We start from the raw sequence: 182,219 nt of genomic DNA on the forward strand, positions 1-182,219 counted from the left end.
CGATGCCGAACGTGTCGAACAGCGCATAGACAGTGTTGACGACCAGCAGGAAAAAGGTCGTCGGCGCAAGCAGCGGGAAGACGATAGTCCAGAAGCGCTTGGTCTCGCCGGCGCCATCCATCGCCGCCGCCTCGATCAGCGTTTTCGGCACCGCCTGCAGGCCGGCGACGAAGAACAGGAAATTGTAGCTGATCTGCTTCCAGGCAGCCGCCGACACCAGCAGGATCATGGCGTGGGTGCCGTTGAGGAGCGGGTCCCATGCGATGCCGAGGCTTCTCAGCAAATACGCCAACGAGCCGATCGAAGGATTGAACAGAAACAGCCACAGCATGCCGGCAATCGCCGGCGCCACGGCATAGGGCCATATCAACAATGTGCGGTACAGGCCTTTGCCGCGCACGGCCTTCTCGGCCATGACCGCAAGCAAAAGCGCCACGCCCATCGCAACGATCGCGGTCGCAAGCGAAAACACTACGGTGACGTGGATCGAGTTGAGGTAGGCCGGATCGGCCAGCACCTTACGGAAATTGGCGAACCAGACGAACCTGGTCCTCAGCCCGAACGGGTCTTGCCTGAGCATCGACTGGTAAAGCGCCTGACCGGCCGGCCAGTAGAAGAAAACCAGTGTTATGGCGAGTTGTGGCGCCACCAGCAGGTAGGGCAGGATCTTGTTGGGAAAGACGATGCGTGGAGACAGGCTGATTTCCCTCGCTATCCAGCAATCGCCCACGCGAGCTCGCGTGGGCGATATTCCAATCGATTGACCGAGATAATCTCGTCAGTTCTCGAGCGCTTCCTCGATCGCGGCGTTGCCGCGCGTGACCGCATTGTCGAGCGCCTGCTGAGCGGTTTGCTGGCCGGCCAGCATCTTCTCGAACTCCTCGTTCTGGATATCGCGCACCTGCGGCAGATTCGGCAGGCGCACGCCCTTCGAGTTATCGGTCGGCGCCTTGCCCGTCATCTGCAGGATGGGTGTCTCGCGGCCGGGGTTTTTGTCATAGAAGCCTGATTTCTTGGTCGCCTCGTAGGCGGCGAGCGTCACCGGCAGGTATCCCGACTTCTGGTGCAGATATTCCTGCACATCGGTCTTGGACAGATAGGCGAAGAAGGTCGCGACGCCCTTGTATTGCTCGTCCGACTTGTTGCCGAAGACCCACAGGCTGGCGCCGCCCGGCGTGGTGTTCTGCGGTGCGCCCTTGGCGTCGGTGTCGTAGGGAAGCTGGCCGATGCCATAGTTCATGCCGGACTTGACGATGTCGCCGAGGCCGCCCGACGATTCGGTGAAGATGCCGCATTCGCCGGCCAGGAAGATCTGCTTGGCTTCGGAGGTGCGCCCCCCATATTTGAAGGTGCCGTCCTTGGCGAGGTCTGTGAGCGCCTGGAAGTGGTTGACGAAAATCGGCGCATTGATCTTGAGCTCGACATCACCGCCGGCCAGGCCGTTTTGCTGGGTGGCCCAGGGCACGTCATTCCACGCCGCAAAGTTCTCGAGATGTATCCAGGTCAGCCAGGTCGAGGTGTAGCCGCATGAGGCGGCGCCGCTCGCCTTGATCTTCTTGGCAGCTTCCCACACTTCATTCCAGGTCTTGGGCGGGTTGTTCCCATCGAGACCCGCCTTCTGGAAGATGTCCTTGTTGTAATAGAGGATCGGCGAGGAGGAGTTGTAGGGGAAGGACAGCATGGTGCCGTCCGGCTTCGAATAATAGCCGACGATGCCGGGCAGATACTGGCTCTTGTCGAAGGTCATCCCGGCACCGGTCATCACCTCGGCCACCGGCTTGATCGCACCCTCGGCCGCCATCATCACGCCGGTGCCGACATCGAACACCTGGAGAATATCGGGCGCCTGTCCGGCGCGGAAGGCAGCGATGCCGGCATTCAGCGTCTCGGGATAGGTGCCCTTGAACACCGGAACCAGCTCATAGTCGCTCTGGCTGGCGTTGAAATCCTTGGAGATCTTGTCGACGACTTCGGCGTTGGCGCCGGTCATGGCGTGCCACCAGCTGATCTGCGTGACGGCGAAAGCAGAAGTGGTGGAAAGCAGCGTCAAGGTGGCGGCGACACCGGCCGCGAAGCCGAAGAACTTCATGTTTCATCTCCCGTTTTGTCATTGGCGAAAGGGCACTCTCGCAAAGGCAATATGTGCCGCTCGTGACAATTGGACAACGGTTTTGTTGCGGATCGATGAACTCGATCTCCACGTAAAGTGGTGCACGCTTGCGAATGAGAGCTGATGGAAAGGGATTGCCAAGCCGGCTTACGGCTCGAACAAGGCGGCGAAGATCGGCAACAATCGCTGGCGCCTAGTCCGACTTTCCGAGCGCTGTCACGACCAGCCGCTTGGCGTCCGGTCCCGACCATTCGGCCGGGCCGTTCATGTGAGCGATCAGGCAGCCTTCACCGTCGATCAGCATGGTGACCGGCAGGCCGAGCGCCAGGCCGCGCGTCTTGAGATCGTTGAACAGCGCCATCGTCGAATCGCGGTAGTAGCCGAGCGCCTTGACGCCGGTTTCCTCGAGGAACTTCTTCGGCTTGGCGTCGTCGCCGACATCGACGTTGACCGCGACGACCTCGAAGGCGTCGCTGCCCATTTCTTTTTGCAGCGCGTCGAGCGCCGGCATTTCGGCGCGGCAGGGTGCGCACCATGTCGCCCACAGATTGAGCAGCAACGTCTTGCCGGCATGGTCGGCGAGCGTCATCGGCTTGCCGCCAGGGTCGTTGAAGGCAAGGCCCTTCAGCGATTGCGGCGGATCAGCCGGCAAAAGTGCTGCCACCTGGCCGGTGGCAGCCGCCGCGACCGTCTTGGCGCGGTCGGCCTTGGCGGCGCAGGCGACATCGTCCTTGCTGTCGCCAACGGCGACTGGCGCGGGCGCGTTGTTGCCAGAACCGCTCTCGCTGACATATACCGCGACCGCGCCCGCAAGCACGCCCGCCACCAAAGCGGCGAGGATGAGGCGCGGGGCCGGGAAAAATCGATTGCCGTCTGCCATTTTCTAAAAACTGCTCCGGAGCAACGGGTTATAGCGATGAGCGACAAGAAGGCCAGCAACCAGATGTGGGGCGGACGTTTTGCCTCGGGTCCGGCCGCGATCATGGAAGCGATCAACGCGTCGATCTCGTTCGACCGCAAACTCTATGCGCAGGATATCAGAGGCTCGATCGCCCATAGCGAGATGCTGGCGCAAACGGGCATTATTTCGACGGCCGATCAAGAAAAAATCGCTCACGGGCTGAACACGATCCTGGCAGAGATCGAAGCCGGCACGTTCGAGTTCTCGACCAGGCTGGAAGACATCCACATGAATGTCGAGGCCCGCCTTGCCGAGCTGATCGGCCCGGCCGCCGGCCGCCTGCATACCGCCCGCTCCCGCAACGACCAGGTAGCGGTCGATCTCAGGCTGTGGGTCAAAGACGAATGCTTTCGCGTCGCCGAGGCGCTGAAGGGCCTGATCACGGCGTTCCTGGTACGGGCCGAGGAGCATGCGGCGACGGTGATGCCGGGCTTCACCCACATGCAGGCGGCGCAGCCGGTGACCTTCGGCCACCACTGCATGGCCTATGTCGAGATGTTTTCGCGCGACCTGTCGCGTGTCCGCGATGCCATCGAACGGATGGACGAAAGCCCGCTCGGTGCGGCCGCCCTTGCCGGCACAAGCTTTCCGATCGACCGGCACCAGACGGCCAAGGCGCTCGGCTTCCGCGAACCGATGCGCAACTCGCTGGACAGCGTTTCGGACCGCGATTTCGCACTGGAATTCTTGGGGCTAGCGGCGATCTGCGCGACGCATCTGTCGCGGCTGGCCGAAGAGATCATCATCTGGTCGACGCCGCAATTCGGCTTCGTCAGGCTGTCGGACTCATTCTCCACCGGCTCCTCGATCATGCCGCAGAAGAAGAACCCCGACGCCGCCGAGCTGGTGCGCGGCAAGACCGGCCGCGTCACCGGCCATCTGGTCGGCCTGCTGACGGTGATGAAGGGCATGCCGCTGACCTACGGCAAGGACATGCAGGAGGACAAGGAATCTGTGTTCGACGCCGCCGAGACGCTCGATCTGATGCTGGCGGCGATGACCGGCATGGTGCGCGACATGACAGTGAACGCGGCCGCCATGAAGAAGGCCGCCGGGTCAGGCTATTCGACCGCGACCGACCTTGCCGACTGGCTGGTGCGCACGCTCGGCCTGCCGTTCCGCGAGGCGCACCACGTCACCGGCCGCGCGGTGGCGCTGGCCGAGGAGAAGAAAATCGGGCTCGACAGGCTGCCGCTGGAAAACTTGCAGTCCATTCACCCCGGCATCACGGCGGACGTGTTTTCGGTGCTTGCCGTACAGAATTCGGTGAAGAGCCGCACGAGCTTCGGCGGCACCGCGCCGTCGGAGGTGAGGAAGCAGATCCGGTACTGGAAAAAGCACATCGCCAAGGCGTGATGCTCGTGCGGCGAATCCGAAATTCGCATCACGCTGGAGCAGCGCGGCGAGCGAATTTCGGATTCAAAAGCCGCACGAGCTAATTGATGAATTCTAGTGTGGTTTTGGATTTGAAGTTCCTTGACGCGAATGCCATCAATGGCAGGAACTTCTAATCCACCACACTAGGTGCAATGCCAGCAAAACTCGGCTAAAAGCGGCGGGCGAAAGTTTCAGACGGATGGATCGATGACCGCAAGCAGGATTTTGGTGACGCTGACGCTGCTGGTGGCGCTGGCAACCGTAACGGCCTGCGGCAGGAAAGCCGGCCTCGACACGCCCTATGAGGCGGCCGTGCAGGCGCGCAAGGACGCACAAAAGGCCGAGCAGCCCGTGCCGCCGGAGCCGGAAAAACCGGTCAAGGACAAGAAGTTCATTCTCGACCCGCTGATCTAGAGCCGATGAGATCGGCCGATCTTATCGGCTTCAACATCCGGAACCACTGTTGTGAACCATTTCGACTACCGCGACGGCGTGCTGCATGCCGAGGACGTGGCGATATCAGATATCGCCGCAAGCGTCGGCACGCCGTTCTATTGCTATTCGACGGCGACGCTGACCAGGCATTTCCGCGTGTTTGCGCAGGCCTTTGCCGGGCTCGACGCGCTGGTCTGCTACGCCATGAAGGCGAATTCCAACCAGGCGGTGCTAAAGATCCTGGCCAAGCTCGGCGCCGGCGCCGACGTGGTCTCGGAAGGCGAATTGCGCCGCGCCTTGGCCGCTGGCATTCCGGCCAACAAGATCCTGTTTTCGGGCGTCGGCAAGACCGCGCGCGAAATGGATTTTGCGCTCTCGGCCGGCATTCTGTGCTTCAACGTCGAATCCGAACCGGAACTTGAATTGCTGTCGGCCCGCGCCACGGCATTGGGAAAGGTGGCTGCGATCTCGCTGCGCATCAATCCCGATGTCGACGCCAAGACCCACAAGAAGATCTCCACCGGCAAGGCCGAGAACAAGTTCGGCATTCCCTGGCAGAAGGCACGCCAGGTCTATGCCCGCGCAGCTGAACTGCCTGGCATCAAGGTCACCGGCATCGACACCCATATCGGCAGCCAGATCACCGAATTGCAGCCCTTCGACGACGCCTTCGCGCTGCTGGTGGAGCTGGTCGGCGTGCTGCGTGCCGACGGGCACGCCATCGAGCACATCGATCTCGGCGGTGGCCTCGGCATTCCCTACCGCGTCGACAACAGCCCACCCCCCTTGCCGGACGCTTATGCCCAAATCGTCAAGAAGCACGTCACCAAGCTGCGATTGAAGGTGATGTTCGAGCCGGGCCGGCTGATCGTCGGCAATGCCGGCATTCTTGTCTCGCAAGTGATCTTCGCGAAGGAGGGCGACGCCAAGAACTTCCTGGTCGTCGATGGCGCGATGAACGATCTGATCCGGCCGACGCTCTACGACGCCTTCCATGACATCAAGCCGGTAGTGCAGCAGCCGGCTGCGGCGCCGCGCATGACGGTCGACGTGGTCGGCCCGGTCTGCGAGACCGGCGATTATCTCGGCCTCGACCGCGACCTGCCCCGGCTGAAGGCCGGCGACCTGATCGCCGTCGCCACTGCCGGCGCCTACGGCGCGGTGCAGGCCGGCACCTACAACACCCGCCTGTTGGTGCCCGAAGTGCTGGTCGACGGCGATCGTTTCCACGTCGTGCGCCCGCGCCAGACCTATGACGCGCTGATCGGACTGGATTCGCTGCCCGACTGGCTGGAATAGACCCATGATCCCGAAAAAGTGGGAACCGGTTTTCGGAAAAGATCATGGTCAAACAAGAATAGAGCACCTGCAGCGCTACAACCGGTGCTGAATGAGCGCCCTCGTCTCGGCGATCCTGTCCTCGTCGCGGCGATAGAACGTCCACTGCTTGATACGCTTGCTGCTGAGAAGGCCGGCTTGGGTGAGCACCCGCATATGCTCGCTGAGCGTCGCCTGGGTAATGCCAAGCTTTTCCGCAATCAGCAGCGCGCAGACGCCGTCCTCGACAAGATCGCCATCCGCTTGGCGTGGAAAATGCGCGCGCGGATCCTTCAGCCACTCGAGGATTTGCAGCCTGCGCTCGTTGGCGATCGCCTTGAAGACATCAACCTCTTGCATTTAGCCATTTTGCTAAGTTACTAAGTGATGTCAACCCTTGGGAGCAGGCCGTGCTGAACAGCAATAGCATCACACGCGAACGCATCGCAGCAATGGAACCCCGCATCCGGCCATTCGTGCGCCACACGCCGGTCCTGCGCGTCGACATGGCCGATTTCGCCCGTCCGCCTCTTGCCGTCGACCTGAAGCTCGAATGCCTGCAGCATTCTGGCTCGTTCAAGGCACGCGGCGCCTTCACCAATCTTCTCGAGCGGCCGGTTCCCAAGGCTGGCGTTGTCGCGGCATCGGGCGGCAATCATGGCGCTGCGGTCGCCTATGCCGCCATGCGGCTCGGTCACAAGGCGACCATCTTCGTTCCCGAAGTGAGCCCGCCGGCCAAGCTGGAACGCATCCGCGGCTACGGCGCCGAGCTGGTCGTCGGTGGCGCGCGCTATGCCGAGGCGCTGGTCGCCAGCGAAGACTTTGCCGAAAAGTCCGGTGCACTGCAGATCCACGCCTTCAACCAGGAGGAAACGCTTGTCGGGCAAGGCACGCTTGGCCTCGAGATCGAGGCCGACCTGCCTGAGCTCGACACACTGCTGGTCGCCGTCGGTGGCGGCGGCCTGATCGGCGGCATCGCCGCCTGGTTTGCCGGCCGAATCAGGATCGTCGCCGTCGAGCCCGAAGGAGCGCCGACGCTTTATCGCGCCTTCGAGGCCGGTCAACCCGTCGATGCGCCAGCCGAGGGCATCGCCGCCGATTCGCTGGCGCCGAAGCGCGTCGGCGAAATGATGTTTCCAATCGCCGAGGCCTTCGTCGAGCGTTCCATATTGGTCAGCGACGACGAGATTATCGCCGCGCAGGCGGCGCTTTGGGACCGAGTGCGAATCATCGCCGAGCCGGGCGGCGCTGCGGCCTTCGCAGCGATCCTGTCCGGCCGGTACGCGCCGGCTGCGGGCGAGCGTGTCGCGGTACTGGTCTGCGGTGCAAACACCAATCCGGCTAAATTCTGACGATAATGGGGGCAGTCCTGTTCACGTTTTAGGGAACTGCCTCGCCTTCGCCGTGTTTCTTGGTATGTTTGGAGCGACATGCATCTAAGAGTTTGAGTCCTTCGCATCCGATTCTCGGGCCGGTGCGATAGATTTGTGAGGTTCGGGTTATCCGCCCGAATAGGAAGGGCCGATGACGCAACGACCCACCTTCACCAGTGATCGCAGCCTGGCCGGGCGCCTTGCTCTGAGCCGGCTGGCGACACGGGTCTCGATGACGGTCGAGCGTGGCTGGCCGTTGCTTCTTCCGCTGGTCATCGTCGCCAGCCTGTTCCTCAGCGTCTCGTGGCTCGGCCTCTTCCTTCTGCTGCCCGACACCGCGCGCATGAGCCTCATGGCAGTGTTCGGCATCGCAGCCCTTGCCGCGCTCTATCCCCTGCGTTTCTTCCGGGTGCCGACCAGCGCCGAGATCGACCGGCGCATCGAGGCTGCCAACCAATTGCTGCACAGCCCGGTGCTGGTGCAGACCGACCGGCCGAGCGGCAGGGAGAGTATTTTTTCGCAAGCGCTGTGGCGTGAGCACCAGAAACGCATGGCCGAAAAACTCGGTAACCTTGGTGGCGACATGCCACGCACCCGGGTTCCGGAGCGCGACCCGTGGGGGCTGCGCGCCGTGGCGGCGCTTTTGTTGGTCACCGCCTTTGCCTTCTCCTTTGGACCGTCGGGCGGCCGCATCGCAGACGGGTTCAGTGCCCACGCGGCGCGCGACGCGGTGCCGCCGCGCATCGACGCCTGGGTGACGCCGCCGGCCTACACCGGCAGGCCGCCGGTCTTCCTCACTTCCCCCGCCCTCGCCAACCCAGCCCTCGCCGACAATGGCAAGCAGGCTGCGTCCACCTTCACCGTTCCGGAAGGCAGCGATGTGTCCCTGCGCGTCACCGGCGGTTCGGGCGAGGAAACGCTGAGCTACGCCGACGCCGACGGCAACGCCAGGACCATCGAACCGACCGGGCAGAAGGCCGACGCGGCCAAACCGGCGGCGGCAACGCCCTCGACGGCAACGCCCTCCACGGTGCGCCAGTTCACAGGAAAGCTGACGACCAACGGCACGCTGACGCTGCAATCGGGCAATGACGAACTCGGCAACTGGGCCTTCGCGGTGATCCCGGACAAGCCGCCACAGATCCGCTTCGTCGGCGAGCCGAAACGCGCCGTCAACGGCTCCTTCGAACTCAACTACCAGATCGACGACGACTACGGCGCGGCCTCCGCCAAGGCGGATTTCGCATTGGCCGATCCACCGGCGCCGAATGCGCATCCGCTCTATGGCCCGCCTGAAATGCCGCTGACGCTGCCGCGGCGCGGCGCCAAGGGGAACGCCGCCAAGACCACGAAGGACCTGACCGAGCATGTCTGGGCCGGCGGCAACATCAAGCTCACGCTTGTCGCCACCGACGACGCCGGACATACGGCAACCAGCGAGGCTAAGACGCTGGTGATGCCGGAGCGGCCTTTCTCCAACCCGCTGGCGAGGGCCGTGATCGAGCAGCGCCGCGTGCTGGCGCTCGACGCCAACTCCAAGAGCCGCGTGCTCGACCTGATGGACGCGATCACGCTCAGGCCCGAAGATACGTTCGACAACATGGCGCACTACCTCGCCATCATGAGCGCCCGCACCCGGTTGAAGATGGCTGACAGCGACGACAAGCTGCGCGACGAGGTCGCCTATCTGTGGGAGATCGCGCTCGGCATCGAGGAAGGCAATCTTTCGGAGGCCGAGCGGCGGCTGCGCCAGGCGCAGCAGGCGCTGCAGGACGCGATCAAGAACGGCGCCAGCGACGAGGAAATCGACAAGGCGATGAAGGAACTGCGCGAGGCGATGAACCAGTTTCTGCAGGAATTCGCCCAGCGTGCGCAGCAGAATCCGAACGCGCCGCAGATGCAGCAGAACGGCCAAGAACTGCGCCAGAGCGACATCGAACGCATGATGGACCAGATCGAAAACCTGGCGAAATCAGGCGATCGCGACAGCGCGCAACAATTGCTTTCGCAACTGCAGGACATGATGAACAATCTGCAGGCCGGACGTCAGCAGCAGGGCGGCCAGCAGAACAGTGAAATGCGCCAGCAGATGGACAAACTCGGCGAGATCATGCGGCGCCAGCAGGAGATGATGAACGAGACGTTCCGCATGGACCAGATGCAGCGCGGCCAGCAACAGCGCGGGCAGAATCGCGACGAGCAGCTCGGCGAGAACGGTGAGCAGGGCCAAATGGGCGAACAGGGCGAGCAGCCCGGCCCAGGTGAAGACCGCGATCCGCTCGGCCGGCCAATGACGCCGCAGGAGTTCGCCGACGCGCTGAAGCGGTTGCAGGAAGGCCAGGGCAAGCTGCAAGGCGACCTCGACCAGCTGAGAAAAGGTCTCGAAGGCATGGGTCTCGAGCCCAATGAAGGGTTTGGCGAGGCCGGCAAATCCATGGGCAACGCCGAACAGGCGCTTGGCGACAGCGATGGCGATCAGGCCGTCGGTCACCAGGGCCGCGCGCTGGAAGCGCTGCGCAAGGGCGCCAAGGACATGATGAAGCAATTGCAGGCCATGCAGGGCGACGAGGGCGACGGCGAGCGAGGCGGCCGCCAGCAGAACGCCGACCGCGATCCGCTCGGCCGGCCGCGCGCCACCGAGGGTCCCGATTTCGGCGATTCGGTGAAGGTGCCGGACGAGATCGACGTGCAGCGCGCCCGCCAGATTCTCGAAGCGATCCGCAAGCGGCTCGGCAACGCGCTCAGCCCCGACATCGAGCGCAGCTATCTGGAGCGGCTGCTGGAGCTGAAGTAAAGCTGCCCTGCTCTAGCGGTTGGTGAACGCCTCTCGGATCGCCTCTTCCATGCCGTCGATGGCCTCGCCGGAAGCGTTCGGATTGCGCCGCAGCACTACGTTCGACGAATCAATGTCGCCGAACCCGTCGGCGGCCGTAAGTTCGCGGCAGCCGGCCGGGATGTTGCTGCGCGAGATCGGCGCAATCGCCAGCCCGGAGGTGACGGCGAGCCGCAGGCCGCCATTGGTGTCGCTGGTATAGGCGACACGGTAGGCGAGACCGCGCTGTTCCAGCGACTTGATCGCGAAATCCTTGCACCAGCCGGCACGATTATAGAGGGCGATCGGCACCGGTCGCTCCTCATGCATGTGATGCAGCTCCGACGTTACCCATACGGTCGGATCATGCATCAGCACCTCTCCGCCGGAGAGGTCCTGCCATTCGAACACCACCGCCAGGTCGAGGTCGCCGGCGGCGAGCGCCGCGATCTGCGCACCCGAATGCGCGTAGCGGACGGTGATGTCGACCTGAGGATGGCGCTTGGCAAAAGCGCCGAGCGCGCGAGACAGGATCGCGTGGCCATATTCCTCCGGAATGCCAATGCGAACCGGCCCGCCAAGCGGCGCTGCGACCATCGATGCCGCCGTCTCGTCCAGCAGCGATACGATCCGGCGGGCGTTGATGATGAGTTCGCTGCCGCGGCGCGTCAGCGCCACACCGCGCGAGCCGCGCTCGAACAGGCTGTCGCCGAGCACATCTTCGAGCTTCTTCATCTGCATCGAAACCGCCGATTGGGTACGGCCGGCCTGCTCCGCTGCCTTGGTGAAATTGCCTGTGTCGGCAACCGCTACGAAGGTGCGCAGCAGATCGCTGTCGAGCGTGAGCTTCATTTGTCCGCCATTAGAAATTCTGATTGCTGGCATCATTCCAATTCGTTTGCAACATGTCAAACGGCGGATAATAGTCGCCTCACCCATTGGACATGCGGCTGCGAAATCGGCCGCGGACCAATATAGAGTCCTCACTCGTACCCGCTGCCCGAAACGGTGGCGGGTTCTTTTTACCCCGAACGCAGGCCCGGTTCCGGGCCGCACAGCAAGGAGCCGTCGAACGACATGCAGAACCGGATCGTTCTCGGCATGGCAAGCCTTTGCCTCGGCGTTCTGGTGTTCTCGCTCCAGGATCCGCTGATCAAGGCCGTGTCGGGCACCTATCCGGTGACCGAGGTGATGGCGATCCGCTCCATCGTCGCCCTGCCCATTCTTCTCGTGCTCGTTCATGCCGATGTCGGACTCAGAGCGATCTTTTCAAAGCGATTTCGCATGCTGACGACGCGCGCCTTCATCCTGTTCACCTCCTACACGGTCTACTACCTGGCGATCGCCGCCCTGTCGCTTGCCGACGCGGTGGCGCTCTACTTCATGGCACCGCTGTTCATCATGGCGCTTGCCGGCCCTTATCTCGGCGAACGAGTGGCGTGGCAGACGCTGGTCACCGTCATGGTCGGGATGCTGGGCGTGCTAGTGATGCTGCGGCCCGGTGCCGGGCTGTTCGACTGGGCGGCGCTGCTGTCGCTGGCCTCGGCGGTGCTGTACGGCTTATCGCAGTTGATGGCCCGCAAGATCGGCGGCACCGAATCAGCCACGGTCATGGCGTTCTATCAGAACGGCGTCTACCTCTTGGGCGCTGCAGTGGTTGCAGGGCTGTTCTGGCTGGGGGGAATAGCTCACGCCACGCATCCGAGCCTCGAATTCCTGGTCAGGCCATGGATCTGGCCGACGCCAATCGATTTCCTGAAGATGGCGGCCTGCGGCTTCGTCGCTTCGGCTGGGATGGTCCTGTTGTCGCAGGCATACCGGCTGGCGCCCGCCAACAGCGTCGCCACTTTCGAGTACACCGGCATCATCTGGTCGCCGCTGTGGGGCTTCCTGTTCTTTGCCGAAGTGCCGCGATCGACCACCGTCGTCGGCGCGGCCCTCATCATCGGCGCCGGTCTGTTCGCGCTAAACGCCAATCGGCGCCGGAGCAGCGCGCCGGCAATCGCGGCAACCTGCGATCCGGCCTGACTGCAATCAGGCTTTGGCCGCTAGGCAAAACAGGCGAGCGCCTGTTCGACACGCGCGCGGATTTCTGCCAGCGTGAACGGCTTTTGCACGACGTCCACAATGACACCGTTCAATTCCTCGGCGCGCTCGCGCTGGTCGGCATAGCCGGTCATCAGCAAGATCTTCATCGCCGGAAAAAGCGACGCCGCCGATTTGGCCATTTGGATGCCGTCCATTTCCGGCATCCGGATATCGGAAACGACAAGGTCATAGCCGCCACGTGCTGCGCGGATCAGGGCAAGCCCTTGCGCGCCGTCGGCGGCGATGTCGATCATATGCCCGGCGCGTTCGAGCGCGCGGGCGGCGAGGGTGCGGACGGACTCATCGTCCTCGACGATCAGGAGCTTTGCCATAGCGGAATGTTTGGCGGGGAAAAGTTGACTTTTCCTGAACCGCAAACGGCATCGAAGATAAATCTATGCGTCGCCCTTGACGACGCCGACAAACGGCAATTCGCGAAACGCGTGGGCGACATCCATGCCGTAGCCGACGACGAAATAGTCGGGGCAGTCGAAGCCGACATAGTTGGCGTTGAGCGCAGTCTGGCGGCGCATGCGCTTGTCGAGCAGCACGGCGATGGCGCAGCTTTTGGCGCCGCGCGACAGCATCAGGTCGCGGGTGAAGGACAGCGTCTTGCCGGATTCGAGAATGTCGTCGATCAACAGCACGTCGCGGCCGGCGACTTCATTGTCGATGTCACGCAGCACCCTCACCTCGCCGCTGGTGGTACCGGCGCCGTAGCTGGAAATGAAGATGAACTCGACCTCGGGCGACAGGCCGACATCGTGCATGGCGCGGATAAGATCGGCGGCGAAGATGAACGATCCTTTCAGCACCGAAATCACCAGAAGGTCCTCATAATCGTGCCCGGCGATCTCCTTGGCGAGCTCCAGATTGCGCCGGGCAATCGCCGACGCCGAAAACAAGACCTCGATATCCTTGCCACGCACGATTGGCATTAGCCGCCTTTCCAGAAATGATCGCCCCTAATTGGCGAAGGTGACCGAGACGGTCTTGACCCCGTTTCTAGGCACGTCGAGCCGGCTGGAAAAGCCAAATCTTTCGCCGGGCGCCAGCGAATGGTTGAATGTCTCCAGCGTATAGCGGGTTGTGCGCCTGTCATTGCCGGTGACCCGGATTTCCAGCGGCGGCAAAGGCAACGGGCTGGCACCGTCATTCGCGGCCTCGCCACCGACGAACAGGACAGGTTCCGGCCCGGACGCATCGATACGCGACGTAACGCCTGAAATGCTGAGTGCAGCGCCCGTCTCCTGTGCCGCGAGAAGAAGCGGCGCCTGGCGCACCAGCGCGTGCCCGCCCGAGATCCAGAAGGCTGCAAACGCCACGCTGAGGCCGGCGATCCAGAAGATCGGCCCGCCGCGCGACGCCCGCAGCCGTTCCATCGCGGCTTTCGGCTTGCGCAACATGTCCATGCCTTCGAGCGATGGCGTGGCGATCACCCGCGAAAGCGGCGGTGAAAGGTCCATGCTGGCGGTGAAGCGCGGCAGCACCTCGAAGTCGGCATCGACGACGTCGGCGGCTGGATCACGCAAGATGCGTTCCGGCGCAGGATTTGCGGCCGAATCGGTCATGAATTCGCCGGAAACCGGGCGCGCGGTTCGATCGTCAGCCATCACGGCCCCAGCACTACGGCACTTGTTCGTCTTCGTTTCTTTTGCGTAAACGGAAATGGTTAACGCTTCCCCACCGGAACCCTTGTGACGCGCCTAAAAAACCTCCGAATTAACCGCCGGTTAACCATGCCGGCCGATGGTCTCTTCCCAGAGAAGGCTGGCTCGTCGCCGCCGCAAGTTTTAGGTCGTCGAACGTGATCCGCTTCGAAAATGTCGGCCTCCGCTATGGCATGGGTCCGGAAATCCTCCGCGACATTTCCTTGCACATACCGGAGCGCTCCTTCCAGTTCCTGAGCGGCCCTTCGGGCGCCGGCAAGACGACGCTGCTGCGGCTTTTGTTCATGTCACTCAAGCCGACGCGCGGGCTGATCACCATCTTCGGCAAGGACCGCTCGCGCATCTCGCGCACCGAGCTGCCGCATCTGCGGCGGCGCATCGGCGTGGTGTTCCAGGACTTTCGCCTGCTCGACCACATGACGACCTATGAGAATGTGGCCTTGCCGCTGCGCGTGCGCGGGCGAGAGGAGGCGAGCTACCGCACCGACGTGACCGAATTACTGAAATGGGTCGGCCTTGGCGAGCGCATGCATGTGCTGCCGCCGGTGCTGTCGGGTGGCGAGAAGCAGCGCGCCGCAATTGCCAGGGCGCTGATCGAGCAGCCCGAGATCCTGCTTGCCGACGAGCCGACCGGCAATGTCGATCCGCCGCTGGCGCGACGCCTGTTGCGGCTGTTCATCGAACTCAACCGGCTGGGCACTGCGGTGGTGATTGCAACGCACGACCTCGGCCTGATGGAACAGGTCGACGCACGGCGCATGATCCTGGCCGGCGGAAGGCTGGATATCTATGACTGACCTTTCCGTTCACCATGCCGAAGACCAGCACGCCGGTAAGGCTGCGACGACGCAGCGCGTTCAGCGCAAGATGGCGCCGATCTTGCCGGCGCAGAACATCGCCGGCCGGGCACTGGTCCTGGTCATTGCCATCATGACTTTCCTCTCCTGCCTGACCTTCGGCGCGGTGACGCTGGTGCGTGACACCGCCTCGGTCTGGGAGAACCAGATCTCACGCGAGGCGACCATCCAGATCAAGCCGGTGGATGGCCTCGACATGGAGGCAGCACTTGCCCAGGCCTCGCAGATCGCCGGTGAATTTCCTGGTGTGAAGAGCGCCAGGATCGTCGACCGCGATGCCACGGCGCGGCTACTGGAGCCGTGGCTGGGTTCGGGTCTCAACATCGACGAGCTGCCGGTGCCGCGTCTGATCATCGTCACCATAGACGAGAACAACCCGCCCGACTTCGCCGCAATGCGCGCCGCGATCACGCCGAAGCTGCCCAGTGCAGCACTTGACGACCATCGCACCTGGGTCGACCGGCTGGTGGCCATGGCCCGTACCACGGTGACAATCGGCATCGCCGTGCTGGCGCTGATGCTGTCGGCAACCGTGCTGACCGTGGTGTTCGCAACGCGCGGCGCCATGGCCGGCAGCGGCCACATCATCGAGGTGCTGCATTTCGTCGGCGCCGAAGCGCGCTTCATCGCGCGCGAATTCCGCCACCACTTCCTGGTCACCGGCATGAAGGGCGCAGCCGCCGGGGGTGCGGCGGCGGTGCTCGTCTTCATCGTCTTCTCATGGTGGTCGTCGCGCAACATGGCAACGCCGGAGGCCGATCAGGCGACCGCCTTGTTCGGTAATTTCGCTATCGGTTCGGCCGGCTATCTCGGCGTCGTCCTCATGGTGCTGGTCATCGGTGCGCTGACGGCGGCAACCTCCCATGTCACCGTCGTCACCTATCTCAGCGACATCGATGTCCGCCAGCCGGACGCGGGGTGATCACGAATAGAGAATTAGCGTAACGTAATGTGTGCTTTTCCACCTACTAAACGCCGCATTTCGGGGTTAACGATAGAGACGATGGACGCGCGCGAGTCGACCGGAACCGCTGGACAGTTACCCTTGGTGATTGGGCCATTCAGCGAGCGCGTCACGCCCGGCCGATTGGCGGGCGCATTGCGCATCTCCGCTTTCTTTCTGCTCGTGCTGGCAACGCTGTTTGCCGGCGGCTTCGGCTGGTTCGCCAACACTGTCAGCCGTCTCGCGACGCCTATCAATCCGGCAAAAGCCGATGCCATCATCGTGCTGACCGGCGGCCATTCGCGTCTCGACGCCGCTATGGGTCTGCTGGCGTCCGGCAAGGGCGAGCGGCTGCTGATCAGCGGCGTGCATCCTTCCGCCAGCCGCCGCCAGCTTCAGGTCGCGACCCGCGGCGACAAGAAATTGTTTTCCTGCTGCGTCGATATCGACCGCGCCGCGCTCGACACGATCGGAAATGCCGAGGAAAGTGCCAAGTGGGTGGAAGACCACGCCTATGGCACCGTGATCCTCGTCACCAACAACTATCACATGCCGCGCAGCCTGCTGGAAATGGGCCGGCTGCTGCACAAGGCCAAGCTCGAGCCCTATCCGGTTGTCAACAGCAACCTTGGCAATGGCGGCTGGCTGACCAAGCCCAGGGCGCTGCGCGTGCTGTTCACCGAATATAACAAATATCTGCTGGCGCTGGCGCGCGGCATCGTGCCGGTGAAACCAACGCCAACCGGCATCGCGCTGGCCGAGGCTGCTGCGCCGAACTGAGCCGATCTGGACCTGTATCATTCCTTGACCGTGGCGCATGAGGCACTGCGCAGGCGCGCGATCTCCTGTTCGAGACGTTCGATACGCTTGTCCCGCTCGGCCAGCGCCGCCGCGACGTCGGCAGCTTCGAACCGTTGCGGAATATGCTGCGGGCAATTGGAGTCCCAAGCCGAAACCGTGAACAGGATGATTTGTTCGAGGCGGGCCTTGTAGCCTTCCGGCATCAGCTTCGCCATCAGTTCGGCGTCGTCCTCGACGACACGCGCGCTGCCCCAGATCTTGATGCGCTGTCGGTGCGCATAGTCGATCAGGAACAGGAATGCGCGGGGGTTGTCGTCCAGATTGCCCTGGGTGATGAATTGCCTGTTGCCGGAGAAATCGGCGAAGCCGATCGTCCGCTCGTCGAGCACCTTGAGAAAGCCGGCCGGCCCGCCGCGATGCTGGATGTAAGGCTGGCCCTCACCATTGGCCGTCGACAGGAAGACGCTGGTCTGCGCCTCGATGAAGGCGGCGAGATCGGGCGTGATATCAGCTTGCCAGCCGCCACGCTCCTCGACGCGGGCATAGGCCACGCGTGAGCCTTTGCGGGCCTGGATCGCCTTGACGGTTGGCGTAAAGGCGACATCGCTGGTGAAGACGTGAACGCTCATTGGAAAGCCTCCTTCAAAGGCCGAGGTCCGTCAGAGAGGGATGTTCGTCCGGCCGGCGGCCGAGCGGCCAATGATATTTGCGGTCGGCCTCGCGGATCGGCAGGTCGTTGATGCTGGCGATACGCAAGCGCATCGATCCATGTTCATCGAACTCCCAGTTCTCATTGCCGTAGCTGCGAAACCACAAGTCGCTGTCGTCGTGCCATTCATAAGCGAAACGCACGGCAATACGATTGTCGCGGAAGGCCCAGACCTCCTTGATCAGCCGATAGTCGCGTTCGCGACCCCATTTGCGTGTGAGGAAGGTCTGGATGGCATCGCGTCCTTGCAGGAACTCGGCCCGGTTACGCCAGCGACTGTCGATTGTGTACGCAAGCGCGACCCGTGCCGGATCACGGGAGTTCCAGGCATCCTCCGCCATGCGTGCCTTCTGTCTTTCGGCCATGGGAACTCCTTGCAATGGGCTCACGGTTGCTGAATTCAGGCTGCCCTGCGGGCAGAAACGAGCGGAAAGTCGATCTCCGTCCTGGCAACCTCATTGACATAGTTGGTCCAGACATTGAGAGCGACATGCTGGACGATCTCGATGATCTGCGCATCATCGTAGCCTGCGAGCCGGACGGCGGTGAGATCCTCGTCGCCGATATGGCCACGGTCGCGCGCAACCTTGGCGCCGAAACGCACCGCTGCGGCGGCCTTGGGGTCGTTGGACCCGCCGCCGCGATTGGCGACCATCTCGGCGTCGTCAAGCTTGGCGAGGTTCTTGCCGAGATAGGTGTGGGGGGAAAGGCAATAGCTGCAGCCATTGATCTCGGCGACCGCCAGAGCGATGCGCTCGCGCGTCGGCGCGGGAAGGCGGCCCCTGGCAAGCGCTCCGGACAGACTGATAGCCTTCCAGCGCAGCCGGGCTATTGGAAACGAGCCTGAAGAGATTTGGGACGACACCGAGTTGCTCCTCGACGGCATGCAACATCGGCTGCGACGCAGCAGGCGCGGCCTCTATGGACGCAGGTGTAGCGATACGGGGCATGGCATTTCCTTCTCGTCGATCAGCTTCGCCACCAAATATGCCCCCTTCCATGTTTCGGATGTAGCTGTCATATTCGCAATTGATCCTTCCATTTTTCGGGAGAACCATGGATCGCCTCGAGGCCATGTCGCTTTTCGTCGCCGCGGTGGAGGCCAGCAGCCTTTCGGCCGCCGGACGCCGTTTCGGCATCCCACTTGCAACGGTCAGCCGCAAGGTCTCCGACCTAGAGCGGCATCTGAAGACGCGTCTCCTGAATCGCTCGACACGGCAGCTGACGCTGACCGACGCGGGTCACGCCTACCTGGCGGCCTGCCGTCGCATTCTCGACGAGGTCGGCGAGGCCGAGCGGACCGCCGCCGGCGAATACATCGCCCCGACGGGCGAACTGATCATCACCGCACCGATCGTCTTTGGCCGCCTGCATGTGCTGCCGGTAGTCACCGGCTTCCTCGCCGCCTACCCCGACGTGGCTATCCGCCTGATGCTCGCGGACCGGATAACCCAGTTGAGCGAGGAGCATATCGATCTCGCCGTCCGCATAGGCGAGCTTCCCGACTCGAGCCTGGTGGCCACCCGCATCGGCTCGATCCGGCGCGTTGTTTGCGCGAGCCCGGCCTATCTGGCCGAGCACGGTATGCCGGAGACCCCGAGAGACCTCGCGGCACATAACTGCATCACCTTCGAGGGGCTCACCGCTCCCGCCGCATGGACTTTTGCCACCGGCAAGACCGAGCTCGCTGTTCCGATCCGCTCACGGCTTCGGGTCAACACCGCGGAAGCGGCGGTCGATGCCGCGGTTGCCGGCGCCGGGATGACGAGGGTGCTTTCCTACCAGGTCACAGCTGCGGTGCGGGCGGGCACACTCCGCGCCGTGCTGCAGGCATTCGAGCCGCAGCCATGGCCGGTCAGTCTCGTGCATGCCGGTCAGGGTTTGCTGCCGGTGAAACTGCGTGCGTTCCTCGATTTCGCCGGCCCACGCCTGAAGAAACGGCTGGTGCAGGCGACGTGGCAGGCCTGACGAACTGGTAACCAAGTCATCGCCGGCCATCGCATCGTTTCCTTTTTGCCCGCGCTTGGTGTAACCAACGCACACCTCCTCACCGGGCACTTCTCCCATGCTCCTTATCCGCTCGCTGGCGTTCAACTTCGTCTTCTATGTCAATCTGATCGTCCAGATGATCCTCTGGACCCCGTACTATTTCCTGTCGCCGCGCCACCGCGCCTGGTTCGTGCCGAAATTCTGGTCGCGCACAAGCATGTGGCTTTATGACAAGATCGCCGGCACCAAAAGCGAGATCACCGGCCAGGAAAACCTGCCCGAAGGCTCCTTCATCCTGGCGCCCAAGCATCAATCCTTCTGGGATGCGATTGCCTTCTTCCCCCTCCTGCAGGATCCGATCTACATCCTGAAGCGGGAACTGACCTGGATCCCGTTCTTCGGCTGGTACATCTTGAAAATGCGGATGATCCCGGTCGACCGCGGCAGCCGCTCGAAAGCATTGAAGGCAGTCGTCGCCGCGACCAAACAGGAGCTGGCGCGCAATCCCCGCCAGCTGATCATCTATCCCGAGGGTACGCGCCGGGCGCCGGGCGACGAGCCGGCCTATAAATACGGCATCGTCGAGATTTATGCGCAGCTTGGCATTCCGGTGGTGCCGGTCGCCCATGTCGCCGGCCTCTACTGGCCGCGCCGGAAATTCCTGCGTTATCCCGGCACGATCAAGGCCCGCTTCCTCCCGCCGATCCCACCCGGGTTGGATAAGCAGGAATTCATGGAACGGCTTATTGGTGAGACGGAAGCCGCCTGCGACCAGCTGCTCGTCGAGGCCTCCAATGCGCCCAGCCCGCCGCCTATGCCGCCGACGGCGGTGAAGCGGCTGAGTGAGCTGGCCTCCGATACCTCGGCCTGAACTGCTGCCTGACCGGTAATATCCCCCTAGGGAACCACAGCCAGTGCCGTCGTCAAAACCAGCGTCGCCGCGAACGTCAGATTGATGATCCGCGAGGCCAGCGGTTCGCGCAGGAAGCGCGCAAACGCTGCCCCGGCGAGAAGCCAAAGGGCATGGATGGCGACGATCATCGAGGCGAGGACCGCCAGCTTGAGGCTTGCATCAAGCTCACCGGCGGACGACGTGCCGGCGAACACAGCGGCAATCGCCACGTAGGCTTTTGGGTTCGCGACGGCCAGAAGAAACCCACCCAGGAACGTGGGAAGTGCCGCCCCGCCGCTACGCGCAGCCAGAGGCGGAGCCGTTGCTATCTTGAAGGCGAGGTAGAGGATGTAGGCTGCGGATGCCAGCGCCAAGAGCGATGTGAGCTTCGGCACAGAGGCAAGCATGGCCGTGATGCCCGTCGCCACGACCAAAAGCACGGCGACCGTGCCAAGAACGATGCCCGAGGCGTAGCGGAGCGAATCGCGCAGACCGAAGGCGGCCCCAACGGCGGTGACGCTGATCGTCGCCGGCCCCGGACTGCCCATCACAACCGCCGATGCCAGCACAAGCGCGAGCAATTGCTGCCATAGATACGGGTGGGATAGAACTTGTCCGGCCATGCGTCATCCCCGCATCGTGCGTCGATGCAGGGACAGTACGGCAAGGCAGCGCCGAGCGTCTTGAACGATCGTGCAAACTCGTCCGCGGCCGGGTGTCCTTGACGCATCCACTGCTTGAATGTCCTGGGACACGCAAGCAGTCACTTCACACGCGGCTACGCACTCGCGCTGTCGAGCTCGGCGATATCGTCTGGGCTGAGCTTCAATGATGCGGCGTGAACGAGGCTGTCGACCTGGTCCAGCGTCGTGGCGCTGGCGATTGGCGCGGTGACGCCGGGCCGCGCGATCACCCAGGCGAGCGCCACTTCCGCCTGCTTGGCCGAGTGACGCGCCGACACGGCGTCGAGTGCCGCCAGGATGCGCATGCCGCGCGCGTTGAGATAGCGCTTCACGCCGTCGCCACGCGCGCTTTTGCCGAGATCAGCTTCGCTGCGGTACTTGCCGCTCAAAAAACCCTTGGCGAGGCCGAAATAGCTGATGACGCCGAGATCCTCGGCCATGCACAGATCGCGGAGCGGCCCATCGAAGGAGGCGCGATCATAGAGATTGTATTCCGGCTGCAGCACCGCGTAGCGCGGCAGGCCCCGCAGGCTTGCCACGTCGAGCGCGGCGCGCAACTGGCCGGCATCGAGATTGGAGGCGCCAACGTAGCGGATCTTGCCTTTGGCGAGCAGTTTTTGGTAGGCGCCGAGCGTTTCCTCGTAGGGGGTCGTCGGATCCGGCCAGTGCGACAGATAGAGATCGACGACATCGGTCTGCAGCCGCTTCAGCGACGCATCGATGGCCTTTTCGACATAGGCGGCGGAGAGGTCTTTCCTGCCCTGTCCCATATCCGACCCGACCTTGGTGATCACCACGACCTTGTCGCGGTTGCCGCGGCTCTTCATCCATTTTCCGATGATGGTTTCGGATTCGCCGCCTTTGTTGCCGGGAACCCAGCGCGAATAGGCATCCGCCGTGTCGATGGCGTTGAGACCGGCGCCGACGAAGCGGTCGAGCAGGTCGAAAGAGGTTTTCTCGTCGGCGGTCCAGCCGAAAACGTTGCCGCCCAGGACCAGCGGCGCGATGGACAGGTCGGTTTGACCGAGACGACGTTTCTGCAAGACTGATCTCCGTGGGGAATGGAAAGGAGCGGGCGAAAAGCCCGGGCTTAACTAGGTCTCACCGCGCGGAGGTCAAAGGCCCGGCTGTCTTTTCCGATGGACCAGCGCTTCACAAAGGCGCGACTCGCCGCGCTCCAAATGTCTACTGGCTTTGGCGCCGGTATTCACCAGGCGGCAGTCCGACCACGCGGTTGAAAAGCCGGCTGAATGAGGCCGTATCCCGGTATCCGACCTGGTAACATATTTCCGAAATGCCGAGTTTGGTGCTTTCAAGAAGTGTTTTCGCGGCCTCAAGGCGCCGGTCTTGAATCCATCGGCCAGGAGTGGTGTGCAATTCATCGGAAAACCGGCGCGCCAGCGTTCGCGGCGACAGGCGGAGTTGCGCTCCAAGGAAGGCAAGGTCGAGCGCTCCGAGCTGTTTTCTGGATGAAGCTTCGAGCTGGTCGCGGAACGGCTCTTGCGTGGGCAGCAGATCGGTGAGCGGGAACTCGTAGGGCGTCTGGATCTGCCGCGACGGCGGCAGCACCAGCAATTTGCGAACCAGGCGCTCCTCCCTGGCGAAACCAAGATCCCGCAGAAGCGCCTTGCCGAGCTCCAAGCCGGAAAAACCGCCGCCGCAAGTGTAGATCCGTCCGTCCCCGATCAGCACACGAGACGCGTCCCAACGCACCTTCGGAAAGCGGCGCTGAGCATCGGTCTTCAGCCACCAGGAGATCGTCGCGCGCTTTCTGTCGAGAAGACCGGCGTCTGCCAGGAAGTAACCGGCCCCGCAATGCGCGGCGATGATGGCGCCGTCGCGTTGCGCGCTTGCGATAAGCGGCGCGGCGTGGCGGCTCTCTTCCTCCAGCGCGGCAACAAGCTCCGGGATTTGCATGCCGGGCATGGCCAGCAGGATCAGCAGGTCCATGCGCTGCGAGGGTTCGCGTCTGGTATGGAAGGAAATCCCGGGCGTCGTCGTGGCGTCGGCCTGCCGAGCCACGAATTCGAAGGAAATCGCCGGCGCGCCGCGAATTGTGTTCACCAGCTCGAACATTTCGACAAGTGTCGCGGCGACGGCCGAATAAAAGGTCGACGGCAGCCAGATCACGGCGTGGACGGAACGATTGTCCAAGATGCCTCCTTTTGAACAGTTATGGCAAGTTTAGCACATAGATTGTCAAATCTGCCAATTCCGATTTTTGCCAGCGAGCATAGGTTCCGCGACACCGATGCAAACATCGGTGCCTGCGATCTGGCCGCGTCCAGATTGCATGACCAGATCGCCCGTTGTTGGAGGCCGAGATGAAAGCAATCGTGTTTGACGCAATCGGCTCGCCGCGGGACGTGCTCTATCTGCACGACGTACCCATGCCGCGAATTAGCGACGGCGAGGTGCTGGTCAGGATGGTTTCCGCCTCGGTCAACCCTGGCGACTTCCTGTTCATCCAGAACCTCTATCCCGAACCGAAGAAGCCGCATTTTCCCCACCAGATCGCCGGAAATCATGGCGCCGGCATTATCGATGCCGTGGGCGCGAACGTCGCTTTGAAACCGGGCACGCTTGTCGCGTTCAGCTACTACAATAGCTGGGCCGAATATGCGGCCGTTCCGGCCGAATGGCTGATCCCGCTACCTGCGGACTATCCGCTCGAACGCGCCGGACAGATGGTGAACCCCATCACCGCCTGGGACCTGCTGGCGGATTCCCGTGTGCAGCCTGGACAGTGGCTGGCCGTCACGGCCGGCTATTCATCGGTTTCGACGATGGTGATGCAGTTCGCCAAACGGCGCGGCATCAACGTGATCGCGCTCGTGCGACGCTCTCACGACAGGCTGGACCTGAAGCGGCTTGGTGCCACCGCCACCCTCGATCTGTCGGATTTGAAGGTCGGCATCAGGGAAGCGGTCATGGACATGACCGGCGGCGCCGGGTTGAACGGGATCATCGATAATGTCGGCGGACCCGCCAGTGGCGAATTGATCCGCACCCTCGCGATGGGCGGGCAGATGGTCATCAATGGCGGCATGAGCAGCGAGCGTTTCGAACTGCACAATTTCGACGTGCTGCTGAGCGGCGTAGAGATCAGGGCAAATATCTACCGCTACTTCTTTTCGCCGCCTGTCGAAGCCGACCGGCCGGTGTTGCGCGAGATTGTTGACATCTTCGGCCAACCCGATTTCCATATCTCTGTCGGCGGCATCCATCCGCTGGCGCAGTTCGAGCTCGCCGTGGCAAACAGCCTGGATCGCGCCGATCTCGGAAAGCAGATTTTCAGGATGTAGCCCGGACCATGATCCCGAACCGAAGGTCAGCGAAGCAAAAAGTGGAACCGGTTTTCGGAAAGATCATGGTCAAACAACGAAAGAAGATCACGACCCGATCCGTTTCGCCACTTCTTCCAGCCAGTGGTCGCGGATCCCAAGCGCTTCGAGGTGCTCCAGCGTGCTGAGCACGTAGTCCTCGTTCTTTCCCGACTGGCCGACGGACCCGCGAACGACGGTCGCCGCATCGGCCGCATCGAGCGCACCGGCATATTGCTCGTGGGTACGGTCGACGACATAGGCGACAGCCGAGACCGTCTCGCCCCCGTCCGTCTCGCCGCCACCCTTATCGCCGCCACCCTTATCGCCGCCCCCCTTATCGCCGCCACCCTTATCGCCATTGTCGAGGCGAATGCTAAGTATGCGCTCGAGATAGACATTGGTGACCAGCTCGCGCTCGCGCAGATAGGTGATGACCTCGTTGCGCAGATCGCCGGGGACGCGGAAGGCCAGCCCGATGCAGGAGCCGCCACGGTCGAGGCCGAGCACCAGGCCGGGCCGTTCGCGCGTGCCGCGATGCACGAAGGAGTAGACGCACAGCGAGCGGCGGTAGCCATGGAGGCGGGCGCGCCGCGTCTCGATATGCGCAAATCCCGGCCGCCAGATCAGCGAACCGTAGCCAAAAACCCAAAAATCGCCCATATCGCCAAGCCTGTTGCAGCACCGCACTGGAATCGGTGTTTTTCAATCCGTCTCCGTCTACCCGATGTTGCCGGAAACGACAGTCCCCCTCCAACGCGTTAACGAGAGCCGCAGCATGACGTCAAGTGACGAGCGTCCGCCGAATTTTTTCCGCCGGTTGTTCTGGCTTGGCGCTTTCATGGTCGTGCTGTTCGGCCTCTACAGCGCCGGCTGGTTCTACCTGGCAGACAAGGTCAAGAGCGAAGCCGCCAAAGCGGTGGCCGAGTTCAACGGCAATGGCATCGAGGCGGACTGCGCCAATCTCACGGTCAGCGGCTATCCCTCGAGCTTCGCCGTTTCCTGCGACAGTCTGGCTTACCAGGACGACACAAGGAACGTCGCCGCCTCGCTCGGCAGCCTCCACGCGGCTACGCACATCACCCAGATCCTGTCGCCTGGCGTCGACCTGCAGGGACCGCTCAGGACCTCCGTGCCGGGGATGGCGCCGCTATGGATCGACTGGGATACTCTGCGAGCGAACGTGAAATTGTCCTGGCCGCTGCCCCGGAGCGTTTCACTGGAGGCGGAGAGCCTGTCTGCCCAGACCGATCCGGCGGATGGCACAGACCCGGTCGAGCTGTTCAGCGCCGGGACAGCGGCCGGACAATTGCGTCCGAACGGCCAGGGCATCGACTATGCCGGGAGTTTTACCGATCTCGAAATCGACCCCGATGCCATCGATGGTCGCGTGCTGCCGCCGCTCGACGGCAGCGGCGACGTGACGCTGAAGAAAGGCGTGGCGCTGATCAAGACACAAACAAAGAGCCTGCGCGGCCAGGCGGTCGATATCGGCAAGCTCGATCTGTCGTCGGGAACTGCGCGTATCACCATTTCCGGACCGGTTTCGGTCGATGCCGATGGGCTGATCGACGCCGATTTGATGATCAAGCTTAGCGATCCGAAGGCGGTGGCGGCAATCCTCGGCAAGGCCATTCCCGAGCAGAAGAGCCAGATCAAAACAGGCTTTGCCGGGCTGGCGCTGCTAGGCAACGAACCGTCGATGCCGCTCAAGGTCGTCAAGGGCAAGGCCTCGCTCGGTTTTATCCCGCTGGGCAGGATCAAGCCGGTCGATTAGACCAAGATTGCGAACCTCCAGTTCGGAAAAGATCATGGTCAAACAGGAAGATAGATGAACCGCCCGGTGAAGCTCCTGAGTGTTGGCGCGCTGACGCTCGACACGATCTTACGCGTCGACACGCTTCCGACACGTCAGGGCAAGTTCATCGCGGCCGACGGCGTCCAGATCGCCTCGGGCATGGCTTCGAGCGCGGCCTGCGCCGCACGCCGCCTCGGCGCGGACGTATCGCTGTGGGCGAGCGCGGGAGACGACACCGTCGGCGATCAGCTGGTCGCCGGGATCGAGGCCGAAGGCGTCGATTGCAGCTTTGTCCGGCGCGTCACCGGCGCGCGTTCGGCACTGTCGGCCATCTTGGTCGATACGCACGGCGAGCGCATCATCGTTCCTTTCTATGACAAGCTCGCCCAGACCGATCCCGAGGCGCTCCCCACCCAAGATCTCACCGCATTCGACGCCGTCCTGGTCGACGTACGCTGGCCGGGCGCAGCAGCTCTGGCCATGGCGGCGGCGCGCGCAATCGGCCGTCCAGCCATACTGGACGCCGACACCGCGCCACGGGACGTGCTGGAACGCCTTTTTCCGCTCGCCTCGCACATCGTCGCGTCGGAGCCAGCGGCATTCATCCTCTGCCGCGAGGAGCAAGGCCCGCAAGAGGCCTGTGAAGCGTTGGCCGGACGCACCGATGCATTCGTAGCGGTGACGGGCGGCTCGGCGGGAAGCTGGTGGTTCGACCGCTCGGTCGCGTCCGTGCGCCATGTCGCGGCGCCAAGGATCAAGGCAGTGGACACGCTTGCCGCCGGCGATGTGTTTCACGGCGCCTTTGCCGTTGGTTTGGCGGAAGCCATGCCGATCGAACAGGCCCTGCGCTTTGCCAGCGCCGCCGCCGCGCTCAAATGCCAGCGTTTCGGCGGCAGGCTGGGCGCGCCGGACAGGGCCGAGACGCTGGCGATGATGGCCGCCCACTGGCCGGCCTGAGACAGCGGCGGGCTTTCAAATCGAATCGTACCGCCGCTGTGCCTTTTGTTTGAGCATCGGATTTCCCAAAATCGGTACCCACATTTGGGTTCGATTGCTCTATCCCTTGGATGGGTGCTCGACCGCCTGCCGGCCAAAGTCCGGTACGTCGATGTCCTGGCCGGCCTCGATGATCGAGCGGCGGACGGCGCGGGTGCGGGTGAACAGGTCGAACAGCTTTTCGCCGTCGCCCCAGCGGATCGCCCGCTGCAGCGAGGCCAGATCTTCCGAGAACCGCGCCAGCATTTCGAGAATGGCATCCTTGTTGTGCAGGCAGACATCCCGCCACATGGTCGGGTCGGAAGCGGCAAGGCGCGTGAAGTCACGAAAGCCGGAGGCCGAATATTTGATGACCTCAGACTTGGTGACCGACTGCAGATCGTCGGCGGTGCCGACGATGTTATAGGCAATGATGTGCGGCAGATGCGAGACGATGGCCAGTGTCATGTCGTGATGCTGGGAATCCATCGTATCGATGTTGGAGCCGCAGCGGCGCCAGAATTCCGAGAGTCTTTCCAGCGCCTTGGGATCGGTGCCGGGCAACGGCGTGAAAATGCACCAGCGATTCTCGAACAGTTCGGCAAAGCCTGCGTCCGGACCCGATTTTTCGGTGCCCGCCAACGGATGGCCGGGAATGAAATGCACACCATCAGGCACATGCGGCTGCATCTGCGCGATGACCGACGCCTTGGTCGAGCCGACATCGGTGAGGATGGCGCCCTGCTTCAGCGCCGGTGCGATTTCCTCGGCGACCTCGCCCGAAGCGCCGACCGGCACCGAAACGATGACCAGGTCTGCATCGCGGACCGCCTCTTTCGCGTCCACCGTGTAGGAGGAGCCGAGACCGAGTTCGCTTGCCCGTGCCAGCGTCGTTTCGCTGCGTGTCGAGATAGCGACGTGGCGGGCAAGACCTTCGCGGCGGATGATGCGGGCCAGCGACGAGCCGATCAGGCCGATGCCGACCAGCGCGATCTTTTCGAACATCGGTGATGTCATTGTCTCAGCTTTTCAGAAATGTCGTGAGCGCGGCGACAACGCCGCGATTGGCCTCTTCGGTGCCGATGCTCATGCGCAGTGCATTCGGGAAGCCGTAGCCGGAAACGCGCCGCAATATGTAGCCGCGCGCTGAGAGGTAGTCGTCCGCAGCCGCCGCCGAATGCTTTTGGTCCTCGGGAAAGTGGATGAGCACGAAATTGCCGACGCTCGGCGTCACCCGCAGTCCGAGCTTGGTCAACTCCTCGCTCACCCATCGCAGCCAGGTCTCGTTATGCGCCACGCTGCGCTCGACATGGTCGCGGTCGCGGATCGCGGCAATGCCGGCCTCGATCGCCGTCGCGTTGACGTTGAAGGGACCTCGCACGCGGTTAATCGCGTCGATGATATGCATCGGCGCGTACGTCCAGCCGATCCGCGCGCCGCCGAGGCCGAGCTTGGAGAAGGTGCGGGTCATGACCACGTTTTCCGCGCCAGCCACCAGTTCGACGCCGGCTTCATAGTCGTTGCGGCGGACATATTCGGCATAGGCGCCATCCAGCACCAGAAGCACATTTCGAGGCAGGCCGGCATGCAAGCGGCGCACCTCCTTGAACGGCAAATAGGTGCCGGTCGGGTTGTTCGGATTGGCGAGGAAGATGATTCTGGTCCGCGGCGTTACGGCGGCGAGGATCGCATCGACGTCGGCGCGCTCATTGGTTTCCTTGACAGACACCGGGACAGCGCCAGCCGACTGGATGTAGATCTTGTAGACCATGAAGCCGTGTTCGGTGATAACGGCTTCATCGCCGGGCGCGAGATAGGTCTGCGCAAGCAGGCCCAGAATCTCGTCGGAACCATTGGAACAGACGATGTTCGCCGGGTTGAGGCCATGCACCTCGGCGATCGCCTCCCGCAGGCGCCTGGCGGTGCCGTCGGGATATATGTCGAGTTTGGCTGCGACGTCGCGCGCGGCCTCTATCGCCTTCGGAGAGGGGCCGAGCGGGTTCTCGTTCGACGACAATTTATGGATCTTGGCAACGCCGGCCGGCGCCGTGCTCTTGCCCGGCACATAGGCTTCTATGTCCATGATCCCCGCGCGGGGCGTTGGACGTGCCTGATCCGATGGCTGGTTCATATTGCAAAAAATCCGTCGAGAACGTTTCCGCCTAGTGTGATGGATTTGGAGTTCCTGCCATTTTGGTGGCATCAGCGCTCAGGAACTTCAAATCCAGCACACTAGAATTCATTGGTTGCTAGTGTGGCGAATCCGAAATTCGCCCACTGCGCTGCTCCAACGCGATGCGAATTTCGGATTCGCCACACTAGAAGCCGCAGCGGAAATACAAGCCGTGGCCCGGAATGTCGAGAGCGTCAATTATGGGTGAGCGACTGGCCGTTGACGCCGAGGCGCGCCGGTCCTAGAAGAAAGGCGAAATCCCGTGGTGATTTGGCCGGTCGGCTTGCAGCCACGTTAAACAACTCGCTAAAGGGCCGTTTGCATTCTGTAACCGGCTTTGCGAAAGCAATGCCGGTTTTTGTTGTCCGTTGCCGGCCGGACAACCGCATCGCCCGAAAATCGGAATCGATTTTCGGAAAGCGCGATGGGTAATATAAGAGGATGCGATGGTCGCGCTGCGCACTAAAAGAACCAACAACGAGGCCGACCAACCGTCGAGCCCGGTGTTGCGTTTCGGTGCCGACAAGCCGCTCAAGCTCGACGCCGGCACGCTGCTGTCACCGTTCCAGATCGCCTACAAGACCTACGGCACGCTCAACGACGCCCGCTCCAACGCCATCCTCGTCTGCCATGCGCTGACCGGCGACCAGCATGTCGCCAGCACCAATCCGGTGACCGGCAAGCCGGGCTGGTGGGAAGTGCTGATCGGCCCCGGCAAGATCATCGACACCAGCCGCTTCTTCGTAATCTGCTCAAACGTCATCGGCGGCTGTCTCGGCTCGACCGGCCCCGCCTCGACCAATCCAGCCACCGGCAAGCCCTACGGGCTCGACCTGCCGATCATCACCATCCGCGACATGGTGCGGGCGCAGTTGATGCTGGTCGACCATTTCGGCATCGAAAAACTGTTCTCAGTGCTCGGCGGCTCGATGGGCGGCATGCAGGTGCTGCAATGGGCGTCGAGCTATCCGGAGCGCGTTTTCTCAGCGCTGCCGATCGCCACCGGCGCGCGCCATTCCTCGCAGAACATCGCCTTCCATGAGGTCGGCCGGCAAGCGGTGATGGCCGATCCGGACTGGCATGGCGGCAAATATTTCGAGCAGGGCAAGCGCCCGGAAAAGGGACTGGCCGTGGCGCGCATGGCCGCTCACATCACCTACCTGTCTGAAGCGGCCCTGCACCGGAAGTTTGGCCGCAATTTGCAGGACCGTGAAGCGCTCACCTTCGGTTTCGACGCCGACTTCCAGATTGAGAGCTATCTGCGCCATCAGGGCATGACCTTCGTCGACCGTTTCGACGCCAACTCCTATCTCTACATGACCCGGGCAATGGACTATTTCGACCTCGCCGCCGACCATGGCGGCCGACTGGCCGACGCATTTGCCGGCACCAGGACCCGTTTCTGCCTGGTCTCCTTCACCAGCGACTGGCTGTTCCCGACCGAGGAGAGCCGCTCGGTCGTTCACGCGCTGAACGCGGCCGGCGCCTCGGTGTCCTTCGTCGAGATCGAGACCGATCGCGGCCACGACGCCTTCCTGCTCGACGAGCCGGAGCTGTTCGCGGCCATCAACGGCTTCATCGCCTCGGCGGCCCGCGCGAGGGGGCTCAGCGCATGACCCCTGAAGATTGCAGGCTTTCCGGACCGGCACCATGCACCAGGCATCAGCGCATGACCCCGAAAAGTTGCAGACTTTTCGGATCAGGATCATGCGCCAGGCAAAAGGCGAGATCATGAGCGTCAACCACGCCCAGCGCGTCGACCTCGAAGTCGTCGCCGATCTCATCCCGCCGCAGTCGCGGGTGCTGGACGTCGGTTCCGGCGATGGCCTGCTGCTCGAATTGCTGCAGGCGACGAAGCAGGTCGACGGCCGCGGGATGGAACTGTCGCAGCGCGGCGTCAACGAATGCGTGGCGCGCGGCCTGTCCGTCATCCAGGGCGACGCCGACAAGGACCTCAAATTCTATCCCGACAAGGGTTTCGATTTCGTCGTCCTGTCGCAAACCTTGCAGGCGACCCGCAACCCGAAGCTGGTGCTCGACGAATTGCTCAGGATCGGCAAACACGCCATCGTCTCCTTCCCCAATTTCGGCCACTGGCGGGTGCGCCTTTCGCTGTTCCTCGAAGGGCGGATGCCGGTGACCAAGGACCTGCCCTATTCCTGGTACGACACACCCAACATCCATTTCTGCACCATCCGCGACTTCGTCAATCTCTGCGAGGAGCTCGGCGCAACGGTGGAAAGGGCAACCGCGCTTGACGCCAATGGCCAGAAAATCGGCCTCTCGATGCCATGGTGGTTCTGGAATTTCTTTGGCCAGCAAGCGGTGTTCCTGCTGAGGCGATAACGGCCGTCGCTTCTTCGGCCAATATGGCGCTCGGCCTGCCCGAGTCCGAAGACCATGGGTGTAGGACTGATCGCCATTCATCGACCAGCTAGCGATTAAGTTCCGGAAAATACGGATCGGAGAAAAACCGCCGGTCGCGCTCGCCTTGCAGACAGTCGACCGGTGTTGCCGCATCGACCCGGATCGGTACGCGATCGGCCCAGGGACCGGCAACACCGCTGACCTCTAGGATCAGTTTGCGGCGTATGGCGGTCACGAATTCGGAAGCGGCATAGACGGGCAGCACGAAAGCCCCAGGCCCGCCCGTAACGCACTCGGCATAGTATTGGTCGAGATGGCTGAAGCTGGGCGACGGGCTGATCAGGATCGGCAGGCCGTTGATGACGATACCCTTTGCCACCGCAGCGTCGCGTGTCGTGGTGACGGGCATCCCGGTATTGTTGGGGCCATCGCCTGAAATGTCGATGACGCTGCGCGTCGCCTCGAAAGCGCCTCCATCCAAAAGCTTGGCGCCGAAGCCGAGCGCACCGGAAATGGAGGTGCCGCGAAAGCTCCTGAATGGGCGCGCCTCGATCTTGTCGGCGAATGCGTCGGCGCTCTCAGCGTTATCGATGACCTGCCAGGCAATGACCGCATCGTCGCGAACGGTGCCTGCCCATTCGAAATAGGCCAGCGCGATGCGGCCGGTCACACCCGAACGCACCGCATCGATGAAGTCGGGGTGGCGCAGCGCCTCGACATAGCCCGCGCGCTGCAGGGCAAATTCCCTTTCGTCCATCGAGTGTGAAATGTCGACCGCCAGCACCAGTTCGACGTCCACTGCAATGGTATTGGCCGGCGCGGCCAGTGGTGCTGCCTGAGCGCAGGCAAGGCAGGCAAGCAGGCTAATGCATGTCGCCCAAAAGTGCGAAGCGGTTTTGGGGTAACGACATGCATAGAAACAAAGGCTTAAAACGTGTCGCATGAATCTCTTCAACGGGACGCGTTTTAAGCGCGTCAAGCATGGGTCCAACGCCGCGAACTTCCGCACGATGCCGGCAATCTTTCGCCGCGATCACGGCGAAATAAAGCTTGGCTGCGTATCGCCAGCTACGTCTCTTGGTAGGCTGCGGCGACGGCCGGGGGTGGTTCGATCGCGCCGGCCCTGACACGGACTGGCTTGAGAGCCGGTCGGTCGACGTCTTTCACGATCGCCAACGAGCGCGGAAAGAATTCAATGTTCTGCTGGCTCCGGCCAATGTTGAGGATCGCGGCGTCGGCAAGACGCGCCTCCAGCATCGACAGCACCCGACTCAGCGTCGCGCCGTCGAACGTGTCCAAAGCCTCGTCGATGATCACCCATTTCGGCTGCCGCAAAACCAGCCGGGCAAAGGCAAGCAGGCGCTGCTCGTCATCGCTCAATTCGCGCTCCCAGCGCGCCGAGCGGTCGAGCGAGGACGACAGACGCCCAAGACCGACCTCGGCAAGCACCGCCGAGATCTCGGCGTCGCTGACCGCGGCATCGGCGTGGTTGAGCACCTCGCGCAGCGTGCCGAGCGGGAAATAGGGCTTGCGGGGAACGAAGGCGGGCACCTCTCCGGCCGGCATGCCGATCCGCCCGCTTCCCCACGGCCACAGACCGGCAATGGCCCGAAAGAACAGCGTCTTGCCGGCGCGCGGATCTCCAGTGATCATGACGCGCTCGCCCGCGCGGATTTCGACATGGGGCTTGGCGAGCTTCGTACATCCATCCCGCGACGCAACCTCGAGGTTCTCGAATGTCAGCTTGCCATTCGGGTTTTCGCCGATCGTGATGCGTTCTTCGGTGTCGTGCAGCACGTCCGTTTCAACGAGCGCGATGCGGAAATCGGCGACGCGCATCAGCGTGGCGCGCCAATCGGCGATGCCGCCGATATTGTTGATGAACCAGCGCAACGAGGCATGCACCTGGTTGAAGGCGCCGACAGCCATCATGAGCCCGCCGAAGCTGATATCGCCGGCGAAATAGACCGGTGAGGCGACGAGGATCGGTGCGACGACAGTGATCCAGCCATAGGTATCGGTCACCCAGGAAAGATTGATCTGGGCGCTGTAGATGCGCCGCATCGCGCCCAGCACCGTGCCGAGGTCGAGCTCGAGCCGTCGTCTCGCGTCGGCTTCGCCGTGCGCAAGCGCGATGGCATCGACATTCTCGTTGACGCGGACCACCGAGGAGCGCAGCTCCGCTTCACGCGTATAGCGGTCGCTGTTGAAGCGGATGAGCGGCCGTCCGACGAGCCAGCTCAGCCAGGAGGCGGTACCGGCATAGAGGATCGCGGCCCACACCATGTAGCCCGGAATGGCCAGCGAATAGCCGCCGATATGGAAGACGAAACCAGAAGACAGCGACCATAAGACGCCGACGAACGAAACAAGCAAAATCAACGACTGCAACAGCCCTATGCCGAGGCCTGTGGAAAGATCGGAGAGATGTCCGGCATCTTGCTGCAGGCGCTGGTCAGGGTTGACGCCGATGGCGCCGGCGTTGGCGAGCCGGAAGGCGCGCGCCGGCCGCATCCATTCACCGATCAGATCGAGGGTCAACGCCTCACGCAGCTTCAGCCGGATCCTCTGGTCGAGCCAGGTCTGGCCGACATTGAGCACCACAAGTCCGCCGGCGATGGCGGCAAAGACCAGAAGCTGGTGCAGGAAGCCCTGCATATCGCGCCGAGCCAGCGCGTCGTAGAAGGGCTCGTTCCAGCGATTGAGCAGAACCTGCCCGATCGAGGTTGCCACAATGACGGCGACAATGCCGACGCAGGCCCAGAGCAGGTGTTTGCGGATCGGCGAAGTCCCCAGCGCAAGCTTGATCGTCGCCAATTGGTCGCGCAAGCTGCTGGCCTCGATCGACGCGGCAACCGGCTTGGCGCTGGCCTCTACATCCGGATGATCAGCCATTGGTGAAGTCCTTGAATTCGCAAGCGGTGCTGAAACCGGTGAACATGTCGACACATTCGGGTAGCAAACCCGCCCTCGACAGATAGGTGAGAATAAGCTCGATCCCGATCACGAAAATGTCATCGACGGCTCGGCAATGTCGCCTTTCCCGGTCGGCGATATCCGGCCGAGCCTTGTGGCGCCATGCGGCGAGAAAACCGGCACGAAGACGCGGCGAGATGCGCGCTGGACGACCGGCACGCCCTGATAGAGCCGCTTCTGCGCCTCGACCACGATGACGCCGGAAAAGATCGGCCAGAACCTGCGGCCGGCGCGCTCCAGCACATTGTGGAACTGCATCATGAAGCGTCGCCGCGATGGCGGGAAGAACAGGGCGTCGGACCAGGCGGCGGGCGTGAAGTTTGCTTCGCGCAGCAATTCGGTGAGCTGGCCGCGCGAAAAGGGCCGGCCGCTGCCGAACGGCGTATGCTCGAAACGGGCCCAGACACCGCGCCGGTTGGGGACGACGATGACGACGCGGCCGGCGGGCGACAGCACCCGCCAGATTTCGTTCAGCGTCTCGCGCGGGTTCTCGGCATGTTCGAGTGAATGGACGAGCAGCATGCGGTCGATGGAGGCGTCGACCAGCGGCAATTCCTCATCGAAGACCAGCGCGGTTGCGGTCGGCCCCGTGGCCGGCCAGACCACCGCGCCTTGCGTCGCCGGCATGAAGGCAAAGACACGCTCCGCGTCGGTTCCGAACCGCTCCAGCCACGGCAAGGTGTAACCGAGGCCGACCAGCCGCTCATTGGGCACAACAGCCCATATCGAGGACAACGCCATGGTGATCGAGCGTTCGGCCAATCGCCCGAGCGTGGTCGAATAGAAGGAGCGAAGGTCGACGATATCGGAATGCATGCGCGGCACGCTATCTTCGATGCTGTCCAAGTTCAACAAAGGCGGATGACATGCGCGGGCAAGCGCCCTATGTCTGCGGCGACTACTGCATGGGCCCGAAATCGATTTCGATTTCGGAAAGCACGATGCAGCAGATAAAGGTGTTAGAGCGTTCTTTGTGCGTCCAACTGGACGTACGGCGCTCTGGAGCAATTCCAGGAAAAGTGTGAAATGGTTTTCCATCCGGAATTGCGCAAAAACAACGAGATAGAGCGGTTCGGCGTTTCCGTGAAACGCCGAACCGCTCTAGTGGAGAGATGCTATGCCGGTTGAAATCGAACAGTTCATGTGCCGCAGCGACAATTTCGGCGTGCTGGTGCATGACCCCAAAAGCGGCCAGACCGCGATCATCGACGCGCCCGAGGAGGCGCCGATCCTGGCTGCGATCGAGCGTACCGGCTGGACGCCGACGATGATCCTGACCACCCATCACCATGTCGACCATGTTGAGGCCAATCTGGCGCTGAAGGAGCGCTTCAAGCTGCGCATCGTCGGACCGGAAGCGGAAAAGGCCAAGATCCCCGGCATCGACGAAACCGTCGAGCAGGGTTCGGTCATCCACCTCGGCGAGGAGAAGATCGACGTGATCGCCACGCCCGGCCACACGGCAGGCCATGTCTCCTATCATCTGCCGGGATCGAAAGTGGCGTTCACCGCCGATACGCTGTTCGCGCTCGGCTGCGGGCGGCTGTTCGAATGCAAGCCGCCGGTGATGTACGATTCGCTGAAAAAGCTCGCGGCACTTCCGGCCGAGACGGTCGTTTATTGCGGCCATGAATACACGCTTTCCAACGCCCGCTTCGCGCTGACCGTCGACCCGACCAATTCGGCGTTAAAGGAGCGCGCTGCGAAAATCGAGGCGCTGCGCGCCGACGGCAAGCCGACGCTGCCGACCACGATCGGCGAGGAACTGTCGACCAATCCGTTCCTGCGCTGGCACGATCCGGCAATCCGCAAGCATCTCGGCTTGGAGAACGCCTCCGACGCCGAAGTGTTCGCCGAAATTCGCAAGCGCAAGGACAATTTCTGAGCACCATTGATGGTCTGGAAACCGTGACGTTCTGGGGCCAATGACCAGTTCCGCCGAAATCATCGCAACGCTCGGCCTGAAACCGCATCCGGAAGGCGGCTGGTATGCCGAAACCTTCCGCGATGGCACGGAAGACGCGCGCGGCCATTCGACCGCGATCTATTTTCTTTTGGAGCAGGAACAAGTGTCGGCCTGGCACCGCGTCAAGGACGCGGCCGAGGTCTGGCACTTCTATGCCGGCGCGCCGCTGGCGCTGTCGATACATGGGGAAAACGGGCCGGTGATCGAGCAGGTGCTCGGCACGGCACTGGCGGCGGGCGAGCGGCCGCAGATCGTCGTGCCGGCAGGTTGGTGGCAGTCGGCACGCAGCCTGGGCGAGTGGACGCTGGTCGGCTGCACCGTGGCTCCGGGCTTCGATTTCGCCGCCTTCGAGCTGGCCAAACCGGGCTGGCAGCCGGGAACGACGTAGGTATGTTGAGATTCAGGTCAGGCCGGCATCACCCTGATATCGACATACCTAACCCAACAGGAAACCCATCGTGATCCCCAGCTGGGCGGCGTAATACAGCATCCAGACCGCGTAGCGCATCCAGACACGGTGCGGCGAGATGGCGGTCAGCAGGAACTTTTCCGAGGCGAGCAGCCCGTCGGACGCCATGAACAGCACGGCGCCGCCAAAGACCCAGACATTGCTCAGGGTGAGTGCTGAAATTCCCATGGCAAGGATTGCCGCGATATAGACGCTGATCGGAAGGTGCAAGGCGGGGCCGACACGGCGCCAGAGCGAAAAAAGCATGGCGAGCGCGAACACGGCCATTGCCAGGGCAATCGACCCGCGCCACGGCTCGGCCGAGAGCAGCCCGATCCCACCGCCGGAACGCAGGAACAGCGCGATGTAAAGCCCATGCGCGACGAGAAAACTGGCCAGCCCGCCGAGAAAAGCCTTTTCATCGTCGCGCGACAGGAACGCGTCGCCGACGGCGCTGAGCGCCAGTGCCGCCACGAGCAGCCACGGACCGCCCTGCAGCGAGGCCAGCACGGCAAGCATTGCCACGGCCAGCGTCTTGACCGCAGAACGCGCAAGCGTCGGCGGCATGTCGATGATGAAGGCGTAGATCACCGCCGCCACCAGCGAAAACAGCAGCGTCGCATTGGCGTTGGCGTCAATGCCGCCGGGAAACGGCATCACGCCCCAGCCTCGCCAGTTGCCTGCTTGCGCAAGAACAGCGATTTCGCCGCAAGTGCTGCCCCGCCGGTGATCAGCACGCAGGCGGCGAGAATGCGCAGGGAGGGCTCGGCGAAACCGGCTGATATCAGCACCAGCGTCGACAGCAGCGGCGCGGCATAGCTCGCCGCGCCCAGCACCTGGATGTTGCCGCGCTTGACGCCTATGTCCCAGGCGTAGAAGGCCGCGCCCACCGGCATCAGGCCGAGGCCGAGCACGGCCAGCCACTGCCCGGCGCCGACAGGCAGCACCGTCTCTTCCAGCATCAGATGGCAGACAAGGGAAAGCGCTGCCGTGGCCGCACAGAACCAGGTGACGACGCTGGTCGGCACCGACGGGAAGCGCCGCGACAGCAGCGAATAGGCCGACCACAGCACGGCGCAGACGCCAGCCATCGCATAGCCAAATGCATAGCGCGCGTCGAAGGCAAGCCCGCCGCCCTTGGTGACGATCAGGAAAGTGCCGGCAAGCCCGAGCAGCGCGCCGACGATATGGTTCCAGGCCAGCCGCTCGCCCGGCATCAGCGCCGATCCGAGCACGATCAGCAGCGGCCACAGATAGGCGATGAGGCTCGCCTCCACCGCCGGCGCGTTGCGCAGCGCAGTGAAGTAGAAGAAGTGATAGCCGAACAGGCCGGCAATGCCGATCACCCACACTTGCGGCGGTATCTTCTGTCGGTTGGCGGCGGCCGGCATGAACAGCCGCGCGACGAGCCCGACGCCGGTGCCGATCGTGAAGGTGATCGCCGAAAGCAGGAATGGCGGCACCGCACCGGAAGCGTCCGTAAGCAGCGCCAGCAGCGCCCACATGGCGATCGCCGAGAAGCCGATCAGTGTTGCGCGCCCCATGTCCGTCGGCCTCATGCCTGTTTCTGGCGGCGCGCAATCGCGCCTATTCTGTTGCTTCGAACCGCTCCGCGCTGACGGTGAGAGTGCCGATTTTCGTGCTGACGGTGGCGTGGATCGGCGCATATACGCCAGTTTGACCGACCGGCGCAAATGTCACCATGATGCGGCTGCGATCCTTCAGGTACTTCAAAGCTTTGCGGTTCTTGCGGTACCCCGCCACCGGCTCAAAGCCCAGCCTGCAGGTGACGGTCTCGCCCCTGTAGCCGCGCACCGAGATCGAACCTTTCGAATAGTATGTCAGCGTCAGATTGGCGCGCATCTCGCCGTCATAGAGTTTCACCGTGCGCCCGCAGACCTTGTCGAGGCTGTCGGCATGGATGACGGTGGCGGCCATCGGATCGAGCACCGACGCGAGATGGCTGGCGCCCAGCGGTATCCAATTCTTGGGATTGCGCTTCTTCGGCGCAGGCACGACCTTCGTCGCGATAACAGTGCCATTGGCGAACTGGATATCGATCATCGAGGCCTTCTCGCCCGACTTGTAGTCGGCGCGGAACGCTTGCGGCTGCAATTGCTTGCCCGAAATCTTGCCTTTTGACGAGACCGTGCCGCGTGTGTCGTCGAAGATTGTGGCGAGGCCGGCGCTGGAGACGCTGCCGTCGATCGAATAGGTATCGCCTTCGTAACTGCTGGAAAAGGTTGCTTTCGCCACCGAGAGGCCGAGGATCGATACCGTATACTCGCCCTTGAAGGATTGTGGCGTGGCGGCAAACGTTGCCGTCGGCAGTGCAACGGCAAGCGAGGCAAGAAGAGCAAGAGACGAACGAAGCATGGCGGGGATCGATCCTCGATTTTTCAGCGGAAGCGGACAACTCCGGCCTGGCATCTCGTTGTGCGACCGCTTATAGGCTGAATTCCGGCCTTTATGTGAAAGGCGTCGCCACACCCGTGCGCAAGCCGGAGCTTGACGCATCGGCGAAATGCAACTATGGAACGCCAACTTTTTCCATAAGGCCGCCTGACCGAAACCGCGCGCCAACCGGCGCGGGTCGAATGTTTGGCCAGACCGAGAACTGAAGGTTTAGAACCATGTCCCGCACCTGCGAACTCACTGCCAAGGCAGTCATGTCCGGCAACAATGTGAGCCACGCCAACAACAAGACCAAGCGTCGCTTCCTGCCCAATCTCGTCAATGTGACGCTGATCTCGGAAGCGCTGAACCAGAATGTGCGCCTGCGCATTTCGGCCAACGCGCTGCGTTCGGTCGAGCATCGCGGCGGCCTTGATGCTTTCCTGGCCAAGGCCGACGCCAAGGAGCTGTCGCAGCGCGCGCGCCTGCTGAAGAAGCAGATCGCCAAGAAACTTGCCGAACAGCCGGCCGCTTAATTTTTTCAGGCAACCGCCTTCCAAGGAGTGTCGTCCGAACTCGGCATGACACCCCGCTGGTTCCATTACCCAGGATAAAAAAATGAGTTTTTTCTCCCGATACCTGCCCTTTGTTGCGGCCATGGCGCTTGTCGTGGTGGCGTCGAACATGCTTGTGCAGTTCCCGCTGCAAGGTGCGATCGGCGGCTTGTCGCTGGCCGACATTCTGACCTGGGGCGCCTTCACCTATCCCTTCTCCTTCCTGGTCACCGACCTTGCCAACCGCCGCTACGGCCCGGCCGTGGCGCGCCGGATCGTGTTTGTCGGCTTCACGGCGGCGGTGATCTGCTCGGTCGTCATCCCGCCCTTGCTGTTCCGCTACGGTCTGATCGAGTTCGAAACGGCCGCCGACCGGCTGGTGCGCATTGCGGCGGCTTCCGGCACCGCGTTCCTGATCGCGCAACTGCTCGACGTGACCGTGTTCAATTGGCTGCGCCGGCAGAGCTGGTGGCGGGCGCCGATCGTCGGCACGCTGGTCGGCTCGGTGTTCGACACCGCCGTGTTCTTCACCGTCGCCTTTTCAGCGGCCTTCGCCTTCGCTGGCCCGAACGATGGCTTCGCGCTTGAAACCGCGCCGCTGATGGGCGTGCTGCCGGTCGAGACCATGCGCTGGGTGTCATGGGCGCTCGGCGACCTCGGCGTGAAGCTGATCATCGCCGTGGTGGCGCTGATCCCCTACCGGCTGCTTGCCGCCCGCTGGAGCCAGCCGGCACTGGCGGCATAGACCATGATCCCTGAGAGTGGGTGCCGGTTTTCGGACAAGATCATGCTCACAGGGTCTCGAGCATGATCCCATGGGTCCAGCTCGATAGCGCGAATACGCCTGACGGCGACCACGAGCTTCGCCTGAAACAACGCGGCGCCGAATTCTCGATCATGCTCGGCTTGAACGAACTGATGAACAGCCGCCTCAGCGGCTCCGAGGAAGCGCTGGCCAGGCTGTCCTGCCAAAGGATTGCCGGCCGGCGGCAGCCGAAAATCCTGATCGGCGGGCTGGGCATGGGCTTCACGCTGCGCGCCGCCCTTGCCGAGCTTGGCGCCGACGCCGGCATTGTTGTCGCCGAGTTGGTACCCGCCGTCGTGGCGTGGGCGCGCGGCCCGATGGCCTCGGTGTTCGGTGGCTGTCTCGACGATCCGCGCGTGACCGTTCGCGAGGCGGATGTCGGACGGCTCATCAAGTTGGACGTGGCAACCTATGACGCCATCCTGCTCGACGTCGACAATGGGCCGGAAGGGATTGTCTACGGGGCCAATGACGCTCTTTACAGTATAGCCGGGTTGAACAGAGCGAGAGCAGCGCTCAAGCCCGGCGGCGTGCTGGCGGTCTGGTCGCAGGGGCCCGACAGCGGCTTTACCCGCAGACTCAAGCAGACGGGCTTCTCTGTCGAGGAAGTTAGGGTCCGCGCCAATGGCAAGCGCGGCGCCCGCCACGTCATCTGGATCGCGACCAACGAGCAATAGGCCGAATTCTCTTTGCGAAGCTGCGAACATCGAAGAGCTCGAGACGGCAGCCTCGCCATCAGCCAATCGCCGGCCGCACGTTCTCAATCCTCGTGCAGCACAAATTCCAGATAGAGATTACGCTGTAGCATCGAGTGGTTGTCGTCCGAGATCAGCGACACCATCAGTGCGCCGTCGTCGCGGGTCCAGACGTCGAGCCCTTCCATATTGTCGATCTGGTAGGCCATGTCGGCTTCCATCAGCACCGGCCCGTCGGCAACGGCGCCCTTCTCGACGCCTTCGCCATAGATGCGCCTCAGCCGCATCTTGACCCCGCCAGCCATCGAAAAGCTGCGCTCCAAAAGCAAGAGGTCGCCGTCCGGCAGGAATGCGCCGTCGGTAATGTCGAAATTGCCGTTGCGCTTGACGGTGAAGACACCTTTGTGCGGCCCTCCGATAACAGCCGCATAGATGTTGCCGGCCTTGTCGAGGCTCTTCTCCGACACGACGACCAGCCCGCCTTGGTGCTGGCCGTTAGGATGGGCGTGGGTGACGGTCTCAAAGCCGCGATTCAGGCGAAGTTCCCAGGCTGGAATCAGGGAATCCAATTGCTTGAACGGCGGCTCCATATCGTGCGGGTCGATCTTGAACTGGGAAACACGGTGGTTGCGCTCGAAGCCGACCGTGGCAATGCCACCCTTGACCGCAAGGCCTTCGGCGTCGACCTTCCATTTCTCTTCGATCAGGCCCGCCTCATCGACCATCTGCTGCATACGGAAATACCGCATGCCCGACGGGCGCTTGTCGGCATCATGGGTAACCGTGCCGAAGAACCAGAAACCAGTGTCGGCGACGCCGATGAAATTACTGCCGGGCTTGAGGAAGCGAAACGCCGACAGCGCGCCGAAATCGCGTGACGGCGAGGTCATGTCCAACCCGCCGACGAATTCGAGCGGGCCGAAACGCTTTTCGTCACGGCCGATATGAAACCGGTCTATCAGCCGTGCCGAGATTTCGATCGGCTCGACCGAAACGCTGCCCGCGGCGATGCAAGGCGACAGGGCGATGCCGGCAACGAACAGCGCTGTGACGGCGAAAAGCGTCTGCAGAAAGCCGCCCCGCGAATAAATCATCCGGCGCGCCGCATGCCGCCGCGTCGCGTGTCCCGCGTACTTTCCTCGCCAAACAGTGAGGCCAGTTGCTCGGTCATGGCGCCGGCCAGTTCCTCGGCATCGACGATGGTGACGGCGCGGCGATAGTAGCGGGTAACGTCGTGGCCGATGCCGATGGCCAAAAGCTCGACCGGCGAGCGCGTCTCGATCAGTTCGATCACCGCGCGCAGATGCCGTTCGAGATAGTTGCCTGGATTAACCGACAGCGTCGAATCGTCGACCGGCGCGCCGTCCGAGATCATCATCAGGATCTTGCGCTGCTCCGGCCGGGCGATCAGGCGGTTGTGCGCCCACAGCAGCGCCTCGCCGTCGATATTTTCCTTGAGCAGGCCCTCGCGCATCATCAGCCCGAGATTGCGGCGCGCCCGTCGCCACGGATGGTCGGCGGATTTGTAGATGATGTGGCGCAGGTCGTTGAGCCGGCCGGGATTCGGCGGCTTGCCTTCCTTCAGCCATTTCTCGCGTGCTTGCCCGCCCTTCCAGGTGCGGGTGGTGAAGCCGAGGATCTCGACCGAGACGCCGCAGCGTTCCAGCGTCCGCGCCAGAATGTCGGCGCAGGTGGCGGCGACCGTGATCGGCCGGCCGCGCATCGAGCCCGAATTGTCGAGCACCAGCGTCACCACCGTGTCGCGGAATTTGGTGTCACGTTCCTGCTTGAAGGACAGCGGCTGCATCGGATCGATGACGACGCGCACTAGCCGCGCCGGATCGAGATAACCCTCTTCGAGATCGAAATCCCAGGACCGGTTCTGCTGCGCCATCAGGCGGCGCTGCAGCCGGTTGGCCAGCCGACCGACGACGCCGGAAAGGTTGGCAAGTTGCTTGTCGAGAAAGGCCCGCAGCCGATCCAGCTCTTCCTCTTCGCACAGGTCCTCCGCACCCACCGTCTCGTCGAAGGCGGTGGTGAAGACCTTGTAGTCGATCTCCTTCGACAGATTGGTGAAGGGATTGTCGTTGCGGCGCGCCTCGCCGGGCGTCTCGGCATCGGCGTCGTCATCGTCGGACAGGTCGTCGGCGGTGGCATCGGATGCCTCAGTCTCGGCCGATTGCTCGTCGTCGGACGACGCCTCGGTGTCGTCGGACTGCGATTGCTCGGAGCCGGAATCGTCCTCGCCGCCCTCCTCACTCTGCTCCTCGCCCTGCGGCTGGTTGTCATCGTTGTCCTCTGTGTCTTCCGTCTCCTGGTCGTCGCCGAGTTCCTCGGCCATTTCCATGGAAGCCAGCATCTCGCGCACGACACGGGCGAAAGCCTGCTGGTCGTCGAGCTTTGCCGACAGTCCGTCGAGATCGGCACTTGCCTTCTCCTCGACCCACGGGCGCCAGAGGTCGACCAGCCGCTCGCCGCTCTTTGGCACGGTGCGGCCGGTCAGCTTTTCGCGCACCATCAGGGCGAGCGCTTCCTCGATCGGCGCATCGGCCTTCTCCTTGACGTCGATGAGGTTGGCCCTGGCGTATTTGTCCTCGAGCATCGAGCCGATATTGTCGGCCACACCTTGCATGGCGCGGGAGCCGATCGCCTCGACGCGGGCCTGCTCGACCGCATCGTAGATGGCGCGGGCCTGCTTGCCTTCCGGCGCCAGCCGAGTGTGGATGCGCGTGTCGTGACAGGCGCGCTTCAACGCCATGGAATCGCCGAGCCCGCGGGTGATGGCGATATCGGCCTTCGACGCTTTTTTCGGCAGTTCAGGCAGCCGGGCGCGGCTGCCGGCAAGTGCCGGCCGGTCCTTGGCGAAACCGACTTCGAGGTCCTTGTCGCCGGCAATCGCCCGCATACAGACGGTAACGGCGCGCTTGAAGCTGTCGGCCTCAGCCCCCGTCTTCGACTTATTGCGCGTATTGTCGCCCGGACCCGCCATCGATCATTCCTTGGAGCATGACCCCGAAAATCAGAATCGAGCCATGCTTAGCCCAGCACCACATTGGCGGCCGATTCGGGCAGATCCTGGCCGAAGGCGCGCTGGTAGAACTCGGCAACGAGCGAGCGTTCCAGCTCGTCGCACTTGTTGAGGAAGGTCAGCCTGAACGCCATGCCGATATCGCCGAAGATCTCGGCATTCTCGGCCCAGGTGATGACCGTGCGCGGGCTCATGACAGTCGACAGGTCGCCGTTGATGAAGGCCGAACGCGTCATGTCGGCGACACGCACCATCTTGTTGACGATCTCCTTGCCCTTGCTGTCGCGATAGTGCTTGGCCTTGGCCAGCACGATGTTCACCTCATTGTCGTGCGGCAGATAGTTCAGGGTGGTGACGATCGACCAGCGATCCATCTGCGCCTGGTTGATCTGCTGGGTGCCGTGATAGAGGCCGGTGGTGTCGCCGAGACCGACGGTGTTGGCGGTGGAGAACAGCCGGAACGCCGGATGCGGGCGGATGACCCGGCTCTGGTCGAGCAGCGTCAGCCGGCCGGACGACTCCAGCACGCGCTGGATGACGAACATCACGTCCGGACGGCCGGCATCGTACTCGTCGAAGCAGAGTGCGACATTGTGCTGATAGGCCCAGGGCAGGATGCCGTCGCGGAATTCGGTGATCTGCAGCCCTTCCTTGACGACGATGGCGTCCTTGCCGACGAGGTCGATACGGCTGACATGGCTGTCGAGATTGACGCGCACCATAGGCCAGTTGAGACGGGCGGCGACCTGCTCGATATGCGTCGACTTGCCGGTGCCGTGATAGCCCGACACCATGACGCGGCGGTTGTAGGCAAAGCCGGCGAGGATCGCCATCGTCGTGTTCTTGTCGAACAGATAGTCGGGATCGATGTCGGGCACATGCTCGCTCGTCACCGAATAGGCCGGCACCACCATCTTGGACTCGAAGCCAAATTTCTCCTTCACCGACACGGTGCTGTCTGGCAGGTTGGCGATGTCGCGATCGACCTTGTTCATCTTTATCAACGTCTCCACGGGCGAACGCCGCGTTTCGCCGGCAATCGATTTTGTTCGGGGGCGGTCTTAGAGCCTTTTCCAACCTTATGAAAGTTGGAAAACGACACGAACCGAATGGTCGCTCAGCACAATCCTGCCTGCTTGAGCACGCGATAGGCCTGGAGCACATCGCGGAACCGGTCTTCCGAACCTCTGTCGCCGCCATTCGCATCCGGATGGTGGCGTTTCACCAGTTCCTTATAACGCGCCTTGATATCCTTGCCAGTCGCCTTTGTATCAAGGCCAAGCGTTTCCAGCGCCTTGGCCTCAAGCGGCTTGGCCTTGCGCTCCCGCGCTTCGCGCGGATCCTTCGGGCCTTTGAACAGGTCGAACGGATCGCGCATGCGGTTGTAGTAGCCGGCGCGGCCGGAACGCTGCTGGGCGAAATCGGGCGAGGAGCGCGTCGAGGCGCCGTTGACGCCCATCTTCCAGGTTGGCCGGTGGCCGGTCATCGCTTCCTTCTGGAAGCGGGCGATCTCGGTATCGGGGACACCGGAGAAATAATTGAAGCCCTTATTGTACTCGCGCACATGATCGAAGCAGAACTGGAAATATTCGCCCTCCTTCATGCGCCCGACCGGCGCGCGATGGGTGCCGGCCTCCTTGCAACCGTCCCATTGACAGATCGGCGAGCGCGACTTCAGCTCCGCATCCTTCTCCGGGCGGATGCGAATTTTTTCGAAATATTTGGGGTACGGTTTCATCTTACCCATTTATGGGCTGTTCGCTGGTGCGAAACAAGAATTGACATTTTTGCAATGATCGCCCTAACCGCTGAATCGGGGCATAAAGCGGGCGATCGGCGAATTTTGTCGCGGCGACGGTACCGCGCGTCCTTCCGGACGCGCAAGGGCGCCGATTTTCGAGGGTCATGCGCCCGCATATGTGGTGAAGGGAAGTACGAATGTCCATACAGTCAACGATGGAAGGCAAGTTGAAGAAGGCGTTCTCGCCGGAGCGGCTGGTGATCATCAACGAAAGCCATCTGCATGCCGGCCATCACCATCAGGATTCCGACCATCACGGCACTTATGACGGCACCGGCGAGACGCATTTCCGCGTCCGCATCGTCTCCTCAGCCTTTGCCGACATGAGCCGAATCGAGCGCCATCGCGCGGTCAACGCATTGCTGGCCGACGAGCTGAAGGCTGGTGTCCACGCGCTGGCGATCGAGCCGGCCGCGCCGGACGAAAAGACCAGGTGGTAGGCTTCAGCCGAGCGCCGCCTTCAGGAAAGTCATCACTGCACGGGTCAAGGTGTCGCCTTCGCCGAAGTCGCGGTTGATCGACATGTGCGAATAAGCGCTGCCGTCGAACAGTGTCACCTCCGTTCCGGTCGCCCGCAGGCGCTCGGCGAAGGCCCGTGAGGCCGCCTCACGACCCGATGCGCGCGAATAGGCGATAAAGGTCGGCGGATGTTTGCGGCTCCCGACATGGGTGGCAGGCGAGAGCGCGCGCCACTGCGACGGGTCGGGAAAGGCCCGGGCATAGGCCGGTGTCATGCCGCCGCTGCTCGCAAGCGCCTCCAGATCATAGGCCCTGGTATCGTTCAGAACCAGCGCCGCGACGCCCGGCAGACCGCCGCGCAGCCCGGTCAATGCGGCGAGATGGCTGCCGGCCGAATGGCCCATCACCGCTATCCGGTTCGGATCGCCGCCGTATCTGGCGATGTTGGCGCGCACGTAACGATATGCCTGCTCGACATCGTCGGCCTGGGTGGCGACATCAGCCTTAGGCAGCATCCGGTAGTCGATCGAGACGAAGCAGAAGCCATTATCGAGCAGGAAGCCCGGCTTGACGTCGACGTTGGTGCGATTGCCGGCTCGCCAGGCACCGCCATGAATGAAAAGGACCACAGGCAGGGAGCTAGCGCCAGCGCGCGCGTAGATGTCGAGCCTGGCCGGTCCGTAGTCGAAGGTTTGCGGAGATGGCAAAAGCCGGCGCGCCGCCGAAGCGCTGGCCGGCAACAAAGCCATCGACATCAAAAGCAGGGTTCGCCGATCGATCACCGTCATCTCCAGACAGCCCAGCCGAAAAGTGCACGCCGGCGCGGCGAGCGTGCAGTCAAGGATTGGTGAGCCGCGACAGAACCTGCCAGAACTAGATGTCACCGGCCGGCCTGATCCTCAACCTTGCAATCCGGTTCTTGTCGCGCTTCATGACGACGAAGCGCTTGCCATGAAAGGTGAACGCCTGCTTCTCGTCCGGGATCAATTGCGTCTCGTGGATGACGAGACCGGCAATGGTGGTGGCTTCTTCGTCCGGCAGGTCCCAGGCGAGCGCCCGGTTCAGGTCTCGGATCGACACAGTGCCGTCGACGACGACGGAGCCGTCGGCTTCCTGCTTGACGCCCTGCACGTCGATGTCGTGCTCGTCGGCGATCTCGCCGACGATTTCCTCGATGATGTCCTCCAGCGTCACCAGCCCCTCGACCTCGCCATACTCGTCGACGACGACTGCGAAATGCGCCTTGCGACGCAGAAAGGCGTTGAGCTGTTCCTGCAGTGTCGTGGTATCGGGCACGAACCACGGTTTTGAAGCGATCTTCATCACGTCGATCTTGGAAAAGTCGTTGCCGACATCGTTCAGCGCGCGCAGCAGGTCCTTGGCATGCAGCACGCCGACGATGTTGTCGAGCGAGCCCTTCCACAAGGGCATGCGGGTATGCGGGCTCTGCAGGATCTCGCGCACCACCGCTTCCGGCGGATTGTCGGCATTGACCGAGCGCATGTTGGTGCGGTGGACCATGACATCGGACACTTCGAGCTCGTCGAGATCGGACAGGCGGCCGATGCGGGCGCGATCCACGCGCACCACCTGGCCGTCGCGCCGAAAATCGTCGACGGCGCCTCGCGCTTCATCATGATTCGAATGCTGCGGCTCGATGCGCTGCAGTTCATAGCCGAAGGCAGCGAGCAGGCGCGCGCGAAAGGCGAAAGCGAGCAGGCCGAGCCCGGCCAAGACACCAGCGCCAATCCAGCCGGCCTCGTTCATCCCGGGCGGCTCTTCTGCTGACCCGGGCTGCCTTTCGGCTGACCCGGGCGGTTCTCCCTCAGAAACGACAGCACTTCTGACGTCGGCACATCCTTGGCGATGAAGGCCTGGCCGATGCCGCGCGTCAGGATGAAGGTCAGCGCGCCGCGCGAAACCTTCTTGTCCTGGGTGATGAAGGCAAGCAGCGCTTCGGCATCAGGCAATTCACCCGGAATATCGGCCATGCGCCAGGGCAGGCCAACAGCGCGAAGATGCGCCTCGACGCGCGCCGCATCGTCGGGACTTGCCAGGTTGAGGCGTGACGAAAAGCGATAAGCCAGCGCCATGCCGATGGCGACTCCCTCGCCGTGGACGAGACGGGCGCTGTCATAGTGGGTGGCGGCCTCGAGCGCATGGCCGAACGTGTGTCCGAGATTGAGCAGCGCGCGGTCGCCGGTCTCGAACTCGTCGCGGGCGACGACATCGGCCTTAGCGCGGCAGGCTTCGGCGATGGCCTCGGCCCGCTCCGGGCCGCCGGCGAACACTCGGCCCCAGTTTTCCTCCAGCCAGGCGAAGAAGTCGGGGCGATCGATGAGCCCGTATTTGGCGAGTTCGGCGTAACCCGCCCGGAAATCCCGGATCGGCAGCGTATCGAGGACTTCGGTGTCGGCCAGCACCAGTTTCGGCTGATGGAAGACGCCGACGAGGTTCTTGCCGCGCGCACTGTTGATGCCGGTCTTGCCGCCGACGGAAGAGTCGACCTGCGCCAGCAGCGAAGTCGGGACCTGCACGAAATTCATGCCGCGGCGCACGATGCCGGCGGCAAATCCGGCCAGATCGCCGATGACACCGCCACCGAGCGCGATGACGACATCGCCGCGTTCCAGTCTTGCGGCGAGCACGCCGTCCACCACCTCTTCGAGATGCGCGAAACTCTTGGTCTTTTCCCCAGCCGGCAACGTGATCACGGCGGGCTGGATGCCGCCCTTTTCAAGGCCGGCCTTCAACGTCTCGAGGTGTGCTGCGGCGACATTGACGTCGGTGACCACCGCGGCGCGCGTACCGGGCAGGCGGCGCGAAATCTCGCTGCCGGCGCGCAAAAGCAGGCCGGAGCCGATCAATATGTCATAGGCACGATCGCCGAGCCCGACTTCGACGGTGACTGTCGTATTGGTGCTCACGACCGCACCTCGCCTGTCACGGCCGCAATGCCGAAATACCCGCAAAGCGCATTCACCACCTCGGCCGCGATGACCTCCTTGCGATCGTCGCGGGTCGGCACGGTGACATCGGCGGCTGCGTAGACCGGATAGCGCTCAGCCATCAACCGCTCGATCACGGCGCGGGGGTCGGCGCTTTTCAGGAGCGGCCGGTTCTGCTTCTTGGAAACGCGGTCCATCAAGAGGTCGATCTCGGCCTTCAGCCATACCGACACGCCATGGCCGGCAATGGCCTCCCGCGTCTGCGCACTCATGAAGGCGCCGCCGCCCGTCGACAGCACCTGCGGACCATGTTCCAGCACGCGCAGAATGACCCGCTGCTCCAGCGCCCGGAACTCGGTCTCGCCATAGCGTTCAAACAATTCAGGGACGCTCATGCGCGACACGCTTTCGATCTCCTGATCGCTGTCGATGAAAGGCAGTCCCAGGATCCCCGCCACCTTGCGGCCGATCGCCGTCTTGCCGGCGCCCATAAGGCCGACAAAGACGATGGAACGGTTGCCCAGCCGGCCGAGCAGCGCGGCATGGCTCTCATCGGGAGGATTTGCTGGTAGTGCGTTCATGACACCATGATGTTTCTAAGCAGGTTCCGCCAAGTGTCCTACGGTTTTGCGCCAAGAACTGCGACAAGCCAAAGAATCTAAGCAGGCATTCGTGGGCCAGCCCACGAATGCCTACTTAGGCCCTCTTTGCCGGCGTATCGACATCAAAAGCCTGATTGCGTCAAGCGTGGCGGCGCCGAGCGTCGTCCGAGCTTCGCCCTTGAATTGGCCGGATTGGCGTCTCATAAGGGCTCAGGGTTTGGAAACGCAGAACAAGAAGACGGGCGAAAATTGATGCCGACACTGTTCCGCTTTGTCGTGACGCTCACGATTCTGGCCGGCATTGTCTATGGCACGATGTTCGCTCTGGCGATGTTCGTCGAGCCGAGAAAGACCGAAATGAGCGTACGCATTCCTCCCGAAAAGCTGAACCCCAAGAAAAACTGACCCAAAAGAGAAGTACTGACCCAACAGAAATGAATAGCGCGGCCCGCATCGAAGCCTTTTTGGAAATGATGAGTGCCGAGCGCGGCGCTGCCGAAAACACGCTTTCCAGCTATCGCCGCGACCTCGAAGACGCTTCGGCCGAGATCGACGGCGGGCTCGCGGGTGCCGCCGCCGCCGATATCCGCGGCTATCTCGACGAGATCGCGGCGCGCGGTTTTGCTGCCACCTCGCAGGCACGCAAACTGTCGGCGATCCGCCAGTTCTTCAAGTTCCTCTACGCAGAAGGCCTGCGCGGCGACGACCCGACCGGAACCTTGGACAGTCCGAAGAAGGGCCGGCCGCTGCCGAAGACGATGAGCGAGGCCGACACCGGCCGGCTGATCGACCGTGCAGCGCAGGAGGCAGCTGACGCCTCGCTGAACGACGGCGACAACCTGGCGGCGCTGCGCCTGCATGCGCTGGTCGAGGTGCTCTACGCCACCGGCCTGCGCGTTTCCGAACTGGTCGGCCTGCCTGTCACGGTGGCGCTGCGCGACGATCGTTTCTTCATGGTGCGCGGCAAGGGTGACAAGGAACGGATGGTGCCGCTGTCGGCAAAGGCGTGCATGGCAATGCGGGCCTGGCTCGCTGCCCGGGCAACGGTGCCGGCTTTCGCAGATAGCCCGTTCCTTTTTCCAGCAGCAAGCGACAGCGGCTATCTCTCCAGGCAGGTTTTCGCCCGCGACCTGAAGGGTCTTGCCGCGCGCGCCGGCATCGCCTCGGCGAAAATATCGCCGCATGTGCTGCGCCATGCTTTCGCCAGCCATCTCCTGCAGAACGGGGCCGATCTCAGGGCCGTGCAGCAGTTGCTTGGCCATGCCGATATTTCAACGACGCAGATTTACACGCATGTGCTGGAGGAGCGGCTGGTGCGGCTGGTCAACGATCATCATCCGCTTGCCGACTAGACGTCATATCGCTATGTGAGGACGACGTTCCACCGCCCGGCGCCTCTGTTTCCCAGGTTCCGTCAGTCATTGCCTCCCGGCTTATCGGTCCGCTCAAGAATGTACAATTACCTCGATTTCGAAAAGCCGGTTGCCGATCTCGAAGGCAAGATTGTCGAGCTGAAGAAGCTCGCAGAGAATGGCGAGGCGGTCGATGTCGGCGATGAGATCAGCCGTCTCGAGAAACGCGTGCGTGACGCGTTGCGCGACACTTATAGGGCGCTGACCCCGTGGCAGAAGGTGCAGGTGGCGCGCCATCCGGACAGACCGCATTGCGTCGACTACATAAAGGGCCTGTTCAACGATTTCACGCCGCTTGCCGGCGACCGCAATTTCGGCGAGGACCAGGCGATCGTCGGCGGCTTCGCCCGCTTCCGCGGCGAGCCGGTGGCGATCATCGGCCAGGAAAAGGGTTCCGACACGGCCAGCCGGCTGAAGCATAATTTCGGCTCGGTACGGCCGGAGGGCTATCGCAAGGCGGTGCGGCTGATGGAACTCGCCGATCGCTTCAACATCCCGTTGCTGACGCTGATCGACACGGCCGGCGCCTATCCCGGCGTCAATGCCGAGGAGCGCGGCCAGGCCGAAGCCATCGCCCGCTCGACCTCGGCCTGTCTCGGCCTGAAGGTGCCGTCGATCTCGGTGGTCATCGGCGAAGGCGGCTCGGGCGGTGCCATCGCGATCGCCACCGCCAACCGCGTCTACATGCTCGAGCATGCCATCTATTCGGTGATCTCGCCGGAGGGCGCCGCCTCGATCCTGTGGCGCGACACCACCCGCTCGAAGGATGCGGCGACCAACATGAAGATCACCGCCCAGGATCTGCTGGAGCTGAAGATCATCGACGCCATCATTCCCGAACCGCTCGGCGGCGCCCATCGTGGCCCGGAAACGGTGATTGCCGCCACCGGCGACCTCATCGCCAAGACGATGAAGGAGTTCTCCGGCGCCAACACCGATTTTCGCGAGCAGCGCCGCGAAAAATACCTGGCTATGGGGCGAAACCTTTAGCGCGAGATGGGTGTCCGCGCCGTAATGTGGCGAGATTGAGCGCTTCCGCCACAAAAATGCCGCGGCATTCGGTTCAATCAAATTGCTGTAAGGGGATGCGTCCGGCGCTTGCGGTAAGGAATTTTCAAGGTTAACGGGCTTAGGGTTGGGCCTGACGGCGCTGATGCCTGCGGTCCGAAAGAAAAGACATAGCTATATCCATGTTTGCCAAGCTTGCCCGCACCGGACTTCTGATTGCCGCGATAGGCGTCGCCGGCTGCAATGATTCTTCGATGAAGGATTTTGCCCCCCACGCCAATAAGCCGCTGCCCGACAAGATCCTGGCCAGCATGAACGCCAAGGGCATGACCCGCACCTCGCCGGTGATGGCCCGCATCTTCAAGGAAGAGGGCAAGCTCGAAATCTGGAAGGCCAAGACCACCGGCCGCTACGACTTGGTCGCCAGCTACGACATCTGCAAATGGTCGGGCAAGCTGGGCCCCAAATTCACCGAAGGCGACCGCCAGGCGCCGGAAGGCTTCTATACGGTCCGTCCGGCGCAGATGAATCCGCGGTCGAGCTACCACCTTGCGTTCAACATCGGTTATCCCAACGCCTACGACCGCGCCAATGGCCGCACCGGTTCCCATCTGATGGTCCATGGCGCCTGCTCGTCGTCGGGCTGCTATTCGATGACCGACGCACAGATCGAGCAAATCTACGCCTTCGGCCGCGACGCTTTCCAGGGCGGCCAGACCGAGTTCCAGATCCAGGCCTTTCCGTTCCGCATGACCGCCGCCAACATGGCGCGCTATCGCAAAGATCCGAACTACGAATTCTGGAAGATGCTGAAGGTCGGCTACGACAATTTCGAGATCACCAAAGTGCCGCCGAAGGTCGATGTCTGCGAGAAGCGCTATGTCTTCAACCAGGTCGCGGCTGACGGCGCGACCTTCGATCCGGCCGGCGCCTGCCCCGCGACCACGCAGCCGGATTCGCTGAAGAGCGCCTTCAATGCCTATCAGAGCACCTACGAAGCGGCTTTTAACGGCGCGGTCAAGGCTAGCGTGCCGGCGCCCAAGCCGACCATCGCCGGGATCAAGGAAGCCAGCATCGTCTCCGAGTGGTCGAAGAAGCGCGCCCGTGGCGAACGCGTGCCGATCGAGCCGCCCTCGCTCAACGCCGACGGCTCGTTGACGGCGACGGCGCGCATGGGCCGCATCGATTCGCCGGCCGGCCGCAAGATGGCCGCGCTCGACGCGGAGAAGGCCGCCAAGCAGAAGGCCGAGGAGCAAAGGCTTGCCGCGATAGAAGCAGCCAAGGCCGAGAAAGAGGCAGCTAAGGCTCAGGCTCTGGCTGAAGGGGAAGCGGTCCGGGCCGCAGCCGAAGCGCCTGTCGCCACTGCAACCGTCGTGCCCTCCGAGGCCGCCGCGGCAATCGAAACGCAGGCGGCGAGTGCCGACGAAAGCACGACGACAAGGCTGAAGAAGAAGCTGCTCGGCATGTTCGGCGGCTGAGGTTCATGCTTGAACAAGAAGATGGGGGCCAAGAAGAAAGGCCCTCAACCAGCCCCGCCGCCGTCTACGATCTCAAAGGCCTGAACTGCCCGTTGCCCGTGCTCAAGGCAAAAAAGCGGTTGGCAACAATGCAGCCGGGCAGCCGCCTGTGGCTTGAAACCACTGATCCCCTCGCCGTCATCGACATTCCCGCCTTCTGCACCGAGAGCGGCCATCGATTGATCGAAACGGCAGCGATATCAGGCGGCCATCGCTTCCTCGTCGAGCGCGGCGGTGGCTGAGTCTCAACTTAGCTCGTTCTGGCGAAAGCGGCTGAGCGGACAATCTCCCTTGAGGGGGAGATGCAAGTTTTGGCAAAGAGGGCAGGCCAGAGAGGTTGCCGCGCGTGAAGCGCCAACCTTTTCTTTCGTCCTGCGGGGCGTCGCACCACCGAGGCGACCCCCTCTGTCGCCTTCGGCGACATCTCCCCCTCAAGGAGGCAGATTGGTAGCTGCACGGACGCCGCCAGCTCCGGAACGTTTGCAATTCCGTTAGAGGACAGTGCGGCGTTCGGAAATTGAAGCTACCGCCCGGCGATGGCCAGCGGGTTGTTTTCCAGCGCTGCGCGGTCCGGTGTGTCGATCGACGGCCGGCTGGTGACGGCGGCAAACAGCCGGCGGACGTAGTCTTCCGGCATGTCGAGCGTGATCAGCACCAGCCTTGTGCCGCGTTGACCGTCCGGCCAGGACGGCAGCCGCGCCGGCGGATGAAGGATCTTCTGTACGCCGTGGACGACCAGCGGCCGCGACGGGTCTTCCAGCAATTCGATGACGCCCTTCATGCGCAACAGGCGCTCGCCATGCGCCGATCGCAACAGGTCAAAGAACATCTCGATCGCCGAAAACGGCACCGGCCCTTCATGAACCAACGAGTAGGAGCGCACGCGGGAATCGTGCCGATGGTCGTGATCATGGTCGCTGTGGTCATGATCGCCATGGTGATCATGGGCGGCTTCCTCGCCCAGCCAGCGCCGCACGTCGGCGGACTTGGTGGCCGGGTTGTAGAGGCCGCAATCGAACAGCGCCGCTACATCGGTCCTTCTGTCACCCGCATCGAGCAGCTCGGCACCCGGATTGATCTGCCGCAGCCGGGCCCGCAAGGCCTCGACGTCGCGCGGATCGGTGGCCAGATCGGCTTTCGTCAGCACGATGCGGTCGGCGACGGCCACCTGCTTCACCGCCTCGACATGGGCGTCGAGCGTCGCATTGCCGTTGACCGCGTCGACCAGCGTGATGACGCCGTCGAGCCGGAAGGCGTGGACCAGCGCCGGATGCGCCATGATCGACTGCAGCACCGGCGCCGGATCGGCGAGGCCGGTGGTTTCGATGACGACACGGGCAAGCCGGGCGATGCGGCCGGTCTGCAGCCGGTCGATGAGATCGGCCAGCGTGTCGACCAGTTCGCCGCGTACCGTGCAGCAGAGACAGCCGTCGGAAAGCTGGATGATGCCGTCGGAGGCCTGTTCGACCAGGAGATGGTCGATCGCCACCTCGCCGAACTCGTTGATGATGACCGCGGTGTCGGCAAGTGCGGGATCCCTGAGCAGCCGGTTGAGCAGCGTCGTCTTGCCGGCGCCGAGAAAGCCGGTCAGCACCGAGACGGCGATGGGAAAGCCGCTGCTCATCAGGCTAGTTCAAGGCCTTGGCGGGCTGGTCGTCCTGGGCCGCGGTGGCTGAACCGATCACTGCCGGCTCGGCGCCGGGCGGCGGCGGCAGGTCGGGCCGCCAGTTCGGCAGCGGCACGTCGGCATATTCCCGGCCCGATGCATCGAGCATCGCCTTCGGCTTCGGACCGGTGGCGCCGCCAAGGCCAACCGCGACCAATGTCGGCACATGGTCGAGCTTTTCCCGATAGGGAGATTTTGGCGCATTCTTATCGCCGACGGGGACGGCTTCCGACTGCTCCTTAGCCGGCTTCTTCCTGCAAATCTCGTCATTCAGGTCGTTGACCGATGTGGTGTCGCCATAGGGAGGCAGCGCCGCCACCGTCAACCAGCCCGGTGTCGGCGTGGCAAAGCCGTGGTCGAGCAGCCTGGCGACGGTCTCGGCGCGGGTGACGGCCGACTTCTCGCCAAGCACCACCGCCACCAGCGTGCGGCCGTCGCGTGTTGCCGAACCAATCATGTTGAAGCCCGAGGGACAGACGAAACCCGTCTTCATGCCGTCGGCGCCGGGATAGCGGCCGATCAGAAGATTGTAGTTCGGGATCTGCTTCTTGCCGACGGCCAGGCCCTCGATCGAGAACCATGGGGCATATTGCGGAAATTCGGTGCGGATCGCCATCACCAGCAAGCCGAGGTCGCGCGCCGTCGTATACTGGTCCGGCGAAAACAGCCCGTTCGGGTTGACGAAATGCGTTCCGGTCATGCCGAGCCGGCGCGCCTCGGTGTTCATGCGTTCGGCGAAAGCGGCCTGCGAACCGCCGATGTTTTCGCCGACGGCCATGGCGACGTCGTTGGCCGATTTGACCAGCATCATTTTCAGCGCGTTGTCGAGCCGCATGACCGAGCCCGGCTTGAAGCCCATCTTGCTCGGCGGCTCGCCGGCGGAACGTTTCGTGACCTTGATCGGCGAATCGAGCTGGACCTCGCCCGCGGCAATCGCACGAAATGCCACATAGGCGGTCATCAGCTTGGTCAGCGAGGCAGGATACCAGCGCTTGAAAGCCTCCTGGTGCTGGAGGATCTTGCCATTCCCCAGATCGAACACGATCGTCGGATTGGCGAGAGCCGGTCCGGCCAGCACCGGAAGCGCCACGGCGCCCGCCAGCAATAGTTTGAGGAAATGCCTGTACCGCATCGTGGAATCCGAAATCGCCTCTTGCCGCAGTCGCCTCTGGCTCCGTAAGATTTGTTACGCGATCGCCAGCATGGTGATCCGGCCCCTATCCGGATCGCAATCTTGCGGTGCTATTTAGCCTATGTGACGTCAAGATGGCAAAGTGCCTGAATGACAATTGTAAAACAGCAGGCACAATTTGCAAAGCAGCAGGCAGAGCCCGTCTGCTCCAACAGCGAGATGGAACCATCATGCCGATCCTGAACCGCGCCGCCGAAATGCAAGACGAGGTCGCCGGCTGGCGCCGCCATCTGCACCAGACGCCGGAGCTGAATTTCGACGTCTTCAAGACCGCCGCCTTCGTCACCGAGAAGCTGAAGGCCTTCGGTTGCGACGACGTGGTGACCGGGCTCGGCAAGACCGGCGTCGTCGGCATCATCCGCGGCCGCCTGGGCGAAGGCACGACCATCGGCCTGCGCGCCGACATGGACGCGCTGCCGCTCAACGAGATCTCCGGAAAATCCTACGCCTCGACCATTCCGGGCAAGATGCACGCCTGCGGCCACGACGGCCACACCGCAATGCTGCTCGGTGCTGCCAAATATCTTGCCGAGACGCGCAATTTCGCCGGCTCCCTCGCGGTGATCTTCCAGCCGGCCGAAGAAGGCGGCGGCGGCGGCAACGAGATGGTCAAGGAGGGCATGATGGAGCGCTTCGGCATCTCCAAGGTGTTCGGCATGCACAACATGCCGGGCCTGCCGGTCGGCCAGTTCGCCATCAAGCCGGGCCCGATCATGGCGGCGACCGCCGAATTCACCATTACCGTCAAGGGCCGAGGCGGGCATGCGGCGATGCCGCACGGCACGATCGACCCGATCGTCATCACCAGCCAGCTCGTCGGCGCTCTGCAGACGATCGCCTCGCGCAGCACCGATCCGGTCGAGGCTGTCGTGGTGTCGGTGACGAAATTCCACGCCGGCGACGCCTACAACGTCATTCCCGAGAGCGCCGAGATCGCCGGCACCGTGCGCACGCTGAAGAAGGAGGTCGCCAGGAAGGCTGAGGAGCGCGTGCGCGCCATCTGCGAGGGCGTGGGCGCGGCCTTCGGCGCAACGATCGAGGTGGATTACAATGCCAATTATCCCGTCACCTTCAACCATCCGGAAGAGACGGCCTTTGCAAGCGACGTCGCCGCTGATGTCGCCGGCGAGGCGCATGTGCATCGCGCCATCCAGCCGGTGATGGGCGGCGAGGATTTCTCCTACATGCTGGAAGCGCGGCCGGGCGCCTTCATCTTCATCGGCAATGGCGACACCGCCGGTCTCCACAATCCGGCCTACGACTTCAACGACGAGGTCATTCCGCACGGCATGAGCTATTGGGTGAAGCTCGCGGAGACGGCGCTGGCCGCCTAATGCATCGCCCCCAAAGCCTACCCTCGGGCTTGCCCCCCAAGGGTAGGCAGCCAACGCGACGCCGATACCCACGCATCTATCATGGGCGGTCATGTAGGGTGGAGGGGAGCCGCAACCGCTGGGACTTTTTCGAAATCAGTGGATGGCGCCTGGACCGCTATGGTCCGCTCTTCGGGTCCTCGACCTCCAGCGCCTCCATGACGGGCGCCAGATCACTCTCTTCGACCGGATCGGCCTGCTGCTGTTCGCCGGTCCGGGCCTTGTCCAGAGCTTTCTCAATCGCCTCTTCAATGTCGCCAATCTCGTCTTCGCGCACCTCGTGACCATAGCCGGCGGCGTTGGCATCTTGTTCGAACTGCTGAGCCAGGACCGCCACGCTCACCTCGCTTTCAGCGGGCAGGTTACCGACGTTCTCCTGGAGCCAGGTTTCAAAGAACTCTTTCGTAGCACTCATGCGGCATCTCCTTCGGCACACTAAAGCGCGGCGGTGGTCCGAAGTTCCGCTATCCCCAGCTCATCTTTGCGCCTCTCGCACATCGGCTACGCAGGAAAGCGCCGCTTCAGCCAATCGGCCATGATGGCGGTGACCTCCTCCGGCTTCTCTTGCTGCGACCAATGTCCGCAACCATTGATCACATGTTTTTCGAGATCAGCTATGTGAGCGTCCATTCCATCCATCAGCGCCGGGGCCAGCACGACATCGTCCTCGGCGCCGATCATCAGCGACGGCACCTTTATCGTCTGGTCGACGTTCAAGCCGGCTTTCCAGTTGCGCGACAAGTTGCGGTACCAGTTGATGCCTGGCGTGAAACCGGTGCGCCTGAAGCTGTCGACATAGAATGCAAGCTCCTCCGGCGTCAGGATCGAAGAGCCGGGCAATGTCTTCGGTTCCGGTTGCTCGAGCGCCTTGATGAAGGCCATGTGCCGGGCCTGCGGCGGCAGCCTGGCATATTGCGCGGCGGTGATGACGCCCTTGCGCATATTGTCCCTGAACACCCGCGCCACGTCATGCGCCATCAATCGGTCGGCGAGATCGCCGTCCTCGAACAACAGCACATACATGTCGGGGCTGTAGACCTCGCGCATCTGAGGGATCGGGTCTTTGGTCGCGTCGGCCACGAACGGCTTGCCGGGGGCCGTCAGACCATTGAGAAGGCTCGGATGCAGCCACAGCATCTCGTGGGGAATGAACGGCGTATTGAGGCCGACGACGCCGGCGACCCGGTCCTGGTGAAAAAGCGGCAACTGCCACGCGATCAGACCGCCCCAGTCATGACCCGCGAAAACTGCCTTTTCGACGCCGAGCGCATCGAGGAGACCGACGAGGTCACCGGTCAAATGCACCATGTCGTAATCCTCGACCTTCGACGGCCGATCGGTCAGACCATAGCCGCGCTGGTCTGGAACGATGACGTGGTAGCCGGCGGCGGCCAGCGGCGCGACCTGGTGGCGCCAGGAAAAAGCGATCTCGGGAAAGCCGTGCAGCAAGACCACCGCCGGTCCCTTGCCGGCTTCATAAACGGCCATATCGATGCCATTGGTGCGAACGTATCGGACCGGCGGCATGGCCGGCGCCGCGCCAAAAGCCGGCATTAAGGGCGCAACGAGACTGGCGGCGGTGCCGAACAGCACCGCCCTGCGGGAAAGATTGATCATGGCAGAAGTTTCCGTAGCTGCTCGAATTCTGATCGAATGACTGCCTTGCAGGCAGAAACGTTGCGGCCGGCGCGGATCAGGACAAGGATGCCTTGGTAGAGAAGCAGAAGCCTGACGACCAGAAGCTCGACCTGCCCTCCCCCGATCTGGCATTCGACGACCCGCCTGATGGCGGCTTCGAGTACGGCGAAGCCTTGCGCCAGGCCTTCCGAGGCGACCGACGGCTGAGCACCGAACTCGACGGCGGCATTCGTCAATAAACAGCCATGCTCGTCGCATTCTGGCGCGCGCAGCAATGACAGGAACAACTGTTCCAAGCCATCCAGATCGCCTGCCTCACCGACATAGGTCTCAATCCGGTGACGGATGACGGCGTCGATGTAGTGGCCGAAAGCCGCCCGATAGAGACCTTCCTTGTCGCCAAAGGCATTGTAGATCGAGCCCGACGTCAGGCCCGTGGCATCGGCCAGATCCTTGATCGAAACACCCGCGAAACCGGCTCGCCGAAACGCGCTCATCGCGTGTTGCAGCACAGTGGCTTCGTCAAACAATCGTGGTCTGGTCATCTAGGTGGGCCCATTATAAAACGACCATTCTAGAATGAGCATTTTATAACTGGAGTCAAGCGGCTTGTAGAGATCATTGAAAAATTGCCGAGGTGGGAGATGCGGCGCAGGCATCAAACGGATCGTCATCGCCATGCGGCCTCTTGGCGAAACGGTCCGAAGCGGTTATGTGTCGGGCCGCGTGGTCCCGTAGCTCAGTAGGATAGAGCGGCAGATTCCTAATCTGTAGGTCACAGGTTCGATTCCTGTCGGGATCACCAACAAAATCAATAGCTTGGTGATCATTTGGGCGGCGGCCATGTCGCGCCATGTTGCAATTGGCTACCGTTGATTTCCAACGGCTTCCTGCGACTATCGGCGGATCCACGCCACATGGCCGCGACATGGGGGAGGCTATGGGACTGGTTTTTACCGGCAAACAGGTAATCAGCGATGAATTCGAGATATTGCTGGAAGCTCACGATGGCGAGAAGGTCGTCATGATCGCGGCCGGGCATGTGGGCGCGGTATTATCGGCGTTGGGCCGAGGTCACCCTTGCCAACATCGATGCCGGCCCCGTCGAGTTGATGCCATCTTTGGCGTGGTTCGTGCCGCCGGCGAAAGGTCGAGGTGGTGAGGATCGAAGAGGTTCTGGAGAACTGGCGCTAGTCGAAGGCTCAAGGAAGACACGACCATGAGAACCATTTTTCGGGACAACGGGCTTACGATCGTCTTGGTGGCGATGTTCCTGTTCAGCACCGTCGGCATGATCTGGTCAGGCTGTTCTGCCTACAATCAAGACCTTCGTGAGCATGGCTCGGCAGCGATCGGGTTGTTGGCTTATTTGAAAAGCGGCAACTTCCTCTCGGCGCTATTCGAAAACTGGGAAAGCGAATTCCTGCAGATGTCGGCCTATGTCATGCTAACAGCGATGCTGTTTCAGCGCGGCTCGGCCGAGTCGCGTGATCCCGATGATCCCGACCGGCCCAAGGACGAACTTCCGACCGCCACCCGCAGGCGCAATCCCATCCTGTCGTGGCTCTATTCCTACTCGCTTGGCATAGCGCTGGCCCTGCTGTTCATCATCTCCTTTGGCTTGCACTGGTGGGCGAGCCTGACTGCTGCGAACGAGGAAGCGCTGCTGCACGGCGGCAAGGTTCAATCGATAGGAAGCTATCTTCTCGACGCCCAGCTATGGTTCGAGTCTTTTCAGAACTGGCAGTCGGAGTTCCTGTCGACCGCGGTCCTGGTCGTCCTGTCGATTTTCCTGCGCCACAAGGGCTCCCCGGAATCGAAGCCTGCTGGCGCGTCAAACTCCGAAACCGGCGCATAAGTCTCCGCGTGCAGCCAACGATCGCTATGCGTCGGCAATCAGGCGGTACCGAAAACGGTCGCGAATGTGGTCGCCAAAGAAGCGGCCTTTTACGAAGGCGTTTCGGAAGGCCGCATAGGTCTCTGGCGGAACAGCCTCGTAGTCGTAACGTTTGCCGCTCGCCACGAACCACACCGAGGGAACCTTGGTCTGCGGATCGTACTCGGTTTTGCGGATTGAGGTTGATGGCATGATTTCGGCGCTCTATACGAGCGCCATCGGCATGTAGCGGATGATCACCGTGTCTTGCCGGAACCGCCGTTCGAGCTCGGCGCGCCGTCTGCGCCAGTCCGGTAGGTCGATCTCCTCCACCATCACTTCGAACATGACGACATCATCTTTGCTGGCTGCTTGCCATCCTGCCACTGACCTTCCGCGGGCGCCTGCAGGTAGGCCGTAACGCCTTCGAAACAGCTGGCCAGGTCTTCCTTCACACGGTCGAAATCCTCCCGGCCAAACGGCCGGCCGGTGTTGTCCGCGCGGGGAAGCAGGATCTGGACGAGGTGCACGGCGACCGCTCGATGAAAAGCGGTCAACGATTGCAAAAACAACCGTTCCTTTGCTCGGCCGGGCGATTGATCTATGCGGACGGCATCGGGGCATTCGTCCCCGAGACTGAGGGGGCGAGCGATTTGCGCCGTCCACCTAGCGCATCAAACCCGCCGCCCGAAGGGCATCCTCGATGATCTTCTTCACGCCGGGTTGGCCCGATTCCGTGTGACGCGGGAACTGATGGAGGGCAGCCAAATGTGGGGACTTCGTCTTCGCATTTTCCATAGCTGGCGCCGGTGACTGGGGTAATGGCCGTTGGCTGGCGCGCATTTGCGGCCTTGATTTCCGGGAGGCGCTTTCCTCCGTTGCCGCGATCCCCCAGAACTGCGCGATCTCGCGTGTGGAAGCGATGCCGACATCAATCATATAAGGTCCCGGAGCGCCGAGGCCGTTGCCGAGCGGCGTGCCGTGGCCCATCCCGGCGATCATGTTGATTTCGATCAAGGCCTCTCCCGCGCCGTTACGCCAGACCTGCTTTGCGTGCGGTCCGGCAGCTTCCACGAGCGTCGGTGCTTTTTCAAGCCGGTGGAGGCCTCGCCATTGGCCTGCGATCGCTTCCGCGTTGGAAGGCGAAACCGTGTGGTCAGCGGCACCGTGCCAAATCGAAATCCTCGGCCACGGTCCCCGATGATCCGATGCGCGGCGGAGCGCCCGTTGCAGATCCTGTTCCGATGGACCGCCGTAGCCGCGCATGCGATCGAACGCCTCCGGGATTGTCGTTGCGCTGCCGTAGGGCAGGCCGGCAATTAACGCACCGCCGCCAAACACTTCCGGATAGGTCGCCAGCATGGCCGCCGCCATTGCGCCTCCGGCCGAGAGGCCGGTGATGAAGATTCGCCTTCGGTCGAGACCGTGGGTGACGACCATCGTCTCGATCATCTGGCGAATCGAAAGCGCCTCGCCCGAACCACGCTTGGTGTCGCCAGGCTGGAACCAGTTGAAACAGAGGTTCGGATTGTTGCCGCGTTGCTGTTCGGGAAAGAGCAGCGCGAAGCCAGCCTCGTCGGCGAGTTGGGACCAGCCGGAATGATGGTCATAGCCGGCCGCGTTCTGTGTGCAGCCATGCAGCACGACGACGAGCGGGGCGCCCTTGGATAGGTGATTGGCAATGTAGAACTTCGCTCCCAACCCGCCGGGATTGGTACCGAAGTCGGCCAGCGTCTGGAGATGGTCCGACGCGCCGAGGTCGGCGGTATGCGTGGCATGTCGCGCCCGCAGCGCGGCGAGGCGGGCGATGGTATCGGAGATTTTTCGCAATGGAGCCGTCCCTGTTGTGACCGCCCGGAAGACGGCAATCTGTGCAACGCACGCGCAGCAATATCGTTGCTGCACTGCACAATAACAAGAGAGCTGGGGAGATAGAGTCCGGCCGACCTCTGCGCCGGCCGGGAGTAGACGTCTTCAGCCTCGACTAGCTGTGGGATAGAGCGCGTCTTCTTCGTCGTCGCGCTGCTTGCCGCCTAACGATGCCGCTGCGCTGGCGATGAACGCACCGATGATGTCGTCTGGTTCCTTGGGCTTGTGGCGTCATCCGCCGCAACGAGGTCATCGGCCGAGGAGCGTCGTAAATCCGTTGGCGAAGCTTCCGAAATTGTCGGCCCGCGTATGGCCGGCAGAAACGGAGACGGCGATGTGATCAGCACGCTGCAAGACTTGTCGGCATTGGCCCGCGGCAGCACGCGCCGCCCTCTGCGCGCATGCAGGCACAGGCACGCGCCGGCTGGATCATTGATCAGCTACCTTTAGTCTGGGTCGTATTCGGGGGCACCTCATCGAGCAGGGTCGTTTCATCCGAGCCGTGCGTCGGCTCAACTGGGGGTATTTCCCCATTCGGGGTCATCTGATCGATGGCATCAGGCAGATCTCGCGTGATCCTGGCAATGAGCTCCTCTCGCGAAAGACCGGTCTGCATAGAAAGAGACGTGAGCGTATCCTCGTCTATGGCCATCTCCACCTCGCGTGGCTCGATTGGCTGGTTCGGCCCAGTGCTCACCCAAGAGTCTACCTTCGATCCCGAGCCCACATTTCTAAATCGTTCGAGGATGTCGCCGAGAGCAGTGCCCGACATACCTTTGGACAGTTGATCGACGATTCCACCTTGCGGATTGTTCGGATCGCGCTCTCGTGCGCGACGGATCATGTCTCCGATCTTGTCGCGGTTCTGGTAAGCTAGAACCCCAAGCATCGCGATCGCTAATTTTCCCAGATTTGCCATTGGTTCCTCCTCGTTCAGATGGAGAAGGGCTCGGCCTCGCAAAAGTTCCGCGAACGATGATCTAATATTGTGCAGGACGCACGCTGCAATTTGCGGTTTCCGCCTATCACTTTGAAAGAACTTGGCTTTCGTCGTCGATTGAGCAAACTGCAAACGGTGGGTTGCAGTTTGCACACCACTTGGGAACAGCAACATGCCGACCGCAATCGCGTATTGTCGAGTTTCCACACAGCGGCAAAAACGCTCGGGCTTGGGCATTAAGCCCAGCGTTCCGCAGTCGCCCGCTTTGCCGAGGCCGAGGGAATGATCATCCTCCAGGAGTTCACCGAGATCGAAACCGGAAAGGGCGCGGATGCTTGGAACCGACCAAGGCCGCCCTCGCCCCTTGCAAGACCACTGGAATGAAGCTCGGTAATCCGACCAATACAGCGGAAGCTGCAGCGAGAGGTCGAAAGATCTCGATCCGGGAGGCTGACAGATTTGCCCAGACCGTGCTGCCATCATCGCGCCCATTCAGCACTCTGGCATAATCAGCCTGCGTGGATTAGCAATCGCTCTGAACAACCGCGGGATTCGAACAGCGCGCAATGGCCAATGGCAGGTATCGAACGTCCGCAATCTGCTCTTGCGAACTTCCGCGACCCTTAAGACGTCGAGTTCTGCTTTTATAGGCGGGAAATTGGTCAGTCGGGTGATCATTCGTAGTCGCCCATCGTGTCACCAGCGAGGCGTCGGCTCACGGGCGGCGTCGTAAAATCGCACGCCGAGCCGATGTTTCTTTCGCTGGTGCGAGATGCGGCCTTTCTTGCCGCGGCTGGCTGTCACTTCCTTGCAAGGAGCGGTCGGCTCGATGGTTTTGATGACGTGCTCGACCATGGCGCCGCCGAAATTGCGCTCTGCCACGATCCTGTCGGCCTTCACCTTGTCCGGCGTCTGCGACCAGCGGCCATGATATGCATCGACAGCTCGGCGCCCCCAACCGTCAGGAGATAGCATGCATGTCCGGTCAGCAAGAACGTAAGCGCGACCGTCGATACCCTTGCCAGCCACGATGATGCCAATCTCGTCACCATCATCGCTTTGCCCCTTGGTGCCTGAAGAGTCGACGGCAACCACGACACGCTGCAGATCGGGCTGGCGGCAATGTTAATTTCTTCGCCCTCGGCGGGGGGTGCTTCGGCGGATAGCCAGTCCGGCGGACCCGCTCGCTTCCAACCCGGTTACGCGAGTGCGTCCTCGGAACGGAGTCGCATCATCGGCGTTACCGGGCCAACCAAACGCTGCCAATGATATGGAGGAACGGGCGTGATCGAGCTGACCGAGAAGGAAAAGCGCTTTCTCAAGCGCGTTGACACCATCACTCACCTTCCCTGGTCGAACAAAGTCACCGCCGCAGATACCAAAGGCAAGCCAATGCGTATCGCAAGGGCGACGTTTGCCCGATTTAGAGACGACGGCATCATCATCCGATCTACTAGCGACCTGACCTCGAACACCTACGTCATTAATTCTGCACCCGTGACGCCACAAGTCGCGGAAGTGCAGGAAGCGTCCTGATCGGGCGGGATTAACCGTGCGGATCGCCCTGATCTCAGCGCCCGATGATCGCGCCTGATTTTGGTTGCGCAGGTCACCGTTTGAGCACTCGCGGGAACAAAGGTCGTTTCCGCCTGTTAGACCACACCTCGAACAACGGGAGACTGCGATGCTCACCAAATCTCTATTAGCCCTTATGCTGGCTACCAGCTTAACTGCAACAGCAGCACCTGCCCTTTCGCAAGAGACGCCAACACCTACACCGCCTGCCGCAGCCGATGATGCTCGCGACGACTTCGACTGGGGTTGGTTGGGCCTTATCGGCCTACTGGGTCTGGCAGGTCTAACAGGCCGCAGGAGGCGGGACGACACTCTCGGTCGGACGAACGTCAGGTAATGAGCTACGGCGTGAGCGCCGAGCGCCGCTCCGCCATCCTCGCCGCCCCTATGTAGCGCTCCGCCTCAGATGTGCGATGCTGAGCACCGCACTGGCGCCTTCTCTGCGGCGTTCTACATCCTGCCTGGATGCAGTTCAGCGCACAATGATCACCCTCAAGCGCCATGGCTGGTCCTGGAGCGATGATGCGAAGCGGTGCGCCGTCTGATTGGCGAGGTGGAATTGAATTGCTTCACCAAGCGTCGCAACGTGTCCTCTGACAATCGATAGTCTTTGAACGCCTCCAGCGCACTGCTTGACCATGAGGGCCTCGGTGCCGGGTATATGGAGCGGTCGAAGACGCTCGCCTGTTTCTAGCGCTGTTTGGCAGGAAGACGAACAACGCTCGCTCTCATTCCTCGCGACCTTCTGACCAGCAACGAAACGCGCTGTTAACGCCGTTCGCGGGTGACAGGATGTAGGCCGCAGTTCGAAAGTGTAGCCTGCATTTCGTTGTCAGCCGCGGAGGCGGAAATGAAGTTGCTTCGGATTGCGCTCCTGTGCACGGCCATGATCGGCCTTGGAATGCCGCCCGTTCGAGCTGAGGATCAGCCGGCTCCGCCGAACAGCGAAGCAGCAACAGAGCAGCCGCCAGTTCATTGCGAGGGGCAAAACTGTCTCCCGCCGGCGGATAACCCTGTGCAGGAATGCACCGGACAAGATTGCAGGCCAGCTCCGCCGACTGAACCGGGTCCGGAGATTGAGCAGGTCGAGTGAGCAGCAGCAGCGGACGATCTCTCTGTTGGCAGGGATACGGCTCATTGTTTCCCGCGCTTCCGGCCAGCAGCGCCACCGCTGGCGTTCCAGACTGTGCCAACCAAATCGACGCCTAGGCTGCACGTTCGCGAACAGCCGGAACCAACGGCGACGACAAATGGTTTACCAATCGAAGGGACAGCAATGGATGCAGGATAATGGAATTTCTGGATTTGGAATTGGCGAGAGCCCGACAGCGGCTCAGCCGAGCGGAGCTCTCTCTTAGGCGTGCGAATGAAATGCTGGATGAAGACTGCGGTGTCGGCATCAATATTGCGTTGTGCAGCAGGATACGGGCTGCGCAACGTCGCGTGGCCGAGGCCAGATCGCGGTTGATGAAGATCGATCCAACCAGCGCTGACGGTTTTCGCACGGGTTGAACCGTCCCGCCCGTCGACGCCGCGATAGGTCGGGGTCATGCGGCGTTACCTCCTGGCCGCTGCCCGTGCCCACTTCGCAAGTAAAGCTCGCGCTGAACAGCGTCATGAAGCGCTCGCGGTTCGCGGTTGATGGTATCCCGATTGAACCCGGCACGTTGCGCCTGTCCGCCCAAGGTCGCAACCACCTGCTTCCAGTAGTTCGTCGCAGCGGCGCCGCGCTTGACCGAAAGCACCTCGGCAACACGTCGGACTTTGCCGACACGCTTCGCCATCGGGAAGGCGATCACCAGACAGGGCGGGTTTTAATCCAGAAGTTCGAGCTGCTTCATGCAACCCTCCTCCTGGCTCGCGCGTAAGCGCCTAGTTCTTCACCTTCATCGCCTGCCCCCCGCAAGGGTCCAAAGCCGCCTCCGTCAAACCGATAGCCCGGCTAGAACCATCATGTTGGTATAAATCTGAAACGCTATCGTGCAGATCGCTGCGAGCGAGATCGGCACGCCAAACGGCACGACGCCTTTGCGGTCCAGGTGCTGAACGTAGAGGCGGAAAGCGCCTTGCGGCAGCATGAGCGGATTTTTGACGACCATCGCCGTGGCGAGAGCGAAAACCAGCAGCAGCACTGAAAATACGACGAGGCCGCTGCCGCCTATCAGCAACGGCACCACCGCCATCAGCTTGACATCGCCGGCCCCGATCTTGCGCATGGCCCAGAACGGAAAGAGCGCAACAAACAGCAAAAGACCGGCAAGCGCGCTCAGGCCCATGTCCCACCACGACCCGGACTGCACCGATAGGAGCTGCAGCGAGCCCAAACCCAGGCAAAGCAGCAGCAGCACGTTCTGGTTGGATATCTTTTGGGTGGTGAAGTCGAGCCAGGCGATCCTTGCCAGCAAAGGAATGGCTAGTCCCTTCAGCAGCAGCGATGCGGCGAGCAACATGCTGTCGCCTTACCGCTCGAGATTCTTCACGCTCGACGACAGCAGCTGCAGATTGTTGGCCACGGTCGGATCGTTGGGCGCCAGCTCATAAGCCTTGAGGAAATTGCTGCGTGCGTCCTGCAGCTTGCCGCGCAGCAGATAGGAATAGCCGACATTGTTGTAATATTCGGGCGTCCCGCCGACCAGCCGGAAGGCTCGGGCGTAGGCGTGGTCGGAGAGGTCGAAGCGGCGGATGCGATCGCTGCAGGCGGCCAGGCCCATCCAGGCACCACCATCATTGGGCGCCAGTTGTGTCGCCTTGTAGAACAAGGCGCCGGCATTGCCGTAATTTTCCGCGCGGAACTGGTTCTTGGCTTCGGCAACGGCCTGGTCCGAGGCATAGTACTCGACGTCGCTGACCGTCTTCAGCCCGTCGAAGGCATCGCCAAATGCCGTTACGTCACCTTTTGAGGGCTCGTTGGTGCGGACGACGCCGCTGGTATCAGCCGTCTGACAGCCGGAAAGCACGATAAGCAGCAAACCGGCTAGGGCTGCGAGGCGCTTTGGCCCTATCATTTCGTCCCCCAAAAGAGTTCTCCGACTCTGTATTTCGACCAAAGCACATGATCGTCTAGAAGAAAATGCCCCTCATTCGGATGATCACCGGTAACATGATGACCATCAAGACGACCGGGAAGATGCAGAGCCCCAATGGGATCATCATCTTGACCGGCAAAGCATTGGCGCGCTCTTCGGCACTCAGGATTCTCTGGCTGCGCATTTCGTCGCTGTAGACGCGCAAGGCTTCCGTGAGACTAGTGCCAAGTTCTTCCGACTGCCTGAAAAGCACAGCGAGCGCCCGCGCCTCGTCAAGACCAATGCGGTCGGCGAGTTCGCGCAAGGCCTCGCGCAATGGCTTGCCGGCGCGCAACTGCAAAGTCATGATCGAAAGCTGGATGCCGAGCCACCTGTGGGTGCCGGCTAGTTCACCGCTGACACGCTCGACGGCCGCCTCGAGGCTCATTCCTGCGTCGGCGCAGGTTATCATCATGTCCATGAAATCGGGAAAGCCACGACGATAGATCCGCTTTTGTGCCTTCTCGAAGCGATCGAGCAGGACGCTTGGAACCACGATGCAGGCGAGCCCAAACAAAGCAGAGCCGGCAAAAGCTACGAAAGCGGGCAATTCAGGCGGCAGGACGCGTGACAGCAGCGCATAGGCAGCCAGAAAGCCGACACAGACCGCGCCAAGCCGCGACAAGGTGTAAATGAGTGGAGCGCTCGACTGGTAAAAGCCGGCGCGAAAGAGCTTCGCGTCCAAGGCGCTGGGCTCGTCCCGCTCCTTTTCGATCGATCGAAAATATGCATCCACTGGCCGCTGCGCTGCGATCTTGGCCAGCTGCTCCTGTCCAACGAGCGAACGGCGATCGGCAATACCTTCAGCCATCAGGCTTTTTGCGACCAGCTTGCGCGTCTGCAGCGCCGGCAAGAAGACGAGCGCGCCGAACAGAAAAAGTGCCACCGCCGCCACGAAGACGGCAATGGAAACCAACAAACTCAGGTTCTGGACGTTCGAAAACAAGTTACGCTTCGCCCCTGTTCAGAAATCGAAATTGACCATTCGATACATAATGAAATCGCCCAACAGCGCCCACGACCCGAAAATCAGGAACACCGGCAGGATGACCGGATTGTTCCAGACCGTTCCGTAGTAGGCTGGGGCAAGTATCTGAAGGATCAGGAACATCGCGACCGGGAACAGTGAGATGATCCATGCCGACACTCGGCCCTCGGACGAAAGCGCCCTGATTTTCATTCGCAATTTCTGCCTCTCGCGCAAAACTGACGCCAAATTGTGTAGAATCTCGGTGAGGTTGCCGCCGGTCTTGGCTTGAATTGACAGCGACACCGAAAGCAGATGAAGACCTTCGAAGCCTACGCGTTGTGAAAGCTTGCGCACGGCTTGTTCAATACTGAGTCCAAAGGTGATTTCGTCGGAAACGATGCCGAATTCAGTTCCGAGCGGATCAGGCATTTCGCGGGCGACGAGACCAATCGCCACCGAGGCCGGATGTCCGGCGCGCAGTGAACGAACGATCATGTCCAGCGCATCCGGGAGCTGTTTCGCGAATTTCTGGATTCGCTTGTTGCGGGCGCGCCGCAGAACAAGAAGCGGCAGCACAAATCCGACCACCAGAAAAACGATGAGGGATACGAAGGTCGAAAAACCCAAAAAGATCGACAACAGCGACGCCAATGCCAGGCCAGCGAGCAGGAAGGTCGCAGCGAAAGACAGCGGATTTCCGGTGATACCGGACTGGGTATAGAGCCTGTTCAGCCCGATCAGGCCAAAGAGAAAGTCGCCCGAATCCGTCAGCCCGCGTTCGCGCAGCAATCCTTGCAAGGTCAGTTCGGCCGGAACGTCATCAACCAGACGCTTCATCCGGCGGTTAATCGTCCTGACTCGCGAGCGGCGCTTGACAAAGGAAAAATACAGGGCCTCGCCAGCAAGAATCGTCGAGGCGGCCGCGAGCACATAAATGAAGTAGAGCAAAGTCTGGCCGGTGGGCATCAGAGCGCAACCTGCGGATTGAAGGCATCCTTGGCAAAATGATGGCCCAGGGTCGCCGCCTCCGGGGCAAAGCGTGGACGGACGCCGGTAGCGCGGAAATCGCCAATGATTTTGCCCTCCGGCGTCACCTCCCGGCGGACAAAATGGTAAATTTCCTGAAGCTGGACGACATTGCCCTCCATGCCGGTCAGTTCGGAGATTGAAACGACGCGCCTTCCACCGTCCGAAAGACGCTGCGTCTGCACGATGATGTCGATGGCCGACGCGATCTGCGCTCGGATGGATTCGTGGGTCATCGGCATGCCGGCCATGCCGACCATCTGCTCGAGGCGGGAGATCGCGTCGCGTGGCGTGTTGGCATGGATGGTGGTCATCGAGCCTTCGTGGCCGGTGTTCATCGCCTGCAGCATGTCGAAGGCTTCCTCGCCGCGAACCTCGCCGACGATGATGCGGTCGGGGCGCATGCGCAGCGCGTTCTTCAGCAGTTCGCGCTGACGAACCTCGCCTTTGCCCTCGACATTCGGGGGGCGCGTCTCCAGGCGGCCGACATGCGGCTGCTGCAATTGCAGTTCCGCGGCATCCTCGATGGTGATCAGGCGCTCCTTGGCCGGGATGTAGCTAGACAGCGCATTGAGCAATGTCGTCTTGCCGCTGCCGGTGCCGCCCGAAACCAGGATCGACTTACGCGACTGCACCGCGATCCGCAGGAGGTCGATCATCGGCTGGCGAATGGAGTTGAGCGCCATCAGGCGCTCGAGCGAATAGGGATTCTTGGAGAATTTGCGGATCGACACCAGTGGGCCATCCACCGAGACCGGCCGCACCGCGATGTTGACGCGCGAGCCGTCTTCCAGGCGCGCATCCGCCATCGGCGCCGATTCATCGACGCGCCTGCCGATGGCCGAGACGATCTTGTTGATGACGCGCAGAAGGTGCGCCTCGTCGCGGAAGCGGATCGCCGTCTCCTCGATCACGCCGCGCCGCTCGATGAAGACGCGCTTGTGGGTATTGATCAATATGTCGGTGATCGAGTCGTCCTTGAGCAGCGGCTCGATCGGCCCAAGGCCCAGCATCTCGTCGGCTGTCTCACTGGTCAGCCTGTCGAGCTCCCGCGCGTTCAGCGGTACAGCGCGAGCACGAACGAACTCGCGAACGATTGGCCGGATTTCGTTCAGGATCTCATCCTTCGATGCCGTTTCAAGCGCGGCAAGATTGAACCGGTCGATCAGATGGCGGTGGAGCTCGACCTTGAGCGTCAGGAAATCGTCACCTGACGCTTCGATGTCGGCTGCCGGGGGAAGCGCCGCGACCGGCAACGTCACGATCGGCTCAACCCTTGGCTCGACCCGCGGTTCGCCTGGCCCCTTGGTGAATCGGCCCAACATGACGCTTCTTCCCCGTTTAATCCCCGCGCTGAAACTAAGCGTTAACCACGGACGGCACAAGCGCCAGCCGCGCACCATGCAAATTAATACTTCGGACATAGTTAAGATCAAGCATCAGAAAACGCGACGTTTATTTGGTCAGCGACGCTGTCCTAATGCAACACGGGGGCTCGCCTTTCAATGCAAAGTGCCTTTTTTGCCACAAAGGCGTCCTGGAACTCACCTAAGGCCTTAGATATAAAGGAATATGCACCATCACTAATGCTGCCCCGCTTCCGCCATATCCACGGCCAAATTGTGAACGAATGGTTAAGGAGGATGAAAAATTCAGACAAATCAATGTTTTGATTAGTGTTAGAGTGGCAATATCATAGCGCGGCCATGTACATGATAGTTAAGGATCCGTTAATCCCGTTTGACTCCGGTTTTCGCCGGGACTTAGATTCGAGATGACGGGGGATGCTCAGGTATGGATTTCATCCTTGGCTCGTCTCGTCGGGTTCAAACTCCAAAGGGGAGAGATTGGCATGAAGAAGCTCATGACGATGACCCGGCAGTTCCGCGACGACGAAAACGGCGCTGCCATGGTCGAATATTCCATCCTTGTCGGCATCATCGCCGCAGCAGCGATACTTGCTATCCTGGCGATCGGCGGTTGGGTGACCGGTCGCTTTACCGGCCTATGCGCCGCGCTGGAAGCATCGCCACTCGGCACCTGCAACGTGGGAACGGGCGTCGGAACCTGATCGCCAGATCACGCTCAGGCCCGGGTCCCATCCGATCCGGGCCTGAATCCAATCGCGGCGGGCGAATTCCCGCACTTAGGCTTTGGGCTTGGGGCTTGGGTTATGCGCGCTAACACACTTATCATGATCGTTCTTGCGGGCGTGTTCGGCGTCCTGGCGGTGGTGCTCGCCAATGTCTGGCTCGCCAGCCAGCGTAGTGCCATGGCGGAAGCAAACGGAATCCAGCGCGATACGGTTGTGGTGGCAGCGGTGGCGCTGAAATTCGGCGACACACTGTCGGCCGACAAGCTGCGTGAAATCGCCTGGCCTGCAGGTGCCATTCCGGCCGGAGCTTTCAAGACGACGAAAGAGGCGCTGGCTGGCGAAGGCACCAAGCAGGCGCTGCAGGCGATCAGCGCCAACGAGCCTGTTCTCGCCACCAAGATCACCGGTCCCGGCCAGCGTGCCACGCTCTCCGCCGTGCTCGGCGAAGGCATGAAAGCCGTCTCTATCAGGGTCAACGACGTGCTCGGCGTCGCCGGATTTGTCTTTCCCGGCGATCGTGTCGACGTACTTTTAACGCGAACGGCGCGTGGCGAAGGCGGCGCGGATAAGAGCTTTGTCGACGTGCTGCTGCAGAGCATGAAGGTGCTCGCCGTCGATCAGGTTGCCGACGAAAGCACCGACAGCCCGACGGTGGTGAAATCGGTCACGCTCGAGGCCAGCACCAGGGATGCACAGAAGCTTACCTTGGCCGCCGGTGCCGGCCAGCTGTCGCTGGCGCTTCGCCAGGCAGCCGCCAGCGAGGGCGAGACGACCGAACGCATCACGCTTTCCGACCTGACTGGCGACACGCCGGCCGACGTCGCCGCCAGGGAGGCCGAGCTCGCCAAGCAGGCAATAGCCGAAGCTGAGGCCGCGGCCGAACGCAAGCGCGCGAACGACAAGATCAATGGGCTGACCCAGGCCGTGGAACGTGTGGGAAGCAGGCTCGACCTGTTGAGCAGCGCAAAACCTGCTCCGGCAGTGGCCTCAGCACCCCAGGTGCAAGAAGTAGTTAAGGAAGTGATCAAATTTGTGCAGCCGGAGCCGCCGGCGCGTGCGACGATAGGCGTTTTCAGGGGTGTGAAGCTCGAATCCTACGACGTGCCGCGACAGAAATTACGCTAGGGCATTACCGAACGAGTCGGTAGGGGGGTAGTCTAGATGCGAATGTTCCGGGGACCACTGGCGGCTGCCGCGCTGGCCTGTTCCGTGATGCTATTGCCGATCGATCTTGCTGCTCATGCAGCCGACCGCAGGATCGATGTATCGAACCCCAGCGTCCACCGCATTTTCCTGCCCATGTCGCAGTCGGTGACGATCCAGGTGAACGCCACTCTCGGCGACATCGTCGTCGGCGACGAGAAGATCGCCGACGCCCAGCCAATGACCGACAGGACGCTCTATGTCATTGGCAAGAGTGCCGGCACCACCACCGTCAACCTCTTTTCCGAGGACAAGCGCTCGCTTGGCGTGATCCAGATCGAGGTCGGCGTCGACGTGAGCGACATGGCGCAAGCAATCCGGCAGGTCGCTCCCACGGCGCGCATCGATATCGGTTCGGTCAATGGCAAGGTGAGGCTCGGCGGCCATGTCAAGGACGGCGCCACACTGGCGGCGATCCTGCAGGTTGCCCAGCAATACGGGCCTGACGCGATCATAAATGCAGTGACCGTCGACAACAGCCAGCAGGTAAACCTCGAAGTGCGGGTGCTGGAGGCCAAGCGCAATGCCGGCCGCGATCTTGGCGTCTCAATCAGGAGCACCAACGGCAGCGGCACGACCCGCACCGGAACCGGTATTGCCACCGTGGATGAGGACAATTTGGTTCTTGGACCTGGAGGTCTGATTACGGGCCTTCTTTCGAACAGCAATCCATTCGCGGCGCTGATCACTCGCGTCATCGACAGCAACATCAAGGTCGATTTGATCATAGAGGCGCTAGAGGCCAAGGGTGTTGTGCGCATGCTGGCCGAGCCCAACCTCACCACGCTGTCCGGCGAGCCGGCCAGCTTCAATGCCGGCGGCGAAGTTCCTATCCGTAGCGTCGACGGTGATGGCGAGGTCCAGGTCGAGTTCAAGCAATTCGGCGTCAATCTGCTGTTCACGCCGATCGTTCTTGCCGACGACAAGATCAATATCAGGCTGGCGCCGGAAGTCAGCGACCTCACCGGTTTCACCAGCGCCGGCGACCCGATCTTCACCAATCGCAAGCTGTCGACCGTCGTCGAATTGCGCGACGGCCAGAGCTTCGCGGTCGGCGGGCTTCTGTCGAGCAAGAACACCAAGCTACAGAGGCAGGTGCCGTGGCTCGGCCAGGTGCCGATCGTCGGGACGCTGTTCCGGAATTCGAGCAACCAGAAGGAAGAGACCGAACTGGTCGTGATCGTGACGCCGCATATCGTGCGGCCGGTGAAACCAGGCGAACAACTGGCGACGCCGTTCGACAAGACACGGCCCGCCAACGACCCCGAGCTTTTCCTGCTCGGTCAACTGGAAGTGACCAAGGACATGGTTCGCAAATATGAACTGGGCGAAGGTGTCGTTGGCCCCTACGGCCACATGCTCGACCTCAAATCCAAGGACAAGATGCTCTATGTCAAGAAATAGGATCTTGCTCATCCTCTTGTGCGCCGGCTTGCTGACGGGCTGCGCCGACTATCTGAATCGCTACGAAACGATGACCTTGGCCGCAGGCGACACGCAGAAATACAACTCGCTTCTGCAGACGGTCGACCCGCTCAATCCGGCCTCCAAGAACACGACGATCAAAGGCGACGGCGTGCGCGCCGCCGCTGTCGCTGAGAGCTACAGAATTCCACCGCCACCACCGCCGCCGCCAGCCATTACGGTCAATGTCGGCAACACCGGGGTTGAATAGAAGGATGCGGGTTCGGCGTCAGGCAAAGCGACTGGCGTCAGGGGAGCTAAGAGTAAGGCCATGCTGCGGATTGTTCGCGCGTTCTGGCACGATCAGAGGGGAATAGCGCTGATTCTCGTCAGTGTGACGCTGCCGGCGATCATCGGCTTTTCCCTGCTGGCGATCGACATGAGCCGGGTCAACAACCTCCACAACGATCTTCAGAAGGGCGCTGACGCGTTTGCACTCGCGGCGGCAGCGGAACTGGACGGAAGCAGCGGTTCCTGGGCGCGGGCCGAACGCGCCATGGCGACGCTCGTAGACAATGAAAGCAACTTCTCCACGGCAGGCAGGTTCACTCTCACCTCCGGTCAGCCGGGAGGCACGCAGCGCTGCAACAGTGCTGGGCACATTTCCTGGTGCTTCCTCAAAGCGATCCCTGCCAACGACGGAACCAAGATCACAACCGCCAATCAGGCCAACTATCTTGCAGATGCCAACCTGGCTGTTGGACAGGCGGAAACACGGTTCATCCAGGTGACAGTAGCTCCCCAAGGCTTTGCCGCGATCTTTCCCGCCTCATTTGTGACATCCGGCGCCAGCGACAGCTTCAATGTCGGGGCGGTCGCGGTAGCGGGCTTCACCTCCGGCGTCTGCGATTTTACGCCTGTCTTTATGTGCAATCCCTATGAGATGGTGAACGGGACAAACAATGCCGGGGGTTATACGCTTGAGCAGGCCGTTTCCAATCCGGCTGTCCGTCGCCGGCTGATCGAACTGAGGAAGGTCGGAAATGGCGCTGCGGCCGGTCCGGGCAACTTCGGCTTCCTCGAGCCGCCGGAAGGTGTCGGCAACGGGGCGCAGGCGCTAGCGCAGACCATCGCAACGTCGACGCCGATCGGCTGCTACAATTCCGCGAACGTAACGACGAAGACCGGTCAGAATGCCGGCCCGGTGCAAGACGCCTTCAACGTTCGTTTCGGGATTGGAGCTAACGGCAACCACTTCGACAGCCCCGAATACGGTCCGGCCGCCAATGTCCGAAAAGGCGCGATACGGACTACAGGCAGCGCCAATCAATGCCCTTCCATGAACCAACTTTCATTCACCGAAGCTGGAACGATGGGCCTTCCGCGCGATGCGACAACGCCGTATCTGGGCGGCAGGATGGGCGACGGAAATTGGAACTTCTCCGGCTATTGGAGCACTAATTTCGGTTCCGCTGCCTATCCAACCGCATGGGACACGACCAAGCCAACGCGCTATGAGGTCTATCGATACGAGATATCGAACGGGTTGGTGGCGACCGCGTCGACCGGTGGAGAGATCGGAACGCCGGCCGCAGCTTGCCAACCGCCTGTCACGACAGTTGATCGTCGGTTGCTTTATGGCGCGATCCTGAACTGCATTGCACTCGAAGCTGCTGGCAACGGCCTGTCCGGCCATAGCACCAATCTGCCGGTCGAAGCCTTCGGCAGTTTCTTCCTCACTGAACCCGTGCCGTCAGCATCAGAGGACGCGTCGGTGATGGTCGAACTGGTCGACGTAACCGGCGGTGCAGGCCAGGGCACGCTTGACAATTTCCTTCGCGACGAAGCCCAGCTCTACCGGTGATGGCGATGATCGCAGCCCTGTACCATCGTCTCCACAGATTTCGACGCGAGCAGCGCGGCACGGCTCTCGTCGAAATGGCGCTGATCGCGCCGCTGATGCTGATCCTGTCGGCGGGCGTGTTCGAGTTCGGCAATCTGATCCACCAGAAGCTGCTGATGGAGGCTGGCCTGTCTGACGCGGCACGCTTTGCCGCGCGCTGCAACAGCCAGTTGTATACCAAGGCCGGGCTGGCGGCGATCGATTGCGCCGATATCGCCACAAACATCGCCGTGTTCGGCAATGCTGCGGGGACAGGGAGTGCGCGCATCGTCGGCTGGCAGAAGGCGAATGTGACGGTGACCATTGCCGCTTCAGGCTCGTGCCATGACGCCGTGGTCGCAGGTGTCACCCAATATCGCGCTACCACCGCACAGGTCTGCATCGTCAGGGCGGCGGGGACGTTGGCCTATAGTGGCATCGGAATGCTGTCTCTGGTCCGCATTGGCCCCATGACGCTAAATAGCTCTCACGAGGAGCGGTTGATCCGGTTCTGATCATGATCAGGGGTTTCGCAAAATCGGAAGGCGGCGCGACGACGGTGGAAATGGCCATCGTATCGACACTGCTGTTTGCCCTTGTTCTCGGCTTCGTCGATTTCGGTTACGCCCTTTATCAGTGGAATGCAGCCAACAAGGCCGTGCAGCTCGGCGCACGTCTGGCCTCGATTTCCGATCCGGTTGCCACCGCGCTAGCTACAGCCGCACCGACGACGACACCTGGCGCCCCGGTGGTTGCTGCCGCTTATGGACCCTTCGCCTGCACATATACCGCCGGCACGGGCGTTTGCAGCAATGGCGGCACATTCAATGCCGCCAATTTCAGCCGTATCTTCCGCGGCGATACGGCAGTCACCAATGACGACGCCTGTGTCCCGCTGGCGACAGACCAGCGGCCGGGTATGTGCCATTTCTTTTCAGGCCTGCGGCGCGACAATGTCGTCATTACCTATTCCGCCACCGGCTTGGGCTATCAGACCCGGCTGGGCGGGCCGGTGCCGACAATCACCGTCAGGCTTCAGAACCTGACCTTCCAGTTCTTCTTCCTCGGCGGCCTGCTCGGATACGGAAACCTCACCATGCCCTCGATGCTCAGCACGGTCACGGGCGAAGACCTGAGGAGTACATCCCCATGAACGCCCTCAACACCAAGGTCCTCCCGACCAAACGAAAGCAGGTGGCGCTGTTTTCGTCGGATCCGCAGTTCAAGCGCGAGGTGGCGACGCGGCTGGACGCGCTGGCCATCTACGACGTCCGGATTTCCGAGACGGTTGACTTCCTCAATGGTCCGCCCCCCGAGACGCGGCCGGGCATCGTCATCCTCGACCTGGCCAATGGCGAACTGCTCGGCATGCCCGGCATCGTCGCGGCCCGCGCCTTGTGGGCATCCGTGCCGCTGATCGCGGTCTCCGACGAATTGACTTCCGAGCAGACGCGCATCCTGGTCCGCATGAACGCCTCGGACTGGTTGCACAAGCCGCTCGACGCCAAGGAGCTGCTGAACGCGGTCACTTTCCACGACACCGGCAACCAGGGCACCAAGAGCCGCATCATCACTTTCATCAGCGCCAGCGGCGGCGCCGGCGCCACCACGCTCGCTTTGTCGGCTGCGGAATTCCTGGCGTCGAAATCCACCGAACGCGCGGCTTTGACCTGCCTCGTCGACCTCGATTTCCAGAGCGCCAATTGCGGCGCCTACCTCAACCTGTTCAACCAGTTCGACCTGGCCGGCATCATCGGCCAGCCGGAAAGGCTCGATGTCGAACTGATGGACGTCATCAGGCTTTCGCGTCCGTCCGGCCTGACCCTCTATTCATTCGAGAGGCCACAACTGCCGTTTGAGCCGCAGGGCGCCAATTTCGTGTTCCGGCTGCTGGACCTCGTTGCCTACCGGTTCGACGACATCGTCATCGACCTGCCGAATATCGAAACCCCCTGGCAGAATTCCGTGCTTTCGACGAGCGACGAGATCTTCATCGTCTTCGAGCTCAACGTCGCCTCACTGCGGCAAGGCAAGCGGCTCTACACGAAGATCCGCGAGCTGCGCGGCAATGCGGCGAGCATCACGCTGGTCGCCAACAAGCATAAGCGCAAATGGTTCGGCAACCACTTTTCGCGCCGCGAACTCGAGAAGATCTTCAAGGCGCCGCACATCAAGTCGGTCAGCATGGACAATGCGCTGCTGACCGACGCGCTGAACCGAGCCATCCTGCCTTCCGAAGTGGCTGGGCGGGCGCGTTTCAACAAGGACCTGAAGCGGATGTTCAAAGAGCGGCTCGATGATGCAGCCCGGTAGATACCGCATCGTCCCGAGGCTTGCCGGTGCCTGCATCATGGGCCTGGCGTTGGGGATGCCGGCCTGGGAATTCGCCCATGCCCGATCCGCGCTGTCGGACCGGCCGCCGCTGCCGGCAATGGGCCCCAGCCTGCGCAAGGCTGTTGCTCTCCAAACCGTGGAACGGCCCGGCACGATCATCATCCGCAAGGACGAGAAGGCACTCTATCTGGTGACCCGGCAGGGCGAGGCGCTGCGCTACCAGATCAGTGTCGGGCGCGACGGCTTTGGCTGGACCGGCATCGTCAAGGTCGGAGCGAAAACGGAATGGCCGGAATGGCGCCCGCCTAAGGAAATGCGCGCCCGCCAGCCGGAGCTGCCGGAAATGGTGCCCGCCGGTCCCTACAATCCGCTCGGTGCCAGGGCACTCTATCTGCTGCGGGACGGGCGCGACACGCTCTACCGCATCCACGGCACCAACGATCCCAAGGGCATCGGCTTCGACGGAACATCGGGATGTTTCCGTCTAACCAACACCGATGTGATCGATCTTTTCAAGCGCGTCTCGGTCGGCGCAAGGGTGGTGGTCCAATGACGATGATCAGCGACCCGGATATGCCAGCGATCGACATTGGGCCGGCAACCCACACTGGAGGGCAAACTGTCGTGGGGAAACCAAGCAATGCAAAGATGATCGGCGTTGTCGCCGTCGGCGCCTTGCTGATCACGGCGGTGAACATAACGGCCGCGGTCTATTTCTACCGCGGCATCAACGATCTGCGCTTTGTCGAACGGCGGCTGGAACAACTCGGATCGTTCGAGCAACGGATCGCAGCCCGGCTTGAGACGGTCAACAACGGCTTTCAAAGCCGGTTTGAAAAACTGGACGGTCAACTGCAGGGCAGCTTCAACGAAGTCAAAGGCAGTATTGCCCGGCTTGAACAGGAGCTGCCCCTGGCCAGTGACGACGACATGTCGAGCATCGCGGAGCCTTCCGTGGTCACGACCAGCACCATGGCGGATGCAGCCACCGATCTCGAAGAAGCGACCCAACCCAGTATCGTCGAAGCGCCGCGCCCGCCCAAAAAGAGGATCGCGGCGGCGCTGCCCCCTGCCCCAAACTCGTCCTACCAGCGCATAGTGCAGCCTGACGGCAAAGTCCATTACAAGAAAATCAATTAGAAGCGACAGACATCGAGAGATCGGTTGTGCGCTCAGCTGGATTCCGAGCTGCCGTCGCCTTGTTGGCAATGCCGATCGGGAGCGCGATGGCTGTGCCCCGAGCTAGAGATCCCGCTGCAGAGCACAACGCCGTATGGCGAGCGCTTGGGAACGCTGTCGCGCTTCGACAAGAAACGCAACATGACAGTAGGCGCAGGCTGCAGTGCCCAGAAGCAGCACCAGGCTGTTCTGCCATGTGAAATCGAGGATCAGCGAGAATGGATGGCCGCTGGGCGCGGTGAATGCCGCAATCGTGCTCGCTGTCTCAGAATGGCTGCTGGAAGCGATCATCAACCCGACGAAAAGCAGAGCGACGTGGTTGGTAAGGAAGAAGAACGCGGCCGATTTTCTCGTCCGGCAAGCCATCCAGCAGACGATCGACGCGGCGGTCACGATGGCGGCATCAAGGACCATTGAACCGCCCAGATAGAGGTCGACCTGCTGCCAGAACATCGTCGACAAAGGGCGTAGTTCAAGCCAGATCCGCCACATGACGGGGCTGGCCGGATAGGTTCCCAGCAGGAACGTCGCTGCTCGCTCCCCTGCCAGAATCAGAAGGATGAGCGCTGGAAAGGCAAAGAGCAGTAGCGGCTTGCGCGTCATGTTCCCTCGACAATCGATAAGCAGAATAGGCTGCAAAGATTGCGCGAGGCTTAATGGACGGCGCGCTCTTCCCGAATAGAGGCGCTTCTGAGCCACGGCCCCGGTGAGTCGCGGCAAGCAACATTGATCATAGGCGCAGGCGTCCTGCCACAACGTAGCGAGCCGCCCGCTATGTGCCATTTTCGCTACATTCCCGAAACTTACCTGTTTTAAGCCGGCGCTGAATCAATAAACCCTCACATATTCCAAGAATTTGGCGGATAATCTGTCAAAGCTCGGTGAGAAGGCTTCGGCCATATAAAAACGTACAGAGCAGAAGCGTGGGTGGGGTAGAAATGGATACGACAGCCTGGTCGATCAAAAAACCGGTGGGCCCTTTTACCAGGTACGTGTCACGACAGACAAATCGACGCTCGAACGGGATGGCAAGGCCCATCATCCCGGGCATGATCTGCTCAGTCGACATCAAGACAGGACGCAAGACGATCCTGAGTTACCTTTTTAAGCCGATCAACAAGGCGCGTCAGGAGGCTATGAGTGAGCGCTAGCGCCACCTCTCCCGCCACCAATCCTGATCCGCTACTCCTGCCGCTCGCCAACGACGATTTTGCACTGGAATTTCGAGTTGTGGCGCGTGGCGGAATGCGCCGCGGGATCCGCCTGGAGCGGGCTTTTTGGATATCGCTGAAGCGGATGGCTAAGCGCCGGAAGTGCACGATCGGCATGCTGATCGATGAGATAGCCGGAACTCAGGCACAGAACGGCAACCTGACATCGGCAATCCGGGTAGCCTGCATACGCGGTCAGGCGGAGGAATACGGGACGTTGAGTAAGCTCGCGTCAATAAGGACAATCAACGCCATACTGGTTGCCTGCCCCTCGCCTGCATTTGCCTTGACGTCATCGAAGAAGATCCTGACTTTCAATGTTCCGTTCCAGCAACTGGTGAAGCGCCAACTGCCTTCCGGACCAAACGACGATGCGCGGCACGACCTCAAGCTGGCGCTGGACCTCAACGTTGCCGACATTTTTGCGCGCCTCGACCTCGACGGCGACACTCCTGTCACCAGCGGATTTGTCATCGGCGCCGGCGAACGCCAGTACCGTGGTCAGTTGAGCGCCGTGCGGGCGCCGGTGATCGAGCCGGAGCTGCTAATAGCGTTCGTCTTCGGCTAGACCGGTTCCGGCAGTACTGAGCGGCAATCCTGCAAGACGCGTTGTGTAATTTTACGGGGATCATAGCCTGCTCCGAATCTTCGCCAGGAGCAACGACGCCGCCCTTGATGTCGGCCAAAATCCTCACAGTCGCCAGCCAGCCGCTCGATCGCTACGCGGGGAACCGCCGCTTCAGCCAGTCGAGCATGAGGGGGGTGACCTCCTCAGGTTTCTCCTGCTGGGACCAGTGTCCGCAACCAGCGATCACATGCTTCTTGCTGGCGAATGGGTTGGTTCGCTGACGCTGATTACCCGGGCGCCTGCGCCAATCACACACGCCGGCCGGTTTTCGCGTCGAACAGGTGGGCGCATGCGCGATCGATCTCGATCCGCACCTGCGCCCCCTGCCTGAGCGGCAGCCGCTCGCGGAACAGGCAGGAAATTTCCTCGCCGGCGCAGTCGACCTTGGCGAAGATTTCCGAACCCGTGGCTTCCAGAAGCGTGACCGTTCCTGGCATGCCCTGGGCGGTTGCGCGGATATGTTCGGGGCGGATGCCGTAGACAAGTTCGCGTCCTGCAGCGTCAGCCGGGCGGGCACCTTCCGGCAGCGGCAGGATCAGCCCGCCGGCGCTGCGGAACGCGCCTTCCTCGATGCGGCCGGCAATGAAGTTCATGGCGGGCGAGCCGATAAAGCCCGCAACGAAGAGATTGGCCGGCTGATCGTAGAGGTCGAGCGGCGCGCCGATCTGCTCGACCAGGCCGTCATGCAGCACGACGATCTTGTCAGCCATGGTCATCGCTTCGATCTGGTCATGCGTGACGTAGATGGTGGTGGTGCCCAGTCGCTGGTGCAGCGCCTTGATCTCGCCGCGCATCTGGACGCGCAGCTTGGCGTCGAGATTGGAAAGCGGCTCGTCGAACAGGAAGACCTGCGGGTCGCGCACGATGGCGCGGCCCATGGCAACGCGCTGGCGCTGGCCGCCGGAGAGCTGACGCGGATAGCGCTCAAGCAGCTTTTCCAGGCCGAGGATGCTGGCGGCATTCCTGACGCGGCCAGCGGTATCGGCAGGATCGGCTTTCTTGATCTTGAGCGCAAAGCCCATATTGTCGGCCACCGTCATATGCGGATAGAGCGCATAGTTCTGGAACACCATGGCGATGTTCCGGTCCCGCGCCCGCAGATTGTTGACCATGCGTTCGCCAATGGCGATCTTCCCGCCGGAGATCGTTTCAAGTCCGGCGATCATGCGCAGCAACGTCGACTTTCCGCATCCCGACGGGCCGACCAGGATGACGAACTCGCCGTCGGCGATGTCGACGCTGACGTCGTGAATGATCTTGGTGGCTCCGAAAGCCTTCTGCACGTTGTTGATCGTTACCGATGCCATTGGATTTCTCCGGGGAAAAGAGTGATGTCCAGCTAGAATGCGGCTTCAGCCGCCCTTGACGGCTCCGGCGGTCAGCCCGGCGACGATCTGCTTCTGCGCGAACATGGTCAGGACCAGCACCGGCAGCGTCACAACCAGTGCTGCGGCGGCGAGCGGCCCCCAGCTCACCTGCTCATAGGAGAGCATGTTGTAGACGGCGACCGGCAGCGTCCGCGTCTCGCGGCTGGCGAGCACCACGCCGAAGACGAAATTGTTCCACGAAAAGATGACCGACAGGATGAAGGCGACAACGATGCCCGGCTTGGCGATCGGCAGGGCGACCAGCCGAAACACCTGCCAGGAGCTGGCGCCGTCGATGTTGGCCGCCTCTTCCAGTTCCATCGGCGTGGTCTCGAAATAGCCGATCATCACCCAGACCACGATCGGCACCGTCACCACCAGATGGATGATGATCTGCGGCCAGAGCGTTCCGAGGATCCCGATCCATTGGAACAGCAAAAACAGCGGGATGAGATACGATAGCCCCGGCGTCATGCGGGCGATCATGATGACGATCGCCGATCTTTCAGCCTTGAGCCGCGCTATGCCATAGCCGGCCGGCACGCCGATCAGCAGCGCCAGCAGTGTCGCCGTGCCCGTCACCAGAACCGAATTCCAGAGATAGAGCAGGAAATTGTTCTCCTCGAACACCTTGACATAGTTCGACCAGGCGAAACGTTCGGGGATCAGGATCGGTGGATAGGCGCCGTTGTCGATCTCGAATTTCAGCGAAAGCGAGATCATCCAGAGGAAGAACAGGATCGCCGGCGAGACGATGACCAGAGCCGCGAAAAACAGGCCGATCTGGTTGAGCAATCGTGAGCTCATCTATTTGCCCTCCGCATCGTTCCACTGCGAGCGCTGGCGCAGCATCAGGAGAATGAAGGACAGCGCCACGATGACGATGAAGAACACCACGGCCATGGCCGAGCCATAGCCGATGTCGTAGTAGGAAAAGGCGGTGTTGTAGAGATAGATGTTGATGGTTTCGGACGCCGTGCCCGGTCCGCCCTGGGTCATCGCATAGATGATGTCGAAGCTCTTCAGCGCATCGATGGTGCGGATGATCAACGCAATCATCAGGAACGGCGCGATCATCGGCAGCGTGAGGTAGCGGAATTGCTGCCAGGCATTGGCACCGTCGATCTCGGCGCTCTCGAACGGCTCGCGCGGTACCGAGGCCAGCCCGCCCAGCACGATCAGCATCACCAGCGGCGTCCACTGCCAGGTCTCGACCGCGACCAGCGAAGGGATCACCGTGTTGGCGTTGAATATCCATTCCTGCGCCGGGATGCCGACCAGCGACAAGAGGTAGTTGAGCACGCCGAGCTGGGGATGGAACATCATGGTCCAGACCAGCGCCACGGCAACGGGCGTTGCCATCATCGGCATGACGAAGACGCCGCGCAGCAGGCCGCGCAGCGGAAACCTGGCATCGAAGATCAGGGCGGCGACAGTGCCCAAGAACATCGGCGCTGCCACCGAGAGGGAGGTGTAGGTCAACGTATGAACAAGGGATTCCCAGAATCGCGGGTCGCTGGCCAGACGGAGATAGTTTTCCATCCCGGCAAAGCTCCGCGACTGGCCGAGCGTCCAGCGGTTGATGCTCATCCAGAGCGTGAAAGCCCAGGGAAAGACGATCACGGCGCTAACGACGACGAGCGCCGGAACGACGAAAGGCCAGTAGTTGGGAGCCAGCCGGATCGTCTGGCTCCCCTCGATGACCTGTTCAGTCGTCACCCCGGTGCGTTCTGGGGCGATGGCGGACATTAGCCCTGCTCGCTCCTGTCGAGAACCGGCTGGAACTGCGCGGTGGCCTTCTTCAGCTCTTCGGCAGGATCAGCGCCGGCAATCATGTTTGTCAGCGCCACGCCATAGATGTCGCGGAACTCAGTGACCGGGATGATCACCGGCAGCGCCAGCCTGCTGATATTGCCGGACTGAACCACGGCATCGAGCCAGCTTGCCGGCATGGTGACGCCTTCGCGCACCTTTGGGTCTTCCAGCACCGACTTGCGGAAAGGCACGCCGGCGCCGGCCTGGAGCAGGCGCGCGCCCATGGCCGGGGAAACCGCCCACTGACAGAAGAGATAGGCAGCTTCCTTCTTTTCGCTGGAGGCGGTCACGCCGAGGCCGTCGCCAAACGTCCCGGAGGCATGCGCCTTCGGCCCCTTGGGCATGACGCCATAGCCGACCTTGCCGACCACGCGCGACTTTTCGGGATTTTCCATCGGCGGGGCAAAACCCACGCCATCGAACCACATGCCGATCTTGCCTTGCAGGAAGGCGGACTGCGCTTCAGCCCAATTGAAGCCGGTGACACCCGGAGGGGCGGACTTGGTCATCAGCCTCTGGTAGAGGGCAGCGGCCTCGATCGCCTCGGGCGTTTCGGTGCGCAGCTTTCCCTTCTCGTCGAGCGGCGTCATGTCATAGCCGAGCATCAGCGACGTCCACACCGGCGTGTTGGCATTCTTGAGGCCGCGGGCGACGAAACCGAAAGTGTTGGTCGATGGATCGGTCAGCGCTTCGGCGGCGGCCACCAGCTGGTCGAACGATTCAGGGTATTTGAGGCCCTTGGCCTCGAACAGCTCCTTGTTCCAGTAGACGATCCAGTAGTCCACCGAGAAGGGCAGCGAACGCAGCACGCCCTGGTTGTCCTTGGCGAAAAGCATGCCGGCCTCGGCGAAATCGCTTTCGACCAGGCCGGGATCGGTCAGGGTCGGATCGGCCAGATAGCCTGATATGTCGGCCAGCCAGCCACCCTTTTCGAACTGGCGCTTCTGCACGTGATAGCTGAGATGCACGACGTCGAAGCTCGGCTTGCCGGAGCTGAGCTCGATCACCGTCTTCTGCCGCTGCTGTTGTTCCGGCGTCGCCTCGGCATTGACCTTGATGCCGGTCAGCTCCTCGAATTCGGCGATATATTTCAGGATGGTGTCGCTGCGCGGACTTTTAACCAGATTGACGTCGAGCGTCGTGCCGGCAAAGCGCTTCCGGTCGACGCTGGCGGAAAAGCTCGGGCGAAGGCCCGCCAGGCTCGCGGCAGCGAGCGCCGTGGTTCCTGCAAGGACTTGCCTTCTTGTTGGCTTGAACGGATTGGACGACATTTCTTCCTCCCTGGGTTGCTGTCGTTGTGGATAGTGTCGCGGCAGCCGCGAACCATACGTCCTCAGATCTGGAGCGCCAACCGGCGCGCGTTGTCGATATGCCGGCTGATCGCCTCGACCGCCTTTTGCGGGTCGCGGCTCTCGAGCGCTTCGATCACCGTTAGGTGCTCCTGCATCACCGGCACGACACGCCCGTCGATACGGAAACGCTCCTGGTGGATTAGCCTGATCTTTACCGAATTGACCAGATACGCCTTGGCGATGATCTCGTTGCCCAGCGCATCGATGAAGGTGTCGTGCATGGCCCAATCGATGTTCTGGGCCCTGGCTTCCATTTCCGGCGTCGGCGCCAGCGACAATGCTTGGGCCAGCATGTCCTCATGCTCGCGCCGCAGGCGGCCGAGCTCGGCGTCGGAGGCGTTGACGGTGAACAGCGCCACCGCTTCGCGCTCCATGAACAGGCGAAACTGAAAGGCCTCGCGGATCAGGTTGATGTCGATATGGGCGATCTGCATGCCGCGCTGCGGGATCGTCGTCAAAAGCCCCTCGGCCTCGAGACGCGGCACGATCTCGCGGATGGCGCCAAGCGGCAGCCCGGTAAAGGCAACCAGCTCACGCTGCGACACGAACTGTCCCGGCCGCAGATCGCGGGCCAGCAAATGCCGCGTGAAGCTGGCATAAGCTCTTTCCCTGAGGGTTGCCGGTTCGCTGCTGTCGTCCATTTCAGCGCGCTTCCCTTTGCCGGTCAGGCCGGCTCTGTCGCAAACAGCCTGTCATAGGCGGCAGCAAGCTGTTGCCGCCCCTGCGAAGCGATCGGCTCCAGCGGCGGACGGACAGCCAGCCAGCGCTCGTCGCCGGTCTTGCGCGCCACCATGACCTTCACTGCCGGGATGACCGGATATTTGAGCAGTTCGAGCACGAACCTCTCGACACGAGCATCGTCGCGCCCGTCCTCTGCCATGGCGCGGATTTCGCCGGTGACGAAATTGGCCATGCCGGAGATGGCGCCCTGCCCGCCCTGGCGCACGCTTCTGGCCAGGTGCCGCTCGTCGCCGATCAGGATCACCAGGTCGCCATGGGCTCTTAGCAGCGCCTCGCTGTAGCTCCAGTCGCCACCCGAATCCTTGACACCGGCGACCACGCCGGGAAAGGCGGCACGCAGCCGACCGATCAGGCTGAGCGGGAGCGGCACCATGGTGACAGAGGGGATGTTGTAAAGCAGGACGCCGCGGGCCAGCGGCCCGAGCGCAGCGAAGACGGCGGAAAACCATCCGAACAACCCGTCCTCGCCGACATTCTTGAAGTAGCTCGGTGGAGCCAGCAGGATGTTGCGGACGCCGCACTGCAAGGCATGCCGCGCCTGTTCGGCGGCGTCTTCGGCCGCATCGACCAGCACGCTGGCGACGAGCTGATGTGCCGGAATGCCGGCGGCGAGCATGGCCTCGGTAACAAGCCGCCGCTCTCCCGTGCCCACGGAAGCGCCTTCCCCGGTGGTGCCGAAGAGCGTTGCGCTGCTGCAGCCGGCGCCAAGGCAAGCGCGGGCCTGCGTGATCATGGGAGAGATGGCGATTTGCCCGGACGCCTCGACAGGCGTGGTCAGGGCAACCGAAAGACCAAAGCGCGAGGCCACTGCTATTCTCTCCAGATGTCGATGTGCAAGCAGTCCTAGCACGCTAACATGTTAGCTGTAAATTGCAGCGGCGCTCTTTTCGAAACGATGTCGAATATCGGCGTGAAGGAAGCGGATTTGGGCGGAGGCCGACTTTCCGTCAGCGCGATCCCTACTGTCCGGTCGCGTCCGCGTAGATATCGAGGACACGGGTGATGCTGCCGATCAGAAGGTCGTGCGCCAAGGGCTTGACCCGGTCTGCCGCAATCTCGGCGTCGAGCTGCCCCAGATACTGGCTTATCAGAGGCCGGGGAATGTCCTTCTCGCTCAGCACGTCCAGCAGCGTCTGTGTCGCGCGCTGCGCCGCCGGCGTCGGCCAGTAATAGCGGATGCGGTCGCTGAACGAGAAATGCCGCTGCACACGCTGCTCTTCCGGCGTGCCCGGATAGTATTTCTGCCAATTGTCCGGCGACGCCAGCATGAAGCGTTCCATCGCGGCAGGCAGCCTTTCGCGCGAAGCGTCCGGCGCGAGCACATCGGCGATGTGGCTGAGCCCATACAGCGCTTCGCGAAGCGCGAAGGTCAGCCAGGGGCCGACCTTGAGAATGGCGAAGCCGTCGCGAACGAGAGCGTTGAGCGCTTCGGCCGGCTGGTAGTCGGTCGAATGCGCTTCAAAAACAAATTGCGGCATGCGGTCGAGCACAGCTACCAGTTCGGTCGCCTTGGCCGGCGCATAGGACACGATTTCGGTGTTGCCGAATTCGACGCCGGGCTGGACAACGACGCCGATCGCTCGGGCAAAAGCGGCTTCGAGGCCGGCGCGGGAAAACGCTCGCGCGTGTACCTCGACGGTGCGCAAGGCATCTCCGGGCGCCGTCACACGCACGTGATCAAGCGCCTCCAGCGCACCGCCCGGCACCGGGACTTCGGTGCCGATGACGTAGACGGGTTTTTCGCCGCCGGCGCGCTCGACCGCCGCCTCGGCGATTGCAGCAAGTTCGGCCGCGCGTGCGGCGATGATCTCATCGGCAAGCACGGCTGGATCATCGGCGCAGGCCATGCTCGTATCCAGATGCATCTTGGTGAAGCCGGCGCTCGCATAGGCATCGATCATCGCCCCCGCCTTCTTCATCGCGGCGGCCGCAGCCATGTGCTTCCACGGATTGGGTCCGAGATGATCGCCGCCAAGGATCAGGCGATCGACTGGGAAACCCGCTTTCAGCGCATGCGCCTCGACGAAGCTGCGGAAGCCGGCGGGCGCCATCCCGGTGTAGCCGCCCTCGTGGTTGACCTGGTTGCAGGTGGCCTCGATCAGCACATCCGCGTGCCGCGCGACGCCGTGGCGCAGGGCAGCCTCGATGACCAGCGGATGCGCCGAGCAGACCGAGGCGATGCCGCTTCTCTCGCCTGCGGCGCGCCTGGCCGCAATGTTCGCAAACCTTCGCGTCGCGCCACTCACGGCGTGTTCCCCGGGGCGATGAATGCCTCGACCGCTTCAAGCGGGAAAATGCCTTCCATCGGCCCCTTGCGGGTGACGGCAAGCGCACCGCAGGCATTGGCGATCCGGAGGGCTTCGGCAGGAGCTGCCCCGCGCAACCAGAACGAGACGAAGGCAGCACCGAAACAATCGCCCGCGCCGGTCGGATCGACCTCGTCGACGGCAAAGCCTGACGAGGCGACCGCACCGTTATGATCGTGATAAATGGCGCCGGCGGGGCCTTTCTTTAAGACGATGCAGGACAGGCCACGGGCCAGCAATTCGTCGACTGCGCCCTTCTCGTCCTTCGCCGATGAAAACAGGAAGAGCTCCTCGCCGCTCGGCAGGAAGATGTCGGCTCGCGCCAGCACATGATCGAGCGCCGCGCGCATGCCGGACGCCTGCATGATCTCCCGCCGGATGTTCGGATCGAAGGACACCGTTCCACCTTTGGCCTTGACAGTCTCGATCGCCGATAGCGCCACCGCGATGGCGCGGTCGGAAAACAGCGACGAACCCATGACATGGACGTGATCGGCGCTGGCGAGCAAGTTTGTTGCCGCCCCGTCGGTCTCGATCAGGCCGGAGGCGCTGTTGCGGATGTTGAAGACGAAATGCCGGCTGGCGTCGGCCCGGTAGGTGACGAAGGCCGTGCCCGTTGCATGGCCCTTGTGTACCGCGATCGCCGACACGTCGGCGCCCAGTGCCCGCAGCCGCTCTATATTCAGCCTGCCGAAATCATCATCGCCGACGGCGCCTATGAGACCGGCCGGCTGGCCGAGCGCCGCCGCCTGGCCGATGAAGATGGCGGGCGCTCCGGACGGGAAAGGCCCAAGCAGCGGACCAGGCTCGAGAAAGCTCTGGTCGATCCGCTCGGCCATGATCTCGACCAGAATCTCGCCGGCACTGACCAGCTTCTTCATCTCGCGGAATCCCTCCCGGCGTTTCGCCCCGGCCTCGCTTCGGATGAACCGCGCGAGCAGTTTCCGGGTAATACGAATTTCGAATTCGCCCACTGGAAGTGAATACGGCTTGTGCTTTTTCGCGTCAATTAATAAATTTACGCATGGAAACTGCTGGAATTATCTGTAAAGTTTGGATTTGCGGTTGCATGCTGGCGCACAGTAGGTAGGGAACCGGGCAGCGCTGAGGAACGGCGCGAGGGATCAATGCCGATGACGCACAAGACGATGGAGGATTTTGCTCGCTCTTGCGGCGTCTCCAGGCCGACATTGTCGAAATATTTCGACGATCCGACCAGCGTCAAGCCGGCGACACGTCAGCGGATCGAGGTGGCGCTGCGCTCGTCCGACTACCAGCCCAATCTCTTTGCGCGCAACCTGAACCGCAAGCGGACCCGCAGCATCGGCATTGTGGTGCCGACGGTCGCCGATCCCTTCTATTCCGAGATGGTCAGCCGAATCGAACTCAGGCTGCGCGACGAAGGCTACTGGCCGATCGTGATCTCCTCGCACGGCTCGCGCGAACTCGAAGTGGAAGCGACGCGAACCATTCTTTCGCTAAAAGTTTCCGGCGCGCTGATCGCGCCGCTCGGCCTGCGCTCCGACCATCGCACGCTGGAGAAGCTGACGCAGACCATACCGATCGTCTATTTCGACACCTATCTGGAGGGCGACACGCCGTTCGTCGGCAACAACAACAGCCAGAGCGTCTCGACCATCGTCGATTATCTCTGTCGTTCCGGTGATGCCCCGGTCTATTTCGACATCCCGCACGTCAACCACAATTCGCGCGAACGCCTGGACAGCTATGTCGGCGCCATGCAGCGGCTCGGGCATGAGCCCGCCATCATCGGCAATACCGATGACTACACCTGGGATTTCGAACGGATCGGCTACGAGCAGATGGAGGCGATGCTCGCCCGTGGCGGCCTGCCGGGCAAGACCATTCTGTGCGCCAACGACCGTCTCGCCTTCGGCGTGATGGCCGCCGCCTACTCGCAAGGCCGCAAGGTCGGCCGCAGGGGCGATTGCGACCTGCGGGTCGCAGCCCATGACGACCATCCGCTGAGCCGCTACACCTGCCCTGCCCTCACCACCATGGCGCAGGACTTCGCTTCGATGGCAGGACGCAGCGTGGAGACGCTGCTGGCCTTGCTGGACGAGGACGACGCGACAGTTTCCCCCAAGGTCAGTCTCGACGCGACGCTGGTCATGCGTCAGTCGGCCTGAGCGTTTCCAAAGACAGGATCGAAGCCGCGCCATGCGGCAACCGCCGCGCCGACTGCCTGCCGCGCCGCCGGACCATGGCGGCCCATCGAGACGAAGCCATGGATCTGGCCGGGCCAGCGCCGCAGGACGACCGGCACGCCGTCATCTTCCAGACGCTTGGCATAGGCCTCGCCTTCGTCGGCGAGAATGTCATGACCAGCGATTGCGACAAAAGCCGGCGCTGCGCCCGCAAGGCTTATGGCCTTGAGCGGCGACACGCGCCAGTCGTCGATATCGCCGCCATGGTTGATATAGTGGTCGCGGAACCAGGCCATGGTCGCCGATGTCAGGCCATAACCGTCGGCAAAGCGGCGATAGCTGTCCGCCGCCTGCGAGGCGTCCGTGTTCGGATAGAACAGCAGTTGCGCAGTCGGCGGGTTCTTGTCGCCGCGCGCAAGCAGGCAAAGCACGGTAGCGAGATTGCCGCCGGCGCTGTCGCCGGCGACAGCGATCCTTCTCGCGTCGATGCCGAGATCGCCCGCGCCATCTTGCATGAAGGAAAGTGCGGCGCGGCAATCTTCGATGGCCGCCGGAAATTTGTGTTCCGGCGCCAGCCGGTAATCGGGAGAGACGACGACGCAGGCCGCCATATTGGCAAACCACCGGCAAATCTCGTCATGGGAGTCGAGATTGCCGATCACCCAGCCGCCGCCATGCAGATAGAGCAGCGCCGGAGCAGCGGCCCCGCTCACGCCGTGTCCGCGATAGATCCTGAGCGTAAACGGGCCGCCGGGTCCGGTGATGGTGCGCTCGGTTAGTGAGCCGACCGGCTCGCGCTCGCCCTGGAGTGCCGGAAAGCCCTGCTTATAGGCGCGGCGCGCTTCTTCGGGCGTGCCGGCTTCGAATGGCGGGGCAGCCGCCTGCCGGTCGAGGTCGAGCACGTGCCGGGCCTCCGGATCGAGCAAGGGCAAAAGCGGTGTCGTCATCGTAAGCGCTCCGATATCAGGCAAGCAGGCTAACCGCTTCGTCCTCCTGGAGGAGCTGCGGCTGATCGACGGTTGCGTTGACGGCGACGGACTCGCGGCTCGCTCCCGAAGCAAGAATCGCTTCCATAATCTCCAGTACATGCAGCGCAAGATCGCCGGACGCACGCGGCTTTCTTCCGGTTGCCAGTGCGCGCGAAAGGTCGGCGACGCCGAGCATTCGGTAGTTGGCTCGGTCCGGCGCGGCATAGGGCCAGTTGCGCGCGCCATAGAGTTCGCTCTCACTGTGGAAGTCGGCCCAGTCGGCCCCACGTTCCGACAGCGAGACGGTGCCGCCGAACGTGTCCGGATCGGGCAGCCTGAGCGAGCCTTCGGTCCCATGCAGCTCGATCGGATGGTTAGAGTGCCTGAAGACATCCCAGGAGGCACCGAAGGTGACGGTGGCGCCCGAGCGGAACTCCAGCAGCGACAGGATGTTGGTCGGTGTGCCGACCTTGAAGCTGGTGTTCCGATAGGGGCCTTCGGCAGTGATCAGCCGCTCCTCCTGGCCTCGCGTCGCCATCGCCATCACGCGGGCCACCGGCCCGAGCAAATTAACAAGCGTCGTCAGGTAATAGGGCCCCATGTCGAAGACCGGTCCGCCGCCCGGCTGATAGTAGAATTGCGGATTGGGATGCCAGTGCTCCATGCCGCGCCCCATCATGAAGGCGGTGCCGGTCACCGCGCGGCCGATTGCGCCCTCATCCATGAGGCGGCGTGCCCGCCGTCCGGCGGCGCCGAGGAAAGTATCCGGAGCCGAACCCAGCAGCAGCCCGCGCTCCGCCGCCTCGGCGACAAGGCGCCGGCCGTCGCTGGCCGAGGTCGCCAGCGGTTTTTCGGTGAAGACGTGCTTTCCCGCCGAAAGCGCCGAAAACGAAATGTCAAAGTGCGCCGCCGGGATGGTCAGGTTGAGGACGAGGTCGATCTCGGGATCGGCCAGGAGCGCATCGACGCTGAGAGCCCGGATGTCGTATTCGCTCCCACGCAGCGCCGCCATGTCGGGCGATATGTCGGCGCAGGCGCGCAGCTCCACCTCACCGAACAGAGCCGCATTGCGTAAATAAGTCATCGAGATGTTGCCGCACCCGACAACGCCAATGCCGAGCTTAGCTGCTGATTTTCTTGGCATTTTCGATTTCACCTCCCAACGCTGCAATGTCCTATCGGACCTATTACACCGGCAAAGGATCATAGTCGGAAGTCGCTATACAATATTTTAAATCTTGACGCGCGTAAAATTTTTATGGAACATGCGGAAATGCTAGCGCGACATCGGGAGGCTGCCAGCCCCAAGGAGGAGAAAATGACTGACGTGAAAAAAGGGCCGGGCGCCGATGCGAATCCCGTGGGTCATGCGCGCATTGGATCTTTCGGTCGCGGCCAGGGACCGCGATGGGTTCAGGCATAGATCACCTTGGCCCCGGTCCTATCGAGCTGGCTGCGCATCGGGCCGGGCAGGCCATCGTCGGTGATCACCACATCGACGCTCGACAGCGAAAATGCCTTGGAGGTCCCGCTGACGCCCCATTTGCTCGAATCCGCAAGGAGGACAACGCGCCGGGCCATGCGCACGAGGTTTCGCTTCGTTCGCGCCATGTCTTCGTTCACGTCGACCACATCCAGTGACGAGTCAATCGCATGCGCTCCAACAAACACCTGATGCGCTACCAAGCCGCCGAGAGCCGTGTCGGCATCGGTGATCAGCGTGCTCACCGTGTCTGGATAGACCCGGCCACCGATCATGTGAACATCGAGCCCGGGCCGATGCATCAGATGCTGCACGATATTCATCGCCGTGGCCGCGACCACGACATTGCTGAGCGGCGGTAACTGCATGGCAACCTGCATCAACGTCGACCCGCCGTCGAAGATGACCGATTGGTTGTCCTCGAACAGCTCTACCGCTGCCCGGGCGATGCGTTTCTTTGCTTCGAGGTTCGTTTGCATTCGCCGGGCGAACGCGGCCGTGGTCGAATCCGTGGTCCGGGTCACCGCCCCGCCGCGGGTCTTGGTCAGCAGTCCCTTGCGGTCCAGTATCTCAAGGTCGGAGCGCACCGTGACTTCCGACACGCCAAAATCGTCCGACAGGTCCTTGATGCGAACCTGTCCGCTGCGTTGCACCTCACCCAGGATCGATTGGCGTCTCTGCTCTGACAACATTGCCCTGTCCTTGCCTCCATGGGCCAGGCGATCGCCCTGGCATCGGTTCACTCTACCAAAAATACGCAAATTCGAAAGCTTTCGAAAGATTGCATTTATCCTTTCTTTCGAAAACACTGGTCCAGGATTTTGAAATCAATCGATTGGAGAATTTTGGACTCATGAGCCTCGGAACCAAAGTACGCCTTGCGCGCCTCTTCTCACATCCATCGGGGAACCTTTTTGGCGGCGCGGTCGACCACTTCGTCGGCTATGGCGACGTGCGCAAAGGCGGTCTTGCCGATCTGCCGGGCGCGCTCGCACGCGTCATGGTGGGCAAACCCGACTATGTCAGCATCCAGCCCGGCACCGCGCGCCATCTGTGGCCGCAATATGCGGGCAAAGCTTCCCTGGTGATCCAGGCGGGCTGCTTCACCCCGGACGATCGCATCAGCGAGTTGATCGCAACGCCCGAGGATGCGGTGCGCGCTGGCGCCGATGCGTTGGCCGTGGCCATTCCGGTGCGCGGCGCGACCGAGGGCAAGTACATACGCTGGCTGACGGATTCGGTGAATGCGGCGGCCCGCTACGGCATGCCGGTGGTGGCGCATATCTACCCTCGCGATTTCACCGATGGAGCAAAAATCGTCTTCACCCCCGACGAGATCGCCTATGCGGCGCGCATTGGCTACGAGTCCGGCGTCGACGTGATCAAGATCGGCTACACGGGCGATTTCGAGTCGTTCCGAGAGACCGTCCGGACCTGCCCGGTGCCGGTTGTGGTCGCAGGTGGTCCGAAGACCGATACGCTGCTCGGCGCGCTTCAGCAGACGGCGGACGCCATCCGTGCCGGCGCGCGCGGCGCCGTGGTGGGCCGCAATCTCTGGGGGCATGGCGATCCGGAGAAGGCAGCGATTGCCTTTCGCGGCGTCATCCATGACGGCCTTTCGGCGCAAGACGCGCTGGCGAAGGCGGGTGCCTGAACGATGCCCACCGTCCCTTCAATCCTCGGCTTCGGAGCTATTGCGATCGACGACATCGTCTATGTCGATCAGCCGCTGTCGGCGGGCAAGGGGAAGGTTCTGCAAAGTGCCCGAGCTTTCGGGGGAAATGTCGCGACGGCCCTTGCCGCCGTCGCGCGGCTCGGCGGAACCGCCGGGTTCGTCGGATGGCTGGGCAGTGCCACGGACGACGCTGTGCTGTGCGATCTCGTCGCGAGCGGCGTTGAAACCGCGTTCGCGCCGCGCCACGCCGACGCACGCCCGGTGCGCTCGCGCATCACCGTCGGCTCGGACGGGGAACGGTTCATCGCGTATGACGACGAAGCCATGCTGGGCACCGCGCCGGACTTTCCGGACGAGGTCCTCAGCCGCGCGACCGTCCTGATCGTCGACAGTTACGCGATCCGGTCGCTGAATGTCGTGGCTAGGGCTCGCGATCTCGGCCTCGCGATCCTTGGCGATGTCGAATGGAGCAGCGGTCTAGCCACCGAGAAACTGATCGCGCTCTGCGACCATCTCATTCTTCCCCTCGGCTTTGCGCGGACTGCCACGGGCCGCCGATCGCCCGCCGAGATGCTCGATGCATTGTGGTTGCCGTCGCGGTCCGCCGTGGTCCTGACGGATGGCGGCAGGGGCGTCTATTATCGCGGACGCGACGAGACAGGGCTCTGGCACCTGCCTCCGCACCGGGTTGAAGTCGTCGACTCGACCGGCGCCGGCGACTGCTTTCATGGCGCCTATGCCTATGCATTGACGCGCGGAGCCAACACTGCAGGCCGGGTCGCATTCGCGGCCGCGGCGGCGGCCCTTTCGATAACGGGGCGGGGCGGGCGCGAGGCGCTTCCGACCGACGACCGGGTCACGGACCTCCTGGCATCGACGACCGCGCCGTCGGCAGTCGAACTGAAATATGCGCGGCTCGATACCGGGACATAGGCCGAACTATCCGAGGAAATATTTCGCAGGTGAACACAAGCCGAGGATAACTAAAAAAATCAATGGCTTAACTTGTGGAGGGAGGAAGATGGCAGAAGTCGTTCTTGAGAATATCTGCAAGACATACGGGAACAATTTTCACGCGATCGACCAACTGAACCTGTCGGTCGAGGACGGCGAGTTTTTGATTCTCGTCGGGCCGTCCGGCTGCGGCAAATCCACTGCGTTGCGGATGATCGCAGGATTGGAGGACGTCACTAGCGGCAGCCTTCGGATCGGCGGAGTCGACGTTGTCGACATGCCGCCCAAGGACCGCGACATCGCGATGGTCTTCCAGAGCTACGCCCTCTACCCGCATATGACGGTGTTCGAAAACATCGCCTTTTCGATGCGGCTGGCGGGCAAGCCGAAGGCCGAGCGCAAGAAGCGCGTGGACGAGATCGCCAAAACCCTTCAGCTGACGTCTCTGCTGGACAGCAAACCGGCGAACCTTTCAGGCGGACAGCGCCAACGGGTTGCCATGGGCCGCGCGATGGTGCGCGAGCCGGCCGCCTTTCTCATGGACGAACCGCTTTCCAATCTCGACGCGAAACTGCGTGTGCAAATGCGCGCCGAAATCACCAGCCTGCAAAAGCAGCTCGGCGTCACGACCATCTACGTGACCCACGACCAAACCGAAGCGATGACGATGGGGGACAGGGTCGCGGTGTTGAAAGGCGGCGTGCTGCAACAGGTCGACACACCCAAGAGGCTCTACGAATCGCCGGTGAATGCCTTCGTTGCCGGCTTCATCGGCTCTCCTTCGATGAACCTTTTCGAGGCCACCCTGACGGGCGACGAATTGATCTTCGGCGCCTTCGCCATCCGGCTGCAGGATGCAGCCTTCGTGCGCAGGCCGGGCTTGAGGTCGTATGCGGGGCGCAAGGTCGTGTACGGGATCCGACCGGAGCATCTCTATGACAGCAGCCTCGAATCCGGCCGCAAGTATCAGACGATACCGGCAAAGGTGACCTCGATCGAAGAACTCGGATCCGAACACATCGTCCATCTGAACATCGACGCGGTCCGCGTGGACTCCGGCGACCCGGACGCGGTGGACGATTTCGGCCTGGCGTCGAATGCGGTGGCGAAATTCGAACCGGTCAGCACCGTCCACTCAGGCTCGGAAATCCGGTTGGCCCTGGATGATACCAAGCTCCATTTCTTCGATCCCGAGACGCATCTGGCGATCTGAAGACCCGCGGCAAGGCCCGCAGGCGAAGGCGAGGCGCCTGCGTAAGAAGACTTCTGAATAAACCAGACGATCGTCCGCATTGTGCGGTCGATCCTAAAGAAGGAGGAGAAAATGACGTTTCGTATAAAACCCGCGATGCTGAAAATAGCCGCGGCCGCATGGTTGCTTGGCGCAACCGGCGCCATGGCGGACACGACGCTGGAATTCACCCAATGGTGGGAGCCCGAATTGCCGGCTGGCTCGCTCAGAGCAATCATGGATGACTTCGAGGCTGCAAACCCCGGAATCAAGGTGACGCTGGTCAGCGGCCCTTATGCGACCACGCGAGACCAGATCTCGGTTGGTGCTGCAACCGGAACGCTCAGCGACGTGGTCGGTCTCGACGGCGCCTGGGTGAACAATCTGAATGCGCAGAACGCACTCGCCGACATGAACCCGATGATGGATGCGAGCGGTTTCGACAAGACCCAGGTCGCGGACATCATCAAGGTGGAAGGCAAAGCGGTGATGTTTCCCGTGGCTTCCTTCGTCTATCCGGTCTTCGTGAATTTGGACCTCGCCGCCCAGGCAGGCGTGACCAAGCTGCCGTCGACCCGCGCGGAGTTTCTCGAAGCAGCCAAGAAGATGACGCAAGCCGACAAGAACCAGTATGGCTGGGTGCTGCCCCTGTCGCTGCAGACGCCATCCGGCGTCCAGAACGACATGATGTCCTGGGTCTGGGCTTCGGGTCAGTCGATGATGGCCAACGGCAAGCCGGACCTCGAGGGCAAGCCGGTGGTGGATATGCTCACCTTCGTCAAATCGCTCAACGACGCCGGCACCATCTCGCCCGGCATCGCCACCAAGACCGAACAGGAAAAGGTCGAGGAATTCGTCAACGACCGCGTCGGGATGATGATCGACTCGCTCGCGCATGTGAACCTCATCCGCAAGCGCAATCCCAAGCTGAACTTCGACCTCATCCCGGTCCCAGTCGTGGAAAACTATACCGGCAAGCGCGGCCTTCCCTATGCCTCCTGGGGCATCGGCATCTCTGCGGCCTCGAAACATCAGGAAGAGGCCTGGAAACTCGTCCAGTATCTGATGAGTGAAAAGGTGAACGCCAAGCTCGTGTCGCTTGCAAACGCCTTCCCGGGCAACGTCAACGCCAAGCCCGATTTCGTGACCTCGGACAAGGCTTTCGGCAAGGCTTTCGAAATCTTCAAGACGGGTTATCTCGCCAACGAATTCACGGGCCTGCCGGTGGCTGAAGACCTGATGACCCAGTTCGACGTGCAAGCCCAGAAGATGCTCGCCGGCGAGCAGTCTCCGGAACAAGCCGCAGCCGCCGCTCAGAAGGGTTGGATGGCGAAATTCTGATCGGCCTGTTCCCGTTTGCTATCTTCGACCGGGTGGCCTGACTTCGGGCAGGCCACCCGGCAACAACGGATCGGCAATTTGAGATGGACCTGTTTTTGGAAGCTTACCTTCTCTTGAAGGCGTATCCCAAGGTTGGCACATGACCCGGCAAAAGCGCTCCCACCACAAGCTGAAACGAGCGGTCGCACCCTACCTCTATCTGTCGCCCTCGCTCCTCATCATCGGCCTTCTGATGCTGCTGCCGATGGCCACGGTTATTGCCTACTCGTTCCAGAACAGCGCGGTGCTGCGTCGTGACCCATCCTTTGCCGGACTGAAACACTACCAGGCGATCGTCGACGACCCGGTGTTCTGGGCCTCGCTGTGGCACACGCTCTACTTCACATGCATGAGCGTCATCTTCCACATGATCATCGGCATGGTCTTCGCGCTCATGCTGAACAGCGACCGCATCAATCCGACGCTGCGCAATATTCTGCGCGTGCTCTACATACTACCCTGGCTGTTCACCGCGGTGATCATCGCCGTGATCTGGCGCCTCCTGCTGGAGCCGAATGGCGTCGTGAACAGCATGCTCATGCAAATCGGCATCATCGGCTCCAAGGTAGAGTGGTTTTCCTCGCCCGAGACCGCGCTGCACGCCGTCACCTTCGCCAATATCTGGGCGGGCTATCCGCTTTTCATGGTCAGCCTGCTCGCGGGTTTGCAAGGCATTCCCAAGGATTTCTACGAGGCCGCCGATATCGATGGGGCAAAGGCTTACCAGAAGCTGATCTTCATCACCATCCCGCAGCTGATGCCGATCATCATCAGCATCTCGCTGCTCGACTTCATCTGGACCATGCAGGTCTTCCCGTTGATCTGGATAACCACGGGCGGCGGCCCGATCTACTCGACCGAGGTCCTCAGCACCTACACCTACAAGCTGGCGTTTTCGAGCTACAACCTGTCACAGGCGTCGGCAAGCGCCGTGGTCATCCTGCTGATCTCCCTCGGCCTGACGTTGTTCTACATCCGCTATCAGAAGGCTCGGTAGTCACCATGAGGAAACGAAACTCTGGCAAAGACAAGCTGATCACCGTCGCGCTGCATGTTGCTCTTGCAGCGGGGCTCTTTTTCGCGGCCTTCCCGATCTACTGGATGCTCAGCAGCTCGTTCAAGTCGAACACTGAAATCTTTGCCCTGCCGCCAACCATCCTGCCGAAGGCCTTCACGCTGGAAGCGTACGCAGCCATCCTTGGCGAACCGGTAAAGCTGCGCTTCTTCTTCAACAGTTACTTCGTGGCGGGAGCGGTGACCGTGCTGACGGTGCTGATCGCCTTGCTGGCCGCCTATGGGTTCAGCCGCTTCAACTTCCGCGGCAAGGGCAGCCTGAACACACTCATCATCAGCACGCAGACGATTCCGCCGATCACGCTTTTGATCCCCTTCTTCGGGCTTGTCGTCTCATATGGCATCTTCGACACCTACGTCGCACTGATCCTGACTTACCTGGTGTTTACACTGCCCTACGCGATCCTTTTGATGACGGGATATCTGAACACCTTGCCCCGCGATCTCGATGAAGCGGTGGCTGTCGACGGCGGCACCAGTTGGACAGCGCTTTGGCGGGTGATCGTCCCGATTTCACTGCCTGGTATCGTGGCGACGTCGGTCTACACCTTCCTGTTGTGCTGGAACGAATTTCTCTTTGCGCTGACGCTGACGAAGTCAACGTCCATGCGCACCGTCCCCATCGGCATCCAGTTGCTGATGGGGCAGCACGCTTTCGAATGGAACCAGATGATGGCGATGAGCGTGCTCGGCTCGCTACCGCTCTTGCTCATCTACCTCGTTGCCCAGAGGTATTTCCTCGCCGGCATGACCGCGGGCTCGGTCAAGTAGAATGTCCATCCCGCGAATCGCAATCGATAATCGGACCCTATCTGTTGGCAAACGATATCGCCGCAGCTTCGGCCGTCGTCACCGTCCCTTTGATCGTGCTGGTGCTGTTCTTCCAGCGGCACATCATCGAAGGGCTGACGCAGGGCGGCATCAAGGAATAGGCGGAATCAAGGAATGAAAGAATGATCGTGAAAGACCTGAAAGTCGGATGCCAGACCTTTACTTGGGAAATGCTCGGAGACCGGTTTGCCGGTGGTCCCGACGACCTGCTGAAGGCGATCGCCGATGGCGGTTATGCCGGCATCGAGATCACCGACACGATGATCGGCCACTATGCCGACAGGCCGGCGGAATTCGCCACGGCACTGAAATCGGCCGGGCTGGCGCTCGTCTCTTTCGCCTTCGGCTCGAAGAGCGGCTTCACGCTGCCGGACAGGATCGATGCCGACCTGGAAACCGCGCAGCGCTGGATCGATTTCGCCGCTGCATTCCCCGGCGCCCTCGTCTCCATGGGTTCGGCCACCGTCGTGTCCGACGGCCCGCGTGACGACAAGTTTGCCATCGCTGCGGAGTTCTACAACAAGGCCGGCGAATTCGGACGCAACGCCGGAATCGACATCGCTGTCCATCCCAGTTCCCACCACAACACGCTGCTGTTCGACCGTGCCGACTACGACCGGATTTTCGCACTGATCGATCCGTCGCTCGTCGGCTGGGTGCCCGACACCGGCCACATCTTGCGCGGCCATGAAGACATGATCGACACGCTCACCACCTACCGCGACCGCATCCGCTACGTGCATCTGAAGGACGTCGACGCCGGCGGCACATGGGCGATGCTCGGGAAGGGCGTCTGCGATACCCAAGCGGTGATCGACATCGCCGGTGCGGCGCCACATTTCAACGGCTGGCTGGTGCTGGAAGAGGAATCCGAGACCGCCGCCGCCGATCCGGCCGCCGCGGTCAAGACCAACCGCCAGACCATGCGCGGCTACGGCGCGTGAGGAAGAGACCATGATCCGGAAACAAGACCGTCGTCTTCGTGTCGGCGTGCTCGGCTGCGGGCCGATCGCGCAATTCGCCCATCTCGAATCCTGCGTGAAGGCCAGGAACGCCGATCTCTATGCGATCTGCGATGCCGCCCCCGACCTTCTGGCGCGCATGGGCGCGACCTATGAACCCGAGAAGATGTACGCCGACTACGATGAGATGCTCGCCGACCCGCAACTGGAGGCGGTGATCGTCGCAACCTCCGACGCCTACCACGTTCCGATGTCGATCAAGGCGCTCGAGGCCGGTAAGCACGTGCTGTGCGAAAAGCCGATCGGCGTCTCGGTCGAGGAAGGCGAAACGCTCGCCGATGCGGTTAAACGCTCCGGCAAGGTGCTGCAGGTGGGCCATATGAAGCGCTTCGACCCGGCGCTGGAAGCGGCGCGCGATTTTGTCCGCGACGAGATCGGCGAGATCCTGGCGCTAAAAGCCTGGTATTGCGATTCCACTCACCGCTACACCAACACCGACGCGGTCCAGCCGCTGCCCGTCACCAGCAAGCTGGCGCGCAAACCGGGCGGCAATCCGAAGTCCGATCTCAGGCAGTATTTCATGCTCGCGCATGGCTCGCACCTCGTCGACACTGCGCGCTTCCTGTGCGGCGAGGTCGTCGCCGTGCGTGCCCGCCTCAACGAGCGTTTCGGCGCCTATTGCTGGTTCGTCGAAACCGAATTCGCCAACGGCGCGCTTGGCCATCTCGACCTCACCGTGGCTGTCCGCATGGACTGGCACGAGGGCTTCCAGCTCTATGGCGAGAACGGCTCGGTAATCGCGAAGACCTTCAATCCGTGGTATTTCCGGGCGAGCGAGGTCGATATCTTTCACGAGAAGGATGCGACGTCGCGAAAGCCGCTGGGCGCCGACGGGCATTTCTTCAGGCGCCAGCTCGAAAGCCTCGCCGACACGGTGCTCGACGGCAAGCCGATGCGCGGCGCCGATGTCGAGGACGGCCTCGCCTCGATCCGCGCCATGGTGGCGATCGCCCGCTCGGTCGAAACCGGCGAGCGCGTCGAGATCGTTTCCGTCACGGGAGCGGTCTGATGCAGATCGGGGTGTTCGCCAAGACCTTCCCTGGGAGCGAGCCGGCCGGCGTGCTGGCAGCGGTCCGCGACGCGGGATTTGCCGTCACCCAGTTCAACCTGGCCTGCGCCGGCCTGCCGTCGATGCCGGATGCGGTCCCTGACGATGGCATCAGCGCCATCGCGGCCGCGTCGAATGCTTCCGGCGTCACCCTGGTGGCGCTCTCGGGCACCTACAACATGGCCCATCCGGACAGGGCTGTGCGCGACGACGGCCTACGCCGGCTTGGCGTGGTCATCAAGGCTGCGGCAGACCTTTCCGTTCCCTTGGTCACGCTGTGCACGGGAACGCGCAACGCGGACGATCAATGGGCGTATCATCCCGACAATGCCCACCCTGAGGCTTGGGACGACATGGCGGGCCAGATGGAAAAGGCGCTGCAATTCGCTGAGCGCCACGGCGTCGATCTCGGCATCGAGCCCGAACAGGCCAACATCGTCACCTCGGCGTCGGATGCGATGCGCCTCATCGTTAGCATGGGCTCGAAACGGCTGCGCATCGTGCTCGATCCGGCGAACCTGTTCGAGCAGGCGAGCCCCGCCGAAGCACGCGCCATCGTGGCCGCTGCGGTCGAGCACACAGCCGGCCATGTCGCCATGGCCCATGCCAAGGACCGTTTACCCGATGGCCGCTTCACTACGGCCGGCCGGGGCGTTGTCGACTTTGCGGATTTTGTTGCCCGCCTAAAGGTATCAGGCTTCGACGGGGCGCTGGTCACGCACGGCCTTTCAGCCGACGAAGCGCCTGAGGTTGCCCACTTCCTCAAGGGGCTGATCTGATGGCGCGTCCTGCAACTCTGCTTCGCGATGACGCCGCGCTTCAAGTCTCCGACCATGGCGATGGGCTTACGGTCATCTTTCAGCACGGGCTGGGCGGTGGCGAGGCGCAGGTCGCCCAGGCTTTCCCTTCCGGGCCGAGGTTGCGGCGCCTCACGCTGGAATGCCGCGGGCACGGTGCCTCTGGGCTCGGCAGCAGTCGCCCGTTCTCCCTGAGCATGTTCGCGGATGATGTTCTAGCCGCCGCCGATCAGGCCGACCTCGATCGGTTCGTCGCCGGCGGCATTTCCATGGGCGCCGCAATTGCAACCCGCCTCGCCTGCCGTCATCCGGACCGTGTCGCGGGCCTGCTGCTGGTGCGGCCGGCCTGGAAGTTCGACAGTGCGCCTGACAACATGCGGCCGATCGCCGAGGCTGCCGGCCTCATTCTCAGTCACGGCCCCGACAAGGCCAGGACGATCTTCGCGCAATCGGAAACCTCCGCGCGCCTGCAGCGCGACGCGCCCGACAACCTTGCCTCGCTGTTCGGCTATTTCGACCGGCCGGACGCCGCGCCATTCGCGCAGGTCCTCGCCGACATTGCCGCCGACGGCCCAGGCGTTTCCGCGAGTGACGCCGCGGTGCTTGGCATTCCCACGCTGGTCATCGGCAATGCCATGGATGCGGTGCATCCGCTGTCGGCGGCCCATACGCTCGCGGCGGCCATCTCCGGCGCGACCTTTGCCGAAATCTCTCCCAAGGCGCTCGACAGTGTCAGGCATTTCGCCGAGCTGCAGGCCGAGATCACGACCTTCCTTCACGCCCACTTCAACATCCGGAGCCTCATTCCGTCATGACGATGAAAACCCTGTCCGGCCCCGCTGCCATCGCCGCCTTGCCGCGCAACCGGCTGCTCGGCGAGTTTTCGCTGTGGTCGGCGGACCTTGCCAATATGGAGCGCGACCTGAAGCGCATAGAACCTCATGTCGACCTGCATCACATCGACGTCGCAGACGCCCGCTTCACCCCCGGCTTCCTGTTCTTCCCGGATCTGGTGAAGCGGATCGCCAGGCTGACGGCAAGGCCGATCCATGTGCACCTGATGGTCGAAGCCGAGATCGTCGAAGAGCAGACGCGTCAGTTCATCGAGACCGGCGCCGACCTGATCAGTGTGCACGCCGAAAACGGCGAGGCCGGCCTGCGCGCCGTGCGGCTGGCGCATGAGCTCGGCGCCGAGGCCGGCGTGGTGCTCAGGCTGGAAACGCCGGTCGCTGCGGTCACCCCATTCCTGCCGGAAGTCGCGTTTGTGACGCTTCTTGGCACATCCATTGGCGTCAAGGGCCAGAGCCTTTCCGACCAGGCCTGCCCACGCCTGATAGAGGCGCGTACACTGATGCGGCAAGCCGGCCGGGAGGCGGACATCTTCCTGGCTGCCGACGGCGGCATCCGCCACGAGACGGTGCCGCGCCTGCGCGCCGCCGGGGCCGAGACGGTGGTGCTCGGATCGCTGGCATTCGGCGACCCCGACCTCGCGCAGCGCATGGCCTGGCTGCATGGGCTGAAGGTCGCCGCCTTATGACAAGACTGGCCCTCGCCTTCGATCTCGGCGGAACGGAGCTGCGCGGCGCGCTGGTCGAGAGCGGCGGCCGCGTTGTCGCGCAGGTTTCGGCGCCGACGATGGCGATCGCGGGATCGGATGCGGTGATCGGGCAGATCATCGCACTGGCCGGGGCTCTTCTGACACAGCGCCCACAAGCGGATGTCGTCGGCATCGGCATCGGCGCGCCGGGACCGCTCGATCCCAAGGCTGGGATCGTGATCGCACCGCCGACGCTGGCCGGCTGGCACGATGTGCCGTTGATCGACATTCTCGGCAAGCATTTCGGCCTGCCGGTGCGGCTGGAAAACGACGCCAATGCGGCCGCGCTGGGCGAATGGCGCTTCGGCGCCGGCCTGGGCACCGGGTCGCTGGTGTTCGTCACCGTATCGACCGGCATCGGCGGCGGGGTCGTTGCCGACGGCCACATCTATCACGGCCGGCGCGGCCTTGCCGCCGAGATCGGCCACATGACCATCACCGGCGAGGGCGACCGCTGCTTCTGCGGCGCTGTCGGCTGTTTCGAGGCGGTCGCCTCCGGAACCGCGCTCGGGCGGCGTGCCACGGCGTTGACAGCGCCAGGCGACGGCTCCCTGCTCAGGCGCCTTTCGGCCGATGGCGACGTTTCGGCCAGGCACGTCGTCGAGGCCGCACGTGCCGGCGATATCAGTGCGCTCGAGCTGATCGAGGCGGAAGCCAGGTGGCTCGGCATCGGCTTCACCAACCTGCTTCACCTCTATTCGCCGGACCTGATCGTCATGGGCGGCGGTCTCGCCAACGGCTTCGACCTGCTGGCTCCAGCCATCAGGGTAACCGTCGAGCAGCGGGCGATGCCGGCCTACCGGGATGTGCCGATCGTGCCTGCGCGGCTCGGCGACCGCGCAGGGCTGATCGGCGCGGCCAGTCTGATCCTGTGGGAAGGCGAACCGGGCGCGCCATTGGCGATGGCGCAGGACGAGGACAGCAAAGACGGTGCGACCGAAGATGCCGTCGGCAGGAAGGCAAGCCATGGCTGAGCTCAAGCTGCGCGGCGCGCGCAAGTCCTACGGATCCGTCGAGATCATCAAGGGCCTTGACCTGGACGTCGAGGACCGCGAATTCGTCGTCTTCGTTGGCCCGTCCGGCTGCGGCAAGTCCACGCTGCTGCGCATGATCGCCGGCCTGGAAAAGATCACCGCCGGCGACTTGCTGATCGATGGCGTGCGCGCCAACGACATCGATCCGTCCGAGCGTGGGCTCGCCATGGTGTTCCAGTCCTACGCGCTCTATCCGCACATGACGGTGGCCGAGAATATGGGTTTTGCGCTGAAGATCGCCGGCGTTTCCGCCGCGGAAAAGGAACGCAAGGTGCGGGAGGCCGCCGAGGTACTGCAGCTTTCGCATCTTCTCGACCGACGGCCGAAGGCGCTTTCGGGCGGCCAGCGGCAGCGTGTCGCCATCGGCCGCGCCATCGTGCGCAATCCCAAAGTGTTCCTGTTCGATGAGCCGCTGTCCAATCTCGACGCCGCCTTGCGGGTGAGCATGCGGCTCGAGCTGATGCGCCTGCACGAACACCTGGCCGCGACCATGATCTATGTCACGCACGACCAGACCGAGGCCATGACCATGGCCGACAAGATCGTCGTGCTGAACGGTGGCAGCATCGAACAGGTCGGCTCGCCGCTTGAACTCTATATCAGGCCGGCCAACATTTTTGTCGCCGGCTTCATCGGTTCGCCGAAGATGAATCTGTTGAAGCTGAAAGTGGCCGCGACTGGGCCCAAAGGCGTCTCTGTTACCTTGCCGGACGGCCAGGCGCTGACCGTCCCGGTTGCCGCCGGTGCAAGCAAATCTGGCGACGAGCTGCTGCTCGGCATGCGGCCGGAACATCTCCGCATCTCGGCCAACGGACAATTCAAGGGGCGAGCCGTGCTGGCGGAGCGGCTTGGCAGCCTGAGCATCCTGCATGTCGAGGTCGCGCCCGAGGTCACGCTGGTGGTGCAGGCGGAAGGTGGCGACAGGACGCCGTTGCACAGCCCGATCGCGCTCGACATCTCGCCATCGGCTTGCCACCTGTTTCGCACCGATGGTCCGGCGCTGGCGTCTCTGCAATCGGCGTGAGCCGTGGGCTCATAGTTTGAAACCAGAGAACTGACGGCGCCGCGCATCGAGCCTGCTTCGACCCCTACAGTGTCGATTTCTGCTGCATCGCAGCACATCAAAAACCGCTGCACAACATTTTAAAACTTGACGTATGTCAAATTTTTCTAAAACATGCGATAATGCTGGCGAAGCCTTGGCCAGCGCTCTGGGAGGAGAAATGCCTGACACGGAAAATGGCCCGGAACGGGTCTTGAAGCAGCGAGCTGCAAGGCAATCGCCGATCGGTCGGCTGTCTGCCATCGCAAGCGCCGGGCCGGCCTTCGTCGTGCCCTGCACAGCCATTCCATTCGCCGAACGGGTTAATTGCGACACAACCAACATTTAGGAGGAGGAAGAAGCATGCGTATATTCAATGGCCTGACGCTTGGCGCAGGTCTCTTTGCAACCATCGTCTCCATGCCGACCCAGGCCCAAGACGCGGCGAAAGTCGCGGCCATCGTCAAAGGTCTCGACAACCCCTTCTTCCAGTACATGCAGAAGGGCATCGAGGAGCAAGCCAAGGCCGATGGCGTCGGCGTTACCGTGCAGGCTGCCGCCAATATGGGCGACGCAACCGGGCAGGCGGACCGGCTGACCGCCATGGCCATGCAGGATTTCGACTGCTACCTGGTCAACCCGATCAGCGTCTCCAACCTGGTGCAGGCGCTGGTGCCGGTCGCGCAGAAGAACAAGCCGATCGTCAACATCGACAGCACCATCGACGCCGAGCAGGCCAAGGCCGCCGGCTTCACCATCTCGACCTATATCGGCACAGACAACGTTGCCGCCGGCGTGCTGGCCGGCGAGGAGATGCTGAAGCTGGTTCCTGCAGGCTCCAAGGTTGCACTGGTGGCGGGCATCGTCGGCGATGTCGGCAGCAATGCCCGCATCAAGGGTTTCAAGCAGGCTGTCGAAGGCAAGCTCGACGTCGTGGTGATGGTGAGCGCCGACTGGGACCGTGAAAAGGCCTTGACCGCCGCGACCGACATCCTGGCCGCGCATCCCGATCTCGCCGGCTTCTTTGCCGCCAACGACATCATGGCGCTCGGCGTCCAGCGCGCCGTCCAGACCTCGGGTAAGGACGTCAAGGTGATCGGGCTTGACGGCATCGTCGACGCCCTGAAGTCCGTTGCCGCCGGCGAACTCGCTGCGACCGTCGCCCAGTACCCCTATGTTGTCGGAGCCATGGGCGTGGAAGCCTGCAAGGCAGCGGCCATGGGCAAGGAACTGCCCGCCAACGTGCCGGCGCCGGTGCTTCTGATCAACAAAGACAATGCCGAAGCCTCGCTGAAGAACTTCCCGCGCCCCGGCGGCGACTATCCCGATCCCTTCCGCGAGATGTTGAAGTGAGCACGCCTGAACAAAACGCGCCCGCGCATACAGCGGGCGCGGCGGAGGAGAGCCGTCCCTCCCTGTCGGCTCTCCTCCTGGATCCTTCCTTCTGGGCCGACTGGGCATCGGTCGTTGGCCTGGTCGGCCTCGTCGTCGTGTTCGGCATTAGTCAGCCGGTCTTTCTCAGCGTCGCCAATTTGCAGGCCCTGCTGCTAGCCGCGGCGATCCTGGTCGTGCTGTCGATCGGCCAGACCTTCGTCGTGGCCACCGCCGGGATCGATCTCTCGCTGGCTGCCGCAGTCATGCTGGGCGCCATCATCCTCGGCCTCGTCGATGCCGCGGGCTATGGCATCTTCTTCGCCTGTGTACTGGCCGTCGCCGCCACCAGCGCGGTCGGTTTCCTCAATGGCGTGCTCATCACAGCCGGGAAAATACCCGACTTCGTGGTGACGCTCGGCACGCTTTCGGGCGTCACCGGCCTTGGTCTGATCCTGTCGGGCGGCGAGCCGATAATGGTTCGCTCGACCTTCCTGCTGCGGCTGGCCTCCGGTTCCTTCGGGCCGTTCGGCTATCCCGTCTGGGTGGCAATATCGGCCGTTCTCGTGGCGCATATCGCGCTCTTCCATACCCGCTTCGGGGTGCATCTGCTGGCGACCGGCGGCCAGACTGAAAGCGCCCGCTCGCTCGGCATCCGGACCAACCGGGTCAAGATCGCCGCCTACACGATATCAGGATTCTGCGCCGGCACCGCCGCGCTGCTTCTGGTGGCGCGCATCGGCTCGGCCGAACCGCAGATCAACACCAGCCTTCTGCTCAATTCGGTGGCGGCAGTCGTCTTGGGAGGCGTCAGCCTGTTCGGCGGACGCGCCAGCATTCTCGGCCCGGCGATCGGGGCGCTGATGCTCACCGCTCTCGTCAACGGGCTGACGCTGCTCAGCGTTTCGGCCTTCTACCAACCGCTCGCCGTGGGCGCCATCGTGGTGCTGGCGGCACTGATCATGCGGTATCAGAAATGAGCGCCGTCAATCACTCGCCGTCGGCCGACGCGATCCTAGCCTGCGAAGGGCTAAGCAAGCATTTCGGCGGCATCCGGGCCTTCACCGATGTCGCCTTCCAGGCCCGCCGTGGCGAGGTCACCGCTGTCATCGGCGACAATGGCGCCGGCAAGTCGACGCTGATACGCTGCCTGGTCGGCGTGCACGTGCCGGATGGTGGCGAAATCTTCTTCAACGGCCGGCTGCACCCCTTCGCCAATCCCGACGAGGCGCGCAAGGCCGGCATCGAGACGGTGCACCAGAACCTCGCGCTGATCGATGAATTGACCGTCGCCCAGAACCTGTTCCTCAACCGTGAGATCGTGCGCCGGATCGGCCCGTTCGCCCTGCTCGACCGCAAGGCGATGAAGCAGCAGGCGCGCGCCATGCTGTCGCGCCTGTCGATCAACATGCCTTCGGTCAGCCAGCGCGTGCGGCGCCTTTCGGGCGGACAGCGACAGGCGATCTCGATCTGCCGCGCCGTAGGTTCCGGCGCCAAGCTGGTGGTGATGGACGAACCAACCGCGGCGCTCGGTGTGCAGGAGACGGCCAATGTCGAAGCCCTGATCCGGCGGCTGCGCGAACAGGCCGTCAGCGTCATCCTGGTCAGCCATAATTTCGATCAGGTGCGGCGCCTGTCCGACCAGATCTGGGTGATGCGGGCGGGACGGATGGTGGCGACGGTCCGATCGTCCGAGACCACCGGCAACGAACTTGTCGCGCTCGTCACCGGCGCGGCATAGAAACGATCCGGCTCGTTACGAATTGAACGATTGGAAAGGGAGTTTGCCGTGGCGGTGATCCGTGTCGGACTTGTGGGGCTTGGAGAGGTCGCTCAGTCGATCCATCTGCCGGTGCTGAGCGACCAGCGCGACCGCTGGCTGATATCGGGCGTCTATGATGTTTCGCCGAGCCTCGTGACGCTGTGCCGCTCCGAATACCCGACTGCCGCAATCTTCGATTCGGCCGAGGCGCTGATCAGTTCGCCGGATATCGACGCGGTTTTCATCCTCTCGTCCGACGAGACCCACAGCCGTTTCGTCCGTGCCGCCGTCCAGGCGAACAAGCATGTCCTGCTGGAAAAGCCCGCCTGCCTGACGGTGCGCGAAATCGACGAATTGCTGGCTCTGACGACAAATTACGCCAAGACGATCTTCGTCGGTTACATGCGCCGCTACGCTCCGGCCTACCTGGCGGCGATGGGGGAACTGCCTGACTTCGCCGATATCACCCATGTCCGCATCTTCGACCTGATCTCCGAGGGCCGGCATTTCCTGAAAAAGAGCCAGAATATTCTCTCTCCCACCGACATCGATCCGGCCCTTTTGGCACGCGGCGCCGGGGAGCGCGAGGCGCTGATCCGCGAAGTGGTGGGCAGCGATGCGCCCGCCGATCTCGTACGCGCCTATCGCGGCCTGACGGCGCTGAGCTCGCACCACATTTCGGCGATGCGCGGGCTGCTCGGCGAGCCGGTTCGTGTGCTCGCCGCGCATCGCACCAATGGCGGCGCCAACACCAGCGTGATCTTCGACTATGGGCATTTCGCCTGCTGCTACGACGCAGTGGTCGACGATCTCGGCCTGTTTGATGCCATGATCGAGGTGCGCTCGAACACCAAACGGGTCCGCATCATCTACGACACGCCCTATATCCGCAGCCTGCCGACGCGGCTCGAAGTGACGGAAGCCGGTCCACTAGGCCCGGTGACCAGGACCTTCGGGCCGCTCTATGGCGACGCTTTCTCGAATGAACTGGAGACCTTCCATCGCCACATCACTGACGGGACAAAGCCGCTGACCGACCTCGCAGACTCCCGTCGCGACCTGGCGCTGATGGCCGACATCATCGCGCGGATGAAGGAGACTGGCGGGCGCTGAAGCCTGCCGCCTACTTCCCACAGTGGTGATCGTTGATCTTGTTCAACGCATTCGCGTCGGGCCCGACCCTGTGGTAGGAGCAGGCTCCGGCGGCCGTCGTGACCAACTGCTGGTCATAGTAGCGCGGGCCGCCGAACAGAATGTCGATGATGTCGCCTTCGGCGGGAACGTAGCGTTCGGATTGAACCCGGTAGTCGCGGTGCCGATGGTCGCGGTATTTGTCCCCCGCGAAAGCCGAGGCGGACATGCTGCAGCCTATCGCGAAGGCGAGCGCGCGGATCGCAAAGCGTTTTGTCGTCATCGGCAATACCCTTCTGGCAGTTCGGCTTTGTACCATATATCCAAAATCGCCAGCCGAACAAAAGTTCCCTGAACGGCGCCTTAGGCCCAGCGCGAATCCATCAAAGGGGCTGGGCTACGATGCGGCCGCCGCACTCGCCAACGACGCCGCCAACAAGGAATAGTTCGGCGCCGTGATGAGCCAGTAGCCAGCCCGGTAGCCAGTGGTGTCGTGCGCGCCGGAAATCCTACCCGGGCAGTCCGTGCCGGTATGGCGCGGGCCCGCTGCTTGTGCTCGACCGGTTCGGGCGGCGGTTTCCGGCCGGTGTGTTGCCCTGGCGGTAAACCGCCTCAGGTGCTCGGGATAATCCAGGCGATCATCAGCAAGGTCGTTCACGGTGATCTGCCTTGCCGCAGGTGCTTCGCTGGCCTACGCGGCAATCTATCCCGCGATCTCAAGCAAGGACGATACCAGCAACCGGCGTTCGTCCTGTGAAAGGACGTCCGAGTCGAAGAGGTTCATGCTGCGAAGGCCTTCGATGGCGAGGTAGCAAACCAGCAGCGCCTTGAGGTCCGGCGTCTCTCCCTTGAGCCGCTCGAAAACCTGCCGCCTGAACAATTTTATCGGTGTCAGGAAATCGGGATCCTCGGCGATCGCCGAAAATATCCAGGAAGCCGACGGTTTCGATTCCTCGGCATGTTCGGCCGAAAGCTTGATGTAGGTCGCAAGCGGGCTTTCGCCGCTGACGCCGGCCGTGCGGGCGGACTCCAGCGCCTGCTCGAAGGCGCGCAGGTATTCCTCCACCAGCGCCTGCATCAGTTTCGCCTTGGTCGGGAAATTGTACAGCAAGCCGCCTTTCGACACGCCGGCTCGGCTGGCGACGGCGTCCAGCGACAGGCTGCCGGGCCCTGTCTCGCGTGCCACATCGGCGGCGGCAGCGAGTATCCTGTCGCGCGAATTTGTTCTTCGGGCCTTCATCAGTCGCTTCCCATACATTAGCCTACGCGGAATTGACAAGACCGTCCAGACGGTACAGTAAGATCGCCGTCATTTGAAATCGGGACCAGTCACAGGTATGTGTTTCGGTCATCCGACTGTTATGCCGGGCCATGGCCAAGGGGACTGTTCGTGATCAAGCGTTTCATCATTGCCTTCGTTCTGCTCGTGCTGGTGTGTGGCGGCATCGTCGGCTTTAATTTGTTCCGCGACAATGCAATGCAGCAATTCTTCGCCACGATGAAACCGCCGGCCGCGACCGTGTCGACGACAATCGTCAAACCGACGAGCTGGACGCCGGGCGTCGAGGCGATCGGCACTGTCAGAGCGGTCCGCGGCGTCGACCTGAGCGTCGAAACCGCCGGCATCGTTAAGGACATCCTGTTTCACGCCAATCAGAAGGTTGAAGCCAACGCGGTTCTCCTTCAGCTCGACGATGCCGCCGAGCGCGCCGATCTCGATGCGACGAAGGCGCAAGCAGCGCTCGACCAGACGGCGTTGACACGCGCCCTTGAACTGCAAAAGCGCGGTGTCGGCTCGGAATCGACGCTCGACACGGCGCGGGCAACCGCATCGGCTTCCGCTTCGCAGGTCAACAGGCTGCAGGCTGTGCTCGAACAGAAACTGCTGACAGCGCCCTTCGGCGGCACAGTGGGTATCCCCAGGATCGATCTCGGCCAGTATCTCTCACCCGGCACTTCCGTAGTGACACTGCAGGACCTGGAGACGATGCGGGCCGATTTCTCGGTTCCCGAACAGCAGCTTCCGCTGCTGAAGATCGGCCAGACGGTGCGGCTGGGCATTGGCGACGGCGAGCTTCCGTTCGCCGGCACAATCCGCGGCATCGACCCCAAAATCGACCCGACCAGCCGGCTGGTGACGGTCAGGGCCGAGGTCGCCAACCCCGAAGGCAAGCTGACGCCTGGCCAGTTCGTGCAGGTGCGCGTCGAACTGCCCGAGGAAAACAACGTGCTGACGGTGCCGCAGACCGCGCTGACCTCCAGCCTCTACGGTGACTTTGTCTTTGTGGTGCGTCCGGCGAAGCCGGCCGCGGCCAATGGCGCCGCCCCTCCTGCTGCGGCAAAGCCGGAAGAAAAGCCCGCCACGGATACTGCGAAGCCCGCAGCCGAAGCGCCCGCGGCAAAACCCAACGAAGAACCGGCGGCAACGCCGACCGAACCGACAGCGGAAGAACAGAAGCCGCAGCTCGTGCTCGCCCAGGTGTTCGTCAAGCCCGGCCGCCGCAACGCCGGCCTGGTTGAGATCCTCGAGGGCATCGCGCCTGGGGACGAGGTTGTTACCGCCGGCCAGAACCGGCTCTCCAACGGCATGTCCGTTGCCGTCGACAACACGATCGATCCGACCAAGCCGGCGAACCAGCAGGCAGCCCAGAAATGAGCCTTTCCGACCTCTTCATCCGCCGCCCGGTCCTTTCGACCGTGCTCGCCCTGATGATCCTGCTTCTGGGTTTTCAGGGCATCTTCAACCTTTCGATCCGGCAGTATCCGGAGGTCGAAGAAACGGCTATCACGATCACCACGGCCTATCCCGGCGCCAGCGCCGACCTGATCCAGGGATTCATTTCCGCGCCGATCGCCCGTGCCGTCGCTTCGACCGAAAACATCGATTACGTCACGTCGGCGAGCCGGTCGTCCCTAAGCACCGTGACGGTGCAGATGAAACTCGGCTCCAACCCCGACGTCGCGCTGAACGAAGTCTTGTCGAAGGTACAAGGCGTGCGCGGCGATCTGCCGGACGAGGCCGAAGACCCGGTGATCGTCAAGGGTACCGGCGATCAGTTCGCGATGATGTATATCTCGATGCAGAATCCGAACATGACGCCGGAACAGCTCACCGAATATATCGAGCGCGTCGTGCGGCCGCGCATGTCGACGGTCGAGGGTGTCGCCGACGTGCAGATCTTTGGGGCCGCCGAATATTCGATGCGCGTCTGGATCGACCCGATCAAACTGGCGGCGCGCGGCGTGACGGCGTCGGAAGTGCTGACCGCCATCAACGAATCGAATTTCCTGTCAGCACCCGGCAACACCGAAAACGAATACGTCGCCTCCTCGATTACCGTTCGCTCGACGCTGCAGACGCCGGAAGCTTTCGCCGCTCTCCCGCTCCGATCGAAGGACGGCAATGTGGTGAGGCTGCGCGACGTGGCGCGCGTCGAGCTCGCCGCGGCGAACACCGACACCAGGGTCACTTTCAACGGCAAGCCCGGCATCTTCCTCGCCATCTTTCCGACGCCGGCCGCCAATCCGCTGACGACAGCGGAGGCGATCCATGAAATCGTGCCGACGATCCAGGAGACGCTGCCGCAAGGCATGACGATCGAGATCGTCTACGATTCGACCGAGCAGATCAGCGCGTCGATCGAGGAGGTGTTCAAGACCATCGGCGAAGCGGTCGCCATCGTCATCGTCGTCATCCTGCTCTTCCTCGGCTCGTTCCGCTCGGTGCTGATGCCGATCGTGACCATTCCGCTGTCACTGATCGGCGTCTGCTTCCTGCTGTTTTCGCTGGGCTATTCGATCAATCTTTTGTCGTTGCTGGCCATGGTGCTGGCGATCGGCCTCGTCGTCGATGATGCCATCGTGGTGGTGGAAAATATCCACCGCCATATGGAGGAAGACGGTTTGTCGCCGATGCAGGCGGCCTTCAACGGCATGCGGGAGATCTCGTCCGCCGTCATCGCCATGACGATAACGCTGGCCGCCGTGTTCGCGCCGCTGGCCTTCACCGGCGGCCTGACCGGCGCGCTGTTTCGCGAATTCGCGGTGACGCTTGCCGGCTCGGTGGTGCTTTCGGGTGTCGTCGCCCTCACCATCACGCCGATGATGTCGGCACGCATCCTCAGGGCCGGCTCGCACAGCCGCTTCCAGCGCATTGTCGACACCACATTCAGGCGCGTCGAAAACGTCTATGAGCGGCTGGTCAGCGGCTCGTTGAAATATCGCCCGGTGACGCTGATGATCGTCATCGCACTGGTCGCCACGACCGGCTTCATGTTCACCAAGACCGCGAGCGAACTGGCACCGGAAGAAGACCAGGGCTTCTTGCTGTCTATTGTGAATGCGCCGCGCTATGCCACGTCGGACTACACCGAAACCTATGTGAACCAGATTCTCGGGCTGATGAATGATATCCCCGAAACCAGGGCGCGGTTCTCCGCCGTTGCGTTCCAGGGCCCGACGAACAACGCCTTCGTCGGCTTCGCATTCAGGGACTGGGCCGAGCGCGCGCGCAGCTCGAAGGAACTTCAGGAAGACATCACGGGCCGTCTCAGCAAGGTTGCGGGCGTCGAAGCTTTCGTCTTCGCCCCGCCGACGCTGCCCGGCTCCGGCGGCGGCCTGCCGGTCACGATGGTGGTGCGCTCGACCGGCGATGCCTCGCAGGTGTACGAGGCGGCCGAGGACATCAAGAACAAGGCGCAGGCCTCCGGTCGCTTCCTAGCCGTGCAGAATTCGATGTCCTACGACGCGCCGCAAGTGACGGTGACGATCGACCGCGACCGCGCCGCGGCGCTCAACCTGCCGATCGCCGACATCGGCCGGACGCTGACCCTCTTGGTCGGTGGCGCCGAAGTGGCGCAATTCGACCGCGAATCCAACAGCTACGACATCATCCCGCAGGTGCCGCAGAACTTCCGCGACAACCCTGAGAAGCTGGCCGAGTATTTCGTGCGCAGCGCGTCGGGCGAGATGGTGCCGCTCTCGGCGGTGGTGAAGATCTCGACCAACGCCTCGCCGGCCGTGATCGAGCAGTTCAACCAATTGAACTCCGCCACGATTTCCGCTCTGCCATTGCCCACCCTAACCACCGGTGACGGGCTGAGGACCATCGAGGACATCGCCAGGGAAAGCCTGCCCGACACGTTCTTCATCGACTACACCGGCCAGTCGCGGCAGGAGAAGGAACAGGGCTACACGATCATCATCGCCTTCGCGGCAGCCGTTCTCGTCATCTATCTGGTGCTGGCGGCGCAGTTCGAAAGCTTCCGCGATCCGCTGATCATCATGATGTCGGTGCCGCTGTCGATCTTCGGCGCGATCGTGCCGCTCAATCTTGGGCTGGGAACGCTCAACATCTACACGCAGGTCGGCCTGATCACGCTGATCGGCCTGATCACCAAGCATGGCATTCTTCTGGTCGAGTTTGCCAACCAGCAGCGCGAGCTCCACGGGATGCGGCGGCGCGATGCGATCGTCGCCTCGGCCAGGGTGCGGCTAAGGCCGATCCTGATGACGACGGCTGCGATGGCGCTCGGCGTGGTGCCGCTGATCATCTCCAGCGGCGCGGGTGCGGCGGCGCGCTATTCGATGGGCCTGGTGATCTTCACCGGCATTCTGGTGGGGACCATGTTCACCCTGTTCGTGGTGCCGATGTTCTACACCTTCATTGCCAGCAAGGACCTGCCGCATCACGCCGAGAAGCCGGACCCGAAGCTGATGCCGGTCCCGGTTGATTGATTGACAAAAGGCCGGGGATTTCCGGCCTTTTTCTTGGGCAGTGATGTCCGACCGCAACGTATTTAACAAGCGGATCGTCTTTGCTTACCTATTTGACGATGACGATCCTGGTGTTGGCTGGACCGAAAATCTCGACAAGCTGGTAGAAATCGGCGGCGTCGACCGGATGCAGCCGCACGCAGCCATGCGAGGCCGGCTGGCCGAGGCGCTTGACGAAATTGGTCGCATGCACGGCGTAGCCACCCTTGAAGAAGACCGAATGCGGCATCGGCGCGTTATCATATTTCCTCGAATACCACATTTGGTGCATGCGGGTCGGCTTGAACGAGCCGGTCGGGGTGACATGCCCCTTGCCGCCGGTCGAGACTTTCCACGCGAAGGTCGGCCGCCCGTCGACCAGGACTTGCATCGTCTGCTGCGAAAGCGAAATCCGCGCCACTATCTGATTGGCGGCCTGATTGGCAGCATGGACAATGCCGGTACCGGCGCCGAACAGAAGAACCGCACCCGCGAGGGCGGCGGCAGCGATGTTGATGAGCTTGGCAGAAATGGCAGTGTACATGATGTCCCCCGTCTGCCGGATATGGCCGGCTTCAATTCGATGACCGGCTTATCGTTGGGTCACGTTTCGGATTGATTTCGCACGGCAGAGGTTTCTGTTTCGAATGTGTTTCCTATGGTTAACAGCCCAAAGCCTATCCGAGGGATTTGTAGGGGTGAATCCAATTGACGTGAAGCCTCGGCTGCTCGAGCCCGGACCCGCGAAAAGGTGCTGCCATCTCCAAGTGAAAGTGCGCTCTTCCCTCATATGAAAGAAATTTGACTTGGCTCGAAACCAATCTGCAACAAAGCGCGGACTCTAGCGGCATGATCTGGATACAGGCCACCCGCAGAGTTGACCGAACGAAAACAGCCGGCACAAACGAAGATGAACATGCAATCGAACGCGATCTCCTGGCTCTTCAGGATAAGCATAGCCGCAGCCATGATTGGCGGCGTCGGCACCTTCGCCGGCAGCCCGACGACGAAGGTGCGGGGATGACTTCAAGCGAAGTTTCGACGCTGCATGCCGCACTGTTTTTCGCCACGGTCTGGATCGTGTCCAGTCTGCGCATCAACCGGCTCAAGGCCCTCTGGCGGGTCGGTTTTGGGCTGAAGAAGATGCGCGGCCCCTCCGGCAACTTGCAGCCGAGAGGACCGAAGGCCCGCGCCGCGACGGGGGGCTCCGCTGGCGGCGCGGGCGCTTCGGGGGTTTCCCTGAAGACATGATACCCGAACCGAAAGACCGCATCGCGACAAGTGGTGCTGGTTTTCGGGAAAAGATTGTGCCCGAAAACAGGCCATACGCAGCAGATCTGAATTTGGGGAACGGATACGATGAACACGAAATTTGCAGCTTCGGTGCTTTCCGCACTGCTCTACGCACAGGGCCTGCTCGGCTTTGCCGGCCTCGCCACCGTGCTTCTTAGGGATCGTGCCCATGCGAGCGAATTCGTCGCCGCCAGCGAAATGCCGTCAGGTCCGTCGGTTCTTGTGGTCCGCTGAGCGCCTGGGCCTGTGGGCAATACGGTGAGGGCCCCGGCCTCAGTCGGCGAACTGCGTCGGCGGATCGAACCGGTAGCCTGCACCCCTTATAGTGGTGATGGTTTCGGTGTCGAGCTTGCGGCGCAGCCGCACAATGCGCGAATCGATCGAGCGATCGAAGGCATCGGCATTTTCGGCGGGCGCGGCGGCAATGATGTCGTCGCGCGTCAAGACCTTGCGCGGACTGGCCAGGAACAATCTGAGCAGCGCCACCTGACCCGGCGACAATTGTTCTTCCGTGCCGGAGCGATGCATGACCATGGCCGACCGGAGGTCGACCGTCGCGTTCTCCAGCACGACCAATTCCCCGGCGTTTCTGCCGCGCCGTGCCAGCAAGCCGCCGATACGGGCGGCGAGTTCCCTGACATTGAGCGGGCTTTCGACGACGTCGGCGGCGCCGAGTTCGAGCGCCAGCACCTTGTCGACGAGATCGGCCGGCCGGCAGATCAGGATGAAATCCGGCCCGCCCTCGCCGCCATGGCGCCTGAGCAGATCACGCCCTTCCGCCTGGCTGAGGCTGTCGCCGACGACGACGACATCGATGCCCTTTCCGGAAAGCAAGGACTCGGCCTCCCACGGCTGCCGCACCGCGCGCACGTCATGACCACGCCGTTCGAGATGGTCGGCGAGATCGGTCGCGACCACTTCGGCGACGGAAACAAGCGCGATGACGGATCGTGCAGCCATTTTTTTCCACCCTGCAACCGGCAACCCAAGATGAGTGCTGGACATGATGTTTATACCCAATCTACTTTCCGCTGAAAGCGGGAGCGAGAGCATAGTGCGGGCACGAATTGTCATCGTCGAGGACGAGCCGGATCTGAGAGACGCGGTCGCCGAGTATCTCGGCGCCAGCGGCTACGATGTCGCGACGGCCGAGAGTGCCAGCGCCGCGCGAACTTTGCTGGAAACGCAGTCGTTTCATCTGGCCATCCTCGACATCGCCATGCCAGGCGAGGACGGCCTGTCGCTCGGCCGCTGGCTGCGCTCGAAAATGCCTATCGGCATCATCTACGCCACTGCCGCCGGCACCGCGCTCGACCGCATCGTCGGGCTGGAACTCGGCGCCGACGACTACATCGTCAAGCCTTACGAATTGCGCGAGGTGCTGGCGAGGGTCCGCAGCGTGCTGCGCCGCGTGCCGCAGCCGGCCGAACCACAGGGCGCCAAGGCCGAAACAACTGCCAACCGCCGTTTTATGAGCTTCGGCCCTTTCCATGCCGATCTCGACGGCCGGTTCGTCACCGGCACCAATGGGACGGTCATCGACATGGCCAAGAGCGAGTTTGACGTGCTGGAGGTCTTCCTGACGCGTGCCAACCGTTTGCTGACGCGTGCGGCGATCTCCGAGGCGATCGGCTTCGTGGAAGATCCTGAATCGTCACGCGCGGTCGATATCCGCATCATGCGCCTGAGAAAGAAGATCGAGGCGGACCCGGCCAATCCGAAATTCCTGCGCACAGTCCGCGGCGAAGGCTATATCTTCTCGCTGCCGACCGGCGAAAGCAACTGAGCGGCGCGACCACTGGTAACCACTCTCGGTGGCACGACTGTGAAATGACGGCTGACCATGACGGCTGAAGCAGCACCCAGCGATATGCACGGCGTCAGGCAGGGCGCGGCGATGGCGGCTGTCCATGTCGTTCGCCGGCTTCGCGAAGCCGGCGACTGGCAGCGCGAGATGGACAGCATCCTTGAAACGCTCTGCCGGGCCATGGATTGCCAGCGCGGCATCCTGTTTCGGCTGCGCGAGCTGCCCGGCCAGGGCTTTGCCCAGTCGGTCGCGGCTTACTGGATCAACCCCCGATTTGGTGGCGAACTGGCGTCGCCAACGGTAATCATGCAGTCGGTTGTCAATTCGGACCCACTGCTGGAACGGTTGGCGGAGGACGAGCGGCAAGGCAAGATCTTCGCGGGACACACGCGCGACCTCGAAGGCTTTCTGAGAACCGACTTCGAAAAGCAGCACATCAAGTCGTTCCTGTCGGTGTCGGTCTTTGCGCATGGCCATCTGTGGGGCACGCTGGCGGTCAACGACTGCGTGAACGAGCGCGAATGGACCGACGAGGAAGAGGCAACGCTGCACATCGTGGCATTGGCCATCGGCGACGCCATCGAACGATCGCTTTCCGATGCCCATGCCAGCGAAGTCATCCGACGCACCATGTTGCAGGCCTCGCTCGACGCCATCATCGTCATCGACGAGACCGGTTCGATCATCGAATTCAATCCCGCCGCCGAAAAGATGTTCGGCTATCAGCGCAGCGACATCCTCGGCAAGGACCTGCTCGACACCGTCGTTCCGGAATATTATCGCAAGGGCTATGTGTCGGGCGCCGAATACATGTCGGGCCGCGGCGCGCCGATGGTCGGCCAGCGGATCGAGACCGTCACCCAGAATGCGGCCGGCGAGGTCTTTCCGATCGAACTGACGGCGACCGAGATGCGAGTCGCCGACCGCCGCCTGATCTTCGGCTCGATCCGCGACCTTCGCGACAAATTGCGCGCCGAGGAGGAGATCGGCCGCCAGCGCGAAAAGCTGCACCAGAACGAGAAGATGGCGGCGATGGGCTCGCTGCTTGCCGGCGTGTCACACGAGCTCAACAACCCGCTTGCCGTGGTCGTCGCACAATCGACGCTGTTGCACGAGTTCGCTTCAGACCCGCAGACCAAGGTGCGCGCCGAAAAGGTGCGCGCCGCCGCCGAGCGTTGCGGCCGCATCGTCAAGAGCTTCCTCTCAATGGTCCGCCTGCACCCGGCGGCGCAGGCCGAGACGGACCTCAACCAGGTGGTCCGCGCGGCACTCGAAGTGACTGCGTACGGCGCCAGGTCGACCGGCATCATTATCGATACCGATTTCGCCAGCGGCCCGCTGCTGGCCATGGCCGACGCCGACCATGTGACGCAAGTGGCCGCCAACTTCCTCATCAACAGCCAACACGCTCTGGCCGGCATCGGCGGCGACCGGCTGATCAAGGTTCGCACGTTTCGCAGCGATCGCGGCAATCCCTGTTTCTCGGTTGAGGACAACGGGCTGGGCGTGCCGGAAGCGATTCGCTCTCGCATCTTCGAATCTTACTTCACCACCAAGCCGGTCGGCGTCGGCACCGGCATCGGCCTGTCAATCTCGAAATCGATCATCGAACGGCACAATGGCAATGTCTGGTTCGAGGAAGTTCTGCCGAGGGGCGCCCGTTTCGTCGTCCAGTTGCCGGCGATCTCCGCCGGCGCGGCCGCCGCCGGCGAAACCCCGTCGCGCTCGAGCGGATTGCGTCACGCGCTGATCATCGACGACGAGCCGGATGTCGCGGCGTCGCTGTCCGACATTCTGGAATTGATGGGCATCAAGTCGCGGATCGTGCCGGCCTGGGCATCGGCCGCCGCGACCTTGACCGGCCACATGCCGCCGGACATCGTCTTTTCCGATCTGCGCATGCCCGGCACCAGCGGCATATCAGTCTATCGCGAACTGCTCGCCGAAAAGCCTGATCTGGCGCGGCGCTTCGTTCTGGTCACCGGCGACCTGATCGGCGCAAAGGCCGAAATCGAAGCATTGCCCGCGCCGCAGCGTCCGCAGATCCTGGAAAAGCCGTTCAGCACGCTGGACGTGCGCGGCGTGCTGTCGGCCATCGCCGAGCAGGCGGCATTGGGCAGCTAGAACTTCGGGCTGGTGGAAATCGGCTTTTGAAAAATCCGATGCTCAAACGAAGGGTTAGAGGCCAGAGAAAAAACTCCCGGCCGACGATGCGGCGGGAGCCTGCCTGGAGCGCTGGAGGGTCGCTCGGGGGCATCAAAAAACGTTCGGCGTATTGGTCAGCGGCGGGGCATTGGCGATCACGCGGATCGCGCGAGCCTTGTGGATGCCGGACTGCTCGGCGATGACGCGCACGCAGTCCGCACTTTCGGCGCCCCAGGCTTGCCCCTTGCAGACAAAATCGATCTCCGGCATCGGCAGGCGCGCGGTCTTTGTCGTGGTCGGCGCGCCGTCGACGATATTTGCCGGCGGGTTCAGTGAAGCAAAGGCCGGACCAACCGTCGGCGCGAACGCCATGCCGACGAATGCGGCGGCGCCCAGCACCACGAACAGCGCCATCGGATGGTCGTTGGCGCGCCGGCGCAGCGCCAGCTTCGGCCGCCGATCATTGCGCTCCGGTGCCTGCAGGCGGTCATTGTAGGCAGTCTGGATTTTCGTATACATCGCCATTCCCTTCATCGATTTTCTTTTTCTGTTGAAACGAACTTAGCCGCACCCGGTAACGGACGAACGACGGACGCAAACTGACCGTGTAACAGATTTGAAACCGGAATTCGGGCAGTACCGGGCACATTCGGTCATGCGACGGCGAGGGCGTGCTTTGCCGAACTGTTTCATGCAGTCGCATGTTCACGGGATCAAATCACGCCGCCGCTGTGGCCCGGCGCCGTCCGGTCGCCAGCTTGAGACGCCTTCGCCTGCGACCATGAGGCGACTATTGCGGATTAAATTCCGAGAGGATTTTCTGTGCAGCAATGCGCCCAGCCACGATTGCGCCTTCGACATAGCCCGGAAATGACGGAGACAATTCCGAGGATGCGAAATACACTGGCGGCGCGCCGGCCAGGATGGTTTGTTCGGCGTCGGTGGCACTCGTATCGATGATGAGATCGCTGTAGCCGCCGCCGCTCCAGCGATCATCGGTCCAGTCGCGACAGCTGAAATCGGTGAAGCTGCCTGCGTTCGTGCCGAGCGCCTCCTTGAGCCGCGCGGTAACCTCCCCGCGCAACGCGGCATCTCCCAATTCCCGCCAGCGTAGGGCAAGCGGCCCGCCGACGAAGACGACTAACGCAGGGTGGCCGCCATCCTTGCTGACGTCACAGGCAAAAAGGGCCGGCGGATCGCGCCACATCACCATGCCGCTCAAGCCCTTGGCGCGCCAAAAGGCTGTGGGGTAGCGCACCTGCATTTTGATCACCGCGCCGCTTTGCCAGACACCGAGGGCCTTTTCCAAGGCAACCGGCAGCGGCGGTGCGAAATCCAGCTTCGAAGCCACCATCGGCGGCATGGCGATCAGCGCCGTTCGCGCCGTGATCGAGCCCGTCGTCGACGCGAGACGAACTCCTCCCAGTCTGCGCTCGATCGTTCTGACCGGCGTGTTCAATCGCAGGCGATCGCCGAGATCGTCGGCCAGATCATCCGCCAGAGACTGCATGGTTTCGTGCACGAAATACTGCAGCTCCGACACCTCATTGGTGATACGGCGGTCATTGTCGATGAGGTGCCAAAGCGGCAGTTTTTCGAGCGCCTGGCACCACAGGCCTTCGATCATCGAGCGAAAAGCCGCCTTGGCCTCACCGGGATCGTTCTGGCGATCGAGCCATGCGGCGACGGTCAAGCCGGCAATAGTCGGATCGCCCGGTGCAATCGCGTTCATGCGGTCGCGGATCGCCATCGAGGCGTAGTAGATTCGCTCGGCTTCCTGTTCGCCCGTCAGCGGCTGGGCAATGACTTCGCCCTTAACATAGGTCTCGACCAACGTCTTACCGTGCGTTCGCACCAAGGCCATCAGTTCCGGCATGTCCTCGCACAGGAACTGACCGCCGCTGTCGATCCGCTCGCCAAGCCCATTCCACTTGGACTCGACCCGCCCGCCGACGCGGCCGCGCGCCTCGAGCAGCACAAAATCAATGCCGGCCTTGTTCAATTCATGCGCGGCTGACAGGCCGGTAAAACCGGCGCCGACGATGGCGACATCGGTTCGTACGGTCTGGCGCTTCAAGAGCCGGCCCTGAAGTTCTCGAAGTCCGCAATCATCCGCGGCTTGAGCTCCGGAGACAACGGTCTTGTCGAGATCATCAAAACCCCGCTCGATCGATATATTTGCAGGTCGCTGGCTACTCTGCCGGGCGACACGCTTTACCCGATGGTCTTTTCCAGCATACTGATCCAGTTGCGATAGGCGATCTTCTCGATCAGCGCGCGACCGAAGCCGCGCTCGGCGAACGCATCGAGCAGCTTCGGCAGGCCGGTGACATCGCCGATCACAGCCGGGATCATGGCGCCGTCGAAATCGGACCCGAGGCCGACGCCGTCTTCGCCCAGCGCCTGCAGCAGTGAATCGACATGGCGCACCATGATGTCGAGACTGGTATCGGCATTCATCCTGCCGTCCTCGCGCAAAAACCCGGTGGCGAAATTCAGCCCGACCAAGCCACCCGACTCGCGGATCGCGCCAAGCTGCCAGTCCGTGAGGTTGCGGGAATGGCCGCAGATCGCATGGACGTTCGAGTGGGTCGCGACCAGCGGGGCGTCACTGATCTCGGCGACGTCGCGAAACCCCTTTTCGTTGAGATGCGAAAGATCGACCATGATGCCGAGCTGGTTGCAGGCCTTGATCAGTCCCTTGCCGGCATCGGTCAGGCCAGGTCCGGTGTCGGGCGTCGACGGGAAACGGAACGGCACGCCGTGGCCGAAAGCGTTCGGGCGGCTCCAGACGACGCCGAGCGAGCGCAGGCCGGCCGCATGCAACACGTCGAGCATCGTCAGTTCGGGGTCGATCGCCTCGACGCCTTCAATATGGAACACCGCCGCGATCGACCCTTGCGCCATCGCATTTCGCACGTCGCCGGCGCTGCGGCAGACGGTGAGCGCCGACGCTCGTTCCAGCCTGAACAGGATCGAGGCCATGGCGAAGGTGGAAGCGAGCGCGTCGGCGCGCGGAATTTCGGGCGGCAAGGGCTCGGTATCGCTCGGCGCAGGTGGAACCGCACTGCGCTTGGATTTCTCGACCGGCGGCGGAAAGATCGCGAACATGCCGCCAGCAAAGCCGCCCTTTTTCGCGCGCGGCAAGTCGATGTGGCCACCCTGCGTTCCCTCGATGAACAGCTTCTCAACATCCGCGTCCTTCGACTGATAGAGCCTGAGCAGCGTATCGTTGTGGCCGTCGAAGACGGGAACGAGGTCGGTCTCGGTCATCAAGGGATCATTCGGTTCGATTGGTCGGGCGGCAATATACCTACTTAGGCAAGGCAATACCCACTAGGCAAGACAACCCACTAGGCAAGACAGGCGATCTGCGCAAATGCCACAGCGATGGATGCCTTGTGGCTGCCCGCCCTCAACCGTCATCGCGTGCGGAGGCCTATGGGTAGGACCAGCGCTATTGCTTCAGCACATCGGCCCATTCCTTGTGACGATGGAACTGGGCGTTGGCGAACGGACAAAGCGGGATGATCTTCTTGCCCGCCTCGCGCGCGTCCTCGACGGCTCGGGTAACGAGGCGAAGCCCGGCGCCCTGGCCGCGAAACGCATCCGGCACCTCGGTGTGGTCGATGATGATCTGGTGCTCGCCGATCTTGGTGAAGGTCATCTCCGCCTCGGCGCCATCAGGCCCGCGCAAGAGATAACGGCCCTTGGAACCGCGATCCTCCAGTTCGATCTCCGGCAATTGGTCAAGCATTGCTTACGCTCCTTCTATCGGCGTAGCGGACAGGAACCGCCGCGCCGCCTCGATCTCGTTCGACTGCACCTCATGGCCGCCGTCGTGCCACTCCACTGTGACATCGGCGCCATCGGCGCGCAAATAGGCCTCCAGCCGCGACGTCAGGTTGGGCGGACATATCGGATCGCGCCTGCCTGATGTGACCAGGATGCGACGGCCGGCGAGACTTCCCTCGATCTCCGGTTCGAACGGGATCAGCGGATGCATCAGCACCGCCGCGTCGAACAGAGAGGGCGCCGCGAACACCACCGACGCCAGGATGTTGGCGCCGTTGGAATAGCCGAGCCCAAGCACCGACGAGGGTTTTGCCGCCTCGACATGCGCCTTGACGAAACCAACCATCTTGTCCGTCGCCCGCGCCAGGTCGCCCATGTCGTAGACGCCCTCGCCGGTGCGGCGGAAAAAGCGCGCGGCACCGTGTTCCGAGACATCGCCGCGCGGCGAGACGATAGTCGCCTGCGGCGCGAGATCGCGCCCGAGCGACAGAAGCTGACTCTCGTCGGCCCCGGTCCCGTGGAAGACGAAGAGCAGCGATCCATCAGGCGAACCGGGCAGTGCTTTGTAGATGTAAGCGTCCTTACTCATGGCCTTGTCCTCAGTCTTCCAGCTTCTGCAAATGTTGCTCGAGATAGGGCCTCAGATGCCGGTGCTGCGACGGCAGCTTCAGCGCCTCGCCGAGATGGGCGGTGTCCTCGTCGCGGTCGAAGCCGGGCTCGTTGGTGGCGACTTCGAACAGCACGCCGCCCGGCGTGCGGAAATAGATCGCCCAGAAATAGTCACGATCGATCACCGGCGTCACCTGATAGCCGGTGTCTATCAGCGCCTTGCGCACTTCGAGTTGCTTGGCGCGGTTTTCGACAGCGAAGGCGACGTGGTGGACGGAGCCGGCGCCGAGATCGGCAAAAGCGGCGCCCGGCAACGATTCGATATCGACGATATTGGCGCCGTTGCCGTTCTTCACCGCCAGCCGTTTTACAGTGCCGGACGTGTCGACTTCTTCATAGCCCATGAATTTCAGCAGCTCTTCGGTGGCGCCGCCATCCTTCAGCCTAAGCGACACCGAGTGGAAGCCGCGGATCGCCTCGTCGGAGGGAACATCGCCCTTCGCCCACGGCGTACGGGTGTCTGCCTTGTTCTCGACCAGCGCAAACCCGTCACCATCGGGACCAGCGAAGCCAAGGCGCTTCTCACCGAAGCTCTCTTCGCGCGACAGCCCGGCGACGCCCTCATCGGCAAATCGCTTTTCCCAATAGGCGAGCGTGCCTTCGGGCACCGAATAGACCGTGGTGCCTACTTCGCCAACGCCGTGGCGACCCTTGCCGATATTGGGGAACGGAAAATAGGTCATCACCGAACCGGGCGTGCCGAGCTCGTCGGCATAATAGAGATGGTAGACATCCGGCGCGTCGAAATTGACGGTTTTCTTGACCCGGCGCAGGCCGAGCTTTTTGGTGAAGAACTCATTGTTCTGACGCGCATCCCTGGCCATCGAGGTGACGTGATGCAGGCCTTTGATCTGGTCGAGCATTTTTTCCTGCTCCTTTCCTTGTCCTGTGCGGCCCATGCCGCGGTCTACGCCTATATGAGAACCGGCCAGCCGGCGGCAAAGGCCGCAAACACAGATGGACTGTGCTCTATAAGTAAACAATAAGGCGGCTTTTGTTCACGATTTGGCGAATACCTGAGGCTTGCGTCGCCACAAAAATTCGGCTCCATGAGCGGCACGTTTTCAATGAAGGATACAGCATTGGTCAGAAAAGACAGGCGCCCGAATGTTCTCCTGATCACCTGCGACCAGTGGCGCAGCGACTGCCTGTCGGCGGCAGGCCACAAGGTGGTGCGGACGCCGAATGCCGACGCGCTCGCCGCCGAGGGTGTGCTGTTTCGACAGCATTATGGCGGCGCGGCGCCCTGCTCGCCGGCACGCGCCTGCCTATACACCGGCCTCTACCAGATGAACAACCGAGTTTGCCGCAACGGCACCCCGCTCGACGCCCGCCACGGCAACATCGCGCTCTCGGCGCGCAGCCTCGGCTATGATCCGACGCTGTTCGGCTATACCGACGTATCGCCTGATCCGCGCACGCTGGCGCCGGGCGACCCGCGGCTAAAAAGCTACGAAGGCGTGCTGCCCGGCTTCACCGTGCGCCAACTCCTGCCGGAGCACCAGAAACCGTGGCTGTCGTGGCTCAAGGCGCGCGGCATCGATAGCAGCGCCGGTTTTCCCGACATCCATCGCCCAGCGGACGAGATTGGAGCCAGGACCGACGGCGCGGTGACAAGCGCGCCGCCCGTCTACTCGAAGGACGAAACCCCTGCTGCTTTCCTGACCGGCGAGTTCGCCCGCTGGCTTGACGAACAGGAGCGCGATACACCGTGGTTCGCGCATCTTTCCTTCCTCAGCCCGCATCCGCCCTTCATCGTGCCGGAGCCTTACAACAGGATGTATGATCCTGCCGAGGGACCGGCTTTCCACCGCGCCGTGAGCTGGCAGGCCGAGGCAGAAAGCCATCCCTACCTTGCCTATAACCTTGACCTGCAGGAGCGTTCGAATTTCCGCCCCGGCGCCGAGGGCAAGGTGCGCGACTGGGGCGACGACAATTTTGGCCGCATCCGCGCGCTCTATTACGGCATGATCTCGGAGGTCGACGCACAGCTTGGCCGCATCTGGCAGGCGGTCAAGGGGGCGGGTGCATGGGATGACACCATCGTCGTGCTGACCTCCGATCATGCCGAGATGATGGGCGACCATTACATGCTGGGCAAGGGCGGCTTCTTCGACGGCAGTTATCATATTCCGCTGATCATCCGCGACCCGCGTCGCCGCAAAGCGGCCGGCGCCAAGGTCGATCGCTTCACTGAGGCGGTGGACATAGCGCCGACATTGCTCGCCCTGCTTGGCGAGGAAACCCCGCCGCATCTCGACGGACGATCGCTGAAGCCGTTCCTGGACGCCGTCGAGCCGGGGGACTGGCGCGAGGCCGCGCATTGGGAATTCGATTTCCGCTCGGTTGCCGAAGGTGATGCCGAGCGCCATTTCGGCATCGGTCCGCGCCAGTGCAATCTGGCCGTCATCCGCACGAAACAATCCAAATATGTACATTTCGGCGGCGGCCTGCCGCCGCTGCTGTTCGACCTGGAGCAGGATCGAGACGAACTAACCAATGTCGCTGCCGATCCGGCCTATCTGCCGGTCCGGTTGGAGCTTGCCGAAAGGCTGCTTGCCTGGCGGGCCGAACATCTCGATCAGTCGCTGGCGCTTGCCGAACTGACCGACGATGGCGTTGCCGGCCACGTCGCACCGCTGCCAACTTTCCACTCATAAAAAGGCCCGCGCCGTCGCCGGCGCGGGCCTTCGGGGTCAATCAATGGGGCTTAGCGCATGATCATACGCTGTTCGTCGCGTTTTTGCGTATAGGTGCCCTTGTCATAGGCGACCTGCGCCTCGAGCTGCTCCTTGGTGAAGTTCGTGTAGAGATAGCGGTTGCCATCCTTGTCGGTCATGAATTTAAGATTTTCCATGCCGACAGCCACTTCCTTCTCGCCAACGCCGAGGAAACCGCCGACGTCGATGATGACGGCGTCGACCTTCTTGTCACCCGTCAGCACGACGTCACCAATCTCGCCGACGTTGACGTCATTGGCGCCGTAGACGGTGGTTCCAACCAACTCTTCGGACCGGATTTCGTTGATCGGCATTTCGGTCAGCGCCGACTTGTCGATCGCCGCGGTCTGCGTCTGGTCGGGGGTTGCGTCAGGCGTTGCTGCAGCCGGAGCCTCGGCTGTCTTGTCCGCCGGTGCTGGAGCAGCCGGGTCAGGCGTTGTTGCCGGGGCCTGCGCCATCTTGTCCGCCGGTGCCGGAGCAGCCGGGTCAGGAGTTGTTGCCGGGGCCTGCGCCGTCTTGTCCGCCGGTGCCGGAGCAGCCGGGTCAGGCGTTGCCGCCGGGGCCTGCGCTGTCTTGTCCGCCGGTGCCGGAGCCGCATCGACAGCAGGAGTGGTTGTCACTGGCGCCGGCGCCGCCGCGTCATTCGATGCTGTAGTCGCCGGGGCGGGATCATAGGCCTCGCGATCGAACTCCGGCAATGCCTCCAGGTCTTCCTTCGTGGTCTCGGCCACCAGCCAGCGATCGCCGTTCCTTTCCGCCCACTTCGCCTTATCGAACTCGTAGGCGACATTCTTTTCGCCAACCTCAAGGAAGCCGCCGACGCCAATGATCAGCGACTCGGCCTTGCCATCCTTGGCTAGAACGATGTCGTTCACGTCGCCAATGTTTTGAGCGTCGTCGCCAGTGCCGTTGTAGACGGTTTCGCCGATGATATTGGTGGCAAGATTACCGTCGGCACGCTTCACAGGTTCGGCCGGAGCTGCGGTGCTATCGGCTGGAGCAGCCGGAGCGTTCTGTGCGGTGGTTTCTGTCGAGCCGGAAGGAGCGGCAGGAGCCGTAGCCGCAGGAGCCGGATCAAAAGCGCTGCGGTCGAAGTCCGGCTGAGCCGTCAACTCATCCTTTGTGGTTTGCGCAATCAGCCAACGGTCGCCGTTCCGTTCGGCCCATTGCAGCTTATTGTAGTCGAAAGCCACGTTCTTGGCGCCAACGCCAAGAAAGCCGCCGACGCCGATGACGACGGATTTTGCCTGACCGTTTTCATCGAAGACGACGTCGTCGACATTGCCAATGTTCTCGGCATCGTCGCCTGTGCCATTATAGACCGATTCCCCGATGATGTTGGTCACCAGGCTGCCTTCGGCGCGCGCAACGGGAGCCGCAGGAACGGTATCCTGGACTGCCGGGTCCTGCGTCGGCGCCGGGGTTGTGGCCGTCTGCGCATATGCACCGGTCGCAAGCAGCGCTGCGAGTGCGGTGGTGGTCAAAAGGGTGCGGATCATTTAATCCTCCTGCGTTATCTCGTTCGCGCCGCGAGCATGGGAGATCGGTCGGTCGCGGCGTTACATATTCACAACGTCGTGACCGCGCGGTTGTTCCGACACCATGGCGAGCGTCGTGAAAAAACCACCCGAAACGCGCTCGCTCATGCCCTCGGCCGGTGAGATTCGCTCCTGTATTTTCGTTAGAGCTGCGGAACTTTTTTTCAGCCGCCCCGTTCCAGCCTATGGCTGGGTCTGTCCTGCCGATGATTATCCAATGGTTGCCAAGAAAAAACGGAGTGGGGGGATGCGATTTGCGGCGGTGCTGAACCAGGAGGGCGGCACCCTGCGCACGATTGATCTTTCCGCCTTCACGGACCGGATGCGCCAGACGTTGGAGGCAGCAGGTCACACCATCGATATCGACATCGTTGCCGGCAGGGACATCGTCGCTACGCTGGACCGCATCGCTTCGAAGCACAGCGTCGACATTGTGCTGGCCGGTGGCGGCGACGGCACCATTTCGGCTGCGGCTGCCCGGTTGATGGGCAGGAAGAAAGCACTTGCCATTTTACCGGCTGGCACGATGAACCTGTTCGCGCGCGGGCTTGGCATCCCACAGACCCTTGACGCGGCCGTGAAATCTCTTGCCGACGGCGAGGTGATCGCAGTCGATATGGCAACAGCCAACAATAAGCCATTCGTGCATCAGTTCTCGATCGGCATGCATGCCAGGATGGTTCAGCTTCGCCAGACCATGGAGTTTGGCTCGCGGTTGGGAAAGATGCGGGCTTCAGTCAAGGCTGCGTGGGCGGCGATCAACAACCCGTCGGCAATGAAGGTGACGCTGACCATCGGCGAATCCGAGATCGTGACGCGCACCACCGGCATCGGCATCACCAACAATCTGTTCGGTGAGGGTCACCTGCCCTATGCCGACAATCCCGCCGGCGGCGTGCTCGGCATCTATGTCACGGTGGCGCGGCGGCGTGGCGAACTGCTCAGGGTCCTTTTCGACATGGTGCGCGGCAAATGGCGCGACAGTGAGCATGTGGAAATCCACCAGGCTGACCGGGCCGTTTTGAAAGTGCACTCGGCTGCCAAGAAGTTCCGCGCGGTCATGGACGGCGAACTGGTCAGGCTTGACCCCGAAACGACGATCGAAATCCATCCTGGCGCGCTGAACGTTCTGGTCCCGGCGCGCGCTGTCCAAGCGAAGGCAGCGTGATGCAGTCCGGCACAGTCGATCGGATAGCTTCAGCCTTTGGGAATCTCGCCCTGTTCGCCCCTGGGAAGCTCGCCCTGTTCGGTTGTCGACGTCTTGTCTATCATGTTGCCGTAGATCTCTGCGATGCCCCAGGCGATGAACGCCAAAAGCAGCGCGGCGATCAAGATACGGAAAGTGTGCCACCCCCCGCGTCCCTGGCGGGCTTTGTCTTCAGGAACGATCCTGGGCATGATCGGCCTCCATCTCGTTTGGCGCTGGCATGTCGTTCGGCGCTGGCGGGCGCGGCTGGCAAAACGTGGTTGGGTAACGGTTCCTCAAGGCGAAGGTTCCGGTTTCAGAGCCAGGCGACTGGCGAGAATGGCTGCAGGCCGATGCACTTGGGGGCCTTGTGGATAGCAGGGTAGTGAAAAAACCGAATCTACCGGTCGACGTCCTTAGTGTGGTAAAGGCGCAGGACCGGCTTGCAGTACTGCACGGTCTCGACGCACTCGACACGGCGGCCGATCGTGACTTCGACAATATCAGTGGTCTTGCCGCCGCGGTGATGCTAGCGCCCATCGCGCTGGTGACGCTGGTCGATGTCGAGCGGCAACGGTTCAAGTCCTGTGTCGGCCTGGATGAAACCGAGGCCTCGACAGATGCATCTTTCTGCGCCCATACCATTGCCGCCGGCGACCAGCCGATGGTGGTGACCGATGCGACCACGGATTCACGCTTCAATGCCAGCCCGCTGGTCACTGGCCAGCACCATGTCCGTTTCTATGCGGGTGTGGCGATTGTGGTGGCCGGCGCCCGGATCGGCACGCTCTGCGTGCTCGACCGGAAGCCGCGCGCGTCGCCGTCTGCCGCCCAGCTCGAACAATTGACGGCGCTCGCCAGCCTCGCTGCCAGCCTGTTCGCATTGAAGGACGCCACACGCAACGGCGCCAGCATCGCCGCGGCGCTGGCGCGCGAGGAAAAGCGGCGCGGCATTGCGCTCGATGCCGCAGCGCTCGCGAGCTGGGCATGGGATATCCATACCGATATGATCGAATGCGATGTCCGGTTGTCCGAGCTGTTCGGCCTGCCGCGCTCGAATCGGCTGAGGGCGCGCGATATTCTTGCCGCCATCGACCCGCGTGATGTCTACCAGACCGAGACGCGCTTTCGTGACGCGCTGACCGGCAGCGACGACTATTTTGGCGAATACCGCGTCAAGGGCTTCACTCCGCCGCGCTGGCTCGCGACGCGCGGCCGTGTCATCGAGCGCGACGGCGACGGCAAGCCGACGCTGATCTTCGGCGTCAATTACGACATCACCGAACGCAAGCTCGGCGACGAGCGGCAACGGCTCTTGCTGCGCGAGCTGAACCATCGCGTCAAGAACACGCTGGCGACAGTGCAGGCGCTGGCGACGCAGACCGTTCGCCATGCGCGCCAGCCCAGCGAATTCCTTGAAGCCTTCAGCGCCAGGCTTCAGGCGCTGGGCGCCGCCCACAGCCTGCTGTCCGACCGCGAGTGGCGCGGCATTGGCATCCGCGAACTCGTGCAGGTCGAGGTCAAGCCGTTCGACACCGCCGAGCAGCCGCGCATGACAATCTCAGGCGCCGATCTGCTGCTTTCGCCCGACCAGGCGGTCGGGCTTGGCCTGATTCTGCATGAACTGGCCAGCAATGCGCTGCAATACGGAGCGCTATCGGCGGCTTCGGGCAAGGTCGATCTCGACTGGCACGCACAGGGCCGGAAAGGCGCACGGCGCCTGGTGCTGACCTGGCGCGAAAGCGGCGGGCCTGAAGTTGCCTCGCCCGAACGCCACGGCTTCGGCTCGATCCTGATCCGCCGCAGCCTGGCCAAGGTCATCTCCAGCGAAGTGACTCACGAATTCCGGCCGGAAGGCGTATTCGCCGAAATATCGATGCCGCTGGAGGATCTGCCGAAGTGACGGCCCGGCCATGATCCCGAACCGAAGGTCCGCGTCAGCGAAAAGTGCAGCCCGGTTTTGGGATTAGATTGTGGTCAACAAGAAGAATCGCTTCGAGCTATTTCGCTTCGCCGGCATCCGGATCGTCGGCATCGGGCTTCACGTTCTCGCGGTAGATGGCGTAGGCGGCGAGTGCGATCGCTGGGCCGAGTATGGTGCCCAGGCCGCCTTTTCCCTTGAGTAGCGCCGGCAGCACGGCGAGCGCGGCCGTGATGCCGACCGCCTTCATATCGGCTTGGCGCCTCCGCGCCCGGCGTCGGGCGCGCGCGCCGGCCGACAGCTGATGGAAGAGCAGGAGAAGCCCTGTGATCACCAGGAAACCGACCCCAAAACCGAGGCAGGCTGCCATCGGCCCGTAGCGCCCCGCCACCCAGACATAGGCCGCTCCGACCAGGAAACCGACGCCGCACAGGGCGGCAAGTGCTGCGAGCGCATAGACGATTGCAGCCGTGCGCGCGCGGCGCACGGCTGCCACGGCTTCACCCGAGGCGAGCCCCGAGATCAACGATGCCAGCATTCCCATCTGGGCTGAGGCTTAGCGGCGCGCGAGAAGCGCGAACAGAAAGCCGACGCCTGCCGCGATCGCCAGCGACGTCACCGGCTTTTCGCGCACGCTCGCCACCACTTGGGCTTCGAGGTCCCTTGCGTTGCTGCGCATATTTTCAAACGCTGCTTCGCCTTGGGCGCGCAATTGCTCGACTCCTTCTGCGGCAACGCGACGAGCAGCCCCGTAACCATGTTGGCCGGTCTCGGCCAGCTGTTCGGTGAGTTTCTGAATGTCGACTTTCAACTGCCTGATATCGGCTTCAAGGTCCGAATTCGTCCGGCTTTCGTTCGGGGACTTTCCTGCGGCAGTCGCCATCACTTGACTCCTTGCGTTTGCTCGGGTCGAAACGTTCGACCCACCCCAAGGTTCCGAAATCGGAACAACTCCCATGAAAGGGTGTTTCCGCAAGCGAGTCCAGCCCGGCACGTCTCCGGTAGCCGCTCAGATCAGCGGTCGGCGAGCTTCGCTCAACCCTTGCCAGCGGGCGAGTTCCTTGAGCCTTTCGTTGTCGACCACCTCGCAGCCGCCGTCGCGCCAGAAGATAAGCTTGCGGTCCATCAGCTTGCGGATCGTCTTGTTGGTGTGGACCAGTGACAGGCCGAGGGTATCGGCGAGATGCTGCTGCGTGATCGGAATCTGCACGGGCGTCCTGCCGTTCAGCCCGACCACCCTGGCGCGGCTGGAGATGAACGCGATGAGATAGGCTGCCCGCTCGAGCGCGGTGCGTCTGCCAATACTGAGCAGGTTCTCGTCCAGCATGCGCTCCTCTCGCGAGGCGATCCAGGTGATGTCGTAGGCGAGGCCCGGATGGCTGCGGTAGAGTTCGGGAAGGGCTTCCCGCTCGAAAACGCAGAGCAGCATCGGCGACAGCGCTTCCACGGAATGCTGCATTTCTCCCATCAGACTGCCTTGCAAACCGATGAGATCGCCTGGCATGGAATAGTTCAAAATCTGGCGGCGGCCATCCGACAGCAATTTGTAGCGGAAAGCCCAACCCGACAGCACCGTATAGAGATGGGCGCTGTGGCTTCCCTCCACCAGAACCGTAGCTCCCTTGTCGACGGCCAGTTCGCCCTTCTTGAAATCGTCGACGAAGACAAGTTCCTGCTTCTCGAATGCCCGGAACGCCGGCAACGGCCGCAGTGGGCAGTTCTCACATGAATACCGGCGGGTGGAAAAAGAACGGCCGTTCTGGCCAGGCATTTCAATCCCTCTTCGAAAGCGGCCCTCTTCCGGAAGGCGATTGCAAACGCCCTGCAGGCATCGAGGTTACTCCGTCTGCCACGGCATGTCTTTTTTAAATGACAGCATGCCAAATAACTTTAAATGACAGGAAGCCAAATAGGGATCATGATTCCTCTGTTCCCTGCGCCCCACGGAGACCTTGCCACGTGCCCCCCTTGCTGGACGGATTGCGGATTCTTGTTCTGGAGGATGAATTCCTGATCGCCATGGATGTCGAGCAGCTTTGCCGCGACTACGGCGCCGGCGACGTGATCATCGCCCGCGATCTGGGTGAGATCGATCGGAAGAGCGTTGCCTCGCAATTCGACGCCGCCATCGTCGATCTCATGCTTGGCGGCGCTTCGACGCTCGATTTCGCTTCGCGGCTGCGCGAATCGGGCGTGCCTTTCGTCTTCGCCTCGGGCTATTCCGACATGGACGAAATCAAGGTGTCCTTTCCGGATGTCAGATTGGTCACCAAGCCTTATTCGGGAGACGATCTCGTGGAGGCAGTGGCGGCGGCGTGCGGACGCGGTCCTCTTGTTTGATGTCCGGAAAACCGGGACCGATATTACCGGGGCCATATTGTCGAGGGTCAGTATTCAGGCGGCGTTCGACCCCGTCACCTGAGCCGATATCGCATCCGGGCCAAACTCGTCATCACCGGAAATCTTCAGGATTTCCTGCAGCCGCGTGCGGGCGCGGCTGACGCGGCTCTTGATCGTTCCGACCGCGCAGCCGCAAATCTCGGCGGCTTCCTCGTAGGAAAAGCCCGACGCGCCGATGAGGATGATGGCTTCGCGCTGGTCCTCGGGCAATTGCTCGAGCGCGCTACGAAAGTCCTTGAGGTCGAGCTGGCCGTGCTGGGCCGGATGGACGGCTAGCCTGGCTGTCATGATGCCGTCGCTGTCCTGCACCTCGCGGCCGCGCTTGCGCATCTGCGAATAGAATTCGTTGCGCAGGATGGTGAACAGCCAGGCCTTGAGATTGGTGCCCGGCTCGAAGCTTTCATGCTTGTCCCAGGCCTTCACCAGTGTTTCCTGCACCAGATCGTCGGCCTTGTCGGCGTTTTGCGTCAATGACACGGCAAAGGCCCGCAGGCTCGGAATCGAGCCGAGCAGATCCGTCTTGAAGCTCTGGGAGACGGCCGCCATGCCTCAGTCCTTTTTCCGTGCAGGTTGGGCCTGTTCCAATTGGCTGAGCAATTGGGCGAAGCGATCCGGCACGTTGTCGGAGACCAGCTCGTCGTAATATTGTTTGAGTTTGCGGCCGATTTCCGAGTTTGGCCCGAGCGGGTCGCCGGAAGCTGCCCGGCGCCTGTTTGCAGCGCCAGCCGTGGTATCTTTCGTCATCTCTTCATTTCGCCCTTGTTCCCAGTGCCCTGCCGCCCTTCAATACACGACGCAAAGCAGGCGGTCCCCTCGTCTGGTTGCCCGTCCCGACCTCAAACGCCGTCCTCTTATATAAGTTCCAAACCGTCGGAACTTTTTCGGAAAGCCGGCGTTTATGTTTTCAGGGCTAATTTTCGGGGCTTGTAATCACCTTGGCCTGCAATCTATCCAATTACGTCAGAGGGAGACGTTCACCATGAGCCTGTCCGCAACCATCGCTCCGCACCTGCCGTTCCTGCGCCGCTTCTCGCGGGCCGTTTCCGGATCGCAGGAGAGTGGCGACGCGCTGGTCGCCGCGATGCTCGAAGCCATCATCGCCGACGTCGACATCTTTCCGGAAGCTTCGAACGACCGCATCGCGCTTTACAAAGTATTCGCCAGGCTGTTCACCTCGGTCGCCATCCGCGTACCGCAAGAACACCCGCAGTCGGCGTGGGAACAACGCGCCGCCGCCAATCTGAACGCGATCTCACCCCGTCCCCGGCAGGCCTTCTTGCTGGTCGCCGTGGAAGGTTTCAGCGAAGACGAGGCGGCGGAGATTCTCGACGTTGACGATCAGGAATTCTCCGAACTCCTCGCCGAGGCCAGCAACGAGATTTCCCGCCAGGTGGCAACCGATGTGCTGATCATCGAGGACGAGCCGCTGATCGCCATGGACATCGAGCAAATGGTCGAAAGCCTGGGCCATCGCGTCGTCGGAACTGCGCGTACCCACGCCGAGGCGGTGGCGATGTTCACAAAGACGCGGCCGAAGATGGTGCTGGCCGACATCCAGCTTGCCGACGGCAGTTCGGGCATAGAAGCGGTGAACGAGATCCTGTCGTCCACGCCGGTGCCGGTGATCTTCATCACCGCCTTTCCCGAGCGCCTCCTGACCGGCGAGCGGCCGGAGCCGGCCTTCCTCGTCACCAAGCCATTCAATCCGGATATGGTCAAGGCCCTGATCAGCCAGGCGCTGTTCTTCGACCGGCACGCGAAAGCCGCTGCATAGGACCGGGCAGGCCCGGCCTCGCGCTGCCCCGTTTCCACGGGTCGCCCGTTTGCCATTGATCGAATGACGCCGGCCCCTTGCGGCTGGCAAACGTCAGTTGCGCCCCGAACTTCCCCTGCGCATGACGATTCAATTCGGGCCGGAAAGACTTCCAGGGATCGTCTTTTTCGGGAAAAGGTGGAACAAACGGCAGCGAAAGACGTTTTTGCCGTACCATTTGAAGGAGATGTATCATGCTTTACTGGGCGCTCGTGTTTCTCGTCGTCGCGATCATTGCAGGCGCTCTTGGTTTCGGCGGTATTGCCGGGACCTCGGCAGGTATAGCACAGATATTGTTTTTCATCTTTCTCGCTTTCCTGATCATCTCGCTTATTGCGGGATTGTTCAAACGCGCGTCGTGAACTGCGATCGGACACTGGGAACCGCACCCCTCAAGCGGTTTCCAGCTACCGCCGGGCAGTGTCCTTCAACGGGACGCCGCCCGGCGGACTTCTTTTGGGAACCCATTTTTCCGTCAGCCGTTCAGCTTGGATCGGGTGGGTGAAGTTACCGATGCAATCCAGAGCCGGAGACATGAAAGACAGCGGACGGAGCGATGAGATCATCGCTCTGCATTCCGCTGACAGCAAAATGCAGCTTGGTCGGGCCCTTCTCCATGCGCTGCACAATGCCGGCATTTCGGTTCTCTATCAGGATCGCGAGATGAGAACCGTCTGGGCCCGCAACATGCGCCCGCCATGGGCTTCCGATACCGCCGATAGCAACGGCATGCTGCCGCTGGCGCAGGCGGAACGCATCGGTGCCGCCAAACGCAACGTCGTCGCATCCGGCAATCCGGAACATCTTGAGCTCAGCATTCCCGCCGACGATGGCGTTCGCTGGTTCCAAATATGGGTAGACGCTGATCACGACGACGGCGGCGCCGTGCAGGGCGTCGTCACCACTATGGTCGAAACGACCGAGCAGAAACGCCGCGAGCAGACTCTGAAAACGCTGCTGCGCGAGGTCAGCCACCGCTCGAAGAACCTTTTGGCCATCATCCAGAGCATCGCCACCCAGACCAGCCGCTATTCGGATACGCTCAGTGATTTTCTGACACGCTTTCGCGGCCGGCTGCAGTCGCTTGCCTCATCCCAGGATCTGGTAACCTCGTCCAACTGGCGGGGAGCGGCACTGCGCGAACTGGTGTCCGGCCAGGTCGGCCGCTACGGAGCCGACCCCTTGCGCAGCCTGCGCTTCCAGGGTGCAAATCCATACCTCAACCCCAATGCCGCCCTGCATATAGGCTTGGCCATGCACGAACTTGCCGTCAACTCGGTCAGCTATGGCGCTCTGTCGCGAGCCGACGGATTCGTCGAGGTGACGGCCGATCTGACGGCTGCTTCCGCTGGCGAGACCGCACTATCGCTGACATGGGCCGAAGCCATCGGGGCCAACGACAATCAGCCCAGCGAGAAGCGTTTTGGCAGCGTCGCGCTCGAGCGGGTCGTGCCTGCGTCGTTGAACGGAACGGCGACGCTTGAAATCACCCGGGACCGCCTCGAGTATCGCCTTGTCGTTCCTCGCGGCAATTTCGAGACGGATTGACCGGACAACAGCCGAGCCAAAGAGGGCTGGGGCCAAGAGGGCTGAATACCGGCCGCGCCGGCCTTAACCACCTGTTCACCATAAAGTCCGAAGCTGTTCAGACACCGATCCGCATGACGTTTTCGATCGCAGTCTGCTGCGCAGTACGGGAGCAATGGCTTTGACGGTTGCCGACATCAACAGGCTGGAACAGGCCGCACGCGTTTCGATGGGCGGGTTTCAGGATCTCGAAGCATCCGCGATGCCGTCGCCCCGTGCTTCCCACCCGACCCCCGGCCTCGCCGCAATCGGGCTGGCTGCGGTAATCGTCCTGGCCGCCGCGTTCCAGTTGATCTAGAGCGTCGGACCCAAAGTGGCGGGCGGCTTGTGCTTGCCTCTGTTCTCCAATCAGTCGCGCCAGCCGGCATCGCAAGGAACTTTGACGAATATGGCCCGTTCTTATGGCGAGAGGATCCTCGCCATGGAACACATCGCTGCCGTGTTGCTTGTCATTGGCTGTTCTAACGCGATGACGGAATGTCGTGAACTGCCCGTATCGGTGGGTGTTTTCGAAACCGCTCAGGAATGCGCCGCCGAGCGTCCGTTTGCCTTGAGCGATGTGCAGGGTCAGGCTCCGCGCATAATTGCCAAATGCCTTTCCGTCGATCCGGCATTGGAGGATGATTACGACCAGATCGTCTGGAATGTGCGTCCGGACGGCACGCTCGACGCTTCCGTGGAGATTTCCGACCTCGAGGTTGCCTCGAACGGCGAGCGCCCCGAACCCGAAAAAGATTCTCTTAGCCAACAATGAAATCGAGCAGGCAAAACGCTTTTTCGCGTGATAAATGACGGCGGAACTACAGTGGGACAAAAGCGAGGAGTGACCCTATGCGGAAGATGATTATTGCCATGGTTGCCGTGGTCGCGGTCAGCGGCTGCAGCACCACCGAGCGGGATGTCGGCGTCGGCGCCGGTGTCGGCGCTCTGGCCGGCGGCCTGATTGACGGCGGCAAGGGTGCGCTGGTGGGCGCAGCCGTCGGTGCCGGTACCGGCCTGCTGGTGCGCAACCTGCGCAATGGCTATTGCCAGTACCGCGACAATCGTGGCCGTCTCTTTACAGCTCGCTGCTGATCCGCTTCAAAACGCACGAGGCATTAAAGCGGAGACCGGCTCGTCCGGTCTCTGTTACTTGCGCCTTCGAAAACGGTCGGTTTGCGGCAGCGTTTTCAGTCCGACAGTGGAATCCTGATTTCCACTCTCAATCCGCCATCGTGAAAATCGCGATTGATCGTACCGCGCAATTCGCGCGTCACGTTCAAATCGATCAGCTTGGTGCCAAAACCGGTTTTGGCAGGTGCTTCAAGCTTCTTCTGGCCGACTTCGCGCCAGTTGAGAACCAGCGTCCGGTCGCGCCAGCGGCCTTCGACCGACCAGTCGACCTTGAGCGCACCGACCGAGTTGCCGGCTTCGCCATATTTCAGCGCGTTGGTCGCCAGTTCATGAAAGGTCAGGCCGAGCGCCTGCGTCGTCGTCTCGTCGAGCAGCACCTCTGGCCCCGACAATATCCCCTCGGGAAGCTCCTTGCCGAATACCTGACCAAGCTCGATGCGCAAGAGATCGCCGAGGTCTGCCTTCTGCCAGCGCGAGCGCGTCAGCATGTCCTGGGATGCCGCCATCGCTTGGAGCCGGGCCGAAAAAGAGGACGAGAACTCGTGGACGTCGGTGGCGTGCGATGCCGTCTGGCGTGCGATCGCCAGCACCCGCGTGATCGAGTTCTTGATGCGGTGCTTCATCTCCTGCAGCATCAGATCTTTTTCGAGCAGGCTTTTTTCCGTCGTCTCATGAAGCAGCGAGACCGCGTCAAAGGCCCGCTCCTGATAGCGTGCCACCAGCGCGATGGTTCCAGCGAGCAGCAGCCCGAACAGGCCGAGCATCACCGGAATGGCGCGCGAGGAGGGTTGCGAGAAGGCGCTTGTCGGCCTGAACAGGACGGTCCATGGACGTCCGGCGATGGTGATCTCGCGAGAAACCACCAGCCTGTCACCGAAGACCGACGCCGGCGGCGTTTCCGACCGGAACAAAAGATGGTCGGCATCCACCTTGCCGTCATAGATTTCGATGTTCACCGGCAGCAGCGGCGTTCGGCTGAGCGCGGTCTGGAACAGATCGCGGGCGCGGAAGGCCGCATAAAGAAAGCCTGATGTCGAGGATCTGGTCGCATCGATGCCGTCCGGCGCAGTTTCGATGTTGAGCCGCACGAAAACCAGGAAACCGGTGAAGGTCTGCGCAGCACCTGTTTCCTGGCCTAGCTGCACGCGCCCGCTCGCGTGCTGCTGGTTGTCGGCCATCGCCCTTTCGATCGCCTCGCGCCGCACCGGTTCGGTGAACATGTCGTAGCCGATGCTGGATTGATTGGAAGGATCCAGCGGCTCGAACAGCGTAATGGGCGTACGCCATGGCAGCGTTGTCGTAGCCGGATAGATCGCATGGCTGGCGCCATAGTCGTGCAGGATGGCACGCTCGACCGCTGCCTCGTCGCCGGCTCTCACCAGCCGGAGAAAGCCGATACCGCGCAGGCCGGTAAAATTGTCGTTGATACCAAGCGCTTCGAAGAACGCCTTGAACTCGCCCCGCGAAATTCCACCATTGTGCGCCTCAAACAGCGCATGGGTCGATCGCAGCAGCGACAGATGCAGGTCGATGCGGCTATCGATCCGGTTGAGCGCATCGTCCGCAGTCGCCTCGAACTTGATGCGCGCCGCTTCCTGCGTGGCGAAATAGGCGAATCCCGCCATCGTCAGGCTGATCAGCGCGACGGCGATGAAAGCGACGATCGGAAAGAACTTCTTCAAATTGCTGCTGCGGCCCATGGTTCCCCATCTTATGGGCAAGTCCCTGCGTCAATACAATGGCGCGGCCAAACCATCATGACCGCTGGCACATCACATGACAGGTATTTAGCCGGCTTATTGAAGCTTCAGGCGGCGATCTTCAGCGCACCTGGCCCCGGAATGGCACCGGGCGGGCACTTGCCCAGGATGATCATGCCGAGCACCTCGTCCTGGGTTACGTCGCTGGTGCGCGCCGTGCCGACGACTCGACCATTCTTCATCACGCAGACACGGTCGGCAAGCTCGAACACATCGTGGATGTCGTGGCTGATCAGGAAGATGCCGATGCCGTCGGCCTTGAGCTGCATGACCAATTCGCCGACCTGCGCCGTTTCCTGCGGGCCCAGTGCCGCCGTCGGCTCATCCATGATAAGGATGCGGGCGTTGAACAGGATGGCGCGCGCGATAGCCACCGACTGCCGCTGGCCGCCCGAAAGCTTGGCCACCGGCTCCTTGAAGCGCTGGAAACGGGGATTGAGCCTGCCCATCACCTTGCGCGCCTCGGCCTCCATGGCGCCATCGTCGAGCGTGCCCCAGCCGGTCATCAGCTCGCGGCCGAGGAAGAGGTTGGCGGCGGCGTCGACATTGTCGGCGAGCGCGAGCGTCTGGTAGATCGTCTCGATGCCATACTTCTTGGCGTCGCGCGGATTGGAGATCGAAGCCTCCTCGCCATTGACGAAGACCTGGCCCGAGTCGCGCTTGTAAGCGCCGGACAGGATCTTGATCAGCGTCGACTTGCCGGCACCGTTGTGGCCAAGCAGCGCCACGACCTCGCCCGGGAAAAGGTCGATCGACGCATCGTCGACGGCGCGAATGCCGCCGAAGGCAATCGGTTGCGCATGTCGATCAGTGGCGTGGGAGCAGTTGTGTCAGCCATGATCGTTCCTCCCTATGGTTTTTGCTTGAGCATGATCTTGTCGAAAACCGGTATCCACTTTTTCGGGGTCATGCTTCAGACCCGCTTGCGGTAGACGGTGTCGAGCCAGACGGCGACGACCAGGACGGCGCCGACGACAACGCTCTGAAGCGGTGAATCGATGCCGAGCAACACCATGCCGGACTGCAACGACTGCATCAGAAGCGCGCCAAGCATGGCGCCGAGCACCGTGCCGGAGCCGCCGGCCAACGACGTGCCTCCAATGACCGCGGCCGCGATGACCAGCAACTCGTCCAGCGTACCCAGCGCATTAGTCGACGCATTGAGACGGGCCGAAGCAATCGCCGCGCTGATCGCGGCCAGAACGCCCATGATCATGAACACCTTCATAGTCACCCAGCGCGTGTTGATGCCGGCGAGTTCCGCCGCTTCCGGATTGCCGCCGATGGCAAAGACATATCGGCCGAAACGGGTGCGGCTGGTGATGAAAGTCATGACGATGCCCACAGTGACCGCGATCAGCACCGGTATGGCGATGCCATGGGCGATGAACAGCCCGCCTTCCGGGACGGTGATGCCGGTCCGCTGGGCGTACTGGCGAACGATGCCGATCGGCCAGGGATAGGAATTGGCGATCCAGACGGCGCCGAGAATGGCGGCGCAAGCGACAACACCAAGCAAGGTCTCCGCCCAGACGGGACGCAGCGGGAACTTGAACCGCTTGCGCTGCGACCGGCCGTTGTTCAGCATCAAGGCGACGGCCACACAGGCGAGAATGCCGACGATCCAACTTGCGGTTGCCCCGATGGAGCCACGCGGCCCGCCACCCATGAGCTGAAAGGTGGCGTCGAGCGGCGCGACGGTGCGCCCGCTCGTCATCAGCCACGCCATGCCGCGCCAGATCAGCAGGCCGCCCAGCGTCACGATGAAGGCCGGAACCTCGAGATAGGCGATAATGAAGCCCTGGAGCGCGCCGATCATGAGGCCGAGCACCACGCCGGCAGCCAGTGCGATGATCCATATCCAGGGATTTCCAAGCTGGAACCCCATGACTCGGATGAGGAATTCGGCCTGCGCGACGCCCATCACCATGCCGATCACGCCTTCGACGGAGCCGACCGAAAGATCGATGTTGCGCATCACGATGACCAGCACCATGCCGGTCGCCATGATCGCGACCGAGGAGGTCTGCACCGACAGGTTCCAGAGGTTGCGCGGCGTGAGGAAAAGCCCGCCCGACAGGAGGTGGATTCCAACCCAGATGACCAGCAGCGCGCCGACCATGCCGAGCATGCGTATGTCGAGCTCGGTTGCCTTGAGAAAGCGGCCGACCGGGCTGAGCTCGGATTCACGCGCCCGATCGGCGCCTGTATCGGCGGCCGGCGTGTTGGAAGTTGTGTCGGTCATGATGTCCTCCCACCGGGTTGCCGTCTGCCGCGGATGCCGGAAGCAGCTTGGAAGTTATCCGCGAGAAGCGGAAAAACAATTCTTTTTGAAAAAACGCCGCGGCGTGAAGCCGCGGCGTTTCAGGCTTCTTGCGAAGGCCGGATCAGTTGCAGACCGGGACCGTGCCCGCCGCCACGCCGGCGCAGACCTCTTCCTTCTTGATCCAGCCCGCGTCGATAACGGCGTTGAGATTGTCCTTGGTGACGGCAATCGGCGTCAGGAACAGCGACTTGACGATATTGCCGCCCGGCGTGGCGAAGTCCGTGACGCCGGCAATGTCTGTCATCTGCTTGCCGTCGGCCAGTTGCGAGGCGATCTCGGCGGCGTTCTTGCCGAGCTCGCGCGCGTCCTTCCACACCGATACGGTCTGTGTGCCGAGCGCGATGCGGTTCAGCGCGGCATGGTCGCCGTCCTGGCCCGACACCGGAACGGATCCGGCCAAGCCTTGCGCCGTCAGCGCCGCGACGACGCCACCAGCGGTGCCGTCATTGGCGGCAACCACCGCATCGACCTTGTTGTCGTTGGCGGTCAGGAACTGTTCCATGTTCTTCTGGGCGTTGGCGGGAAGCCAGCCGTCCGTATAGGCCTCGCCGACATTCTTGATCTTGCCGCTGTCGATGGCATCCTTGAGCACTTCCATGGAGCCGGCGAACAGGAAATCGGCATTCGGATCGGCGCCCGAGCCCTTGATGAAGACGTAATTGCCTTCCGGCGCCACCTTGAACACTTCACGGGCCTGCATGCGGCCGACTTCCTGGTTGTCGAAGGTCAAATAGAAGACGTCCTTGTTCTCGATCAGCCGGTCATAGCCGACAACCGGAATGCCTTCGTCCAGCGCCTTCTGCACCGCCGGCCCGATGGCCGAGGCATCCTGCGCAAGGATGATCAGCGCGTTGGCGCCCTGCGAGATCAGGCTCTCGACGTCGGTCAGCTGCTTGCCGGGATTGGACTGTGCATCGGCTGAAATATACTTGTCGCCGGCGGCCTCGATCGCCGACTTCATGGCGGCTTCGTCAGTCTTCCAGCGCTCTTCCTGGAAGTTCGACCACGAAACACCAATGACCTTGTCCTTCGCCTGTGCGACCGACGCGAGCGTCAGCGACATGGCGACCCCCGCCAGAATGGCGGCTGTGAATCTATTCATGATATTCCTCCCTGCGCCGCGTACGGCGCGACCAACTGGCCCCAAGGCCTGCACAAAAGCTCTTTTTTTCGAGCCTCGAAAAAATACTGATCCAACGCCGAAGCACTGTCAACATGAATTCTGATGGATTTTGGTGTCCTGCCGGCTTTTTTTCGAGCCTCGGAATAAACAATGACAGGTCCTTCTGCTTCTGCCAGTATTTGTCGGCCCGACGGCTTCCGATTCATGAGCGGCCGCGGCAATAGGAAGCAAAACAATGTCGGTTGGGATCCGCCATGACGATTTGCGCCGGCGCAACCGGGCGATGGTTATTTCGGCCGTACGCCGCGCAGGCCAGCCGTCGCGGACCGAGATCGCCGCAACCACCGGCCTCAGCCATTCGACCATATCGGCGATCTCTTCCGACCTGATCCACGAAGGCATCCTGGCCGAGAGCAAGGCGAGTGAGACCGTTTCGCTGAAACGTGGCCGGCCGCAGGTTGGCCTCAGCCTCAATCCGGAGGCCGCTGCGGTATTGGCCGTCGTGTTGTCGCTGAATTCCCTGTCGGTCGCTGTCATCGACTATGCCGGACAAGTGGTCGCCGAGGAACAGCGCCGGCTGGACACGCTGACCATGTCGCGCGACGAGCTGATCGACGAATGTGTCGCCATCGTCCGGCGCCGGCTCGAAGACCCCGACCTCGACGTCCAAAGCGTCGCCCGCATCGCGCTGGCGATCCAGGGTATTACCGATTCCCATGCGCGCGCCATGTTGTGGTCGCCGATCACGCCGCAGACGAACATCGCCTTCGCCGACATTCTGGAACGCGAGTTCGGCATCCCGGCCATCATGGAGAACGACTGCAACATGATGGCCGTGGCGCTGCGCTGGCGCGACCCGGATCGCTACCGCGACGATTTCATCGCCATCCTGCTCTCGCATGGCATCGGTATGGGGCTGGTGCTGAAGGGCGAGCTGTTCACCGGCACCCATTCCTCAGGCGGCGAATTCGGCCACATGATTCATCGGCCGGGCGGTGCGCTTTGCCGCTGCGGGCGGCGCGGTTGCGTCGAGGCTTATGCCGGCAACTACGCTATCTGGCGCAACGCAAGGCAATTGAGCGAGAACGCCGAGCCGGTCGCCGATGTCAGCGACGCCGAGATGCGGGCACTGGCGGCCCGGGCGCGCGAGACGGACGGACCGGAGCGCGAAGCCTACCGCAAGGCCGGCGAGGCGCTCGGCTTCGGGCTCGGCAGCCTGTTCGCGCTGATCGATCCGGCGCCGGTCGCCATGGTCGGTGCCAGCGCTGCCGCCTTCGACCTGATCGAGCCGGCCCTGCGCGAGGCGATCGCCCAGACCGCCGGCGGCCAGCATTCGGGTTCGATTTCCTTCGACACCGAGCCGAACGAACTGCCGCTGATCCGAGAAGGCTGCGCCATGCGGGCGCTGAGCTTCGTCGACCAGGAGATCTTCGCGCCGAGCATCCAGGCACGAGCCGGCCCGGTCGGAAAGAACGTGGCTTGAACTCGAAGGCAGGGATCCCCGGATCGCGACTTGGGGTGTGTTGAGATTCAGGTCAGGCCGAGTCGAGAATGGTGGGTTCCGAGAACCGGAGCGGAGCGTACTTTGGGTACGTGAGCACCGGAAGCCCAGGAAGCCGGCGTTCGCAGGCCGGCACCACCTGAATATCAGCACATCCCTAGTCTTCCCTGATCGCATAGCCCGCGCCGCGGATGGTGCGGATGACATCGGGCATGCGGCCGTTGTTGACCGCCTTGCGCAACCGGCCGACATGGACGTCCACCGTGCGCTCGTCGATGTAGATCGTCTCGCCCCAGACATTGTCGAGCAATTGGCTGCGCGAGAAGACCCGACCCGGGTGCCGCATCATGAATTCGAGCAGCCGGAATTCGGTCGGCCCGAGCCGGATCTCGCTCTTCTTGCGATAGACCCTGTGCGATTCGCGATCGAGCATGATGTCGCCGACCTTCAGCACGCTGGACAGTACTTCCGGCTTGGCGCGGCGCAGCAGCGCCTTGACCCTGGCCATGAATTCCGGTGTCGAGAACGGCTTGACCAGATAGTCGTCGGCCCCGGTGGAAAGGCCGCGCACCCGGTCGCTCTCCTCGCCGCGCGCGGTCAGCATGATGATCGGCAGCCGCTCGGTTTCGGGACGCACCCGAAGGCGCCGGCAAAGCTCGATGCCCGAAACCGCCGGCACCATCCAGTCGAGCACCAGAAGATCGGGCACGTTTTCCTGCAGCCGGATTTCGGCCTCATCGCCGCGCGTCACCACCTCGACCTGATAGCCTTCGGATTCCAGATTGTAGCGGAGGAGGACGCCCAGCGGCTCTTCATCCTCCACCACCATGATGCGCGGCGCGATCATCGGCCGGTCACTCCTGTCATGTCGCCGGCGCCGACATCGTCGTTTCGTCGAGCTTCGGGCGATCCGCCGGCAATTGCTGCCCGGTCACGACAAAGTAGGCGTTTTCGGCGATGTTGGTGACATGATCGCCGATACGCTCGAGATTCTTGGCGCAGAACAGCAGATGCGTGCAGGCGGTGATGTTGCGCGGATCCTCCATCATGTAGGTCAGGAGTTCGCGAAAAACCGCCGTATATTTCACGTCGATCTTCTGGTCGTCGGCGCGCAGTTCTTTCAACGCGCCGGCATTGCGCGACACATAGTGCTCGACCACCCCGCGGAGCTGCACAAGAACGAGATCCGCCATCGCGTCGATACCGTGCGACAGATTACGCGGCGTGGCGCTCTGCCCGACGGCGCTGACCCGTTTGGCTATGTTTTTGGCCAGGTCGCCGATGCGCTCGAGATCACCGGCCATGCGGATTGCGCCAACCACGGCGCGCAGATCTTGCGCCATCGGCTGCCGCTTGGCGATCAGCGTGATCGCGCTGTCGTCGAGTTCGCGCTGCCGCGCATCCATGATCGCGTCGTCCGAGACGACACGCTGCGCCATCGCATTGTCTGACGCAAGCAACGCGCGGATCGAGGCTGCGACCATCGCGGCGGCGAGCTCGTCCATGTCGCGGATCAGCCTGTCGATGCGGTCCAGTTCCTCGTCGAAAGACGCGACGGTGTGTTCACCCATGATACTGTCCTCGTGTTCGAAATTCGCCGCCGGACCGCTCAGCCGAACCGGCCGGTGATGTAGTCCTGGGTGCGCTTGTCGTCGGGATTGGTGAACATCTTGTCGGTCGCGCCCTCCTCGACAAGGTAGCCGAGATGGAACATCGCCGTGCGTTGCGACACGCGCGCTGCCTGCTGCATCGAGTGGGTTACGATGACGATCGTGTAGTTCTGGCGCAGTTCGTCGATCAGTTCCTCGACGCGGGCGGTGGCGATCGGATCCAGCGCCGAACAGGGCTCGTCCATCAGGATCACTTCCGGCGACACGGCGATAGCGCGCGCGATGCACAGGCGCTGCTGCTGTCCGCCGGAGAGACCGGTGCCCGACTCAAGCAGGCGATCCTTGACCTCGTTGAACAGACCGGCCTTCTTCAGGCTCGATTCAACGATGCCGTCCAACTCGGACTTGCTCCTGGCCAGGCCGTGAATGCGCGGACCGTAGGCGACGTTTTCATAGATCGACTTCGGAAACGGGTTCGGCTTCTGGAAAACCATGCCGACTCGAGCTCGCAACTCGACGACATCGATTTTCGGGTCGTAAACATCCTCGCCGTCGAGCGTTATCTTGCCGCTCACCCGCGCGATATCGATCGTGTCGTTCATTCGGTTCAGGCAACGCAGGAAGGTCGACTTGCCACAGCCCGATGGGCCGATCAACGCCGTCACCTGGTTTTCGCGGACATCGAGGTCCACGTCGAACAGAGCTCGCTTCTCGCCGTAATGAACAGAGACCTTTTCGCCCTTCATCTTGATCGAAGGGGCATTGGTTCCGCTGCTCAGTTTCTGTTCGACGCCGGCTTCCGTCATGATGTTCATATCCTCTACCCCTTACCAGCGCCGCTCGAAGCGCCTGCGCAGTATCACTGCAATGGCGTTCATGATGACCAAAAACAGCAGCAAAATCAAAATCGCCGCCGAAGTCTTCTGCTGGAATCCAGCTTCCGGGAAATCCGCCCACATGAATATCTGCACCGGCAGGATCGTCGCGGGATCGGTAAAGCCGCCGGGAATGTCGACGATGAAGGCGACCATGCCGATCATCAGCAACGGCGCGGTTTCGCCCAGCGCATGCGCCATTCCGAGAATGGTGCCGGTCATGATGCCCGGCATCGCCAGCGGCAGGACGTGATGGAATACGGTCTGGGCCTTGGACGCTCCGATGCCAAGCGCCGCCTCGCGGATCGACGGCGGCACGGCGCGCAGCGAAGCGCGCGAGGCGATAATGATGATCGGCAGGGTCATCAGCGCCAGCACCATGCCGCCGACCACCGGGGCCGAGCGCGGCATGCCGAAGAAATTCAGGAATACGGCAAGTCCAAGCAGGCCGAAGACGATCGAAGGCACAGCCGCCAGATTGTTGATATTCACTTCGATGATCGTCGTCAGCCGGTTCTTGGGCGCAAATTCCTCAAGATAGATCGCCGCCGAAACGCCGATCGGAAAGGCGATGGCGAGCGTAACGATCATTGTCAGGAACGATCCGACGACCGCGCCCCAAACACCGGCCAGTTCCGGCTCGCGGCTTGCGCCGGTGAAGAAGAAGATCGAGTTGAACCGGCTTTCGATCTGGCCGGCGCTCTTCAGCGTGTCGAGCCAGACGATCTCCTTGTCGGAAATTTTTCGCGATGCTTCCGGCGTATCGATGACGCGCAGGAATGCCTGGCCGCTCGCAGCGGGCGCCGTGCTGTCCAGCGCCTCGATCACCGTGCCCTTTGCGACCGCCGTCCCACTAGGCCCCGGCGACAACGCGGTGAGCTTGACCGTGCCGCCGTTGAACACGACCAGCAGCGATGATGCACCGCTCGTCAGCGTGAGCATGCCGTTTTCGCCTTCGGTCGCACCACGGCCGCGCGCCAGCGCCAGCATGGCATCGTCGCCGAAGGTCAGATCGATGTCGCCGCTGGTTTTCGAAGGCGTGACGCTTGTCGAAATCGCTTCGTCCGAACCGACGTCGGCAAGCAAACCCTTAAGATAGAGGTCGGCAAAATCGTCAACTGGAACCGCATAGTCCACCGTTCCTCCGAGCATCCCCGGATCAGCCGCAATATCCTTGCGCAGGAAGACGCCTGTGCCGGTGGAAATCAGCCCGCGCAGCAGACGCCTGTCCTGACGGCTCGTAACATCCGGAAATCTCGCCGCAAGCGCTTCCTGAGCGATGGCGTCGTAGTTCACTTCATCGAGTTTTGCCGGGTCGACCTTGGCCGCCGAAAGATCGATCGGCAGCGTCAGATAGTTCTGCCGCAGCGCCGGGATCGCCTGCGTGACGATCGTCGACAGGAGCAGCACAAGGAAAAGGCCGGCCAACGCGACGGCTCCGGCGCCAAGCCATTTGAACCACGTTTCCGTGCGGTAACGACCCTTCAGCCGCGCCTTCGCGGCACCGTCGGTATGAATGCTGACCGGCCGTCCGACGGCGCCGAATGACGAGATCGCATCAGTCATATTGCTCTCGGTATTTCTGGACGACGCGCAAAGCGACGATGTTGAGGGTAAGCGTGATGCAGAACAGCACCAGGCCGAGTGCGAAGGCTGCCAGCGTCTTGGCGCTGTCGAATTCCTGATCGCCCACTAGCAGCGTCACGATCTGCACGGTCACGGTAGTGACCGCTTCGAGCGGGTTGGCCGTTAGGTTTGCCGCCAGCCCGGCCGCCATGACGACGATCATTGTCTCGCCGATTGCGCGGCTGACGGCAAGCAGCATCGCTGAAACGATGCCCGGAAGGGCAGCAGGAAGGACCACCTTGCGGATGGTTTCCGACTTGGTCGCGCCGAGGCCGGCGGAACCGTCTCTCAGAGATTGCGGAACGGCGTTGATCACATCATCGGAAAGCGAGGAAACGAAGGGAATGATCATGATCCCCATGACCACGCCTGCGGCGAGCGCAGATTCGGACGCGACGTTGAGGCCCAGGCTTTCGCCGATACCGCGGAAGTAGGGCGCAACTGTCAGCGCGGCGAAGAAGCCGTAGACGACGGTCGGGATGCCGGCGAGGATTTCCAGTACCGGCTTTGCGACCGCGCGGACGCTTTTGGAGGCGTAATCCGAAAGGTAGATCGCAGCCATCAGCCCGATAGGCGCAGCCACCAGCATGGCGATGAAGGTGATGAGCAGCGTGCCGGCAAAGAGCGGCACCATGCCAAAGATGTCCTGGTTGACCGCCCCGGCTTCCGCTCCGGCGCCGGTGAAGGCGCTCTGCGGCGACCAATGCGTGCCGAACAGGAACTTGTAGAACGGCACCTGTTGGAAGAACCGCAGGGATTCGAAGATGAGCGAGAGAACGATGCCGACCGTCGTCAGGATCGCGACCACCGAACAGGCGATCAAGAATGCGCGAAGAACGCGCTCGACCACGTGGCGCGCCCGGTAGGCCTGTGCGATGCGCGAATAGGCCCAGTAAAATCCGGACGCGGAAAGCACGAGCGAGACGGCCCAGATGATCCAGGTGCTGGTCGTATGGATCGATTTGTAGACGGCGGCAGCCGCCTCTTTCGTGGGATCGGCGAAGCCGACAAGCCCGCCAAAGGCCATCGCGCGAGCGTCGCGGATGAAAGCTTCGACCTGCGGAATGCCCATCCCCGACAATTCGGTGGAGAAGCGGTCGGCAATGATCGACGATTCAATTCCCGGCGTGACCAGAGACCACAACAAGATCGCAAGCAGCGCGGGACCGGCAGCAAAAAGCGCCAGAAACATGCCATGTTGGCCAGGCAGCGAATGCAATCGCGCGACGTCGCCATTGACACTGGCAATGGCGCGTCTCCGGCCGATCAAATAGGCCGCAGCTGCCAGAACCAACAGAAGAACAACGAGATAACCGACCATGATTCAGGACGTCCCCTCGACCGCCGGTCATCCACCGGCTCAAAGCACGGGACCTTGGTCCCGCGCTTTGGGCTTTAGAGCATGAGGGTCAGAGCGGATATACGCCCCGACCCCGAAGACTCAGGAACCCATGCCCTTCAGGGCCTTGGCGTTTTCGGCCCACTTGGCGCGCTCGGCGTCCGGCAGCGGGATCAGGCCCTTGTCGGCCAGATAACCATCAGGACCCCATGCACCTTCCGAGGTGTACTCGGCGATGAATTCCTGCATGCCGGGGATGACGCCAACATGCTCCTTCTTGGCATAGACATAGAGCGAGCGGGAAACGCCGTAATCGCCGGATGCGATGTTCTCGAAGGTCGGCTCGACGCCGTCGACCTTGTGGCCCTGCAGCTTGTCGGCGTTCTGGTCAAGGAACGAGAAGCCAAAGATGCCGAAGGCATTGGGGTTGGCTTCCAGCTTCTGGACGATCAGATTGTCGTTTTCGCCGGCCTCGACAAAAGCGCCGTCTTCGCGGATCTCGCCGCAGCCCTTTTCATTAGCCGCCTTCACTTCTTCCTGGCAGGCCGCATCCATGACGAGTTCGACGAACGCATCGCGCGTGCCGGATGTCGGCGGCGGGCCAAGCACTTCGATCTTTGTCGCGGGAAGCGACGCATCGACATCCGACCAGTTCTTGTAGGGGTTGGCGACGACCTTGCCGTCAACAGCGACGTTCTTGGCGAGCGCCTTGAAAATCTGTTCCTTGGTCAGATCAACGACAGTCCCCGCCTTCGAATTGGCCAGTACGATGCCGTCGAAGCCGACCTTGATCTCGACCGGCGTCACGCCGTTTGCCTTGCAGGTCTTAAGCTCGCTGTCCTTGATGGCGCGCGAGGCATTGGTGAAGTCGGCGGTATTCTCGCCGACGCCCTGGCAAAACAGCTTCATGCCGCCCCCGGTGCCAGTCGACTCGACGACCGGGGTCTTGATCTTTCCGCTCTGGCCGAGCTTTTCAGCGACAGCCGTCGTGAAGGGGAACACTGTGGACGAACCGACGATTTGAATCTGGTCGCGCGCGGCGGCATAACCAGCCGACGCGGCGAGCGCAAGCGCCGCGGCCGACGCCGTAAGGAGGAATTTTTTCATGTGGCCTGCTCCTGTTCGGAAAATGGTCTCTCGGCGCCATTCCTTCGGCGCCCGCTGAGGCCAATAGCCCCCGATTATTACAGTCACATGACAGTTTGATGTCAGCCCGGTAACCGCCGCACAGCCATGTCGAAAAGGAAGGGACGCGGGTCCCGCCGGCACAGCCGGGGTTTGCCGCTGGAATCAGCAGCTTGCACGCTTTGCGGCCGGCATTTGCCCTCGACAGCCGAAATAATTGGCGCCGAAAAAAGAAAATCCGGGCGGGAGCGCGTTGCATGCGGCCAAGGAGGTCATGGCCGCGCCATCGCCGAAACAGGTCCGTTGGGGTAAATCTGACCCTGCTTCTTGCCGGCGGTCGCTGCTCCCGCCCGTAACTGGAGGAGCGGAACTCGAATGCGCTTATTGTCCCAACCGGACGCACGCTTTGATATGGTGCGATCGCACCATAGTCTTGTCCGCAATGCCTCGCCGAATCACGGCTTACAGCCTGACGCGGATGCCTAATCCCGCGTTGCGCTGGATTTCAGTCCGCGCCGACCTTTTCGAGCAAGACGCCCTGGGGCTGATGGGCTTGGGCAGGTAAATCGTCCATGCCGCCCCCCAGTCGCGCCAGGGACGCTGCGGCACTTTTGATTTTGCGCATGATCCCCGGCGAAATCGATTCCGATTCTCCGGGTCATGCGCTAGCCTTGCCCGCAGTGTATTCCGACGGTTGTCGGTAGAACCGAAGCCGCGTTATAAATCCCGCAAGGGTGTTGCCGATGTTGGGACGGATCCTGGCTTTTTTCCTGTGCCCGATGCTGCTGCTGGGGAGCGGCTGCTCGCGCAGCTACGACGGTACCGTCGTCATTCCAAGGCCGCTCGACGTCCGGCGGTTGTGGGACAGGCCGCCGCAGCAGGCGCAAGCCGAACAGCCGCAGTTGCTGCAGACCGATGTCTTTCCGGTGGCGCCAGAAACGCCGGAAAGAGCGGCGGCCCGCAGAATCAGCACCCCCGTGGCGCCGAGAAGGCAAATCACCAGGATTTCCAAAGATCCGCCGACGCCGTCATCCGAGCCGGCAAAACCGCTCACCTGCAGGAACGTCAGTCAACCCGGAAAACGGGTCCGCATGGTTTGCGAATAGCCAGCCGGCATTCAAACGATGGCAGCTAAAAAGATGCGCCCTAAACACGTGCTGCGCACCTGACGCAGCGGTTCGGTCACACGCGCACGCGATCGCCGAGAGCATGTGCTGACCGGTGGGTTTCGGGCTGCGCGATCGGCGTTACCGCCGCCACGTTGAAACCTTATCCCGCCCTCGACGTTAAACGGCCATTGCAGCGCCGCGCGTACCTTTGGACGTATAAAGCACGTTGTAGCGTTTTGATTTGGCGCATGGTCCTGAACCGAAGGGCAGCGGAGCAGAGATTGATCCCGATCTTTCGGGTGATGCGCTGGATGGTCAAAGGAGACGGCACACATGTCGATTCACTCCACAGTCTCGGACCTGACCAGAAATCTGTTTCACTCGCCCAGAAATCTGTTTCACTCGCTGAGACTGGACCATGAGCGCGCGCCGAGACCTCTCAGCCCTGAGCAAAGTCTTTTGCTGGAATGCTATCTGGCCGGCCAGATTCCGGAATCGGCCTGGAGCGACTACGTCTTCGAGACGCCGGAATTGGCGCGCCATGTCAATGCGCGACGCGGGCAACACTGATATCTCGTGGACCGGGATTCGGGTCCGATCGCTTGAGATGCCGCCACCCCGATGTTTGAAGGCTTGACGCCCGACGACAATCGCGAAGTCAGGCCGCAGTTTCCCGGGGACAATAGCCCTTGAAACAAAAAGGCCGGCAAATAGCCGACCTTTCCTTCCACCTCGACTGCGCCAGTACATCCGTGGTCGCGAGTTGGAGGTGAATTGCCGATCAGTAGATAGGGATTTGGTTAACGAATCCTTAACCGACGGAAGCTGCTCATCGACGCGTCATGGCCAATCTGATCTGCGTTTTCGTGATGAGTGCGGAAAGTCGTCTTTAAATGCGGCACATATTATTAATCGTTGTACACCAATGTGTTAGCGTGTGAAGCATGCCTAAGTAACTATCGTATTCTGGAAGTCGATTTATGGCCGTACTTGGCGCCCTCCCTCCCGACGTTCTCTGTCGACCAATTCGCCAAGCTGATTGGGAAGGAGTGGTCGACTGCCTGTGCCGGGGCTTTCCGGACCGTGACCGGAGTTACTGGATACAGGCGCTGACACGTTTGTCGCAACGGCCTGCCGTCGCCGACTTCCCACAATACGGCCTGGCTTTGGAGAAGGCTGATCGGATCGTCGGCGTTGTGCTGACCCTGTATACCCTTTATCCGGGGCAGGAAGGCGACGAAGTCCGCTGCAACCTTTCAAGCTGGTCCGTCGACGCGGAATCCCGTCCCTATGGCGCCAAATTGGTTACGACGCTTCTCAAGCGCAGGGACGTGACCTACACGAATATTTCGCCGGCGCCCGCAACGTTAAAAGCCAACTGGGCGCTCGGCTTTCGCCCCTTCTCCACCGGACAATTTGCCTTCTTGCCGGCTTTTAGTTCGGCGCAGCGGTCATGTCGCGTGCTTGAAGCTCGTCCCGATCTTGCCGAAATGGCGATGCTGCCGGACAGTGAGAGATACATTCTCTCGGAACACGCCGCGCTGGGCTGCCTGTCATTGATTTGCATCTGCGACGGAGCAGCGTTTCCTTTCGTATTAATGCCGCGCCGGATATTGCGCGGTCTTATCCCATCCTATCAGGTCATCTATTGCCGCTCCCTCGCGGATTTGAGCCGGTGCGCCGGTGCTGTGGGACGCTTTCTCTTGCGAAGCGGCTTCCTGCTGTGCGTCGTCGACGCCAAGGAGCCGATTGCAGGCCTGTTCGGGTGGTACCGCCCCAACAGGGGGCTGAAGTACTTCAAGGGTCCCAGACCACCCTCGCTCGGAGATCTGACGTTCACCGAGCTTGTGATGTTCGGTCCCTGAACGCCAAGCGCAACGCCGCCCCCGATTTGCAGCAATGCCGATGTCTCTGGCCTATCTATCCGGCGGCCGGGCGGTGTCTCGGCCTATGACTGCAGCCCTGTCGCCTGAGGGGCAAGCTCGATGCGCTCAACGCAGTCAGCCAAGACGCCTCACGCCTCGGCCTGCGACTTCACATAGGCGATATAGCCGCGCACGTCGGCGGCCGGCTCGGCATAGGCTTTGCCGAGCTTCTTCTCGATCGCCGCCATGTACTCCTTCGCCCATTGCGGCAGCGCATAGTCGATGACGGCCAGGAATTCGAGCGTCGCGGCCAGGCGAATGTCGGCGATCGACGGATTCTTGCCGCCGATGAACGGCTTGCCGTTCCTGAAGAAGTTGTGAAAGACCTCCAGCGGCTCGGCTATCGCGGCTATAGCGGCCTTCTGGGCTTCCGACTTCTTGTCGGGATGAGCGTCGCTGTGGCCGACCTCGCCGGCATATTGTGGGAAGTTCAGCGCAGGATAGGTGGCGCGTGCCACATAGGGGTAGAGCGTGCCGATCAGGTAGAACATGGCGCTGTCGATCATTGCCCGCTTGGCCGGCGCCTTGGGATATAATTTCTCCAGCCCATGCTTGTTGGCGAGATACTGCATGATGGCGCAGCTTTCCCACAGGACGCCTCTCGGCAAGCCCTTGTCCTCGATCATCGGCGTCAGATGCGCCGGGTTTCGCGCCATGTATTCAGGCGAGCGTGTGTGGCCCCATACGTCGGTCTCTGAATGGTCGAGCCCGGCCGCGCGCGCAAACACCCGAACGCTCATATTGTTGACGCTCGGCTTCAGCATGCTGAGCGTCAGCCCGGCTTTTTTCGCTGATTTCGCTTTTGCCTTGGCCGCGGGCTTCGCGGATGCCTTGCCTGCAGGTTTTGCGGCGGCTTTCGTTGCCGACTCCGCGGAAGCTTTCGGCGCCTTGGTCGCAGGCTTTGTCGCCTTGGCAGCTGGTTTTGTGGCGGCCTTGGCAGCCGGCTTCTTCGCACTCTTCGTTGTCGTCTTTGCCATTATGGTCCTCCCTCGGGTTGCTGTCGTCAGTATGGATTTTTCGGCGCGCGGTCCTCCGACAAGGTCGCGCGGGAGCGCTCGACAAGCGCCTGGATCGCGTCGGCGAGATGCACTTCGGCGATTGCGTAGTCGCCGCGCCCGACGCGAATCTTGTGCGCCTGCATCAGCACGTCGGCATGGGTGAAGCCCGCCGGCGGCTCGAAACGGTAGGAGGCGAGTTCGATCAGCAGGCCGAGCGGATCCTCGAAATAGATCGAATCCATAAAACCGCGATCCTTGACGCCGCTGTGCTTGATGGCGCGCTCGTCGAGCCGGGCAACCGCCTGCAGGAAGGTGACGCGCGACACCGCAAACGCGATGTGATGGACGCAGCCCGTATCGGTCGGCGTGCGCCGCTTGACCGGCGTGCGGCTCTCATCGGTGAAGATAGTGATCAGCCGGCCGTCACCCGGATCGAAATAGAGGTGGCTTTCGCTGGCCTTGTCGAGATTGGGCTGCTCGAAGATGAAAGGCATGCCAAGCACGCCTTCCCAGAAATCGATCGAAGTCTGGCGCCCGGCGCCGACCAGCGTGATGTGATGGACACCCTGCGACTGCAGTTTCTGCATTTGGCCCTCTCTCCCTGCGCTCTTCTCTTCCCGACGAGCTTCGATCTATTCGTTGCGCGACAAATTCATCTCCGGCGGCGTTCTGCACCTTTGGCCCCTATTTACATGACGCGATGCTAATTCAATTGAGGGGGCCGCGCCAGAAGCGGTGACTGCGGCCGTGACCGACGGCGATGCCAGGTACGCAAACGTTTTGAGATCCTTGGTACGCCCAAGGGGAATCGAACCCCTGTTCCCGCCGTGAGAGGGCGGTGTCCTGACCGCTAGACGATGGGCGCGTTCAAGAACCGGCGATATAGGCTGACGGCTGGGAAAAAGCAACTGGGCTTCGGACAGTCGATGATGCTGGAAAAATATCCGTTGCAATCCTATCGTTTTGGCTCGATCAGGTCCCAGAGATTTCCATGGAGATCGGCGAAAACCGCCACCGTGCCGTAGGCCTCGTGGCGAGGTGCCTCACGGAATTCGACGCCCTTTTCGAGCATTGCCGTGTGGTCGCGGACAAAATCGTCGGTTTCGAGAAACAAAAAGACGCGGCCACCGGTCTGGTTGCCGATACTGTCCCTTTGCGCATCATCGGCCGCTTCGGCCAGCAGCAGCCGCGCGCCTTGTCCGTTGGCCGGCGCCACCGTGACCCAGCGCTTGCCGCCGCCAAGATCGACGTCTTCGATGAGCAAAAAGCCCAGCTTGCCGACGTACCAGGAGATCGCCTCGTCGTAATTTGCGACGACAAGCGCGACGGTGGCCACACGGCGATGTTCGGCGAATCCAGTCATTTGTTACGGATCGAAAAGCGACCGACAATGCGGCGCTCAGTGATGTCGTAGACAAAGATGGCGCGGCTGCCGTCGGCAAGTTCCGCATCGATGGAGACGCGGTTGCCGGAGAGCGACTGGCTGATGAGCTTGGCGCCGACCGGCAGCACGACGTCGCCGGTCAGCGGCTCGCCGGCCGGCACCTGGATGTCGCCGGCAAGTGATGGGGCTGCAGGTGGCGCGGTGCGCGTTTTGTAGACAAGGGCCGCGATCACCACCATAAGGGCGAGAAACAGCAGGCCAAGATTGATGGCGACGAAGCGGACGAGCTTCTTGCGCACCTTTTCAACCTCGGGGTCGAGCGGCTTTTCCTCGTCTTCGTCGGCAGCAGCCATGGCAAAACATTCCGGAGCGATTTCGATGAGCGCTCATAACGAAGAGGCCCCCATATTGATAGAGGATGGATTGATAGGGAATGGATTGATGGAGGACGGATCGCCAGACGGTAGATCGCCAAACGGGGGATCGCTCGTGCTGGAAGCGGGTCCTGATGCGGCCGGCCAGCGCCTCGACCAGTGGCTGGCGGGCAAGCTCGGCCCGGACATGTCGCGCAGCCGGGTGCAGATGCTGATCAGACAGGGCGCCGTCAAGGTCGGCGGCCAGCCGGTCAACGAGACCAAACGCAAGATGGCGGCCGGTGACCGCGTATCGGTCGATATGCCGGAGCCGGAGCCGGCGGAGCCGCAAGGCGAGAACATCGCGCTCGACGTCCTCTATGAAGACAATGAATTGATCGTCATCAACAAGCCCCCTGGGCTTGTCGTCCATCCCGGCGCCGGCAACTGGACCGGCACGCTGGTCAACGCGCTGATCCACCATTGCGGCGACAGTCTTTCCGGCATCGGCGGTGTGCGGCGGCCGGGCATCGTCCATCGCCTGGACAAGGAGACCAGTGGCGTCATGGTCGTCGCCAAGACCGATCGGGCCCACAAGTCATTGTCGGAGGCCTTTGCCGATCATGGCCTGACCGGCGATCTCAAACGCGCCTACCTGGCGCTGGTCTGGGGCATACCGATGAGACCGACAGGCACGGTCGACGAGCCGCTCGGCCGCGCCGTCGACCGCGTGCGCCGCGCGGTGGTGCCGGAGGGCCGCGACGATGCCCGCCACGCCGTCACCCACTTCACCGTGATCGAGCGCTTTGGCGAGCAGCAAAGGCAATTTGCCACGGCAAGTCTGGTCGAATGCCGGCTGGAGACCGGCCGCACCCATCAGATCCGTGTCCATATGGCCCATATCGGCCATCCGGTCGTCGGCGACCCCGATTACGGCCAGGCCTTTCGCACTAAGGCGAACCGGCTGCCCGAGCCGCTGAAGGGCCGGGTGAAGGCATTTCCGCGACAGGCGTTGCATGCCCGCCTCCTTGAATTTCGGCATCCGACGACCCATTTAACGATGAGGTTCGAGGCGCCTGTCCCGAGGGATATGGAGGAACTCGTCGACGGCTTTCGCGAACTCTGAACCTATCCATTCAAAACCTGATTGCCAAAAACCTGACCGGCGTTGTTCACTTTGGCGTGACACACTGTTTCGTGTTGAACCAATGCTGTCCTTTCTGGTTTTGTTCCTATATACACCGGTTGTCGCGAACGAGCCTTTGGCGTTCGCGATATATGCCCGCCACGTTTCGGGGGCACCACTCCAAGAGAGAGGGGCGCTATCATGGCCCAGTCATTACCCAGTATCGTTTCCGGCGAAGGCGGCCTCAGCCGCTACCTGGAAGAAATCCGTCGCTTTCCGATGCTTCAGCCGCAGGAAGAGTACATGCTCGCCAAGCGTTACGCCGAGCATGAGGACACCACGGCTGCACACAAGCTCGTCACCAGCCATCTTAGGCTCGTCGCCAAGATCGCCATGGGCTATCGCGGCTACGGCCTGCCGATCGGCGAGGTGATCTCGGAAGGCAATGTCGGCCTGATGCAGGCCGTCAAGAAATTCGAACCGGAGCGCGGCTTCCGGCTCGCCACCTATGCCATGTGGTGGATCAAGGCCTCGATCCAGGAATACATCCTGCGCTCGTGGAGCCTGGTCAAGATGGGCACGACCGCCAACCAGAAGCGGCTATTCTTCAATCTGCGCAAGGTGAAGGGCAAGATCCAGGCGCTCGACGACGGCGATTTGAAGCCCGACCAGATCACCGAGATCGCCACCCGCCTCAACGTGTCCGAGGCCGAGGTGGTGTCGATGAACCGCCGCCTGTCGGGCGATGCCTCGCTCAACGCACCGATCCGGGCGAGCGAAGGCGAGTCCGGTGAGTGGCAGGACTGGCTGGTCGACGACCACGAAAGCCAGGAAGAGGCGCTGATCGAGCAGGACGAGCTGGAAAACCGGCGCGGCATGCTGTCGGGCGCTCTTGCCGTGCTCAACGAGCGCGAGCGGCGCATCTTCGAGGCGCGCCGCCTGGCCGAGGAGCCGCTGACGCTGGAAGAACTGTCGGCCGAATTCGACATCAGCCGCGAGCGCGTGCGCCAGATCGAGGTGCGCGCCTTCGAGAAGGTGCAGGACGCGGTCAAGGCCGCGGCCAAGCGCCAGATGCAGGCGCTGCGCACCATCGAGGCGCAGCCGGCGGCGTAACGCTCCGACGGAAAATAACGGCGGCGTCAGGTAACTGGCGCCGCCTTTTTTATGGGGTCCTCCGACTGCCGGGAGAATTGTCCCTTGGTTTCATGTTCTAGCTAGGGTTGCCGGTTCCGCCGCACCTTCGCGGACGCACGATCCGTCGCGATAAACCGCTCAATCATCGGTGCGATCAGCCTGGCCGGATCATAGCGGCATTATAGCAATTTTCCCCAAGACCTGGAAACCGCAACGCTGCAAATTGTGGCGGCAATATTCCGGCGCCGACACGGGCTTCCCTCGCGAAATTCCAAAAAAGCGGCGCTTGCGGCAGGCCGGCACGACAATGGGCCGCCGGGGCTGCGCTGGGCAGTTGAGCTCGTCTATTTGGAAACCAAAGGCAGTATGACGATGACGATTTCTCCGTTTCTCACCGCCCTCGGATCCGAAGGTCCCCCAGCCGACCGAGCGAAAGACATGGACCTGTATGGATGGCTAATTGGAAGCTGGGAAATGGACTCGGTCCACTACCTCCACGACGGCACAATCCAGAAGTGCAATGGAGAATGCCATTTTGGCTGGGTGCTCGAAGGCCGCGCGATTCAGGACGTTTGGATCAGGCCCAAGCGCCCTGCGCCGTCCACGATGTATGGCACGACTTTGCGCGTCTTCGATCCTGGGATCGAGGGATGGCACATCATATGGAACGACCCGCTCAACCGAGATGACTCACGCCAGATCGGGCGGGCCGAGGGAAAGGACATTGTCCAGCTTGGCAATGACTCGCGCGGTCTGAAAACTCGATGGCGCTTCACTGAGATCACTGCCAACAGCTTCCATTGGATCGGCGAGGAAAGATCTTTCGAGAGCGATCCTTGGCAGATCACGTATGAACATTTAGCCCGCCGAACAAAACCCTGAAGCTAGAGTAGCTGGCGTCTGCGCCGCTCCTCCTCCGGCTGCCGCCACTTTCTCCCCGTATAGCGACGGGGAGAGGAGGCAGATCGCACCGCCGGCACTCTTTTTGCAACGTCGAAAATTGGCGAAATCGTCAGCGAAAGCGTCCTTCTGCCCGTCACTATACGGGGAGAAGTGCCCGGCAGGGGCGATGAGGGGCGGGGCCGAATTTAAAATAGAGTTCTAGTGCCAGCGACCCATCTCATCACAAGCAATCGAGCGGAAATTTCAAATACCGGCGGCCGTTGGATTCCGGTTCCGGCAAGCGCCCGCCATTCATGTTGACCTGCAGCGCGTGCAGGATCATCCTCGGCATCGGCAGCGTCCTGTCGCGTGCCTCGCGCAACGCCACGAAATCGGCCTCTGTCCTGCAGGCGGCAACATGGGTGTTCTTGGATTTCTGTTCCGCAACAGTGCTCTCCCACAAGGGTTCGCGCCCCTCCGCCTGGTAGTCATGACCGACGAACAGACGTGTCTCGTCCGGTAGCGCGAGGATATCCTGGATCGAGCGCCAGAGTCGCGCGGCACTGCCGCCGGGAAAATCCGCTCTTGCCGTGCCGCTGTCCGGCATGAACAGCGTATCATGGATGAAAGCGGCGTCGCCGATCACATAGGTAATCGAGGCCAGTGTGTGGCCCGGCGAAAAAAGAACCTTTGCCGGAATGCCGCCGACCGAAAAGGTCTCGCCATCGGCAAACAGCCTGCTCCACTGCGATCCGTCGGCAGGAAAATCCGGCCAGTTGTAGATCGCTTTCCACAATTTCTGGACGTCGATAATCTTGTCGCCGATCGCCGTAGGCGCTCCTGTCTTCTCGTTGAGATAGTGCGCCGCCGAGAAATGGTCGGCGTGGGGATGCGTGTCGAGAATCCATTCGACGACCAGCCGTTGATCTCTAATGAACTCGAGCATCGCGTCGGCATTCTTCGTCGCCGTGGCGCCGGATTTCTCATCGAAATCAAGAACGGGATCGATGATTGCGCATCGTCGCGTCTGTGGGTCGGCGACGACATACTGGATGGACCCGCTCGGCTTGTCGTAAAAGCCTGCTACCTGCAGCTTGGCCGATGTCGCGTCCAATCTCGGCTCCTCAACGCCCACCCGGCAGGAATGGTTTTCCCTGCCGGGGTAAAAGAAGAGCATGGTCGTTCGCCAGCGCCACGCCGTCAAGCACCGCATGCTTCGCCGAGGCAAAAAGGCCGAAAATCCTTCCGTGCCGTCCTGGCCGCTCAGGCTGAGGGCTGCTTGGTCTTCCGGAGATACGGCAGGATCGTCTCGTAGGCGCCGAAACGCTTGATCGCGTCCTCATTGGAAACGGCGGCGGTGATGATGACGTCCTCGCCCTGCTTCCAGTTCGCCGGCGTCGCCACCTGGTGCTTGGCCGTCAGTTGCATGGAATCGATCGCACGCAGGATCTCATCGAAGTTGCGGCCGGTCGTCATCGGATAGGTGAGAACCAGTTTGATCTTCTTGTCGGGGCCGATGACGTAGACCGAACGCACCGTCGCGTTGTCGGCGGGCGTGCGCCCTTCCGAGGTTTCGCCGGCACCCGCCGGCAGCATCTCGTAAAGCTTGGCGACCTTGAGGTCCTTGTCGCCGATCAGCGGGTAGTTCACCGATTGGCCGGTCGCCTTCTTGATATCATCCTGCCATTTGCCATGGCTTTCGACCGGATCGACGGAAATGCCGATGATCTTGACGTCGCGCTTCTTGAACTCGCCTTCCAGGCCGGCCATCGTGCCGAGCTCGGTCGTGCAGACCGGCGTGAAATTCTTCGGATGGCTGAAAAGCACCGCCCAGCCGTCACCGATCCATTCGTGGAAGTTGATCGTCCCTTGCGTGGTTTCCGCCGTGAAATCCGGCGCGATATCGTTGATACGAAGGCTCATGACGTGTCCCTACCCTGTGATTGCAGCCGGCATTGACCGGCGTTGCTTTTGCCTTTCTACCACTCCCGCGTCATCCTTCAAACGCCTGTTGCACCGGCATCGAGGCCGGCGGCGAAAAATTTTCATTGCCTCTCGGCAAATGCAGCAGGAATTTTCGCTGCGCTGGCTCAGGCCTTGTTCACCGCCAGCGTCGTCGCCAGATCTTCCATGCGCTGGGCGAGCGCGCCTAGCGCTTGGGTCAGCACCGAATCGTTCTTGTCGGCCTTGGTCAGCGCGTCGTCACGCGTCTTGCGCAGCGTCAGCACTTCGCTTTCCATGCCCTTGACGCGTTTTTGCAGTTCCGAAAGCTCGTCCATGACCATGATGCCGGCCATCACGGTCAGCCGCTGGTCGCCGATCTCGCCGAATGAGTCTTTCAGATGCGAGACATAGCGGTCGAAGCGCTCGGCAAGGTCGATCAGATGCTCTTCCTGGCCCTCGTCGCAAGCCATGCGATACTGCTTGCCGTCGATGGAAACCGTGACTTGTGCCATTGGCCTACCTGTCCAGTCCCTATCTGTCCAACACGGCGCGGATGGTTTCCATGGCGGTCACCAGCCGACGCGACACTTCCTTGTTGGCGTCTTCCAGCCGTTCGGCGCGCGCTTCGGAATTGTCGAGTTCCTGCGCCAGCCGCGAGCGATCGGCGTTCATGCGCTGCACCTCCGCCTCGGCTTCCGTATAGTCGCGCTCGTGCTCGAGCTTGGCCGCGACGGCATTTTCCAGCCCCTCGATGGCCTTACCCAGCCTCGCGATGACTTCTTTGAGTGTCGTTTCCCCGGTCATGGCTTTCGTCCTGCGCCCTGCCCATCACCGAATCATCCACGTTCAGAACGCGTTATGTCTGAAACATTACCCGCCGTGTGAAGCCAACGTCAATAAAGCTCTCGCGGCTGTCCCCTGCTAACGCTAATGTAGAACCCCCAAGGCCCTTCTGGCGCCATCACAAGACCGGCAAAAGCGCCGGTTTATTGACTAACAAGATCAGCGAAAGCGCGCCGGTTTGTTGACTAAAAAGCCGCGCCTGCTATGTGTCGCGCACGCTTTTCAAGGGCGCTCCCAAGGCCCCAACCCCCCACACTGGAGGAAGCATGACCTCGCGTGAACAACATGACCGGATGGCCAATGCGATCCGTTTTCTTTCCATGGACGCCGTCGAGAAGGCCCAGTCCGGCCACCCCGGCCTGCCAATGGGCTGCGCCGACGTTGCCACGGTGCTGTTCACGCGTTTCCTGAAATACGATCCGAAGAACCCGCACTGGCCCGATCGAGACCGTTTCATTCTGTCGGCCGGCCACGGTTCGATGCTGCTCTATTCGCTGCTCTATCTGACCGGCTATGAAGACATCACCCTCGACCAGATCAAGCATTTCCGCCAGTTGGGATCGAGGACGGCGGGTCATCCCGAATATGGCCATGCCGCCGGCATCGAGACGACGACCGGCCCGCTCGGCCAGGGGCTTGCCAATTCGGTCGGCTTCGCACTCGGCGAGCGCATCATGAATGCCGCTTTCGGCAACGACCTCGTCGACCATTACACCTATGTGCTGGCCGGCGACGGCTGCCTGATGGAAGGCGTCTCCCAGGAAGCCATCGCACTTGCCGGGCATCTCAAGCTGAACAAGCTGATCGTCTTCTGGGACAACAATAACATCTCGATCGACGGCCCGGTGTCGCTGGCCGACAACACCGATCAGGTCGCTCGCTTCCAGGCGTCCGGCTGGAACGCCAGCCACATCGACGGCCAGGACCCGGAAGCGATCGCCTATGCTATCGAGGCGGCGCGCCATTCCGACAAACCGACGATGATCGCCTGCAAGACCACGATTGGCTTCGGCGCGCCGACCAAGGCGGGTACCAACAAGGCGCACGGTTCTCCGCTCGGCGCAGAGGAAATCGCCGGCGCCAGAAAGTTCTTCGGCTGGGACTATCCGCCCTTCGAGGTTCCTGCCGACATCCTCAATGCCTGGCGCGACGCCGGCAAGACGGGTGTCAAGGCACGCACCGACTGGGAAGGCCGCCTTGCCGAGGCCGACGCCCAATTGCGCAGCGAATTCGAGCGCCGCATCAGTGGCACGTTGCCAGCGAATTTCGACGCCGTCCTCACCGACTACAAGAAGAAACTCGCCGCAGACAAACCGAAGGTCGCCACCCGCAAATCGTCGGAAATGGCGCTCGAGATCATCAACGGCGCGGTGCCGGAAACGATCGGCGGCTCGGCCGACCTGACTGGCTCGAACAACACCAAGACCAGCCAGACCAAGAACATCACATCAGACGATTACGGCCAGCGCTACGTTCACTACGGCATCCGCGAGCACGGCATGGCGGCCGCCCTCAACGGGCTGACGCTGCATGGCGGCCTCATCGCCTATGGCGGCACGTTCATGTGCTTCTCCGACTACGCCCGTCCGGCGATGCGGCTTGCCTCGCTGATGGGCATCCGCTCGATCTTCGTCATGACCCATGATTCCATCGGCCTCGGCGAAGACGGCCCGACCCATCAACCGGTGGAGCATCTGGCCGCACTGCGCGCCATCCCGAACCACAATGTCTTCCGTCCGGCGGACGCGGTCGAGACCGCCGAATGCTGGCAGCTGGCCATCGAGCAGGAAAAGACGCCTTCGACGCTGGCGCTGACCCGGCAGAACCTGCCGACCGTGCGCAACGACTTTGTTGCGGAAAACCTCAGCCGCCAGGGCGCCTATGAGTTGGCTGGCGCCAATGGCGATGCGGCGGTGACGATCTTCGCTTCGGGCTCCGAGGTCGAAATCGCGCTGGCGGCGCGCGAGGCGCTCGAAAAGCACGGCCATCCGACCCGCGTCGTCTCGGTGCCGTGCTTCGAATTGTTCGACAAGCAGAGCGCCGACTATCGCAAGAAGACGATCGGCAACGCGCCGATCAAGATCGCGATCGAAGCCGGCATCCGCCAAGGCTGGGATTATTTCATTGGCACCGACGGCATCTTCATCGGCATGACCGGCTTCGGCGCCTCTGGCACGATCGAACAGCTCTATCCGCATTTCGGCATCACCGCCGAAGCGACGGTGAAGGCGGCGGAAGCCCGCCTGCACGGCGAGTAAAGCCAGGCGCCCGCGAAACCGCGCATATGGTTTTGCGGGCAGCCTCCGTCTGGTGGACTTAAATCCAACCCGTCGACGGCTGGATTCTTTGCCAGCCCGCCGTTATGAAGCTGCGGACTTGATCTTCGGCCTCCAACTCCCAGGGAGAGAAAAATGACCGTCAGAGTTGCCATCAACGGATTCGGCCGCATCGGCCGCAACATCCTGCGCGCCATCCACGAATCCGGCCGCAAGGACATCGACGTCGTCGCCGTCAACGACCTCGGCCCGGTCGAAACCAACGCGCATCTGCTACGCTTCGACAGCGTGCATGGCCGCTTCCCGCATGAAGTGACGGTTGACGGTGACCAGATCACCGTCGGCACCGAAAAATTCAAGGTCACCGCGATCAAGGACCCGACGCAGTTGCCGTGGAAGGAGCTCGGCATCGATATTGCGCTCGAATGCACCGGCATCTTCACCGCCCGCGACAAGGCCGCCGCGCATCTGACCGCCGGCGCCAAGCGCGTCCTCGTCTCGGCGCCGGCGGAGGGCGCCGACCTCACCGTCGTCTATGGCATCAACCATGACAAGCTGACCAAGGACCACATCGTCATCTCGAACGCCTCCTGCACCACCAACTGCCTGGCACCGCTGGCAGCCGTGCTGCATGAGGCCGTCGGCATCGAGAAGGGCATGATGACGACGATCCACTCCTACACCGGCGACCAGCCGACGCTGGACACCATGCATAAGGATCTCTATCGCGCCCGCGCCGCGGCCCTGTCGCAGATCCCGACTTCGACCGGTGCGGCCAAGGCGATCGGCCTGGTGCTGCCCGATCTCAAGGGCAAGCTCGACGGCATCTCCATTCGCGTGCCGACCCCGAACGTCTCGGTTGTCGATTTCAAGTTCATCGCCAAGCGGCCGACGACCGTGCAGGAGATCAACGAGGCGGTGATCGCCGCCTCCAACGGCAAGCTGAAGGGCATCCTCGCCGTTACCCATCACCCGAACGTGTCGATCGACTTCAACCACGATCCGCATTCCTCGATCATGGCGCTCGACCAGACCAAGGTCATGGACGGCAACTTCGTTTCGGTGCTGTCCTGGTACGATAATGAATGGGGTTTTTCCAACCGCATGGCCGACACCGCAGTCGCCTTCGGCAAGACCATCGCCTGATCGCAGAACCATCTTCTCGCGACTTGGAAACGCCCGGCTCTGTCCGGGCGTTTTCATGAGAGCGCCCAGCGCCCTTTTGGATGCGCAAACGACGCTCTAACGGTTTGTTTGGCAAGACCGCGCCTTGAACGCCAAAACACTCAATAATCAGCGGCATAGGGCAAAAAACCACCCTCACGCCTTGCACCGGTCATGTCTTCGCCTCACTCTCCCGTAAAGCGAGAGGAACACGAATTCGAGGGGCAAACGGCGGATGGAGCATGCGATCTATCTCGTGACGCTGGTCGGCGCCGCACTGGTCGTCGCCGCCGCGTTTTCGAGCCTGATCGCCTTCCGCTTCGGCGCCCCTCTCTTGCTGCTGTTTCTCTGCATTGGCCTGGCCACGGGAACCGACGGCCTCGGCATCCAGTTCGACAATGCGCGGCTGGCTTATTTTGCCGGCTCACTGGCGCTGGCGGTCATCCTGTTCGATTCCGGTTTCGGCACGCCGCTCAACGCCTTGCGCCAGGCGGCCGGACCGGCACTGTCGCTGGCGACCATCGGTGTCCTTTTGACCACTGGCCTGTTCGGCGTCGTCGCCTATTATCTGCTCGATCTCAGCTGGCTGGAATCCTTCCTGCTTGGGGCTGCTGTCGCCTCGACGGACGCGGCAGCAGTGTTCTTCCTGTTGCGCGCCGGCGAGATCAATTTGCGCGAACGCGTGCGTTCCACGCTCGAGGTGGAATCCGGCACTAATGACCCAATCGCCATCTTCCTGACCATTAGCTTGGTCGAGATCATCGCCGCCAACGCCAGTCCCGAGGCCAGGGTGCTGGTTACGGATCTCGTCCTCGGCTTCCTTCTCAATATGGGGCTTGGCGCCATCGTCGGCATTTTCGGCGGCCTCGCCATTGTGCGTCTTGTCGACCGGCTCAATCTCGACCACGGGCTGCTGCCGATCTTCGTGCTGACGCTGTCGCTGATGGTGTTCGCCGCCGCCGGTGCCATTGGCGGCTCCGGTTTTCTGGCGGTCTATATTGCCGGCCTTATTGCCGGCAATTCCGACATTCGCGCCGTCACCATCCTCAAGCGCTTCCAGGACGGCATGTCGTGGCTGGCACAGATCATCATGTTCCTGGTCCTCGGCCTGTTCGCGACGCCCTCGCAATTTCCGGCGATCCTGCTGCCGGCGGTGCTGCTGGGCCTGTTCCTGATATTCGTGGCGCGGCCAATCGCCGTCTGGCTTTGCCTGATGCTGTTCCGTCTGCCGCGCCCGGAAGTCGCCTTCGTCTCATGGGTGGGTCTGCGTGGCGCCGTGTCGATCCTGCTCGCCATCACGCCGCTGCTTGGCGGGCTTGAGAACGGCCGTCTCATCTTCAACACCGCCTTCATCGTCGTGCTGGTGTCGCTGGTCATCCAGGGATGGACCGTCGGACCGCTGGCACGCCGCCTCGGCCTGATCGTGCCGGCCCGCCTAGGCCCGTTGGACAAGGTCGAACTCGAATTGCCGGGCTCCGCCCACCACGAGCTTCTCGCCTATCGCGTAGCACCTGGCAGCCCGGTGGCGCGCGGCGAGCGCATTCCGCGCTGGGCGCGGCCGTCGCTGGTGCTGCGCGACGGGCGCTCGATGCGCTTCCAGGACATGGGCAGGCTCGCCGCCGGCGACCATGTCTACATTTTCGTGCCGGATCGCTATCCAGCCCTGCTCGACAAGCTGTTCGCCAGCCGGGCCGTGGTCGATCCCGAGGACGCGGACTTCTTCGGCGCCTTCGCCGTCGATCCGGCGCGCTCCGCCGCGGAACTTGAAGCCGCTTACGCGCCGGGCCTGACCGAGGAGGAACGCAAGCTGACCGTCGGCGACCTAGTGACGGAGCGGCTCGGCGGTCATACCGAATATGCCGACCGCGTGCTGATTGGTCCGATCGAGCTGATCGTCCGCGATGTCGACGACAAAGGCAAGATCACTGGCCTCGGTCTTTCCCTCGAGCCGACCGCGCCGGTGGCACGGGTGCCGGTGTTCCTGAGTGCTGGCGAGATCGCCGACCGCGTCGCTGGCTTTGTGCGCAATTGGCGCAAGCGGATCAAAAAGCAGAGTGCCGAGGCGCCGGACGACGCGGAACGGTCTCCACAGCCGGCGGTGGAAAGGGCAACCGACGAGGGCTGACTGCTCCCGACACATGCCGTGTCATATTTTCCGCGTAGCACCATGGCAGGTCTTGCATCGTCGTTGATGCGGGGTAAGGTCCCGGCGATTTTTCGCGAAAGGGAACAGCATGGCCGGCTTCAAGACACTGGACGACATCGGCAACATCGACGGCAAGCGTGTGCTGGTGCGCGTCGACCTCAACGTTCCCGTCGCCGACGGCAAGGTGACCGACGCCACCCGCATCGAGCGCATCGCGCCGACCATCGCCGAGCTTTCCGGCAAGGGCGCCAAGGTCATCCTGCTTGCCCATTTCGGCCGGCCCAAGGATGGACCGTCGCCCGAATTCTCGCTTGAGCCGATCGCCAGGGCGAGCGCGAAGGTGCTTGGCTGCCCTGTCGGCTTCGCGCCGGATTGCATCGGCGACGCAGCGGCAAGCGCCGTCGCCGCCATGAACAACGGCGACGTGCTGCTGCTCGAAAACACCCGCTTCTACAAGGGCGAGGAGAAGAACGACGCGGCCTTCACCGAAAAGCTCGCCGCCAATGGCGACATCTTCGTCAACGACGCCTTTTCCGCCGCCCACCGCGCCCATTCGTCGACGGAGGGGCTTGCACACCTGCTGCCGGCCTTCGCCGGCCGTACCATGCAGGCCGAACTCGACGCGCTGGAAAAGGGCCTCGGCAATCCCGTCCGCCCTGTCGTCGCCATCGTCGGCGGCGCCAAGGTGTCGAGCAAGATCGACCTCCTGATGAATCTGGTGAAGAAGGTCGACGCGCTGGTCATCGGCGGCGGCATGGCCAACACCTTTCTCGCCGCGCGCGGCACCGATGTCGGAAAATCGCTGTGCGAGCATGATCTCGCCGGGACCGCCAAGCAGATCATGATCGAGGCGGCCGAAGCCGGCTGCGCCGTCATCCTGCCGGTCGACGGTGTCGTCGCCGGGGAATTCAAGGCGGGCGCCGCCAGCGAAACCGTCGCCATATCAGAGGTGCCGGCCGATGGGATGATCCTCGATGTCGGCGAAAAGACCGTGAAGACCGTTGCCGACTGGATCGACCGCGCTGCGACGCTGGTCTGGAACGGTCCGCTCGGCGCCTTCGAGATCGAACCGTTCGACCGGGCGACGGTGGCGGCAGCCAAGCACGCCGCGGCCCGCACCAAGGCCGGCAAACTGGTCTCGGTGGCTGGCGGCGGCGACACGGTGGCAGCACTCAACCATGCCGGCGTCGCCGACGACTTCACCTATGTCTCGACCGCCGGCGGCGCCTTTCTGGAATGGATGGAAGGCAAGCCGCTGCCCGGTGTCGATGTGCTGAAGCGCTGAGGCCCTGGGGCGACAGGCGAACGAGGGGCGTTTGCGCGTTTCAATCGATTCGAGCTTTCCGCTTGGAATGGTTCGACTTGAACCTGCCTTGCTCTAGTGGTCTGCTAGGTTGGAACAAACGGTTCAGGAGGATGCACAATGAGCGAACGTCTCGAGGACATTGCCGCCGCGATGGTGGCCGACGGCAAGGGTCTTTTGGCCGCCGACGAAAGCTCCGGCACCATCAAGAAGCGCTTCGACGTGATCGGCGTCGAATCGACCGCCGACAGCCGCCGCGACTATCGCGAGATGATGTTCCGCGCCAAGGAGGCGATGACCAGATACATCTCCGGCGTCATCCTCTACGACGAGACTATCCGCCAGAAGGCCGCCGACGGCACGCCGCTGGTCGACATCATCAAGGCGACCGGCGCCATTCCAGGCATCAAGGTCGATGCCGGCGCCAAGCCTCTCGCCGGTTTCCCTGGCGACACGATCACCGAAGGCCTCGACGGCCTGCGCGAGCGGCTCACCGACTATTACAAGCTCGGCGCCCGTTTCGCCAAATGGCGTGCGGTGATCGACATCGACGTCGCCAAGGGCGTGCCTTCAGCCACGTCGATCGGTTCGAATGCGCATGCGCTCGCCCGCTATGCGGCGCTTTGCCAGGAGGCCGGCATCGTGCCGATCGTCGAGCCGGAGGTGCTGATGGATGGCGCCCATGACATCGGCACCTGCTACGAGATCAGCAAGGCAACGCTGACAAAACTCTACACCGAGCTCTACGCGGCCCGCGTCGTCCTCGAAGGCACCATCTTGAAGCCGAACATGGTTCTCGCCGGCAAGAAGTCGGGCAAGACCAGCAGCCCCGAGGAAGTCGCCGAAAAGACCATAAGACTGTTCCGCGAAACGGTGCCGGCCGCAATCGGCGGCATCGCCTTTCTCTCGGGCGGGCAATCGGACGAGGAGGCGACCGCCAACCTCAATGCCATCAATGCCATCGGCCCGCATCCATGGAAGCTGACCTTTTCCTATGGCCGCGCCTTGCAGGCGGCGCCACAGAAGGCCTGGAGCGGCAAGGCGGCCAACGTTGCCGCTGCCCAGGCCGCCTTCGCCCACCGCGCCCACATGAACCATTTGGCCGCACTTGGAAAATGGCAGCCGGAACTGGAACAGGCCGCCTGACCGGTTTTTTTCTGCCTTCGTCCGAACCCGGGCCATGTGCCCGGGTTCAATTATGCTCCAAGAAACCGAGGGCCGTGTCGGCTTGCGTTGAGCCCAAACGTCCTTGGGGCTCAAAGAGGAGCAGACTCATGCCAAACAACAAGATCGTTTCACGGAAAGACTGGTTCCAGGCGCACAAGGCGCATCTGGCCCGCGAGAAGGAATTGACGCGATTTCGCGACCGCATCGCTGCCGAACGGCGGGAATTGCCCTGGCTGAAGATCCGGAAGGACTATGTCTTCGAGACCGAACAGGGCCAGAAGAAACTGGCCGGCCTATTCGGAGGCGCAAGCCAGCTGATCGTCTACCACTTTATGTTCGGGCCGGGCGCCGATTATCGTTGCGAAGGGTGTTCCTTCCTTGCCGACCATATCGACGGCGCCAACCAGCACCTCAAGCACCACGATGTGTCGCTGGTCGTGATCTCGCGGGCGCCGTTGGCCGAATTTCTGCCCTACAAACAGTGCATGGGGTGGAAATTCGACTGGGTGTCGTCCTACGCGTCGGACTTCAACTTCGACATGCAGGTTTCCTTCACCGACAAACAGATCCAATCAGGCGACACGACCTACAATTTCGAGCAGCGCGCGCTGAAATCGAAGGACCTTCCCGGCATCAGCGTGTTCTACAGGGATGAGAACGGCGACATCTTCCTGACCTTCATGTCTCGCTCCAGGGGCGGCGATCCGCTGATCGGCGCTTATCACTATCTCGACCTGACGCCGAAAGGCCGCAACGAGACAGGTCCCTACCACAGCCTGATGGACTGGGTGCGGCTGCACGATGAATACGCAGACAGGCACGAGATGCAGGACGCCTGTTACCATTGACGGCGGGCAGCCGACGCAAGATCTTTCGCCTTTAGCCTGATATGCGCTAAGTGCTGCTCGCCACGCCTTTAACGGACTTTCCCCATTAACGGTTTGCGATGCAGCGCTTTCTTGCCCTCCTCACCTGGCTCGCCTTTCCAGTCTATGTCTGGCAGGGACTCGGCGTGCGCCGCCGCACCACCCGCATGCTGCCGGCGCAAGGTCCGGTCATGCACGAGGTATCAGGCCAGGCGCCAGCGATCTCGCTTCTGATGCTTGGCGATTCTTCCGCCGCTTCGGTCGGCATCGGCAATTCCGAGTGCGGGTTGGCCGCGCAACTGGCCGAGCTGATCTCGCAACGCACTGGCCGTGCGGTGCGCTGGCGGGCAGCCGGCTTCAACTCGGCGACCTCAGGCCAGATCCGCGACCATGTGCTGCCCAATCTGTCGGCTGATCCTTGGACGCATATCGTGCTCGCCATCGGCACCAACGACACCAAGAACTTTCACTCGGTGCCACGCTTCAAAAGCGATTTTGGCGGCCTGCTCTACGCGCTGCGAGCCAAATGGCCTGAGGCGCGCGTGGTGTGGTCGCCGGTGCTGGAATTCACGCGGGCGCCGGCAATGCCGCCGCTGCTTGGAACGATCCTGGAGATCCGCGCCGCCGAGATGAACCGGATGGGCGAGCGCCTCTGCCTCGAACGCGGCGCAGTGCCGGCGCCGCGCCTGCCGATCACCGATGCCGAAGCCGGTTTTGCCTCCGACGGATTTCATGCCTCGGAAGCCGGCTACCGGGCCTGGGCGGAACATCTCGTCGACCTGGTGCTGGCCAACGAACCACGCGTAGCGTAGCGGGGCCGCCAGCTCTACGTCCAATGCCCCAGCGCCGCTGTTATCGAAATCGCCGCCATCGCCAGCACCGCCAGCTTCCAGAAATCGCTGCGCCGCTTCAGCCCCGGCCAGCCGAGCGGCTTGATCAGCTGGATGACCATCATGACAATGATAACGAGCGCGAGGAGTTTCGACATGCCGCTTTTGACTAGCGCATCGGCCCGAAAATCGAAATCGATTTTCGGAAAGCACGATGCGTAGATTCAAAGGTGCTGGAGCATCCTTTGCGCGTCCAGAAGACGCGCGGCGCTCCAATATCACGGCCGGCTGTCAAAGCGCTCCGCTCATGCCAGATCGCCATAACGCTGAGGGGTGCTAGGCCAGCGGCTTGAGGCCGGCCTCGATCGAGGCCCGCTTTGGTTCGAGGAAGGGCGGCAAGGCCAGCCTTTCGCCCAGCGTTTCCAGCGGCTCGTCGGCCGTAAACCCGGGGCCGTCGGTGGCGATCTCGAACAATATGCCGTTCGGCTCACGGAAATAGAGCGAACGGAAGTAGTATCGCTCGACTTCACCGCTTGACGGCAGGCGGAATTCGGCCAGCCGTGCCGTCCATTGATGCAAGGTCTCCCGGTCCGGCGCCCTGAACGCGACGTGGTGGACCGCCCCGGCACCTTGCCGTGCCGGCGCAAGGCCCGGCTGCACCGCGACATGAAGTTCCGCCGCCGGGCCGCCTTTTCCCATCTCGAAGACATGAACCTGGCCCTGACCATCCGGCGAGGCATAATCCCGCGCCTTGTGCATGTTCATCACCCCGGTCAGCACCGCTTCGGTGTTGGTGATGTCGGGAACGCTGATGACGATAGGCCCGAGCCCGCGTATCTGGTGCTCGATTGGGACCGGGCTTTGAGCCCAGGGATGACTGTCCCCCTTGCCGCCATCGCTGACGAGACGCAGGCGCTGGCCTTCTGGGTCTTCGAAATCCAGCGACGGGTAGCCGCCGACATCGCCGATCTCTCCCGTCGCGACGGTCTCGCCGGACAAGTGCTGCTTCCACCAGGCAAGGCTTTCGGGGCTGGCGACCCTCAGGCTGGTCCGGACGATGCTGTTGGTGCCGCGCCGTTCGCGTCCGACCGGCCAATCGAAGAAGGTAAGATCGGTGCCAGGCGTCGCCTCTGCGTCGGCATAGAAAAGGTGATAGGCCGACGTGTCGTCCTGATTGACCGTCTTCTTGACCAGTCGCAGGCCCAAGGTCCTCGTGTAGAAACAAAGGTTTCCGGGCGCATTCGCGGTGATAGCGGTCAGGTGGTGGATTCCCGTCAGTTGCAGGCCCATGGTCGTCTCCCTGATTTACGGAAAATTTTTCTCCTTCATATCAGAACGCCGACCCTATCGCAGAAGGATGCGAATTCCGACAGTCCGTCGCTGCAAGCTGAACGATCTCGACGCTGATAGCGACCTGCGATGAACAAGCCGGCGTGCCGCGCACCGGCGAGCTCGGGAAAGCAAAACCGGCAGCATCGCCGAAGGCCATCATTCTACTGACAGACTGCTGTCAGGAGGGGTGTGCGATAGTGTCTCCATCGAAAGAGAGGAGACCAGCTATGAACGGTTTTACCATTCTGCGCGGCGTGCAGCACTATGTCGGCAAGATCAGGACGATGCGCAACGAGATCCGCACCCGGCGTTTCATGAACGGGTTGCCGCAAAGCATCCGCAAGGACATCGGTTGGCCGGATAATTACCAAGGCCGCCACGGCCGCGGCCATTGAGGCGATTTCTTCGCAGCAGCAGTTGGATGCGGACGCCACGGCGCCCAGATAAACAGGTCCGGCGGACGGAAAGACGGAGCAGGAAATGTCCGAACAGAAAACCATCGGCGTTCTTTTCATCGATCGCTTCGCCGACTGGGAATACGGGCTGCTGGCGGCTTCGGCGGTCGAATGGTTCGGCGCACGCGCGGTGTCGCTGACGCCGAACGGCAAGCCGGTGACTTCGGCCAGCGGATTTATGCTGACGCCCGACCGTTCCACCGAGGTTGATGAAAACACCGATCTCGACGCTGTGGCGGTCATCGGCTCCGACCAGTGGGTCGATGCCCCGCCTGATGTCTCCCGGCTGCTGACAGCGGTCGCAACGCGTGGCGGCGTGGTCGGCGGCATTTGCGCCGGCACCTTGGCACTGGCACGTGCCGGCTTGTTCGACAAGGCCAAACACACCAGCAATGGTCGTGACTGGATCAACGAAAAGGAACCGGGTTACCCGGGCGCCCAGAACTATCAGGACGTGCCCTATGCGGTCGCCGACGGTCGCATCGTGTCCGCACCGGGTTCGGCTCCCGGCACGTTCGCTCTTGCCTATTTGAAGACGCTCTATCCCCAGAGAAGCAGCGACGTTGCTGAGATGCGTATGCTGTTCGCCAAGGAGTACGCTGAAGGGGAATATGCTGAAGCCTCCTGACAGTATGGTGTCAGGAGCGGCGTGCAATAGTGCGGCAGTATCAGGAGACAGACATGGCCTTCATCCCTGCAAAAGCTTCGGCATGGTTCGAGATTCCTGTCACCGACATGGATCGGGCGCGCGCCTTTTATGGGTCGGTGCTCCAGAACGATCTCATTCTGGAGGAGAGCGGTCCGAACCCGATGGCCATGTTCGTCGCCGAGGACCGAACGGCCTCCGGGCACATCTACCCAGGGAAACCCGCGGCACCCGGAAATGGCCCGACCATCCATCTGTCGGTTGCCGCACCGATCGAGGACGCCATGGAACGGGTGAGGCAGAACGGCGGGCAGATCGTCTCGCCGGCGATCTCCATTCCGGCCGGCACATTCGCTTATTGCCTCGACCCCGACGGCAACAGCTTTGGGCTCTTCGTTTAGGTGGCGCATGGTAAAGAGCTGGAACGACAGGCTGAACACGCCGGGCACCAACGGTATCAAGCCGACGCCGCGCACTGTTGGCGACGTCGTCGAAGGCCAGCCGATGCTGGTGCCGACGGCACGGCAGGTCGATGATTTCATCCGCTCCATCCCAGAGGGCGTGGACATGGACGTCCGCGCATTGCGCACCGCGCTCGCCATCGAGCACGGTGCCGAAGTGACATGTCCGGTCACTATCGGCTATCATCTGCGCACTGTTGCCGAGGCCGCCAACGAGGATCTGGAACGCGGCATGACGCTTAGCGACATCGCGCAGTTCTGGCGGGTGCTGGATGCAAAGACGCCGACAACAGGGAAGTTGTCCTTCGGCGCGGCTTTCATCGCCGCGCAGCGCAAGCGCGAAGGGCTCGAACCATAATGCATGTCGCCCAAAAGTGGGAACCGGCTTTGGCAAAACGACATGCATAGAAACAACACCGAGGGACCATACGATGCGTCGCGCCGACAGGCTCTTCCAGATCGTGCAGCATCTGCGCGGTGGCCGTCTGGTCACCGCCCAGAAGCTGGGCACGTGGCTCGAGGTTTCCGAGCGAACCATCTACCGCGACATCGCCGACCTGCAGTCGACGGGCGTGCCGATCGACGGCGAGGCCGGCGTCGGCTACATGATGAGGGAGGGTTTCGACCTTCCGCCGCTGATGTTCACGCGTGACGAGATCGTCGCGCTGGTCGCCGGCGCCCGCATGGTGCGCGCGTTTGGCGGCGCTGCCATGGCGCGGGCCGCCGACGAGGCGCTGGTCAAGATCGGCGCCGTGCTGCCCGATGCAGAAAAGGACCGCATCGCCCGCACCGAAATCCACACGCCGATGTGGGTGGTGAGCGACGCCGCCCGCGAAGCAATCGACCTGATCGAGCGCGCAGTGGAAAAACGCCAGGTGCTGACCATCGACTACTCCGACGAAGCAGGCCGCGGCACCGCGCGCGACATCAGGCCATTGGGCCTGTGGTTCTGGGGCAAGGTGTGGACGCTGGTCGCCTGGTGCGAGATGCGCGACGATTTCCGCGCTTTCCGTATCGATCGCATCGCTTCGGTGGTCATAGCCGGCCGCGTCTTCAAGCCGGAGCGCGGCAAGCAGCTCGCCGATTTCTATCGTGCGGTTGAGCGCAGCGAGGATTACGGCATGGCACCGGACCGAGCCGCGCGAACCTAAATTAGGTGACGTCTTCCCCCTCCCCTTGTTGGACTGTTGCACAATTCTTGGTTTGTGATTCTCTGAGATGGAAGTTCGGAGGGAATCACGATGGCGGTGAAGCGGACGGGTCAGTTGAGTCTTGCGGAGGCTTTTCTGGGCAGCAAGCTGGCGGGCG

General features: G+C 62.3%; 192 protein-coding genes, 2 tRNA genes, 4 pseudogenes and 1 riboswitch (1 of these 199 only partly in view). Of the genes and pseudogenes, 98 read left to right on the plus strand and 100 right to left on the minus strand.

What is annotated here, in order from left to right:
* From ugpA to tlpA, 3 genes are all read right to left on the minus strand, one after another.
* On the minus strand, positions 1–697 hold the 5' portion of the coding sequence (gene ugpA / locus ACWUKX_RS09420; RefSeq protein ID WP_029348593.1) for a sn-glycerol-3-phosphate ABC transporter permease UgpA. The gene continues 188 nt to the left of window position 1, outside the view; 697 of the gene's 885 nt are visible here — the first part of the coding sequence; its start codon is at positions 695–697; its stop codon lies off the left edge, out of view.
* Positions 698–778: 81 nt separating this feature from the next.
* A complete protein-coding gene (gene ugpB / locus ACWUKX_RS09425) occupies positions 779–2,089 on the minus strand; it encodes a sn-glycerol-3-phosphate ABC transporter substrate-binding protein UgpB (protein WP_456006037.1) in 1,311 nt (436 codons plus the stop codon).
* Between the two features lie 214 nt (positions 2,090–2,303).
* A complete protein-coding gene (tlpA, locus tag ACWUKX_RS09430) occupies positions 2,304–2,990 on the minus strand; it encodes a thiol:disulfide interchange protein TlpA (RefSeq protein ID WP_127210609.1) in 687 nt (228 codons plus the stop codon).
* Positions 2,991–3,026: 36 nt separating this feature from the next.
* On the opposite strand from tlpA, the gene argH reads away from it, so the two are divergent.
* From argH to lysA, 3 genes are all read left to right on the plus strand, one after another.
* Positions 3,027–4,427 (plus strand): argininosuccinate lyase, encoded by a 1,401-nt coding sequence (gene argH / locus ACWUKX_RS09435; protein WP_456006040.1) that lies wholly within the window; start codon positions 3,027–3,029, stop codon positions 4,425–4,427.
* A gap of 228 nt (positions 4,428–4,655) precedes the next feature.
* A complete protein-coding gene (locus tag ACWUKX_RS09440) occupies positions 4,656–4,862 on the plus strand; it encodes a hypothetical protein (protein ID WP_029348597.1) in 207 nt (68 codons plus the stop codon).
* A 51-nt stretch (positions 4,863–4,913) separates the two neighbouring features.
* Positions 4,914–6,182: a diaminopimelate decarboxylase gene (gene lysA / locus ACWUKX_RS09445; protein WP_456006042.1), complete on the plus strand. Its 1,269-nt coding sequence runs from the start codon at positions 4,914–4,916 to the stop codon at positions 6,180–6,182.
* Between the two features lie 75 nt (positions 6,183–6,257).
* Here lysA and ACWUKX_RS09450 read toward each other — a convergent pair whose 3' ends face one another.
* Entirely contained in the window at positions 6,258–6,560 is a 303-nt protein-coding gene (locus ACWUKX_RS09450) for an ArsR/SmtB family transcription factor (RefSeq protein ID WP_029348599.1), read from the minus strand.
* Between the two features lie 50 nt (positions 6,561–6,610).
* Between ACWUKX_RS09450 and ACWUKX_RS09455 the strand changes: the two genes are divergently transcribed.
* Together ACWUKX_RS09455 and ACWUKX_RS09460 are read left to right on the plus strand one after the other, a co-directional pair.
* Positions 6,611–7,552, plus strand: a complete 942-nt coding sequence (locus tag ACWUKX_RS09455) for a threonine/serine dehydratase (RefSeq protein WP_456006045.1) — start codon at positions 6,611–6,613, stop codon at positions 7,550–7,552.
* A gap of 172 nt (positions 7,553–7,724) precedes the next feature.
* Positions 7,725–10,367, plus strand: a complete 2,643-nt coding sequence (locus tag ACWUKX_RS09460) for a TIGR02302 family protein (RefSeq protein WP_456006048.1) — start codon at positions 7,725–7,727, stop codon at positions 10,365–10,367.
* A gap of 12 nt (positions 10,368–10,379) precedes the next feature.
* Here ACWUKX_RS09460 and ACWUKX_RS09465 read toward each other — a convergent pair whose 3' ends face one another.
* Positions 10,380–11,237: a LysR family transcriptional regulator gene (locus tag ACWUKX_RS09465; RefSeq protein WP_456006051.1), complete on the minus strand. Its 858-nt coding sequence runs from the start codon at positions 11,235–11,237 to the stop codon at positions 10,380–10,382.
* 225 nt (positions 11,238–11,462) lie between these two features.
* Here ACWUKX_RS09465 and ACWUKX_RS09470 point away from each other — a divergent pair, with 225 nt between their 5' ends.
* Positions 11,463–12,413: a DMT family transporter gene (locus tag ACWUKX_RS09470; protein WP_456006053.1), complete on the plus strand. Its 951-nt coding sequence runs from the start codon at positions 11,463–11,465 to the stop codon at positions 12,411–12,413.
* 20 nt (positions 12,414–12,433) lie between these two features.
* On the opposite strand, the gene ACWUKX_RS09475 is transcribed toward ACWUKX_RS09470, so the two are convergent.
* The 3 genes from ACWUKX_RS09475 to ACWUKX_RS09485 form a co-directional block, all read right to left on the minus strand.
* Positions 12,434–12,805 (minus strand): response regulator, encoded by a 372-nt coding sequence (locus ACWUKX_RS09475; RefSeq protein WP_455840006.1) that lies wholly within the window; start codon positions 12,803–12,805, stop codon positions 12,434–12,436.
* A 63-nt stretch (positions 12,806–12,868) separates the two neighbouring features.
* The gene (hpt, locus tag ACWUKX_RS09480; RefSeq protein ID WP_456006055.1) at positions 12,869–13,411 is read right to left on the minus strand and encodes a hypoxanthine phosphoribosyltransferase; all 543 of its coding nucleotides are present in this window, start codon (positions 13,409–13,411) and stop codon (positions 12,869–12,871) included.
* A 27-nt stretch (positions 13,412–13,438) separates the two neighbouring features.
* On the minus strand, positions 13,439–14,089 hold the full coding sequence (locus ACWUKX_RS09485) for a hypothetical protein (protein WP_456006058.1): 651 nt from the start codon (positions 14,087–14,089) through the stop codon (positions 13,439–13,441).
* A 191-nt stretch (positions 14,090–14,280) separates the two neighbouring features.
* Here ACWUKX_RS09485 and ftsE point away from each other — a divergent pair, with 191 nt between their 5' ends.
* The 3 genes from ftsE (at position 14,281) to ACWUKX_RS09500 (ending at position 16,723) form a co-directional block, all read left to right on the plus strand.
* On the plus strand, positions 14,281–14,940 hold the full coding sequence (gene ftsE / locus ACWUKX_RS09490) for a cell division ATP-binding protein FtsE (protein WP_010911739.1): 660 nt from the start codon (positions 14,281–14,283) through the stop codon (positions 14,938–14,940).
* Positions 14,933–15,922 carry a cell division protein FtsX gene (locus ACWUKX_RS09495; RefSeq protein ID WP_456006060.1) on the plus strand — a complete coding sequence of 330 codons (990 nt, stop codon included), beginning with the start codon at positions 14,933–14,935 and terminating at the stop codon, positions 15,920–15,922. Before ftsE ends, ACWUKX_RS09495 begins: the two co-directional genes overlap by 8 nt.
* A gap of 81 nt (positions 15,923–16,003) precedes the next feature.
* The gene (locus tag ACWUKX_RS09500; RefSeq protein ID WP_456006063.1) at positions 16,004–16,723 is read left to right on the plus strand and encodes a YdcF family protein; all 720 of its coding nucleotides are present in this window, start codon (positions 16,004–16,006) and stop codon (positions 16,721–16,723) included.
* 17 nt (positions 16,724–16,740) lie between these two features.
* On the opposite strand, the gene ACWUKX_RS09505 is transcribed toward ACWUKX_RS09500, so the two are convergent.
* From ACWUKX_RS09505 to ACWUKX_RS09515, 3 genes and pseudogenes are all read right to left on the minus strand, one after another.
* Complete coding sequence (locus ACWUKX_RS09505) at positions 16,741–17,373, minus strand: pyridoxamine 5'-phosphate oxidase family protein (RefSeq protein ID WP_455840011.1); 633 nt, start codon at positions 17,371–17,373, stop codon at positions 16,741–16,743.
* 13 nt (positions 17,374–17,386) lie between these two features.
* Complete coding sequence (locus ACWUKX_RS09510) at positions 17,387–17,818, minus strand: nuclear transport factor 2 family protein (RefSeq protein ID WP_456006065.1); 432 nt, start codon at positions 17,816–17,818, stop codon at positions 17,387–17,389.
* A gap of 35 nt (positions 17,819–17,853) precedes the next feature.
* A pseudogene (locus ACWUKX_RS09515) lies at positions 17,854–18,403 on the minus strand (carboxymuconolactone decarboxylase family protein).
* 106 nt (positions 18,404–18,509) lie between these two features.
* Between ACWUKX_RS09515 and ACWUKX_RS09520 the strand changes: the two are divergent.
* A complete protein-coding gene (locus ACWUKX_RS09520; RefSeq protein ID WP_456006067.1) occupies positions 18,510–19,421 on the plus strand; it encodes a LysR family transcriptional regulator in 912 nt (303 codons plus the stop codon).
* A gap of 97 nt (positions 19,422–19,518) precedes the next feature.
* Positions 19,519–20,313 (plus strand): lysophospholipid acyltransferase family protein, encoded by a 795-nt coding sequence (locus tag ACWUKX_RS09525; protein WP_456006070.1) that lies wholly within the window; start codon positions 19,519–19,521, stop codon positions 20,311–20,313.
* A gap of 26 nt (positions 20,314–20,339) precedes the next feature.
* Here ACWUKX_RS09525 and ACWUKX_RS09530 read toward each other — a convergent pair whose 3' ends face one another.
* The 3 genes from ACWUKX_RS09530 to ACWUKX_RS09540 all read right to left on the minus strand — a co-directional run bounded on the left by ACWUKX_RS09530 (position 20,340) and on the right by ACWUKX_RS09540 (position 23,171).
* The gene (locus tag ACWUKX_RS09530) at positions 20,340–20,957 is read right to left on the minus strand and encodes a LysE family translocator (RefSeq protein ID WP_456006073.1); all 618 of its coding nucleotides are present in this window, start codon (positions 20,955–20,957) and stop codon (positions 20,340–20,342) included.
* Positions 20,958–21,112: 155 nt separating this feature from the next.
* Complete coding sequence (locus ACWUKX_RS09535; protein WP_456006076.1) at positions 21,113–22,060, minus strand: aldo/keto reductase; 948 nt, start codon at positions 22,058–22,060, stop codon at positions 21,113–21,115.
* A gap of 142 nt (positions 22,061–22,202) precedes the next feature.
* Positions 22,203–23,171 (minus strand): GlxA family transcriptional regulator, encoded by a 969-nt coding sequence (locus ACWUKX_RS09540; RefSeq protein ID WP_456006078.1) that lies wholly within the window; start codon positions 23,169–23,171, stop codon positions 22,203–22,205.
* 170 nt (positions 23,172–23,341) lie between these two features.
* On the opposite strand from ACWUKX_RS09540, the gene ACWUKX_RS09545 reads away from it, so the two are divergent.
* Positions 23,342–24,322, plus strand: a complete 981-nt coding sequence (locus ACWUKX_RS09545) for a quinone oxidoreductase family protein (RefSeq protein WP_456006080.1) — start codon at positions 23,342–23,344, stop codon at positions 24,320–24,322.
* Between the two features lie 87 nt (positions 24,323–24,409).
* Here the strand turns inward: ACWUKX_RS09545 and ACWUKX_RS09550 are convergent, their stop codons facing one another.
* Complete coding sequence (locus ACWUKX_RS09550; protein WP_456006082.1) at positions 24,410–25,003, minus strand: gamma-glutamylcyclotransferase; 594 nt, start codon at positions 25,001–25,003, stop codon at positions 24,410–24,412.
* 115 nt (positions 25,004–25,118) lie between these two features.
* Here ACWUKX_RS09550 and ACWUKX_RS09555 point away from each other — a divergent pair, with 115 nt between their 5' ends.
* Both ACWUKX_RS09555 and ACWUKX_RS09560 read left to right on the plus strand, forming a co-directional pair.
* Positions 25,119–26,117, plus strand: coding sequence for a DUF2125 domain-containing protein (locus tag ACWUKX_RS09555; RefSeq protein ID WP_456006084.1), 999 nt, complete (start codon positions 25,119–25,121; stop codon positions 26,115–26,117).
* A gap of 54 nt (positions 26,118–26,171) precedes the next feature.
* Positions 26,172–27,095 (plus strand): PfkB family carbohydrate kinase, encoded by a 924-nt coding sequence (locus ACWUKX_RS09560; protein WP_456006087.1) that lies wholly within the window; start codon positions 26,172–26,174, stop codon positions 27,093–27,095.
* 99 nt (positions 27,096–27,194) lie between these two features.
* Here the strand turns inward: ACWUKX_RS09560 and ACWUKX_RS09565 are convergent, their stop codons facing one another.
* Both ACWUKX_RS09565 and hisC read right to left on the minus strand, forming a co-directional pair.
* Positions 27,195–28,130, minus strand: coding sequence for a prephenate/arogenate dehydrogenase family protein (locus ACWUKX_RS09565; protein WP_456006090.1), 936 nt, complete (start codon positions 28,128–28,130; stop codon positions 27,195–27,197).
* Positions 28,131–28,134: 4 nt separating this feature from the next.
* Positions 28,135–29,244 (minus strand): histidinol-phosphate transaminase, encoded by a 1,110-nt coding sequence (gene hisC, locus ACWUKX_RS09570; protein ID WP_456006093.1) that lies wholly within the window; start codon positions 29,242–29,244, stop codon positions 28,135–28,137.
* A gap of 294 nt (positions 29,245–29,538) precedes the next feature.
* Positions 29,539–29,616: riboswitch (SAM riboswitch) on the plus strand.
* Between the two features lie 116 nt (positions 29,617–29,732).
* On the opposite strand from hisC, the gene metX reads away from it, so the two are divergent.
* A complete protein-coding gene (gene metX / locus ACWUKX_RS09575) occupies positions 29,733–30,902 on the plus strand; it encodes a homoserine O-acetyltransferase MetX (RefSeq protein ID WP_029348622.1) in 1,170 nt (389 codons plus the stop codon).
* Between the two features lie 115 nt (positions 30,903–31,017).
* Entirely contained in the window at positions 31,018–31,632 is a 615-nt protein-coding gene (gene metW / locus ACWUKX_RS09580) for a methionine biosynthesis protein MetW (protein ID WP_065008548.1), read from the plus strand.
* A gap of 88 nt (positions 31,633–31,720) precedes the next feature.
* Here the strand turns inward: metW and ACWUKX_RS09585 are convergent, their stop codons facing one another.
* From ACWUKX_RS09585 to ACWUKX_RS09595, 3 genes are all read right to left on the minus strand, one after another.
* On the minus strand, positions 31,721–32,521 hold the full coding sequence (locus ACWUKX_RS09585; protein WP_287179077.1) for a DUF1194 domain-containing protein: 801 nt from the start codon (positions 32,519–32,521) through the stop codon (positions 31,721–31,723).
* 200 nt (positions 32,522–32,721) lie between these two features.
* Positions 32,722–34,548, minus strand: coding sequence for an ABC transporter ATP-binding protein/permease (locus ACWUKX_RS09590; RefSeq protein ID WP_456006096.1), 1,827 nt, complete (start codon positions 34,546–34,548; stop codon positions 32,722–32,724).
* 108 nt (positions 34,549–34,656) lie between these two features.
* The gene (locus ACWUKX_RS09595; RefSeq protein ID WP_456006415.1) at positions 34,657–35,445 is read right to left on the minus strand and encodes a class I SAM-dependent methyltransferase; all 789 of its coding nucleotides are present in this window, start codon (positions 35,443–35,445) and stop codon (positions 34,657–34,659) included.
* 301 nt (positions 35,446–35,746) lie between these two features.
* Here ACWUKX_RS09595 and gloB point away from each other — a divergent pair, with 301 nt between their 5' ends.
* Together gloB and ACWUKX_RS09605 are read left to right on the plus strand one after the other, a co-directional pair.
* Positions 35,747–36,514, plus strand: coding sequence for a hydroxyacylglutathione hydrolase (gene gloB, locus ACWUKX_RS09600; protein ID WP_456006098.1), 768 nt, complete (start codon positions 35,747–35,749; stop codon positions 36,512–36,514).
* Positions 36,515–36,554: 40 nt separating this feature from the next.
* Positions 36,555–36,983, plus strand: a complete 429-nt coding sequence (locus ACWUKX_RS09605; protein ID WP_456006100.1) for a cupin domain-containing protein — start codon at positions 36,555–36,557, stop codon at positions 36,981–36,983.
* Between the two features lie 48 nt (positions 36,984–37,031).
* Here ACWUKX_RS09605 and ACWUKX_RS09610 read toward each other — a convergent pair whose 3' ends face one another.
* From ACWUKX_RS09610 to ACWUKX_RS09620, 3 genes are read right to left on the minus strand one after another with little or no spacing between them, the layout of a single operon-like run.
* Positions 37,032–37,700, minus strand: coding sequence for a lysoplasmalogenase family protein (locus ACWUKX_RS09610; RefSeq protein ID WP_029348629.1), 669 nt, complete (start codon positions 37,698–37,700; stop codon positions 37,032–37,034).
* Entirely contained in the window at positions 37,700–38,587 is an 888-nt protein-coding gene (gene yddG, locus ACWUKX_RS09615) for an aromatic amino acid exporter YddG (RefSeq protein ID WP_456006418.1), read from the minus strand. The genes ACWUKX_RS09610 and yddG overlap by 1 nt, the downstream gene beginning before the upstream one ends.
* A 43-nt stretch (positions 38,588–38,630) precedes the next feature.
* Positions 38,631–39,419, minus strand: coding sequence for a DUF3108 domain-containing protein (locus tag ACWUKX_RS09620; RefSeq protein WP_456006102.1), 789 nt, complete (start codon positions 39,417–39,419; stop codon positions 38,631–38,633).
* 257 nt (positions 39,420–39,676) lie between these two features.
* Between ACWUKX_RS09620 and rpmB the strand changes: the two genes are divergently transcribed.
* The 3 genes from rpmB (at position 39,677) to ACWUKX_RS09635 (ending at position 41,473) form a co-directional block, all read left to right on the plus strand.
* On the plus strand, positions 39,677–39,973 hold the full coding sequence (gene rpmB / locus ACWUKX_RS09625; protein ID WP_006328411.1) for a 50S ribosomal protein L28: 297 nt from the start codon (positions 39,677–39,679) through the stop codon (positions 39,971–39,973).
* Between the two features lie 82 nt (positions 39,974–40,055).
* Positions 40,056–40,736 (plus strand): queuosine precursor transporter, encoded by a 681-nt coding sequence (locus ACWUKX_RS09630; RefSeq protein WP_456006104.1) that lies wholly within the window; start codon positions 40,056–40,058, stop codon positions 40,734–40,736.
* Positions 40,737–40,798: 62 nt separating this feature from the next.
* Positions 40,799–41,473, plus strand: coding sequence for a spermidine synthase (locus tag ACWUKX_RS09635; RefSeq protein WP_456006106.1), 675 nt, complete (start codon positions 40,799–40,801; stop codon positions 41,471–41,473).
* Positions 41,474–41,556: 83 nt separating this feature from the next.
* Here ACWUKX_RS09635 and ACWUKX_RS09640 read toward each other — a convergent pair whose 3' ends face one another.
* The 4 genes from ACWUKX_RS09640 to ACWUKX_RS09655 form a co-directional block, all read right to left on the minus strand.
* Positions 41,557–42,585: an esterase-like activity of phytase family protein gene (locus ACWUKX_RS09640; protein ID WP_456006108.1), complete on the minus strand. Its 1,029-nt coding sequence runs from the start codon at positions 42,583–42,585 to the stop codon at positions 41,557–41,559.
* The gene (gene cobT, locus ACWUKX_RS09645) at positions 42,582–44,480 is read right to left on the minus strand and encodes a cobaltochelatase subunit CobT (protein WP_456006111.1); all 1,899 of its coding nucleotides are present in this window, start codon (positions 44,478–44,480) and stop codon (positions 42,582–42,584) included. The genes ACWUKX_RS09640 and cobT overlap by 4 nt, the downstream gene beginning before the upstream one ends.
* Positions 44,481–44,527: 47 nt before the next feature.
* On the minus strand, positions 44,528–45,514 hold the full coding sequence (cobS, locus tag ACWUKX_RS09650; protein ID WP_065007510.1) for a cobaltochelatase subunit CobS: 987 nt from the start codon (positions 45,512–45,514) through the stop codon (positions 44,528–44,530).
* A 122-nt stretch (positions 45,515–45,636) separates the two neighbouring features.
* Complete coding sequence (locus ACWUKX_RS09655; RefSeq protein ID WP_127211936.1) at positions 45,637–46,266, minus strand: J domain-containing protein; 630 nt, start codon at positions 46,264–46,266, stop codon at positions 45,637–45,639.
* Between the two features lie 191 nt (positions 46,267–46,457).
* On the opposite strand from ACWUKX_RS09655, the gene ACWUKX_RS09660 reads away from it, so the two are divergent.
* Positions 46,458–46,760: a BolA family protein gene (locus ACWUKX_RS09660; protein WP_029348635.1), complete on the plus strand. Its 303-nt coding sequence runs from the start codon at positions 46,458–46,460 to the stop codon at positions 46,758–46,760.
* Positions 46,761–46,763: 3 nt separating this feature from the next.
* Here ACWUKX_RS09660 and ACWUKX_RS09665 read toward each other — a convergent pair whose 3' ends face one another.
* From ACWUKX_RS09665 to ACWUKX_RS09680, 4 genes are all read right to left on the minus strand, one after another.
* On the minus strand, positions 46,764–47,561 hold the full coding sequence (locus ACWUKX_RS09665; protein ID WP_456006113.1) for an alpha/beta hydrolase: 798 nt from the start codon (positions 47,559–47,561) through the stop codon (positions 46,764–46,766).
* A 91-nt stretch (positions 47,562–47,652) separates the two neighbouring features.
* Positions 47,653–48,546: an HlyC/CorC family transporter gene (locus ACWUKX_RS09670; RefSeq protein ID WP_456006115.1), complete on the minus strand. Its 894-nt coding sequence runs from the start codon at positions 48,544–48,546 to the stop codon at positions 47,653–47,655.
* Positions 48,543–49,706 carry a 3-dehydroquinate synthase gene (gene aroB, locus ACWUKX_RS09675; RefSeq protein WP_456006118.1) on the minus strand — a complete coding sequence of 388 codons (1,164 nt, stop codon included), beginning with the start codon at positions 49,704–49,706 and terminating at the stop codon, positions 48,543–48,545. The genes ACWUKX_RS09670 and aroB overlap by 4 nt, the downstream gene beginning before the upstream one ends.
* Positions 49,703–50,308 carry a shikimate kinase gene (locus ACWUKX_RS09680; protein WP_456006120.1) on the minus strand — a complete coding sequence of 202 codons (606 nt, stop codon included), beginning with the start codon at positions 50,306–50,308 and terminating at the stop codon, positions 49,703–49,705. Before ACWUKX_RS09680 ends, aroB begins: the two co-directional genes overlap by 4 nt.
* Before the next feature lie 273 nt (positions 50,309–50,581).
* Here ACWUKX_RS09680 and ACWUKX_RS09685 point away from each other — a divergent pair, with 273 nt between their 5' ends.
* The 5 genes from ACWUKX_RS09685 to ACWUKX_RS09705 all read left to right on the plus strand — a co-directional run bounded on the left by ACWUKX_RS09685 (position 50,582) and on the right by ACWUKX_RS09705 (position 54,508).
* A complete protein-coding gene (locus tag ACWUKX_RS09685; RefSeq protein WP_029348640.1) occupies positions 50,582–50,734 on the plus strand; it encodes a hypothetical protein in 153 nt (50 codons plus the stop codon).
* A 29-nt stretch (positions 50,735–50,763) separates the two neighbouring features.
* A complete protein-coding gene (locus tag ACWUKX_RS09690) occupies positions 50,764–51,681 on the plus strand; it encodes a site-specific tyrosine recombinase XerD (protein ID WP_456006122.1) in 918 nt (305 codons plus the stop codon).
* 99 nt (positions 51,682–51,780) lie between these two features.
* Entirely contained in the window at positions 51,781–52,731 is a 951-nt protein-coding gene (locus ACWUKX_RS09695; RefSeq protein ID WP_456006124.1) for an acetyl-CoA carboxylase carboxyltransferase subunit alpha, read from the plus strand.
* Between the two features lie 200 nt (positions 52,732–52,931).
* Positions 52,932–54,227, plus strand: coding sequence for a L,D-transpeptidase family protein (locus ACWUKX_RS09700; protein WP_456006126.1), 1,296 nt, complete (start codon positions 52,932–52,934; stop codon positions 54,225–54,227).
* A 5-nt stretch (positions 54,228–54,232) separates the two neighbouring features.
* Positions 54,233–54,508, plus strand: a complete 276-nt coding sequence (locus ACWUKX_RS09705; RefSeq protein WP_455840039.1) for a sulfurtransferase TusA family protein — start codon at positions 54,233–54,235, stop codon at positions 54,506–54,508.
* 281 nt (positions 54,509–54,789) lie between these two features.
* Here the strand turns inward: ACWUKX_RS09705 and ACWUKX_RS09710 are convergent, their stop codons facing one another.
* Together ACWUKX_RS09710 and ACWUKX_RS09715 are read right to left on the minus strand one after the other, a co-directional pair.
* The gene (locus ACWUKX_RS09710) at positions 54,790–55,890 is read right to left on the minus strand and encodes a CobW family GTP-binding protein (RefSeq protein WP_456006128.1); all 1,101 of its coding nucleotides are present in this window, start codon (positions 55,888–55,890) and stop codon (positions 54,790–54,792) included.
* 4 nt (positions 55,891–55,894) lie between these two features.
* A complete protein-coding gene (locus tag ACWUKX_RS09715; protein ID WP_456006130.1) occupies positions 55,895–57,064 on the minus strand; it encodes a D-alanyl-D-alanine carboxypeptidase family protein in 1,170 nt (389 codons plus the stop codon).
* A 230-nt stretch (positions 57,065–57,294) separates the two neighbouring features.
* On the opposite strand from ACWUKX_RS09715, the gene ACWUKX_RS09720 reads away from it, so the two are divergent.
* Positions 57,295–58,458: a M20 aminoacylase family protein gene (locus ACWUKX_RS09720; RefSeq protein ID WP_455840042.1), complete on the plus strand. Its 1,164-nt coding sequence runs from the start codon at positions 57,295–57,297 to the stop codon at positions 58,456–58,458.
* A gap of 157 nt (positions 58,459–58,615) precedes the next feature.
* Here the strand turns inward: ACWUKX_RS09720 and ACWUKX_RS09725 are convergent, their stop codons facing one another.
* The 3 genes from ACWUKX_RS09725 to ACWUKX_RS09735 all read right to left on the minus strand — a co-directional run bounded on the left by ACWUKX_RS09725 (position 58,616) and on the right by ACWUKX_RS09735 (position 60,680).
* Positions 58,616–58,912, minus strand: a complete 297-nt coding sequence (locus ACWUKX_RS09725; RefSeq protein WP_456006132.1) for a hypothetical protein — start codon at positions 58,910–58,912, stop codon at positions 58,616–58,618.
* 86 nt (positions 58,913–58,998) lie between these two features.
* Positions 58,999–60,024, minus strand: coding sequence for an alpha/beta fold hydrolase (locus ACWUKX_RS09730; RefSeq protein ID WP_456006421.1), 1,026 nt, complete (start codon positions 60,022–60,024; stop codon positions 58,999–59,001).
* Positions 60,025–60,110: 86 nt separating this feature from the next.
* Entirely contained in the window at positions 60,111–60,680 is a 570-nt protein-coding gene (locus ACWUKX_RS09735) for a TetR/AcrR family transcriptional regulator (protein WP_456006135.1), read from the minus strand.
* 183 nt (positions 60,681–60,863) lie between these two features.
* On the opposite strand from ACWUKX_RS09735, the gene ACWUKX_RS09740 reads away from it, so the two are divergent.
* Positions 60,864–60,940, plus strand: a tRNA-Arg gene (locus ACWUKX_RS09740).
* Positions 60,941–60,961: 21 nt separating this feature from the next.
* Here the strand turns inward: ACWUKX_RS09740 and ACWUKX_RS09745 are convergent.
* Positions 60,962–61,177: a hypothetical protein gene (locus ACWUKX_RS09745; protein WP_456006138.1), complete on the minus strand. Its 216-nt coding sequence runs from the start codon at positions 61,175–61,177 to the stop codon at positions 60,962–60,964.
* Between the two features lie 177 nt (positions 61,178–61,354).
* Here ACWUKX_RS09745 and ACWUKX_RS09750 point away from each other — a divergent pair, with 177 nt between their 5' ends.
* Positions 61,355–61,993 (plus strand): DUF6766 family protein, encoded by a 639-nt coding sequence (locus tag ACWUKX_RS09750; RefSeq protein WP_456006141.1) that lies wholly within the window; start codon positions 61,355–61,357, stop codon positions 61,991–61,993.
* A gap of 24 nt (positions 61,994–62,017) precedes the next feature.
* Here ACWUKX_RS09750 and ACWUKX_RS09755 read toward each other — a convergent pair whose 3' ends face one another.
* From ACWUKX_RS09755 to ACWUKX_RS09770, 4 genes are all read right to left on the minus strand, one after another.
* Positions 62,018–62,224 (minus strand): KTSC domain-containing protein, encoded by a 207-nt coding sequence (locus ACWUKX_RS09755; RefSeq protein ID WP_456006143.1) that lies wholly within the window; start codon positions 62,222–62,224, stop codon positions 62,018–62,020.
* Positions 62,225–62,236: 12 nt separating this feature from the next.
* Positions 62,237–62,398 (minus strand): hypothetical protein, encoded by a 162-nt coding sequence (locus ACWUKX_RS09760; RefSeq protein WP_456006146.1) that lies wholly within the window; start codon positions 62,396–62,398, stop codon positions 62,237–62,239.
* Between the two features lie 279 nt (positions 62,399–62,677).
* On the minus strand, positions 62,678–63,841 hold the full coding sequence (locus ACWUKX_RS09765; RefSeq protein WP_456006424.1) for an extracellular catalytic domain type 1 short-chain-length polyhydroxyalkanoate depolymerase: 1,164 nt from the start codon (positions 63,839–63,841) through the stop codon (positions 62,678–62,680).
* 475 nt (positions 63,842–64,316) lie between these two features.
* Positions 64,317–65,312, minus strand: a complete 996-nt coding sequence (locus tag ACWUKX_RS09770) for a YidB family protein (protein WP_456006148.1) — start codon at positions 65,310–65,312, stop codon at positions 64,317–64,319.
* A 58-nt stretch (positions 65,313–65,370) separates the two neighbouring features.
* Here ACWUKX_RS09770 and ACWUKX_RS09775 point away from each other — a divergent pair, with 58 nt between their 5' ends.
* Entirely contained in the window at positions 65,371–65,553 is a 183-nt protein-coding gene (locus tag ACWUKX_RS09775; protein WP_456006427.1) for a hypothetical protein, read from the plus strand.
* On the opposite strand, the gene ACWUKX_RS09780 is transcribed toward ACWUKX_RS09775, so the two are convergent.
* Positions 65,517–65,915 carry a hypothetical protein gene (locus tag ACWUKX_RS09780; protein WP_456006151.1) on the minus strand — a complete coding sequence of 133 codons (399 nt, stop codon included), beginning with the start codon at positions 65,913–65,915 and terminating at the stop codon, positions 65,517–65,519. The two genes, ACWUKX_RS09775 and ACWUKX_RS09780, sit on opposite strands and share 37 nt — an antisense overlap.
* 189 nt (positions 65,916–66,104) lie before the next feature.
* Between ACWUKX_RS09780 and ACWUKX_RS09785 the strand changes: the two genes are divergently transcribed.
* Entirely contained in the window at positions 66,105–66,356 is a 252-nt protein-coding gene (locus ACWUKX_RS09785; RefSeq protein WP_456006153.1) for a hypothetical protein, read from the plus strand.
* Positions 66,357–66,504: 148 nt separating this feature from the next.
* The gene (locus ACWUKX_RS09790) at positions 66,505–66,732 is read left to right on the plus strand and encodes a WGxxGxxG family protein (protein WP_084646827.1); all 228 of its coding nucleotides are present in this window, start codon (positions 66,505–66,507) and stop codon (positions 66,730–66,732) included.
* Positions 66,733–67,529: 797 nt separating this feature from the next.
* On the opposite strand, the gene ACWUKX_RS09795 is transcribed toward ACWUKX_RS09790, so the two are convergent.
* From ACWUKX_RS09795 to ACWUKX_RS09825, 7 genes are all read right to left on the minus strand, one after another.
* A complete protein-coding gene (locus tag ACWUKX_RS09795; RefSeq protein ID WP_456006155.1) occupies positions 67,530–67,946 on the minus strand; it encodes a hypothetical protein in 417 nt (138 codons plus the stop codon).
* The gene (locus tag ACWUKX_RS09800) at positions 67,943–68,179 is read right to left on the minus strand and encodes a DUF6074 family protein (protein WP_456006158.1); all 237 of its coding nucleotides are present in this window, start codon (positions 68,177–68,179) and stop codon (positions 67,943–67,945) included. Before ACWUKX_RS09800 ends, ACWUKX_RS09795 begins: the two co-directional genes overlap by 4 nt.
* Before the next feature lie 141 nt (positions 68,180–68,320).
* Complete coding sequence (locus ACWUKX_RS09805; protein ID WP_456006161.1) at positions 68,321–68,845, minus strand: prepilin peptidase; 525 nt, start codon at positions 68,843–68,845, stop codon at positions 68,321–68,323.
* Between the two features lie 9 nt (positions 68,846–68,854).
* Positions 68,855–69,400, minus strand: coding sequence for a tetratricopeptide repeat protein (locus tag ACWUKX_RS09810; protein ID WP_456006163.1), 546 nt, complete (start codon positions 69,398–69,400; stop codon positions 68,855–68,857).
* A 55-nt stretch (positions 69,401–69,455) separates the two neighbouring features.
* Complete coding sequence (locus tag ACWUKX_RS09815; protein ID WP_456006166.1) at positions 69,456–70,406, minus strand: type II secretion system F family protein; 951 nt, start codon at positions 70,404–70,406, stop codon at positions 69,456–69,458.
* Positions 70,407–70,424: 18 nt separating this feature from the next.
* Entirely contained in the window at positions 70,425–71,396 is a 972-nt protein-coding gene (locus tag ACWUKX_RS09820) for a type II secretion system F family protein (protein ID WP_456006169.1), read from the minus strand.
* Positions 71,396–72,781: a CpaF family protein gene (locus tag ACWUKX_RS09825; RefSeq protein ID WP_456006172.1), complete on the minus strand. Its 1,386-nt coding sequence runs from the start codon at positions 72,779–72,781 to the stop codon at positions 71,396–71,398. The genes ACWUKX_RS09820 and ACWUKX_RS09825 overlap by 1 nt, the downstream gene beginning before the upstream one ends.
* Positions 72,782–73,308: 527 nt before the next feature.
* Here ACWUKX_RS09825 and ACWUKX_RS09830 point away from each other — a divergent pair.
* From ACWUKX_RS09830 to ACWUKX_RS09875, 10 genes are all read left to right on the plus strand, one after another.
* Positions 73,309–73,527: a Flp family type IVb pilin gene (locus ACWUKX_RS09830; RefSeq protein WP_029348654.1), complete on the plus strand. Its 219-nt coding sequence runs from the start codon at positions 73,309–73,311 to the stop codon at positions 73,525–73,527.
* Between the two features lie 102 nt (positions 73,528–73,629).
* On the plus strand, positions 73,630–74,676 hold the full coding sequence (cpaB, locus tag ACWUKX_RS09835; RefSeq protein ID WP_456006175.1) for a Flp pilus assembly protein CpaB: 1,047 nt from the start codon (positions 73,630–73,632) through the stop codon (positions 74,674–74,676).
* A 36-nt stretch (positions 74,677–74,712) separates the two neighbouring features.
* The gene (locus ACWUKX_RS09840) at positions 74,713–76,158 is read left to right on the plus strand and encodes a type II and III secretion system protein family protein (protein ID WP_456006178.1); all 1,446 of its coding nucleotides are present in this window, start codon (positions 74,713–74,715) and stop codon (positions 76,156–76,158) included.
* Positions 76,159–76,162: 4 nt separating this feature from the next.
* On the plus strand, positions 76,163–76,429 hold the full coding sequence (locus ACWUKX_RS09845) for a hypothetical protein (protein ID WP_246684033.1): 267 nt from the start codon (positions 76,163–76,165) through the stop codon (positions 76,427–76,429).
* Positions 76,430–76,489: 60 nt separating this feature from the next.
* A complete protein-coding gene (locus ACWUKX_RS09850) occupies positions 76,490–78,022 on the plus strand; it encodes a TadE/TadG family type IV pilus assembly protein (RefSeq protein WP_456006181.1) in 1,533 nt (510 codons plus the stop codon).
* A 5-nt stretch (positions 78,023–78,027) separates the two neighbouring features.
* Positions 78,028–78,555 (plus strand): TadE/TadG family type IV pilus assembly protein, encoded by a 528-nt coding sequence (locus ACWUKX_RS09855; RefSeq protein WP_456006184.1) that lies wholly within the window; start codon positions 78,028–78,030, stop codon positions 78,553–78,555.
* A gap of 2 nt (positions 78,556–78,557) precedes the next feature.
* Entirely contained in the window at positions 78,558–79,193 is a 636-nt protein-coding gene (locus ACWUKX_RS09860; RefSeq protein ID WP_456006187.1) for a TadE/TadG family type IV pilus assembly protein, read from the plus strand.
* Positions 79,190–80,353 (plus strand): AAA family ATPase, encoded by a 1,164-nt coding sequence (locus ACWUKX_RS09865; protein WP_456006190.1) that lies wholly within the window; start codon positions 79,190–79,192, stop codon positions 80,351–80,353. Before ACWUKX_RS09860 ends, ACWUKX_RS09865 begins: the two co-directional genes overlap by 4 nt.
* The gene (locus ACWUKX_RS09870; protein ID WP_456006192.1) at positions 80,337–80,927 is read left to right on the plus strand and encodes a L,D-transpeptidase; all 591 of its coding nucleotides are present in this window, start codon (positions 80,337–80,339) and stop codon (positions 80,925–80,927) included. Before ACWUKX_RS09865 ends, ACWUKX_RS09870 begins: the two co-directional genes overlap by 17 nt.
* Positions 80,924–81,514: a hypothetical protein gene (locus tag ACWUKX_RS09875; protein ID WP_456006195.1), complete on the plus strand. Its 591-nt coding sequence runs from the start codon at positions 80,924–80,926 to the stop codon at positions 81,512–81,514. The genes ACWUKX_RS09870 and ACWUKX_RS09875 overlap by 4 nt, the downstream gene beginning before the upstream one ends.
* Before the next feature lie 102 nt (positions 81,515–81,616).
* Here the strand turns inward: ACWUKX_RS09875 and ACWUKX_RS09880 are convergent, their stop codons facing one another.
* Positions 81,617–82,156, minus strand: a complete 540-nt coding sequence (locus tag ACWUKX_RS09880; protein WP_456006197.1) for a hypothetical protein — start codon at positions 82,154–82,156, stop codon at positions 81,617–81,619.
* Positions 82,157–82,499: 343 nt separating this feature from the next.
* Between ACWUKX_RS09880 and ACWUKX_RS09885 the strand changes: the two are divergent.
* Positions 82,500–82,704: pseudogene (locus ACWUKX_RS09885) on the plus strand (HlyD family type I secretion periplasmic adaptor subunit); the annotation flags it as partial.
* The gene (locus ACWUKX_RS09890) at positions 82,694–83,332 is read left to right on the plus strand and encodes a ribbon-helix-helix domain-containing protein (RefSeq protein WP_456006199.1); all 639 of its coding nucleotides are present in this window, start codon (positions 82,694–82,696) and stop codon (positions 83,330–83,332) included. The pseudogene ACWUKX_RS09885 and the gene ACWUKX_RS09890, both read left to right, overlap by 11 nt.
* A 308-nt stretch (positions 83,333–83,640) precedes the next feature.
* Here ACWUKX_RS09890 and ACWUKX_RS09895 read toward each other — a convergent pair whose 3' ends face one another.
* The 8 genes from ACWUKX_RS09895 to ACWUKX_RS09930 all read right to left on the minus strand — a co-directional run bounded on the left by ACWUKX_RS09895 (position 83,641) and on the right by ACWUKX_RS09930 (position 91,854).
* Positions 83,641–84,699, minus strand: coding sequence for an ABC transporter ATP-binding protein (locus ACWUKX_RS09895; protein ID WP_456006202.1), 1,059 nt, complete (start codon positions 84,697–84,699; stop codon positions 83,641–83,643).
* 45 nt (positions 84,700–84,744) lie between these two features.
* A complete protein-coding gene (locus tag ACWUKX_RS09900; RefSeq protein ID WP_128239002.1) occupies positions 84,745–85,566 on the minus strand; it encodes a carbohydrate ABC transporter permease in 822 nt (273 codons plus the stop codon).
* Positions 85,567–86,508: a carbohydrate ABC transporter permease gene (locus ACWUKX_RS09905; protein WP_456006205.1), complete on the minus strand. Its 942-nt coding sequence runs from the start codon at positions 86,506–86,508 to the stop codon at positions 85,567–85,569.
* Positions 86,508–87,845 carry an ABC transporter substrate-binding protein gene (locus ACWUKX_RS09910; RefSeq protein WP_456006207.1) on the minus strand — a complete coding sequence of 446 codons (1,338 nt, stop codon included), beginning with the start codon at positions 87,843–87,845 and terminating at the stop codon, positions 86,508–86,510. The genes ACWUKX_RS09905 and ACWUKX_RS09910 overlap by 1 nt, the downstream gene beginning before the upstream one ends.
* A gap of 62 nt (positions 87,846–87,907) precedes the next feature.
* Positions 87,908–88,567: a GntR family transcriptional regulator gene (locus ACWUKX_RS09915; RefSeq protein ID WP_456006209.1), complete on the minus strand. Its 660-nt coding sequence runs from the start codon at positions 88,565–88,567 to the stop codon at positions 87,908–87,910.
* A gap of 23 nt (positions 88,568–88,590) precedes the next feature.
* The gene (locus ACWUKX_RS09920) at positions 88,591–89,475 is read right to left on the minus strand and encodes a dihydrodipicolinate synthase family protein (RefSeq protein WP_456006211.1); all 885 of its coding nucleotides are present in this window, start codon (positions 89,473–89,475) and stop codon (positions 88,591–88,593) included.
* 151 nt (positions 89,476–89,626) lie between these two features.
* Positions 89,627–90,913 carry a D-tagatose-bisphosphate aldolase, class II, non-catalytic subunit gene (locus ACWUKX_RS09925; RefSeq protein ID WP_456006213.1) on the minus strand — a complete coding sequence of 429 codons (1,287 nt, stop codon included), beginning with the start codon at positions 90,911–90,913 and terminating at the stop codon, positions 89,627–89,629.
* Positions 90,910–91,854 (minus strand): sugar kinase, encoded by a 945-nt coding sequence (locus ACWUKX_RS09930; protein WP_456006216.1) that lies wholly within the window; start codon positions 91,852–91,854, stop codon positions 90,910–90,912. The genes ACWUKX_RS09925 and ACWUKX_RS09930 overlap by 4 nt, the downstream gene beginning before the upstream one ends.
* 246 nt (positions 91,855–92,100) lie before the next feature.
* On the opposite strand from ACWUKX_RS09930, the gene ACWUKX_RS09935 reads away from it, so the two are divergent.
* Positions 92,101–93,123 (plus strand): LacI family DNA-binding transcriptional regulator, encoded by a 1,023-nt coding sequence (locus ACWUKX_RS09935; protein ID WP_029348675.1) that lies wholly within the window; start codon positions 92,101–92,103, stop codon positions 93,121–93,123.
* On the opposite strand, the gene ACWUKX_RS09940 is transcribed toward ACWUKX_RS09935, so the two are convergent.
* The 3 genes from ACWUKX_RS09940 to ACWUKX_RS09950 all read right to left on the minus strand — a co-directional run bounded on the left by ACWUKX_RS09940 (position 93,111) and on the right by ACWUKX_RS09950 (position 96,284).
* Positions 93,111–94,088: an alpha/beta hydrolase gene (locus ACWUKX_RS09940; protein ID WP_456006220.1), complete on the minus strand. Its 978-nt coding sequence runs from the start codon at positions 94,086–94,088 to the stop codon at positions 93,111–93,113. The two genes, ACWUKX_RS09935 and ACWUKX_RS09940, sit on opposite strands and share 13 nt — an antisense overlap.
* 16 nt (positions 94,089–94,104) lie before the next feature.
* Positions 94,105–95,253 carry a Gfo/Idh/MocA family protein gene (locus ACWUKX_RS09945; RefSeq protein WP_456006223.1) on the minus strand — a complete coding sequence of 383 codons (1,149 nt, stop codon included), beginning with the start codon at positions 95,251–95,253 and terminating at the stop codon, positions 94,105–94,107.
* A 269-nt stretch (positions 95,254–95,522) separates the two neighbouring features.
* Positions 95,523–96,284 (minus strand): DeoR/GlpR family DNA-binding transcription regulator, encoded by a 762-nt coding sequence (locus ACWUKX_RS09950; RefSeq protein ID WP_456006226.1) that lies wholly within the window; start codon positions 96,282–96,284, stop codon positions 95,523–95,525.
* A gap of 161 nt (positions 96,285–96,445) precedes the next feature.
* Here ACWUKX_RS09950 and ACWUKX_RS09955 point away from each other — a divergent pair, with 161 nt between their 5' ends.
* The 17 genes from ACWUKX_RS09955 to ACWUKX_RS10035 all read left to right on the plus strand — a co-directional run bounded on the left by ACWUKX_RS09955 (position 96,446) and on the right by ACWUKX_RS10035 (position 113,523).
* A complete protein-coding gene (locus tag ACWUKX_RS09955) occupies positions 96,446–97,246 on the plus strand; it encodes an aldolase (protein WP_456006229.1) in 801 nt (266 codons plus the stop codon).
* A gap of 3 nt (positions 97,247–97,249) precedes the next feature.
* Positions 97,250–98,200, plus strand: coding sequence for a PfkB family carbohydrate kinase (locus ACWUKX_RS09960; protein ID WP_456006232.1), 951 nt, complete (start codon positions 97,250–97,252; stop codon positions 98,198–98,200).
* An 88-nt stretch (positions 98,201–98,288) separates the two neighbouring features.
* Positions 98,289–99,434, plus strand: a complete 1,146-nt coding sequence (locus ACWUKX_RS09965; RefSeq protein WP_456006235.1) for an ABC transporter ATP-binding protein — start codon at positions 98,289–98,291, stop codon at positions 99,432–99,434.
* 111 nt (positions 99,435–99,545) lie between these two features.
* Complete coding sequence (locus ACWUKX_RS09970) at positions 99,546–100,793, plus strand: ABC transporter substrate-binding protein (protein WP_456006238.1); 1,248 nt, start codon at positions 99,546–99,548, stop codon at positions 100,791–100,793.
* A 139-nt stretch (positions 100,794–100,932) separates the two neighbouring features.
* The gene (locus ACWUKX_RS09975) at positions 100,933–101,829 is read left to right on the plus strand and encodes a carbohydrate ABC transporter permease (RefSeq protein ID WP_456006241.1); all 897 of its coding nucleotides are present in this window, start codon (positions 100,933–100,935) and stop codon (positions 101,827–101,829) included.
* A 5-nt stretch (positions 101,830–101,834) separates the two neighbouring features.
* Complete coding sequence (locus ACWUKX_RS09980; RefSeq protein ID WP_456006244.1) at positions 101,835–102,677, plus strand: carbohydrate ABC transporter permease; 843 nt, start codon at positions 101,835–101,837, stop codon at positions 102,675–102,677.
* A gap of 182 nt (positions 102,678–102,859) precedes the next feature.
* Entirely contained in the window at positions 102,860–103,681 is an 822-nt protein-coding gene (locus ACWUKX_RS09985; RefSeq protein WP_456006247.1) for a sugar phosphate isomerase/epimerase family protein, read from the plus strand.
* Positions 103,682–103,691: 10 nt separating this feature from the next.
* Positions 103,692–104,768, plus strand: coding sequence for a Gfo/Idh/MocA family protein (locus tag ACWUKX_RS09990; protein ID WP_456006250.1), 1,077 nt, complete (start codon positions 103,692–103,694; stop codon positions 104,766–104,768).
* Positions 104,768–105,586 carry a sugar phosphate isomerase/epimerase family protein gene (locus ACWUKX_RS09995; protein WP_456006253.1) on the plus strand — a complete coding sequence of 273 codons (819 nt, stop codon included), beginning with the start codon at positions 104,768–104,770 and terminating at the stop codon, positions 105,584–105,586. Before ACWUKX_RS09990 ends, ACWUKX_RS09995 begins: the two co-directional genes overlap by 1 nt.
* Positions 105,586–106,419: an alpha/beta fold hydrolase gene (locus tag ACWUKX_RS10000; RefSeq protein WP_456006256.1), complete on the plus strand. Its 834-nt coding sequence runs from the start codon at positions 105,586–105,588 to the stop codon at positions 106,417–106,419. The genes ACWUKX_RS09995 and ACWUKX_RS10000 overlap by 1 nt, the downstream gene beginning before the upstream one ends.
* Positions 106,416–107,141: a ribulose-phosphate 3-epimerase gene (locus ACWUKX_RS10005; RefSeq protein WP_456006259.1), complete on the plus strand. Its 726-nt coding sequence runs from the start codon at positions 106,416–106,418 to the stop codon at positions 107,139–107,141. The genes ACWUKX_RS10000 and ACWUKX_RS10005 overlap by 4 nt, the downstream gene beginning before the upstream one ends.
* Complete coding sequence (locus ACWUKX_RS10010) at positions 107,138–108,175, plus strand: ROK family protein (RefSeq protein WP_456006262.1); 1,038 nt, start codon at positions 107,138–107,140, stop codon at positions 108,173–108,175. Before ACWUKX_RS10005 ends, ACWUKX_RS10010 begins: the two co-directional genes overlap by 4 nt.
* Positions 108,168–109,259: an ABC transporter ATP-binding protein gene (locus tag ACWUKX_RS10015; protein WP_456006265.1), complete on the plus strand. Its 1,092-nt coding sequence runs from the start codon at positions 108,168–108,170 to the stop codon at positions 109,257–109,259. The genes ACWUKX_RS10010 and ACWUKX_RS10015 overlap by 8 nt, the downstream gene beginning before the upstream one ends.
* 381 nt (positions 109,260–109,640) lie before the next feature.
* Positions 109,641–110,630: a sugar ABC transporter substrate-binding protein gene (locus ACWUKX_RS10020; RefSeq protein WP_456006267.1), complete on the plus strand. Its 990-nt coding sequence runs from the start codon at positions 109,641–109,643 to the stop codon at positions 110,628–110,630.
* Positions 110,627–111,628 (plus strand): ABC transporter permease, encoded by a 1,002-nt coding sequence (locus ACWUKX_RS10025; protein WP_456006269.1) that lies wholly within the window; start codon positions 110,627–110,629, stop codon positions 111,626–111,628. The genes ACWUKX_RS10020 and ACWUKX_RS10025 overlap by 4 nt, the downstream gene beginning before the upstream one ends.
* Positions 111,625–112,389, plus strand: a complete 765-nt coding sequence (locus ACWUKX_RS10030) for an ATP-binding cassette domain-containing protein (RefSeq protein WP_456006272.1) — start codon at positions 111,625–111,627, stop codon at positions 112,387–112,389. Before ACWUKX_RS10025 ends, ACWUKX_RS10030 begins: the two co-directional genes overlap by 4 nt.
* A 48-nt stretch (positions 112,390–112,437) precedes the next feature.
* The gene (locus tag ACWUKX_RS10035) at positions 112,438–113,523 is read left to right on the plus strand and encodes a Gfo/Idh/MocA family protein (protein WP_456006275.1); all 1,086 of its coding nucleotides are present in this window, start codon (positions 112,438–112,440) and stop codon (positions 113,521–113,523) included.
* Positions 113,524–113,533: 10 nt separating this feature from the next.
* Here the strand turns inward: ACWUKX_RS10035 and ACWUKX_RS10040 are convergent, their stop codons facing one another.
* Both ACWUKX_RS10040 and ACWUKX_RS10045 read right to left on the minus strand, forming a co-directional pair.
* Positions 113,534–113,824 carry a hypothetical protein gene (locus ACWUKX_RS10040; protein ID WP_456006278.1) on the minus strand — a complete coding sequence of 97 codons (291 nt, stop codon included), beginning with the start codon at positions 113,822–113,824 and terminating at the stop codon, positions 113,534–113,536.
* Positions 113,825–114,244: 420 nt separating this feature from the next.
* Positions 114,245–114,781 (minus strand): TetR/AcrR family transcriptional regulator, encoded by a 537-nt coding sequence (locus ACWUKX_RS10045; protein WP_287330329.1) that lies wholly within the window; start codon positions 114,779–114,781, stop codon positions 114,245–114,247.
* A gap of 150 nt (positions 114,782–114,931) precedes the next feature.
* Here ACWUKX_RS10045 and ACWUKX_RS10050 point away from each other — a divergent pair, with 150 nt between their 5' ends.
* Both ACWUKX_RS10050 and ACWUKX_RS10055 read left to right on the plus strand, forming a co-directional pair.
* A complete protein-coding gene (locus ACWUKX_RS10050) occupies positions 114,932–116,197 on the plus strand; it encodes an efflux RND transporter periplasmic adaptor subunit (protein ID WP_456006281.1) in 1,266 nt (421 codons plus the stop codon).
* Positions 116,194–119,277, plus strand: a complete 3,084-nt coding sequence (locus tag ACWUKX_RS10055) for an efflux RND transporter permease subunit (RefSeq protein WP_456006284.1) — start codon at positions 116,194–116,196, stop codon at positions 119,275–119,277. Before ACWUKX_RS10050 ends, ACWUKX_RS10055 begins: the two co-directional genes overlap by 4 nt.
* A gap of 88 nt (positions 119,278–119,365) precedes the next feature.
* Here ACWUKX_RS10055 and ACWUKX_RS10060 read toward each other — a convergent pair whose 3' ends face one another.
* Positions 119,366–119,839, minus strand: a complete 474-nt coding sequence (locus ACWUKX_RS10060) for a L,D-transpeptidase (RefSeq protein ID WP_456006287.1) — start codon at positions 119,837–119,839, stop codon at positions 119,366–119,368.
* Between the two features lie 257 nt (positions 119,840–120,096).
* Between ACWUKX_RS10060 and ACWUKX_RS10065 the strand changes: the two genes are divergently transcribed.
* Together ACWUKX_RS10065 and ACWUKX_RS10070 are read left to right on the plus strand one after the other, a co-directional pair.
* Positions 120,097–120,546, plus strand: coding sequence for a hypothetical protein (locus ACWUKX_RS10065; protein WP_456006291.1), 450 nt, complete (start codon positions 120,097–120,099; stop codon positions 120,544–120,546).
* 108 nt (positions 120,547–120,654) lie between these two features.
* Positions 120,655–120,822: a hypothetical protein gene (locus tag ACWUKX_RS10070; protein WP_084831313.1), complete on the plus strand. Its 168-nt coding sequence runs from the start codon at positions 120,655–120,657 to the stop codon at positions 120,820–120,822.
* 39 nt (positions 120,823–120,861) lie between these two features.
* Here the strand turns inward: ACWUKX_RS10070 and ACWUKX_RS10075 are convergent, their stop codons facing one another.
* Entirely contained in the window at positions 120,862–121,548 is a 687-nt protein-coding gene (locus ACWUKX_RS10075; protein WP_065007437.1) for a response regulator transcription factor, read from the minus strand.
* A 46-nt stretch (positions 121,549–121,594) separates the two neighbouring features.
* Here ACWUKX_RS10075 and ACWUKX_RS10080 point away from each other — a divergent pair, with 46 nt between their 5' ends.
* Both ACWUKX_RS10080 and ACWUKX_RS10085 read left to right on the plus strand, forming a co-directional pair.
* Positions 121,595–122,374, plus strand: coding sequence for a response regulator (locus ACWUKX_RS10080; protein ID WP_189522455.1), 780 nt, complete (start codon positions 121,595–121,597; stop codon positions 122,372–122,374).
* A 57-nt stretch (positions 122,375–122,431) separates the two neighbouring features.
* Positions 122,432–124,519, plus strand: a complete 2,088-nt coding sequence (locus tag ACWUKX_RS10085; protein WP_456006294.1) for a PAS domain S-box protein — start codon at positions 122,432–122,434, stop codon at positions 124,517–124,519.
* Positions 124,520–124,651: 132 nt separating this feature from the next.
* On the opposite strand, the gene ACWUKX_RS10090 is transcribed toward ACWUKX_RS10085, so the two are convergent.
* From ACWUKX_RS10090 to ACWUKX_RS10115, 6 genes are all read right to left on the minus strand, one after another.
* Positions 124,652–125,059: a hypothetical protein gene (locus ACWUKX_RS10090; RefSeq protein WP_456006297.1), complete on the minus strand. Its 408-nt coding sequence runs from the start codon at positions 125,057–125,059 to the stop codon at positions 124,652–124,654.
* A 271-nt stretch (positions 125,060–125,330) separates the two neighbouring features.
* Positions 125,331–126,617, minus strand: coding sequence for a flavin monoamine oxidase family protein (locus tag ACWUKX_RS10095; RefSeq protein WP_456006300.1), 1,287 nt, complete (start codon positions 126,615–126,617; stop codon positions 125,331–125,333).
* A gap of 137 nt (positions 126,618–126,754) precedes the next feature.
* The gene (locus ACWUKX_RS10100) at positions 126,755–127,813 is read right to left on the minus strand and encodes a dipeptidase (RefSeq protein ID WP_456006303.1); all 1,059 of its coding nucleotides are present in this window, start codon (positions 127,811–127,813) and stop codon (positions 126,755–126,757) included.
* Between the two features lie 184 nt (positions 127,814–127,997).
* On the minus strand, positions 127,998–128,297 hold the full coding sequence (locus tag ACWUKX_RS10105; protein ID WP_456006306.1) for a GNAT family N-acetyltransferase: 300 nt from the start codon (positions 128,295–128,297) through the stop codon (positions 127,998–128,000).
* A 3-nt stretch (positions 128,298–128,300) separates the two neighbouring features.
* On the minus strand, positions 128,301–128,924 hold the full coding sequence (locus tag ACWUKX_RS10110) for an alpha/beta hydrolase (protein WP_456006309.1): 624 nt from the start codon (positions 128,922–128,924) through the stop codon (positions 128,301–128,303).
* A 10-nt stretch (positions 128,925–128,934) separates the two neighbouring features.
* A complete protein-coding gene (locus tag ACWUKX_RS10115) occupies positions 128,935–129,867 on the minus strand; it encodes a VOC family protein (RefSeq protein ID WP_456006312.1) in 933 nt (310 codons plus the stop codon).
* A gap of 219 nt (positions 129,868–130,086) precedes the next feature.
* Between ACWUKX_RS10115 and ACWUKX_RS10120 the strand changes: the two genes are divergently transcribed.
* Positions 130,087–131,664, plus strand: coding sequence for an alkaline phosphatase family protein (locus ACWUKX_RS10120; protein ID WP_456006315.1), 1,578 nt, complete (start codon positions 130,087–130,089; stop codon positions 131,662–131,664).
* Positions 131,665–131,714: 50 nt separating this feature from the next.
* On the opposite strand, the gene ACWUKX_RS10125 is transcribed toward ACWUKX_RS10120, so the two are convergent.
* Positions 131,715–133,223 (minus strand): PRC-barrel domain-containing protein, encoded by a 1,509-nt coding sequence (locus tag ACWUKX_RS10125; RefSeq protein ID WP_456006318.1) that lies wholly within the window; start codon positions 133,221–133,223, stop codon positions 131,715–131,717.
* Between the two features lie 286 nt (positions 133,224–133,509).
* On the opposite strand from ACWUKX_RS10125, the gene ACWUKX_RS10130 reads away from it, so the two are divergent.
* Positions 133,510–134,430, plus strand: coding sequence for a diacylglycerol/lipid kinase family protein (locus ACWUKX_RS10130; RefSeq protein WP_456006321.1), 921 nt, complete (start codon positions 133,510–133,512; stop codon positions 134,428–134,430).
* Between the two features lie 29 nt (positions 134,431–134,459).
* On the opposite strand, the gene ACWUKX_RS10135 is transcribed toward ACWUKX_RS10130, so the two are convergent.
* A complete protein-coding gene (locus ACWUKX_RS10135; RefSeq protein ID WP_095517886.1) occupies positions 134,460–134,660 on the minus strand; it encodes a hypothetical protein in 201 nt (66 codons plus the stop codon).
* 173 nt (positions 134,661–134,833) lie between these two features.
* On the opposite strand from ACWUKX_RS10135, the gene ACWUKX_RS10140 reads away from it, so the two are divergent.
* A complete protein-coding gene (locus ACWUKX_RS10140) occupies positions 134,834–136,351 on the plus strand; it encodes a sensor histidine kinase (protein ID WP_456006324.1) in 1,518 nt (505 codons plus the stop codon).
* Positions 136,352–136,448: 97 nt separating this feature from the next.
* Here the strand turns inward: ACWUKX_RS10140 and ACWUKX_RS10145 are convergent, their stop codons facing one another.
* The 3 genes from ACWUKX_RS10145 to ACWUKX_RS10155 form a co-directional block, all read right to left on the minus strand.
* Positions 136,449–136,913, minus strand: coding sequence for a hypothetical protein (locus ACWUKX_RS10145; RefSeq protein ID WP_095517888.1), 465 nt, complete (start codon positions 136,911–136,913; stop codon positions 136,449–136,451).
* 12 nt (positions 136,914–136,925) lie between these two features.
* Positions 136,926–137,252, minus strand: coding sequence for a DUF883 family protein (locus ACWUKX_RS10150; RefSeq protein ID WP_095517889.1), 327 nt, complete (start codon positions 137,250–137,252; stop codon positions 136,926–136,928).
* 126 nt (positions 137,253–137,378) lie between these two features.
* Complete coding sequence (locus tag ACWUKX_RS10155; protein WP_456006327.1) at positions 137,379–138,140, minus strand: Crp/Fnr family transcriptional regulator; 762 nt, start codon at positions 138,138–138,140, stop codon at positions 137,379–137,381.
* A 188-nt stretch (positions 138,141–138,328) separates the two neighbouring features.
* Here ACWUKX_RS10155 and ACWUKX_RS10160 point away from each other — a divergent pair, with 188 nt between their 5' ends.
* Entirely contained in the window at positions 138,329–138,709 is a 381-nt protein-coding gene (locus ACWUKX_RS10160; RefSeq protein ID WP_456006330.1) for a response regulator, read from the plus strand.
* Between the two features lie 54 nt (positions 138,710–138,763).
* Here the strand turns inward: ACWUKX_RS10160 and ACWUKX_RS10165 are convergent, their stop codons facing one another.
* The gene (locus ACWUKX_RS10165) at positions 138,764–139,315 is read right to left on the minus strand and encodes an RNA polymerase sigma factor (protein WP_029348707.1); all 552 of its coding nucleotides are present in this window, start codon (positions 139,313–139,315) and stop codon (positions 138,764–138,766) included.
* 3 nt (positions 139,316–139,318) lie between these two features.
* On the minus strand, positions 139,319–139,513 hold the full coding sequence (locus tag ACWUKX_RS10170; RefSeq protein ID WP_029348708.1) for a NepR family anti-sigma factor: 195 nt from the start codon (positions 139,511–139,513) through the stop codon (positions 139,319–139,321).
* A 235-nt stretch (positions 139,514–139,748) separates the two neighbouring features.
* Here ACWUKX_RS10170 and ACWUKX_RS10175 point away from each other — a divergent pair, with 235 nt between their 5' ends.
* From ACWUKX_RS10175 to ACWUKX_RS10200, 6 genes are all read left to right on the plus strand, one after another.
* Positions 139,749–140,543: a response regulator gene (locus ACWUKX_RS10175; protein ID WP_456006333.1), complete on the plus strand. Its 795-nt coding sequence runs from the start codon at positions 139,749–139,751 to the stop codon at positions 140,541–140,543.
* Between the two features lie 233 nt (positions 140,544–140,776).
* Positions 140,777–140,944 (plus strand): DUF1328 domain-containing protein, encoded by a 168-nt coding sequence (locus ACWUKX_RS10180; RefSeq protein WP_023797107.1) that lies wholly within the window; start codon positions 140,777–140,779, stop codon positions 140,942–140,944.
* 151 nt (positions 140,945–141,095) lie between these two features.
* Positions 141,096–142,130, plus strand: coding sequence for a sensor histidine kinase (locus tag ACWUKX_RS10185; protein WP_456006336.1), 1,035 nt, complete (start codon positions 141,096–141,098; stop codon positions 142,128–142,130).
* A gap of 154 nt (positions 142,131–142,284) precedes the next feature.
* Positions 142,285–142,467, plus strand: a complete 183-nt coding sequence (locus ACWUKX_RS10190) for a hypothetical protein (RefSeq protein ID WP_456006339.1) — start codon at positions 142,285–142,287, stop codon at positions 142,465–142,467.
* A gap of 123 nt (positions 142,468–142,590) precedes the next feature.
* Entirely contained in the window at positions 142,591–142,923 is a 333-nt protein-coding gene (locus ACWUKX_RS10195; protein WP_456006341.1) for a hypothetical protein, read from the plus strand.
* A gap of 77 nt (positions 142,924–143,000) precedes the next feature.
* The gene (locus ACWUKX_RS10200; RefSeq protein ID WP_456006342.1) at positions 143,001–143,243 is read left to right on the plus strand and encodes a YMGG-like glycine zipper-containing protein; all 243 of its coding nucleotides are present in this window, start codon (positions 143,001–143,003) and stop codon (positions 143,241–143,243) included.
* 95 nt (positions 143,244–143,338) lie between these two features.
* Here ACWUKX_RS10200 and ACWUKX_RS10205 read toward each other — a convergent pair whose 3' ends face one another.
* From ACWUKX_RS10205 to xylF, 4 genes and pseudogenes are all read right to left on the minus strand, one after another.
* Positions 143,339–144,964 carry a CHASE domain-containing protein gene (locus ACWUKX_RS10205; RefSeq protein WP_456006429.1) on the minus strand — a complete coding sequence of 542 codons (1,626 nt, stop codon included), beginning with the start codon at positions 144,962–144,964 and terminating at the stop codon, positions 143,339–143,341.
* A 125-nt stretch (positions 144,965–145,089) separates the two neighbouring features.
* A pseudogene (locus ACWUKX_RS10210) lies at positions 145,090–145,880 on the minus strand (ATP-binding cassette domain-containing protein).
* Between the two features lie 75 nt (positions 145,881–145,955).
* Positions 145,956–147,287, minus strand: coding sequence for a sugar ABC transporter permease (locus ACWUKX_RS10215; protein ID WP_456006345.1), 1,332 nt, complete (start codon positions 147,285–147,287; stop codon positions 145,956–145,958).
* A 142-nt stretch (positions 147,288–147,429) separates the two neighbouring features.
* Positions 147,430–148,470 carry a D-xylose ABC transporter substrate-binding protein gene (gene xylF, locus ACWUKX_RS10220; protein ID WP_456006347.1) on the minus strand — a complete coding sequence of 347 codons (1,041 nt, stop codon included), beginning with the start codon at positions 148,468–148,470 and terminating at the stop codon, positions 147,430–147,432.
* Between the two features lie 256 nt (positions 148,471–148,726).
* Here xylF and ACWUKX_RS10225 point away from each other — a divergent pair, with 256 nt between their 5' ends.
* Complete coding sequence (locus ACWUKX_RS10225) at positions 148,727–149,974, plus strand: ROK family protein (protein ID WP_456006349.1); 1,248 nt, start codon at positions 148,727–148,729, stop codon at positions 149,972–149,974.
* A 175-nt stretch (positions 149,975–150,149) separates the two neighbouring features.
* Here ACWUKX_RS10225 and phoB read toward each other — a convergent pair whose 3' ends face one another.
* The 6 genes from phoB to ACWUKX_RS10255 all read right to left on the minus strand — a co-directional run bounded on the left by phoB (position 150,150) and on the right by ACWUKX_RS10255 (position 156,549).
* Positions 150,150–150,839 carry a phosphate regulon transcriptional regulator PhoB gene (gene phoB, locus ACWUKX_RS10230; protein ID WP_031254097.1) on the minus strand — a complete coding sequence of 230 codons (690 nt, stop codon included), beginning with the start codon at positions 150,837–150,839 and terminating at the stop codon, positions 150,150–150,152.
* 16 nt (positions 150,840–150,855) lie between these two features.
* Positions 150,856–151,563 (minus strand): phosphate signaling complex protein PhoU, encoded by a 708-nt coding sequence (gene phoU / locus ACWUKX_RS10235; RefSeq protein WP_456006352.1) that lies wholly within the window; start codon positions 151,561–151,563, stop codon positions 150,856–150,858.
* A gap of 38 nt (positions 151,564–151,601) precedes the next feature.
* Complete coding sequence (gene pstB / locus ACWUKX_RS10240; protein WP_029348716.1) at positions 151,602–152,417, minus strand: phosphate ABC transporter ATP-binding protein PstB; 816 nt, start codon at positions 152,415–152,417, stop codon at positions 151,602–151,604.
* 12 nt (positions 152,418–152,429) lie between these two features.
* Positions 152,430–154,043 (minus strand): phosphate ABC transporter permease PstA, encoded by a 1,614-nt coding sequence (pstA, locus tag ACWUKX_RS10245; protein WP_456006354.1) that lies wholly within the window; start codon positions 154,041–154,043, stop codon positions 152,430–152,432.
* Complete coding sequence (gene pstC, locus ACWUKX_RS10250; RefSeq protein ID WP_456006356.1) at positions 154,036–155,424, minus strand: phosphate ABC transporter permease subunit PstC; 1,389 nt, start codon at positions 155,422–155,424, stop codon at positions 154,036–154,038. The genes pstA and pstC overlap by 8 nt, the downstream gene beginning before the upstream one ends.
* Positions 155,425–155,544: 120 nt before the next feature.
* Positions 155,545–156,549, minus strand: coding sequence for a PstS family phosphate ABC transporter substrate-binding protein (locus ACWUKX_RS10255; protein WP_456006358.1), 1,005 nt, complete (start codon positions 156,547–156,549; stop codon positions 155,545–155,547).
* A 761-nt stretch (positions 156,550–157,310) separates the two neighbouring features.
* Between ACWUKX_RS10255 and ACWUKX_RS10260 the strand changes: the two genes are divergently transcribed.
* From ACWUKX_RS10260 to ACWUKX_RS10270, 3 genes are all read left to right on the plus strand, one after another.
* Positions 157,311–157,673 (plus strand): hypothetical protein, encoded by a 363-nt coding sequence (locus ACWUKX_RS10260; protein WP_456006360.1) that lies wholly within the window; start codon positions 157,311–157,313, stop codon positions 157,671–157,673.
* A 336-nt stretch (positions 157,674–158,009) separates the two neighbouring features.
* Positions 158,010–158,246: a hypothetical protein gene (locus ACWUKX_RS10265; protein WP_456006362.1), complete on the plus strand. Its 237-nt coding sequence runs from the start codon at positions 158,010–158,012 to the stop codon at positions 158,244–158,246.
* A gap of 410 nt (positions 158,247–158,656) precedes the next feature.
* Positions 158,657–159,541 carry a hypothetical protein gene (locus ACWUKX_RS10270; protein WP_456006365.1) on the plus strand — a complete coding sequence of 295 codons (885 nt, stop codon included), beginning with the start codon at positions 158,657–158,659 and terminating at the stop codon, positions 159,539–159,541.
* Between the two features lie 149 nt (positions 159,542–159,690).
* Here ACWUKX_RS10270 and ACWUKX_RS10275 read toward each other — a convergent pair whose 3' ends face one another.
* The 5 genes from ACWUKX_RS10275 to ACWUKX_RS10295 form a co-directional block, all read right to left on the minus strand.
* Positions 159,691–160,578 carry a glutathione S-transferase family protein gene (locus ACWUKX_RS10275; protein ID WP_456006368.1) on the minus strand — a complete coding sequence of 296 codons (888 nt, stop codon included), beginning with the start codon at positions 160,576–160,578 and terminating at the stop codon, positions 159,691–159,693.
* A gap of 26 nt (positions 160,579–160,604) precedes the next feature.
* Positions 160,605–161,186 carry a VOC family protein gene (locus ACWUKX_RS10280; protein WP_456006370.1) on the minus strand — a complete coding sequence of 194 codons (582 nt, stop codon included), beginning with the start codon at positions 161,184–161,186 and terminating at the stop codon, positions 160,605–160,607.
* Positions 161,187–161,389: 203 nt separating this feature from the next.
* Positions 161,390–161,464, minus strand: a tRNA-Glu gene (locus ACWUKX_RS10285).
* Between the two features lie 90 nt (positions 161,465–161,554).
* Positions 161,555–161,962, minus strand: coding sequence for a VOC family protein (locus ACWUKX_RS10290; RefSeq protein ID WP_128342914.1), 408 nt, complete (start codon positions 161,960–161,962; stop codon positions 161,555–161,557).
* Positions 161,959–162,336 (minus strand): fimbrial protein, encoded by a 378-nt coding sequence (locus ACWUKX_RS10295; RefSeq protein WP_456006373.1) that lies wholly within the window; start codon positions 162,334–162,336, stop codon positions 161,959–161,961. Before ACWUKX_RS10295 ends, ACWUKX_RS10290 begins: the two co-directional genes overlap by 4 nt.
* A 25-nt stretch (positions 162,337–162,361) precedes the next feature.
* Here ACWUKX_RS10295 and ACWUKX_RS10300 point away from each other — a divergent pair, with 25 nt between their 5' ends.
* Together ACWUKX_RS10300 and rpoH are read left to right on the plus strand one after the other, a co-directional pair.
* Complete coding sequence (locus ACWUKX_RS10300) at positions 162,362–163,462, plus strand: RluA family pseudouridine synthase (protein ID WP_456006375.1); 1,101 nt, start codon at positions 162,362–162,364, stop codon at positions 163,460–163,462.
* Positions 163,463–163,663: 201 nt separating this feature from the next.
* Entirely contained in the window at positions 163,664–164,575 is a 912-nt protein-coding gene (gene rpoH / locus ACWUKX_RS10305; protein WP_029348727.1) for an RNA polymerase sigma factor RpoH, read from the plus strand.
* Between the two features lie 101 nt (positions 164,576–164,676).
* Here the strand turns inward: rpoH and ACWUKX_RS10310 are convergent.
* Positions 164,677–164,766 (minus strand): annotated as a pseudogene (locus ACWUKX_RS10310) (DUF2274 domain-containing protein); the annotation flags it as partial.
* A 55-nt stretch (positions 164,767–164,821) separates the two neighbouring features.
* Between ACWUKX_RS10310 and ACWUKX_RS10315 the strand changes: the two are divergent.
* The gene (locus ACWUKX_RS10315; protein WP_456006378.1) at positions 164,822–165,478 is read left to right on the plus strand and encodes a hypothetical protein; all 657 of its coding nucleotides are present in this window, start codon (positions 164,822–164,824) and stop codon (positions 165,476–165,478) included.
* A gap of 241 nt (positions 165,479–165,719) precedes the next feature.
* Here ACWUKX_RS10315 and ACWUKX_RS10320 read toward each other — a convergent pair whose 3' ends face one another.
* From ACWUKX_RS10320 to ACWUKX_RS10335, 4 genes are all read right to left on the minus strand, one after another.
* Positions 165,720–166,655: an MBL fold metallo-hydrolase gene (locus ACWUKX_RS10320; protein WP_456006381.1), complete on the minus strand. Its 936-nt coding sequence runs from the start codon at positions 166,653–166,655 to the stop codon at positions 165,720–165,722.
* An 86-nt stretch (positions 166,656–166,741) separates the two neighbouring features.
* Entirely contained in the window at positions 166,742–167,401 is a 660-nt protein-coding gene (locus ACWUKX_RS10325; protein WP_065007495.1) for a peroxiredoxin, read from the minus strand.
* Positions 167,402–167,568: 167 nt separating this feature from the next.
* Entirely contained in the window at positions 167,569–167,934 is a 366-nt protein-coding gene (locus ACWUKX_RS10330) for a cell division protein ZapA (protein ID WP_023797070.1), read from the minus strand.
* 19 nt (positions 167,935–167,953) lie between these two features.
* Positions 167,954–168,226: a DUF4164 domain-containing protein gene (locus tag ACWUKX_RS10335; RefSeq protein ID WP_023797069.1), complete on the minus strand. Its 273-nt coding sequence runs from the start codon at positions 168,224–168,226 to the stop codon at positions 167,954–167,956.
* A 305-nt stretch (positions 168,227–168,531) separates the two neighbouring features.
* Here ACWUKX_RS10335 and tkt point away from each other — a divergent pair, with 305 nt between their 5' ends.
* From tkt to ACWUKX_RS10370, 7 genes are all read left to right on the plus strand, one after another.
* Positions 168,532–170,523 carry a transketolase gene (gene tkt / locus ACWUKX_RS10340; RefSeq protein ID WP_287330322.1) on the plus strand — a complete coding sequence of 664 codons (1,992 nt, stop codon included), beginning with the start codon at positions 168,532–168,534 and terminating at the stop codon, positions 170,521–170,523.
* Between the two features lie 153 nt (positions 170,524–170,676).
* A complete protein-coding gene (gene gap / locus ACWUKX_RS10345; protein ID WP_127208478.1) occupies positions 170,677–171,687 on the plus strand; it encodes a type I glyceraldehyde-3-phosphate dehydrogenase in 1,011 nt (336 codons plus the stop codon).
* Positions 171,688–171,940: 253 nt separating this feature from the next.
* Positions 171,941–173,830: a potassium/proton antiporter gene (locus ACWUKX_RS10350; protein WP_456006384.1), complete on the plus strand. Its 1,890-nt coding sequence runs from the start codon at positions 171,941–171,943 to the stop codon at positions 173,828–173,830.
* A 109-nt stretch (positions 173,831–173,939) separates the two neighbouring features.
* Positions 173,940–175,136, plus strand: a complete 1,197-nt coding sequence (locus ACWUKX_RS10355) for a phosphoglycerate kinase (RefSeq protein WP_456006387.1) — start codon at positions 173,940–173,942, stop codon at positions 175,134–175,136.
* Between the two features lie 138 nt (positions 175,137–175,274).
* Complete coding sequence (locus ACWUKX_RS10360) at positions 175,275–176,300, plus strand: class I fructose-bisphosphate aldolase (RefSeq protein ID WP_456006389.1); 1,026 nt, start codon at positions 175,275–175,277, stop codon at positions 176,298–176,300.
* 128 nt (positions 176,301–176,428) lie between these two features.
* Positions 176,429–177,169: a DUF899 domain-containing protein gene (locus ACWUKX_RS10365; RefSeq protein WP_456006391.1), complete on the plus strand. Its 741-nt coding sequence runs from the start codon at positions 176,429–176,431 to the stop codon at positions 177,167–177,169.
* Positions 177,170–177,267: 98 nt separating this feature from the next.
* Positions 177,268–177,999, plus strand: a complete 732-nt coding sequence (locus ACWUKX_RS10370; RefSeq protein WP_456006394.1) for an SGNH/GDSL hydrolase family protein — start codon at positions 177,268–177,270, stop codon at positions 177,997–177,999.
* A gap of 14 nt (positions 178,000–178,013) precedes the next feature.
* Here ACWUKX_RS10370 and ACWUKX_RS10375 read toward each other — a convergent pair whose 3' ends face one another.
* Positions 178,014–178,175, minus strand: coding sequence for a hypothetical protein (locus ACWUKX_RS10375; protein ID WP_127314259.1), 162 nt, complete (start codon positions 178,173–178,175; stop codon positions 178,014–178,016).
* A gap of 178 nt (positions 178,176–178,353) precedes the next feature.
* Positions 178,354–179,307, minus strand: a complete 954-nt coding sequence (locus ACWUKX_RS10380; RefSeq protein WP_456006396.1) for a ring-cleaving dioxygenase — start codon at positions 179,305–179,307, stop codon at positions 178,354–178,356.
* A 269-nt stretch (positions 179,308–179,576) separates the two neighbouring features.
* Here ACWUKX_RS10380 and ACWUKX_RS10385 point away from each other — a divergent pair, with 269 nt between their 5' ends.
* From ACWUKX_RS10385 to ACWUKX_RS10405, 5 genes are all read left to right on the plus strand, one after another.
* The gene (locus ACWUKX_RS10385; protein ID WP_456006399.1) at positions 179,577–179,744 is read left to right on the plus strand and encodes a hypothetical protein; all 168 of its coding nucleotides are present in this window, start codon (positions 179,577–179,579) and stop codon (positions 179,742–179,744) included.
* Positions 179,745–179,829: 85 nt separating this feature from the next.
* Positions 179,830–180,432, plus strand: coding sequence for a DJ-1/PfpI family protein (locus tag ACWUKX_RS10390; protein ID WP_456006402.1), 603 nt, complete (start codon positions 179,830–179,832; stop codon positions 180,430–180,432).
* A 53-nt stretch (positions 180,433–180,485) separates the two neighbouring features.
* Complete coding sequence (locus ACWUKX_RS10395; protein ID WP_456006405.1) at positions 180,486–180,851, plus strand: VOC family protein; 366 nt, start codon at positions 180,486–180,488, stop codon at positions 180,849–180,851.
* Between the two features lie 7 nt (positions 180,852–180,858).
* A complete protein-coding gene (locus tag ACWUKX_RS10400; protein ID WP_456006408.1) occupies positions 180,859–181,269 on the plus strand; it encodes a hypothetical protein in 411 nt (136 codons plus the stop codon).
* Positions 181,270–181,342: 73 nt separating this feature from the next.
* Positions 181,343–182,062, plus strand: coding sequence for a helix-turn-helix transcriptional regulator (locus tag ACWUKX_RS10405; protein ID WP_008873880.1), 720 nt, complete (start codon positions 181,343–181,345; stop codon positions 182,060–182,062).
* Positions 182,063–182,219 lie beyond the last annotated feature (157 nt).

It is taken from the genome of Mesorhizobium sp. f-mel (assembly GCF_053850215.1).

Excerpts from the sequence above, each read along its gene's own strand:
- ACWUKX_RS09635 (WP_456006106.1), top strand. The coding sequence starts at position 40,799 with ATGATCCCATGGGTCCAGCTCGATAGCGCGAATACGCCTGACGGCGAC.
- ACWUKX_RS10185 (WP_456006336.1), top strand. The coding sequence starts at position 141,096 with ATGCAATCCAGAGCCGGAGACATGAAAGACAGCGGACGGAGCGATGAG.
- ACWUKX_RS10270 (WP_456006365.1), top strand. The coding sequence starts at position 158,657 with ATGGCCGTACTTGGCGCCCTCCCTCCCGACGTTCTCTGTCGACCAATT.
- ACWUKX_RS09755 (WP_456006143.1), bottom strand. The coding sequence starts at position 62,224 with ATGCCATCAACCTCAATCCGCAAAACCGAGTACGATCCGCAGACCAAG.
- ACWUKX_RS10265 (WP_456006362.1), top strand. The coding sequence starts at position 158,010 with ATGTCGATTCACTCCACAGTCTCGGACCTGACCAGAAATCTGTTTCAC.
- ACWUKX_RS09505 (WP_455840011.1), bottom strand. The coding sequence starts at position 17,373 with ATGAGCGTTCACGTCTTCACCAGCGATGTCGCCTTTACGCCAACCGTC.
- ACWUKX_RS10060 (WP_456006287.1), bottom strand. The coding sequence starts at position 119,839 with ATGTACACTGCCATTTCTGCCAAGCTCATCAACATCGCTGCCGCCGCC.
- ACWUKX_RS10110 (WP_456006309.1), bottom strand. The coding sequence starts at position 128,924 with ATGAGTAAGGACGCTTACATCTACAAAGCACTGCCCGGTTCGCCTGAT.
- ACWUKX_RS10175 (WP_456006333.1), top strand. The coding sequence starts at position 139,749 with ATGAGCCTGTCCGCAACCATCGCTCCGCACCTGCCGTTCCTGCGCCGC.
- ACWUKX_RS09680 (WP_456006120.1), bottom strand. The coding sequence starts at position 50,308 with ATGAACGCACTACCAGCAAATCCTCCCGATGAGAGCCATGCCGCGCTG.
- ACWUKX_RS10280 (WP_456006370.1), bottom strand. The coding sequence starts at position 161,186 with ATGCAGAAACTGCAGTCGCAGGGTGTCCATCACATCACGCTGGTCGGC.
- ACWUKX_RS09440 (WP_029348597.1), top strand. The coding sequence starts at position 4,656 with ATGACCGCAAGCAGGATTTTGGTGACGCTGACGCTGCTGGTGGCGCTG.
- ACWUKX_RS10170 (WP_029348708.1), bottom strand. The coding sequence starts at position 139,513 with ATGACGAAAGATACCACGGCTGGCGCTGCAAACAGGCGCCGGGCAGCT.
- ACWUKX_RS09705 (WP_455840039.1), top strand. The coding sequence starts at position 54,233 with ATGCTTGAACAAGAAGATGGGGGCCAAGAAGAAAGGCCCTCAACCAGC.
- ACWUKX_RS10190 (WP_456006339.1), top strand. The coding sequence starts at position 142,285 with ATGGCTTTGACGGTTGCCGACATCAACAGGCTGGAACAGGCCGCACGC.
- ACWUKX_RS10365 (WP_456006391.1), top strand. The coding sequence starts at position 176,429 with ATGCCAAACAACAAGATCGTTTCACGGAAAGACTGGTTCCAGGCGCAC.
- ACWUKX_RS10300 (WP_456006375.1), top strand. The coding sequence starts at position 162,362 with ATGAGCGCTCATAACGAAGAGGCCCCCATATTGATAGAGGATGGATTG.
- ACWUKX_RS09715 (WP_456006130.1), bottom strand. The coding sequence starts at position 57,064 with ATGCGGTACAGGCATTTCCTCAAACTATTGCTGGCGGGCGCCGTGGCG.
- ACWUKX_RS09940 (WP_456006220.1), bottom strand. The coding sequence starts at position 94,088 with ATGACGACACCGCTTTTGCCCTTGCTCGATCCGGAGGCCCGGCACGTG.
- ACWUKX_RS09670 (WP_456006115.1), bottom strand. The coding sequence starts at position 48,546 with ATGAACGAGGCCGGCTGGATTGGCGCTGGTGTCTTGGCCGGGCTCGGC.
- ACWUKX_RS09850 (WP_456006181.1), top strand. The coding sequence starts at position 76,490 with ATGCTGCGGATTGTTCGCGCGTTCTGGCACGATCAGAGGGGAATAGCG.
- ACWUKX_RS10180 (WP_023797107.1), top strand. The coding sequence starts at position 140,777 with ATGCTTTACTGGGCGCTCGTGTTTCTCGTCGTCGCGATCATTGCAGGC.
- rpoH (WP_029348727.1), top strand. The coding sequence starts at position 163,664 with ATGGCCCAGTCATTACCCAGTATCGTTTCCGGCGAAGGCGGCCTCAGC.
- ACWUKX_RS10075 (WP_065007437.1), bottom strand. The coding sequence starts at position 121,548 with ATGGCTGCACGATCCGTCATCGCGCTTGTTTCCGTCGCCGAAGTGGTC.
- ACWUKX_RS09830 (WP_029348654.1), top strand. The coding sequence starts at position 73,309 with ATGAAGAAGCTCATGACGATGACCCGGCAGTTCCGCGACGACGAAAAC.
- ACWUKX_RS09720 (WP_455840042.1), top strand. The coding sequence starts at position 57,295 with ATGCCGATCCTGAACCGCGCCGCCGAAATGCAAGACGAGGTCGCCGGC.
- ACWUKX_RS09935 (WP_029348675.1), top strand. The coding sequence starts at position 92,101 with ATGCCGATGACGCACAAGACGATGGAGGATTTTGCTCGCTCTTGCGGC.
- ACWUKX_RS10005 (WP_456006259.1), top strand. The coding sequence starts at position 106,416 with ATGACGATGAAAACCCTGTCCGGCCCCGCTGCCATCGCCGCCTTGCCG.
- ACWUKX_RS09930 (WP_456006216.1), bottom strand. The coding sequence starts at position 91,854 with ATGAAGAAGCTGGTCAGTGCCGGCGAGATTCTGGTCGAGATCATGGCC.
- ACWUKX_RS09855 (WP_456006184.1), top strand. The coding sequence starts at position 78,028 with ATGATCGCAGCCCTGTACCATCGTCTCCACAGATTTCGACGCGAGCAG.
- ACWUKX_RS10380 (WP_456006396.1), bottom strand. The coding sequence starts at position 179,307 with ATGGGCCTGCAACTGACGGGAATCCACCACCTGACCGCTATCACCGCG.
- ACWUKX_RS10355 (WP_456006387.1), top strand. The coding sequence starts at position 173,940 with ATGGCCGGCTTCAAGACACTGGACGACATCGGCAACATCGACGGCAAG.
- ACWUKX_RS09900 (WP_128239002.1), bottom strand. The coding sequence starts at position 85,566 with ATGAGCTCACGATTGCTCAACCAGATCGGCCTGTTTTTCGCGGCTCTG.
- ACWUKX_RS10055 (WP_456006284.1), top strand. The coding sequence starts at position 116,194 with ATGAGCCTTTCCGACCTCTTCATCCGCCGCCCGGTCCTTTCGACCGTG.
- ACWUKX_RS10400 (WP_456006408.1), top strand. The coding sequence starts at position 180,859 with ATGGTAAAGAGCTGGAACGACAGGCTGAACACGCCGGGCACCAACGGT.
- ACWUKX_RS10040 (WP_456006278.1), bottom strand. The coding sequence starts at position 113,824 with ATGACGACAAAACGCTTTGCGATCCGCGCGCTCGCCTTCGCGATAGGC.
- ACWUKX_RS10080 (WP_189522455.1), top strand. The coding sequence starts at position 121,595 with ATGTTTATACCCAATCTACTTTCCGCTGAAAGCGGGAGCGAGAGCATA.
- metW (WP_065008548.1), top strand. The coding sequence starts at position 31,018 with ATGAGCGTCAACCACGCCCAGCGCGTCGACCTCGAAGTCGTCGCCGAT.
- ACWUKX_RS09550 (WP_456006082.1), bottom strand. The coding sequence starts at position 25,003 with ATGGGCGATTTTTGGGTTTTTGGCTACGGTTCGCTGATCTGGCGGCCG.
- ACWUKX_RS10385 (WP_456006399.1), top strand. The coding sequence starts at position 179,577 with ATGAACGGTTTTACCATTCTGCGCGGCGTGCAGCACTATGTCGGCAAG.
- ACWUKX_RS10085 (WP_456006294.1), top strand. The coding sequence starts at position 122,432 with ATGACGGCTGAAGCAGCACCCAGCGATATGCACGGCGTCAGGCAGGGC.
- ACWUKX_RS10325 (WP_065007495.1), bottom strand. The coding sequence starts at position 167,401 with ATGAGCCTTCGTATCAACGATATCGCGCCGGATTTCACGGCGGAAACC.
- argH (WP_456006040.1), top strand. The coding sequence starts at position 3,027 with ATGAGCGACAAGAAGGCCAGCAACCAGATGTGGGGCGGACGTTTTGCC.
- ACWUKX_RS09590 (WP_456006096.1), bottom strand. The coding sequence starts at position 34,548 with ATGGCTGATCATCCGGATGTAGAGGCCAGCGCCAAGCCGGTTGCCGCG.
- ACWUKX_RS09450 (WP_029348599.1), bottom strand. The coding sequence starts at position 6,560 with ATGCAAGAGGTTGATGTCTTCAAGGCGATCGCCAACGAGCGCAGGCTG.
- pstB (WP_029348716.1), bottom strand. The coding sequence starts at position 152,417 with ATGAACATCATGACGGAAGCCGGCGTCGAACAGAAACTGAGCAGCGGA.
- ACWUKX_RS09695 (WP_456006124.1), top strand. The coding sequence starts at position 51,781 with ATGTACAATTACCTCGATTTCGAAAAGCCGGTTGCCGATCTCGAAGGC.
- ACWUKX_RS10100 (WP_456006303.1), bottom strand. The coding sequence starts at position 127,813 with ATGACCGAGACCGACCTCGTTCCCGTCTTCGACGGCCACAACGATACG.
- ACWUKX_RS09470 (WP_456006053.1), top strand. The coding sequence starts at position 11,463 with ATGCAGAACCGGATCGTTCTCGGCATGGCAAGCCTTTGCCTCGGCGTT.
- ACWUKX_RS09975 (WP_456006241.1), top strand. The coding sequence starts at position 100,933 with ATGACCCGGCAAAAGCGCTCCCACCACAAGCTGAAACGAGCGGTCGCA.
- ACWUKX_RS09750 (WP_456006141.1), top strand. The coding sequence starts at position 61,355 with ATGAGAACCATTTTTCGGGACAACGGGCTTACGATCGTCTTGGTGGCG.
- ACWUKX_RS10115 (WP_456006312.1), bottom strand. The coding sequence starts at position 129,867 with ATGCTCGACCAGATCAAAGGCCTGCATCACGTCACCTCGATGGCCAGG.
- ACWUKX_RS10255 (WP_456006358.1), bottom strand. The coding sequence starts at position 156,549 with ATGAAAAAATTCCTCCTTACGGCGTCGGCCGCGGCGCTTGCGCTCGCC.
- cpaB (WP_456006175.1), top strand. The coding sequence starts at position 73,630 with ATGCGCGCTAACACACTTATCATGATCGTTCTTGCGGGCGTGTTCGGC.
- ACWUKX_RS10150 (WP_095517889.1), bottom strand. The coding sequence starts at position 137,252 with ATGGCGACTGCCGCAGGAAAGTCCCCGAACGAAAGCCGGACGAATTCG.
- gloB (WP_456006098.1), top strand. The coding sequence starts at position 35,747 with ATGCCGGTTGAAATCGAACAGTTCATGTGCCGCAGCGACAATTTCGGC.
- ACWUKX_RS09970 (WP_456006238.1), top strand. The coding sequence starts at position 99,546 with ATGACGTTTCGTATAAAACCCGCGATGCTGAAAATAGCCGCGGCCGCA.
- ACWUKX_RS09640 (WP_456006108.1), bottom strand. The coding sequence starts at position 42,585 with ATGATTTATTCGCGGGGCGGCTTTCTGCAGACGCTTTTCGCCGTCACA.
- ACWUKX_RS10405 (WP_008873880.1), top strand. The coding sequence starts at position 181,343 with ATGCGTCGCGCCGACAGGCTCTTCCAGATCGTGCAGCATCTGCGCGGT.
- ACWUKX_RS10375 (WP_127314259.1), bottom strand. The coding sequence starts at position 178,175 with ATGTCGAAACTCCTCGCGCTCGTTATCATTGTCATGATGGTCATCCAG.
- ACWUKX_RS10000 (WP_456006256.1), top strand. The coding sequence starts at position 105,586 with ATGGCGCGTCCTGCAACTCTGCTTCGCGATGACGCCGCGCTTCAAGTC.
- ACWUKX_RS10295 (WP_456006373.1), bottom strand. The coding sequence starts at position 162,336 with ATGGCTGCTGCCGACGAAGACGAGGAAAAGCCGCTCGACCCCGAGGTT.
- tlpA (WP_127210609.1), bottom strand. The coding sequence starts at position 2,990 with ATGGCAGACGGCAATCGATTTTTCCCGGCCCCGCGCCTCATCCTCGCC.
- ACWUKX_RS09825 (WP_456006172.1), bottom strand. The coding sequence starts at position 72,781 with ATGTTGGGCCGATTCACCAAGGGGCCAGGCGAACCGCGGGTCGAGCCA.
- ACWUKX_RS09960 (WP_456006232.1), top strand. The coding sequence starts at position 97,250 with ATGCCCACCGTCCCTTCAATCCTCGGCTTCGGAGCTATTGCGATCGAC.
- ACWUKX_RS09965 (WP_456006235.1), top strand. The coding sequence starts at position 98,289 with ATGGCAGAAGTCGTTCTTGAGAATATCTGCAAGACATACGGGAACAAT.
- ACWUKX_RS09465 (WP_456006051.1), bottom strand. The coding sequence starts at position 11,237 with ATGAAGCTCACGCTCGACAGCGATCTGCTGCGCACCTTCGTAGCGGTT.
- ACWUKX_RS09690 (WP_456006122.1), top strand. The coding sequence starts at position 50,764 with ATGAATAGCGCGGCCCGCATCGAAGCCTTTTTGGAAATGATGAGTGCC.
- ACWUKX_RS09840 (WP_456006178.1), top strand. The coding sequence starts at position 74,713 with ATGCGAATGTTCCGGGGACCACTGGCGGCTGCCGCGCTGGCCTGTTCC.
- ACWUKX_RS09915 (WP_456006209.1), bottom strand. The coding sequence starts at position 88,567 with ATGGACGACAGCAGCGAACCGGCAACCCTCAGGGAAAGAGCTTATGCC.
- ACWUKX_RS10260 (WP_456006360.1), top strand. The coding sequence starts at position 157,311 with ATGTTGGGACGGATCCTGGCTTTTTTCCTGTGCCCGATGCTGCTGCTG.
- ACWUKX_RS09500 (WP_456006063.1), top strand. The coding sequence starts at position 16,004 with ATGGACGCGCGCGAGTCGACCGGAACCGCTGGACAGTTACCCTTGGTG.
- ACWUKX_RS09980 (WP_456006244.1), top strand. The coding sequence starts at position 101,835 with ATGAGGAAACGAAACTCTGGCAAAGACAAGCTGATCACCGTCGCGCTG.
- ACWUKX_RS09735 (WP_456006135.1), bottom strand. The coding sequence starts at position 60,680 with ATGACCAGACCACGATTGTTTGACGAAGCCACTGTGCTGCAACACGCG.
- ACWUKX_RS09655 (WP_127211936.1), bottom strand. The coding sequence starts at position 46,266 with ATGGGTAAGATGAAACCGTACCCCAAATATTTCGAAAAAATTCGCATC.
- ACWUKX_RS10370 (WP_456006394.1), top strand. The coding sequence starts at position 177,268 with ATGCAGCGCTTTCTTGCCCTCCTCACCTGGCTCGCCTTTCCAGTCTAT.
- ACWUKX_RS10330 (WP_023797070.1), bottom strand. The coding sequence starts at position 167,934 with ATGGCACAAGTCACGGTTTCCATCGACGGCAAGCAGTATCGCATGGCT.
- ACWUKX_RS10165 (WP_029348707.1), bottom strand. The coding sequence starts at position 139,315 with ATGGCGGCCGTCTCCCAGAGCTTCAAGACGGATCTGCTCGGCTCGATT.
- ACWUKX_RS09605 (WP_456006100.1), top strand. The coding sequence starts at position 36,555 with ATGACCAGTTCCGCCGAAATCATCGCAACGCTCGGCCTGAAACCGCAT.
- ACWUKX_RS09995 (WP_456006253.1), top strand. The coding sequence starts at position 104,768 with ATGCAGATCGGGGTGTTCGCCAAGACCTTCCCTGGGAGCGAGCCGGCC.
- ACWUKX_RS09630 (WP_456006104.1), top strand. The coding sequence starts at position 40,056 with ATGAGTTTTTTCTCCCGATACCTGCCCTTTGTTGCGGCCATGGCGCTT.
- ACWUKX_RS09880 (WP_456006197.1), bottom strand. The coding sequence starts at position 82,156 with ATGACGCGCAAGCCGCTACTGCTCTTTGCCTTTCCAGCGCTCATCCTT.
- ACWUKX_RS09800 (WP_456006158.1), bottom strand. The coding sequence starts at position 68,179 with ATGGCGAAGCGTGTCGGCAAAGTCCGACGTGTTGCCGAGGTGCTTTCG.
- ACWUKX_RS09520 (WP_456006067.1), top strand. The coding sequence starts at position 18,510 with ATGGATCGCCTCGAGGCCATGTCGCTTTTCGTCGCCGCGGTGGAGGCC.
- ACWUKX_RS09710 (WP_456006128.1), bottom strand. The coding sequence starts at position 55,890 with ATGAGCAGCGGCTTTCCCATCGCCGTCTCGGTGCTGACCGGCTTTCTC.
- tkt (WP_287330322.1), top strand. The coding sequence starts at position 168,532 with ATGACCTCGCGTGAACAACATGACCGGATGGCCAATGCGATCCGTTTT.
- ACWUKX_RS10195 (WP_456006341.1), top strand. The coding sequence starts at position 142,591 with ATGGAACACATCGCTGCCGTGTTGCTTGTCATTGGCTGTTCTAACGCG.
- hisC (WP_456006093.1), bottom strand. The coding sequence starts at position 29,244 with ATGAACCAGCCATCGGATCAGGCACGTCCAACGCCCCGCGCGGGGATC.
- pstC (WP_456006356.1), bottom strand. The coding sequence starts at position 155,424 with ATGGTCGGTTATCTCGTTGTTCTTCTGTTGGTTCTGGCAGCTGCGGCC.
- yddG (WP_456006418.1), bottom strand. The coding sequence starts at position 38,587 with ATGGGGCGCGCAACACTGATCGGCTTCTCGGCGATCGCCATGTGGGCG.
- ACWUKX_RS09990 (WP_456006250.1), top strand. The coding sequence starts at position 103,692 with ATGATCCGGAAACAAGACCGTCGTCTTCGTGTCGGCGTGCTCGGCTGC.
- ACWUKX_RS10200 (WP_456006342.1), top strand. The coding sequence starts at position 143,001 with ATGCGGAAGATGATTATTGCCATGGTTGCCGTGGTCGCGGTCAGCGGC.
- ACWUKX_RS10395 (WP_456006405.1), top strand. The coding sequence starts at position 180,486 with ATGGCCTTCATCCCTGCAAAAGCTTCGGCATGGTTCGAGATTCCTGTC.
- ACWUKX_RS10350 (WP_456006384.1), top strand. The coding sequence starts at position 171,941 with ATGGAGCATGCGATCTATCTCGTGACGCTGGTCGGCGCCGCACTGGTC.
- ACWUKX_RS10020 (WP_456006267.1), top strand. The coding sequence starts at position 109,641 with ATGCGTATATTCAATGGCCTGACGCTTGGCGCAGGTCTCTTTGCAACC.
- hpt (WP_456006055.1), bottom strand. The coding sequence starts at position 13,411 with ATGCCAATCGTGCGTGGCAAGGATATCGAGGTCTTGTTTTCGGCGTCG.
- ACWUKX_RS10105 (WP_456006306.1), bottom strand. The coding sequence starts at position 128,297 with ATGCTTGACCAATTGCCGGAGATCGAACTGGAGGATCGCGGTTCCAAG.
- rpmB (WP_006328411.1), top strand. The coding sequence starts at position 39,677 with ATGTCCCGCACCTGCGAACTCACTGCCAAGGCAGTCATGTCCGGCAAC.
- ACWUKX_RS10155 (WP_456006327.1), bottom strand. The coding sequence starts at position 138,140 with ATGCCTGGCCAGAACGGCCGTTCTTTTTCCACCCGCCGGTATTCATGT.
- metX (WP_029348622.1), top strand. The coding sequence starts at position 29,733 with ATGGTCGCGCTGCGCACTAAAAGAACCAACAACGAGGCCGACCAACCG.
- ACWUKX_RS10130 (WP_456006321.1), top strand. The coding sequence starts at position 133,510 with ATGCGATTTGCGGCGGTGCTGAACCAGGAGGGCGGCACCCTGCGCACG.
- ACWUKX_RS10030 (WP_456006272.1), top strand. The coding sequence starts at position 111,625 with ATGAGCGCCGTCAATCACTCGCCGTCGGCCGACGCGATCCTAGCCTGC.
- ACWUKX_RS09560 (WP_456006087.1), top strand. The coding sequence starts at position 26,172 with ATGAACCGCCCGGTGAAGCTCCTGAGTGTTGGCGCGCTGACGCTCGAC.
- ACWUKX_RS09910 (WP_456006207.1), bottom strand. The coding sequence starts at position 87,845 with ATGTCGTCCAATCCGTTCAAGCCAACAAGAAGGCAAGTCCTTGCAGGA.
- ACWUKX_RS10335 (WP_023797069.1), bottom strand. The coding sequence starts at position 168,226 with ATGACCGGGGAAACGACACTCAAAGAAGTCATCGCGAGGCTGGGTAAG.
- ACWUKX_RS10090 (WP_456006297.1), bottom strand. The coding sequence starts at position 125,059 with ATGTATACGAAAATCCAGACTGCCTACAATGACCGCCTGCAGGCACCG.
- ACWUKX_RS09895 (WP_456006202.1), bottom strand. The coding sequence starts at position 84,699 with ATGGCATCGGTAACGATCAACAACGTGCAGAAGGCTTTCGGAGCCACC.
- ACWUKX_RS09795 (WP_456006155.1), bottom strand. The coding sequence starts at position 67,946 with ATGACCCCGACCTATCGCGGCGTCGACGGGCGGGACGGTTCAACCCGT.
- ACWUKX_RS10010 (WP_456006262.1), top strand. The coding sequence starts at position 107,138 with ATGACAAGACTGGCCCTCGCCTTCGATCTCGGCGGAACGGAGCTGCGC.
- ACWUKX_RS09545 (WP_456006080.1), top strand. The coding sequence starts at position 23,342 with ATGAAAGCAATCGTGTTTGACGCAATCGGCTCGCCGCGGGACGTGCTC.
- ACWUKX_RS09820 (WP_456006169.1), bottom strand. The coding sequence starts at position 71,396 with ATGCCCACCGGCCAGACTTTGCTCTACTTCATTTATGTGCTCGCGGCC.
- ACWUKX_RS10125 (WP_456006318.1), bottom strand. The coding sequence starts at position 133,223 with ATGATCCGCACCCTTTTGACCACCACCGCACTCGCAGCGCTGCTTGCG.
- ACWUKX_RS09460 (WP_456006048.1), top strand. The coding sequence starts at position 7,725 with ATGACGCAACGACCCACCTTCACCAGTGATCGCAGCCTGGCCGGGCGC.
- ACWUKX_RS09565 (WP_456006090.1), bottom strand. The coding sequence starts at position 28,130 with ATGACATCACCGATGTTCGAAAAGATCGCGCTGGTCGGCATCGGCCTG.
- ACWUKX_RS10145 (WP_095517888.1), bottom strand. The coding sequence starts at position 136,913 with ATGGGAATGCTGGCATCGTTGATCTCGGGGCTCGCCTCGGGTGAAGCC.
- ACWUKX_RS09955 (WP_456006229.1), top strand. The coding sequence starts at position 96,446 with ATGAGCCTCGGAACCAAAGTACGCCTTGCGCGCCTCTTCTCACATCCA.
- ACWUKX_RS09875 (WP_456006195.1), top strand. The coding sequence starts at position 80,924 with ATGACGATGATCAGCGACCCGGATATGCCAGCGATCGACATTGGGCCG.
- ACWUKX_RS09685 (WP_029348640.1), top strand. The coding sequence starts at position 50,582 with ATGCCGACACTGTTCCGCTTTGTCGTGACGCTCACGATTCTGGCCGGC.
- ugpB (WP_456006037.1), bottom strand. The coding sequence starts at position 2,089 with ATGAAGTTCTTCGGCTTCGCGGCCGGTGTCGCCGCCACCTTGACGCTG.
- ACWUKX_RS10215 (WP_456006345.1), bottom strand. The coding sequence starts at position 147,287 with ATGACCGACACAACTTCCAACACGCCGGCCGCCGATACAGGCGCCGAT.
- ACWUKX_RS09870 (WP_456006192.1), top strand. The coding sequence starts at position 80,337 with ATGATGCAGCCCGGTAGATACCGCATCGTCCCGAGGCTTGCCGGTGCC.
- ACWUKX_RS10390 (WP_456006402.1), top strand. The coding sequence starts at position 179,830 with ATGTCCGAACAGAAAACCATCGGCGTTCTTTTCATCGATCGCTTCGCC.
- ACWUKX_RS09555 (WP_456006084.1), top strand. The coding sequence starts at position 25,119 with ATGACGTCAAGTGACGAGCGTCCGCCGAATTTTTTCCGCCGGTTGTTC.
- ACWUKX_RS09945 (WP_456006223.1), bottom strand. The coding sequence starts at position 95,253 with ATGCCAAGAAAATCAGCAGCTAAGCTCGGCATTGGCGTTGTCGGGTGC.
- ACWUKX_RS10320 (WP_456006381.1), bottom strand. The coding sequence starts at position 166,655 with ATGCTCTTCTTTTACCCCGGCAGGGAAAACCATTCCTGCCGGGTGGGC.
- ACWUKX_RS09530 (WP_456006073.1), bottom strand. The coding sequence starts at position 20,957 with ATGGCCGGACAAGTTCTATCCCACCCGTATCTATGGCAGCAATTGCTC.
- ACWUKX_RS10290 (WP_128342914.1), bottom strand. The coding sequence starts at position 161,962 with ATGACTGGATTCGCCGAACATCGCCGTGTGGCCACCGTCGCGCTTGTC.
- ACWUKX_RS10045 (WP_287330329.1), bottom strand. The coding sequence starts at position 114,781 with ATGAAGGCCCGAAGAACAAATTCGCGCGACAGGATACTCGCTGCCGCC.
- gap (WP_127208478.1), top strand. The coding sequence starts at position 170,677 with ATGACCGTCAGAGTTGCCATCAACGGATTCGGCCGCATCGGCCGCAAC.
- ACWUKX_RS10015 (WP_456006265.1), top strand. The coding sequence starts at position 108,168 with ATGGCTGAGCTCAAGCTGCGCGGCGCGCGCAAGTCCTACGGATCCGTC.
- ACWUKX_RS09700 (WP_456006126.1), top strand. The coding sequence starts at position 52,932 with ATGTTTGCCAAGCTTGCCCGCACCGGACTTCTGATTGCCGCGATAGGC.
- ACWUKX_RS10360 (WP_456006389.1), top strand. The coding sequence starts at position 175,275 with ATGAGCGAACGTCTCGAGGACATTGCCGCCGCGATGGTGGCCGACGGC.
- ACWUKX_RS09730 (WP_456006421.1), bottom strand. The coding sequence starts at position 60,024 with ATGCCGCCGGTCCGATACGTTCGCACCAATGGCATCGATATGGCCGTT.
- pstA (WP_456006354.1), bottom strand. The coding sequence starts at position 154,043 with ATGACTGATGCGATCTCGTCATTCGGCGCCGTCGGACGGCCGGTCAGC.
- ACWUKX_RS09525 (WP_456006070.1), top strand. The coding sequence starts at position 19,519 with ATGCTCCTTATCCGCTCGCTGGCGTTCAACTTCGTCTTCTATGTCAAT.
- ACWUKX_RS09805 (WP_456006161.1), bottom strand. The coding sequence starts at position 68,845 with ATGTTGCTCGCCGCATCGCTGCTGCTGAAGGGACTAGCCATTCCTTTG.
- ACWUKX_RS09495 (WP_456006060.1), top strand. The coding sequence starts at position 14,933 with ATGACTGACCTTTCCGTTCACCATGCCGAAGACCAGCACGCCGGTAAG.
- ACWUKX_RS09790 (WP_084646827.1), top strand. The coding sequence starts at position 66,505 with ATGCTCACCAAATCTCTATTAGCCCTTATGCTGGCTACCAGCTTAACT.
- ACWUKX_RS10070 (WP_084831313.1), top strand. The coding sequence starts at position 120,655 with ATGAACACGAAATTTGCAGCTTCGGTGCTTTCCGCACTGCTCTACGCA.
- cobT (WP_456006111.1), bottom strand. The coding sequence starts at position 44,480 with ATGGCGGGTCCGGGCGACAATACGCGCAATAAGTCGAAGACGGGGGCT.
- ACWUKX_RS09610 (WP_029348629.1), bottom strand. The coding sequence starts at position 37,700 with ATGCCGTTTCCCGGCGGCATTGACGCCAACGCCAATGCGACGCTGCTG.
- phoU (WP_456006352.1), bottom strand. The coding sequence starts at position 151,563 with ATGGGTGAACACACCGTCGCGTCTTTCGACGAGGAACTGGACCGCATC.
- ACWUKX_RS09865 (WP_456006190.1), top strand. The coding sequence starts at position 79,190 with ATGAACGCCCTCAACACCAAGGTCCTCCCGACCAAACGAAAGCAGGTG.
- phoB (WP_031254097.1), bottom strand. The coding sequence starts at position 150,839 with ATGATCGCGCCGCGCATCATGGTGGTGGAGGATGAAGAGCCGCTGGGC.
- xylF (WP_456006347.1), bottom strand. The coding sequence starts at position 148,470 with ATGAATAGATTCACAGCCGCCATTCTGGCGGGGGTCGCCATGTCGCTG.
- ACWUKX_RS09475 (WP_455840006.1), bottom strand. The coding sequence starts at position 12,805 with ATGGCAAAGCTCCTGATCGTCGAGGACGATGAGTCCGTCCGCACCCTC.
- ACWUKX_RS09950 (WP_456006226.1), bottom strand. The coding sequence starts at position 96,284 with ATGTTGTCAGAGCAGAGACGCCAATCGATCCTGGGTGAGGTGCAACGC.
- ACWUKX_RS09595 (WP_456006415.1), bottom strand. The coding sequence starts at position 35,445 with ATGCATTCCGATATCGTCGACCTTCGCTCCTTCTATTCGACCACGCTC.
- ACWUKX_RS09725 (WP_456006132.1), bottom strand. The coding sequence starts at position 58,912 with ATGAGTGCTACGAAAGAGTTCTTTGAAACCTGGCTCCAGGAGAACGTC.
- cobS (WP_065007510.1), bottom strand. The coding sequence starts at position 45,514 with ATGAACAAGGTCGATCGCGACATCGCCAACCTGCCAGACAGCACCGTG.
- ACWUKX_RS09660 (WP_029348635.1), top strand. The coding sequence starts at position 46,458 with ATGTCCATACAGTCAACGATGGAAGGCAAGTTGAAGAAGGCGTTCTCG.
- ACWUKX_RS09810 (WP_456006163.1), bottom strand. The coding sequence starts at position 69,400 with ATGATAGGGCCAAAGCGCCTCGCAGCCCTAGCCGGTTTGCTGCTTATC.
- ACWUKX_RS09510 (WP_456006065.1), bottom strand. The coding sequence starts at position 17,818 with ATGGCCGAAAGACAGAAGGCACGCATGGCGGAGGATGCCTGGAACTCC.
- ACWUKX_RS10135 (WP_095517886.1), bottom strand. The coding sequence starts at position 134,660 with ATGCCCAGGATCGTTCCTGAAGACAAAGCCCGCCAGGGACGCGGGGGG.
- ACWUKX_RS09860 (WP_456006187.1), top strand. The coding sequence starts at position 78,558 with ATGATCAGGGGTTTCGCAAAATCGGAAGGCGGCGCGACGACGGTGGAA.
- ACWUKX_RS09905 (WP_456006205.1), bottom strand. The coding sequence starts at position 86,508 with ATGTCCGCCATCGCCCCAGAACGCACCGGGGTGACGACTGAACAGGTC.
- ACWUKX_RS10275 (WP_456006368.1), bottom strand. The coding sequence starts at position 160,578 with ATGGCAAAGACGACAACGAAGAGTGCGAAGAAGCCGGCTGCCAAGGCC.
- ACWUKX_RS09745 (WP_456006138.1), bottom strand. The coding sequence starts at position 61,177 with ATGCCCGGCCGCGATCATGACGACCTTCTCGCCATCGTGAGCTTCCAG.
- ACWUKX_RS09770 (WP_456006148.1), bottom strand. The coding sequence starts at position 65,312 with ATGGGCGCGATGATGGCAGCACGGTCTGGGCAAATCTGTCAGCCTCCC.
- ACWUKX_RS10225 (WP_456006349.1), top strand. The coding sequence starts at position 148,727 with ATGTCGGTTGGGATCCGCCATGACGATTTGCGCCGGCGCAACCGGGCG.
- ACWUKX_RS09985 (WP_456006247.1), top strand. The coding sequence starts at position 102,860 with ATGATCGTGAAAGACCTGAAAGTCGGATGCCAGACCTTTACTTGGGAA.
- ACWUKX_RS09620 (WP_456006102.1), bottom strand. The coding sequence starts at position 39,419 with ATGCTTCGTTCGTCTCTTGCTCTTCTTGCCTCGCTTGCCGTTGCACTG.